This window comes from Salmonella sp. SSDFZ69 (assembly GCF_004010755.1).
Classification (GTDB): domain Bacteria; phylum Pseudomonadota; class Gammaproteobacteria; order Enterobacterales; family Enterobacteriaceae; genus Salmonella; species Salmonella enterica.
Genome location: NZ_CP034831.1, coordinates 172,894 through 403,579, shown reverse-complemented (window position 1 = coordinate 403,579; position 230,686 = coordinate 172,894). Strand labels below are relative to the sequence as shown.

Annotated in this window: 188 protein-coding genes, 1 tRNA gene, 1 other RNA gene and 8 pseudogenes (1 of these 198 cut by a window edge); 80 read left to right on the top strand and 118 right to left on the bottom strand. The window is 54.0% G+C overall.

From position 1 onward, the window contains the following. Positions 1 to 48: 48 nt before the first annotated feature. The 6 genes from aroK to EOS98_RS01815 form a co-directional block, all read right to left on the bottom strand. Positions 49 to 570 carry a shikimate kinase AroK gene (gene aroK / locus EOS98_RS01845; RefSeq protein ID WP_000818621.1) on the bottom strand — a complete coding sequence of 174 codons (522 nt, stop codon included), beginning with the start codon at positions 568 to 570 and terminating at the stop codon, positions 49 to 51. Between the two features lie 464 nt (positions 571 to 1,034). Then, positions 1,035 to 2,273, bottom strand: coding sequence for a DNA uptake porin HofQ (gene hofQ / locus EOS98_RS01835; RefSeq protein WP_000832811.1), 1,239 nt, complete (start codon positions 2,271 to 2,273; stop codon positions 1,035 to 1,037). Next, positions 2,188 to 2,589, bottom strand: coding sequence for a HofP DNA utilization family protein (locus EOS98_RS01830; protein WP_126523791.1), 402 nt, complete (start codon positions 2,587 to 2,589; stop codon positions 2,188 to 2,190). The genes hofQ and EOS98_RS01830 overlap by 86 nt, the downstream gene beginning before the upstream one ends. Further along, positions 2,579 to 3,052, bottom strand: coding sequence for a hypothetical protein (locus tag EOS98_RS01825; protein ID WP_126523790.1), 474 nt, complete (start codon positions 3,050 to 3,052; stop codon positions 2,579 to 2,581). The genes EOS98_RS01830 and EOS98_RS01825 overlap by 11 nt, the downstream gene beginning before the upstream one ends. Beyond that, positions 3,036 to 3,575 carry a PilN domain-containing protein gene (locus EOS98_RS01820; RefSeq protein ID WP_000951387.1) on the bottom strand — a complete coding sequence of 180 codons (540 nt, stop codon included), beginning with the start codon at positions 3,573 to 3,575 and terminating at the stop codon, positions 3,036 to 3,038. Before EOS98_RS01820 ends, EOS98_RS01825 begins: the two co-directional genes overlap by 17 nt. Continuing rightward, a complete protein-coding gene (locus EOS98_RS01815) occupies positions 3,575 to 4,354 on the bottom strand; it encodes a hypothetical protein (RefSeq protein WP_023198911.1) in 780 nt (259 codons plus the stop codon). Before EOS98_RS01815 ends, EOS98_RS01820 begins: the two co-directional genes overlap by 1 nt. A 120-nt stretch (positions 4,355 to 4,474) precedes the next feature. Between EOS98_RS01815 and mrcA the strand changes: the two genes are divergently transcribed. Beyond that, entirely contained in the window at positions 4,475 to 7,027 is a 2,553-nt protein-coding gene (gene mrcA / locus EOS98_RS01810; protein ID WP_053445164.1) for a peptidoglycan glycosyltransferase/peptidoglycan DD-transpeptidase MrcA, read from the top strand. A 95-nt stretch (positions 7,028 to 7,122) separates the two neighbouring features. Here the strand turns inward: mrcA and nudE are convergent, their stop codons facing one another. Continuing rightward, positions 7,123 to 7,686 carry an ADP compounds hydrolase NudE gene (nudE, locus tag EOS98_RS01805; protein ID WP_000045725.1) on the bottom strand — a complete coding sequence of 188 codons (564 nt, stop codon included), beginning with the start codon at positions 7,684 to 7,686 and terminating at the stop codon, positions 7,123 to 7,125. 322 nt (positions 7,687 to 8,008) lie between these two features. Between nudE and igaA the strand changes: the two genes are divergently transcribed. From igaA to hslO, 4 genes are all read left to right on the top strand, one after another. Further along, entirely contained in the window at positions 8,009 to 10,141 is a 2,133-nt protein-coding gene (gene igaA / locus EOS98_RS01800; protein WP_000104092.1) for an intracellular growth attenuator protein IgaA, read from the top strand. Positions 10,142 to 10,205: 64 nt separating this feature from the next. Continuing rightward, positions 10,206 to 10,874: a GMP/IMP nucleotidase gene (gene yrfG / locus EOS98_RS01795; RefSeq protein WP_001520508.1), complete on the top strand. Its 669-nt coding sequence runs from the start codon at positions 10,206 to 10,208 to the stop codon at positions 10,872 to 10,874. 10 nt (positions 10,875 to 10,884) lie between these two features. Next, complete coding sequence (gene hslR, locus EOS98_RS01790; protein WP_000660721.1) at positions 10,885 to 11,286, top strand: ribosome-associated heat shock protein Hsp15; 402 nt, start codon at positions 10,885 to 10,887, stop codon at positions 11,284 to 11,286. A gap of 24 nt (positions 11,287 to 11,310) precedes the next feature. Then, positions 11,311 to 12,189: an Hsp33 family molecular chaperone HslO gene (gene hslO / locus EOS98_RS01785; RefSeq protein WP_001135571.1), complete on the top strand. Its 879-nt coding sequence runs from the start codon at positions 11,311 to 11,313 to the stop codon at positions 12,187 to 12,189. A gap of 110 nt (positions 12,190 to 12,299) precedes the next feature. On the opposite strand, the gene EOS98_RS01780 is transcribed toward hslO, so the two are convergent. Next, positions 12,300 to 14,009, bottom strand: coding sequence for a DUF4153 domain-containing protein (locus EOS98_RS01780; protein ID WP_023216666.1), 1,710 nt, complete (start codon positions 14,007 to 14,009; stop codon positions 12,300 to 12,302). A 379-nt stretch (positions 14,010 to 14,388) separates the two neighbouring features. Here EOS98_RS01780 and pckA point away from each other — a divergent pair, with 379 nt between their 5' ends. Then, entirely contained in the window at positions 14,389 to 16,008 is a 1,620-nt protein-coding gene (pckA, locus tag EOS98_RS01775) for a phosphoenolpyruvate carboxykinase (ATP) (RefSeq protein WP_001265689.1), read from the top strand. 74 nt (positions 16,009 to 16,082) lie between these two features. On the opposite strand, the gene envZ is transcribed toward pckA, so the two are convergent. Both envZ and ompR read right to left on the bottom strand, forming a co-directional pair. Next, positions 16,083 to 17,435 (bottom strand): two-component system sensor histidine kinase EnvZ, encoded by a 1,353-nt coding sequence (gene envZ / locus EOS98_RS01770; RefSeq protein WP_001253818.1) that lies wholly within the window; start codon positions 17,433 to 17,435, stop codon positions 16,083 to 16,085. Beyond that, positions 17,432 to 18,151: a two-component system response regulator OmpR gene (ompR, locus tag EOS98_RS01765; protein WP_001157751.1), complete on the bottom strand. Its 720-nt coding sequence runs from the start codon at positions 18,149 to 18,151 to the stop codon at positions 17,432 to 17,434. Before ompR ends, envZ begins: the two co-directional genes overlap by 4 nt. A 225-nt stretch (positions 18,152 to 18,376) precedes the next feature. On the opposite strand from ompR, the gene greB reads away from it, so the two are divergent. The 6 genes from greB to EOS98_RS01735 all read left to right on the top strand — a co-directional run bounded on the left by greB (position 18,377) and on the right by EOS98_RS01735 (position 25,678). Next, positions 18,377 to 18,850, top strand: a complete 474-nt coding sequence (greB, locus tag EOS98_RS01760) for a transcription elongation factor GreB (RefSeq protein WP_000856695.1) — start codon at positions 18,377 to 18,379, stop codon at positions 18,848 to 18,850. Between the two features lie 98 nt (positions 18,851 to 18,948). Then, complete coding sequence (locus EOS98_RS01755) at positions 18,949 to 21,279, top strand: Tex family protein (protein ID WP_000980662.1); 2,331 nt, start codon at positions 18,949 to 18,951, stop codon at positions 21,277 to 21,279. A gap of 436 nt (positions 21,280 to 21,715) precedes the next feature. Further along, positions 21,716 to 21,943, top strand: coding sequence for a ferrous iron transporter A (gene feoA / locus EOS98_RS01750; RefSeq protein WP_001160955.1), 228 nt, complete (start codon positions 21,716 to 21,718; stop codon positions 21,941 to 21,943). A gap of 18 nt (positions 21,944 to 21,961) precedes the next feature. Beyond that, complete coding sequence (gene feoB, locus EOS98_RS01745) at positions 21,962 to 24,280, top strand: Fe(2+) transporter permease subunit FeoB (RefSeq protein ID WP_023216665.1); 2,319 nt, start codon at positions 21,962 to 21,964, stop codon at positions 24,278 to 24,280. A gap of 12 nt (positions 24,281 to 24,292) precedes the next feature. Continuing rightward, entirely contained in the window at positions 24,293 to 24,529 is a 237-nt protein-coding gene (feoC, locus tag EOS98_RS01740; RefSeq protein WP_000157587.1) for a [Fe-S]-dependent transcriptional repressor FeoC, read from the top strand. Positions 24,530 to 24,763: 234 nt separating this feature from the next. Continuing rightward, positions 24,764 to 25,678, top strand: coding sequence for an Rpn family recombination-promoting nuclease/putative transposase (locus tag EOS98_RS01735; protein WP_023206035.1), 915 nt, complete (start codon positions 24,764 to 24,766; stop codon positions 25,676 to 25,678). A 35-nt stretch (positions 25,679 to 25,713) separates the two neighbouring features. On the opposite strand, the gene bioH is transcribed toward EOS98_RS01735, so the two are convergent. Next, positions 25,714 to 26,484 carry a pimeloyl-ACP methyl ester esterase BioH gene (gene bioH, locus EOS98_RS01730; RefSeq protein WP_126523789.1) on the bottom strand — a complete coding sequence of 257 codons (771 nt, stop codon included), beginning with the start codon at positions 26,482 to 26,484 and terminating at the stop codon, positions 25,714 to 25,716. 37 nt (positions 26,485 to 26,521) lie between these two features. Here bioH and gntX point away from each other — a divergent pair, with 37 nt between their 5' ends. From gntX to gntT, 3 genes are all read left to right on the top strand, one after another. After that, positions 26,522 to 27,205 (top strand): DNA utilization protein GntX, encoded by a 684-nt coding sequence (gntX, locus tag EOS98_RS01725; protein ID WP_000958733.1) that lies wholly within the window; start codon positions 26,522 to 26,524, stop codon positions 27,203 to 27,205. A 58-nt stretch (positions 27,206 to 27,263) separates the two neighbouring features. Beyond that, positions 27,264 to 27,839, top strand: a complete 576-nt coding sequence (gene nfuA / locus EOS98_RS01720) for a Fe-S biogenesis protein NfuA (protein ID WP_000619387.1) — start codon at positions 27,264 to 27,266, stop codon at positions 27,837 to 27,839. A gap of 376 nt (positions 27,840 to 28,215) precedes the next feature. After that, positions 28,216 to 29,532: a gluconate transporter gene (gene gntT / locus EOS98_RS01715; protein ID WP_001131741.1), complete on the top strand. Its 1,317-nt coding sequence runs from the start codon at positions 28,216 to 28,218 to the stop codon at positions 29,530 to 29,532. A 118-nt stretch (positions 29,533 to 29,650) separates the two neighbouring features. Here gntT and malQ read toward each other — a convergent pair whose 3' ends face one another. Both malQ and malP read right to left on the bottom strand, forming a co-directional pair. Then, a complete protein-coding gene (gene malQ / locus EOS98_RS01710) occupies positions 29,651 to 31,729 on the bottom strand; it encodes a 4-alpha-glucanotransferase (RefSeq protein WP_126523788.1) in 2,079 nt (692 codons plus the stop codon). Positions 31,730 to 31,738: 9 nt separating this feature from the next. Next, positions 31,739 to 34,132, bottom strand: a complete 2,394-nt coding sequence (malP, locus tag EOS98_RS01705; RefSeq protein WP_126523787.1) for a maltodextrin phosphorylase — start codon at positions 34,130 to 34,132, stop codon at positions 31,739 to 31,741. Between the two features lie 593 nt (positions 34,133 to 34,725). On the opposite strand from malP, the gene malT reads away from it, so the two are divergent. Beyond that, positions 34,726 to 37,431 (top strand): HTH-type transcriptional regulator MalT, encoded by a 2,706-nt coding sequence (gene malT / locus EOS98_RS01700; protein ID WP_000907030.1) that lies wholly within the window; start codon positions 34,726 to 34,728, stop codon positions 37,429 to 37,431. Positions 37,432 to 37,539: 108 nt separating this feature from the next. On the opposite strand, the gene EOS98_RS01695 is transcribed toward malT, so the two are convergent. From EOS98_RS01695 to EOS98_RS01680, 4 genes are all read right to left on the bottom strand, one after another. Continuing rightward, the gene (locus tag EOS98_RS01695; RefSeq protein ID WP_001650910.1) at positions 37,540 to 38,100 is read right to left on the bottom strand and encodes a hypothetical protein; all 561 of its coding nucleotides are present in this window, start codon (positions 38,098 to 38,100) and stop codon (positions 37,540 to 37,542) included. Next, on the bottom strand, positions 38,097 to 39,131 hold the full coding sequence (gene rtcA, locus EOS98_RS01690; protein WP_126523786.1) for an RNA 3'-terminal phosphate cyclase: 1,035 nt from the start codon (positions 39,129 to 39,131) through the stop codon (positions 38,097 to 38,099). The genes EOS98_RS01695 and rtcA overlap by 4 nt, the downstream gene beginning before the upstream one ends. 3 nt (positions 39,132 to 39,134) lie before the next feature. Further along, a complete protein-coding gene (gene rtcB / locus EOS98_RS01685; protein ID WP_001105526.1) occupies positions 39,135 to 40,349 on the bottom strand; it encodes an RNA-splicing ligase RtcB in 1,215 nt (404 codons plus the stop codon). A 352-nt stretch (positions 40,350 to 40,701) separates the two neighbouring features. Then, a complete protein-coding gene (locus tag EOS98_RS01680) occupies positions 40,702 to 42,255 on the bottom strand; it encodes a vWA domain-containing protein (RefSeq protein ID WP_126523785.1) in 1,554 nt (517 codons plus the stop codon). Between the two features lie 189 nt (positions 42,256 to 42,444). Between EOS98_RS01680 and rtcR the strand changes: the two genes are divergently transcribed. After that, the gene (rtcR, locus tag EOS98_RS01675; RefSeq protein WP_001650916.1) at positions 42,445 to 44,028 is read left to right on the top strand and encodes an RNA repair transcriptional activator RtcR; all 1,584 of its coding nucleotides are present in this window, start codon (positions 42,445 to 42,447) and stop codon (positions 44,026 to 44,028) included. Here rtcR and EOS98_RS01670 read toward each other — a convergent pair. From EOS98_RS01670 to glpE, 3 genes are all read right to left on the bottom strand, one after another. Then, the gene (locus tag EOS98_RS01670; protein WP_000815085.1) at positions 44,025 to 44,783 is read right to left on the bottom strand and encodes a DeoR/GlpR family transcriptional regulator; all 759 of its coding nucleotides are present in this window, start codon (positions 44,781 to 44,783) and stop codon (positions 44,025 to 44,027) included. The genes rtcR and EOS98_RS01670 overlap by 4 nt on opposite strands. 93 nt (positions 44,784 to 44,876) lie before the next feature. Then, positions 44,877 to 45,707, bottom strand: coding sequence for a rhomboid family intramembrane serine protease GlpG (gene glpG / locus EOS98_RS01665; RefSeq protein WP_000928702.1), 831 nt, complete (start codon positions 45,705 to 45,707; stop codon positions 44,877 to 44,879). Positions 45,708 to 45,782: 75 nt separating this feature from the next. Further along, on the bottom strand, positions 45,783 to 46,109 hold the full coding sequence (gene glpE / locus EOS98_RS01660; protein WP_000434524.1) for a thiosulfate sulfurtransferase GlpE: 327 nt from the start codon (positions 46,107 to 46,109) through the stop codon (positions 45,783 to 45,785). A 198-nt stretch (positions 46,110 to 46,307) separates the two neighbouring features. Between glpE and glpD the strand changes: the two genes are divergently transcribed. After that, positions 46,308 to 47,816, top strand: a complete 1,509-nt coding sequence (gene glpD, locus EOS98_RS01655; protein ID WP_000448178.1) for a glycerol-3-phosphate dehydrogenase — start codon at positions 46,308 to 46,310, stop codon at positions 47,814 to 47,816. A gap of 47 nt (positions 47,817 to 47,863) precedes the next feature. Here glpD and EOS98_RS01650 read toward each other — a convergent pair whose 3' ends face one another. The 8 genes from EOS98_RS01650 to asd form a co-directional block, all read right to left on the bottom strand. Next, a complete protein-coding gene (locus EOS98_RS01650; RefSeq protein ID WP_126523784.1) occupies positions 47,864 to 48,409 on the bottom strand; it encodes a hypothetical protein in 546 nt (181 codons plus the stop codon). Positions 48,410 to 48,418: 9 nt separating this feature from the next. Then, positions 48,419 to 49,912 carry a PstS family phosphate ABC transporter substrate-binding protein gene (locus tag EOS98_RS01645; protein ID WP_127821133.1) on the bottom strand — a complete coding sequence of 498 codons (1,494 nt, stop codon included), beginning with the start codon at positions 49,910 to 49,912 and terminating at the stop codon, positions 48,419 to 48,421. A 130-nt stretch (positions 49,913 to 50,042) separates the two neighbouring features. Beyond that, on the bottom strand, positions 50,043 to 52,490 hold the full coding sequence (gene glgP / locus EOS98_RS01640) for a glycogen phosphorylase (protein ID WP_000993424.1): 2,448 nt from the start codon (positions 52,488 to 52,490) through the stop codon (positions 50,043 to 50,045). A gap of 19 nt (positions 52,491 to 52,509) precedes the next feature. Next, the gene (glgA, locus tag EOS98_RS01635) at positions 52,510 to 53,943 is read right to left on the bottom strand and encodes a glycogen synthase GlgA (protein WP_001197669.1); all 1,434 of its coding nucleotides are present in this window, start codon (positions 53,941 to 53,943) and stop codon (positions 52,510 to 52,512) included. After that, on the bottom strand, positions 53,943 to 55,238 hold the full coding sequence (glgC, locus tag EOS98_RS01630) for a glucose-1-phosphate adenylyltransferase (RefSeq protein WP_000253994.1): 1,296 nt from the start codon (positions 55,236 to 55,238) through the stop codon (positions 53,943 to 53,945). Before glgC ends, glgA begins: the two co-directional genes overlap by 1 nt. 14 nt (positions 55,239 to 55,252) lie before the next feature. Continuing rightward, complete coding sequence (gene glgX, locus EOS98_RS01625) at positions 55,253 to 57,229, bottom strand: glycogen debranching protein GlgX (protein ID WP_000192491.1); 1,977 nt, start codon at positions 57,227 to 57,229, stop codon at positions 55,253 to 55,255. Beyond that, positions 57,226 to 59,412, bottom strand: a complete 2,187-nt coding sequence (gene glgB, locus EOS98_RS01620) for a 1,4-alpha-glucan branching enzyme (RefSeq protein ID WP_126523783.1) — start codon at positions 59,410 to 59,412, stop codon at positions 57,226 to 57,228. The genes glgX and glgB overlap by 4 nt, the downstream gene beginning before the upstream one ends. 346 nt (positions 59,413 to 59,758) lie before the next feature. Then, positions 59,759 to 60,865 carry an aspartate-semialdehyde dehydrogenase gene (gene asd / locus EOS98_RS01615; protein ID WP_000799940.1) on the bottom strand — a complete coding sequence of 369 codons (1,107 nt, stop codon included), beginning with the start codon at positions 60,863 to 60,865 and terminating at the stop codon, positions 59,759 to 59,761. 234 nt (positions 60,866 to 61,099) lie between these two features. Here asd and EOS98_RS25070 point away from each other — a divergent pair. After that, positions 61,100 to 61,174 (top strand): annotated as a pseudogene (locus tag EOS98_RS25070) (MarC family protein); the annotation flags it as partial. Between the two features lie 113 nt (positions 61,175 to 61,287). On the opposite strand, the gene gntU reads toward EOS98_RS25070, so the two are convergent. From gntU to EOS98_RS01585, 5 genes are all read right to left on the bottom strand, one after another. Beyond that, entirely contained in the window at positions 61,288 to 62,628 is a 1,341-nt protein-coding gene (gntU, locus tag EOS98_RS01605) for a gluconate transporter (protein WP_000105950.1), read from the bottom strand. Further along, positions 62,625 to 63,158: a gluconokinase gene (gene gntK, locus EOS98_RS01600; RefSeq protein WP_000108342.1), complete on the bottom strand. Its 534-nt coding sequence runs from the start codon at positions 63,156 to 63,158 to the stop codon at positions 62,625 to 62,627. The genes gntU and gntK overlap by 4 nt, the downstream gene beginning before the upstream one ends. 138 nt (positions 63,159 to 63,296) lie before the next feature. Beyond that, positions 63,297 to 64,292 (bottom strand): gluconate operon transcriptional repressor GntR, encoded by a 996-nt coding sequence (gene gntR, locus EOS98_RS01595; RefSeq protein ID WP_000730239.1) that lies wholly within the window; start codon positions 64,290 to 64,292, stop codon positions 63,297 to 63,299. Positions 64,293 to 64,421: 129 nt separating this feature from the next. After that, positions 64,422 to 65,117 carry a pirin family protein gene (locus tag EOS98_RS01590; protein ID WP_000639789.1) on the bottom strand — a complete coding sequence of 232 codons (696 nt, stop codon included), beginning with the start codon at positions 65,115 to 65,117 and terminating at the stop codon, positions 64,422 to 64,424. Between the two features lie 123 nt (positions 65,118 to 65,240). Next, positions 65,241 to 66,278 carry an oxidoreductase gene (locus EOS98_RS01585; protein WP_126523782.1) on the bottom strand — a complete coding sequence of 346 codons (1,038 nt, stop codon included), beginning with the start codon at positions 66,276 to 66,278 and terminating at the stop codon, positions 65,241 to 65,243. 470 nt (positions 66,279 to 66,748) lie between these two features. Here EOS98_RS01585 and yhhY point away from each other — a divergent pair, with 470 nt between their 5' ends. From yhhY to EOS98_RS01555, 5 genes are all read left to right on the top strand, one after another. Further along, positions 66,749 to 67,237, top strand: a complete 489-nt coding sequence (gene yhhY, locus EOS98_RS01575) for an N-acetyltransferase (RefSeq protein ID WP_001290278.1) — start codon at positions 66,749 to 66,751, stop codon at positions 67,235 to 67,237. A gap of 264 nt (positions 67,238 to 67,501) precedes the next feature. Then, positions 67,502 to 68,716 carry a PfkB family carbohydrate kinase gene (locus EOS98_RS01570; protein WP_000667440.1) on the top strand — a complete coding sequence of 405 codons (1,215 nt, stop codon included), beginning with the start codon at positions 67,502 to 67,504 and terminating at the stop codon, positions 68,714 to 68,716. A 15-nt stretch (positions 68,717 to 68,731) separates the two neighbouring features. Continuing rightward, on the top strand, positions 68,732 to 69,493 hold the full coding sequence (locus tag EOS98_RS01565; protein ID WP_126523780.1) for a glutamine amidotransferase: 762 nt from the start codon (positions 68,732 to 68,734) through the stop codon (positions 69,491 to 69,493). Positions 69,494 to 69,546: 53 nt separating this feature from the next. Further along, on the top strand, positions 69,547 to 70,518 hold the full coding sequence (locus EOS98_RS01560; RefSeq protein WP_001038949.1) for a DMT family transporter: 972 nt from the start codon (positions 69,547 to 69,549) through the stop codon (positions 70,516 to 70,518). Beyond that, on the top strand, positions 70,515 to 71,549 hold the full coding sequence (locus EOS98_RS01555) for a phosphotriesterase (RefSeq protein ID WP_000675710.1): 1,035 nt from the start codon (positions 70,515 to 70,517) through the stop codon (positions 71,547 to 71,549). The genes EOS98_RS01560 and EOS98_RS01555 overlap by 4 nt, the downstream gene beginning before the upstream one ends. 44 nt (positions 71,550 to 71,593) lie before the next feature. Here the strand turns inward: EOS98_RS01555 and ggt are convergent, their stop codons facing one another. Further along, a complete protein-coding gene (gene ggt, locus EOS98_RS01550) occupies positions 71,594 to 73,336 on the bottom strand; it encodes a gamma-glutamyltransferase (RefSeq protein WP_126523779.1) in 1,743 nt (580 codons plus the stop codon). Positions 73,337 to 73,461: 125 nt separating this feature from the next. On the opposite strand from ggt, the gene EOS98_RS01545 reads away from it, so the two are divergent. Then, positions 73,462 to 73,878 (top strand): DUF2756 family protein, encoded by a 417-nt coding sequence (locus tag EOS98_RS01545; RefSeq protein ID WP_126523778.1) that lies wholly within the window; start codon positions 73,462 to 73,464, stop codon positions 73,876 to 73,878. Here EOS98_RS01545 and ugpQ read toward each other — a convergent pair. The 12 genes from ugpQ to livK form a co-directional block, all read right to left on the bottom strand. Beyond that, positions 73,875 to 74,615, bottom strand: a complete 741-nt coding sequence (gene ugpQ / locus EOS98_RS01540) for a glycerophosphodiester phosphodiesterase (RefSeq protein WP_000073548.1) — start codon at positions 74,613 to 74,615, stop codon at positions 73,875 to 73,877. The two genes, EOS98_RS01545 and ugpQ, sit on opposite strands and share 4 nt — an antisense overlap. Next, on the bottom strand, positions 74,612 to 75,682 hold the full coding sequence (locus tag EOS98_RS01535) for a sn-glycerol-3-phosphate import ATP-binding protein UgpC (RefSeq protein ID WP_001646570.1): 1,071 nt from the start codon (positions 75,680 to 75,682) through the stop codon (positions 74,612 to 74,614). The genes ugpQ and EOS98_RS01535 overlap by 4 nt, the downstream gene beginning before the upstream one ends. A gap of 2 nt (positions 75,683 to 75,684) precedes the next feature. After that, positions 75,685 to 76,530, bottom strand: a complete 846-nt coding sequence (ugpE, locus tag EOS98_RS01530) for a sn-glycerol-3-phosphate ABC transporter permease UgpE (protein WP_000572203.1) — start codon at positions 76,528 to 76,530, stop codon at positions 75,685 to 75,687. Next, positions 76,527 to 77,414: a sn-glycerol-3-phosphate ABC transporter permease UgpA gene (gene ugpA, locus EOS98_RS01525; RefSeq protein ID WP_000094074.1), complete on the bottom strand. Its 888-nt coding sequence runs from the start codon at positions 77,412 to 77,414 to the stop codon at positions 76,527 to 76,529. Before ugpA ends, ugpE begins: the two co-directional genes overlap by 4 nt. A 104-nt stretch (positions 77,415 to 77,518) precedes the next feature. Beyond that, positions 77,519 to 78,835, bottom strand: coding sequence for a sn-glycerol-3-phosphate ABC transporter substrate-binding protein UgpB (ugpB, locus tag EOS98_RS01520; RefSeq protein ID WP_000624749.1), 1,317 nt, complete (start codon positions 78,833 to 78,835; stop codon positions 77,519 to 77,521). 258 nt (positions 78,836 to 79,093) lie between these two features. Next, the gene (locus tag EOS98_RS01515; protein ID WP_000174966.1) at positions 79,094 to 79,462 is read right to left on the bottom strand and encodes a type II toxin-antitoxin system death-on-curing family toxin; all 369 of its coding nucleotides are present in this window, start codon (positions 79,460 to 79,462) and stop codon (positions 79,094 to 79,096) included. Further along, positions 79,459 to 79,680, bottom strand: a complete 222-nt coding sequence (locus EOS98_RS01510; RefSeq protein WP_001535398.1) for a type II toxin-antitoxin system Phd/YefM family antitoxin — start codon at positions 79,678 to 79,680, stop codon at positions 79,459 to 79,461. The genes EOS98_RS01515 and EOS98_RS01510 overlap by 4 nt, the downstream gene beginning before the upstream one ends. A 131-nt stretch (positions 79,681 to 79,811) precedes the next feature. Next, positions 79,812 to 80,525 (bottom strand): high-affinity branched-chain amino acid ABC transporter ATP-binding protein LivF, encoded by a 714-nt coding sequence (gene livF / locus EOS98_RS01505; RefSeq protein WP_000416114.1) that lies wholly within the window; start codon positions 80,523 to 80,525, stop codon positions 79,812 to 79,814. A 1-nt stretch (position 80,526) separates the two neighbouring features. Beyond that, complete coding sequence (livG, locus tag EOS98_RS01500) at positions 80,527 to 81,294, bottom strand: high-affinity branched-chain amino acid ABC transporter ATP-binding protein LivG (protein WP_000082083.1); 768 nt, start codon at positions 81,292 to 81,294, stop codon at positions 80,527 to 80,529. Beyond that, on the bottom strand, positions 81,291 to 82,568 hold the full coding sequence (gene livM / locus EOS98_RS01495) for a branched chain amino acid ABC transporter permease LivM (RefSeq protein WP_000803764.1): 1,278 nt from the start codon (positions 82,566 to 82,568) through the stop codon (positions 81,291 to 81,293). The genes livG and livM overlap by 4 nt, the downstream gene beginning before the upstream one ends. Beyond that, entirely contained in the window at positions 82,565 to 83,491 is a 927-nt protein-coding gene (gene livH / locus EOS98_RS01490; RefSeq protein ID WP_126523777.1) for a high-affinity branched-chain amino acid ABC transporter permease LivH, read from the bottom strand. Before livH ends, livM begins: the two co-directional genes overlap by 4 nt. Positions 83,492 to 83,552: 61 nt before the next feature. Next, complete coding sequence (livK, locus tag EOS98_RS01485) at positions 83,553 to 84,662, bottom strand: high-affinity branched-chain amino acid ABC transporter substrate-binding protein LivK (protein ID WP_126523776.1); 1,110 nt, start codon at positions 84,660 to 84,662, stop codon at positions 83,553 to 83,555. Positions 84,663 to 85,083: 421 nt separating this feature from the next. On the opposite strand from livK, the gene panM reads away from it, so the two are divergent. Together panM and EOS98_RS01475 are read left to right on the top strand one after the other, a co-directional pair. After that, complete coding sequence (gene panM, locus EOS98_RS01480; RefSeq protein ID WP_000778873.1) at positions 85,084 to 85,467, top strand: aspartate 1-decarboxylase autocleavage activator PanM; 384 nt, start codon at positions 85,084 to 85,086, stop codon at positions 85,465 to 85,467. Further along, complete coding sequence (locus EOS98_RS01475) at positions 85,445 to 85,579, top strand: hypothetical protein (protein ID WP_001517957.1); 135 nt, start codon at positions 85,445 to 85,447, stop codon at positions 85,577 to 85,579. Before panM ends, EOS98_RS01475 begins: the two co-directional genes overlap by 23 nt. Positions 85,580 to 85,662: 83 nt before the next feature. Here EOS98_RS01475 and livJ read toward each other — a convergent pair whose 3' ends face one another. From livJ to ftsY, 5 genes are all read right to left on the bottom strand, one after another. Continuing rightward, positions 85,663 to 86,766 carry a branched chain amino acid ABC transporter substrate-binding protein LivJ gene (gene livJ / locus EOS98_RS01470; RefSeq protein ID WP_001528146.1) on the bottom strand — a complete coding sequence of 368 codons (1,104 nt, stop codon included), beginning with the start codon at positions 86,764 to 86,766 and terminating at the stop codon, positions 85,663 to 85,665. Positions 86,767 to 87,087: 321 nt separating this feature from the next. Next, positions 87,088 to 87,942 (bottom strand): RNA polymerase sigma factor RpoH, encoded by an 855-nt coding sequence (gene rpoH / locus EOS98_RS01465; RefSeq protein ID WP_000159621.1) that lies wholly within the window; start codon positions 87,940 to 87,942, stop codon positions 87,088 to 87,090. 245 nt (positions 87,943 to 88,187) lie between these two features. Continuing rightward, positions 88,188 to 89,243, bottom strand: a complete 1,056-nt coding sequence (gene ftsX, locus EOS98_RS01460; RefSeq protein WP_126523775.1) for a permease-like cell division protein FtsX — start codon at positions 89,241 to 89,243, stop codon at positions 88,188 to 88,190. Then, the gene (ftsE, locus tag EOS98_RS01455) at positions 89,236 to 89,904 is read right to left on the bottom strand and encodes a cell division ATP-binding protein FtsE (RefSeq protein WP_000617729.1); all 669 of its coding nucleotides are present in this window, start codon (positions 89,902 to 89,904) and stop codon (positions 89,236 to 89,238) included. Before ftsE ends, ftsX begins: the two co-directional genes overlap by 8 nt. A gap of 2 nt (positions 89,905 to 89,906) precedes the next feature. Beyond that, the gene (ftsY, locus tag EOS98_RS01450) at positions 89,907 to 91,382 is read right to left on the bottom strand and encodes a signal recognition particle-docking protein FtsY (protein WP_023213327.1); all 1,476 of its coding nucleotides are present in this window, start codon (positions 91,380 to 91,382) and stop codon (positions 89,907 to 89,909) included. A 125-nt stretch (positions 91,383 to 91,507) separates the two neighbouring features. Here ftsY and rsmD point away from each other — a divergent pair, with 125 nt between their 5' ends. Continuing rightward, a complete protein-coding gene (gene rsmD, locus EOS98_RS01445; RefSeq protein ID WP_000743275.1) occupies positions 91,508 to 92,104 on the top strand; it encodes a 16S rRNA (guanine(966)-N(2))-methyltransferase in 597 nt (198 codons plus the stop codon). Then, positions 92,094 to 92,363 carry a DUF1145 family protein gene (locus tag EOS98_RS01440; RefSeq protein ID WP_000906757.1) on the top strand — a complete coding sequence of 90 codons (270 nt, stop codon included), beginning with the start codon at positions 92,094 to 92,096 and terminating at the stop codon, positions 92,361 to 92,363. Before rsmD ends, EOS98_RS01440 begins: the two co-directional genes overlap by 11 nt. A 21-nt stretch (positions 92,364 to 92,384) precedes the next feature. Here EOS98_RS01440 and EOS98_RS01435 read toward each other — a convergent pair whose 3' ends face one another. Continuing rightward, the gene (locus EOS98_RS01435; RefSeq protein ID WP_000042852.1) at positions 92,385 to 92,756 is read right to left on the bottom strand and encodes a DUF2500 domain-containing protein; all 372 of its coding nucleotides are present in this window, start codon (positions 92,754 to 92,756) and stop codon (positions 92,385 to 92,387) included. A gap of 141 nt (positions 92,757 to 92,897) precedes the next feature. Here EOS98_RS01435 and EOS98_RS01430 point away from each other — a divergent pair, with 141 nt between their 5' ends. The 3 genes from EOS98_RS01430 to tcp all read left to right on the top strand — a co-directional run bounded on the left by EOS98_RS01430 (position 92,898) and on the right by tcp (position 97,643). Then, positions 92,898 to 93,524, top strand: coding sequence for a lysoplasmalogenase (locus EOS98_RS01430; protein WP_000964735.1), 627 nt, complete (start codon positions 92,898 to 92,900; stop codon positions 93,522 to 93,524). A gap of 80 nt (positions 93,525 to 93,604) precedes the next feature. Beyond that, positions 93,605 to 95,803, top strand: a complete 2,199-nt coding sequence (gene zntA / locus EOS98_RS01425) for a Zn(II)/Cd(II)/Pb(II) translocating P-type ATPase ZntA (protein WP_126523774.1) — start codon at positions 93,605 to 93,607, stop codon at positions 95,801 to 95,803. A gap of 196 nt (positions 95,804 to 95,999) precedes the next feature. After that, positions 96,000 to 97,643: a methyl-accepting chemotaxis citrate transducer gene (gene tcp, locus EOS98_RS01420; RefSeq protein ID WP_000789682.1), complete on the top strand. Its 1,644-nt coding sequence runs from the start codon at positions 96,000 to 96,002 to the stop codon at positions 97,641 to 97,643. 23 nt (positions 97,644 to 97,666) lie between these two features. On the opposite strand, the gene tusA is transcribed toward tcp, so the two are convergent. After that, on the bottom strand, positions 97,667 to 97,912 hold the full coding sequence (tusA, locus tag EOS98_RS01415; RefSeq protein ID WP_001541054.1) for a sulfurtransferase TusA: 246 nt from the start codon (positions 97,910 to 97,912) through the stop codon (positions 97,667 to 97,669). Between the two features lie 169 nt (positions 97,913 to 98,081). On the opposite strand from tusA, the gene EOS98_RS01410 reads away from it, so the two are divergent. Next, on the top strand, positions 98,082 to 98,747 hold the full coding sequence (locus EOS98_RS01410) for a 7-cyano-7-deazaguanine/7-aminomethyl-7-deazaguanine transporter (RefSeq protein ID WP_000187489.1): 666 nt from the start codon (positions 98,082 to 98,084) through the stop codon (positions 98,745 to 98,747). A 72-nt stretch (positions 98,748 to 98,819) separates the two neighbouring features. Beyond that, positions 98,820 to 99,377 (top strand): DcrB family lipoprotein, encoded by a 558-nt coding sequence (locus EOS98_RS01405; RefSeq protein ID WP_001245277.1) that lies wholly within the window; start codon positions 98,820 to 98,822, stop codon positions 99,375 to 99,377. Positions 99,378 to 99,380: 3 nt separating this feature from the next. Here the strand turns inward: EOS98_RS01405 and EOS98_RS01400 are convergent, their stop codons facing one another. Further along, the gene (locus EOS98_RS01400; RefSeq protein WP_077677850.1) at positions 99,381 to 100,640 is read right to left on the bottom strand and encodes an MFS transporter; all 1,260 of its coding nucleotides are present in this window, start codon (positions 100,638 to 100,640) and stop codon (positions 99,381 to 99,383) included. A gap of 89 nt (positions 100,641 to 100,729) precedes the next feature. Here EOS98_RS01400 and EOS98_RS01395 point away from each other — a divergent pair, with 89 nt between their 5' ends. The 3 genes from EOS98_RS01395 to nikR all read left to right on the top strand — a co-directional run bounded on the left by EOS98_RS01395 (position 100,730) and on the right by nikR (position 102,902). Next, positions 100,730 to 101,779, top strand: a complete 1,050-nt coding sequence (locus EOS98_RS01395) for an AI-2E family transporter (RefSeq protein ID WP_000179589.1) — start codon at positions 100,730 to 100,732, stop codon at positions 101,777 to 101,779. Between the two features lie 51 nt (positions 101,780 to 101,830). Further along, positions 101,831 to 102,409, top strand: a complete 579-nt coding sequence (gene acpT, locus EOS98_RS01390) for a 4'-phosphopantetheinyl transferase AcpT (RefSeq protein WP_126523773.1) — start codon at positions 101,831 to 101,833, stop codon at positions 102,407 to 102,409. A gap of 91 nt (positions 102,410 to 102,500) precedes the next feature. Further along, on the top strand, positions 102,501 to 102,902 hold the full coding sequence (gene nikR, locus EOS98_RS01385) for a nickel-responsive transcriptional regulator NikR (protein ID WP_001190057.1): 402 nt from the start codon (positions 102,501 to 102,503) through the stop codon (positions 102,900 to 102,902). A gap of 102 nt (positions 102,903 to 103,004) precedes the next feature. Here the strand turns inward: nikR and EOS98_RS01380 are convergent, their stop codons facing one another. The 4 genes from EOS98_RS01380 to EOS98_RS01365 all read right to left on the bottom strand — a co-directional run bounded on the left by EOS98_RS01380 (position 103,005) and on the right by EOS98_RS01365 (position 109,436). After that, positions 103,005 to 104,129: an ABC transporter permease gene (locus tag EOS98_RS01380; RefSeq protein ID WP_126523772.1), complete on the bottom strand. Its 1,125-nt coding sequence runs from the start codon at positions 104,127 to 104,129 to the stop codon at positions 103,005 to 103,007. Then, entirely contained in the window at positions 104,129 to 106,870 is a 2,742-nt protein-coding gene (rbbA, locus tag EOS98_RS01375; protein WP_126523771.1) for a ribosome-associated ATPase/putative transporter RbbA, read from the bottom strand. The genes EOS98_RS01380 and rbbA overlap by 1 nt, the downstream gene beginning before the upstream one ends. After that, positions 106,867 to 107,934, bottom strand: a complete 1,068-nt coding sequence (locus tag EOS98_RS01370) for an HlyD family secretion protein (protein WP_000359836.1) — start codon at positions 107,932 to 107,934, stop codon at positions 106,867 to 106,869. Before EOS98_RS01370 ends, rbbA begins: the two co-directional genes overlap by 4 nt. 305 nt (positions 107,935 to 108,239) lie before the next feature. After that, entirely contained in the window at positions 108,240 to 109,436 is a 1,197-nt protein-coding gene (locus EOS98_RS01365; RefSeq protein WP_000439230.1) for an NAD(P)/FAD-dependent oxidoreductase, read from the bottom strand. Positions 109,437 to 109,666: 230 nt separating this feature from the next. On the opposite strand from EOS98_RS01365, the gene pitA reads away from it, so the two are divergent. Continuing rightward, entirely contained in the window at positions 109,667 to 111,163 is a 1,497-nt protein-coding gene (pitA, locus tag EOS98_RS01360) for an inorganic phosphate transporter PitA (RefSeq protein ID WP_000902764.1), read from the top strand. 140 nt (positions 111,164 to 111,303) lie between these two features. On the opposite strand, the gene uspB is transcribed toward pitA, so the two are convergent. After that, on the bottom strand, positions 111,304 to 111,639 hold the full coding sequence (gene uspB / locus EOS98_RS01355; RefSeq protein ID WP_126523770.1) for a universal stress protein UspB: 336 nt from the start codon (positions 111,637 to 111,639) through the stop codon (positions 111,304 to 111,306). Positions 111,640 to 112,026: 387 nt separating this feature from the next. Between uspB and uspA the strand changes: the two genes are divergently transcribed. Further along, complete coding sequence (gene uspA / locus EOS98_RS01350) at positions 112,027 to 112,461, top strand: universal stress protein UspA (RefSeq protein ID WP_000323565.1); 435 nt, start codon at positions 112,027 to 112,029, stop codon at positions 112,459 to 112,461. 324 nt (positions 112,462 to 112,785) lie between these two features. Then, the gene (gene dtpB, locus EOS98_RS01345; protein WP_126523769.1) at positions 112,786 to 114,258 is read left to right on the top strand and encodes a dipeptide/tripeptide permease DtpB; all 1,473 of its coding nucleotides are present in this window, start codon (positions 112,786 to 112,788) and stop codon (positions 114,256 to 114,258) included. A gap of 91 nt (positions 114,259 to 114,349) precedes the next feature. Here the strand turns inward: dtpB and rsmJ are convergent, their stop codons facing one another. The 3 genes from rsmJ to EOS98_RS01330 all read right to left on the bottom strand — a co-directional run bounded on the left by rsmJ (position 114,350) and on the right by EOS98_RS01330 (position 118,610). Next, positions 114,350 to 115,108, bottom strand: a complete 759-nt coding sequence (gene rsmJ / locus EOS98_RS01340) for a 16S rRNA (guanine(1516)-N(2))-methyltransferase RsmJ (protein ID WP_023202869.1) — start codon at positions 115,106 to 115,108, stop codon at positions 114,350 to 114,352. A gap of 6 nt (positions 115,109 to 115,114) precedes the next feature. Further along, entirely contained in the window at positions 115,115 to 117,157 is a 2,043-nt protein-coding gene (prlC, locus tag EOS98_RS01335) for an oligopeptidase A (RefSeq protein WP_000184178.1), read from the bottom strand. Between the two features lie 181 nt (positions 117,158 to 117,338). Beyond that, a complete protein-coding gene (locus tag EOS98_RS01330) occupies positions 117,339 to 118,610 on the bottom strand; it encodes an acid phosphatase (RefSeq protein ID WP_000766150.1) in 1,272 nt (423 codons plus the stop codon). Between the two features lie 210 nt (positions 118,611 to 118,820). Between EOS98_RS01330 and EOS98_RS01325 the strand changes: the two genes are divergently transcribed. Next, the gene (locus tag EOS98_RS01325; RefSeq protein ID WP_000954233.1) at positions 118,821 to 119,663 is read left to right on the top strand and encodes a 23S rRNA (adenine(2030)-N(6))-methyltransferase RlmJ; all 843 of its coding nucleotides are present in this window, start codon (positions 118,821 to 118,823) and stop codon (positions 119,661 to 119,663) included. 104 nt (positions 119,664 to 119,767) lie between these two features. Beyond that, positions 119,768 to 121,120, top strand: coding sequence for a glutathione-disulfide reductase (gene gorA / locus EOS98_RS01320; RefSeq protein ID WP_000160769.1), 1,353 nt, complete (start codon positions 119,768 to 119,770; stop codon positions 121,118 to 121,120). Between the two features lie 46 nt (positions 121,121 to 121,166). On the opposite strand, the gene fraE is transcribed toward gorA, so the two are convergent. The 5 genes and pseudogenes from fraE to EOS98_RS01295 form a co-directional block, all read right to left on the bottom strand. Then, positions 121,167 to 122,210: a fructose-asparagine asparaginase gene (gene fraE, locus EOS98_RS01315; protein ID WP_126523768.1), complete on the bottom strand. Its 1,044-nt coding sequence runs from the start codon at positions 122,208 to 122,210 to the stop codon at positions 121,167 to 121,169. 58 nt (positions 122,211 to 122,268) lie between these two features. Further along, positions 122,269 to 123,587, bottom strand: a pseudogene (locus tag EOS98_RS01310) (anaerobic C4-dicarboxylate transporter family protein). A 53-nt stretch (positions 123,588 to 123,640) separates the two neighbouring features. Next, complete coding sequence (gene fraD / locus EOS98_RS01305) at positions 123,641 to 124,486, bottom strand: fructose-aspartate kinase (RefSeq protein WP_126523767.1); 846 nt, start codon at positions 124,484 to 124,486, stop codon at positions 123,641 to 123,643. A 63-nt stretch (positions 124,487 to 124,549) separates the two neighbouring features. Then, entirely contained in the window at positions 124,550 to 125,527 is a 978-nt protein-coding gene (gene fraB / locus EOS98_RS01300) for a 6-phosphofructose-aspartate deglycase (protein WP_077905336.1), read from the bottom strand. Positions 125,528 to 125,701: 174 nt separating this feature from the next. Then, positions 125,702 to 126,421 carry a GntR family transcriptional regulator gene (locus tag EOS98_RS01295; RefSeq protein WP_000572566.1) on the bottom strand — a complete coding sequence of 240 codons (720 nt, stop codon included), beginning with the start codon at positions 126,419 to 126,421 and terminating at the stop codon, positions 125,702 to 125,704. 325 nt (positions 126,422 to 126,746) lie between these two features. On the opposite strand from EOS98_RS01295, the gene EOS98_RS01290 reads away from it, so the two are divergent. After that, a complete protein-coding gene (locus tag EOS98_RS01290) occupies positions 126,747 to 128,396 on the top strand; it encodes an alpha,alpha-trehalase (protein ID WP_000934254.1) in 1,650 nt (549 codons plus the stop codon). Between the two features lie 12 nt (positions 128,397 to 128,408). On the opposite strand, the gene EOS98_RS01285 is transcribed toward EOS98_RS01290, so the two are convergent. Further along, on the bottom strand, positions 128,409 to 129,998 hold the full coding sequence (locus EOS98_RS01285; RefSeq protein WP_023212593.1) for an STY4199 family HEPN domain-containing protein: 1,590 nt from the start codon (positions 129,996 to 129,998) through the stop codon (positions 128,409 to 128,411). Positions 129,999 to 130,278: 280 nt separating this feature from the next. Between EOS98_RS01285 and EOS98_RS01280 the strand changes: the two genes are divergently transcribed. After that, positions 130,279 to 130,635 (top strand): glycoside hydrolase family protein, encoded by a 357-nt coding sequence (locus tag EOS98_RS01280; RefSeq protein WP_001120251.1) that lies wholly within the window; start codon positions 130,279 to 130,281, stop codon positions 130,633 to 130,635. Between the two features lie 5 nt (positions 130,636 to 130,640). On the opposite strand, the gene EOS98_RS01275 is transcribed toward EOS98_RS01280, so the two are convergent. After that, the gene (locus EOS98_RS01275; RefSeq protein WP_127821132.1) at positions 130,641 to 131,243 is read right to left on the bottom strand and encodes a response regulator transcription factor; all 603 of its coding nucleotides are present in this window, start codon (positions 131,241 to 131,243) and stop codon (positions 130,641 to 130,643) included. A 630-nt stretch (positions 131,244 to 131,873) separates the two neighbouring features. Between EOS98_RS01275 and EOS98_RS01270 the strand changes: the two genes are divergently transcribed. From EOS98_RS01270 to EOS98_RS01260, 3 genes are all read left to right on the top strand, one after another. Further along, entirely contained in the window at positions 131,874 to 132,773 is a 900-nt protein-coding gene (locus EOS98_RS01270; RefSeq protein ID WP_000358046.1) for a LysR family transcriptional regulator, read from the top strand. A 72-nt stretch (positions 132,774 to 132,845) separates the two neighbouring features. Further along, positions 132,846 to 133,874, top strand: a complete 1,029-nt coding sequence (gene yhjD, locus EOS98_RS01265) for an inner membrane protein YhjD (RefSeq protein ID WP_000191231.1) — start codon at positions 132,846 to 132,848, stop codon at positions 133,872 to 133,874. A gap of 350 nt (positions 133,875 to 134,224) precedes the next feature. Further along, positions 134,225 to 135,547, top strand: a complete 1,323-nt coding sequence (locus EOS98_RS01260) for an MFS transporter (RefSeq protein WP_001148981.1) — start codon at positions 134,225 to 134,227, stop codon at positions 135,545 to 135,547. Between the two features lie 39 nt (positions 135,548 to 135,586). On the opposite strand, the gene EOS98_RS01255 is transcribed toward EOS98_RS01260, so the two are convergent. After that, on the bottom strand, positions 135,587 to 137,647 hold the full coding sequence (locus tag EOS98_RS01255) for an AsmA family protein (RefSeq protein ID WP_023225078.1): 2,061 nt from the start codon (positions 137,645 to 137,647) through the stop codon (positions 135,587 to 135,589). A 109-nt stretch (positions 137,648 to 137,756) separates the two neighbouring features. Further along, complete coding sequence (gene pdeH, locus EOS98_RS01250) at positions 137,757 to 138,524, bottom strand: cyclic-guanylate-specific phosphodiesterase (protein ID WP_000595626.1); 768 nt, start codon at positions 138,522 to 138,524, stop codon at positions 137,757 to 137,759. A 228-nt stretch (positions 138,525 to 138,752) separates the two neighbouring features. Here pdeH and EOS98_RS01245 point away from each other — a divergent pair, with 228 nt between their 5' ends. After that, a complete protein-coding gene (locus EOS98_RS01245; protein WP_000037575.1) occupies positions 138,753 to 139,682 on the top strand; it encodes a sugar kinase in 930 nt (309 codons plus the stop codon). 53 nt (positions 139,683 to 139,735) lie between these two features. Here EOS98_RS01245 and EOS98_RS01240 read toward each other — a convergent pair whose 3' ends face one another. From EOS98_RS01240 to bcsR, 9 genes are all read right to left on the bottom strand, one after another. Next, positions 139,736 to 141,223 (bottom strand): M16 family metallopeptidase, encoded by a 1,488-nt coding sequence (locus EOS98_RS01240; RefSeq protein WP_001163182.1) that lies wholly within the window; start codon positions 141,221 to 141,223, stop codon positions 139,736 to 139,738. Positions 141,224 to 141,442: 219 nt separating this feature from the next. Continuing rightward, on the bottom strand, positions 141,443 to 142,729 hold the full coding sequence (gene dctA / locus EOS98_RS01235) for a C4-dicarboxylate transporter DctC (RefSeq protein ID WP_000858228.1): 1,287 nt from the start codon (positions 142,727 to 142,729) through the stop codon (positions 141,443 to 141,445). Between the two features lie 157 nt (positions 142,730 to 142,886). Further along, on the bottom strand, positions 142,887 to 144,893 hold the full coding sequence (gene hmsP / locus EOS98_RS01230; protein ID WP_023213317.1) for a biofilm formation regulator HmsP: 2,007 nt from the start codon (positions 144,891 to 144,893) through the stop codon (positions 142,887 to 142,889). 173 nt (positions 144,894 to 145,066) lie between these two features. Next, positions 145,067 to 148,609: a cellulose synthase complex outer membrane protein BcsC gene (bcsC, locus tag EOS98_RS01220; RefSeq protein WP_126523766.1), complete on the bottom strand. Its 3,543-nt coding sequence runs from the start codon at positions 148,607 to 148,609 to the stop codon at positions 145,067 to 145,069. Continuing rightward, positions 148,591 to 149,700: a cellulose synthase complex periplasmic endoglucanase BcsZ gene (bcsZ, locus tag EOS98_RS01215; RefSeq protein WP_079983942.1), complete on the bottom strand. Its 1,110-nt coding sequence runs from the start codon at positions 149,698 to 149,700 to the stop codon at positions 148,591 to 148,593. Before bcsZ ends, bcsC begins: the two co-directional genes overlap by 19 nt. 3 nt (positions 149,701 to 149,703) lie before the next feature. Beyond that, positions 149,704 to 152,004, bottom strand: a complete 2,301-nt coding sequence (gene bcsB, locus EOS98_RS01210; protein ID WP_126523765.1) for a cellulose biosynthesis cyclic di-GMP-binding regulatory protein BcsB — start codon at positions 152,002 to 152,004, stop codon at positions 149,704 to 149,706. A gap of 10 nt (positions 152,005 to 152,014) precedes the next feature. Next, positions 152,015 to 154,639, bottom strand: a complete 2,625-nt coding sequence (gene bcsA / locus EOS98_RS01205; RefSeq protein ID WP_001275331.1) for a UDP-forming cellulose synthase catalytic subunit — start codon at positions 154,637 to 154,639, stop codon at positions 152,015 to 152,017. Continuing rightward, on the bottom strand, positions 154,636 to 155,388 hold the full coding sequence (bcsQ, locus tag EOS98_RS01200; protein ID WP_000996115.1) for a cellulose biosynthesis protein BcsQ: 753 nt from the start codon (positions 155,386 to 155,388) through the stop codon (positions 154,636 to 154,638). Before bcsQ ends, bcsA begins: the two co-directional genes overlap by 4 nt. Continuing rightward, entirely contained in the window at positions 155,389 to 155,592 is a 204-nt protein-coding gene (gene bcsR / locus EOS98_RS01195) for a cellulose biosynthesis protein BcsR (RefSeq protein ID WP_000282616.1), read from the bottom strand. It abuts the gene before it with no gap. Positions 155,593 to 155,836: 244 nt separating this feature from the next. On the opposite strand from bcsR, the gene bcsE reads away from it, so the two are divergent. The 3 genes from bcsE to bcsG are packed head-to-tail and all read left to right on the top strand — an operon-like array spanning position 155,837 to position 159,272. After that, positions 155,837 to 157,408: a cellulose biosynthesis c-di-GMP-binding protein BcsE gene (bcsE, locus tag EOS98_RS01190; protein ID WP_023197652.1), complete on the top strand. Its 1,572-nt coding sequence runs from the start codon at positions 155,837 to 155,839 to the stop codon at positions 157,406 to 157,408. Continuing rightward, positions 157,405 to 157,596: a cellulose biosynthesis protein BcsF gene (gene bcsF, locus EOS98_RS01185; protein ID WP_000988321.1), complete on the top strand. Its 192-nt coding sequence runs from the start codon at positions 157,405 to 157,407 to the stop codon at positions 157,594 to 157,596. Before bcsE ends, bcsF begins: the two co-directional genes overlap by 4 nt. Continuing rightward, a complete protein-coding gene (gene bcsG, locus EOS98_RS01180) occupies positions 157,593 to 159,272 on the top strand; it encodes a cellulose biosynthesis protein BcsG (protein WP_000192022.1) in 1,680 nt (559 codons plus the stop codon). The genes bcsF and bcsG overlap by 4 nt, the downstream gene beginning before the upstream one ends. An 81-nt stretch (positions 159,273 to 159,353) precedes the next feature. On the opposite strand, the gene EOS98_RS01175 is transcribed toward bcsG, so the two are convergent. After that, entirely contained in the window at positions 159,354 to 159,461 is a 108-nt protein-coding gene (locus tag EOS98_RS01175) for a type I toxin-antitoxin system toxin Ldr family protein (protein ID WP_001537650.1), read from the bottom strand. 372 nt (positions 159,462 to 159,833) lie between these two features. Between EOS98_RS01175 and EOS98_RS24755 the strand changes: the two are divergent. Next, positions 159,834 to 159,986 (top strand): annotated as a pseudogene (locus tag EOS98_RS24755) (PLP-dependent transferase); the annotation flags it as partial. 117 nt (positions 159,987 to 160,103) lie between these two features. Then, entirely contained in the window at positions 160,104 to 161,402 is a 1,299-nt protein-coding gene (locus EOS98_RS01165; protein ID WP_001150163.1) for an aromatic amino acid transport family protein, read from the top strand. 100 nt (positions 161,403 to 161,502) lie between these two features. On the opposite strand, the gene dppF is transcribed toward EOS98_RS01165, so the two are convergent. From dppF to EOS98_RS01130, 7 genes are all read right to left on the bottom strand, one after another. Beyond that, positions 161,503 to 162,516 carry a dipeptide ABC transporter ATP-binding subunit DppF gene (dppF, locus tag EOS98_RS01160; protein ID WP_000103561.1) on the bottom strand — a complete coding sequence of 338 codons (1,014 nt, stop codon included), beginning with the start codon at positions 162,514 to 162,516 and terminating at the stop codon, positions 161,503 to 161,505. Next, positions 162,513 to 163,496, bottom strand: coding sequence for a dipeptide ABC transporter ATP-binding protein (dppD, locus tag EOS98_RS01155; RefSeq protein ID WP_126523764.1), 984 nt, complete (start codon positions 163,494 to 163,496; stop codon positions 162,513 to 162,515). The genes dppF and dppD overlap by 4 nt, the downstream gene beginning before the upstream one ends. A gap of 10 nt (positions 163,497 to 163,506) precedes the next feature. Beyond that, positions 163,507 to 164,409, bottom strand: coding sequence for a dipeptide ABC transporter permease DppC (dppC, locus tag EOS98_RS01150; RefSeq protein ID WP_000084690.1), 903 nt, complete (start codon positions 164,407 to 164,409; stop codon positions 163,507 to 163,509). Positions 164,410 to 164,418: 9 nt separating this feature from the next. Beyond that, the gene (gene dppB, locus EOS98_RS01145; RefSeq protein ID WP_045342487.1) at positions 164,419 to 165,438 is read right to left on the bottom strand and encodes a dipeptide ABC transporter permease DppB; all 1,020 of its coding nucleotides are present in this window, start codon (positions 165,436 to 165,438) and stop codon (positions 164,419 to 164,421) included. A gap of 156 nt (positions 165,439 to 165,594) precedes the next feature. Further along, positions 165,595 to 167,202: a dipeptide ABC transporter periplasmic-binding protein DppA gene (gene dppA, locus EOS98_RS01140; protein ID WP_000028047.1), complete on the bottom strand. Its 1,608-nt coding sequence runs from the start codon at positions 167,200 to 167,202 to the stop codon at positions 165,595 to 165,597. A gap of 555 nt (positions 167,203 to 167,757) precedes the next feature. Beyond that, positions 167,758 to 169,083, bottom strand: coding sequence for a uracil-xanthine permease family protein (locus EOS98_RS01135; protein WP_126523763.1), 1,326 nt, complete (start codon positions 169,081 to 169,083; stop codon positions 167,758 to 167,760). 57 nt (positions 169,084 to 169,140) lie between these two features. Then, positions 169,141 to 170,265: an aryl-sulfate sulfotransferase gene (locus EOS98_RS01130; RefSeq protein WP_127821131.1), complete on the bottom strand. Its 1,125-nt coding sequence runs from the start codon at positions 170,263 to 170,265 to the stop codon at positions 169,141 to 169,143. A 149-nt stretch (positions 170,266 to 170,414) separates the two neighbouring features. On the opposite strand from EOS98_RS01130, the gene EOS98_RS01125 reads away from it, so the two are divergent. After that, positions 170,415 to 171,422 (top strand): substrate-binding domain-containing protein, encoded by a 1,008-nt coding sequence (locus EOS98_RS01125; RefSeq protein WP_126523762.1) that lies wholly within the window; start codon positions 170,415 to 170,417, stop codon positions 171,420 to 171,422. A 72-nt stretch (positions 171,423 to 171,494) separates the two neighbouring features. On the opposite strand, the gene EOS98_RS01120 is transcribed toward EOS98_RS01125, so the two are convergent. The 10 genes and pseudogenes from EOS98_RS01120 to EOS98_RS01075 all read right to left on the bottom strand — a co-directional run bounded on the left by EOS98_RS01120 (position 171,495) and on the right by EOS98_RS01075 (position 180,850). After that, on the bottom strand, positions 171,495 to 171,845 hold the full coding sequence (locus tag EOS98_RS01120) for a Fic family protein (RefSeq protein WP_225872845.1): 351 nt from the start codon (positions 171,843 to 171,845) through the stop codon (positions 171,495 to 171,497). Positions 171,846 to 171,910: 65 nt separating this feature from the next. Continuing rightward, a non-coding RNA gene (locus EOS98_RS01115) (RtT sRNA) lies at positions 171,911 to 172,044 on the bottom strand. A gap of 35 nt (positions 172,045 to 172,079) precedes the next feature. Beyond that, positions 172,080 to 172,156: transfer RNA gene (locus EOS98_RS01110), tRNA-Pro, on the bottom strand. Positions 172,157 to 172,246: 90 nt separating this feature from the next. After that, on the bottom strand, positions 172,247 to 173,938 hold the full coding sequence (gene eptB / locus EOS98_RS01105) for a kdo(2)-lipid A phosphoethanolamine 7''-transferase (RefSeq protein ID WP_116525696.1): 1,692 nt from the start codon (positions 173,936 to 173,938) through the stop codon (positions 172,247 to 172,249). Between the two features lie 217 nt (positions 173,939 to 174,155). Beyond that, positions 174,156 to 174,683: a long polar fimbrial protein LpfE gene (gene lpfE / locus EOS98_RS01100; RefSeq protein WP_017441629.1), complete on the bottom strand. Its 528-nt coding sequence runs from the start codon at positions 174,681 to 174,683 to the stop codon at positions 174,156 to 174,158. Between the two features lie 5 nt (positions 174,684 to 174,688). Beyond that, positions 174,689 to 175,753, bottom strand: coding sequence for a long polar fimbrial protein LpfD (gene lpfD / locus EOS98_RS01095; RefSeq protein ID WP_126523761.1), 1,065 nt, complete (start codon positions 175,751 to 175,753; stop codon positions 174,689 to 174,691). A gap of 17 nt (positions 175,754 to 175,770) precedes the next feature. Continuing rightward, positions 175,771 to 178,299, bottom strand: coding sequence for an outer membrane usher protein LpfC (gene lpfC / locus EOS98_RS01090; RefSeq protein WP_126523760.1), 2,529 nt, complete (start codon positions 178,297 to 178,299; stop codon positions 175,771 to 175,773). Positions 178,300 to 178,321: 22 nt separating this feature from the next. Further along, complete coding sequence (gene lpfB, locus EOS98_RS01085; protein ID WP_001082125.1) at positions 178,322 to 179,020, bottom strand: long polar fimbrial chaperone LpfB; 699 nt, start codon at positions 179,018 to 179,020, stop codon at positions 178,322 to 178,324. Between the two features lie 84 nt (positions 179,021 to 179,104). After that, positions 179,105 to 179,629, bottom strand: a complete 525-nt coding sequence (gene lpfA / locus EOS98_RS01080; RefSeq protein WP_001518613.1) for a long polar fimbria major subunit LpfA — start codon at positions 179,627 to 179,629, stop codon at positions 179,105 to 179,107. A gap of 517 nt (positions 179,630 to 180,146) precedes the next feature. Beyond that, positions 180,147 to 180,850: pseudogene (locus EOS98_RS01075) on the bottom strand (autotransporter domain-containing protein). A gap of 49 nt (positions 180,851 to 180,899) precedes the next feature. Here EOS98_RS01075 and tag point away from each other — a divergent pair. Continuing rightward, positions 180,900 to 181,588: pseudogene (tag, locus tag EOS98_RS01070) on the top strand (DNA-3-methyladenine glycosylase I). Further along, positions 181,566 to 182,005, top strand: a pseudogene (locus tag EOS98_RS01065) (N-acetyltransferase). The pseudogenes tag and EOS98_RS01065 overlap by 23 nt, the downstream one beginning before the upstream one ends. Here EOS98_RS01065 and EOS98_RS01060 read toward each other — a convergent pair. Continuing rightward, positions 181,974 to 184,306: pseudogene (locus EOS98_RS01060) on the bottom strand (molybdopterin guanine dinucleotide-containing S/N-oxide reductase). The pseudogenes EOS98_RS01065 and EOS98_RS01060 sit on opposite strands and share 32 nt — an antisense overlap. A gap of 152 nt (positions 184,307 to 184,458) precedes the next feature. On the opposite strand from EOS98_RS01060, the gene EOS98_RS01055 reads away from it, so the two are divergent. Then, the gene (locus EOS98_RS01055) at positions 184,459 to 185,121 is read left to right on the top strand and encodes an OmpA family lipoprotein (protein WP_000747548.1); all 663 of its coding nucleotides are present in this window, start codon (positions 184,459 to 184,461) and stop codon (positions 185,119 to 185,121) included. 218 nt (positions 185,122 to 185,339) lie between these two features. Continuing rightward, positions 185,340 to 186,314 carry a glyoxylate/hydroxypyruvate reductase GhrB gene (gene ghrB / locus EOS98_RS01050; protein ID WP_000804684.1) on the top strand — a complete coding sequence of 325 codons (975 nt, stop codon included), beginning with the start codon at positions 185,340 to 185,342 and terminating at the stop codon, positions 186,312 to 186,314. Between the two features lie 49 nt (positions 186,315 to 186,363). On the opposite strand, the gene EOS98_RS01045 is transcribed toward ghrB, so the two are convergent. Next, complete coding sequence (locus EOS98_RS01045) at positions 186,364 to 187,074, bottom strand: DUF3053 domain-containing protein (RefSeq protein WP_000190524.1); 711 nt, start codon at positions 187,072 to 187,074, stop codon at positions 186,364 to 186,366. 438 nt (positions 187,075 to 187,512) lie between these two features. Between EOS98_RS01045 and EOS98_RS01040 the strand changes: the two genes are divergently transcribed. The 3 genes from EOS98_RS01040 to cueP all read left to right on the top strand — a co-directional run bounded on the left by EOS98_RS01040 (position 187,513) and on the right by cueP (position 189,015). Then, complete coding sequence (locus EOS98_RS01040) at positions 187,513 to 187,803, top strand: HTH-type transcriptional regulator (RefSeq protein WP_000455790.1); 291 nt, start codon at positions 187,513 to 187,515, stop codon at positions 187,801 to 187,803. A 287-nt stretch (positions 187,804 to 188,090) separates the two neighbouring features. Beyond that, entirely contained in the window at positions 188,091 to 188,303 is a 213-nt protein-coding gene (cspA, locus tag EOS98_RS01035) for an RNA chaperone/antiterminator CspA (RefSeq protein WP_000014594.1), read from the top strand. Between the two features lie 172 nt (positions 188,304 to 188,475). Then, the gene (gene cueP / locus EOS98_RS01030) at positions 188,476 to 189,015 is read left to right on the top strand and encodes a copper-binding periplasmic metallochaperone CueP (protein WP_126523758.1); all 540 of its coding nucleotides are present in this window, start codon (positions 188,476 to 188,478) and stop codon (positions 189,013 to 189,015) included. 370 nt (positions 189,016 to 189,385) lie between these two features. On the opposite strand, the gene EOS98_RS01025 is transcribed toward cueP, so the two are convergent. Both EOS98_RS01025 and EOS98_RS01020 read right to left on the bottom strand, forming a co-directional pair. After that, positions 189,386 to 189,871: a GNAT family N-acetyltransferase gene (locus tag EOS98_RS01025; protein ID WP_000533909.1), complete on the bottom strand. Its 486-nt coding sequence runs from the start codon at positions 189,869 to 189,871 to the stop codon at positions 189,386 to 189,388. After that, complete coding sequence (locus EOS98_RS01020; RefSeq protein ID WP_000965889.1) at positions 189,859 to 190,146, bottom strand: DUF1778 domain-containing protein; 288 nt, start codon at positions 190,144 to 190,146, stop codon at positions 189,859 to 189,861. The genes EOS98_RS01025 and EOS98_RS01020 overlap by 13 nt, the downstream gene beginning before the upstream one ends. Positions 190,147 to 190,328: 182 nt before the next feature. On the opposite strand from EOS98_RS01020, the gene EOS98_RS01015 reads away from it, so the two are divergent. After that, positions 190,329 to 190,982: a LysE family translocator gene (locus EOS98_RS01015; RefSeq protein ID WP_126523757.1), complete on the top strand. Its 654-nt coding sequence runs from the start codon at positions 190,329 to 190,331 to the stop codon at positions 190,980 to 190,982. A 136-nt stretch (positions 190,983 to 191,118) separates the two neighbouring features. Here the strand turns inward: EOS98_RS01015 and EOS98_RS01010 are convergent, their stop codons facing one another. Beyond that, a complete protein-coding gene (locus tag EOS98_RS01010) occupies positions 191,119 to 192,018 on the bottom strand; it encodes a LysR family transcriptional regulator (protein ID WP_000462482.1) in 900 nt (299 codons plus the stop codon). 105 nt (positions 192,019 to 192,123) lie between these two features. Here EOS98_RS01010 and EOS98_RS01005 point away from each other — a divergent pair, with 105 nt between their 5' ends. Next, the gene (locus EOS98_RS01005; RefSeq protein WP_000107288.1) at positions 192,124 to 193,284 is read left to right on the top strand and encodes an L-talarate/galactarate dehydratase; all 1,161 of its coding nucleotides are present in this window, start codon (positions 192,124 to 192,126) and stop codon (positions 193,282 to 193,284) included. Between the two features lie 187 nt (positions 193,285 to 193,471). Then, positions 193,472 to 194,800, top strand: a complete 1,329-nt coding sequence (locus EOS98_RS01000; protein WP_000200570.1) for an MFS transporter — start codon at positions 193,472 to 193,474, stop codon at positions 194,798 to 194,800. 347 nt (positions 194,801 to 195,147) lie between these two features. On the opposite strand, the pseudogene EOS98_RS24750 reads toward EOS98_RS01000, so the two are convergent. From EOS98_RS24750 to EOS98_RS00975, 4 genes and pseudogenes are all read right to left on the bottom strand, one after another. Then, a pseudogene (locus EOS98_RS24750) lies at positions 195,148 to 195,575 on the bottom strand (IS3 family transposase); the annotation flags it as partial. Between the two features lie 465 nt (positions 195,576 to 196,040). Next, a complete protein-coding gene (gene glyS / locus EOS98_RS00985; RefSeq protein WP_001291739.1) occupies positions 196,041 to 198,110 on the bottom strand; it encodes a glycine--tRNA ligase subunit beta in 2,070 nt (689 codons plus the stop codon). A gap of 9 nt (positions 198,111 to 198,119) precedes the next feature. Then, positions 198,120 to 199,031 carry a glycine--tRNA ligase subunit alpha gene (gene glyQ / locus EOS98_RS00980; RefSeq protein WP_001168556.1) on the bottom strand — a complete coding sequence of 304 codons (912 nt, stop codon included), beginning with the start codon at positions 199,029 to 199,031 and terminating at the stop codon, positions 198,120 to 198,122. Positions 199,032 to 199,169: 138 nt separating this feature from the next. Then, positions 199,170 to 199,472, bottom strand: coding sequence for a YsaB family lipoprotein (locus EOS98_RS00975; RefSeq protein ID WP_023206518.1), 303 nt, complete (start codon positions 199,470 to 199,472; stop codon positions 199,170 to 199,172). A gap of 165 nt (positions 199,473 to 199,637) precedes the next feature. Here EOS98_RS00975 and EOS98_RS00965 point away from each other — a divergent pair, with 165 nt between their 5' ends. Further along, positions 199,638 to 200,633, top strand: a complete 996-nt coding sequence (locus EOS98_RS00965; RefSeq protein WP_001182573.1) for an acyltransferase — start codon at positions 199,638 to 199,640, stop codon at positions 200,631 to 200,633. A 20-nt stretch (positions 200,634 to 200,653) separates the two neighbouring features. Here the strand turns inward: EOS98_RS00965 and EOS98_RS00960 are convergent, their stop codons facing one another. The 3 genes from EOS98_RS00960 to xylA all read right to left on the bottom strand — a co-directional run bounded on the left by EOS98_RS00960 (position 200,654) and on the right by xylA (position 204,058). Further along, positions 200,654 to 201,007 carry a YiaA/YiaB family protein gene (locus tag EOS98_RS00960; protein WP_000340932.1) on the bottom strand — a complete coding sequence of 118 codons (354 nt, stop codon included), beginning with the start codon at positions 201,005 to 201,007 and terminating at the stop codon, positions 200,654 to 200,656. A 174-nt stretch (positions 201,008 to 201,181) separates the two neighbouring features. After that, positions 201,182 to 202,636 carry a xylulokinase gene (xylB, locus tag EOS98_RS00955; RefSeq protein ID WP_126523756.1) on the bottom strand — a complete coding sequence of 485 codons (1,455 nt, stop codon included), beginning with the start codon at positions 202,634 to 202,636 and terminating at the stop codon, positions 201,182 to 201,184. A gap of 99 nt (positions 202,637 to 202,735) precedes the next feature. Further along, positions 202,736 to 204,058: a xylose isomerase gene (gene xylA, locus EOS98_RS00950; RefSeq protein ID WP_001149561.1), complete on the bottom strand. Its 1,323-nt coding sequence runs from the start codon at positions 204,056 to 204,058 to the stop codon at positions 202,736 to 202,738. A gap of 362 nt (positions 204,059 to 204,420) precedes the next feature. Between xylA and xylR the strand changes: the two genes are divergently transcribed. Continuing rightward, a complete protein-coding gene (xylR, locus tag EOS98_RS00940) occupies positions 204,421 to 205,599 on the top strand; it encodes a D-xylose utilization transcriptional activator XylR (RefSeq protein ID WP_000459824.1) in 1,179 nt (392 codons plus the stop codon). Between the two features lie 60 nt (positions 205,600 to 205,659). Here xylR and EOS98_RS00935 read toward each other — a convergent pair whose 3' ends face one another. Next, positions 205,660 to 206,484 carry a protein bax gene (locus EOS98_RS00935; RefSeq protein ID WP_001575119.1) on the bottom strand — a complete coding sequence of 275 codons (825 nt, stop codon included), beginning with the start codon at positions 206,482 to 206,484 and terminating at the stop codon, positions 205,660 to 205,662. 315 nt (positions 206,485 to 206,799) lie between these two features. Between EOS98_RS00935 and EOS98_RS00930 the strand changes: the two genes are divergently transcribed. Beyond that, the gene (locus EOS98_RS00930; protein ID WP_126523755.1) at positions 206,800 to 208,827 is read left to right on the top strand and encodes an alpha-amylase; all 2,028 of its coding nucleotides are present in this window, start codon (positions 206,800 to 206,802) and stop codon (positions 208,825 to 208,827) included. Between the two features lie 173 nt (positions 208,828 to 209,000). Then, the gene (gene avtA / locus EOS98_RS00925) at positions 209,001 to 210,251 is read left to right on the top strand and encodes a valine--pyruvate transaminase (RefSeq protein ID WP_000144379.1); all 1,251 of its coding nucleotides are present in this window, start codon (positions 209,001 to 209,003) and stop codon (positions 210,249 to 210,251) included. 36 nt (positions 210,252 to 210,287) lie between these two features. Here avtA and EOS98_RS00920 read toward each other — a convergent pair whose 3' ends face one another. Both EOS98_RS00920 and yiaJ read right to left on the bottom strand, forming a co-directional pair. Continuing rightward, positions 210,288 to 210,761, bottom strand: coding sequence for a 4Fe-4S dicluster domain-containing protein (locus EOS98_RS00920; RefSeq protein ID WP_001078818.1), 474 nt, complete (start codon positions 210,759 to 210,761; stop codon positions 210,288 to 210,290). A 116-nt stretch (positions 210,762 to 210,877) separates the two neighbouring features. Beyond that, positions 210,878 to 211,678, bottom strand: a complete 801-nt coding sequence (yiaJ, locus tag EOS98_RS00915) for an IclR family transcriptional regulator YiaJ (RefSeq protein ID WP_000081338.1) — start codon at positions 211,676 to 211,678, stop codon at positions 210,878 to 210,880. Between the two features lie 229 nt (positions 211,679 to 211,907). Here yiaJ and yiaK point away from each other — a divergent pair, with 229 nt between their 5' ends. The 10 genes from yiaK (at position 211,908) to araD (ending at position 220,929) form a co-directional block, all read left to right on the top strand. Beyond that, entirely contained in the window at positions 211,908 to 212,906 is a 999-nt protein-coding gene (yiaK, locus tag EOS98_RS00910; RefSeq protein ID WP_000869008.1) for a 3-dehydro-L-gulonate 2-dehydrogenase, read from the top strand. Between the two features lie 11 nt (positions 212,907 to 212,917). Beyond that, on the top strand, positions 212,918 to 213,382 hold the full coding sequence (locus EOS98_RS00905) for a YhcH/YjgK/YiaL family protein (RefSeq protein WP_080232098.1): 465 nt from the start codon (positions 212,918 to 212,920) through the stop codon (positions 213,380 to 213,382). Positions 213,383 to 213,405: 23 nt separating this feature from the next. Continuing rightward, the gene (locus tag EOS98_RS00900; RefSeq protein ID WP_126523754.1) at positions 213,406 to 214,338 is read left to right on the top strand and encodes a DUF4862 family protein; all 933 of its coding nucleotides are present in this window, start codon (positions 213,406 to 213,408) and stop codon (positions 214,336 to 214,338) included. A gap of 138 nt (positions 214,339 to 214,476) precedes the next feature. After that, a complete protein-coding gene (gene yiaM / locus EOS98_RS00895; protein ID WP_000832316.1) occupies positions 214,477 to 214,950 on the top strand; it encodes a 2,3-diketo-L-gulonate TRAP transporter small permease YiaM in 474 nt (157 codons plus the stop codon). A 2-nt stretch (positions 214,951 to 214,952) separates the two neighbouring features. After that, a complete protein-coding gene (gene yiaN / locus EOS98_RS00890) occupies positions 214,953 to 216,230 on the top strand; it encodes a 2,3-diketo-L-gulonate TRAP transporter large permease YiaN (RefSeq protein ID WP_000301822.1) in 1,278 nt (425 codons plus the stop codon). An 11-nt stretch (positions 216,231 to 216,241) separates the two neighbouring features. Then, entirely contained in the window at positions 216,242 to 217,228 is a 987-nt protein-coding gene (gene yiaO / locus EOS98_RS00885) for a 2,3-diketo-L-gulonate TRAP transporter substrate-binding protein YiaO (protein ID WP_126523753.1), read from the top strand. Positions 217,229 to 217,231: 3 nt separating this feature from the next. After that, positions 217,232 to 218,728, top strand: coding sequence for an FGGY-family carbohydrate kinase (locus tag EOS98_RS00880; protein WP_126523752.1), 1,497 nt, complete (start codon positions 217,232 to 217,234; stop codon positions 218,726 to 218,728). After that, complete coding sequence (gene ulaD, locus EOS98_RS00875) at positions 218,725 to 219,387, top strand: 3-keto-L-gulonate-6-phosphate decarboxylase UlaD (protein ID WP_000089539.1); 663 nt, start codon at positions 218,725 to 218,727, stop codon at positions 219,385 to 219,387. Before EOS98_RS00880 ends, ulaD begins: the two co-directional genes overlap by 4 nt. Next, positions 219,380 to 220,240, top strand: coding sequence for an L-ribulose-5-phosphate 3-epimerase (locus EOS98_RS00870; RefSeq protein ID WP_023225555.1), 861 nt, complete (start codon positions 219,380 to 219,382; stop codon positions 220,238 to 220,240). Before ulaD ends, EOS98_RS00870 begins: the two co-directional genes overlap by 8 nt. Beyond that, positions 220,234 to 220,929 (top strand): L-ribulose-5-phosphate 4-epimerase, encoded by a 696-nt coding sequence (gene araD / locus EOS98_RS00865; RefSeq protein WP_023218902.1) that lies wholly within the window; start codon positions 220,234 to 220,236, stop codon positions 220,927 to 220,929. Before EOS98_RS00870 ends, araD begins: the two co-directional genes overlap by 7 nt. A gap of 160 nt (positions 220,930 to 221,089) precedes the next feature. Here araD and EOS98_RS00860 read toward each other — a convergent pair whose 3' ends face one another. Next, entirely contained in the window at positions 221,090 to 221,905 is an 816-nt protein-coding gene (locus EOS98_RS00860) for an AraC family transcriptional regulator (protein ID WP_000891816.1), read from the bottom strand. Positions 221,906 to 222,168: 263 nt separating this feature from the next. Between EOS98_RS00860 and EOS98_RS00855 the strand changes: the two genes are divergently transcribed. Beyond that, entirely contained in the window at positions 222,169 to 224,124 is a 1,956-nt protein-coding gene (locus tag EOS98_RS00855; protein ID WP_127821130.1) for a glycoside hydrolase family 127 protein, read from the top strand. 173 nt (positions 224,125 to 224,297) lie between these two features. On the opposite strand, the gene aldB is transcribed toward EOS98_RS00855, so the two are convergent. Continuing rightward, positions 224,298 to 225,836 (bottom strand): aldehyde dehydrogenase AldB, encoded by a 1,539-nt coding sequence (aldB, locus tag EOS98_RS00850; protein WP_000183988.1) that lies wholly within the window; start codon positions 225,834 to 225,836, stop codon positions 224,298 to 224,300. A 168-nt stretch (positions 225,837 to 226,004) separates the two neighbouring features. Here aldB and EOS98_RS00845 point away from each other — a divergent pair, with 168 nt between their 5' ends. Beyond that, complete coding sequence (locus EOS98_RS00845) at positions 226,005 to 226,886, top strand: ROK family protein (protein WP_001188280.1); 882 nt, start codon at positions 226,005 to 226,007, stop codon at positions 226,884 to 226,886. A gap of 237 nt (positions 226,887 to 227,123) precedes the next feature. Here EOS98_RS00845 and selB read toward each other — a convergent pair whose 3' ends face one another. The 3 genes from selB to EOS98_RS00830 all read right to left on the bottom strand — a co-directional run. Continuing rightward, positions 227,124 to 228,974 carry a selenocysteine-specific translation elongation factor gene (selB, locus tag EOS98_RS00840; RefSeq protein ID WP_126523751.1) on the bottom strand — a complete coding sequence of 617 codons (1,851 nt, stop codon included), beginning with the start codon at positions 228,972 to 228,974 and terminating at the stop codon, positions 227,124 to 227,126. Further along, positions 228,971 to 230,362, bottom strand: coding sequence for an L-seryl-tRNA(Sec) selenium transferase (gene selA / locus EOS98_RS00835; protein WP_126523750.1), 1,392 nt, complete (start codon positions 230,360 to 230,362; stop codon positions 228,971 to 228,973). The genes selB and selA overlap by 4 nt, the downstream gene beginning before the upstream one ends. A gap of 98 nt (positions 230,363 to 230,460) precedes the next feature. Beyond that, on the bottom strand, positions 230,461 to 230,686 hold the end of the coding sequence (locus EOS98_RS00830) for a glutathione S-transferase (protein WP_000766677.1). Its footprint extends 383 nt past the window's final position; 226 of the gene's 609 nt are visible here — the last part of the coding sequence; its start codon lies off the right edge, out of view; its stop codon occupies positions 230,461 to 230,463.

The window sequence follows — 230,686 nt, the reverse complement described above, 5'->3', positions numbered from 1 at the left end:
ATCCACCTTAGTTACTTGTGCCCGCTTACCCAGCGTATTCTGCTTGAATTAGTTGCTTTCCAGCATATGAATAATCTGGTTCGCCACAACCTTAGCGCTTTGATCGTCGGTGCGAATGGTGACGTCGGCAATCTCTTCGTACAGCGGATTGCGTTCGTTAGCCAGCGCTTCCAGAACTTCGCGAGGCGGCGCTTCAACCTGCAACAGCGGGCGTTTTTTATCACGCTGCGTGCGCGCCAGTTGTTTTTCGATGGTCGTTTCAAGGTAGACCACGACGCCACGCGCGGAGAGACGGTTACGCGTTTCACGCGATTTTACAGAGCCACCGCCGGTTGCCAGCACAATACCCTGTTTTTCCGTCAATTCGTTGATAACTTTTTCTTCACGATTACGGAAGCCGTCTTCACCTTCAACATCGAAGACCCAGCCCACATCAGCTCCGGTTCGTTTCTCAATCTCTTGATCAGAATCGTAAAATTCCATATTGAGTTGTTGAGCTAACTGGCGCCCAATAGTGCTTTTTCCGGCACCCATAGGCCCAACCAGAAAGATATTGCGTTTCTCTGCCATTTTTTCGGTACTACTAAGACTATTCGTTAATGGTAAACCCGCTTCACAGACACCCAGCGCAGCAGGACATGAACTGAAACCTCATAAGATATTGCGAGAGTCAGACTGAAAATTATCTCAATACTCAAGCGGGTTTGGCAACTGAATAAATCACCAAGCCTGATTGTTGCAAAACCCGAGTTAGCGTTGCCGGATGGCGACCAGAACAACATATCCGGCCTACAAATTGCTCTACTTTCAAACAATTGTGCGCAACCCGCAGAACCAATACGTCTGCATCAGCGGACATTCAGCCGTTTATCATCGGTCTTATGCACACCTTCGGCAAGGCAAAGCGCATTAATCAATGCGTAAGCAACGAAAAGCACGACTCTCAAATCGGTACTCCTTGTATGCTAAATACATCCGCACGTCAAATCCCGCAGATGCGTTCAGTGCAAAAACAGCGCTTTTTTATGCATAAATTATTCTGTCGCCACCAGTCTGGGGGTGATAAACACCACTAATTCGCGTCGCTCGTCCTCTTTGCCGTCATGGCGGAAGAGCTGACCAAGCCAGGGAATATCCCCCAACAGCGGCACGCTATCGCTACCCGATTTATTTTTTCGCGAAAAAATACCGCCCAGCGCCAGCGTCTCGCCGCTTTTTACCTCTACCTGCGTTTCAATTTCCTGTTTATCTATCGCCAGCACTTCGCCGTCAGCCTGTTGTAGTACCTGACCGGGGACATTCTGGCTGATATGTAACTTCAGGCGGATGCGCCCTTTTTGCAAAACGGTGGGCGTCACCTCCATTCCCAGCACCGCTTCTTTAAATTCCACGGAGGTCGCGCCGCTTTCGCCGCTGGAAACCTGATAAGGAATTTCGCTGCCTTGCTTGATACTGGCTGGCTGCAGATGGGAAGCCAGCAGCCGGGGGCTGGCGATAATATCCAACTGCTGCTTTTGCTCCAGCGCTGACAGCTCCAGATCCAGCAAGCGTCCGTTAATGCGCCCGATGTTAAACCCGACGCGTGAGGTGGCGGCGGCGACGGATAAATCACTGGAAAGCGTCGTCACGTCACCCACCGCGCCCGCTTGCGTCGCGTCAGCCAGCGTCCACTTTACGCCCAGTTCCCGTAGACTCTTTTCGTTAATGGTGACGATATGCGCCGCCAGTTCCACCTGCGCCACCGGCAGATCCATTTGCGATACCCATTTTTCCAGCTCCGCCAGGGCCGCGCGGTTATCGCGCAACAGCAGGCGGTTGGTGCGCTTATCTACCATGATGGTTCCCTTCGCGCTCAGGAGTTTCTCGCCCGCTTTCGCCAGTTCGCCGGCATCGGCGTATTGCAGGCTAATGCTGCGGTTTTCCAGCGGTAAATTAGCCTGAAGCCTTAACCGCTCGGCATCCTGCCGCGCACTGTGTTCTTTCTGCCAGGCCTGGGAATGAACATGGAGAATATTCCCCTCCTGGCGCAGCACCAGCCCAGCGCTATTGACCACCGTCTGTAGCGCCTGTTTCCACGGCACATCCGTCAGATGTAGCGATAATGTCCCGCTGACGTCCGGCGACACCACCAGATTCTGCCGCTCCTGCTCGGCTAAAGTCTGCAAAACCTGCACCACAGGGACGTCGTCAACCACCAGCGTCACTTTCGCCGCTTTTCCCGCCTGCGCGGCGGGCATCAAGGCTATCAGTATTATGGCTATCCATCGCTTCATTGTCCGCTCCCTGACGTAGCCACCGCCACTGCGGCGGCGCACAATTTTTACCGGTCGTTAACGTTAAGGTTTCCGCCGTCAGGTGGACAATCGTCCAACCGTTTTCCAGCGTCTGCCCTTCTTCCACTCGCCGCCATTTTTGCTGGCTGTCTTTAAGAATGCCTGTCCATCGCTCGCCTTTACGCACCGCGCCCTGATACCGCCACTGCGAGAGTTCCGCTATCCGGCAGCGATCTTCCGGCGGGCGGAAGGGATCGCGCATTCCTGTCAACATCAGCAAACAAAAACAGAGCAATACACCGCAGCTAGCCTTCATTCGCCAGGCGCTCCAGTTGCAGCATCATCAATAATTCCGCCCCCTCTTTACGCAATGAAAACCGACTTACGCTCATCTCGCTTTCGGCCAACCGGACAAACAGCGACGGCACCGCATCCCAGGACGTTTTCAGCGCCATTTCTCCCCCCTGCGCCGATGGCTGCCAGTGCAGCAAACGCAGGGGAGGCGCCTGGAAATCTAACGGCGAAAAAGGACGCGGATTTTCAACGGTGCCCCCGAAAAGCGGTTCAGCCGCGACGCTCAGACGGCGCAGATGACGCCACTGTTGCCGGGCGGCCTCGCGCTGCTGGCTTAACCGCATTTGTTGCGTATCCAGCGTTTTCCAGCCGGGATAGCCCACAGATAACGCAACCGTCAGCGTCAGGCACAGCACGCCTGCACACCAACCAAAAACCCGACCACGGCGCGACATCCCGTACCAGATATCAAAGAGCGCGTTCACGGGCGGCGCTCCTCGTTAACTGATAATGGAACTGCCAGCGCCCTTGCGCATCCTGCCGCGTGGCGCCCGTGCGGTTTAGCGGAAAACTGACATAGTGACGAAGCGATGTTTCAAGCGTAAGCAGGGCGTCAAACGTTCTCGCCAGCCCTTCCAGCTCTAGCGTCTCTTGCTGATAATTGAGGCTTGTCAGCCATGCCTGATCTGGCAACAGGTTGGCAAGGTCAGTCAAGATAGATTGCCAGGCTTGCGTCAGTTCACGCTGCGCCTGACGTTGTAATCGCGCCTGTTGCTGCCGCTGACGCTGCTGCAACTGCGGTATGTTCGCCGCAAGCGCCGTCGTGCGTCCGTTTTCCGCCGTCAGTAGCAGCTCGTTAATCCTCCCCTCCTGCCAAAAAACCAACCGGGCGATCGTCGCGAGGCTTGCTATCAGCAGCAGGGACGCGCCCCATACCACGCACCACAGCCGCAGACGCGCTACGTAATGTTGGCGCCGCCAGGGGAGCAAATTGACAGAATGCGCCATCAGCGTATCTCCCCTATGGCTAAACCCAGCGCAATCGCAAAGCGATAACCGTCCGGCGGAACCGGCGGTTGGCGGACGGTAACGGCGCGCCAGGGGTCGAATTCGCCTTCGGCGCATAACGAAATATGTTCCGGCACGACGGATAACGTCGCGGCAAGGTCATGCAGCGTCGTCGCATCGCGCGCCGATTTACGTCCCCACGCATAGCGCGTCGCCCACAGCCACTGGCTCTCATCGCGCCAGACCAGACATTGCCGCCCCGAAGGTATAAACGGCAGCAAGCGCTGTAACGCGCAGGCATCGGGCGTTACAGCAGCGATGCGCACATTGAGCGTTTGCGCCAGCGTTAACAGCGCTGAAATTTCTTTGCTTTGCACGGCGGTAACGTTGAACGCAGGGCTCAGCGCATCGTCCTGAAAGTCGAAACGCAATAAGTCCGGATCCATATCCAGCTCACGCGCCATCGTTTGTGAAAGCCATGCGACTTGCTCACGTTCCCGCAGACGCATCGGCGGATGTGGAAAAGCGCGTTGCAATGTCCGATTTGCGGGAAAAGAGAGATAAATACGGTGACGTAGCGGCAGCTCGCGGCTCCAGGGTCGCAGTACGTGAGCCAGCGATTGCGGGTCAGGAATCGTACCCTCTGCCGTGGAGGCGTTCATCAGCGGCAGTCGCCACCAACGTTGCAGGGACCAGCCCGATGCGCCGCGAATAACGGCGATGGCCAGCGCTTCATGCTGCTGAATATGCAATCCTATTTGCCAGGTTTTAAAAGCCATAACGGTCGATCTCCTTATCACCCGTCGCGTTAACGGGTATATCAATGCGTCTGGCTTGCCTTTATACTACCGCGCGTTTGTTTATAAACTGCCCAAATGACACTAAATGGGAAATCTCCAGTGAAGTTCGTAAAGTATTTATTGATCCTTGCAGTATGTTGCATCCTGCTGGGAGCAGGCTCGATTTATGGCCTTTATCGCTATATTGAGCCACAGCTACCTGACGTCGCGACATTGAAAGATGTGCGTTTGCAAATTCCGATGCAGGTTTACAGCGCGGATGGCGAACTTATCGCGCAATATGGCGAAAAACGTCGTATTCCCGTTACGCTCGATCAAATTCCGCCGGAAATGATCAACGCCTTTATCGCCACCGAAGATAGCCGCTTTTATGAGCATCACGGCATTGACCCGGTAGGTATTTTCCGTGCGGCCAGCGTCGCGCTCTTCTCCGGTCACGCATCGCAGGGAGCAAGTACCATTACCCAGCAATTGGCGCGAAACTTCTTCCTTAGCCCCGAACGCACGCTGATGCGCAAGATCAAGGAAGCGTTTCTGGCGATTCGTATTGAGCAGTTGCTGAATAAAAATGAGATCCTCGAACTCTATCTGAACAAGATCTATCTCGGCTACCGCGCCTATGGCGTTGGCGCGGCGGCACAGGTCTACTTTGGTAAGACGGTCGACCAGCTTAGTCTAAGCGAAATGGCGGTTATCGCCGGGCTACCTAAAGCGCCTTCTACCTTTAACCCGCTCTACTCGATGGATCGGGCGATAGCGCGCCGTAACGTAGTGCTTTCGCGAATGTTAAGCGAGGGATATATCACTCAGGCGCAGTACGATCAGGCCCGTAGCGAACCTATCGACGCAAATTATCACGCGCCGGAAATCGCCTTCTCCGCGCCTTATCTGTCGGAAATGGTGCGCCAGGAAATGTATAACCGTTATGGCGAAAGCGCCTATGAAGATGGTTATCGTATTTACACGACCATCACCCGCAAAGTGCAGCAGGCCGCGCAACAGGCGGTGCGTAATAACGTGCTGGACTATGACATGCGCCACGGTTATCGCGGCCCGGCGAATGTGCTATGGAAAGTGGGCGAAACGGCGTGGGACAGTAAAAAAATTACCGATACGTTGAAAGCGTTGCCGACCTACGGACCGCTGCTTCCCGCCGTGGTCACCAGCGCTAATCCGCAAGAGGCGACCGCTGCGCTTGCCGACGGTACGTCCGTTTCGCTACATATGGAAGGAATGCGTTGGGCGCGGCCTTACCGTTCGGATACACAGCAGGGGCCGACGCCGCGTAAAGTTACCGATGTCGTCCAGGCAGGTCAGCAAATCTGGGTTCGTCAGGTGGATAACGACTGGTGGCTGGCGCAGGTACCGGAAGTGAACTCCGCACTGGTTTCGCTTAACCCGCAAACTGGCGCGGTACTGGCGCTGGTCGGCGGTTTCGATTTTAATCAGAGTAAATTTAACCGCGCGACGCAAGCTTTGCGTCAGGTGGGGTCGAACATCAAACCGTTCCTCTACACCGCCGCAATGGATAAAGGGCTGACGCTCGCCAGTATGCTCAACGATGTGCCGATTTCCCGCTGGGACGCCGGGGCAGGTTCAGACTGGCGTCCGAAAAACTCCCCGCCGCAGTACGCCGGACCGATTCGTTTACGCCAGGGGCTGGGGCAGTCGAAAAACGTGGTGATGGTACGCGCCATGCGCGCCATGGGCGTCGACTATGCGGCGGAGTATCTGCAACGCTTCGGCTTCCCGGCGCAGAATATCGTGCATACCGAATCGCTGGCGCTGGGCTCCGCCTCCTTCACGCCGATGCAGGTTGCGCGCGGTTATGCGGTGATGGCGAACGGCGGTTTCCTGATCGACCCGTATTTCATCAGCAAGATTGAGAACGATCAGGGCGGCGTGATCTTCGAAGCGAAACCGAAAATCGCCTGCCCGGAGTGCGATATCCCGGTCATTTACGGCAATACGCAGAAATCCGACGTGCTGGAAAACACCAATGTGGAAGAGGTCGCGGTTTCGCAAGAGCAGCAAAACAGCGCCGTACCGATGCCTGAGCTGGAACAGGCAAACCAGGCGCTGGTCGCGCAAAACGGCACGCAGGAGTACGCGCCGCATGTGATCAATACACCGCTGGCGTTTCTGATTAAAAGCGCGCTGAACACCAATATCTTCGGCGAACCCGGCTGGATGGGTACCGGCTGGCGTGCGGCGCGTGACCTTAAACGTCGCGATATCGGCGGCAAAACCGGTACGACCAACAGCTCGAAAGACGCATGGTTCTCCGGCTATGGCCCTGGCGTCGTCACTTCCGTATGGATCGGCTTTGACGATCACCGCCGTGATTTAGGCCGCACCACCGCTTCCGGCGCGATCAAAGATCAAATCTCCGGCTATGAGGGCGGCGCGAAGAGCGCGCAACCTGCATGGGACGCCTATATGAAAGCCGTGCTGGAAGGCGTGCCGGAACAGCCGCTAACGCCGCCGCCGGGCATCGTCACGGTGAATATCGACCGCAGTACCGGACAACTGGCGAGCGGCGGTAACAGCCGTGAAGAGTATTTCATCGAAGGCACGCAGCCGACACAACAGGCGGTACACGAGGTGGGAACTACCATTATTGATAATGGTGAAACACACGAACTGTTCTGATCAAAAAAGGCGCTCCGGCGCCTTTTTTATTGTGTTTAGCGGATGACGGCGAACGGGGAGACAAACTTTCCGTTGGCTTGATCAACGCCGCGCCATCAGGCAATTCGGCCCTGCGCTTTCAACCACTCGCGTACCAGAAACAGCGCGCTGACGTTGCGGGCCTCGTTAAAATCGGGGTCTTCCAGCAGATCCATTAAATGCGCCAGCGGCCAGCGTACCTGCGGCAATGGCTCAGGCTCGTCGCCTTCCAGCGACTCCGGATAGAGATCTTCCGCCACCACGATATTCATTTTGCTGGAAAAATAAGAGGGCGCCATGCTGAGTTTTTTTAAGAAGGTCAGGTTATGCGCGCCAAACCCGACCTCTTCTTTGAGCTCCCGGTTCGCCGCTTCAAAAACGGTCTCGCCCGGGTCGATCAATCCTTTCGAGAAGCCCAGCTCATAGGATTCGGTTCCCACCGCATACTCACGAATAAGAATCAGATGCTCATCAACGATCGGCACAATCATTACCGCCTCACGGGTTGATGGTCGCATACGTTCATACACGCGACGCACGCCGTTGCTGAACTCCAGATCCACGCTTTCTACGTTAAACAGTCGGGATTGTGCGACGGTTTCCACTTTCAGAATGGTGGGTTTTTGTAATGATTTGCTCATTGTGAGAATCTTTGCAGTGTAATCTGTGGTCATTGTGCGACATACCGCACGGTTTCGGCAATGCGAATTGCCGTTTATTTACATTTATGTAACGTAATAAAAATTAATTCTTATTTCAAATTAAAAGTCAATAGGTTGAAATAACTCCAGGAATTTGCTGATATTCCGTTTTTGGTGGTATTGCTATGATTTGCCTTCACTGGGATGCGCTTTACAATGCTCAAGTTCAACTCCACGCTTGCCGATAGCCAACCACAGAAAAATGTTTATTGGACAGGGTGCGACTGACCACGCCTGACAGACTTAGTAAGATGGGGAAAGCATGAGCACCATTCTGATTTTTATAGCTGCTTTGCTGGCCTGCTCTCTACTGGCAATATGGCGGTTCCGGGTAAAGTCCAGACGAGGGAGTTTACCGTGGATCAGCGCCTTTCAGGACGCGCAAACGCGTAAACTGTTGCCCGAAGAGCGCAGCGCGGTAGAAAACTATCTCGATAACCTTAGCCAGATCCAGCAAGTTCCGGGGCCGACAGGCGCCAGTGCTGCGCCCATCTCGCTGACGCTGAACGCGGAAAGCAACAGTGTCGTGATACTGACCCACTCCATCACCCGCTACGGCATTACCACTGACGATCCTAATAAATGGCGCTACTACCTCGACTCCGTCGAAGTCCATCTGCCGCCTTTCTGGGAACAGTACATCAATGATGAAAACAACGTTGAGCTGATCCTCACGGATACGCTGCCGCTGGTGATCTCTTTAAACGGCCATACGCTGCAAGAGTATATGCAGGAGTCGCGCGGCTACGCGCTACAGAATACGGCCTCTACGCAGGCGTCGATTCGCGGCGAAGAGAGCGAGCAGATTGAGCTGTTGAATATCCGTCAGGAGACCCACGAAGAATATGCGCTCAGCCGCCCGGCTGGCTTGCGCGAAGCGTTGTTAATCGTCGCCTCCTTTTTGTTATTCTTTTTCTGCCTGATAACGCCAGACGTTTTTGTACCGTGGATGATAGGCGGCGCGATCCTGCTGCTGGCAGCCGGACTTTGGGGGCTTTTTGCGCCGCCGTCGAAAAGCGCGCTGCGGGAAATTCACTGTCTGCGGGGAACGCCCCGCCGCTGGGGACTGTTTGGGGAGAATAATCAGGAGCAGATTAACAATATTTCGCTGGGCATCATCGACCTTATTTACCCTGCCCACTGGCAACCCTACATTACGCAGGATCTTGGGCAACAAACGGATATTGATATTTACCTTGATCGCCATGTCGCGCGCCAGGGCCGGTTTTTATCCCTGCATGATGAAGTGAAAAACTTTCCGTTGCAGCACTGGTTACGCAGCACTGTTATTGCTATCGGTTCGCTGCTGGTGTTGTTTATGCTGCTGTTCTGGATCCCGCTGGATATGCCAATTAAGTTCACGCTATCGTGGATGAAAGGCGCGCAAACCATTGAAGCGACAACGGTAAAACAGCTTGAAAAAGCTGGCGTGCGGGTGGGCGATACGCTGCACCTGAGCGGTAAAGGAATGTGTAATATTCATTCCGGCGCGACCTGGAGCGGCCAGTCTAACTCACCGTTTATGCCGTTCGATTGCTCGCAAATCATCTGGAATGACGCGCCTGCGCTACCGCTGCCGGAATCAGACCTGGTGAATAAAGCGATGGCGCTAAGCCAGGCGGTAAATCGTCAGCTCCATCCAAAACCCGAAGACGACTCGCGCGTAAGCGCATCTTTACGCTCCGCGATCCAAAAATCGGGCATGGTATTATTAGATGACTTTGGCGATATTGTTCTGAAAACCGCTGATTTGTGCGCGGCGGAAGACGAGTGTGTGCGTCTGAAAAATGCGCTGGTTAATCTCGGTAACAGTAAGGACTGGAACGCGCTAGTGAAACGCGCGAACGCCGGCAAACTGGACGGCGTCAACGTGCTGCTACGCCCCGTAAGCGCAGAGTCGCTGGAAAATCTGGTCACGACCTCAACGGCGCCGTTTATTTCTCGCGAGACCGCGCGTGCCGCCCAGTCGCTGAATAGTCCCGCTCCCGGCGGATTCCTGATTGCCAGCGATGAAGGCAGCGAACTGGTTGATCAGGCCTGGCCGTCAACGCCGCTGTATGACTATCCCGCGCAGGAACAGTGGAGCGCCTTCCAGCGTCTGGCGCAAACACTCATGCAGACGCCATTTAGCGCCGAGGGCATTGTCACCAGCGTGTATACCGATGCCAACGGTACGCAGCATATCAGCCTGCATCGTATCCCCGATAAATCCGGCTGGTGGCGTTACCTCGGTACCACGCTGCTGATGTTGGCAATGATAGTGAGCGCGGTCTACAACGGCATTCAGGCGTTCAGGCGTTATCAACGCCACCGTACCCGTATGGCGGACATCCAGGAATACTATGAAAGCTGCCTCAATCCCAGGTTAACCGTCTCTCCGGAAAATCTCATCTGATAGCGCCGCCGTGCGACAGGGTATGCTACCCTGTCGCGCAAATTGCGTTACCCTGGAGTTCCCCATGCATATTGATATTGACTGGCAAAACGTGGATACCGTTTTGCTGGATATGGACGGCACGCTGCTCGATCTCGCGTTCGATAACTATTTCTGGCAAAAGCTGGTACCGGAAACCTACGGCGCGCAGCAGGGTATTTCGCCGCAGGACGCGCAGGAATATATTCGTCAGCAGTATCATGCCGTACAGCATACGCTAAACTGGTACTGTCTGGATTACTGGAGCGAGCGTCTGGGTCTGGATATTTGCGCCATGACGACGGCGCAAGGGCCGCGCGCCGTTTTGCGCGACGATACCGTACCGTTTCTGAATGCGTTAAAAGCCAGCGGAAAACGTCGGATTCTGCTCACCAATGCGCATCCACATAACCTGGCGGTGAAGCTGGAGCATACCGGTCTGGCCTCACACCTTGATTTATTACTTTCCACCCACACATTTGGTTATCCCAAAGAGGATCAGCGGTTATGGCGCGCTGTCACTGAGGAAACGGGAATAAGCGCAGAGAAAACGCTGTTTATCGATGACAGCGAACCGATTCTCGACGCCGCCGCCCGGTTTGGTATTCGCTACTGTCTTGGCGTGACGAATCCCGATTCCGGTCTGGCGGAAAAGCACTATACGCGCCATCCGTCCCTGAACGACTACCGCCGTCTGATCCCCTCGCTGATGTGAAGGAGACGCCATGAAAGAAAAGTCCTCCGTTGAGGTCAGACTGGATAAATGGCTGTGGGCCGCGCGTTTTTATAAAACCCGCGCGCTGGCCCGCGAGATGATTGAAGGCGGTAAGGTGCATTACAACGGCCAGCGCAGTAAGCCGAGCAAAATCGTCGAGCTGAACGCAACCCTTACCCTGCGTCAGGGAAATGACGAACGGACGGTGATCGTTAAAGCCATCACCGAACAGCGCCGTCCGGCCAGCGAAGCCGTCGCTCTGTATGAAGAGACGGCGGAAAGCGTGGAAAAACGCGAAAAAATGGCGCAGGCGCGCAAGCTTAACGCCCTGACCATGCCGCATCCGGACAGGCGACCGGACAAGAAAGAACGCCGCGACCTGTTACGATTTAAACACGGCGACAGCGAATAACTGTCACCCGCAAGAGAGATGATTATGCCGCAACATGACCAATTACATCGTTATCTGTTTGAAAACTTTGCCGTTCGCGGCGAGCTGGTGACCGTTTCGGAAACCTTGCAACAGATCCTCGACAATCATACCTACCCGCAGCCGGTGAAAACCGTACTGGCCGAACTGCTGGTCGCCACTAGCCTGCTGACCGCGACGCTGAAGTTTGCCGGTGACATTACGGTACAGCTCCAGGGCGACGGGCCGTTAAGCCTGGCGGTGATCAATGGCAATAATCAGCAGCAGATGCGCGGCGTGGCTCGCGTTCAGGGCGATATCCCTGACAATGCGGATCTCAAAACGCTGGTTGGCAACGGCTATCTGGTGATCACCATTACGCCGGAAGAGGGTGAACGCTATCAGGGCGTGGTGGGTCTGGAAGGCGATACTCTGGCGGCGTGCCTGGAAGATTACTTCCTGCGCTCCGAGCAGTTGCCGACGCGCCTGTTTATCCGTACCGGCGATGTCGACGGTAAACCGGCGGCAGGTGGAATGTTGCTTCAGGTGATGCCGGCACAGAACGCGCAGGCGGAGGATTTCGACCATCTGGCTATGTTGACGGAAACCATTAAAAGCGAAGAGCTGCTGACGTTACCGGCAAATGACGTGCTGTGGCGTTTGTATCACGAAGAAGAAGTCACACTCTACGATCCGCAAGATGTTGAGTTCAAATGCACCTGTTCACGCGAACGTTGCGCGGGCGCGCTGAAAACATTGCCGGATGAAGAAGTGGACAGCATTCTGGCGGAAGAAGGCGAAATCGATATGCACTGCGATTACTGCGGCAATCATTACCTGTTCAATGCGATGGATATCGCGGAGATCCGTAACAACGCCTCTCCTGCCGATCCACAGGTTCACTAATCGCCTCGTAGTCAGCAACGTCATTGCCTGATGGCGCTGCGCTTATCTGGCCTACAGCATCCCGCTCCGTAGGCCGGATAAGGCATTTATGCCGCCATCCGGCAAAAAGCTTACTCGTTGTAGTAATCCACATCCAACCGCTGACCATCAACAATGATATCGCGCCAGGCTTTGGGAGCTGAGTCTAACCGATGCCCGGCAATCGCGTGCAACAGTTGCGTCTTAGAAAACCCGTCCGGCAGTCGGGCGAACGCTTTCTGCGTCCATTTCCCCTCTTTTAAGCCGTAGACCTGGCTCTCGGCAACAATAAAGTTATACAGCACCTGCTCAGGCTGACCGTCGCCGTTAAGATCCTGACTCACCAGCACGCAGGCATCCGGTTCAAGGCAGGAATCGTCCGAATAACTCTGCTCTTTGACAAACGCCCAAAATGCGGCATCCGGCTTCTGGCTACCGGGCGCAATCATCACCACCCGCGCTAAATCGTCCGCCGTCGGAGAGACCTTATTTCTCTGCAAAAACGTCATCAGTTTACGATTGCGCTTTCTGTTCTGCGTAAACGCCTCGTCATCCCGCAACGATTTCAGCGCTTCCTGGCCAGGTTTGCCGCTGTGATCCAGCATATACAGGCTGATCTGATCCGCAGTAATTTTACCGCTATGGTAACGCGCCATATGGCTGTTGACGCTAATACGCCAGACATCAAGTACAGGCGAGGCCAGCAACAGCAATATCACCAGCGTTAACAAAGAGACGCTCAGTATCACCTTGCCTTGCCACTCACCAGGGTCGCGTCCGCGGCGTAACAGACCGATCAGATAACCGAAGGACCATACCAGCAAGACAGACACCGTCAGCGCGCCATACAGACGATCCGGCGTCCAGCCGTATTGCTGAATGCGTACCCATAACGCCCAGCCCGCCAGCAGCATATATATCGGGGCAACGCACAGCGAGGCGCTAATCATGCCGCGTAGTACGCGCGGATAGGGTAATACGCGCTTTTGCGGTTCGTTGACAATCGCCACGAGGAGCAGCAGCATCAGCGTCAGCGTGGATAGCAGCCCCGCAGCGGAAACACGCGCAGAAATCGCCTCCAGTCCGGTAAAGGGTAACGTCACAATAAACAGCAATGCCAGCAGCGACACCACCGGCAGTAAACCCGTCGCGATCAGCGTCAACAGCTTTTGCACCGCCGCCACAAGGCGCGACTGCGTGCGGGCGAGAATGACCGCCAGCGCCGTAATCAGGCCGATGGTCACATAAATAAAGGCTTCAGTTTCAAAGAAAAGGGTGCTGAAAAAGCGGATGCCCACCAGCCTGAATAGCGCGCTCCAGAGCAGAAGCACCAGCCAGAACAGTCCGTTGGCGACCAGGACGATAAACAATGTCAGTACGTTATGCCATAACCGCAGATAAAACTGGGGATAACGCGCCGAACCGGTTTGCGAATGTAACTGATATTGCATCCAGGGTAAGACCAGCATCGCCATCAACACAAGCCGGAGACCATACAGCCAGAGGAGCTCGGCCAGGCGCCATTTCTCCACCGTCTCAACCTGCCATTTCAGCCAGCCGCTCATTGCCAGCACGACCACAAAGGTCAGCCCCAGCCAGCCCCACAGCGCGCGCTGTTTAAAAGAGACCACGGTAAGCAATAGCATTGACGACAACGCTATCGTCGCAGGCATACCATAGAACAGCCAGTCGCTATTTTGTGGTACCAGCCAGGCCATCAGCAGGTAGCACAAGACGCCCTGCAGCAAACCGGTGAGCAACATACCCCAGCGAGTAGTACGTGAAAGCGCTACACTTTCCATGTCGTTATCCAGAATGATGAGAAAGCCGCATTATTGCACCATCTGTTCACCGCCAGGCGTCGTCATGCATAATTCAGAAAAAAACGCAGAGAGGTGAATCGATATTGTTCATGTTGGTGTTACGTAACTTTCTTACATGAATGCGATTACAGTCACATTATGTCGGTCAAAAACACTTCCTTTTAACGTTTTCAGAACATTTTCCACAACAAAAGTAGGTTTCCTGCCATAATAACCGCCGCTGCGTGACAGGAGTCACAGTGTTTTTCGTCAATCGTGATTTTGTCCAGATACGTAAATCTATGAGCCTTGTCGCGGTTAACCAACCTCAAAAAACCTTACTATTTTCGGTAATATATATTGGCTAAGGAGCAGTGATATGCGCGTTAACAATTTAACCCCGCAAGATCTCAAGGCTTATGGTATCAACGACGTCCAGGATATCGTTTACAATCCCAGCTACGACACCCTTTATCAGGAAGAACTTAATCCTGGTCTGGAAGGCTATGAGCGTGGCGTGTTAACTAACCTGGGCGCTGTTGCCGTTGATACCGGTATTTTTACCGGTCGTTCGCCTAAGGATAAGTATATTGTTCGCGACGACACCACGCGTGATACGCTGTGGTGGTCCGATAAGGGTAAAGGTAAAAACGATAATAAGCCGCTTTCCCAGGAAACCTGGCAACACCTGAAAGGTCTGGTGACGCATCAGCTTTCCGGTAAACGCTTATTCATTGTTGATGCGTTCTGCGGCGCAAATGCCGATACGCGTCTTTCCGTGCGCTTTATTACGGAAGTCGCCTGGCAGGCCCACTTCGTTAAAAATATGTTCATTCGCCCAACGGACGAAGAGCTGGTAGGCTTCAAACCTGACTTTATTGTCATGAACGGCGCGAAGTGCACCAACCCGCAGTGGAAAGAGCAAGGGCTGAACTCGGAAAACTTCGTGGCGTTCAACCTGACTGAACGTATTCAGCTTATTGGCGGCACCTGGTACGGCGGCGAAATGAAAAAAGGGATGTTCTCGGTAATGAACTACCTGCTGCCGCTCAAAGGTATCGCCTCAATGCACTGTTCCGCCAACGTGGGTGAAAAAGGCGATGTCGCGGTCTTCTTCGGCCTTTCCGGTACCGGAAAAACCACTCTGTCCACCGACCCGAAACGTCGTCTGATTGGCGATGATGAGCACGGTTGGGATGACGACGGCGTGTTCAACTTTGAAGGCGGCTGCTACGCCAAAACCATCAAACTGTCGAAAGAAGCGGAGCCAGAAATTTATCATGCGATTCGCCGTGATGCGCTACTGGAAAACGTCACCGTGCGCGAAGACGGCACCGTAGATTTCGACGATGGTTCCAAAACCGAAAACACCCGCGTCTCTTACCCGATCTATCATATCGATAACATCGTTAAGCCCGTATCCAAAGCAGGTCACGCCACCAAGGTTATCTTCCTGACGGCGGATGCTTTCGGCGTGTTGCCGCCGGTTTCCCGTTTAACCGCTAACCAGACGCAGTACCACTTCCTGTCGGGTTTCACCGCTAAACTGGCCGGCACCGAACGCGGCGTCACCGAACCGACCCCCACCTTCTCCGCCTGCTTCGGCGCCGCGTTCCTGACGCTGCACCCGACGCAGTATGCTGAGGTGCTGGTGAAACGTATGCAGGCAGCAGGCGCGCAGGCTTATCTGGTTAACACCGGCTGGAATGGCACCGGCAAACGTATCTCCATCAAAGATACGCGCGCGATTATCGACGCCATTCTGAACGGTTCTCTTGATAACGCGGAAACCTTCCGTCTGCCGCTGTTCGATCTGGCGATCCCGACTGAACTGCCAGGCGTGGATACCCACATTCTCGACCCGCGTAACACCTACGCGTCGCCGGAACAATGGCAGGAAAAAGCCACCGCGCTGGCGAAACTGTTCATTGAGAACTTCGAGAAGTATACGGATACCCCGGCAGGCGAAGCGCTGGTTAGCGCCGGACCGAAGCTGTAAGGAACAGGCCGGATGGCGGCTTTGAACGGCGTCATCCGGCGTTGAGAAGAAAGGGAGGGTAATACCTCCCTTTCTTATGCCTCTTTTGTCGTCCCCTGGACGCGAGCCACAGGAACCGGTAGCCAGGCGCGAATTGACAATCCGCCACGCTCGCTGGTGCCAATCTCCAGCATCCCGTTATGGTTATCGATAATGCGCTGCACAATCGCCAGCCCCAACCCTGTGCCGCTGGTGCTACGGGCGCTGTCGCCGCGTACAAAAGGCTGGAACAGATGTTTACGCTGCTCCGGCTTAATGCCCGGCCCGTCATCTTCTACCTGGAACCAGGCGCGATGCGACTCGGTGCCGCTGCTGACCTTAATCCAGCCGTTGCCATAGCGGGCAGCATTGACCACCATATTCGCCACCGCGCGCTTAATCGAGAGCGGGTGCATTTTCACCTGGATACTGCCTGCCTGAAGCGCAGTGTTAATCTCACGCTCATAGCCGCTTTCCGCCGCAATCACCTCGCCCAGTACGGAATTGAGATCCGCCATCTCCATTGGCATTTCCTGACCGGTACGCAGATAGTCAATAAACTGTTCGATAATGGCGTTACACTCTTCGATGTCTTTATTGATCGACTCCGCGAGATAACCGTCTTCCTCGCCCATCATCTCCGTCGCCAGACGAATACGGGTCAGCGGCGTGCGCAAGTCGTGGCTGACGCCCGCCATCAATAGCGTACGGTCATCGGCCAATTGCTTCACGCCGGCTGCCATATGGTTAAACGCCCGGGTCACAGAGCGCACCTCAGAGGCGCCATATTCACGCAGCGGCGGCGGAATAATTCCCTTCCCTACCTGCAAGGCGGCATGTTCAAGATCCACTAACGGTCGGTTCTGTATACGAATAAACAGCCACGCGCCGCCTATCGCCAGGAGCATGATCGCCAGCGTGTAACGGAAAAGCGGAGAAAAATCGCCCTGATGAATCTCGGTCAGCGGCACGCGCACCCAGATATTGGGCGACAGCCAGGTTTTGAGCCACACGACGGGCGAGCTTTTGTTGACCTCAACGCGCACTTCCGTCGGGCCGCCTAATTGCTGCGCCATCTGGTGGCTTAAGAATTCGTAGTGTTGCGCCCAACGCAACCCGGCCTCTTCGGCGGCTTCGTTGGTGTAGAGAGAGATCCCCAGCTCGCGATAGATTTCCCGGCGAAACGCAGGCGGCACGACTAACTGCGTGCCGTCCTCCAGTTGCAGCTTATCGGTCATCAGCATACGGACTTCGTAAGCCAGAACCTTATTAAACTGCTGGAGGCTCGGCAAAATCGCGAAGTTCAGCACCACCAGGTAGGTCGTCACCAGGCTGACGAACAGCAAGGTGACGATGAGCAACAGCGTGCGGGCAAATGAACTTCGCGGCGAGAAGCGCATTCGCCTCATGCTTTAGAACCGTCCGGTACGAAGACGTAGCCCAGGCCCCATACGGTCTGAATATAACGCGGATGTGCCGGATCTTCTTCCACCATACGGCGCAGGCGGGAGATCTGGACGTCGATGGAGCGTTCCATCGCGGAATACTCGCGGCCACGGGCCAGATTCATCAGCTTATCGCGAGAGAGCGGCTCGCGCGGATGGCTGACTAACGCTTTCAGTACCGCAAACTCCCCGCTGGTCAGCGGCATCGGTTCATCTTCACGGAACATCTCGCGCGTACCGAGGTTCAGTTTAAACTTACCGAACGCGATAACGGCCTCTTCCTGCGACGGCGCGCCGGGCAGTTCGTTTGCCTGACGACGTAACACGGCACGGATACGCGCCAACAGCTCGCGCGGGTTAAACGGTTTAGGAATGTAGTCATCGGCGCCGATTTCCAGCCCGACGATACGGTCAACTTCTTCACCCTTCGCCGTGACCATAATGATCGGCATTGGATTACTTTGACTACGCAGGCGACGACAAATCGACAGACCATCTTCACCTGGCAGCATTAAATCCAGTACCATGAGATGGAAAGATTCACGGGTCAGCAGACGATCCATCTGCTCGGCGTTAGCGACGCTTCGAACCTGGAAGCCCTGCTCGGTCAGATAACGTTCCAGTAGCGCCCGCAGACGCATATCGTCATCAACCACCAGAATCTTATAATTCTCTTGCATTGTCTGTACTCCCAAAGGTTCGCAACAAATGTAAGTGTGTATTCTTAAAAAAGCTCACGTGAGTCACCAGCAAATTCTGGTATGAATTTCAGGCTAAATTGTTACAAAGCATATTTAACAGCAGCTTAAATATACAATTAATCGGCAACCCCATTATTTATTCTGTCGGGACGATCACGTTATACCCCGTGTGCGCAATATCGACAGCAAAGGTAAATCAACGAGATGAAAACGCCCCTGATCACCCGCGAAGGGTACGAAACACTCAAACAAGAGCTCAATTATCTCTGGCGTGAAGAGCGCCCGGAGGTCACCAAAAAAGTGACCTGGGCTGCGAGTCTGGGCGACCGCAGCGAGAATGCCGACTATCAGTATAATAAAAAGCGCCTGCGTGAGATCGACAGACGCGTCAGATATCTGACCAAATGCATGGAAAATCTCAAAATCGTGGATTATTCCCCGCAGCAGGAGGGCAAAGTCTTCTTCGGCGCCTGGGTGGAAATTGAAAATGATGACGGCGATACGCTGAAGTTCCGCATTGTCGGCTACGATGAAATTTTCGGACGTAAGGATTACATCTCTATCGACTCGCCGATGGCGCGGGCGCTACTGAAAAAAGAAGTGGGCGATCTGGCGGTGGTCAACACCCCTGTCGGCGAAGCAAACTGGTACGTCAATGCGATCGAATACGTCAAATAAGACAAGAAGAATCCTAAGCCCCCGCTGATGGCTGGCATTTTTGCCAGCCAATCCGTATAACTATCCCCTGATTTTTATCCTGAAGACGAAGCTAACCCATGATGAATGATTCTTTCTGCCGCATTATTGCGGGTGAAATCCAGGCAAATGCCGGGCAGGTTGAAGCTGCCGTTCGCCTGCTTGACGAAGGGAACACCGTGCCGTTTATCGCACGTTATCGTAAAGAAATCACCGGCGGTCTGGATGACACGCAGTTGCGTAACCTGGAAACGCGTCTGGGCTATCTGCGTGAGCTGGAAGACAGGCGTCAGGCCATCCTCAAGTCCATTTCCGAACAAGGCAAACTGACCGATGAGCTGGCTGGCGCCATCAACGCTACGTTAAGTAAGACCGAGCTCGAAGACCTCTACCTGCCCTATAAACCTAAACGCCGCACCCGTGGACAAATCGCCATTGAAGCCGGCCTTGAGCCGCTGGCCGATCTGCTCTGGAACGAGCCGTCCCACGATCCTGACGTGGAAGCGGCAAAGTACATTGATGGCGACAAAGGCGTGGCGGACACGAAAGCCGCGCTCGACGGCGCACGCTACATTCTGATGGAGCGCTTTGCCGAAGACGCCGCATTGCTGGCGAAAGTGCGTGATTACCTGTGGAAGAACGCCCATCTGGTCGCCACAGTCGTGAGCGGCAAAGAGGAAGAAGGGGCAAAATTCCGCGACTATTTCGACCATCATGAGCCCATTGCTAACGTCCCGTCTCACCGTGCGCTGGCCATGTTCCGTGGTCGTAACGAAGGCATTCTGCAACTTTCGCTCAATGCCGACCCACAGTTTGATGAGCCGCCGAAAGAGAGCTACTGCGAGCAAATCATCATGGACCATCTCGGCCTGCGGCTAAATAACGCCCCGGCGGATAGCTGGCGCAAAGGCGTAGTGAGCTGGACGTGGCGTATCAAAGTCTTAATGCACCTCGAAACCGAACTGATGGGCACCGTGCGCGAACGTGCGGAAGATGAAGCGATTAACGTGTTTGCCCGTAACCTGCACGACCTGCTGATGGCAGCCCCCGCAGGCCTGCGCGCCACGATGGGCCTTGATCCTGGCCTGCGTACCGGCGTAAAAGTCGCTGTCGTTGACGGCACCGGCAAGCTGGTGGCGACGGATACCATTTATCCGCATACCGGTCAGGCGGCCAAAGCGGCTACCGTGATCGCCGCGCTGTGCGAAAAATACCATGTCGAACTGGTCGCGATTGGCAACGGTACGGCCTCGCGTGAAACCGAACGCTTCTATCTCGACGTACAGAAACAGTTCCCGAACGTGACGGCGCAAAAAGTGATCGTCAGCGAAGCGGGGGCGTCCGTGTATTCCGCTTCTGAGCTGGCGGCGCAGGAGTTTCCGGATCTCGACGTCTCCCTGCGCGGCGCGGTCTCTATCGCGCGTCGTCTACAGGATCCGCTGGCGGAACTGGTGAAAATCGATCCGAAATCGATCGGCGTCGGCCAATATCAACACGATGTCAGCCAGACCCAGTTGGCCCGTAAACTGGATGCGGTGGTCGAAGACTGCGTAAACGCCGTCGGCGTCGATTTGAATACCGCCTCCGTGCCGCTGCTGACCCGTGTCGCGGGCCTAACGCGCATGATGGCGCAAAACATCGTCGCCTGGCGTGATGAGAACGGTCAGTTCCAGAATCGCCAGCAACTGTTGAAGGTGAGCCGTCTGGGGCCGAAAGCGTTTGAACAGTGCGCGGGCTTCCTGCGTATTAACCACGGCGATAACCCGCTGGATGCCTCCACCGTCCACCCGGAAGCCTATCCGGTTGTCGAACGCATTCTGGCGGCGACGCAGCAAGCGCTAAAAGATCTGATGGGCAACAGCAACGAATTGCGTCACCTCAAGGCCGCTGATTTTACCGACGATAAATTCGGCGTGCCGACCGTGAGCGATATCATCAAAGAGCTGGAAAAACCGGGCCGCGACCCGCGTCCTGAATTTAAAACCGCGCAATTCGCCGATGGCGTCGAAACCATGAACGACCTGCTGCCGGGGATGATTCTGGAAGGGGCGGTCACTAACGTCACTAACTTCGGCGCGTTTGTCGATATCGGCGTTCATCAGGATGGCCTGGTCCACATCTCTTCCCTGTCGACTAAGTTCGTCGACGATCCACACACCGTGGTAAAAGCTGGCGACATCGTGAAGGTGAAAGTGCTGGAAGTGGATCTGCAACGTAAGCGTATTGCGCTGACGATGCGTCTGGACGAACAGCCCGGCGAAACCGCCGCTCGCCGCGGCGGCGGCGCCGATCGCGCTCAGGGCAACCGCCCGGCATCAAAAGCGGCGAAACCGCGCGGTCGTGACGCCCAGCCAGCCGGTAACAGCGCCATGATGGACGCGCTGGCAGCGGCAATGGGGAAAAAACGCTAATCGGGTAATACGCAGGCCGGGTTACTTCTTATCCGGCCTGCGATTTTGCAATACGTCCAACCCTTTCTTTTTTAATTAACAATTAAATCTTACCCATTAGAATCTGTTAATTAATTTCCTTCTGCTATCCGCACTATTAATTATCACTTTATTAACAGATGAAACCTTAATTAAACATTAAAAACGGTGAATATTTGCACATTAGAGGTATTTGCAAAAAGACAAATAAATGTTGAGCCATATCAACATCGGCGCAAATTATCGCTTATTTGTACATTCCGTCACATTTTAATCGTTGAAGATAGAAACCATTCTCATTATCATTGTGTTGTTGATTATTTACTCTTTCCTTCGTTGGCTAAACATCGGGTCTCCTGCCGCCCCCCTGAGCGCCGCATGAGGTATACATCCAGTTAGTAAGAAACAAGTAGGTCGTATGCAATTCACTCCTGACACTGCGTGGAAAATCACCGGCTTTGCGCGTGAAATCAGCCCGGCGTATCGTCAAAAACTGCTTTCGCTCGGCATGTTGCCCGGCTCTTCATTTAATGTTGTCCGCGTCGCGCCCTTAGGCGATCCGATCCATATCGAAACACGACGCGTGAGTCTGGTTTTGCGTAAAAAGGATTTGGCGTTAATAGAAGTGGAAGCGGTTTCCTGTTAATACAGTGAGTCTATAAAAATGAAAAAATTAACCATTGGTTTAATTGGTAATCCTAATTCCGGCAAGACCACCTTATTTAACCAACTCACCGGCGCGCGTCAGCGCGTGGGGAACTGGGCGGGCGTCACCGTCGAGCGTAAAGAGGGCCAGTTCGCGACAACTGACCACCAGGTCACGCTGGTAGATTTACCCGGCACCTATTCTCTGACGACCATCTCGTCACAAACCTCTCTCGACGAACAGATCGCCTGCCACTACATCCTGAGCGGCGACGCCGATCTGTTGATAAACGTTGTGGACGCCTCCAATCTGGAGCGCAACCTCTATTTGACGCTGCAACTGCTGGAGCTGGGTATTCCCTGTATTGTCGCGCTCAACATGCTGGATATCGCCGAAAAACAGCAGGTTCGTATTGATGTCGACGCTCTGTCCACGCGTCTGGGTTGCCCTGTCGTACCGCTGGTATCGACTCGCGGTCGCGGTATCGAGGCGCTGAAACTGGCCATTGACCGTCACAACGCTAACGACAACGTCGAACTGGTGCATTATGCCCAGCCGCTGCTGCGCGAAGCAGGTTTCCTGGCCGACGCGATGGCCCAGGAGATGCCTTTACAACAGCGCCGCTGGCTGGGTCTGCAAATGCTGGAGGGCGATATCTACAGCCGGGCCTACGCAGGCGAAGCGGCGCAAAACCTGGACACCTCCCTTGCCCGTCTGAAGGACGAAATGGACGACCCGGCGCTGCATATCGCCGACGCCCGTTATCAGTGTATCGCCGCTATTTGCGACGTGGTCAGCAATACCCTGACAGCCGAACCCAGCCGCTTCACCAGGGCGGTCGATAAAATTATTCTGAACCGCTTCCTCGGCTTACCGATTTTTTTGTTCGTGATGTACCTGATGTTCCTGCTCGCCATTAACATCGGCGGCGCGTTGCAACCCCTGTTTGATGCCGGTTCCGTCGCCATCTTTATTCATGGCATTCAATGGATTGGCTACACGTTGCACTTCCCGGATTGGTTAACCATCTTCCTGGCGCAAGGTCTTGGCGGCGGGATCAATACCGTCCTGCCGCTGGTGCCGCAAATCGGGATGATGTACCTGTTCCTCTCCTTCCTTGAAGACTCCGGTTATATGGCGCGCGCGGCCTTCGTCATGGATCGCCTGATGCAGGCGCTGGGACTACCGGGTAAATCCTTCGTGCCGCTGATTGTCGGCTTCGGCTGTAACGTACCTTCCGTGATGGGCGCCCGCACGCTTGACGCTCCGCGCGAACGCCTGATGACCATCATGATGGCGCCGTTTATGTCCTGTGGCGCGCGCCTGGCGATTTTCGCCGTCTTTGCCGCCGCCTTCTTCGGGCAAAACGGCGCGCTGGCGGTCTTCTCGCTGTACGTGCTGGGTATTGTCATGGCGGTATTAACCGGCCTGATGCTGAAGCATACCATTATGCGCGGCGAAGCTTCTCCGTTTGTGATGGAGCTGCCGGTTTACCACGTCCCGCATATCAAGAGCCTGATCATCCAGACCTGGCAACGCCTGAAAGGTTTTGTACTACGCGCCGGTAAAGTCATTATCATCGTGAGTATTTTCCTGAGCGCGTTTAACAGTTTCTCGCTGAGCGGCAAAATCGTCGATAACATTAATGACTCCGCCCTCGCCTCCGTAAGCCGCGTCATCACGCCAGTCTTTAAACCGATCGGCGTCCATGAGGATAACTGGCAAGCGACCGTAGGTCTGTTTACGGGCGCCATGGCGAAAGAGGTTGTCGTCGGTACGCTGAACACGCTCTACACCGCCGAAAATATTCAGGACGAAGCGTTTAATCCTGCCGACTTTCACCTCGGCGATGAACTGCTGGGCGCGGTTGACGATACCTGGCAAAGCCTGAAAGACACCTTTAGCCTGAGCGTACTGGCTAACCCGATCGAAGCGAGTAAAGGCGACGGCGAAATGGCGACCGGCGCGATGGGTGTGATGGATCAAAAATTCGGCAGCGCCGCGGCGGCGTACAGTTACCTGATTTTCGTCCTGCTTTACGTACCGTGTATCTCGGTAATGGGCGCGATCGCCCGCGAGTCCAGCCGCGGCTGGATGGGCTTCTCCATCCTGTGGGGGCTGAATATCGCCTATTCGCTCGCCACGCTGTTCTACCAGGTTACCAGCTTCAGTCAACACCCGACATACAGCCTGATCTGTATTCTGGCGGTAATCATCTTTAACGTTGTGGTGTTAAGCCTGTTGCGCCGCGCCCGCAGCCGTGTAGACATTGAACTGCTGGCAACCCGCAAAAACGTCAGTTCCTGTTGTTCGGGCACTGCGGGCAATTGTCACTAAGGGATGTAAAAAATGGCTTCATTGATACAGGTTCGCGATCTACTGGCGCTACGGGGGCGTATGGAAGCAACGCAGATCAGCCATACGCTGCACGCTCCGCAGCCCATGATCGACGCCATGCTGAATCAACTGGAGATCATGGGTAAAGCGGTACGTATCCCGGAAGAAGCGGACGGCTGCCTTTCAGGCAGCTGTAAAAGTTGTCCGGAAGGTAAAGCCTGCCTGCGCGAATGGTGGGCCTTGCGTTAGCCTTCGCCGGGTAGCGACGTAACGCGTCTTATCCGGCCTTTATCCCGCGTTATGTTGCCCGGTACGCGTCACGCTGCCGGGCAATTTTGCGTCATGCCTTCCACAAAGATGAAAGCGTTACCGCCGTGCGCATTTATCTCCCCATGCGCCTCGCAAGCGCACTAATCCTCTACTGCAATCAGCCCGGTCTGCGCGTAGTGTCACGCCATTGAACTTCACCGATGATGGATCGATATGGCGACCTCAACAACATCCACGCCGCATGACGCGGTATTCAAACAGTTTTTATGCCACCCCGATACTGCACGGGATTTTTTGGAAATTCATCTCCCGACGACATTACGTCAAATCTGTAATCTGAATACGTTACGGCTGGAGTCCGGTAGCTTTATTGAAGAGGATTTACGCCCCCATTATTCCGATATTCTTTGGTCGCTGGAAACAAGTGAAGGTGAAGGTTACATTTACGTGGTTATTGAACATCAGAGTACGCCGGACGCGCATATGGCATTTCGGCTGATGCGTTACGCAATGGCTGCAATGCAACGGCACCTGGAGGCCGGGCATAAGACGTTGCCGTTAGTGGTGCCAATGCTGTTTTATCACGGAAACCGCAGCCCGTATCCGTTCTCATTATGCTGGCTGGATGAATTTGCCGACCCGGTGATGGCGCGTAAGTTATACGCCACCGCCTTTCCTCTGGTCGATATTACGGTCGTGCCGGATGACGAGATTATGCGGCACCGACGGGTCGCGCTGCTGGAACTCATACAAAAACACATCCGCCAGCGTGATCTGATGGGGCTTGTCGAACAGCTGGTCGCCCTGCTGGTTAAGGGATACGCTAATGACACCCAGCTTCAAAGTTTGTTTAATTACATGATGCACACTGGCGACGTCGCGCGCTTCAATACGTTTATCCGCCAGGTGGCTATGCGTATCCCACAGCATAAGGAGAAGATCATGACTATCGCAGAAAGATTACGTCAGGAAGGGCATCGTAACGGGTTACAGAAAGGGCTACAGGAAGGCCAACGGCTCGCCGCATTGCGCATTGCCCGCTCCATGCTAAACGATGGTTTCGATCGCGATACCGTGCTTAGGGTTACCGGGCTGGCGCCTGCCGATCTGGCGTCTGAAAGCCATTAATCTGGCAGAATGGTCCGGGCCCGGCAACGCCCTGGTTACAGCGATGATTTTAGCGTCATCAGCGCCTGACAAAACGCCGCCGGATGCGAGATAAACGGCGCATGGGCCGCCTTCGCCATTATCTGTGATGTACTGTGCGGCCATAACGTATCGAGCAAAGGCACGATTTTACGCGGCACCAGACCGTCCAGATAACCATACAAACGCAAAAACGGCATGTTCACATTTTTAAGCGCTTCTCGTAGATCGACCGTTTTTAAGATTTCCAGTCCGCCATTGAGCGCGTCTACATCCGGCATAGGCTGCGCCAGCACCACGCTTTTTAAGGTGCGGGCATCCTGACGCGCCGTCTCCGTCCCTAACGTTTGCAGCGCCAGAAAACGCTCCACCGTGCGCTGAAAATCGTCGCTAAGCTGCTGCTGGAATCCGCCGAGGATTTCCGGTTTTATTCCCGGCCACCCCTCACGCGCGCTAAAGCATGGCGAAGAGGCGACTGTCACCAGCGCCTGAACGCGTTCAGGGTGGGTGAGCGCCATCTGACTCGCCACCAGGCCACCCAGGCTCCAGCCAAGCCAGATAGCCTGGTCCGGCGCGTTTTTCGCTACCTGCGCCGTCATCTCTTCAAGCGTCATGGCGCCAAACCCCGAGCTGCGACCATAGCCCGGCAAGTCGACCAGATGCAGCGTAAAATGCGAGCCGAGTTCCTCGCGAATGCAATGCCATACCTCCGCGTTCAATCCCCATCCGTGCAGCAGCACAAGATGACAATTTCCCTCGCCGTAGGTCTGCCACCAGATGTCATTCATCAGTTACTGTTCTCTTTTGTCTAACAAGGATGCACCTATGCTAACAGTACCGGGATTATGCTGGCTATGCCGAATGCCGCTGGCGTTAAGCCACTGGGGGATTTGTTCCGTATGCGCGCGCGCTGTTCGTCAGCGCGTCAGCCTGTGTCCGCAATGCGGATTACCTGCCGCGCATCCTTCGCTCCCCTGCGGTCGCTGCCTGCAAAAACCTCCGCCCTGGCAGCGTCTGGTGAGCGTCAGTGACTATACACCGCCCTTGAGTTTACTGGTGCATCAGCTTAAATTTACCCGCCGCAGCGAAATTGCCGCCGCACTGGCGCGTCTACTGTTGCAGGAAGTACTCATGGCGCGCCGCAGCACTGGCTTGCAGCTTCCCGACAGAATCGTCAGCGTTCCGCTCTGGTCGCGCCGACACTGGCGGCGGGGATTTAACCAAAGCGATCTGTTATGCCAACCGTTAGCGCGCTGGCTTGGCTGCGCGTGGGACAGCCAGACCATCACGCGGGTACGGGCGACCGCAACACAACATCATCTCAGCGCCAGGTTACGTAAACGCAATTTGAAAAACGCGTTTCGCCTTGAATTGCCGGTACAGGGTCTCCATATGGTTATTGTGGATGATGTCGTCACTACCGGAAGTACCGTCGCGGAAATCGCGCAACTGCTTTTGCGCAACGGCGCAGCGACTGTCCAGGTATGGTGCCTGTGTCGAACCTTGTAGAGCCTCGATGATGGGCGTATTATAACCAACTAAAATAGTCAACTATTAGGCCATTACTATGATCCGTATTTCCGATGCTGCACAAGCGCACTTTGCCAAACTGCTGGCAAATCAGGAAGAAGGGACGCAAATCCGCGTATTTGTCATTAATCCCGGCACTCCTAACGCAGAGTGCGGTGTTTCTTATTGTCCGCCCGACGCCGTAGAAGCCACCGATACTGCACTGAAATTTGACCTGTTGACCGCTTATGTCGACGAGCTGAGCGCGCCCTATCTGGAAGACGCGGAAATTGATTTCGTGACCGACCAGCTAGGTTCTCAACTCACATTGAAAGCGCCAAACGCGAAGATGCGCAAAGTGGCCGATGACGCGCCGCTGATGGAGCGCGTGGAATATGCTCTGCAATCGCAGATTAACCCGCAGTTGGCGGGCCACGGCGGTCGCGTCTCGCTGATGGAAATTACCGATGAAGGCTATGCAATTCTGCAGTTTGGCGGCGGTTGTAACGGTTGCTCGATGGTTGACGTCACGCTGAAAGAAGGGATCGAGAAACAGTTACTGAATGAATTCCCGGAACTGAAAGGGGTTCGCGATCTGACCGAACACCAGCGCGGCGAGCACTCATACTACTAAGATTTTCCCCGCATCCATGCCCGATGGCGCTTGCGCCTGTCGGGCCTTATCTGCCCCACCGTAGGCCGAATAAGGCGTCTACGCCGCCATCCGGCGCTATCAGCCACATCTCAGAACAATGGTCCTTCTTCTTTCGCCGATAACATGACCTGTGTCTCATAATTTAAATTTTGCCTGCCAGGGTCATTTTCAACACCCATATGTTACCCGTATCATTCTTATGGGCACCTAACATCCATATAACATCTGACTACGCTCATTCGTTTCAACGGTAATCAGTATTGGTGCTATTGCGACTCTGTTCCCGTCGGGAACAACAGGAATTTGTCGTCGAAACAATGACGTTACCCATAACAAAGTAAAGGCCAGGTAAATCATGCCATTAGTCATCGTTGCTATCGGTGTTATCTTGTTACTTCTTCTGATGATCCGCTTCAAAATGAACGGATTTATCGCCCTTGTCCTGGTAGCGCTCGCTGTCGGGTTGATGCAGGGAATGCCGCTGGATAAAGTCATCGGCTCCATCAAAGCCGGTGTCGGCGGTACGCTTGGCAGTCTGGCCCTGATTATGGGGTTCGGCGCCATGCTGGGCAAAATGCTTGCCGACTGCGGCGGCGCTCAACGTATCGCCACTACCCTGATCGCGAAATTTGGTAAAAAGCATATTCAGTGGGCCGTAGTGTTAACCGGCTTTACCGTCGGCTTCGCTCTGTTCTATGAAGTGGGCTTCGTTCTGATGCTGCCGCTGGTATTCACCATTGCCGCAGCGGCGAATATCCCGTTACTGTACGTCGGCGTGCCGATGGCCGCGGCGCTCTCCGTCACACACGGCTTCCTGCCGCCGCACCCGGGTCCAACCGCGATCGCCACGATTTTCCATGCCGATATGGGTAAGACGCTGCTGTTTGGTACGATTCTGGCAATCCCGACCGTGATCCTTGCCGGACCGGTTTACGCCCGTTTCCTGAAAGGTATCGATAAGCCGATCCCGGAAGGCCTGTACAGCGCGAAAACTTTTACGGAAGAAGAGATGCCGGGCTTTGGCGTCAGCGTCTGGACGTCGCTGGTTCCGGTGATTCTGATGGCGATGCGTGCGGTTGCCGAGATGATTCTGCCAAAAGGCCACGCTTTCCTGCCCGTTGCCGAGTTCCTGGGCGACCCGGTAATGGCTACGTTAATTGCCGTACTGATTGCGATGTTCACCTTTGGCCTGAACCGCGGGCGTTCAATGGATCAGATTAACGATACGCTGGTCTCTTCCATCAAAATTATCGCCATGATGCTGCTGATCATCGGCGGCGGCGGCGCGTTCAAGCAGGTGCTGGTCGATAGCGGCGTGGATAAATACATCGCTTCAATGATGCATGAAACCAATGTCTCTCCGCTGTTGATGGCGTGGTCTATCGCGGCGGTGCTGCGTATCGCGCTGGGCTCTGCGACTGTCGCGGCGATTACCGCAGGCGGCATTGCGGCGCCGCTGATCGCCACTACCGGCGTTAGCCCTGAACTGATGGTTATCGCAGTCGGTTCCGGGAGCGTGATTTTCTCTCACGTCAACGACCCGGGCTTCTGGCTATTCAAAGAGTATTTCAATTTGACTATCGGCGAGACCATTAAATCCTGGTCGATGCTGGAAACGATCATCTCCGTCTGCGGCCTGATCGGCTGTCTGCTGCTGGGTATGGTGGTTTAAGCGAGGCGGCTTGTAGGCCGGATAAGGCAGCAATGTGCGCCAGGATTGCCTGATGGCGCTGCGCTTATCAGACCTACGTGCTCTCACCATCATAAAGCCGGGGAAATCCCCGGCTTTATTACTTCTTCTTCGCGGCCGCTTTTCGGCGCTTATCCAAATCCTTAATCAGCTTGTTTACGCCCTCATCGGCAAACATGGCCTCAAGAGATGCAGACAATTTCCGCCGCCAGTTTTTATACTGATCGCTGGTGCCCGGTACGTTAACCGGATCGGCCATATCCAGCCAGTCCTCCGGCTGAAGCCCCAACAGACCGCTGTTACTGTCGGCGATGTAGCGCTGAAGCCCGCGATTTAGCGTTGGCGTCATCGACATTAACGATGCCTTATGCCCGGCGCGTTTTGGTAGACAGCCATATTTATGCAGCGCGTCCAATAGCCCCTGTTTCGCCCGCTCGCGATCCTCATACAGCCCGCGCAGAATCACTTCATCCGGATAAAGCCCCAGAGCTTTACCCAACGTCAGGTCACCGCATTCCCAATAGCCGCGCAGCGTGGGGAGATCGTGCGTCGAGGCGACAGCCATCGATTGTTGCGGATACGCGCCTGGCGCGCGGAAGTTTTTCTCAAGGTCATTTTCAAACCACAGCACTTTATAAGAATAGACCCCGCTATCGCGCAGCTTGCCGACAATCTCAACTGGCACCGTCCCCAGATCTTCGCCTATCACCATACAGCGGTGACGTTGGCTCTCCAGCGCCAGAATAGCCAACAGATCGTCAACCGGATAATGGACGTAAGCCCCCTGATCCGCTGTTTCGCCATACGGTATCCACCACAGACGCAGCAACGACATAACATGGTCAATGCGCAACGCGCCGCAGTTTTGCATATTGGCGCGCAGCAGGTCGATAAAGGGCTCATACGCCCGGGCGACAATGATATGCGGGTCCATTGGCGGCAGCCCCCAGTTCTGACCGAGCGGGCCGAGGATATCCGGCGGCGCGCCGACAGATGCTTTCAGGCAGTACAGCTCCCGGTCGCACCAGGTTTCCGCGCCGCCTTCCGCTACGCCAACCGCCAGATCGCGGTACAGACCAATCGGTAGTTTAAAACTCTGGCAGGTATCCCAGCAGGCGGCGAATTGGCGCCAGGCCAGCCACTGAAGCCAGAGGTAAAACTCCACCTCTTCGCGGTGCGCTTCACAGAATTGTTTTACAGCGGAAGACTCTACCGACTGGTACGCCTCCGGCCAGGCTGGCCAGCCCCAGCGCTGCTCATCCTCTTTTACCTGATACGCATGCAGCGCGTCGAATGCCGCCTGCCAGTAAAGGCTCTCGCCTTCGCGGGCGATAAAGTGACGAAACTCCGCCATTTGCGCATCGTCGCGAGCGGCAAACCGCGTCCACGCCATCCGCAGCGCCGTAATTTTCAGCGCGGTAACGGTAGCGTAATCCACCCATTGCGCATCGCGTGCCTGTCGCAGCTTTTGCTGTGTGGCGGGCATTTGCCACCATGCCTGCGCCTCTTCGCTCAGGCGGAAATCTTCGACGGCGTTGACGTCGATATATATCACGTTCAGCCAGCGACGAGACGAGGGGCTGTAGGGACTGGCGCTCTCCGGATTCGCCGGATAAAGCGCGTGGATCGGGTTCAGGCCGATAAACGCGCCGCCGCGTGTCGCCACGTCGACCAGCATCGACTTCAAATCGCCGAAATCGCCAATACCCCAGTTTTTTTCTGAACGCAGAGTATAAAGCTGGACGCAGGCCCCCCACAGTTTTTTCCCTTCCAGCAGCGCCTGCGGCTCATAGCATCGCGGCGGGGCGACGATAATCCGGCAGTGCGTACGCTGTTCATCCTGGGTCAACGTCAGGGTGTGGTAGCCCTCCGGCAATGTAGCCGGAAGGTTAAGTTTTTTACCGCCCGTCACGCGCCCTTTGTAATGCACGCCCTCTTCCGTAGTCAGCAGCCAGGCAAACTCACCGCGCCCCTCTACCGGCAACGCCATTTTTTTACCCGCGGTATAAACCTTCACATTCGGCACGATCGCCTGTGGTCCTGTTGTCGTGCCGTGCATCGCCGCCAGCAAACGTCTCTTGGTTTCAGCGCCAATAGACTGCGGTTTGCCATGAGCATTGATGTAACTGGGGCTGATCCCCGCCGCCAGCGCGGCCCTATCGAGACGTTTATTTTCCATCGCGCTCCCTTAGCGTTTTGCCTGCCAGATACGGGCCTGATAATCGCGAATAGAGCGATCGGAACTGAACATACCGCAGCGCGCGGTATTGAGGATCGCGGCGCGCGTCCACGCTTCCTGGTCGCGATACAGCGCATCCACCTGCTTTTGCGCCTCGACATAAGCGGCGAAGTCCGCCATGACCAGGTACGGATCGCCCCCCTGTTTGCCGAGGCTATGCAGCATCTGGTCAAAGGCATGTTTATCGCCATCGCTGTATTGACCGCTTTCCAGCTCTTTTAGCACCGCATCCAGCACTTTGTCTTTTTTACGCCATTTCACCGGATCGTAGCCTTTGGCTTTGAGCGCCTTGACCTCTTCCACAGTATGACCAAAGATAAAGATATTCTCTTCACCCACCTTCTCAGCGATTTCAACGTTAGCGCCGTCCAGCGTTCCCACGGTCAACGCCCCGTTCAGCGCCAGTTTCATGTTACCGGTGCCGGACGCCTCTTTCCCGGCGGTAGAAATTTGCTCGGAAATATCCGCCGCCGGAATGAGCATTTCCGCCGCCGAGACGCAGTAATCCGGCAGGAAAACCACCTTCAGCTTATCACCCACCGCCGGGTCGTTATTAATGGCTTCCGCAACCTTATTGATAGCAAAAATGATGTTCTTCGCCAGGTAATAGCCCGGCGCCGCCTTCGCGCCAAACAGGAATACGCGCGGTACGCGGTCGGCCTGCGGGTTTTCGCGGATCTCTTTGTACAGCGCCAGAATATGCAACAGATTCAGATGCTGACGCTTGTACTCGTGCAGACGTTTGATCTGAATATCAAAAATCGCATGGCTCGAAATCTCAATCCCGGTACGGGCCTTGATGAATTTCACCAGCCGTTCTTTGTTCGCCCGTTTGATGTCGCGATACTGCTGACGGAATGTGGCGTCGTCAGCGTATTTTTCGAGGTTGATCAACTGGTCGAGATCGTTAGCCCACTCTTTTTTCAGCGTTTTATCCAGCAACGCCGCAAGCTGCGGATTGCACTGTTTAATCCAGCGACGCGGTGTAATGCCGTTGGTGACATTGTGGAATTTGTTCGGCCAAAGCTGGTGATATTCCGGGAACAGATCTTTCACCACCAGATCGGAGTGCAGCGCCGCCACGCCGTTGACCGCAAAGCCGCTGACCACGCACATATTGGCCATGCGTACCTGACGGTCATGCACCACCGCCAGTTTTGCCCATACCTGCTTATCGCCAGGCCAGGTGTTATCGACCAGCGTCTTAAAGCGATCGTTAATCTGCTTGATAATCTGCATATGACGCGGCAACAGCGCTTTGATTAACCTCTCGTCCCAGCACTCCAGCGCTTCCGGCATCAGGGTATGGTTGGTGTAGGCGAAGGTTTTGCTGGTGATAGCCCAGGCGTCATCCCAGCTCAGCTGGTGCTCGTCAATCAGCACGCGCAGCAGTTCCGGAATGGCGATGGTCGGGTGAGTATCGTTCAACTGAATGACCTCGTAATCCGCCAGCTCATGCAGTTTGCGTCCGGCCAGATGATGGCGACGCAGAATATCCGCTACCGAGCAGGCGCACTGGAAGTATTGCTGCATCAGACGCAGTTTTTTACCCGCCGTGTGGTTATCGTTGGGATAAAGCACCTTCGTCAGTTTTTCCGCATCGATACCCTGCTGTTCCGCCCGCAGGAAAGCGCCGTCGTTGAATTTGGTCAGATCAAACGGATGGGCGTGGGTCGCCTGCCACAAACGCAGCGGTTGCGCGACGCCGTTACGATAGCCTAACACCGGCAGATCCCAGGCCTGGCCTGTAATCACAAAACCGGGCTCCCAGCGCCCTTCTTTGGTGACTTTACCGCCGATCCCAACCTGGACGTCCAGCGCCTCGTTGTGGCGGAACCACGGATAGCTGCCGCGATGCCAGTCATCCGGCGCCTCCATCTGCTTGCCTTCAACAAATGACTGACGGAACAGCCCATACTGGTAGTTCAGACCATAGCCCGTAGCGGACTGCCCGACGGTGGCCATCGAATCGAGGAAGCAGGCGGCCAGACGTCCCAGACCACCGTTGCCGAGCGCCGGATCGACTTCCTCTTCCAGCAGATCGGTCAGATTAATATCGTGCGCTTTCAGCACATCGCTAACGTCCTGGTACCACCCCAGATTTAACAGGTTATTTCCCGTCAGGCGGCCAATCAAAAATTCCATCGAAATGTAGTTCACATGACGCTGGCCTTTCGTCGGCTGCGCTACCGGTTGCGCGCTCAGTAATTCCGCCAGCGCGCCGCTAACGGCCTGCCACCACTGACGAGGCGTCATGTCAGACGCCGACAGTAAACCGAAACGCTGCCACTGACGCGTCAGGGCGGCCTGGAATTGATCTTTATTGAAGGTTGGCTGTGACATAGGAAATCCGTCCTCGGGTAATAAAACAACGTTATCGCTAGTTTGCCAGGCTCGATGTTGACCTTCCTCCTCCCGGCAATGATTAGGGAGGGAGGAGGAGCGGGGATGAGCATAAAAGTGTGATCGCCGCCACTTACCCCTGTATAAACGCGCCGATTCCTGTCAACGACACCCAGTGTTACGCATAATCAAATGAATAAACAGAAATAACAGTAAATCGCGAAGGGGTATTTTCGAAGATTATATGAACGCCGAAATAGTTTCTTACCTGAAATATTCAGCGTCGGGAGATTCACTCACTAAACATAATTAATTAAACGCCTGGTATCGCCATTGTGTTAAATCCGGATGATGTCCAGGACATTATTTACAATAACGGAAATATGACCTCAGCCCAGCTCTGACGCTCGTTTCAACCGCGCCGAATACTTTTTTAATACCGTTATTTAGAATTGTGACAGAGTGCAAATTCAGACACATAAAAAGTCTGCTTAGCTTGCATTAAAATGCTTTCTGGCCGACCTTATATCTATTAATTACGAAGCGCAAAAAAAATCGCAGTTCCCCCCATTTCCCACAGTGAAGTGATTGCTATGTTGATTCCGTCTAAATTAAGTCGTCCGGTTCGTCTCGACCATACCGTGGTTCGTGAGCGGCTGTTGGCTAAACTTTCCGGCGCGAACAATTTCAGGCTCGCCCTGGTAACCAGTCCTGCTGGCTATGGGAAAACCACGCTTGTCTCACAGTGGGCGGCGGGCAAAAATGAATTAGGCTGGTACTCTCTCGACGAAGGCGATAACCAGCAAGAGCGATTCGCCAGTTACTTAATTGCCGCTATCCAACAGGCCACCGGCGGACACTGTTCTACCAGCGAAGCGATGGCGCAAAAACGTCAGTACGCCAGCCTGACGTCTCTCTTCGCACAGCTCTTTATTGAACTGGCGCAGTGGCATCGCCCGCTTTATCTGGTGATTGACGACTACCATTTGATTACCAATCCGGTGATTCACGACGCGATGCGCTTTTTCTTACGGCATCAGCCAGAAAATTTCACCCTGGTGGTATTATCGCGTAATTTGCCGCAACTGGGCATCGCTAATCTGCGCGTGCGCGATCAGCTGTTGGAAATCGGCAGCCAGCAGTTGGCTTTTAACCATCAGGAAGCAAAGCAATTTTTTGACCGTCGTCTTTCGTCGCCCATTGAAGCCGCTGAGAGCAGCCGCATGTGCGACGATGTGGCCGGTTGGGCCACTGCGCTACAGTTGATCGCCCTCTCCGCGCGCCAGAACCATACCTCTGCGCATCACTCCGCCCGCCGTCTTGCCGGGATTAATGCCAGCCACCTTTCTGATTATCTGGTGGACGAAGTACTGGATAACGTGGATGTCAGCACCCGACATTTCTTACTTAAAAGCGCGATCTTACGCTCAATGAATGACGCGTTGATCGTGCGCGTGACCGGCGAAGAAAACGGCCAGATGCGGCTGGAGGAGATTGAGCGCCAGGGGTTATTCCTGCAACGCATGGACGACACGGGCGAGTGGTTTAGCTATCACCCGTTGTTTGGTAGCTTTCTGCGCCAGCGTTGCCAGTGGGAACTGGCGGCGGAACTGCCGGAGATCCACCGCGCGGCCGCGGAAAGCTGGATGGAACAAGGTTTTCCCAGCGAAGCTATTCATCATGCGCTGGCGGCGGGTGACGCGCAAATGCTGCGCGATATCCTGCTTAACCATGCGTGGGGGCTGTTTAATCACAGTGAACTGGCGCTGCTGGAAGAGTCATTAAAAGCGCTGCCGTGGGAAAGCCTGCTGGAAAATCCGCGGCTGGTGTTGTTACAGGCCTGGCTGATGCAAAGCCAACACCGCTACAGCGAAGTGAATACGCTGCTGGCGCGCGCCGAGCAAGAGATCAAAGGGGTCATGGACGGCACGCTACATGCTGAATTTAACGCGCTGCGCGCCCAGGTCGCCATCAACGACGGCAATCCGGAAGAGGCAGAGCGGCTGGCGAAACTGGCGCTGGATGAGCTTCCTCTCGCCTGGTTTTATAGCCGTATTGTCGCGACCTCTGTTCACGGTGAAGTGCTGCACTGTAAAGGCGATCTCAGCCAGTCTTTATCGCTGATGCAGCAAACCGAACAAATGGCGCGCCATCATGACGTCTGGCATTACGCGCTGTGGAGCTTAATTCAACAAAGCGAAATTCAGTTCGCCCAGGGATTCCTGCAGGCCGCATGGGAAACGCAGGAGAGAGCCTTCCAGTTGATCAAAGAGCAACATCTGGAACAACTGCCGATGCATGAGTTTCTGGTACGTATCCGCGCGCAATTGCTGTGGGCGTGGGCGCGCCTTGACGAAGCGGAGGCCTCGGCGCGCAGCGGTATCGCTGTGCTGTCCACCTTCCAGCCGCAACAACAGTTGCAGTGCCTGACGCTACTGGTGCAGTGCTCGCTGGCGCGCGGCGATCTGGATAATGCCCGTAGTCAGCTTAACCGACTGGAAAATTTATTAGGCAATGGTCGTTATCACTGCGACTGGATCTCTAACGCCGATAAGGTGCGTGTCATTTACTGGCAGTTAACCGGCGACAAAAAATCCGCCGCCAACTGGTTACGTCATACGCCCAAACCGGCGTTTGCCAATAACCATTTTCTGCAAGGGCAATGGCGGAATATCGCCCGCGCGCAGATCTTGCTGGGCGAATTCGAGCCTGCGGAAATCGTGCTGGAAGAGTTAAATGAGAATGCCCGTAGCCTGCGCTTAATGAGCGATTTAAACCGCAATCTGCTGTTACTCAATCAGCTTTACTGGCAATCCGGGCGGAAAAACGACGCCCAGCGCGTATTGCTTGATGCCTTACAGCTTGCCAACCGCACCGGATTTATCAGCCATTTTGTGATTGAAGGCGAAGCCATGGCGCAACAATTGCGTCAGCTTATCCAGCTCAATACGCTGCCGGAGATGGAGCAGCATCGCGCGCAGCGCATCCTGCGAGAGATTAACCAACATCACCGGCATAAATTCGCCCATTTTGACGAAGGCTTCGTCGAGCGTCTGCTTAACCATCCGGATGTCCCGGAGCTTATTCGCACCAGCCCGCTCACCCAGCGTGAATGGCAGGTGTTAGGGCTTATCTATTCCGGTTACAGCAACGAACAGATTGCCGGCGAACTGGCGGTGGCCGCAACCACCATTAAGACGCATATCCGCAACCTCTACCAGAAACTCGGCGTCGCGCACCGTCAGGACGCGGTACAGCACGCGCAGCAGTTGCTGAAGATGATGGGGTACGGGGTTTAACGTGTGCCTGATGAGCTTATCAGGCCTACAGAGTCATTTTAAATCATATTGATATTGCTGGTTTTGTAGGCCGGGAGCATAAACGTAAATCCAGACGTTGAGTTGGCTTCAGGCCCGATGGCCGTCGCTCAGCCGCAGGTTAAATGGCGCCCATCCATCCGGCGGGTCCCACTCACCACTGCCATAAATAATGCCCTCCCGGATATCGTGAATAATGACGCCATCAATACCACACGGTTCCGATCGCCAGATAATGCCGGAACTCACGTTGATAAGAAACGTATACTGAAAGGTTGTGACCAGGAAATTCTCACTCAGCGAGGCCTTATGATCCCAAACATCGGGTATTGAATAAATATGGCCAACATAATCATCAAGAAACAGGCTCTTAACCTGATGTGAATCCGTATCAAATAAGTGAACGTGCTGACCGTATAATATCGCAATAGTCTTATCATTATTCATGATGCCGCTGAAGCACTGCTCAACGATCCAGCGCCCCTCTTCCAGCGCGACAAAAAGACACAGCACGATAACCGGCTCGCCGTCCTGACTCACCAGCACTCTTCGCCGCATCGTTGAAGGGCCGGAAAAGGGATTAACATCCCTCTCCGGGATGGCGTCAGCAACGCGTTGTTCAGCATCAAGGAAATCAGCGTGGTATGTCATGATCCGCTATCCTTTTTACTTACCATAACCTGCACCATCTCCTTCGCCTCCTCCAGGTTGAACGTTACCGGCAAAAACCGTTCCACCACTGCAATATTGGTAAGCAAGTGAGCGGAAGCCCGCGCCACGGTAAACGCGCCTTCGCCCGCCAGCGCCAGCGGTAAAATCAGCTGGTCGGCCAGATGCTCTCCCACTGCCGCCGGGCTTGCGAGATAGCGCCGCGCTTCATGCGCAACCTGATTAGCTACCGCTTCCGCGCTGGTGCCTTTTACGCCGAACGCGGCGAACAGTTCGGTCAACTGTTCGCTTTGAATCATCAGCGACAGCGCGTTGCCCGGCCCGCAGCCGCCTTCCAGCGCAACGACGTTTTTCTCCGCCTGCGGGAAGTGGGTTTCCAGCGTTGCGACTTCACGTTCGCCAACGTGGTAAGGAACCGCCGCCAGCAAAGCTTCGGCGGTGATACGCCGCGTCTCGCCGCGCGATATCAGCGTTAGCCCGCGTAAAGACGCTGCCGGTTCGACGACCGTTGCCGCCGCACCGCCGCCTGCCGGATAAAAGCCGTGTTTTATCAGCGTGGTGCACTGGTTGATACCCATCCTCGCCAACAGAGGCTCCCAGACGCGGCAAATAAAATCGGCGCTGGGCGCGGCCTGATTATGCGTCCCGCCGTGAACCTCCACGCGAGATGAACCGTCGGCAAACCACAGCGCGGGCAGGACGGTTTGCAGCACCAGCATACAACTGCCCGCGCTACCAATCGCGAAACGGTACTCGCCGCCGCGAATCGGCCCCGGCGTAAAACGCAACTGTTGCGAGCCCAGCTCGTCGCCGTTCACCCGCGCGCCGCAGATTTCCGTTGCCGCCCGCACCGCCGTTAAATGCTGGCGTAGCAGCCCCGGTTTAGCGCGCCCGGCGCGGATGCCGCTCATTTCAAACGGCTGGCCGGTTATCATTGATAAACTCAGCGCCGAGCGCAAAATCTGCCCACCGCCCTCTCCCTGTGCGCCATCCAGCGCGATAATCCTTGCCATTTTCTATCCTTTAACGCACACCACCTGCCGCAGGGTGTACATGATTTCCACCAGGTCAGACTGCGCCGCCATCACCGCATCAATGTCTTTATACGCCATTGGGATCTCGTCGATCACGTCCGCATCTTTACGGCATTCGACATGCGCGGTGGCGCGAATCTGATCGTCAACGCTAAACAGTTTCTTCGCTTTCGTTCGGCTCATCACACGCCCGGCGCCGTGGCTGCACGAACAGAACGACTCTTCGTTACCCAGCCCGCGCACGATAAAGCTTTTCGCCCCCATCGAACCGGGAATGATACCGAACTCACCGCGCCGCGCCGAAACCGCCCCTTTACGCGTCACATAGATCTCTTCGCCAAAGTGCTGCTCTTTTTGCACATAGTTATGGTGGCAGTTGATCTCGTCCATATCGAGGGCGATCGGTTTTTCCACGCAGCGCTGGAGCGCCGCCAGCGCGTTTTCCATCATCGCCTCGCGGTTCAGGCTGGCGAATTGTTGCGCCCAGTGTACCGCTTTCAGGTAATCATCAAAATATTCGCTTCCTTCATTAAAATACGCCAGATCGCGGGACGGCAGCGTTTCTAACTGCTCCTGCATTTCTTGCTGCGCCAGGCCGATAAAATAGGTGCCGATGGCGTTACCGATCCCGCGTGAACCGGAGTGCAGCATGATCCATACCCGATCGGTTTCATCCAGACAGATCTCAATAAAGTGGTTACCGGTTCCCAACGTTCCCAGGTGCTTATAGCTATTGGTATTCAAAAAGCGCGGATATTTTTGCGTTAACCACTGATATCCCGCTTCCAGTTGCGCCCATTTTTCATCAACGTTGGCGGGCGGGTTTCCCCATGCGCCCACATCGCGACGCCCGCGTCCGGTGGTACGCCCGTGAGGCACAGCGGCCTCTATGGCGTTACGCAGTTCCGCCAGATTTTCCGGCAGATCGGCGGCCGTTAAGCTGGTACGCAGCGCGTTCATTCCACAGCCGATATCCACGCCCACCGCCGCCGGAATAATCGCCCCTTTCGTCGGGATCACGCTACCGATGGTCGATCCTTTCCCCAAATGCACATCCGGCATAACGGCAATATGTTTGAAAATAAACGGCATTTTCGCCGTATTGATCAACTGCTGACGGGCATCGTCTTCTACCGGTACGCCTTTGGTCCACATTTTTACCGGTGCGTTCTGGGTGGTCATCAATTCGTAATTCATTATTTTTTCTCATTTTAATCATTAGGGTGGCGACAAGTTTATGTGAATACACCGCTCTACCATTGAGCTACAGAGCCGGGCTCTGACGGGTCTCGAACCCGCAACAAATGTAGATCCTCCGGCATTCGCCAAAACAGGGTGGCACGACAAGTTGAGGTGGATCAGCCTGCTCTAACCGACTGAGCTACGGAGTCAGACTCCGGCAGGACTCGAACCTGCGACCTGGATCTTCATAGGATGTAGATCCACCAGCATTCGTGCCTTCAGCGTTGCGCGACAAATTCATAGCCGGGATGATACGCATCGGGAAAGATGTAATCCCGGCCAGCATTCGCGCCGCGCTGAATACTCTTTACAGCGTCACGGCTTCAATCTCTTCCAGCCAGTGCGCGCTGCCATAGCGACCGTTAACAAAGTTATCTATCACCGTAAACACCTCGTCGCTGAAGCCGCCGACGTTCAAAATATCGCTTCGTTCCGCCGCCTGCGTGGTGCCGTAAGGCAGCAGATCGATACACACCAGGCGCGCCTGCGGGTTGCGCTTTTTCAGTTCTATCCAGCATTCCATGGTGGCCGTTGAGCCATGGCGCGATTTATCAACCCACGATTCGTTATCCGACACCATAATCACCAGATCCACCCGCGCCCGCTCGTTCAACAACCTACGCAGCGGCGCGGAGCAGTTGGTGCCGCCGCCGCCAACCGCCGCCAGCGTTTGCGCGTTGTGCATAACCGACTGGCGCGCATCAAGCTGCACGTCGACCACATCGCATTCAAACGGCAGCACGCGGGCCTGCGGATGATTACGCAGCACGGCGGCGGCGATCAGCCCGGCAACGTCCACGCAGCGGATCTTACTGGTCGCCCCCTTGCGATAGCCGGTTATCGACGACTTCATCGACCCCGACACGTCCGGGCAGACCACCACGTTGCCGCGAAACGGCGGAATGTTCTCCAGCGCGTACTCCATCGCCTGCGCTAAAGCCTCGCGAATAACCTGCGGCACGCTGCTTTGTAGATTGCTCCATGCCGACAGCAGCTGATAAGGATAGACCCAGGACTGGCGCACCTGCGCCCTGTCCGCCAGCCGCTGCGCCACGCTGGCGGCAAGCGTTGCATTCTCAAACACGCCATGACGCGCCAGCGTATTCAAATTCATCCGTAACGTTTGCCAACTCATCCGCTGCGCCAGCTGTGCCCACTGTTCACGACTCAGCGGCGCGTTGGTCAGCAGTAAAAACGGCACATCGGGTAAGGCCGCGCCCATGTCGCCTTCACGAAACGCCAGCAGCGCGCGCGTTTTTTCCGGCAGTTGCGCCTTATCGCACGGCTTACCAATCAGCCAGGCGAAGAAGGCTTCCTGCCACGCCGCCTGCGGCCGTGGGTGCACCATTTTGACGATATCCGCCAGCGACGGCGCATTGCCCACCGATGCCTGCAATAAGCGCTCTTCGCTGGCGTTCTGTAACCAACGCTGCACCAGCTTCTTTGGCCGCGTCCCCAGCGAGCGCCGCCCGGTCACGCCGCTGCGCAAAATTTGCACAAAGTTACGCAGCATCCGGCCATTGTTGATCACCCGTGCAAATACTACCGGCAGCAGCGCCGAACCACGCGCCGCCAGAATGGCGGTCAACAGCGCGGGCATATCCTTCATCATCCCGCGTTCGCGGCCATAAATCGCCAGTTGCGCTAAAAACAGATCGTCGAGATCTTTCGCCGTCGCCAGAACATCATTTAGCTGCGCCTGGCCGCTGGCATAAAAAGTCTCGTTCATGCAGCCGGTCATCACCATTTGCGCCAGTTTATGGCGCGGGGTGAAGGCAAAGGCCGCTGCGCCTTGCTGATTGCTGGCGTTGGCCAGCGGCGCGTCCCTTAACAGCGAACGGAACAAAAGTGGATTAGCCATTTGTTTTTCCCATTTCCGTTATTCTCAATGCCAGAGGTATTGCAACCAGCGTGCCAGAAAATAAATTATTTTATAATTCATTGATTTTTAAAAAATTTATTTCTTTAGCGTTCAGGTGAAAGAAAAATGCCTACACGGCAGCCATTAAAAAGCGATAAAATTATCTCGTCTTTTAGAAGGAAATCTAAGATGCGAAAAACGGTGGCCTTTGGTTTTGTCGGTACGGTACTCGACTATGCAGGACGCGGCAGTCAGCGTTGGGAAAAATGGCGCCCTACTTTGTGTCTGTGTCAGCAGGAGACGCTGGTCGTTCACCGCCTGGAACTGCTGTACGATGCCCGCTCTCGCTCGCTGTTTGAAGGATTAAAGAAGGATATCGCCAGCGTCTCGCCGGAAACGGAAGTCGTCGGCGTAGAAATCGCGATCCGCAACCCGTGGGACTTCGAGGAGGTTTACGCCTGCCTGCACGATTTCGCCCGCAGCCATACCTTTCATCCCGAAGATGAAGACTATCTGATTCATATCACCACCGGCACCCACGTCGCGCAGATCTGCTGGTTCCTGCTGGCGGAGGCGCGCTATCTACCGGCGCGATTAGCGCAGACCTCGCCGCCGCGCAAAAAAGATAAACCGCATAGCACGGGCGACGTGACGATTATTGACCTCGACCTCAGCCGCTACAATGACATCGCCACCCGCTTCGCCCAGGAGCGGGAGGAGACGCTCAACTTCCTGAAGTCCGGCATTGCAACCCGCAACCCGTGTTTCAACCGGATGATTGAGCAAATTGAGCGCGTCGCGATACGCTCCCGTTCGCCAATCCTGCTCAACGGCCCGACCGGCGCGGGCAAGTCGTTTCTCGCCCGTCGCATCTATGAACTAAAACTGGCCCGCCACCAGTTCAGCGGCCCGTTTGTCGAAGTGAACTGCGCCACCCTGCGCGGCGACACGGCGATGTCGGCGCTGTTCGGCCACGTTAAGGGGGCGTTTACCGGCGCGAGAGAGGAGCGTGCGGGACTGCTGCGCAGCGCCGACGGCGGCATGTTGTTTCTTGACGAAGTGGGAGAGCTGGGCGCGGATGAACAGGCCATGTTGCTGAAAGCCATTGAAGAAAAACGCTTTTACCCTTTCGGCAGCGACCAGCAGGTCAGCAGCGATTTCCAGTTGATTGCCGGCACGGTGCGCGACCTGCGCCAGCGGGTGGCGGAGGGGACATTCCGCGAAGACCTGTACGCGCGCATTAATCTCTGGACCTTCGAACTACCGGGCCTGCGTCAGCGCCAGGAAGATATTGAACCAAACCTTGACTACGAACTGGAGCGCCACGCGGCGCTAACCGGCGACAGCGTGCGTTTTAATACCGAAGCGCGCCGCGCCTGGCTGAGCTTCGCCACCTCGCCGCAGGCCGCCTGGCGCGGTAACTTCCGCGAACTCTCCGCCAGCGTCACCCGCATGGCGACGCTGGCGGACAACGGGCGAATCACGGTCGAAACGGTAGACGATGAAATCGCGCGTTTGCGCTATAGCTGGAATGACCATCGCCCCTCCGCGCTCGACGGACTGTCGGGCATTGACGCAACGGCGCTGGATCTGTTTGACCGTATGCAACTGGAAAACGTCGTTGCCGTCTGCCGCCAGGCGAAAACCCTTTCCGACGCCGGGCGGCAGCTATTCAACGTTTCCCGTCAGGGGAAAGCCACGGTGAATGACGCTGACCGGCTGCGTAAGTACCTGGCGCGTTTTGGTCTGACGTGGGACGTTTTACAGAATTAACACAGCTCCAGTTGGATATGGTTCTCCGTCAACACCTGCATCACGCCCGGCGGCGGCAGGGTATCGGTGTAGACCGCATCGACCATACTAATGCTGCCCATGTTTACCATCGCGTTACGGCCAAATTTAGAGTGATCCACCACCAGCATCACGTGGCGCGAATTTTCGATAATCGCGCGCTTGGTGCGTACCTCATGGTAGTCAAATTCCAGCAACGAGCCGTCGCTATCAATACCGCTAATACCGAGAATGCCGAAATCGAGACGGAACTGGGCGATAAAGTCCTGCGTCGCTTCGCCAATAATGCCGCCGTCGCGGCTGCGGAGTTCGCCGCCGGCGAGGATAATACGAAAATCCTCTTTCGCCATTAGCGTGTTCGCTACGTTCAAATTGTTGGTCACGATCCGCAAATTACTGTGCCCTAACAGGGCGTGCGCTACGGCTTCCGGCGTCGTGCCGATATCAATAAACAGCGTTGAACCATTGGGGATCTGGGCCGCGACTTTGCGAGCGATGCGCTCTTTTTCTTCCGTTTGCGTTGCCTTACGATCGTGCCACGGCGTGTTCACCGAGCTGGAGGGCAACGCCGCGCCGCCGTGGTGGCGCAAAATCATATTCTGTTCCGCCAGATCGTTAAGATCCCGACGAATGGTTTGCGGGCTGACAGAAAAATGCTCCACCAGCTCTTCCGTACTGACGTACCCCTGTTTTTTCACCAGTTCAATGATCGCGTCATGCCGTTGTGTTTGTTTCATGAATAATCTCTGAAAGTAACCAACCTTGCGCCGGATAGCGGCATTCGCCCTACCCGGCCTGGAAAAATATCTCGACCACAGGCCGGATACGCCTCACGTTCGTTTTCGCGCATTCAGCGTATCAACAAAGGCCATCGCTAAACCGACGATAAGCCCGGCGATGTGCGCGCCGTTCGCCATAGACATGCCAAACCAGTCAAACCAACCAGCGACTATCCACAATAATGCAAAAATAATTAAGCCGCGCTGGAGGTAAATTCCGCTTTGCGGATCGCGCTCTCCGCGCAGCCACACGTACCCCATCAGCGCATAGACGACGCCAGACAGTCCGCCAAACCACGGGCCGCTAAATTTCTGCTGTACATAGCCGCTTAGCAGCGCGCTTATCACCGTAATGACGATTAATTTACCGCTGCCCAGGCGCTTCTCTACCGCCCCGCCGAGATACCACCACCACAGCAGGTTAAAAAGAATATGCATCAGTGAGAAGTGCATAAAGATATGGGTGAAGTAGCGCCAGACTTCAAATTTTAAAACCGGATCGAACGGCCACGCCAGCCACACCATCACCGTCTGATCGCCGATGAGACTCATCGCGATATAGACCAGCACGCAGGCGAGCATCACGATCCAGGTAACAGGGCCGGCTCGTTCACGCAGCGTGGCGAGAAAGGGAAAACGGCGATAGCGTAGCCCGCTGTTAGTCTGCCCGGACTGCCAGCTAGCCGCCAGATAACGCGGATCGCCGGGATTTTCTATAAACCGCGCCAGCTCGACCCGCACACGTTCGGCCTGCGATTCATCCGCCAGCCAGATATCGCTTTGATTATGTTGCTGAATAGTAAGAATGACGCCCTGGGTGGCCATGTAATCAACAAATGCCTGCGCCACGCGAGGATTCGCAAAGGAAGTAATCATCAACATTATTGCTGTCGCTTAGTCCATACAAAAGAAGACAGTATATATACCCTTCTCGTCGGAGGCTGCATCTTTATGGGATTACGCGCCATTCGCGACATTGGCAGGGAAACGGCGATGCCAGGCCTCAAACCCGCCGTCAATGCTGTAAACCGCATCATAGCCTTGCTGGAGCAGATACTGCGCGGCGCCTTTACTACTGTTGCCGTGATAGCACATTACCATCACCGCGGTATCGAAACCATGCTCACGCATAAACGCGCCCAGCGTATCGTTAGTCAAGTGAAACGCCTGCGGCGCATGACCCATGGCATAACTTTGCGGATCGCGAATATCGACCAGCACCGCCGCGCCCTGGTGCAGTTTCTGATACGCCTCTTCTACAGTGATACATTCAAATTGTTCCATGAATCGCTCTTTCATTATTGCCGGTGAAGCCAATTAAGGCATTTTATCGCCCAGTGTACGTTGACGGAGTAGCTTAACGCCATAATGTTATACATATCACTCTAAAATGTTTTTTCGATGTTACCAATAGCGCGTTTCTTTGCTATTATGTTCGATAACGAACATTTTTGAACTTTAACGAAAGTGCAAGAGGGCAGCATGGAAACCAAAGATCTGATCGTGATAGGCGGGGGCATTAACGGTGCAGGCATCGCGGCTGATGCCGCCGGACGCGGTTTGTCCGTACTCATGCTGGAAGCGCAGGATTTGGCCTGCGCGACCTCTTCCGCCAGTTCGAAACTTATCCACGGCGGCTTACGCTACCTTGAACACTACGAGTTCCGCCTGGTCAGCGAAGCGCTGGCAGAACGTGAGGTGTTGTTGAAAATGGCGCCGCACATCGCCTTCCCGATGCGTTTTCGTCTGCCGCACCGCCCGCATTTACGTCCAGCCTGGATGATCCGCATCGGTCTGTTTATGTACGATCACCTCGGCAAACGTACCAGCTTACCCGGTTCCACCGGTGTGCGGTTTGGCGCAGATTCGGTGCTCAAACCTGAAATCGTGCGCGGATTCGAATACTCCGACTGCTGGGTAGACGATGCGCGTCTGGTGCTGGCTAACGCACAGATGGTGGTGCGTAAAGGCGGCGAAGTCCTTACCCGTACTCGCGCAACCGCCGCTCGTCGGGAAAATGGCCTGTGGATTGTCGAAGCGGAAGATATCGACACCGGTAAAAAATATGTCTGGCAGGCGCGCGGACTGGTTAACGCCACCGGACCGTGGGTCAAACAGTTCTTCGACGAAGGGATGCACCTGCCGTCACCGTATGGTATCCGCCTGATCAAAGGCAGCCATATCGTCGTGCCGCGCGTCCATAATCAGAAGCAGGCGTATATTCTGCAAAACGAAGATAAGCGTATCGTCTTTGTCATTCCGTGGATGGAAGAGTTTTCGATCATTGGCACAACCGATGTCGAATATAAAGGCGATCCGAAAGCGGTAAAAATTGAAGAGAGCGAAATTAATTACCTGTTGAAGGTCTATAACGCGCACTTCCAGAAGCAACTGGGGCGCGATGACATCGTCTGGACGTACTCCGGCGTCCGTCCGCTGTGCGATGATGAGTCCGACTCACCGCAGGCGATCACTCGCGATTATACCCTGGATATTCATGATGAAAACGGCAAAGCGCCGCTGCTTTCCGTGTTTGGTGGTAAGCTCACGACCTACCGTAAGCTGGCCGAACATGCGATGGAAAAACTGGCGTCTTATTATCCAGGCATCGGGCCGGCATGGACCAAAACGTGCGTACTGCCCGGCGGCGACATCGACGGCAGCCGCGAAGATTACGCGGCGAAGCTGCGTCGTCGTTACCCATTCCTGACGGAATCGCTGGCGCGCCACTATTCGCGCACTTACGGCAGCAACACGGAGTGGATTCTCGGCGAAGCCACGTCGCTGCTTGATTTAGGCGAAGATTTCGGTCATGAGTTTTACGAAGCGGAACTCAAGTACCTGGTGGATCACGAATGGGTGCGCCGTACTGAAGATGCTATCTGGCGTCGCACCAAAGAAGGCATGTGGCTGACCGCCGAACAGCAGTCCCGCATCACCCAGTGGCTGGCGGCGTATGTTGAGAAACACCAACTTTCACTGGCGTCGTAATAAAATCCGGGGCGGTTTATACCGCCCTTTTTCGCCACATACCGCATTCACTCGCCGGGTTTTGTACAGCCGGGCATATGATTAGTGATACGGTAGCGATCGACACTTATTTTGGTAATAAAGAAGGGTTTTGCCCGCGCTTCGCTATTCCAGAGAGTTTTCCCCGTTTTACACCAGCTTTTATGAGGAAAGTTGGCATAATGAACCACGCTCTCCTCCCCCAGCACGCTTTCAAAATGCGCACGTTTATCACCGTCGGCCACGCTAAATTCAGCATAAAAAAGATTGCTGTCCAGGTTAAACGTCATTTCTATTTCACTGGCGGACGATGGAAAGAACACAGGCAGCCAGGTCCAGATACCGGACTGCTCGGGTATGGCGGCATAATCAGGAAAATAGCTTACCTGGCGATCATCGCAGGCGGTCAGCACAGCGATGATGATTAATGTTGCACCACACCGGAGGACCTGATTAATCAGCTCAGCAACAATATCTTTATGCCACGAAGTGGATTCACGCCGTGCAATACGAATATCCGCGCCGCTGGCCGGGTCTACGCCTACCCGTTCCACATATAATTTAACCTCTTCCATTTAGTCCCTTTATTTCGCGGCCGGATACAGCGGCACATATCCTACATCCTGCACCAACTGCTGTCCCTGCGGGCTTAGAAACCAGTCCACCAGCTTTTGTGTTTCCACTGTGGGGTGTTCACGGGTGACCATATAAACATCAACCGTGTACGGGTAACTGCCGTTACGAATATTTTCAACCGTCGGGGCAACATCGTTTATCGCCAGTAATTTAATCTCTTTATTGCTGTGCATCTGCGTAGCGTAATAACGAAAGGTATAGCCAATGGCGTTGTGCGTATTGCGATACTCAGCCACGATATCCACCATTTCCCCCATCGCGGTTGCCACTGATGTTGTTTGCGCTGGCATCAGCTTCGTTTCTTTCATTACCTTCGCCAGCATCGCCGTTTGGCTGCCAGAGTTTTCCGGTCGCTGCCAGGGCTTAATGTCGATTGCCTCTCCGCCTACCTCATTCCAGTGGGTGATTCTTCCGCTAAAAATGCCGCGAATTTGTACATCACTCAACGATGACACGGGATTGTTTTGGTTGACGATAAACACAAACGCTTCACGTGCAAAGGGGGTGTAAACCAGTTTTACGCCACTGGCCTCGGCCAATTGCTTTTGAGCAGTGGAAGGCTGGGCGACAAAAATAAGATCGGCATTACCGTTAAGGATATTTTGATAGGCTTCAATGGTTCCCTGGTTTTCAAGGTAGTCTTCAGGGCAGATATCATCCGGAAAGCGCGTAAGCGCATAAAAAGCCGAGGCGTATAACGGCAAGCCAGCCGTTGCGCCATCGAGCCGCGGCCAATTTTGAGTGAGCAAAAGTGTCGGTTCATCGCGCAGCCCGGTTAGCTTGTTGCCCCATGTGTGCGCCTGATAATCGCGGAAATAAAGATATTCACTGCTCTCGGGAGCGGGATACTTCACGGCATAAAGATGTGACTGATATACGGCACAGCTCCCGAAAAACAGCAGGCAAATCACCAGCAGATTACGACAAGAGTAGCCCGCACCGCCGCGTAGCACTCCCCAACGCGCACCGCCATACCCCAATGCAAAACAGAGCTGCGAGCCAACCGGGATGAGCAACACTGCCCATACCCAGCCGTTGAAAAAGGATATTACGCTGGGTACTAACCAAAGCGTTTGCACTACCTGGGCGAGGGGTTTACGCCCTATCGCGCGAATATTAAGATCGGTGAGAAACATCAGGATGACCCACCCCATCAGCACCACCAGAGCGGGCATAAGCAGGCAGCAATCACGCCATTCTGGATTTACCTCTGATGCATTTCCCTTTCCCCATATTCGGCCACAAAGAAAAATTAACCCTGCGCCCAGAAGCGCTACCGGGATAATGGTCGCCTCCTCAATAGATCGCGCGACGGGGATACTATTTTCAAGAACGCTAATGTACGCCCACATTCCCCCCACGATAATCGTAATAATGTTCACCAGCAGCGGCACGCCGATAAACGCCATCACCAATGATGTTAAGCTCCTTTGCATCTTCATATTTTGCTTCACCCATCCCTGTATCAGCGCAAAGTATAAACCTGCAGATATCTCCCCCTTCCCCCGCACTTTTCCGAAATACACGCATAAAAAACGGGGCCGTTTGGCCCCGTTCTCAAGCGTTAAACCGCTACAACCGCACCGGATCAATATGCCAGATATTTTCGGCATACTCTTTGATGGTTCTGTCCGATGAGAAGTAGCCCATATTGGCAATGTTGAGCATCGCTTTCGTCGTCCATTCTTCCGGGCGACGATACAACTCATCCACCTTATCCTGGCAGTCCACGTAGCTGCGGTAGTCCGCCAGCACCTGATAGTGATCGCCAAAGTTAATCAGCGAATCTACCAGATCGCGGTAACGACCTGGCTCTTCCGGATTAAAGACGCCGCTACCAATCTGCGTCAGTACCTGATGTAGCTCTTCATCTTTTTCATAATAGTCGCGAGGCTTATAACCCTGCCTGCGCAACGCTTCCACCTCTTCGGCAGTATTACCGAAGATAAAGATATTCTCCTCGCCGACATGCTCCTGCATCTCTACGTTCGCGCCATCCAGCGTACCAATGGTGAGCGCGCCGTTCAGGGCAAATTTCATATTACTGGTGCCGGAAGCTTCTGTCCCTGCCAGCGAAATCTGCTCAGACAGGTCGGCAGCGGGAATGATCACCTGCGCCAGGCTGACGCTGTAGTTCGGGATAAACACCACTTTCAGCTTGTCGCCAATCTGCGGATCGTTGTTAATCACTTTCGCCACGTCGTTGATCAGATGAATAATGTGTTTTGCCATGTAATAGGCGGAAGCCGCCTTACCGGCAAAAATATTCACCCGCGGCACCCAGTCGGCCTCCGGATTTTCTTTAATGCGGTTATAGCGGGTAATGACATGCAGTACATTCATCAACTGCCGCTTGTATTCGTGAATACGCTTAATCTGCACGTCAAATAACGCTTTAGGGTTCACCACCACATTCAGTTGTTGCGCTATCACTACCGCCAGCCGCTTTTTATTTTCCAGCTTCGCCTGACGCACCGCATGATTGACCAGCGGATAATCACAATGCTGCTTCAGCTCGCTGAGCTGACTAAGATCGGTACGCCAGGTACGACCAATATTCTCATCCAGCACGTCAGAAAGCGGCGGGTTTGCCAGCGCCAGCCAGCGGCGCGGCGTAACGCCGTTCGTGACGTTACAAAAACGGGTCGGGAAAATCTTCGCAAAATCCGCGAACAACGACTGCACCATCAGGTTGGAATGGAGTTCAGAAACGCCGTTGACTTTATGGCTGACTACCACCGCCAGCCAGGCCATCCGTACCCGGCGACCGTTCGACTCATCAATAATCGACGCGCGTCCAAGCAGGCTGGTATCGTTGGGATATTGCTCCTGCAACGTTTTAAGGAAATAGTCGTTAATCTCGAAGATAATCTGCAGGTGACGGGGCAGAATTTTCCCCAGCATATCGACGGGCCAGGTTTCCAGCGCCTCGCTCATCAACGTATGGTTGGTGTAAGAGAAGACCTGACAGCACACCTCAAACGCGTCGTCCCAGCTAAATTTATGTTCATCAATCAGCAGGCGCATCAGCTCCGGAATTGACAGCACCGGATGCGTATCATTGAGGTGAATGGCGATTTTATCCGCCAGATTCTCATAGGTTTTATGCAGTTGATAATGACGGTGCAGGATATCCTGCACCGTCGCCGATACCAGAAAATACTCCTGGCGCAGGCGTAGCTCTCGTCCGGAATAGGTGGAATCGTCCGGGTAAAGCACCCGTGAAACGTTCTCAGAGTGGTTTTTATCTTCCACCGCCGCAAAGTAGTCGCCCTGGTTGAATTTACCGAGGTTGATTTCACTACTGGCCTGCGCATTCCACAGCCGCAGTGTGTTAGTGGCGTCGGTGTCGTAACCGGGGATGATCTGATCATACGCGACGGCCAGAATCTCTTCCGTCTCAATCCAGCGCGCTTTTTTACCTTCCTGCTGAATGCGCCCGCCAAAAAGCACTTTATAGCGCGTATTGTGGCGCTTGAACTCCCACGGGTTGCCATATTCCAGCCAGTAATCCGGAGATTCTTTTTGCCGCCCGTCGACAATATTCTGCTTAAACATGCCGTAATCGTAGCGAATGCCATACCCGCGACCCGGTAATCCTAGCGTCGCCAGCGAGTCCAGGAAGCAAGCCGCCAGCCGTCCTAAGCCGCCGTTGCCAAGCCCTGGGTCATTCTCTTCATCGATCAGCTCTTCGAGATCTAAGCCCATGGCCTCCAGCGCGCCTTTAACGTCGTCATAAATGCCCAGCGAGAGCAGCGCGTTAGAGAGGGTACGACCAATCAAAAACTCCATCGACAGGTAATAAACCTGCCGGGTTTCCTGCGATAATTGGGCTCGATTAGAACGCAGCCAGCGCTCCACCAGACGATCGCGCACCGCGAACAACGTGGCGTTCAGCCATTCATGTTTATTGGCAATGACCGGGTCTTTACCAATCGTAAACATCAGCTTATAGGCAATAGAATGCTTAAGCGCCTCAACGCTGAGTGTGGGCGATGCATAAGTAAACGGAGCATTCATATAAATGATTCCTGGATGACTATTTCAAGCGATAGTACAGCTCGCGGTATGATTTCGCGGCAACTTGCCAGCTAAAATCCATCGCCATCGCCTGCCGTTGTACAAACCGCCAAAGCGAAGGCCGTGACCACAACACAAAAGCACGCCGAATCGCGCGTAGCAACGACCAGGCGTTACTGTCTTCGAAGACAAAACCGCTGGCGATACCGTCCGCCAGATTTTCCAGCGAACTGTCGGAGACCGTATCGGCCAACCCCCCGGTACGCCGCACCAGAGGCAGCGTGCCATACTTTAAGCCATATAACTGCGTTAAGCCGCACGGTTCGAAACGACTGGGCACCAGAATAACGTCCGCGCCGCCCATAATGCGATGCGAGAAAGCTTCGTGATAGCCGATCTGTACGCCAACCTGCCCTGGGTGTTCCGCCGCCGCCGCGAGGAACCCTTCCTGAAGCACCGGATCGCCCGCGCCGAGTAGCGCCAACTGCCCGCCCTGCTCCAGCAGCCCCGGTAACGCCTCCAGCACCAGATCCAGACCTTTCTGGTTGGTCAGACGGCTTACCACGGCGAACAGCGGCACTTTGTCGTTAACCTTCAACCCCATCGCAATTTGTAGCTGACGTTTGTTTTCCGCCTTCTCTTCCAGGGTATCGCGCGTGTAGCGCGACGCCAGCAGCAGATCGGATTCCGGATTCCAGATCTTCTCATCCACGCCGTTCAGTATGCCGGACAAGCGCCCTTCCAGATGACGCTGACGCAGCAGGCCTTCCATACCATAAGCAAACTGCGGTTCGGTAATTTCACGCGCATAGGTCGGGCTCACCGCCGTAATATGGTCGGCATAGTACAAACCGGCCTTCAAAAAGGAGAGTTGTCCGTTGAACTCCAGCCCATGCATATTAAAGAATGACCACGGCAGTTCGATGTCATCCATATGCTTTGCATAAAACATGCCTTGATAGGCCAGGTTGTGTACGGTAAAGACCGATTTCGCCGGCCGCCCGCGCGCCGCCAGATAGGCGGGCGCCAGCCCGGCGTGCCAGTCATGGGCGTGCACCACGTCGGGGCGCCAGAATGGATCAAGTCCGCAGGCCATTTCACAGCCGACCCACCCTAACAGGGCAAAGCGCAGCACGTTATCGGTATAGGCATATAAATTCGTATCGTGATAGGGACTGCCTGGACGCTCGTACAGATGCGGCGCGTCGATCAGATAAATGCCCACGCCGTTATAATGCCCGAACAGCAGCGATATCTTACCTGCGAAAGTATCGCGGCGGCTCACCACATGCGCATCGGGTATCCCCCGACGGATATCGGGAAACCCAGGAAGCAGAACGCGAACATCAACACCATCCGCAATTTGTGCCGCAGGCAACGCGCCTATCACATCCGCCAGCCCCCCAGTCTTCAGCAGGGGGAACATCTCTGAACATACATGTAAAACCTGCATTATCGCTCCTGTTTGACCTGCAGTTTGCGCAGCATTTCACGCGTGACCAGTACAATACCTTCTTCTGAACGGTAGAAACGACGAGCGTCCTCTTCCGCATTTTCACCAATCACCATGCCTTCCGGGATAATACAGGCACGGTCAATAACACAGCGACGTAAACGGCAGGAGCGCCCTACCCAAACCTCAGGTAACAACACTGCCGAATCAATATTACAAAAAGAATTTATTCTCACCCGTGGGAAGAGCACAGATTGCACCACCACCGAACCGGAGATAATGCAGCCGCCGGAGACCAGCGAGTTCAGCGTCATACCGTGGCTACCGGAGCGGTCCTGCACGAATTTCGCAGGCGGTAGCGATTCCATATGCGTACGGATAGGCCAGTTCTGGTCATACATATCCAGCTCCGGCGTCACCGAGGCTAAATCCAGGTTCGCCTTCCAGTAAGCTTCCAGCGTACCTACATCGCGCCAGTACGGTTCGGCTTGCGGATCGGACTGCACGCAGGAGAGCGGGAAAGGATGCGCGTAAGCCATACCTTCGCGGGTGATTTTGGGGATAATGTCTTTACCGAAATCGTGGCTGGACGCGTCATCTTTATCGTCTGCCGCCAGCAATTCATACAGGTAATCGGCGTCAAAAACGTAAATGCCCATACTGGCCAGCGCTTTGCTGGCGTCACCAGGCATTGCGGGGGGATTCGCCGGTTTTTCGACAAAATCAATAATCTTGTCGCTTTCATCGACCGCCATCACGCCGAACGCCGTCGCTTCTTTGATCGGCACCGGCATACAGGCCACCGTGCAACGCGCGCCCTTTTCAACGTGATCGATCAACATACGCGAGTAGTCCTGCTTGTAGATATGATCGCCTGCCAGGATGACGACATATTCCGCTTTATAGCGACGAATAATATCCAGGTTCTGGGTCACCGCGTCTGCCGTGCCGCGATACCAGTTTTCGCCCTTCATACGCTGTTGGGCTGGCAGCAGATCGACAAATTCGTTCATCTCTTCGCTAAACAGTGACCAGCCGCGCTGAATATGCTGCACCAGCGTATGGGACTGATACTGAGTGATCACGCCGATACGGCGAATCCCGGAGTTCAGACAATTAGATAAGGCGAAATCGATGATGCGGAACTTCCCACCAAAGTGGACGGCTGGTTTGGCGCGTTTGTTCGTTAAATCTTTTAGACGCGTGCCGCGGCCGCCGGCCAGGATTAGGGCAACAGATTTCAATGGCAGCTGGCGCGCCAACATTACACGATCGTTCTTCTCTAAACTCACCATGATTAACTCCTTTTTTATCCTCTCTGGAACACACACAGTCCATGCGCAGGTCCCTGCCAGACCGCCGTTATCACCGGATTATCCTCTCCAGCGAATGGGGGAACGGCGCGCCATTCCCCTTCGGGTAAAACTATATCTGTCACCTCAAGCGTGGCATTTATCGCAATCAGAAAACGGTCCGACAACAGAATTTGCATCAGCTTAGGCCCGTTTTGCCACTCATCCGCACTCAAGGGTTGCGCGTTTTTATTTAGCCAACGCACGTTGCCATCGCCTTCTTCCCACCAGCTATTGCCGGTTAAAGCCGGTATCTGCTGACGCAAACGAATCAGCGCGGCGGTAAACGTGGTTAACCCACGGTTTGCCTGCTGCCAGTCCAGCCAGGTTAAGGCATTATCCTGACAGTAGGCGTTATTGTTGCCGTGCTGGCTATGGCCATGTTCATCGCCTGCCAGCAGCATCGGCGTTCCCTGAGAGAGCAGTAGCGTCGCCAGCAGGGCATGAATGCTGTCGCGCCGCCGCTCCATTAAATCAAGCGGACCGCCTAATCCTTCTTTACCATGATTGTCGCTGTAATTGCTGTTGGTGCCGTCGCGATTTTCCTCACCGTTCGCCTCATTGTGTTTCTGATTGAAACAGACGCAGTCCCGGAGCGTAAAACCGTCATGCGCCGTGAGCAGATTGACAGAGGCGCCGGGCGCGCGGCCATTGCGTTTAAACACATCGCTGGAAGCGGCGAAACGACAGGCAAACTCCCCGGTCGTCAGGTTACGCGGCAACCAGAATCGGCGGGCCGCATCGCGAAAATGGTCGTTCCACTCGGCAAACGGTGGCGGAAAATTCCCGACCTGATAGCCGCCCTCGCCAATGTCCCACGGTTCAGCAATCAGCTTGACCGTTGATAACACAGGACACGCTTTAATCGCGGCGAACAGCGGCGCATCCTGGCGAAACGTCGGCGTGCGCCCCATGACGGACGCCAAATCAAAACGAAAACCATCGACATGACAGGTTTCCACCCAATAGCGCAAACACTCGCACGCGTATTCCACCACGCCGGGATGGCTTAAATTGAGCGTGTTGCCGCACCCCGTCCAGTTGTGATAATCGCCATCGTCCCTTATCCAATAATAGCTACGGTTATCAATTCCGCGCAGGGAGAAGGTTGGACCGTCCAGATCCAGCTCGGCGCTATGGTTTAATACGATGTCCAGAATGACCTCAATCCCCGCGCGATGCAGCGCTTTCACCGCATCGCGAAACTCGTCCAGCGCCGTCTCGGGCGAACTGGCCCAGGCGGGATGCAGCGCGAACATCGCCATCGGGTTGTAACCCCAATAATTGGTCAGCCCCATACGTTGCAGGCGCGGCTCGCTGGCAAACTGCGCTACCGGCAACAGTTCCAGCGCCGTAATGCCAAGCTGTTTGAAGTACGCCACCATGACCGGATGACCGAGCGCTTTATAGGTGCCGCGTATCTCCTGGGGGAGTTCCGGATGCAGGTAGGTAAGCCCTTTGACATGCGCTTCATAGATGACCGTTTTTCCCCACGGCGTGCGCGGCGCGGCGTCATCTTCCCAGTCATAATGGTCGCTGATTACCACGCTTTTCGGCGCCACCGCCGCGTTATCGCGGTAGTCCGGTTCATCGTGTCCGCCGTGCAACAGCGGATGATCTTTTAGTTCGCCCTCGACCCGGCGCGCATAAGGGTCAAGCAGTAACTTCGCCGGATTAAACCGATGCCCCTGCGCTGGCTGCCACGGGCCATGTACGCGATAGCCATAGCGCAAACCTGGCCTGGCGCCTGCCAGATAACCATGCCAGACATCGCCGCGACGTCCTGGCAGGTCATAGCGACGCTCATTCCCTCGGGAATCAAAAACGCACAGCTCTACGCGCTCCGCATGGGCGGAAAAGAGCGTGAAATTCACGCCATGACCGTCATACGTTGCGCCATGCGGCGTTGCTTCGCCGATCGCAAGCTGCGTCATTCCCCCTCCCGCATCAGCCAGATCGTCGCCAACGGCGGTAACGTCAGGTTAAGAGAGTGCTGACGGCCATGGCTTTCGATCTCATCGCTGTGCACCACGCCGCCATTGCCGGTGTTGCTACCGTGATAATGCATCGAATCAGTATTGAGAATTTCACGCCAGCGTCCCGGCTGATTGATGCCAAAGCGGTAGTCGTGGCGAGGCACGGGCGTAAAGTTGCTGGCGACGATGATCTCGTTACCGGCTTTATCACGGCGTACAAAAATCAGTACCGAGCGTTCATTGTCATCGACCACCAGCCACTCAAAGCCGTAAGCATCAAAATCCAGCTCATGCAACGCTTTATGGTGGCGATAGGTGTGGTTGAGATCGCGTACCAGACGCTGAACCCCGTGGTGCCAGTTATCGCCCCCCTCCAGCAGGTGCCAGTCGAGGCTGGCGTCATGGTTCCACTCGCGTCCCTGGGCAAACTCATTCCCCATAAACAGCAGTTTCTTGCCGGGGAAGGCCCACATCCAGCCATAATAGGCGCGCAGGTTAGCAAATTTTTGCCACGCATCGCCCGGCATACGATCGAGAATGGATTTTTTGCCGTGAACCACCTCATCGTGCGACAGCGGCAGAACAAAGTTTTCGGTATGGTTGTACAACATACCAAAGGTCAGCTTGTCGTGATGATACTGGCGGTACACCGGGTCCAGCTTCATATAGTCCAGCGTGTCGTGCATCCAGCCCAGATTCCACTTGTACCAGAACCCCAGGCCGCCCGTTTCCGGTGGACGCGTCACGCCAGCGAAGTCTGTCGACTCTTCCGCCATGCTGACCGCGCCGGGCACCTGCTCGCCAATAATGCGGTTGGTATTGCGCAGAAACTCAATGGCTTCCAGGTTTTCACGACCGCCGAACTCGTTCGGTATCCACTCGCCCTCTTTGCGGCTGTAGTCGCGGTAGATCATAGAGGCCACCGCATCGACACGCAGCGCATCAATCCCAAAACGCTCCATCCAGTACAGGGCGTTACCCACCAGATAATTACTGACTTCACGACGACCATAGTTGTAGATCAGCGTATTCCAGTCCTGGTGATAGCCCTCGCGCGGGTCGCTGTGCTCATAGAGGTGGGTGCCGTCAAACTCCGCGAGGCTAAATTCATCGGACGGGAAATGGCCCGGCACCCAGTCGAGAATGACGTTAAGGCCCGCCGCATGGGCCGCATTGATGAAATAGCGGAAGTCGTCCCGCGTACCAAAGCGGCGGGTCGGCGCGTAGAGGCCGGTCGGCTGGTAGCCCCAACTGCCGTCAAACGGATGTTCGTTGACCGGCAAGAGTTCAAGGTGCGTAAAGCCCATCCATTTGGCGTAAGGCACAAGCTGATCCGCCAGCTCACGATAGCTCAGCCAGAAATTGTTATCCGTATGGCGGCGCCATGAACCTAAATGCACCTCATAAATCGAGATCGGCGCATCAAACTGATTGGCTTTTTGTCGTTCTTCGCTTGGCGTCACTTTCTCCGGCAGTCCGCAAATCATCGACGCCGTTTCCGGACGCATCTGCGCCTCAAAAGCATAGGGATCGGCTTTAATGCGCAGATTACCGTTCGCATCAAGCAGCTCGAATTTATACAGTTGTCCATTATGCGCGCCGGGGATAAACAGCTCCCAAATACCGCTCTCTTTGCGCAGACGCATCGGGTGGCGACGCCCATCCCAATAGTTGAATTGCCCGACAACCGAAACGCGACGAGCATTAGGCGCCCAGACGGAGAAACGGGTGCCGGTGACGCCATCCATCGTATCGGCGTGCGCGCCCAGCGTTTCATAAGGACGCAGGTGGGTGCCTTCCGACAATAGCCAGGCATCCATTTCCTGTATTAATGGACCAAAACGGTAAGGATCGTCGATGAGGTTCTGCTGTCCGTGCCAGGTCACGGCGAGCTGATAGCGAAAGAAATTTTTACGTCGGGGTAAAACGCCGCAGAAAAAACCGCGAGCGTCGAGACATTCCAGTTTGCCGACTTTACGTCCGGTTTTGGGTTCAATCACCCATATGTCGGTGGCGTCAGGTAATAGGGCGCGGACTTCTAGTCCGGCTTGGGTCTGGTGCATTCCGAGTACGGAAAAAGGGTCCGCAAAATGTCCTGCAATTAGCGCATTAATCACGTCTCTATCGATACGACTGGACATGGTTTGTCATCCTGTTTTGTGGCGTCACTCCATCTCACTGAATTCAACATCAGGTAGTGACACTTCTTTGACCTGAACGGCGCAGCACACTGTGCATCCTATCTGCGTCGTCCTACCTTCAGGTTAGGCTTAATACCCGTGGGATTAAGCTACCCTTAAAGAATAGCCAATGCTCTGCTTAACTCCTGATAAAAATGAAACATCTGCGTTTACTCCTGTATTACGCAAAAAAAGGGTGACGATGCACCCCTGGTTTAACACAAATTCCCCCGCCGGATGGCGGCGCGAGCGCGCCTTATCCGGCCTACAGAACCACACGCAGGCCCGATAAGCGCTGCAATAGCTACTACGCCAACTGGCGCAGCATTCGACGCAGCGGCTCGGCGGCGCCCCATAACAACTGGTCGCCTACGGTAAACGCCGACAAGAACTCTGGCCCCATGTTCAGCTTACGCAGACGACCAACCGGCGTAGTCAACGTGCCGGTCACCGCCGCCGGGGTTAATTCGCGCATAGTGATATCACGATCGTTCGGCACCACTTTCGCCCACGGATTATGTGCCGCCAGCAGTTCTTCCACCGTCGGAATGGATACCTCTTTTTTCAGCTTAATGGTGAACGCCTGGCTGTGACAGCGCAGCGCGCCGACGCGCACACACAAACCATCAACCGGAATCACAGAGGCAGTATTGAGAATCTTGTTGGTTTCCGCCTGGCCTTTCCACTCTTCGCGGCTCTGGCCGTTATCGAGCTGTTTGTCGATCCAGGGGATCAGGCTTCCCGCCAGCGGTACGCCAAAGTTATCCACCGGCAGCTCGCCGCTGCGGGTCAATGCCGTAACTTTGCGTTCAATATCAAGAATTGCGGAAGACGGCGTCGCCAGTTCATCGGCGACATGGCCATACAACTGACCCATTTGGGTTAACAGCTCGCGCATATGGCGCGCGCCGCCGCCGGAGGCGGCCTGATAGGTCGCGACGGATACCCAGTCAACGAGATTATGGGCAAAGAGACCGCCCAGCGACATCAACATCAGGCTAACGGTACAGTTACCGCCCACAAAGGTCTTCACGCCATTGTTCAGGCCGTCGGTAATCACGTCCTGGTTAACCGGGTCGAGAATAATAATGGCATCATCTTTCATGCGCAGCGTAGAAGCCGCGTCAATCCAGTAACCCTGCCATCCGCTTTCGCGCAGCTTTGGATAAATTTCGTTGGTATAATCGCCGCCCTGGCAGGTCACGATGATATCGAGCGCTTTTAGCGCATCCAGATCAAAAGCGTCCTGTAGCGTGCCGGTGGAGGTGTCGCCGAAGGTGGGCGCCGCCTGTCCAAACTGGGAGGTAGAAAAGAAAACAGGGCGAATAGCGTCGAAATCGCGCTCCTCTACCATGCGTTGCATGAGAACAGAGCCGACCATTCCGCGCCAGCCGATAAAACCAACATTTTTCATAGCGTTTTTTTCCTGCAAAGAGATGTGCTGTGTATGCGCGCCAGTATCCTGTGGCGCATCCTTCACCATACAAAAAGCAGCCAAAGTCGCAAGTGAAATTAATCAATGATAGCGAAGCCATCAGTAATGCGACTTATCCTGCCTTACCGCGCAAGCAGAAAGTCCAGTGGCGATTATCAGGGAATTTGCGTTAGGAAGGGAATCATTTCCGTCGCTGTTTTATTGATCCTAATTATGGATCAGCGTAGAAATTTGCCTGTTTTTATGCGCGTACTGAAACATGGCGAGGCAAAACGTCGTTGGGCGATTGCCATGCACACCTCAATAAAAAACCGGGTAGCGATTACGCCTTACCCGGCTTACGGTGTCGATATGTGCCCGTTTCCAGGCCCGGTAAGCACCGCGCCACCGGGCAACAAGACTCAGCTCAGCAGTTGGAAAGCAATCATCCCGACAATCGCGCCGACCGTGCCGAGGATAGTTTCCATCATCGTCCAGGTCTTCAGCGTCTGTGCTTCGGTCGCGCCGGTAAATTTACCGAACAGCCAGAAACCGGCGTCGTTAACATGAGAAACCACAATTGAACCGCCGGCGATACAGATAGAGAGCGCAGCCATCTGCGCGCCGGAGAAATTCAGTTGCTCTATGACCGGCATCACCAGACCGACCGCGGTTAAACACGCCACGGTCGCGGAACCCTGAATGATGCGCACCGCCGCCGCCAGCACAAAGCAGGTAATGGCAATCGGCAGTCCCATACCGGTTAACGCTTCGCCCAGCGCCGGGCCGACGCCGGAGTCAACCAGTACCTGTTTGAACACCCCGCCTGCGCCAATCACCAGCAAGATAATGCCCGCCGGTTGCAGCGCGTGGCCGCAGATTTCCATCACTTTGTCTTTCGGCATCCCCTGACGCATCGCCAGGCCGTAAATCGCAACCAGACAAGCGACCAGAATCGCAGTGAAGGGGTGGCCGATAAACTCAAACCATTCGTAAGCGGTGGAACCTTCCGGCACAAAACGCGCGGCGATCGTTTTCAGCCCTACCAGCACCAACGGCAGCAGGATCAGCGACAGGCTGAAGCCGAAAGAAGGCATTTTACCTTCACCCAGATGCGGCTCGGTAATGTCGTCAGGAATACGCAGCTCAACGTAGCGGCTGATAAAATTCCCCCACAGCGGCCCGGCGATAATCATGCCAGGAATGGCGGCGCACAGCCCAATCAGGATCATCCAGCCGAAATCAGCATGCATCTGGGAAGCCAGCAGCATCGGCGCAGGCCCAGGCAACAAAAACGCCGCGGCTGCCGCCACGCCCGCAAACAGCGGAATGACCAGCTTCACCAAGTTTGTGCCGGTATGACGCGCCATAGAGAACGCCACACTTATCAGCAGCACAATCGCCACTTCAAAGAATAGCGGGAGCGCGCAAATCAGCCCGGCAAGGCCAATCGCATAGTGCGCGCGGTTATGGCCAAAGGATTTAAGCATTTTCACGGCTATCTGATCGACCGCGCCGGTTTCATGCAGAATTTTACCGAACATCGCCCCCAGCGCGACCACAATCGCCAGGAAGCCCAGCGTGCCGCCCATCCCTTTTTCCATGGTCGCGGCGATTTTATCAAGCGGCATCCCTGAAAAAAGCCCCGCGCCCATTGAGACGACCATTAACGCGACGAAGGCGTGCATACGCGCCTTCATCACGAGAAACAGCAGCAGTAAGACGGAACCGACGGCGGTTAAAACCAGTGTTAATGTACTCACAGCGTACTGCCTTTATTGATGACCTCAATGGTGCTCGCCACAACGCCTTCCAGCGGCTGGTCGATATCCACCACCAGAACATCGCGTTCGTCGGCACCCGGCTCTTGCAGCGTTTCAAACTGCGTCACCAGCATCTGGGTTTTGAAGAAATGACCTTTGCGCGCTTTCAGACGGCTTTCAATGACGTCGAAATCACCTTTCAGATAGATAAAGGAGAGATTCGGGTTTCCCTCGCGCAGCAGGTCGCGATAGTGTTTTTTCAGTGCGGAACAGACAATCAGCGAGATTTTATTGGTACGCTGCATCGCGAAAGCGGCGTCGTTCAGCGCCTGCAACCACGGTTTGCGGTCATCATCATTCAACGGCTCGCCGGAAGCCATTTTTTCAATATTGCAGCGCGGATGCAGAAAATCGCCGTCCAGAAACGCGGCATGAAGCTGATGCGCCACGGCGCTTGCGACAGCGGATTTACCGCTGCCTGATACGCCCATCAGAACGTAAACGTGGTGATCATGATTAGTCGTGCTCAAAGCGGGCCCCCACTCTACAAGTTGCAAAATTTGTTACGGGTAACTGTTATCGGTAACATTGTCCAACCGCACCATTCACGACGCAATGACCATTCGTGCCAAAAGTGAATAAGTGTGAGCTACTTCAAAGTTGTCAGACTAAATAGATCCGCCCGGTGACAAGGTGAAACCTAAATCTAACATTTTTGGCGTGACCGTTTCGCCGCGAATGCGGGCCAACAGACGTTCCGCGCCAATGCTGCCCATTCGCTCGCGCGGCGTCAGGACGCTTGCCAGACGCGGTTCCATCACCTGGCCGATGTCATGACCGTGGAACCCGGCGATCGCCATGTCGTCCGGGATTTTTAGCCCCAGGCGCTGGCATTCGAAGGCCGCCCCCACCGCCAGGTCATCGTTGGTGCAAAAAATACCGTCAAGCTGTGGGTATTCGCGTCGCGCCTGGCGCATGAGTTCGATACCGGAAGAGTAGGATGAAGATTGCTCCATCATCACACTGTAAGGAACCAGTCCTGCGTCCCGCATCGCCTGTTCATAGCCCTTCTGCTTGATGATAGTACGTTCGTCGAGGCGCGCCCCCAGATAGGCGATATGACGATGACCACGCGCGATAATCGCGGCGGTCATCTGACGGGCGGCCTCGAAGTTGTCAAAACCAACGGCAATATCGAGACACGGCGACTGGCTGTCCATCAGTTCCACCACCGGAATCCCGGCGACTTCGATCATTTTTAAGGTGCGCGGCGTATGGGTACGCTCAGTGAGGATCAGGCCGTCGATATTCCAGGAGAGCATCGATTCCAGGCGCTCCTGCTCCATTTCCGGTTTATAGCCGTAGTGCGCCAGCATGGTCTGATACCCGTGGGCGTCGGTGACAGCCTCAATGCCGCGTAACACTTCCGCAAAGACCTGGTTGGTTAAAGACGGCAGCAGAACGCCAATGGCGCGGCTGGTGGCGTTGGAAAGAATGTCAGGCGCGCGATTAGGAATGTACCCGAGCTCATCAAGCGCAGCCGCAATTTTACCCCGCAGCGCGACGGAGACCTGCTCCGGATTACGCAAAAAACGGCTGACCGTCATTTTGGTCACGCCCACACGGTCGGCCACATCCTGAAGTACGGGTCTTTTCTTTTTCATCGTCCTGAAAGGTATAAAAGGGATAGATTTGCCCAGTTTACCACGGACGTGCGGAATTAATGACAAACGATGAAAAGCCGGATGGCAACGCTTTCGCGTCTTATCCGGCCTACAAAAGGTTACAGCACGTTAGACTGGCGGCAAGTCAAACAGCAACACTTCGCTGTCGCTGTCGGCATGAATCGAGATTGCCTGCTCATCCCAAATCGCCAGGCCGTCGCTGGTGGTGGCTTTAGTACCGTTAATGGTCACGTTACCTTTTACCACCTGTATCCAGACGCGGCGCTCAGCGGCAATCTGATGCACCGACTGTTCATCTTTGAGCAGCGCCCAGCGGTACAGCTCCATATCCTGGTGGACCTTCAGCGAACCATCGCGAGCATCTGGCGAAAGCACCAGTTGCTTGCCCTGCGCGGCGTCGAAGCGACGCTGTTCGTAGCGCGGCGTGATGCCGGTCTCTTGCGGAATGATCCAGATCTGATACAGCCGCAGACGATCCGTTTTACTCGGGTTGTACTCGGAGTGGCGAACGCCGGTCCCGGCGCTCATAATCTGGAATTCACCTGCCGGAACCTGTTCTTTATTGCCCATACTGTCCTGGTGTTCTACGGCGCCTTCCAGCACATAGGTCAAAATTTCCATGTCTTTATGCGGATGCGTGCCGAACCCCTGGCCTGCGTCGATCACATCGTCGTTAATCACACGCAGCGCCGAGAACCCCATAAAGTTCGGATCGTAATAATCGGCAAAAGAAAAGGTATGCCAGGAGTCAAGCCAGCCATGATTCGCATGACCGCGGTCGTTTGCTTTGCGTAAGTAGATCATTGTGTTCACCCCCAGATGTTTTCGATGGAATAAGTGTGGACTCATTCCGTCCGGGATCATAGAGGGTGAAAATTGACTCCTCTGTTCAAAAAATATGAATAAGCGCAGAGGAGTCTGTAAGGGCTATTTAGCCAGGGTTATCGTCGCAGGCGTTGCCTGTTCGAAGGCACGTTCGAGGATTTCCAGGTTGGTAAGAACTTCAGATTCCTTGACGTAATTAGGCGTACCGACGGTCAACGTCTGGTACAGCGCATCATAGACGCGACCATAGTCACCCGTTTCCGGTTTCACCTCTTCTTTCACGGTCACGCCGTCATCGTTAACATATTCCAGCACGCCGACGGATTCGTCAGCGGCGAAACCGGGTTCACCAGGCATAATGTTCGCTTTCAGGCTGGTTTCTTGTTGATCGATACCGTATTTCACAAACGAACCTTTGGTGCCGTGAACAATAAACTTCGGATAGTCGATTTTCACCAGATGGCTGGTTTTAACGATAGCCTTCAAATCGCCATAAAACAGTTGCGCTTCAAAGGTGTCATCCGGATTCGCTTTATTACGCAGGCTACGAATGTCATACGCGACATGATCCGGACGGCCAAATAGCGAAATAATTTGATCCATGATGTGGACGCCAAGTCCATAGAATGCGCCGTCCTGCGGCAGGCCCGGTTTGGTTTCTGCTACCGGGCGGTAATAATCGAAATGGCTTTCAATTTCGACAATCTTGCCCAGTTTCCCGCTCTCAATCGCTTTTTTAGCAGTAAGAAAACAGGAATCAAAACGCCGATTCTGATACGGCGTGACGGTCAGTCCTTTGCTTCGCGCCAGGTCGAACAACACTTTTGCCTCCGCCAGCGTCGGCGTGAAAGGTTTCTCAACCAGCACATTTTTACCCGCTTCCAGCGCGCGTTTGGCGTATTCGAAATGGCTGTCAGCATGGGTACAGACGATCACCAGTTTTACCTGCGGATCGCCCAACACCTCATCCAGATCGCTGGTGAAGTGAATATGCGAATACTGCGGCGCCTGCTCTTCCGGTTTAGCGTGACGACGGAAAATATGCGCGACATGCCAGGTATCTTTCCGATTCAGAACGTAGGGGAGATGGTAACGGGTGGTGCTTTTGCCGAATCCAATAAATGCGCAGTGTAAGGTCATGAGACGATCCTTTTGAAGATGATTGTCTACACCATAGCGCAAAGCGTGAGGAGACTGAATGTTGGATTCTTTGACGGTGGCGGAGAAGCCTTTTCGGGCCTACAAAAGCAGATGCCTCAAGATCAGCCGTCGGCGTCGCGGTCAGTTTGTTCACGGCAAGCGCGCAGGGCCCGGAGCGTACTAAATGTACGTGAGGAGCACGAGCACTTCCCGGGGACAAAATGACAAGTAAGCCAGGCTGAAACAAAACCCCCAAAAAAAAAGCCAGCAAAAGCTGGCCAAAATAATACTGGAAGCAATGTGAGCAATGTCGTGCTTTCAGGTTCTCCGTAGGGGTTCCCCTGAATGCAAGGCAATAATAATCATTCTCATTCGCAGTTGTCTACTTCTTTTTGCAAAAAAAATGCGGTTGACGGAATTTTCTTTCTCAGCGAGTGTAAATACACAATTAACCCTGCAGGAGATAAGGAATGAGTGAAATAGTGATACGCCACGCTGAACCGAAAGATTACGATGCCATTCGTCAGATCCACGCCCAGCCGGAGGTGTACCACAACACGCTACAGGTTCCTCATCCTTCCCTCGAAATGTGGCAGGCGCGGCTAACCGAGCAAGCCGGGGTTAAACAACTGGTTGCCTGCATTGACGATATTGTCGTTGGCCATCTTTCTATTCAGGTCACCCAACGTCCTCGCCGCAGCCACGTGGCCGATTTTGGCATCTGCGTGGATGCCCGGTGGCACAATCGCGGCATTGCCAGCGCGCTGATCCGCACGATGATCGACATGTGTGACAACTGGCTGCGCGTTGACCGTATCGAGTTAACGGTGTTTGTTGATAACGAGCCCGCCGTGGCGGTGTATAAGAAGTACGGCTTTGAAATCGAAGGCACCGGTAAGAAATACGGCCTGCGCAACGGTGAGTACGTTGATGCGTACTTTATGGCGCGCGTGAAATAAAGTTTCCCCGCCCCACCCTGTGGGGCGAAACGTCACAAACCTTCACAACATTCCAGTTATTGCAACCTACTTCCCCTATATCAAAACAATAACCATCTGAATTTCATGGTTATTACCACTTTAAGCTTTATCACCGTTTTTTCCGTAATTTTAGCAATATCAATATTACATTTTTGTTTTTTTTTGGTTTCTGCCATCACTTTATGGTGACAATCACAACAATATACTCCTCCCGGGACTAATTTAACCACGGTGAGGTAAAAAATGAAATTTGAACGCCATCATAGAATATTGAAGGAACTCAGTATTTCGGGAGTTGTAAAAGTTTCAAATCTGGCGAAAAGTCTCAAGGTAACAAAGGAAACTATTCGTTCAGATCTCAATGAACTTGCCGGACAGGGATATCTTACTCGCTGTCATGGTGGTGCATTTATTACCCTTGATTCTCTTGATAACGTCGCAAAAAATGAAATTGCTTATGTGCTGGAAAAATATGAATCAGCGCAGAAAATAAAAAAAGGTCTCTCTGCCATGAAAAATAATGTATGTGTTATTGGCTCGTTCAATGTTGATATCATCAGTTATCTACCGAGATTACCCTCAACGGGAGAATCATTGCTGGCCGATAAATTTATTTTTTCACCCGGCGGTAAGGGATGTAATCAGGCATTAGCAGCAAGCTATGCCGATTCTGATGTGCATTTTATTACTAAAGTCGGCTCAGACCATTTTAGCGATTACGCCATTAATTTTATAAACTCATCAAAAATCCATAAAAGTGTTATCTACCAGACCAAAGAAACACAAACAGGTACAGCAACTATCATGGTGAATGGAGATACCGGAGATAACGTCATCGCTATCTACCCTGGCGCCAACATGACAATTTCCCCTGATGAAATCACCATTCAGAAAGAAGCCATTGTTCATTCAGATATTGTTCTTGTCCAACTGGAGACGAATTACGAAGCGCTGCAGCAAACAATTCGTCTCGCACAAAAAAATGACATACCGGTCATCATCAATCCAGCGCCGTACAATGACATGGTTAACACCATCATTGATAACATTGACTATATTACGCCAAATGAAACGGAAGCCGGCCTGCTGGCCAATATGGCGGTTAATGATATCGAATCAGCCAAATGCGCGGCCAAAATTATTCATCAGAAAGGCGTCAAAAATACCATTATTACATTAGGTAGCAAAGGTTCGCTTGCTTATGATGGCACACAATTCATCTATTCCCCGGCATTTCCGGCAGTTGTAAAAAATACGGCGGGAGCGGGTGACGCTTTCAATGGCGCCCTCGCATCTGGTCTTGCAAAAGGAAAGTCACTGGCATCCGCATTGTGCTACGCCAGCGCATTTGCCTCACTTGCGGTTGAAACGCCTAATGCCTCTGATATGCCGGAAAACGACTCCGTTCTTCATCGTATTCAGGGTTCACATTACAAACAAACTATCTCTACTCACTAAATCAAGGAGCAGACTATGAACAATACGCAGAAAAAACTAAAGGTGCTCTTTATTGGAGAATCCTGGCATATTCATATGATTCATTCAAAAGGTTATGACAGTTTCACCTCCAGTAAATATGAAGAAGGCGCTACATGGTTACTGGAATGCTTGAGGAAAGGCGGCGTTGATATTGATTACATGCCTGCCCACACGGTACAAATTGCCTTTCCAGAGAGTATTGACGAATTAAACCGTTACGATGTGATTGTTATTAGCGACATTGGTAGTAATACCTTCCTGTTGCAAAACGAGACATTTTATCAGCTAAAAATAAAACCAAACGCTCTGGAGTCCATTAAAGAGTACGTCAAAAATGGCGGTGGACTACTCATGATTGGCGGTTATCTGTCATTTATGGGTATTGAGGCAAAAGCCAATTATAAGAACACCGTTCTTGCTGAGGTTCTGCCAGTTATTATGCTTGATGGCGATGACCGGGTAGAAAAGCCAGAGGGTATCTGTGCTGATGCTGTCTCACCTGAACATCCTGTTGTTAACGGGTTCTCAGATTATCCAGTATTTCTTGGATATAACCAGGCCGTCGCCAGAGACGATGCCGATGTCGTATTAACAATAAATAATGACCCATTGTTAGTGTTCGGTGAATACCAACAGGGTAAAACCGCCTGCTTTATGAGTGACTGCTCCCCACACTGGGGAACCCAGCAGTTTATGTCATGGCCATTTTATACCGACCTGTGGGTCAACACGCTTCAATTCATCGCCAGAAAATAAAAAACAATGGAGTAACGAAAGTTACTCCTTTTATAAAATATAAGGATTGATGTATGAACAAGAATAAGTACTCAACCCCCTTACTGATGCTTGCCACCATCTTAGCCGGTATGCTTTCCCCGATGCAGTCTGCCGTTAATGGGCAGTTAGGACATTGGTTACAAGACGGTAATGCTTGCGCAGTAATCTCGTTTGCCAGCGGTCTGGTCGTCATGTTTTTTATTATTATTGCGCGCAAAGAAACACGCCAGCAATTCGCCTCAATCCCTACTCTGATTAAAAAGAGAAAAATCCCGCTATGGAATTGGTTTGCAGGATTATGCGGGGCTATGGTCGTATTTTCTGAAGGCGCATCCGCCAGCGCGCTGGGCGTTGCCACCTTTCAAACGGCATTAATTTCTGCCCTGCTTCTTTCCGGCCTGCTGTGCGACCGTTTTGGCATCGGTGTGGAGGAGAAGAAATATTTTACGCCATGGCGCATTACTGGCGCATTGTTCGCCGTTATCGCCACCATTTTTGTCGTGTCGCCACAGTGGCACTCAACCTCGTTTATCCTGCTCGCTATCCTCCCCTTTTTGGCAGGGTTACTCGCTGGCTGGCAGCCTGCGGGGAATGCTAAAGTCGCCGAGGCAACGGGCTCCATGCTGGTGTCCATTACATGGAACTTCATCGTCGGCTTTTGTGTCCTGGGCGCGGCGCTGGCGATACGTATCGCATTAGGCCATGTCACCATCCAGTTACCCGATACATGGTGGATGTATCTCGGTGGTCCGCTGGGTCTGCTGTCCATCGGGCTAATGGCGATTCTGGTGAGAGGCTTAGGGCTATTGATGCTGGGCGTAGCGTCAACAGCAGGCCAACTGCTTGGCTCAGTGCTAATTGATGAATTGATCCCTTCATTAGGCAATACGGTCTACCTGGTCACCATCATCGGTACGCTGTTCGCGTTAGTCGGTGCGATTGTGACCACCATCCCTGAATACAGAGCATCCAAAATGGCGCAAAGAATGGAGGTGTCAGAATGAAAGGTTTCCTGCAAACCGTAACAGGCCCGGTGGCGCATACGGATATGGGGCTGACGCTACCGCATGAACATCTGTTTAACGATCTGTCTTCGGTCGTAGACGAGCCACATTATGCTTTTTCACAGCAACTGGTGGGAAAGAAAGTCAGTGCTGACCTGCAGTGGGGGCTGAAACACGACCCATACTGCTGCGCCGATAACATGGACCGCAAAGAGATTGATGATGTTATCTTCGAAATCAATAACTTTATGTCTTTAGGCGGCAGGACGATTGTCGACGCCACCGGATCAGAATCCATTGGACGGGACGCCTCAGCGCTACGAGAAGTTGCCTTAAAAACGGGTTTGAATATCGTTGCGTCATCCGGACCTTATCTGGAGAAATTTGAAAGTACCCGGATCCATAAACCTGTTGAGCTGTTAGCCTCACTCATTGATAAAGAACTGAATCAGGGTATTGGCGAGACGGATATTCGCGCTGGCATGATCGGTGAAATCGGCGTATCTCCCGCGTTTACCCAAGCGGAGCGTAACAGCCTGCGGGCAGCGTCTCTGGCACAATGTAACAACCCCCACACGGCGATGAATATCCATATGCCAGGGTGGCTGCGACTGGGTGATGAGGTGCTGGATATCGTGCTGGAAGAAATGAACGTCTCTCCGGCAAAAGTCTCGCTGGCACATTCGGACCCTTCAGGAAAAGATGTCGTCTATCAACGTAAAATGCTCGACCGCGGCGTATGGCTTGAATTTGACATGATTGGTCTGGACATCACCTTTCCAAAAGAAGGTGTCGCGCCGGGCGTTCAGGAGACCGCAGATGCAGTAGCGAATCTGATTGCACTGGGTTACGCCGACCAAATCGTTTTAAGCCATGATGTTTTTCTCAAACAGATGTGGGCGAAAAATGGCGGAAATGGCTGGGGGTTTGTCCCGAATGTCTTCCTCGCCTATCTGGCTGCTCGCGGAGTAGACAACGATACTCTGCGCAAGCTTTGTATTGATAATCCAGCCCGATTACTCACGGCATAATCTGCAAATAGCCCGGTGTCTGACACCGGGCCTGGAATTAAAAATCAGTATCCCGCCGTTAAATCATCCACGGAACGCGGGTCAGACGCGCCATACAGTTCGCCATCCGGTCCAACCATAATACTTTGGGTGCTGCCCATCGCTTCTTTCAGCGCCACTTTCTGCCCTTTCTGTTCCAGCAACTTTAGCGTATCGGGACTGAAGCCCTTTTCTACCCGCAGTTCGTCCGGCAACCATTGATGATGGAAACGCGGCGCGTTGGTCGCTTCGGCGACGTTCATGCCAAAATCAATGCTGTTCACTACCATTTGCAGCACAGTAGTGATGATTCGACTCCCGCCAGGGCTGCCGGTCACCAGCCAGGTTTTGCCCTCTTTAACGACGATAGTCGGCGACATCGACGACAGCGGACGCTTCTTCGGACCGACCGCGTTAGCATCGCCGCCAACCAGGCCATAAACATTAGGTACACCGGGTTTAGCAGAAAAATCATCCATTTGATTATTCAGCAGAATACCGGTATTTCCCGCCACAATTCCTGTGCCGAAGGTGGTGTTCAGGGTATAGGTCACCGCCACAGCATTGCCGTCTTTATCCACCACCGAGAAGTGGGTGGTCTGGTTGCTTTCATACGGGGCGAGCTTGCCCGGTTTTATCTGGCTGGAAGGTTTGGCCTTGTTGATATCAATTTGATCGGCCAGCGTTTTCGCATAGGCTTTGTGGGTCAGCGCCTGCCACGGCACTTTCACAAAGTCCGGATCGCCCAGATACTCTGAGCGGTCAGCGTAGGCGTATTTTTCCGCTTCCGCCATGATTTGCATGGCATCGGCGCTGCCAAAGCCGTACTTCTTCATGTCGAAATTTTCAAGAATATTAAGGATCTGTACGATGTGAATACCGCCCGAGGATGGCGGCGGCATGGAGAAGACCTGATACCCGCGATAGTCACCGCTGATTGGCATACGCTCAACGACTTTATAGCTGGCTAAATCCTCTTTGGTCATCAGACCGCCGTTCTTCTGCATTTCTCCGGCAATCTGGTCAGCAATCGCCCCTTTATAAAACGCATCCGGGCCGTTTTCGGCAATCATTTCCAGGCTTTTCGCCAGATTCTTCTGGACCAGCTTATCGCCTTTTTTCAGCGGCTCGCCGTCTTTCCAGAAAATGGCTTTGCTGTTCTCATGATTAGGGATCACTTCGCTGCCGTAAGTTTTTAAGTCGTCGGCCAGCGCATCGTTAACCACAAAACCCTCTTCCGCCAGCTTCATCGCCGGACGCACCACTTTATTCAGCGGCATCGTGCCGTATTTCTCCAGCGCCAGCGAGAACCCCGCCACGGTACCCGGCGTACCGGATGCCAGATGCGACGTCAGCGACTTTTTCGCATCGGCGTTACCCTGATCGTCGAGGAACATATCACGGGTCGCGCCAGCAGGCGCCATTTCACGAAAATCGATCGCCGTGGTAGCGCCATCTTTAGTGCGCAGCAGCATAAATCCCCCGCCGCCCAGATTTCCGGCTTGCGGATGCGTGACAGCCAGCGCATAGCCCACGGCGACGGCGGCATCCACGGCATTACCGCCCTGCTTTAAGATATCCACGCCAACCTGCGTCGCCATTGCATCCACCGAGGCCACCATCCCTTGCGTCGCCCGCACAGGATGAAAGACATCTTCTTCAACACCATAGGAGACTGGCGGCGCGACGGGAGGATTGGCCACCGCGCTAAACGTCCCCCCGGCCAGCAGAGCGGCGATCGCCACCCAGCGCATAAACGTTGGTTTCATCGTTGTTTTTCTCCAGATAAATGGGTGTATGTCCCGTTTAATCCTGGTCCACAACGCTTAAAAAATCATCATCATGGCGAAATAGAGGTACACTTAAAAAGAGGCCTCATCGGGAGGAGACGACAATGAAACGCTTACTACTTATTACGGCTTTGTTACCCTTTGCTGTATTGGCCCAGCCAATTAACACTATGAATAATCCTAATCAGTCAGGTTATCAGATCCCCAGCCAGCAGCGTATGCAGACGCAGATGCAAACGCAGCAGATTCAGCAGCAGGGTATGTTGAAACAACAGATGCAAACGCAGGCGCGCAGCCAGCAGCAAAATCTACAGTCGCAGTTGAATGCCAATACGCAGCGGGTTCAGCAGGGACAGCCGGGCAACGGTATGCTCGGCCAGCAAACGCTGCCCAATACGCAGGGCGGAATGCTCAGCGGCAGCGGAAATCCGGACCGGATGCTAAACCATTCCCAGCCAATGTTGCAGCAGGACAGCGGGACGCCGCAGCCTGACATCCCGCTGAAAACCATCAGCCCTTAAAACTGAAAGTGAGGGCCGATGTCATCAATACGATCGGTGCAGATACAATCCACGCCCCAGCGCAGCAGCTCTGCCGCCCGCTGGGGCTGATTGACGGTATACACCAGAATCCGCAGACCCGCGGCTTTAATCTCTTGCACTCGCGTCTCATCGAGTAATTTATGGTTGAGATGGAGGGAAACACAGCCCAGACGGGTCGTCAGTTCACGCCAGTCTTCACGCCATTTATCCAGCAGTAACCCGCGCGGCAGTTCAGGTGCTGCCGCCTGCGCCGCTTCCAGCGCCTCTATCTCAAAGGAAGAAAGCAGCGGCGGCGTCATCCCGGCCCACAGTTCGCGGGCGGCCAACGCCACGACACGTCCTGTTAGCCTTCCGCTCCCCGTTGTCGGTTTGATCTCAATATTCGCCATCATGCCGTGTTTACGGCAGCGCTCCGCCACCTGCGAGAGCAACGGCAGCGGCTCGCCTTTAAATTCGCCGCTAAACCAACCGCCAGCGTCCACACGCAATAAATCCTGCCAGTTCAACTCGCCCGCCACGCCCCAACCGTTGCTGGTGCGCTCCAGGTTATCGTCATGCAGCAGGAAAATTTCGCCGTCTTTCGACAGCTTGGCATCAAACTCAATCATGGTGTGCCCGTATCGCGCGCCCACGTCAATCGCCGCCAGAGTGTTTTCCGGCGCCAGTTTACCGCCGCCGCGATGGGCGACAATGTGGGGATAAGGCCAGTTACTCATACACGTTGTCCTGTTTCGCCATCAAAAAGATGTCGCTGATGTTCCGGCAGATGCAGCCATAGCGTACTGCCCGCCGCCGGGCGCTGCTGATGCGCCAACCGCACCACCAGTTTCTGATCGCCCCAGCGCCCATGCGCCAGATTATCCGCGCCCAGAATCTCCAGCGTGTCTACCGTTAGCGGCACGCCGCCTTCCGCCTGCGAGCTTAACGCAATATGCTCCGGGCGGATACCCAGCGTCATGTTACGTCCGGCATGACCCCGATAGCCCGCACCAATCGGCAACGCCAGACCGCCAGGCAATTCGAAACGGTCGCCGGAAGCGCTGATAACGCCGTCCAACAGGTTCATCGCCGGGCTGCCGATAAAGCTCGCCACGAAGCGACTGGCCGGTTTTTCATACACCTCTACCGGCGTGCCAATCTGTTCTGCGACGCCTTTATTCATCACCATCACCCGCTGGGCCAGCGTCATCGCCTCTACCTGATCGTGAGTAACATAGAGCGAGGTGGTACGAAGACGACGATGCAGATGTTGTAACTCCAGACGCATCTGCACGCGCAGCTTGGCGTCGAGGTTAGAGAGCGGTTCGTCGAATAAGAAGACTGCCGGCTCGCGGACGATCGCGCGCCCCATTGCCACGCGCTGCCGCTGACCGCCGGAAAGCTCGCGTGGACGGCGTTTAAGCAGGCCGTCCAGCTCCAGAATGCGCGCCGCCTCCCGCACGCGTTCTTCAATATGCGCTTTGCTCATACCGCGAATTTTTAGTCCCCACGCCATGTTCTCCTCTACGCTCATATGGGGATAGAGAGCATAGTTCTGAAATACCATCGCGATGCCGCGATCTTTGGGCTCCATCTCGGTGACCCGTTTGCGATCAATCCAGATATCGCCGCTGGTCACGCGTTCCAGACCGGCCACCATCCGCAACAACGTTGATTTGCCGCAGCCGGACGGCCCGACCATCACGATAAATTCGCCATCCGCGACATCCAGCGTCAGCGGTTGAATTACCTGGGTTTTGCCGTCCCAGCTTTTGGTTACTGCCTGTAGTTTTAAACCAGCCATTTTTATTTCTCACTGTCCACTAAACCACGCACAAACGCCCGTTGCATGGCTAACACAATTACGACCGGGGGAATCAGAGTCAGCAGCATCGCGGCCATCACCTGGTTCCATTGCGTGGTACCTTCGCCGGTGGCGATCATCCCTTTGATACCCGCTACGGCAGTGCCAAGATTCACGTCGGTGATAATCAACAGCGGCCACAGATACTGGTTCCAGCCGTAGATAAAGGTGATGACGAATAACGCCGCCAGGTTGGTTTTTGACAGCGGCAACACGATGTCGCGGAAAAAGCGCATCGGCGACGCGCCGTCAATACGGGCCGCCTCCACCAGTTCATCCGGAAGCGTCATGAAGAACTGACGAAACAGGAAAGTGGCGGTAGCGGACGCCATCAGCGGTAGCGTCAGACCAGCATAGCTGTCGAGCATTTTCAGGTTGGCGATCACTTCCACCGTCGGGAAGATACGCACTTCAACCGGCAGCATCAGGGTGATAAAAATCATCCAGAAGAACAGGTTACGCAGGGGAAAACGAAACCAGACGATGGCGAATGCGGAAAGCATAGATACCGTGATTTTGCCTACCGTAATGCTGAACGCCATAATGAAACTGTTAAGCATCATCAGCCAGAATGGCGCGCTATTAACACCGACGCCGTTGACCCAAATAGTTTTGATATTCTCCAGTAACTGCGTGCCGGGAAGCAGCGTCATCGGCGTCTCAAACACCGCGCGGTCGTCCAGCGTCGCCGCGACAAACGCAACATACAGCGGAAACAAAATGACCGAGATCCCCAGAATCAGCATGGTATGGCTGAATATTGTCAGCCCGCGACGATTCTCTATCATTGGTAACGCACCTTACTTTCCACATAGCGGAACTGCACCACCGTCAGAATGATGACGAGGAACATCAACACTACCGACTGCGCGGCGGACGCCGAGAGATCCAGGCCGGTAAACCCTTCGCGATAAATCTTATAAATCAGCGTCGTGGTGGCTTGTACCGGCCCGCCGGCGGTCGCGGCGTCGATCACCGGGAAGGTGTCGAAAAAGGCATACACCAGGTTGACCACCAGCAGGAAGAAACTGACCGGCGCAATAAGCGGCAAAGAAAGCCGGAAGAAACGACGAATCGGCCCGGCGCCGTCAATGGCCGCCGCTTCCACCAGCGAGCGGGGAATGGATTGCAGCGCGGCAAAGAAGAATAAAAAGTTGTAACTAATCTGCTTCCAGACTGACGCAAATACCACCAGGAACATCGCCTGACCGCTGTTTTGCGCGTGGTTCCAGTCATAGCCGAATTCGCCAAGGAAATGAGTGATTAATCCCCGCCCCGGGTTAAACAGGAAAATCCACAATACGGCGGCGACGGCGGGCGCGACGGCATAAGGCAGCAGCATCAGCGTCTGATAAAAACGGCTGCCGCGCACCACGTAATCCACCAGGGCGGCGAAAAACAGCGAGACCAGCAAGCCGCTAAACGTGACCAGCGCGCTGAATTTAATCGTCGTCCAGAAGGCGTCGAGATAATAACTGTCGTGAAAAAGCGCGACGAAATTCTCCAGCCCGACAAATTGGCTGGAAAAACCAAACGGATCGACGCTTTGCAGCGAATACCACAGCGCTTCGCCCGCAGGCCAGATAAAGAAAATAACGGTGATAACCAACTGCGGGGCAACCAGTAAATACGGCAGCCAGCGCGAGCGGAACACCGGACGGAATGATGACATGAAGGTTCTTTTCCTGGAAGGTGCCGGATGGCGGTGCAAGCACCTTATCCGGCCTACAAACGCTGTAGGCCTGATAAGCGCAGCGCCACCAGGCACTTATACACTTAAGATTTGCTCGCTTTCTCAAAACGACGCAGCAACTGATTCCCGCGCTCCACTGCGGTATCCAACGCCTGTTGTGGGGTCTTCTTCCCGGTCCAGACGCTTTCCAGCTCTTCGTCCACGATGGTACGAATCTGCGGCATATTGCCCAGACGCAAGCCTTTGGTGAAGGGTAACGGCGGCTTATTCAACATCTGGCGAGTGGCGATATCCGCACCGGGGTTTTTATCGTAATAACCCTGCTCACGGGTCAGCTCGTAGGCGGCGGTGGTAATCGGCAGGTAGCCGGTTTTTTGATGCCATTCAGCAGCGTTTTCCGGTTTTGCCAGGAAGTCGAGGAATTTGGCGACGCCGGTATAGGTTTCTTTATCTTTACCCTGCATGACCCATAGGCTGGCTCCGCCGATAATAGCGTTTTGCGGCGCGCCCTTGATATCCGCGTCGTACGGCATCATACCCACGCCATAGTTAAATTTGGCATACTGGCGGATATTGGCGAGCGAGCCGGAGGACGCGGTTGTCATCGCGCAGTCACCGTTATAAAACTTCTCGGTAGACTCGTCCTTACGCCCAACATAGCTAAAATCGCCTTTTTTATTCATCTCTTCCAGCAGCGCGATATGTTTCACCTGCTCTGGCTTATTAAACTCCAGCACCGCATCTGTACCGTCAAAACCATTGTTTTTACTGGCGAAGGGGAGACCGTTCCAGGCGCTGAAGTTTTCCAGTTGGATCCAACCTTGCCAGCCGCTGGCGTAACCGCATTTCATGCCTGCCGCTCTCAGTTTCGCGGTATAGTCAGCCAGCTCCTGCCAGGTTTTCGGCGGCTGTTCCGGATCTAAACCGGCTTTCTTAAAGGCGTCTTTGTTGTAGTACAGTACCGGCGTGGAGCTGTTAAAGGGCTGGGAGAGCAGATGCCCGCTTTTAGCATCGGTGTAGTAGCCTGCAACGGTTGGTACAAACTGGGACTCGTCAAAGTTAATACCGGCGTCTTTAAACACTTCATAAACCGGCTTAATGGCTTTCGAGGCCATCATGGTCGCCGTCCCAACCTCATAAACCTGCAATATTGCCGGCGCGTTGCCGGTACGGAATGCCGCGATCCCGGCGCTCAGGTTCTGTTCATAGTTCCCCTTATAGACCGGAACGATTTTGTAATCCGGATTGGCCTGGTTGAAACGTTGCGCCAGTGAATCAACTTCTTTGCCTAACTCCCCTTCCATTGAATGCCAGAATGGAATAGTGGTGACGGCCAACGCCTGACCCGTAAATGCCAGACTCAGCGCCAGTCCTAAAGCTGTATGTCGTAACGATATCATCGGTTATCTCTCTTTTTGTGCCGGGATGCGCGATATCACGCGTTTTATGTTCGCGGGGGTAACATGACATGCTCGAATGACAGAAAAATAACTTTTTTATTACAAAAAAAAGATAGTAAGGCGACAGAGAGATGGCAAGGCAGTGAAAGCGCCGGAAAAGAAAAGTGGGAGCTACGGCACGGATAGGTACGACATTATTCTCGGGGGCGGCGCACATGCCGTAACCCAACCAGGCGGAGCGTCGCCGGGATTAACGTCTCAGGCGCGTAAGCGAACGGCAATTTGTTCCAGCGTAAGCCGCCCTGCCGCCGCATCGACTGTCATATCGACAAAATCCGGATTCGCAGCGAGTGAGATCCCGTTACGCTTTAAAAACAGCAGCGTAATAAATAAGGCGGTGCGTTTGTTACCATCATTGAAGATATACCCACGGGATATAGTGAGCAAATGCATTGCCGCCAGCAGCCACACGTCGGTCACCCCTTCATATTCGATTTGATTGAGTACCCGATACATTAGCGCTTCCGCGCGGCCAGGATCAGGCATGCCTGTTACACCAGGCGTAACGCGGAGAAGCCTGTCGTGAAACTGAATTATCTCTTCCGCTGAGATAAGTTGTAGGGTCATTTATCCGCCAGCTTCCTGAGCTCATTGCCATGAACCGCCATAATGGCAGCAAACTCATCATCCATTCGCGCCGTCTGATAACGCTCAAACTCCTCGGCGCTGATGATCACTGCGGACTTATGCCCACGACGCGTGATGGTGACAGGGCCCGCCGTTACCGCGCTTTCCAGGACTTCGGCCAGATTTTGCCGCGCTTCGCTATAGTTAACCGTACGCATAAACATCTCCCCAGTTGTACATGTTTATTGTACAACAAACATGTACAAAAAAAGAGCCATCAGGCTCTTTTGAAAAATTTTACCGCTTGCCGTTACCGGGGGGCGGCGCACGCGCTTCCCCCTGGCACAGTCTAACCGCCCAGATAGGCGCTGCGCACCGCTTCGTTCGCCAGCAGCGCATCACCGGTATCGGATAGCACTACGTGGCCGTTTTCCAGCACATAACCGCGGTCGGCGAGCTTCAGCGCCTGGTTGGCGTTCTGCTCGACAAGGAAGATGGTCATACCCTGCTCGCGCAACTGCTCAATGGTGTCGAAGATCTGCTGGATGATGATCGGCGCCAGCCCCAGCGACGGTTCATCCAGCAGCAATAGCCTCGGCTGGCTCATCAGCGCGCGGCCAATCGCCAGCATCTGCTGTTCGCCGCCGGACATGGTGCCCGCTCGCTGGATACGGCGCTCATGCAGGCGCGGAAACAGCTCGTACACCCATTTGATACGCTCCTGAAACCGATCGCGCTCGGCAAAAAAACCGCCCATCGCCAGGTTCTCTTCTACCGTCATCCGCGAGAAGACGCGCCGCCCTTCCGGCACTATCGCCACCGCTTCACGCATGATTTTCGCCGTCTGCCAGTCGGTTATGTCTTTACCGTCAAACACCACCCGTCCGCTGGAGGCGCGCGGATCGCCGCACAAGGTGCCAAGCAGCGTCGTTTTCCCCGCGCCGTTAGCGCCAATCAGGGTAACGATTTCCCCCTGGTTGATGTGCAGACTGACGTCGTGCAGCGCCTGAATCTTGCCGTAGTGGGCGCTGACTTTTTCAAACGTTAACATCGTTTTTTCCATCTTATGCCTCACCCAGATAAGCGCGGATGACGTCCGGGTTGTTGCGGATCTCTTCCGGCGTGCCGTTCGCCAGCGGCGTGCCCTGGTTCACCACGTAAATGCGATCGGAAATGCCCATCACCAGCTTCATATCGTGTTCAATCAGCAAGATAGTGGTGTTGTGATGGTTACGTAGCTCGGCAATCAGCTCATCCAGCTCTTTGGTCTCTTTCGGGTTAAGGCCAGCCGCCGGTTCGTCGAGCATCAGAATTTCTGGCTGCGTCACCATGCAGCGGGCAATCTCCAGCCGGCGCTGGTCGCCGTAGGCCAGATTACTGGCCTGGCGGTTGGCATGTTCCAGCAGGCCAATACGCTCAAGCCAGGTCGCCGCGCGGTCCAGCGCTTCGCTTTGCGCGCGGCGGAAAGCGGGCGTTTTCAACAGGCCGGAAAAGAGGCCCGTTTTCAGTTGCTGGTGCTGCGCCACCAGCAGATTTTCAATCACCGTCATTTCGCGAAACAGGCGCACATGCTGGAAAGTGCGTACCACGCCCATGCGGGCGATCTGCTGGCCCGGCAATCCTTCCAGATGCCGCTCGCGCAATGTGATCGTACCGCCTGTCGGCTTATAAAAACCGGTCAGGCAGTTAAACACCGTCGTTTTACCCGCGCCGTTAGGGCCAATCAGCGACACAATTTCCCGCTCACGCAATTCCAGCGATACATTGTTGACCGCCAGCAAACCGCCAAAGCGCATCATCAGGCCGTTAACCGCTAATAATGGCTGACTCATGCCTGCTCTCCTTTCGCCTGACCACTTTTCAGCTTCAACTGCGGACGCGTCATCGGCAGCAATCCCTGCGGGCGCCAGATCATCATCAACACCATCAAACCGCCGAGCATCAACATGCTGTATTCGTTGAAATCGCGCATCAACTCGCGCGACACCACCAACAGAACCGCCGCCAGGATCACCGCAAACTGCGAGCCCATTCCGCCCAGCACCACAATCGCCAGCACGAAGGCGGATTCGGCGAAGGTGAAGGATTCCGGGCTGACAAAGCCCTGGCGGGCGGCAAACAACGTCCCGGCGAAACCGGCAAACGCGGCGCTGATAGTAAAAGCGGTCAGCTTGATGCGCGTCGGGCTTAAACCTAATGAGCGACAGGCGATCTCATCTTCACGCAACGCTTCCCACGCCCGGCCCAGCGGCATACGCAGCAGGCGGTTAATGACAAACAGCGACAGGACCACCAGCAACAGGGCCACCAGATAGAGGAAAATGACCCGGTCGGATGGGTCGTACTTCACGCCAAAGAAATTGCTGAAGGTATCCCAGCCGCCTTCGCGGGTGTTGCGGCTAAACTCCAGACCAAACAGCGTCGGTTTGGGGATCTGACTGATGCCGTTCGGGCCGCCGGTAATTTCAGTGTTGTTGAGCAGCAGGATACGGACGATTTCGCCGAAGCCGAGCGTCACAATCGCCAGATAGTCGCCGCGCAGACGCAGTACCGGGAAGCCGAGCAGGAAACCAGCGGCGGCGGAGACCAGTCCCGCCAGCGGCAGGCAGGTCCAGAAACCCAAACCGTAATAGTGGTTGAGCAGCGCAAAGGTATAAGCGCCGATGGCGTAAAAGCCGCCGTAGCCCAATACCAGCAGGCCGGACAGCCCCACCACCACGTTCAGCCCCAGACCGAGGATGATATAAATCATGGTCATAGTGGCGATATCGACGCTACCGCGCGACACCATAAACGGCCACGCCACGGCGATAACCAGCAGCGCCATCAGAAACAGCTTTTGCTTAACGGTAGAGCCATCGATCGCCGGCAGAATAAACTTCGGTCCGGAGACGTGCTTCACCGCTTTCTGGAACATCGGACGCAGCAACTGAAAGAAAAAAACCACTGCCGTACCGATAAAGATCCACTGCCAGCGGATGTCGGCGGCGGTATCCACCACCAGTTTGGTGCCGTCCAGCTCCAGTTGTACGCCCATGAAGACGCCAGCCAGAACGAAGAACATCGCCGCAGAGAATAGCGCCATCGCAATATGCATCGGTTTCATACTTTCTCTACCTCCGGACGCCCCAGGATACCGGTCGGCATCACCAGCAGTACCAGAATCAGCAGAGCGAACGACACGACATCTTTATATTCGGTACTTAAATATGCAGACGAGATCGCTTCGGCAACGCCCAAAATCAGACCGCCGATCATCGCGCCCGGAATGCTGCCAATCCCGCCCAGCACCGCCGCGGTGAACGCTTTCATCCCGGCCATAAAACCGATGTAGGGGTTAATTACGCCATAGAACTGGCCGAGCAGCACGCCCGCCACCGCCGCCATTGCCGCGCCGATAACAAACGTTAGCGCAATGACGCGGTCGGTATTAATGCCGAGCAGGCTGGCCATTTTCAGATCCTCCGCGCAGGCGCGGCAGGCGCGGCCCATCCGGGAGTAGCGAATGAAAATGGTGAGCGCCAGCATAGCCAGAAAGGTGACTATCCAGATAACCGCCTGCATGGTGGTGATGGACGCGGCAAAGTTTTCGCTGCTGCCCACAATCCACTGGCCGTTAAACAGGCTGGGTAACGCCACGTCGCGCGAACCTTCCGTCAGGCTGACGTAGTTTTGCAGAAAGATGGACATCCCGATGGCGGAAATCAGGGCGATCAGGCGCTTGGAATTGCGCACAGGCCGGTAAGCGACTCGCTCGATACTCCAGCCGTAGGCGCTGGCAATAATAATCGCGCCGATAAATCCGGCGGCCACCAGGAGCCAACTGGTGTCTATTCCCATCATCATTAGCGCGGCGATGATCATAAAAGAGACGTAGCTGCCGATCATATACACCTCGCCATGAGCGAAGTTGATCATGCCGATAATGCCGTACACCATCGTATAACCGATAGCAATCAGCGCGTAGGTGCTCCCCAGCGTGACGCCGTTAAACATCTGCTGCAAGAAATAGAGAAACTGCTCGGACATAAGGTAACCTTTTTTAACCCGCCCGTTTTGCACGGGCGGTGGGATAACTCGTCTTCAGGTATTACTTCGCGACGGTCGATGATCCGTCGGCGTGCCACTGGAAGACACCAAACTCAAATCCCTTCAAATCGCCTTTTTCGTCCCATTTCAGCGGCCCAATCACGGTATCAGCCCCGTGTGCTTTCAGATCTTTCACCAGATCCAGCGGCTCTTTGCTTCCGCTGCGATCCATTGCGCTCGCCAGTGACTGGACGGCTGCATAAGTGATCCACACGTACGGCCCGGTTGGATCTTTCTTGTCAGCTTTGAGCGCATCGACAATCGCTTTATTCGCCGGATCCTGGTCATAGCGTTTTGGCATCGTCACCAGCATGCCTTCCGCCGCACCACCCGCAATATTGGACAGCGACGCGTTACCCACGCCTTCCGGCCCCATAAATTGCGTTTTCAGGCCATTAGCCCGTGCCTGGCGCAGCATCTGCCCCATTTCCGGGTAGTAGCCGCCGTAATACACAAAGTCGATATTCTCTTTTTGCAAGCGAGCAATCAGGGCGGAGAAATCTTTTTCGCCGGCGGTAATACCATCAAAAAAGACAATATTGGCATTGCCCTGCTTCAGACCATCCTGCACAGAGCGCGCCAGTCCTTCGCCGTATTGCTGTTTATCGTGAATGATAGCGATGCGCTGTGGTTTCACCGTTTCCAGGATGTATTTCGCGGCCGTTGGCCCCTGGGAGGAGTCCAGGCCGGCGGTACGCATAATGTACTGATAGCCGCGCTGGGTCAGCTCCGGGTTAGTCGCCCCCGGGGAGATCATCAGAATACCTTCATCTTCATAGATATCGGATGCTGGCTGAGTAGAAGAAGAACACAAGTGACCAATAACGTACTGAATACCGTCGTTAACGATTTTGTTGGCCACCGCCACCGCCTGTTTTGGATCGCAGGCATCATCGTACTCTACGCCGACCAGCTTATCGCCTTTAATCCCGCCTTTAGCGTTGATGTCTTTAATGGCCTGGCGCGCGCCGTTAAATTCCATATCGCCCCATTGCGCTACCGGGCCGGACATCGCCCCGACTATGGCGACTTTAATATCATCTGCCATTGCCCCCTGCGAGACTGCTAATGCAACCATCCCTGCGATTATTGTTTTCGCTTTCCGTTTCATGTGCCTGTATCCCCATTCGTGATGTTATATGTTTTGTTTTTTGCTGGTTAAAAAGCAGACTGTACTTTTTATAAATGGCGCGCTTTTTACTGACTCATTAATGAGTTAGCGCAGCATTTAAAGCATAATAAGATTAAAATCTCTATTTTTCAGTCTATTAAGAAAAGATAATATTCTGCTTTTCGCTATAGATAAACAAAAAAAAGCACGCTTGTCAGCATAAAATAACGGCATATTAAGTGGAATAATTCACTAGCATTCAGGGAATTATGCTGCCTGTTTTCCATTCTCTAATGCTTCAAACTGTAATTATCGTTGTTAAAAAATTAATAACCTGGTAAATGACACAAAAAAGAGAAAGCATCTGGCCTGCCTGTTTCGGTACACTGATCGCATCTTTTGAAATCGGGACAAGCCGTCGATGAAGCTGACTATCCTTCGTTTAGAACACTTTAGCGCTCAGGATCAGATCGATCTGGGCAAAATCTGGCCGGAATATTCCGCCTCCTCATTAAGCGTAGATGAAACGCACCGGATTTATGCCGCGCGGTTTAACGAACGTTTGTTGGGCGCCGTAAGAGTGACGCTGAGCGGAACGCAGGGCGCGCTGGATTCCTTACGCGTGCGTGAAATCACCCGTCGCCGCGGCGTCGGGCAATACCTGGTAGAAGAAGTCATCCGCGATAATCCCAACGTCTCGTCGTGGTGGATGGCGGATGTCGGTGTTGAAGACCGCAGCGTGATGGCCGCGTTTATGCAGGCGTTAGGCTTTACCGCCCAGCATGACGGCTGGGAGAAGCGCTAAAAGAAAGCCGGATGGCGCTGACGCTTATCCGGCCTACATGCCGGGAGAAAAGATAAAAACCACCTCGCAATTTTCCAAGAATTTCGCGTTGCAGGCAGGCGGCAAGTTATGAAATCCCCGGGAGCTTACATAAGTAAGTGACCGGGGTTGAAGAACGTAGCCAACGCACCTGCAGCGCGAAAGGCGCCAGGAAAATTACTTAGCGTCTGTCGCCGTACCATTCGCATGCCAGTCAAACACGCCGAACTCAAATCCTTTCAGATCGCCCTTCTCATCCCACGACAGCGGTCCCATTACGGTGTCGACCGTGGCGCCTTTCAGGTATTTGGCGATTTCCGCCGGATCGTCGGAGTGGTTCAGCCCCGCCTGTAAGGATTGCAGCGCGGCGTAGGTGGTCCAGACAAACGCGCCGCTAGGATCTTGTTTCTTGGCTTTGATGGCATCCACAATCGGTTTGTTCGCTGGCACCTGATCGTAGTTCTTCGGTTTAGTGACCAGTAAGCCTTCCGCCGACTCTCCGGCGATGTTAGACAGCGACACGTTCGCTACCCCTTCCGGCCCCATAAACTGGGTTTTCAGCCCTGCGGCGCGGGACTGACGCAGGATCTGCCCCATTTCCGGGTGATAACCGCCGTAGTAGACAAAGTCGATATTCTCTTTCTTCAGGCGCGCAACCAGAGTGGAGAAATCTTTTTCGCCAGCGGTGATGCCGTCAAAGAATACGACGTTAACGCCGCCTTTCTTCAGACCGTCCTGCACCGCGCGCGCCAGCCCTTCGCCGTACTGCTGCTTATCGTGGATAATCGCGATGCGCTGCGGTTTTACCTTCTCCAGAATATACTTTGCCGCCGTTGGCCCCTGGTCAGAGTCCAGGCCGGTCGTGCGCAAAATCAGGTTATAGCCGCGTGCGGTCAGCTCCGGCGCGGTCGCCGCCGGGGTTATCATCAGGATACCTTCGTCTTCGTAGATATCAGAGGCTGGCTGTGTGGAAGAGGAGCATAAGTGTCCGATAACATACTTGATGCCGTCGTTCACCACTTTGTTAGCGACAGCTACCGCCTGTTTCGGGTCGCAGGCGTCGTCATATTTCACCGCGACGAGCTTATCGCCTTTAATACCGCCTTTCGCATTGATATCGGCAATTGCCTGCTCCGCACCGGTAAATTCCTGGTCGCCATACTGCGCCACCGGACCGGACATCGCGCCGACAACCGCGACTTTAATGTCCTCTGCGAATGCCATATGGCTTAATGACAGGGCGATACATCCTGCCAATAACGTTTTACCCTTCATATTCATCCTGATAATCCCCATTATTCTGGTTGTTACGTGTGTTGTGGTGTTATTGTTCAGCACTTTATTTCGATTATTGGCTAGCTACCCGTGCTTTAGCAGCATACTCTGCTAAAACATACCCGATTTTTATTATTTTGGAATAGCTAAATTTACATTCAGATAACAGATTTGTGTCGGTGGGGGAGAGGAAGGGCCCGTAGGCCCGATAAGCGAAGCGCCATCGGGCAAACGTATTGCCGGATGGCAGGGTAAACGCCTTATCCGGCCTACAAAAAACAAAACCCCCGAATTCACATTCGAGGGTTCATTGGCAATTCGCGAAGATTACGCTTCGATCGCAGCGCGAAGCTTTTTCATGGCGTTCTTTTCAAGCTGGCGCACACGCTCAGCGGAGACGCCGTAACGATCGGCCAGCTCCTGCAACGTAGACTTATTGTCTTCGTCCAGCCAGCGAGCGCGGATAATATCCTGGCTACGCTCGTCGAGCCCCTGCATCGCATCGGTCAGTCGGTTAGCGGCCTGCTCTTCCCAGTTATCGTCTTCAATGCCGTCGGCAAAGTTAGACGATTTATCCTGCAGATACAGCACCGGCGCCATTGGCTGGCTGTCGGACTCATCGTCCGAAGACATGTCAAACGTCATGTCCTGCGCCGCCATACGCGACTCCATCTCACGCACGTCTTTACTGGAAACACCCAGTTCGCGCGCCACCATTTCAACCTCATCCTGATTAAACCAGCCCAGACGCTGCTTGGTTTTACGCAGATTAAAGAACAGCTTACGCTGCGCTTTCGTGGTTGCGACTTTAACGATACGCCAGTTACGCAGCACGTATTCGTGAATTTCTGCTTTAATCCAGTGTACGGCGAAGGAGACCAGGCGCACGCCTACTTCCGGGTTAAAACGACGTACGGCTTTCATCAGGCCGATGTTGCCTTCCTGGATCAAATCCGCCTGCGGCAGACCATAGCCCGCATAGTTACGAGCAATATGAACAACAAAGCGCAGGTGAGACAGGATCAGCGTTTTAGCTGCTTCCAGATCGCCCTGGTAATGCAGCCTTTCAGCCAATGCCCGCTCCTCGTCAGCCGATAACATCGGCCACGCGTTCGCCGCCCGGATATAAGATTCCAGGTTGCCAACAGGGGCTAAAGCTAAATTTTGCATTTCTTTGGTCATTCAAATCCTCTCAATCAGTATTGCCTGGCACCGTCAGCGAGCAACAACCGTGCCAAAGCCGATGAGCAACGAGAATATCATCCACTCTTTTATCAGACAGTGATTTTATCCACAAGTTCAATGTAACGCTGTGCATAATTTGCACAAATCTTGTGACATAAAGATGACGCGCGGGGAAGAGACAACAGGGACTCTTTCCCTGCGAACGGAAACCCATTGCAGGGAAAGATTATACCACGATTTTATCAATCGGGAGTAAAGTGACGTAAATGTTGCACCGTGGCCAGCCAGGCGGCGATCCAGCCAATCATGGAACAGACCAGCAGCAGCAACAGGCACTCATCGAACGATAAGCCATTGAGATCAAACTTCGTGCCGAAGACCTGCGCCACTTCAGTCACCGCCGATGATAAACGCATCACCAAAATTTCAGACAATATCAGTGAAAGAAACGCGCCGGAAAAACCGAGCAACGCGCCGCCATAGAGGAACGGACGCAGGATAAAGCCATCGGTCGCGCCAATCAGCTTTTGCACGTTAATGGTATCGCGACGGGCAAAAATGCTCAGGCGCACGCTGTTGCCGATAACGAGGAAGACCGCCGCGACCATCAGCACGCCGATCATCGCCGACACGCGGCCCACCAGCCCGGTGAGCGCCGCCAGGCGCGCAAACCAGCTATCATCCATGCGGACTTCGTCAATGCCGTTAATCTGCGAGATACGGTCGCGCAGCGTATTAAGCGAGGCGGTACTCTGGAAGTCCAGCTCGGGGATCACCACCGCCACTGCCGGCAGCGGGTTCTCTTCCAGCATGTCCAGCGCGCCGCCAAAACCCGACCAGTTGCGGAATTCTCCCAGCGCGTCCTCACGGGACAGGTAGTTGACCTTTTCAACGCCCTGCTCGGCCTGAAGCTGCCCAACAACCCGCGCCGCCGCATCATCATCCAGCGTTTTTTGCAGATAAACAGTGATCTGCGGCGACGGATAATACTGAGTCGCCGCCTGGTTGACGTTCTTATAGACCATGTAACAGACGCTGGGCAGCGTCAGGGAGATGGCGATCACCATCACCGTCAGAAACGTCGCCAGCGGTTTGCTTTTCAGATCTTGCAGCGCACCGTGCCAGGCATAGCGCACCTGTTCATTAAAGACATTTGTTTTACGTGAGTTCGGTTTCGGCGTCGGCTTCTGGCGTCCTGGCGCGTTGCGCCCGCCGCCTGTTCCGCCGCGAGACTTACGCAGTCGATCCAGCCGTCCGCCGAACTGCCTGATTTGGTTAATCGCGTCGCGCCTATTCATTGGCCAGGCCTCCATGCAGATGTCCATCGCTCAGGACGAGCTGCCTATAGGAACGACGGGAGATAAGTCCAATATCGTGCGTCGCCATCAGTACCGTCACCCCTACGCGGTTAAACTCTTCAAACAGACGTAAAATCCCTTCCGACAACGCGTCGTCCAGGTTCCCGGTCGGTTCATCCGCCAGCAATACCGCTGGCTTATTGACCACCGCGCGGGCGATGCCCACGCGCTGTTGTTCGCCTCCGGAGAGTTGAATCGGGAAGTTTCTCGCTTTGTCCAGTAGTCCAACCTTATCCAGCGCCGCCGACACACGACGACGGATATCATCGCCGCTGGCACCGGCAATGATTAACGGTATCGCCACATTGTCATAGACCGTGCGATCCATCAGCAGATGGTGATCCTGGAAAATCATCCCAATCTGGCGGCGCAAAAACGGCACTTCGCGGTTTTTCAGGCGCGTAATATCATGCCCACTGAAGAAGATTTTGCCGGCGCTGGGCCGCTCAATCCCACAGATTAGCTTCAGCAGGGTACTTTTCCCCGCGCCGGAGTGGCCGGTCAGAAACGCCATCTCGCCTGGCCGCATATGGAATGTCACTCCCTGCAGCGCTTGTCTCCCGCCGAGATAGGCCTTGCTGACATGTTCAAAGCGAATCATTGTTAATCCTCTCGGGCAAAAAGTGCCTCAATAAAATCGTCCGCCTTAAACGGACGCAAATCCTCGATACGTTCGCCCACGCCAATGTAACGGATAGGAATGCCAAACTGGTCAGCTACCGAGAAAATCACCCCGCCTTTCGCCGTACCGTCCAGCTTGGTCAGGGTAATACCGGTTAAGCCTACCGCTTCATGGAACAGTTTGGCCTGGCTTACCGCGTTCTGTCCGGTGCTGGCGTCAATGGTCAGCATAACTTCATGTGGCGCTTCTTCGTCCAGCTTTTTCATGACGCGAACGATTTTTTTCAGCTCTTCCATCAGGTGCGACTTGTTCTGCAGACGCCCTGCCGTATCGGCAATTAACACATCCACATTACGCGCCTTCGCGGCCTGGATAGCGTCAAAAATCACCGAGGCGGAGTCCGCGCCGGTATGCTGGGCGATAACCGGAATGTTGTTACGCTGTCCCCAGACCTGTAGCTGTTCGACCGCCGCCGCGCGGAAAGTATCCCCCGCCGCCAGCATCACTGATTTACCCTGCTGCTCAAACTGGCGCGCCAGTTTACCGATAGTGGTGGTTTTACCCACGCCGTTCACGCCGACCATCAGAATAACAAAAGGCGTTTTACCTTCAATATTAAGCGGTTCGTCTACCTTCGCCAGAATCTCGCCCATCTCGTCTTTCAACAGACCATACAGCGCCTCAGCATCTTTAAGCTGTTTGCGGCTGGCGCCTTCCGTCAGATTAGCGATAATCTTACGCGTGGTTTCTACCCCGACATCAGCGATGAGCAACTGCTCTTCCAGCTCCTCGAACAAATCATCGTCGATTTTCTTGCCGCGGAACAGACTGATAAATCCGGAACCGAGATTTTCTTTGGTTTTCAGCAGGCTGCGTTTCAGGCGGGCAAAGAAACCTTCTTTAGTCGGTTTTTCCTGTTCCTGAACGATCGCTTCCACCGGCGCGTCTTCTTCCGCCGGCGGAACAACCATCACCGCCTCTTCCGCCGCCTGAGCGGCCAGCGCCTGCGCTTCCAGCTCTTCGTCGGTGAATTTCGCCGCGTTTTCGCCCTCTTCTTCTACCGCGGCAATGACCTCTACAGTTTCCGCTTCGGCCTGCCACTCTTCCGGCGAGATAGCCTCGTCTTTGACCTCTTCCGGCAGCGGCAATTCCTCGCGTTCCACCGCGATCTGCGGCGCTGCCGTCTCAACAGCCGTCGCGGGCTCCGGCTCTACCGGCTGCGGTTTTTCGCTCTCCTGAACTTTCTCAGTAACGTCCACCACCTCTTCCGCAAAGGCTTCTGTTTCTGCTTTGCTGTGCGCGGGCGTTTGCGCGTCTACGTCTGCCGCCGTTTCAACAGGGGGCTCAACCGGTCGTTGTTCCTCAACAATCTGCTGTTCTTCGGTCTGTTCCTGCTTCTGCTCTTTATCACCGAAGCCCAACCAGGAAAAGAAGCCACGTTTTTTCTGTTTTGCCATCTGCGACTACACCCCTCGCGGCGCTATATACATGGAAGCTAAAAAAATGATGAAATAGTCTATCACTTAACTTAATTCACATCACCGCCTGGAATAACTTGCAACAGGCGGTTCGAGCAAGAGAAATGAAAAAACCGACTCACTCTGGCAGCGGCCAAATCCGCATTATTGGCGGGCAATGGCGTGGCCGTAAATTACCGGTTCCGGACAGCCCGGGTCTGCGTCCCACCACCGATCGCGTGCGCGAAACGTTATTTAACTGGCTGGCTCCGGTAATGGTAGACGCCCATTGTCTGGATTGCTTTGCCGGCAGCGGCGCGCTGGGTCTGGAAGCGCTATCGCGTTATGCGGCCCAGGCAACGTTACTGGAAATGGATCGCGCCGTTTCGCAGCAGTTGCAAAAAAATCTGGCGACGCTGAAAGCCAACAATGCTCGCGTCGTCAATACCAATACTCTGGCCTTCCTCAGCCAGCCGGGGACGCCGCATCACGTCGTCTTTGTCGACCCGCCGTTTCGTAAAGGGCTGCTGGAAGAGACGTTACAATTGCTGGAAACCCAGGGATGGCTGGCCGACGACGCGCTAATCTACGTAGAAAGCGAGGTGGAAAACGGTCTGCCGCCCGTTCCGGCGAACTGGGCATTGTATCGAGAAAAGGTGGCCGGACAGGTCGCTTATCGTCTGTATCAGCGCGACGCGCAAGGAGAAAATGATGTTGATTAATCTGGGCCGCTTATTAATGCTCTTCGTGTGGGCATTTTTGATTCTTAATCTGGTGCATCCCTTCCCGCGCCCGCTCAATATCTTCGTCAACGTGGCGTTGGTGTTCATGGCGCTGATGCACGGTATGCAACTGGCGTTGCTGAAATCAACGATACCGAAAGCGGGTCCGCAGATGACGACGGGAGAGAAAATCCGCATTTTCCTGTTCGGCGTGTTTGAGCTGCTGGTCTGGCAGAAGAAGTTTAAGAACAAAAAATAACGTTTGCTGCCGGATGACGGTTTATTCGTTATCCGGGGTACGGCTAACAAATCCGACGAACCGCGTTCCCTTATAGCTTAGCGTACCTTGATCGCCCACCGTCAAAGCGTGGTACTGCTGCGCTTGTAAACGGAACGTTTTTTCCAGACCGCCATTGAGCGGCTTAAAACTGGCCTCATAGCGCATACTGGTTCCCGCCGGGCTCACTTCCTGCTGGCGAGAGCGTCGGTCATTAACCGGCTTCTCCCGTTTACTGCTGACCACGACCAGCTTTTGCTGTAACGGCGCCGCCTCATTAGCGGCTTTTTCCCGCCGTTGCTGAACGAAGCGAAACGACGCGGCAACCACGATTAATGCGATGATTATAATGAAGAAAAGCGGTGGCTTACTCATACTGTTAACCTGTCAGAAAATGCGGAAATAAGCATACCCTGCCCGTTATAGTGTTGTCATCTGACCGTCACGGCCTCTACACTGAATAATAGAGCCGCAAGCATACCGTTTGCGAAAAAATAACGAATTCAAGGAATTAAGATGCTTTGGTCGTTTATCGCTGTCTGCCTGTCCGCATGGCTGTATGTGGACGCCTCCTATCGCGGGCCAGCCTGGCAACGCTGGGTTTTTAAGCCCGTCACGTTATTACTGTTGCTGTTACTGGCCTGGCAAGCGCCGATGTTTGACGCTATCAGTTATCTTGTGTTGGCCGGGCTGTGCGCCTCGCTGGTCGGCGATGCGTTAACGCTCTTACCGCGTCAACGCCTGCTGTACGCCGTCGGGGCATTTTTCTTATCGCATCTGCTCTACACCATTTACTTTGCCAGCCAAATGACGTTGTCGTTCTTCTGGCCGCTGCCGCTGGCGTTACTGATAGTCGGCGCGTTGCTTATCGCCGTTATCTGGACGCGACTGGAGGAGCTACGCTGGCCGGTATGTACTTTTATCGCCATGACGCTGGTCATGGTCTGGCTGGCGGGCGAACTGTGGTTCTTCCGCCCAACGGCGCCAGCCCTTTCGGCCTTTACCGGCGCGACGCTGCTGTTCATCGGCAATATCGTCTGGCTGGGTAGCCATTACCGCCGCCGTTTCCGGGCGGATAACGCGATTGCCGCCGCCTGCTACTTTGCAGGACACTTCCTGATTGTTCGCTCGCTGTACCTGTAAATAATAGCGCTTGACTCTGGAGTCGACTCCAGAGTGTATCCTCCGGTTAATGAGAAAATTATCATCAACCGGAGGACGTTATGTCGACCCCTGATACCGATGGCAAAAAAGTCCCGCCCTTTACCTCCTTCAGATTAGCCCCGGCAATACAGAAGGCCGATAGCTGCTGCTGCGAAGAACATTGCGCGTCCAGCGCGCCTGTTTCTACTGCCGTGGCAGGCACGCGCTATACCTGGAAAATCTCCGGCATGGACTGCGCCGCCTGCGCCCGAAAAGTGGAGAATGCGGTACGCCAAATTCGCGGCGTCAACCAGGCGCAAGTGCTGTTCGCCACCGAAAAGTTAGTGGTCGATGCCGACACTGACCTCCGCGGGCAAATTGAACGCGCCGTACAGAAGGCGGGTTATACCTTGCGTAGTGAAGATTCGCGCGACGCCGCGCCTGAATCTCGTCTTAAAGAGAACCTGCCGCTTATTACGCTGATCATTATGATGGCGATAAGCTGGGGGCTGGAGCAATTTAACCACCCGTTCGGCCAACTGGCCTTTATCGTCACCACTCTGGTCGGTCTGTATCCTATTGCCCGCCAGGCGCTGCGGCTGATGAAAAGCGGCAGTTGGTTCGCTATTGAAACGCTGATGAGCGTCGCCGCCATTGGCGCGCTGTTTATTGGCGCGACGGCGGAGGCGGCAATGGTATTGCTGCTGTTCCTCATCGGCGAGCGCCTGGAAGGATGGGCCGCCAGCCGCGCCCGTAAAGGCGTCAGCGCGTTAATGGCGCTTAAACCGGAAACGGCGACCCGTCTGCGCGACGGCGTGCGGGAAGAGGTCGCTATTAATACCCTGCGACCGGGCGATATTATCGAAGTCGCCGCCGGGGGGCGTTTACCCGCCGACGGTAAACTGGTTTCCGGTTTCGCCAGCTTTGATGAAAGCGCGCTCACCGGCGAGTCTATCCCTGTGGAGCGCGCAACGGGCGACAAAGTTCCGGCAGGCGCGACCAGCGTTGACCGTCTCGTCACCCTGGAGGTGCTATCTGAACCTGGCGCCAGCGCGATTGACCGTATCCTGACGCTGATTGAAGAGGCGGAAGAGCGCCGTGCGCCTATTGAGCGGTTTATTGACCGTTTCAGCCGCATCTATACGCCGGTCATTATGGTTATCGCGTTGCTGGTGACGCTTATTCCGCCGCTGATGTTCGATGGCGGCTGGCAGGAGTGGATTTATAAAGGGCTGACGCTGCTATTAATCGGTTGCCCGTGCGCGCTGGTGATCTCCACGCCCGCGGCCATTACCTCCGGGCTGGCGGCGGCGGCACGGCGCGGCGCATTGATTAAAGGCGGCGCAGCGCTGGAGCAACTGGGCCGTATCACGCAGGTCGCCTTTGATAAAACCGGCACGTTGACCATTGGTAAACCACGGGTGACGGCGATTCATCCGGCAAGCGGTATCAGCGAAGCTGAACTGTTGGCGCTGGCGGCAGCCGTAGAACAAGGCGCTACGCACCCGCTGGCGCAGGCTATTGTCCGCGAAGCGCAGACACGCGATCTGGCGATCCCGACGGCGGAATCGCAGCGAACGCTGGCCGGCACCGGGATTGAAGCGCAGGTTAACGGCGAACGAATTCTGATTTGCGCGGCGGGAAAACAGCCTGCGGCAGCGTTTGCCGGGCAAATTAGCGAACTGGAAAACGCCGGGCAGACGGTGGTTCTGGTGCTGAGTAACGAGACCGTACTTGGCGTCCTCGCCCTCCAGGATACGTTGCGTGACGATGCGCGCGACGCCATCCGCGAACTGCATCAGTTAGGCGTTAACGGCGTGATTCTGACCGGCGATAACCCACGGGCGGCGGCAGCGATTGCCGGCGAGCTGGATCTGGCATTTAAAGCCGGACTACTGCCGGAAGACAAGGTGCGGGCAGTCACCGCCCTTAACCAACAAGCGCCGCTGGCAATGGTGGGCGACGGCATTAATGATGCGCCCGCGATGAAAGCCGCCAGTATCGGAATTGCGATGGGCAGCGGTACTGACGTCGCGCTGGAAACGGCTGACGCCGCCCTTACTCATAACCGTCTGCGCGGGTTAGCGCAAATGATTACGCTGGCGCGCGCTACCCACGCGAATATCCGGCAGAACATCACCATTGCGCTGGGGCTGAAAGCCATTTTCCTGGTGACGACGCTACTTGGTTTTACCGGGCTATGGCTGGCAATCCTGGCGGATACGGGAGCCACGGTATTGGTGACTGCCAACGCGCTACGTTTGCTGCGTAAAAACTAATCTTCTCCCACCCGGCGGCGTGTCGCCGGGTTATCCCGCAGTATTCCTTTCTTTGTTCATATTATTCACGCGAAAATTATTTATTTTCTATTACTTATCAAACCATTAATCAGAAATAGCGTGATTTGATGTAAGGTTAATTTTTATCCAACCGATATTGATCATACCGTCTACAAAATAAGGAATGTTAGGCACTATGAAAAATATCAAAGTCATCACTGGCGTTATCGCGACGCTGGGCATATTTAGCGCCTTATTGCTGGTGACAGGAATACTGTTTTATTCCGCCGTCAGCAGCGATCGGCTGAATTTCCAGAATGCGAGCGCGCTGAGTTACCAACAACAGGAACTGGGCGGCAGTTTTCAGACATTGATCGAAACCCGCGTCACCATTAACCGCGTGGCGATACGCATGTTAAAAAATCAGCGCGATCCCGCCTCACTGGACGCCATGAACACGCTGTTAACCAACGCTGGCGCGTCGCTCAACGAAGCGGAAAAGCATTTCAACAACTACGTGAACTCCGAAGCGATCGCAGGCAAAGATCCGGCGTTGGATGCCCAGGCCGAAGCCAGCTTTAAGCAGATGTATGACGTTTTGCAGCAGTCTATCCACTATCTTAAAGCCGATAATTACGCCGCCTATGGCAACCTTGACGCGCAAAAAGCGCAGGATGACATGGAGCAGGTATATGACCAGTGGCTCTCTCAAAATGCGCAATTAATAAAATTAGCCAGCGATCAGAATCAGAGCAGTTTTACCCAGATGCAATGGACGCTGGGGATAATTCTACTTATCGTGCTCATCGTACTGGCGTTTATCTGGCTGGGGCTGCAACGCGTTCTACTCCGCCCGCTGCAACGGATTATGGCGCACATTCAAACTATCGCCGACGGCGATCTTACCCATGAGATAGAGGCCGAAGGACGCAGTGAAATGGGCCAACTGGCTGCCGGTCTCAAAACGATGCAGCAGTCGTTAATCCGTACCGTCAGCGCGGTGCGCGATAACGCAGACTCTATCTATACTGGCGCAGGTGAAATTTCCGCCGGCAGCAGCGACCTCTCTTCCCGTACCGAACAGCAGGCCTCGGCGCTGGAGGAGACCGCCGCCAGCATGGAACAGTTAACCGCCACGGTACGGCAAAACACCGATAACGCACGCCAAGCGACGGGTCTGGCGAAAACCGCATCAGAAACCGCGCGTAAAGGAGGACGCGTGGTGGATAACGTAGTGAGCACCATGAACGATATCGCCGAAAGCTCGGAAAAAATCGTGGACATCACCAGCGTGATTGACGGTATCGCCTTCCAGACTAATATCCTGGCGCTGAACGCCGCGGTAGAAGCCGCCCGCGCCGGCGAACAGGGGCGAGGATTCGCGGTTGTGGCCGGAGAGGTACGCACGTTGGCCAGCCGTAGCGCGCAGGCCGCCAAAGAGATCAAAGTGCTGATTGAAAACTCCGTGTCGCGCATTGATACCGGCTCTACGCAGGTACGCGAAGCGGGAGAAACCATGAAAGAGATCGTCAACGCCGTGACCCGCGTGACCGATATTATGGGCGAAATCGCCTCTGCCTCCGATGAGCAAAGCAAAGGCATTGAGCAGGTGGCGCAGGCGGTATCGGAAATGGACAGCGTGACGCAGCAAAACGCCTCGCTGGTAGAAGAATCCGCAGCAGCGGCGGCGGCGCTGGAAGATCAAGCTAACGAACTTCGTCAGGCGGTCGCCGCGTTCCGCATCCAGAAACAGCCTCGTCGGGAGGCGTCGCCGACGCCGTTAAGCAAAGGTTTAACACCACAGCCCGCCGCAGAACAGGCGAACTGGGAAAGCTTCTAATCAGAATGCTATCTGCCGTGCAGTTAATGCGCTTTACGCAATAAATAACGGTACGGCAGACCCTCCGTCTCTTGCGCCAGCAAATCGTGTTCCATAAAGGTACAGAACCCCGGAATATCACGCGTCGTCGCCGGATCGTCGGCGATAATCAGCAATGTTTCGCCAGTTTGCATGTTGCGCACCGTTTTGCGCACCATCATTACCGGTTCAGGGCAACGCAGCCCCAGGGCGTCAAGCGTATGGTCAGGGGAGGAAAACAGATCGCTCATCTTCGTCTCAATGGTAGAAAAACGGCGATATTTTACGCCCATCTTCGTCAGTAAGCCAGGCAGGTTAACGATTGCGTGAAAATTAGCCATTGCAATGCCAGCGCAAAACAGTATTATGCGGCGGTTCTTTATTGGGTTCCCTCACCCCATCCAACAAAAAGGTCACAATATGACTCCGTTTACACAATCACAGCGCATAAAAGCGTTGTTCTGGCTATCGCTATTCCATTTACTGGTGATCATTTCCAGTAACTATCTGGTGCAGCTCCCCATCACTATTTTTGGTTTCCACACGACCTGGGGCGCGTTTAGTTTTCCTTTTATTTTTCTCGCCACCGATCTTACCGTGCGTATTTTTGGCGCACCGCTGGCGCGCCGCATTATCTTCGCCGTCATGATCCCCGCGCTGCTGGTGTCGTATGTGGTGTCATCGCTGTTCTATATGGGCGCCTGGCAAGGTTTCGCCGCGCTGGCGAACTTTAATCTGTTTGTCGCCCGTATCGCCGCCGCCAGCTTTATGGCCTACGCGCTGGGACAGATCCTTGATGTCCATGTGTTTAACCGCCTGCGCCAAAATCGTCGCTGGTGGCTGGCGCCGACCGCTTCAACGCTGTTTGGCAATATCAGCGATACCCTTGCCTTTTTCTTCATTGCGTTCTGGCGAAGCCCCGATGCCTTTATGGCCGGGCACTGGATGGAAATTGCGTTGGTGGATTATTGCTTTAAGGTGCTCATCAGCATTATTTTCTTCCTGCCGATGTACGGCGTTCTACTGAATATGTTGCTGAAAAAGCTGGCAGATAAATCTGAAATTTCCCCATTACCGGCAAGTTAAAGGTTCGTTTTCCGAGTTGTGATAAGATGAGCGAATGAGCCGTTATGGCCGTTTATCGAAAGGAAGAAGTCAATGCGCAATTTGGTTAAATATGCCGGTATTGGCCTGCTGGTTATGGGGCTTGCGGCCTGTGATAACAACGATACAAAAGCGTCGGCAGAAAGCGCCGCCGCAGAAAGCCAGGCCTCCGGTCAGCCCATCAGCCTGATGGATGGCAAACTCAGTTTCTCACTGCCGGCGGATATGACCGATCAAAGCGGTAAGCTGGGCACCCAGGCGAATAATATGCACGTTTATTCTGACCCGACGGGCCAGAAAGCGGTGATTGTTATCGTCGGCGATAATACCGATGAAGCGTTGCCGGTGCTGGCGAACCGCCTGCTTGAGCAACAGCGTAGCCGCGACCCGCAGCTTCAGGTGGTCACCAATAAGTCTATTGAGCTCAAAGGCCATACGTTGCAACAACTGGACAGCATTATCTCCGCGAAAGGCCAGACGGCGTACTCTTCCATCGTGCTGGGCAAAGTGGATAACCAATTGCTGACGATTCAGGTCACGCTGCCTGCGGACAATCAGCAAAAAGCGCAAACCACGGCTGAAAACATCATCAATACGTTGGTTATTAAGTAACCTTTACGATGATGATGCGGCCTCCGGCAGTGCAGACGGAGGCCGTTTTTTTAAGCGCCAGGTCAGCAATAGCGCCATCGTTACCAGCCCGGCCGCCGCCAGATAAATCACCGGCACGCCCGCCCAGGTCATCACCAGCCCCGCCAGCGGCCCGGTAACCCCCAAAGACATATCCATAAAGACGGTATAGGTCGCCAGCGCCGCGCCCTGGTTCTGCGGCGGCACGGCTTTGACGGCCACCACGCCCAGCGCCGGAAAGACCAGCGAAAACCCCATCCCCGTGAGTAAAACGCCGATTTTTGCCATCCACGGCATGGCTGCCGTCCCCACCAGTAACAGACCAATAATCTCCACGCCAAAGCAGATCATGGCGACATTCAACCCGCCTAAACGATTGATGCCGTTAGGGAACAGCAAACGCGTGCCGACAAACGCGACGCTAAATAACGTGAGCGCAAAGGCGGCGCCATCCCAACCTTTAGCATCATAAAATAAGGTAATAAACGTCGCGATGACGCCAAACCCTGCCGAGGCCAGCGCCAACGCCATACCATACAGCCAGACACGCCCCAGCACCGCGCGAAACGGCAGCGGCTTGCCTTTGTTCGCCTTCACCGACGGACGTGGAAGGGCTAACAGTACCGCCAACAGCGCCACGCCCATCACCGTTAGCGCCAGTCCCTGTAACCCGCCCCAGGCATAACACAGCACGCCCAGCGGCGCGCCCATCGCCATTGCGCCGTAGGTGACGATACCGTTCCAGGAGATGACCCGACCAATATGCAACGACCCGACGACGCCGACGCCCCACAGTGTCGAACCGGTGCCGGCAAAACTTTGCCCAATCCCCAAAATCACGCGACCCAGCCCCAGTAGCAACAAACTGATCATCGGCCAGGCGCTGGCGATATCCGCCAGCAGGTAGCCGAGTCCGCTTAAAAAACAGCCGCATAAGCCAAAGACAACGATTTTTTTCGGCCCTAATACATCCGCATACCGCCCGGCATGGGGACGGCTTAACAGAGTGGCGAAGTATTGCAGGCTGATAATAAGCCCCGCCCAGAACGCGCTGAATCCCATCGCATCATGCACATAGCCGGGCAAGACGGCGAGCGGCAGGCCGATGGTCAGGTAGCTGGCAAAGTTAAACATCACAATGGAGACAATACGCAGATTGAGGCGCAATCCGTTTAGCGCCGGTTCAGCGACGGGTTCGGGCATGAGTATCACCGCATTTTTACAACATGTTTTCTTTTCTATCATGGCGCGCGGTGAAAATCAGTAGTGAGATTCAGATTATCGGTATCAGGGCAGCCGCTACACTTAGAAAAAAACACAACAAGGAAAACTTCATGGCAACCGCTCAACCCGACAAAACGGGTATGCATATTCTGCTGAAACTGGCCTCCCTGGTTATTATTCTCGCCGGGATTCATGCCGCGGCGGATATTATTGTACAACTCTTGTTGGCGCTCTTTTTCGCCATTGTTCTTAATCCATTAGTGACCTGGTTTATTCGCCGGGGCGTGAAGCGACCGCTGGCGATTACTATCGTGGTGGTTGTCATGCTGATCGTGCTTACCGCGCTGGTGGGTGTGCTTGCCGCATCGCTTAATGAATTTATCGCTATGCTGCCTAAATACAGCAAGGAGCTGACGCGTAAGGTCTTACACCTTCAGGAGTTAATGCCCTTCCTGAATTTACATATGTCGCCGGAACGTATGCTCCGCGGGATGGATTCCGATAAAATCATGCTCTTCACCACAACATTAATGACCGGCGTATCGGGCGCGATGGCAAGCATTGTGCTACTGGTGATGACCGTGGTTTTTATGCTGTTTGAGGTGCGTCACGTGCCTTATAAATTACGTTTCGCGCTTAACAATCCACAAATCCATATTGCCGGCCTGCACCGCGCCCTGAAAGGCGTCTCGCATTATCTGGCGCTGAAAACGCTGCTCAGTTTATGGACGGGCGCGATTATCTGGCTGGGGCTGGCGTTAATGGGTATTCAGTTTGCGCTAATGTGGGGCGTACTGGCCTTTTTGCTCAATTACGTTCCTAATATCGGCTCGGTGATTTCCGCCGTTCCCCCCATGATTCAGGCGCTGTTATTTAACGGTTTTTACGAGTGCGTACTGGTCGGCGCGCTCTTTTTGGTGGTCCATATGGTGATTGGCAACATTATGGAGCCACGCATGATGGGCCATCGTCTGGGAATGTCCACGCTGGTGGTATTTCTTTCGTTATTGGTCTGGGGATGGCTATTAGGCCCGGTCGGGATGCTCTTGTCCGTTCCTTTGACCAGCGTCTGCAAAATCTGGATGGAAACCACTAAAGGCGGCAGCAAACTGGCGATCTTACTGGGGCCAGGCCGACCGAAAAGCCGTTTACCGGGATGAGGCGACAGATGCTACAATCTCCTCTTCTTCATAGGCAACGTTGGTCCTGATATGTACCAGGTCGTTCTGGGAAAAGTGTCAACATTAAGCGCAGGTCAATTGCCCGACGCGTTAATCGCTCAGGCGCCGCAGGGCGTTCGCCGGTCAAGCTGGCTGGCCGGGCGCGTGCTGCTTTCCCGTGCGCTCTCGCCACTACCGGAGATGGTGTATGGCGAACAGGGTAAACCGGCTTTTTCCGCCGGAGCGCCGCTGTGGTTTAACCTCAGTCATAGCGGCGACACTATTGCTCTGTTGCTTAGCGACGAAGGTGAAGTCGGCTGCGATATTGAAGTGATCCGCCCGCGCGATAACTGGCGTTCGCTGGCAAATGCGGTATTCAGCCTCGGCGAACATGCTGAAATGGAAGCGGAACGTCCGGAGCGACAACTGGCGGCCTTCTGGCGTATCTGGACGCGTAAAGAAGCCATCGTAAAACAACGCGGCGGCAGCGCCTGGCAAATCGTCAGCGTGGACAGCACGTTGCCCTCTGCCTTGTCGGTCAGCCAGTGTCAGCTCGATACGCTCAGTCTGGCAGTCTGTACCCCCACACCGTTTACGCTGACGCCGCAGACGATAACGAAAGCGTTATGACACATTAATTTTTCCCTCTGGCGGCGGACGTGTGTTACAAAATGCGGAGCTTCCCATGCGCCGACGCGCCATACCAAAAGGTTTAAGTCAGATGCAACGTGTCACCATCACCCTCGATGACGATTTACTGGAAACGCTGGACAGCCTGAGCCAGCGACGCGGCTATAACAATCGCTCCGAAGCGATCCGTGATATTCTGCGCGGCGCTCTGGCGCAGGAGGCCACCCAGGAACACGGCACACAGGGTTTCGCGGTACTTTCATATGTTTATGAACATGAGAAACGGGATTTAGCCAGCCGCATCGTCTCCACCCAGCATCATCATCATGATTTATCCGTCGCCACGCTGCACGTCCATATCAACCACGATGACTGTCTGGAGATCGCCGTTCTGAAGGGCGATATGGGCGACGTACAGCATTTTGCCGATGATGTTATCGCCCAGCGCGGCGTGCGCCACGGCCACTTGCAGTGCTTGCCGAAAGAAGACTAACGCCCCAGCGCCTTGCCGGGGGCGCTTCGCTTGCCCGGCCTACGCTCGCACGTCTGTCGTTTGTAGGCCAGATAAGGCGCAGCCGCCATCCGGCAATAATGTTTACGCCATTGTGCCAATCGTTTTTCTGAAGCGTAACAGCGCTATCAGGAAGAACACGCCGCCTATCGCCAGCAGGGTCAGGAACTGCGGCCAGACGATGCTCAAACCTGCGCCGCGATAAAGAATAGCCTGGGCAAGGCTGACAAAATGCGTCGTCGGCATGGTCAGCATAATATCCTGCACCGCCTGCGGCATACTTTCGCGCGGCGTGGAACCGCCGGAAAGCATTTGTAGCGGTAACAGTACCAGAATCATTAATAACCCCAGCTGCGGCATCGAACGGGCGATGGTGCCCATAAAAATCCCAATTGAAGTGGTGGCGAACAGGCTCAGCGCCACGCCCAACATAAACAATGGGATCGATCCTTCAATCGGCACGCCAAGCACGCCTTTCACCATCAGCATCAAAGACAAACCGGAAACCACCAGCACAACCAGCCCCATCGACCACACTTTCGCCATCATGATCTCAAAGGGCGTGACCGGCATCACCAACAGATGCTCTACCGTGCCGTGTTCTCGCTCGCGGATCAGCGCCGATCCGGTCAGCACTATCGCCAGCATGGTAATGTTGTTGATAATCGCCATCACGCCGCCAAACCACGCCGGGTCCAGATTCGGGTTAAAGCGCATCCGAATCTCCAGCGACACCGGCTGAACGTTATCTCCCCGCGCGCGCGCCACAAAGCTGTTGACCTCGCCGCTAATAATATTCTGGATATAACTGTTGCCGGTAAACGCCTGACTCATGCGCGTCGCATCGACGTTAACCTGAATATCAGGCTGACGTCCGGCCAGCACATCACGCTGGAAATTCGGCGGAATATTGATCGCAAAGGTATAGCGTCCGGCATCCAGTCCGGCATCCATTTCCGTTGCCGTAATCATCTCCGGCGGCAGAAACCACGGGCGGTAAAAACTATTCACAATACGGTTCGACAACTGTGACTGATCCATATCGGCGATGGCGATAGGGGCAAGATGCAACGAACCGGGCAGGACGGTAGCGGAGGAGTAAACCGAAATCGTAAAGGCGAAGACGATCAGCGACAGCATCGCTTTGTCGCCTAGCAGACTGCGCAGTTCTTTGACGCCGAGGTTATAAATATTACGTAATCCGCGCATTACCCCTCCTGTTTTTTCAGCAGCAGAATGCTCAGACCCATCACCACCGGGACGGCAATCAGTAACGGCATAAATAACGGCCAGAGATCGGACAGATCCAACGCTTTGGAAAACGTCCCGCGCGCGATCGTCAGAAAATGGCTGGTCGGGTAGATCTCGCCGATCCATCTTCCCGGTCCTTCCAGCGAAGCCACCGGATCGATCATGCCGGAAAATTGTGTTGCCGGAATGAGGGTAATAATCGACGTCCCAAAAATAGCGGCGATTTGGCTCTTCATAAACGTGGAGATCAGCAGCCCCAGACCGGTGGCGATGATGACGTAAAGTAGCGCCGCGAGGGTAAGCGTGAGAAAGCTGCCTTTCAGCGGCACGCCGAACACAAAGACCGACAGCGCGCACAGTAGCAAGAAGTTCAGCATACCCAGCGCGATATATGGCAGTTGTTTACCCAGCAAAAATTCGCTGCGCGTCGTCGGCGTTACGTACAGATTAATCATCGACCCCAACTCTTTCTCCCGCACCACGCTCAGGGCGCTAAGCATTGACGGGATCATCATGAGCAGCAGCGGAATGACCGCCGGAACGATAGCGGGCAGACTTTTCACATCCGGGTTATAACGATAGCGCGTTTCAATGTTGAGCAGCCCGGTCTGTTTAACCGGGTTCGGCTGACGACTTGCCGCCTCCTGCAGCCAGCTTTGGTGCATCGCCTGAACGTACCCCTTCACCGTCTCGGCGCGGCTGGGCATGGCGCCATCCACCCAGACGCCAATCTGCGCTGGCGTACCGCGAGCAATATCGCGGCCAAAATTAGGCGGGATCTCAATGGCAACCGCCAACTCTCCCGAACGCATCCGCCGGTCAAGCTCGTCATAGCTGGCGAGCGGCGGCTGTTCGATAAAATAGCGCGATCCCGCCAGATTGAGCGACCATGCCTGGCTGCTGACGGTTTGATCGCGGTCGAGTACGGCAAAACGCAGGTTCTCCACGTCCATACTGATGCCATAGCCCATAATCAGCATCAGAATTACCGTTCCCAGCAGCGCCAGCGTGGAACGTACCGGATCGCGGCGTAGCTCCAGCGCTTCGCGGCGACTGTAGCTGAACAAACGCCGGAAGCTCAATCCCTGCCGCGACGGTTTACCTGACGCGGCGGGCGTCTGGGATGGCGGTATTGGGGTTTCAGGCGCCGCTCCCGCAGCTTCCTGTAGCCAGGAAATAAACGCCGCCTCCAGATTGGCCGCGCCCCGCTGTTGCACCAATTCCTGCGGCGTACCGCTGGCGAGCACTTTACCGGCGTGCATCAATGACATTCGGTCGCAACGTTCCGCTTCGTTCATAAAATGGGTCGAGATAAAAATCGTCACCTTATCCTGACGCGAAAGATCGACCATAAGCTGCCAGAACATATCCCTGGCGACCGGATCAACGCCGGACGTTGGCTCATCAAGAATCAGCATTTCCGGGCGATGGATCACCGCTACCGCCAGCGATAAACGCTGGCGGATACCAAGCGGCAACGAAGCGGGGAGCGTATCTTCCACCTCCGTTAGCATAAAGCGTTCGATCATCTGCGCGACGCGCGCCGGGATCTCCGCTGGCGGAATATGAAACAGGCGGGCATGAAGTTCCAGATTCTGCCGCACGGTGAGTTCGTTATAGAGCGAAAAAGCCTGCGACATATACCCGACCCGGCGACGGGTATCGATGTCGTTCGGGTCTACCGGCTGGCCAAATAGCCAGGCCTGGCCTTCGCTGGCGGGAAGCAGACCGGTCAGCATTTTCATGGTGGTCGATTTGCCGCAACCGTTTGAACCGAGGAAGCCAAAAATCTCGCCGCGCGGAATGCGGAAATTAACATGGTCAACCGCGACGAACTTACCGAAGCGCATGGTCAGATCTTTCGCCTCAATGGCAATCTCTTCCTGCTCAGCGTGATACGGCGGGATCACCACTGGCTTATGCGCCTGGCGCTGCGCTTCTGGCAACAGGGCGATAAACGCCTGTTCCAGCGTCGCGCTATGGGTTTTTGCCCGCAGTTGCTGCGCGCTGCCGGTTGCCAGTATCTCGCCCGCATTCATCGCCACCAGCCAGTCAAAACGCTCCGCCTCTTCCATATAGGCCGTTGCAACCAACACGCTCATATTGGTCTGGCGCTGGCGGATACTGTCGATTAAGTCCCAGAACTGAGCGCGGGAGAGCGGGTCCACGCCGGTGGTAGGCTCATCAAGAATCAGCAATTCCGGGTCATGAATCAGCGCACAGCACAACCCCAGCTTTTGTTTCATCCCACCGGACAGCTTCCCGGCAGGACGGTCACGAAACGGCGCCAGGCCGGTGCTGTTCAGCAGCTCGGTAATACGCGCTTCGCGTTCAGCTTTGTCATGACCAAAGAGACGAGCGAAAAAATCGACGTTCTCATAAACCGATAACGTGTGATAAAGGTTTTTCCCCAACCCCTGCGGCATCCAGGCGATGCGCGGACAGACGTCGCGGCGATGTTTCGCATCGCGCATATCGCCGCCCAGGACGATAATGTTCCCTTGCTCAATCACCCGCGCGCCAGAAATCAGCGACAGCAGGCTCGACTTACCCACCCCGTCCGGACCAATCAGCCCGACCATACTACGGGCGGGAATGTCCAGCGTGATATTGTTCAGCGCGACCGTTTTTCCGTAATGCTGGCTCACCCCCTCAAGCTGCGCCACGGGAGGAACAGGCACCAGCGTCAGCGACGTCATTGCGACAGCCTCACGCTTAGAGCGTCAGGCCAGGGCACGCGCTCATCCAGACGAACCCAGGCCATTCCCGGCAAACCGGTTTTGACATATTCCAGATGCTGTCGCAGTAGCTCTGGCGGAATACGCGCTTTGACACGGAACATCAGCTTCAGCCGTTCATCGTGGGTTTCCACGGTTTTGGGCGTGAACTGCGCCACGCTGGCGACAAAACTGATCGTCGCCGGAATACGCAGATCCGGCGCGGCGTCCAGCACCAGTCGCGCTTCGCCGCCGATCTTCAACAACCCCGCCTGTTCGGTCGGCAGGAAAAATGTCATATAAACATCGCTGAGATCGACCATGTTCAACACCCGGCCGCCAGCCGATAACACTTCGCCCGGCTCCGCAACGCGGTACTGCACGCGTCCATCGCGCGGCGCTTTTAATTCGCTGTCGTCGATGTCGGCGACAATACGCCGCTCGGTCGCCTGCGCCGCTTCCACGCGCGTTTGCGCCTGGATAATACTGGTACGCGCCGCCTCAATCGCCGCTTTTGCCGCAGATACCTGCGCTTTGGCGGTCTCGAGGGCGGCGCGCGCGCTTTCCGCCGCCGCGCGATCGTCATCTAACTGTTGTACAGATACCGCGCCACGCTGCGACAGCGAACGGGAACGCACGTGACGTTTAGAGACGGAGTCCAGCTCAGCTTCCCGCTGTTTGACGACCGACTGCGCGGCGCGCATTTCACTCTGGCGTTGCTCCAGCAAGGCGCGGGCGGCGGCAACTGCGCTCTCGGCCTCTTTAATCTGCGCAATCGCCTCCAGCCGCTGCTCCTGCAGTACGCGGGTATCCATTTTCGCCAGCACCTCGCCCTGACGAACGAACTGCCCTTCCGAAACGAGGATGGTATCAATACGCCCGGCAATCTTAGTGGCAATATCCACTTCGGTGGCTTCAATTCTGCCGTTGCTGGCGGCAAAACCCTCCGGTATTCCCGCAGGGCGCAGCATCCACCAGGCTATCGCGGCCACCGCCACAAGAATCCCCGCTCCCCACCACACCAGATGACGCTTCATTTTGTCCATAATCGACCCGCCGTAATCCCTGTTGTCTAACCATGCGTGTCACAAAGTCCGCCGGGCGTGCGCTCAGCGGGGGTTTCCATTCGGGATAAGAATGAAAAAAGAAAAGGGGCCAGACGACGAACAGACGCCGATGAAGCGCTCGCCGTCAAAGGGAGTGAATGATGTAGGTACCCGGAAAAGAGGGAGTAATGTTGTCATCATCAGCGTTCCTGGCCGTAAATGAAACACGCATACTCATAACTGCTATAAATCGATACTAACACCTCTGTCCGGGATGTCTATTCGCTTATTGTTTGTAATGGTACTTAGCGTTTTGCCGCCAAATCCTGCGCGCAGGCCCAGGCGCTCGACCACGCCCACTGGAAGTTATAGCCGCCCAACCAGCCGGTGACGTCCATCACTTCGCCGATAAAATAGAGACCCGGCACGCGGCGCGCTTCCATAGTCCGCGATGATAGTTCGTTTGTATCCACGCCGCCCAGCGTCACTTCCGCTGTCCGATAGCCTTCGGTGCCGTTAGGCTGCACTTGCCAGGCAGTAAGCGTGTCAACCAACGCCTGCTGGTCACGAACGTTCAACTGTCTGAGCGATACATCCGGGATGTGCCCCAACTGTTGTAAACACTCCACCAGCCGTTTCGGCAGATGCATCGCCAGCGTGTTCTTCAGACTCTGGTTCGGGTGCGCGTTACGCTGTTCATTGAGAACGTCTTCCAGCGAGAGGTCCGGCAATAAGTTAATGCTCACTAACTCTCCCGGTTGCCAGTAGCTGGAAATCTGTAAAACAGCGGGGCCGGACAGCCCACGATGGGTAAAAAGTAGGTTTTCCCGAAATACCGTGCCATTGCGGGCGGTAATTACGCAGGGCACAGAGACGCCAGACAGCGTCTGGAGCTGTTCTAACAGCGGCTTGTGTAGCGTAAAGGGCACCAGCCCGGCGCGCGTCGGCAACACCTTGAGACCAAACTGTTCGGCGATTTTATAGCCAAACGGTGATGCGCCAAGCCCCGGCATCGACAGGCCACCGCTGGCAATCACCAGCTTTTGCGTAGTCACCGTCTCGCCGTTCAACGCCAGTACGAAACCCGACTCATCACGCTCGACGCTCAGTACCTCGCTACGCAGGCGCATCGTTACGCCGCCTTTGTCACACTCGGCAACCAGCATATCGACAATGCGTTGGGCGGAATCATCGCAAAAAAGCTGTCCCAGCGTTTTCTCATGCCAGGCTATCCCATACCTGCCGACCAGATCGATAAAATCCCACTGGGTATAGCGGGCTAACGCTGATTTACAAAAATGGGGGTTCTGGCTCAAATACGCAGCAGGCTCAACATAAAGATTAGTAAAGTTGCAGCGCCCACCGCCGGACATGAGGATTTTACGTCCTGGCTTCTTGCCATTATCGATGAGCAGCACGCGGCTACCCGCCTGTCCTGCCTGCGCGGCGCAAAACATGCCCGCTGCGCCAGCGCCTATAATAACGGCATCAAACCTTTCCACATCGCCTTCCTCTCTCAAATTCGGGCGGGAATTGTAAAGTTTCCTCAGTGGTCGCACCAGCGCGAAAAGCGCCTGAAAATGGTATTTATCTGAAATATATAAGATAATTCTTTAGTGATATCAAACAAAGCACGAAGTACATCAAAAAAAGTCTATATTTCACTTTGCCCGCGCCGCCAAAGTCACTGATAATGCGCCGCGTTCATGTCCTCAAAATGGCGTAACGTCCTATGCTACATTTGTTTGCTGGCCTGGATTTACATACCGGGCTTTTATTATTGCTTGCTCTGGCTTTTGTGCTGTTCTACGAAGCGATTAACGGCTTCCATGACACAGCCAATGCAGTCGCAACCGTGATTTACACCCGTGCGATGCGTTCGCAGCTGGCGGTTGTCATGGCGGCGGTGTTTAACTTTTTTGGCGTTTTGCTGGGGGGTCTCAGCGTGGCGTATGCCATTGTGCATATGCTACCAACGGATCTCCTGCTCAACATGGGTTCCGCGCACGGCCTCGCTATGGTCTTTTCCATGTTGCTGGCGGCGATTATCTGGAACCTCGGTACCTGGTATTTCGGGTTGCCGGCGTCCAGTTCCCACACGCTGATTGGCGCCATTATCGGCATCGGTTTAACCAATGCGATGATGACCGGCACGTCAGTGGTGGATGCGCTTAACATCCCGAAAGTTATCAATATTTTCGGTTCACTCATTATCTCCCCTATTGTCGGTCTGGTATTCGCCGGCGGTCTGATTTTCTTGCTGCGCCGCTACTGGAGCGGTACTAAGAAACGCGCCCGTATCCACCTGACGCCAGCCGAACGTGAAAAGAAAGACGGCAAGAAAAAGCCGCCGTTCTGGACGCGTATCGCGCTGATCCTCTCAGCTATCGGCGTGGCGTTTTCGCATGGCGCGAACGATGGTCAGAAAGGCATTGGCCTGGTCATGCTGGTGCTGATTGGCGTCGCGCCTGCGGGTTTCGTAGTCAATATGAATGCCTCCAGCTACGAAATCACCCGTACGCGCGATGCTATCAACAATGTCGAAACGTACTTTGAGCAGCGTCCTGACCTGCTGAAAGCCGTCACCGGCGTTGACCAACTGATTCCCTCTCCGGAACCGGGCGCGACTGAACCGACTGAATTCCACTGCCATCCGGCTAACACCATTAACGCGCTTAACCGTGCGAAAGGGATGCTGGCAAACGTGGAAAGCTACGACAAGTTAAGCGTTGAACAGCGTAGTCAGTTGCGTCGCATTATGCTGTGCATTTCCGACACGACCGATAAAGTCGTGAAATTGCCTGGCGTAAGCAGCGATGACCAGCGCCTGCTGAAAAAGCTGAAGACCGATATGTTAAGCACCATTGAGTATGCGCCGGTGTGGATCATTATGGCAGTGGCGTTGGCGCTGGGTATTGGTACGATGATCGGCTGGCGTCGCGTGGCGACCACTATCGGCGAGAAAATTGGTAAAAAAGGCATGACGTATGCGCAGGGAATGTCGGCGCAGATGACGGCGGCAGTCTCTATCGGTCTTGCCAGCTACACCGGTATGCCAGTTTCTACCACTCACGTACTCTCCTCTTCAGTGGCGGGAACCATGGTCGTTGATGGCGGCGGGTTGCAGCGTAAAACCGTGACCAGCATTCTGATGGCCTGGGTATTTACGTTACCGGCGGCGATTATTCTTTCCGGCGTGCTGTACTGGCTTTCCCTGAAGATTATTTAAGCCAAATGGGCCGGATAGCGCTGTCGCTAATCCGGCCTGTCAGAATGAAGCAACACAGGCCTGACAGGCCGCTACAAGCGGCGTCATCCGGGAGGCTTATCTAATACGAGCGGGTCAGGAAACTGGCCCGCTTTTTTTATTCAGTGCCAAATCATGAGCGCAATCAAGCTCACCACCACTAAACCGCATAACGCGCTGGTCAGCAGAAACTGGCGGCGCACGCGTTCACAACGGCGAATAAATTCTTCATCATGATGATCGCGATAGCGCTGAGCGTAGATATACCATACCAGGCGCACCTGTTTGTTGGGCTGACCATGCGTGGTAAAGAAGCCGCCGCCATCGACATATTGATAGAGCAAAGGATCGCAACCACGAAGTACCACTAACAGTGCGCGTAGCGATGAGAAATAGCGCGCCATATTAACAATGCAAACGACACATAAAGCCCAGAATAGTGAGATGGTGCTTATCATATCTCCTCCCCGGCGACCCGCCCACGGAGTTCCTCTCCGGGACTACCGCTCCCCGATACCCTGCCAGACAATCAGTGAAAGAGTACTACGAAAGCCGTCCATATTAGCGCTCCGCATTCGAACGGCTCTTATACACATTGTAGGAGATCAGTTAATTTTTTTACCAGAAGGTTAATCACTATCAATGCAATTCCCTGAAAATTTTGTTTAACTAACTGGCAAGCAAGGCAGATTGACGGATTATCCTGGTCGCTATAATGTAAGGATAGTTATGGTAAACGGCTGAGCTAGCCCCGCGCATAGAGTTCGCAGGACGCGGGTGACGCGGCGGCATAAGAAACGCCAGTAGCTCAATGGTCATCGACAACTTATGGAAGGAGTAACACTATGGCTTATAAACACATTCTTATCGCAGTTGATCTCTCCCCGGAAAGTAAAGTTCTGGTTGAAAAAGCGGTCTCTATGGCGCGCCCCTACAACGCGAAAATCTCCCTCATCCACGTTGATGTGAACTATTCAGACCTGTACACCGGTCTGATTGACGTCAATCTGGGTGATATGCAGAAACGTATCTCCGAAGAAACCCACCACGCGCTGACCGAGCTGTCTACCAACGCTGGCTACCCTATCACTGAAACCCTGAGCGGTAGCGGCGATTTGGGCCAGGTGCTGGTTGACGCCATCAAGAAATACGATATGGATCTGGTCGTTTGCGGTCATCACCAGGACTTCTGGAGCAAACTGATGTCTTCTGCGCGCCAGCTGATCAACACCGTTCACGTTGACATGCTGATTGTGCCGCTGCGCGACGAAGAAGAGTAATACTTGCCGTGCCGGCTGGCGGCTAAGACCGCATCTGGTCTATAGTCAATCAGGTTGGCCTGAACCATCAGGCAAATTCCGGCTCTCAACAACAACGCCCGCTTCTGTGGGCGTTTTGTTTATCCCCCCTTCTTCGCAGTACTCAGTACATCATTCCATCACACCAAACATAATTAGTGTGATCCACTAATTAGTTTGCGTATCATTTGTATAATAACCTATTGATCAGGCTAATAACCGCAGTCTATATCAGGGTAAGTCTTTTCGGCGCGTTTTGATATACGCGCTCATACGTTTCGGGATGGCATTAAAAGGCGAAGGAATATGAATACAACTGCACCTACGGGCTTGCTGCAGCAACCTCGTCCATTCTTCATGATCTTTTTTGTAGAATTATGGGAACGATTTGGCTATTACGGCGTCCAGGGCATCCTGGCGGTCTTTTTCGTTAAACAATTGGGTTTTTCTCAGGAACAGGCCTTTATTACCTTTGGCGCTTTTGCGGCGCTGGTTTATGGCCTGATCTCCATCGGCGGCTATGTTGGCGACCATCTGTTAGGGACTAAACGCACCCTGGTCCTGGGCGCGATTGTGCTGGCGATTGGCTATTTTATGACCGGCATGTCGCTATTAAATCCCGATCTGATTTTTATCGCACTGGGTACGATTGCCGTGGGCAACGGGTTATTTAAAGCCAATCCCGCCAGCCTGCTCTCTAAATGCTATCAGCCTAAAGATCCCCGGCTGGATGGCGCTTTCACCCTGTTTTATATGTCGATTAACATCGGTTCTTTGTTATCGCTATCGCTGGCGCCGGTGATTGCCGATAAATTTGGCTATGCGGTGACCTATAATCTGTGCGGCGCTGGTTTAATTGTTGCGCTTCTGGTGTACTTCGCCTGCCGTGGCATGGTGAAAAATATCGGTTCTGAACCGGATCATAAACCGCTACGTTTTCGCAATTTGCTGCTGGTACTACTCGGCACCGTCGTCATGATTTTCCTCTGCGCCTGGCTGATGCACAACGTTAAGATTGCCAATCTGGTGCTCATCGTCCTTTCTATCGTCGTCACTATTTTCTTCTTTCGCGAAGCGTTTCGTCTGGATAAAACCGGCCGCAATAAAATGTTCGTGGCGTTTATTCTGATGATTGAAGCCGTGCTGTTTTACATTCTGTATGCGCAGATGCCTACCTCGCTGAACTTCTTTGCGATTAATAACGTGCATCATGAAATTCTTGGATTCACCATTAATCCAGTGAGTTTTCAGGCTCTGAACCCATTCTGGGTGGTCGTCGCCAGTCCGGTACTGGCAGCGATTTACACCCGACTGGGTAGCAAAGGCAAAGATCTGACTATGCCGATGAAGTTTACGCTCGGCATGTTCCTCTGCGCGCTGGGTTTTCTGACCGCCGCCGCCGCCGGGATGTGGTTCGCCGATGCGCAAGGACTGACGTCGCCGTGGTTTATCGTGCTGGTGTATCTGTTCCAGAGTCTGGGCGAGTTGCTGATTAGCGCGCTGGGACTGGCAATGGTCGCCGCTCTGGTGCCGCAGCATCTGATGGGCTTTATTCTGGGAATGTGGTTCCTGACCCAGGCCGCCGCCTTCCTGCTCGGCGGTTATGTGGCGACCTTCACTGCCGTACCGGAAAACATCACCGATCCGTTACAGACGCTGCCCATTTATACCGGCGTCTTTAGCAAAATTGGTCTGGTAACACTGGCGGTCACCGTGGTGATGGCCATTATGGTGCCGTGGTTAAACCGGATGATTAATACGCCAGGTACCGAACAGTAATACTCAGTGCCGGATGCGGCTTACGCCTTATCCGGCCTACAAATAATTGAGAATCGTAGGCCCGATAAGCGCAACGCCATCGGGCAATCCGTTACTCCGTCAGAGGGGTTCCGGCATAAATATCAAACCGATGCCCTTTGGTGACGATGGCGTTGGGCGTCGCGACATCCGCCAGCGGCGGCGCATAATCGGGACGTTTAACCACCACGCGTTTGGTCGCCAACTGACGCGCCGGTTCCAGCAGTCCGTCGGCGTCTAAATCCGGCCCCACCAACGACTGAAACACCCGCATCTCTTTCTTCACCAGCGCGCTTTTCTGCCGGTGAGGAAACATTGGATCGAGGTAGACCACCTGCGGGCGCGGCGTGATATCGGTTAACGCCGTCAGGCTGGAAGCATGAATCAACTGCAAACGCTCCTGAAGCCAGCCGCCAATGTCCGCATCGGCGTAGCCGCGCGTCAGACCGTCATCGAGCAACGCGGCGACCACCGGATTACGCTCCAGCATCCGCACGCGGCAACCGACGGACGCCAGTACAAACGCATCGCGCCCCAGTCCGGCCGTGGCATCAACCACATCCGGCAGATAATCGCCTTTGATACCAACGGCTTTCGCCACCGCTTCGCCGCGCCCGCCGCCAAACTTGCGCCGGTGCGCCATCGCGCCGCCGACAAAATCGACGAAAATACCGCCGAGCTTCGGTTCGTCGCGCTTGCGCAGCTCCAGATGTTGCGGCGTCATCACCAGCGCCATTAGATTGTCTTCGTCATGCTCCAGTCCCCAGCGGGCAGCCAGAACAGATAAGGCGCCGTCTGTGGCGCCCGTTTCATCCATTAAGCAGATTTGCACGTAAAATCAGCCTTTAATCCCGTAATGCTCCAGCATCGCGTCCAGTTGTGGTTCACGGCCACGGAAGCGTTTAAAGAGTTCCATCGGCTCTTCAGAACCACCGCGAGTCAGGATGTTATCAAGGAACGACTGACCGGTCTCACGGTTGAAAATGCCTTCCTCCTCAAAGCGGGAATACGCGTCCGCCGCCAGTACGTCGGCCCACAGATAGCTGTAGTAGCCTGCCGCATAGCCGCCAGCAAAGATATGGCTGAATGCATGTGGGAAGCGGCCCCATGTCGGTGACGGCACCACGGCGACCTGTTTTTTAATTTCAAAGAGCGTCTCAAGAATTTTCGCTCCTTGCTGCGGGTTAAATTCCGCATGCAGACGGAAATCAAACAGACCGAACTCCAGTTGACGCAGAATAAACAGCGCCGCCTGATAGTTTTTCGCCGCCAGCATTTTATCCAGCAGCTCCTTCGGCAACGGTTCGCCGGTTTCATAGTGGCCGGAGATAAACGCCAGCGCTTCCGGCTCCCAGCACCAGTTTTCCATAAACTGACTTGGCAGTTCGACCGCGTCCCACGGCACGCCGCTGATACCGGAGACCCCGGCGGTCTCAATGCGGGTCAGCATATGATGCAGGCCATGACCAAACTCGTGGAACAGGGTGATCACTTCGTCATGGGTAAACAGAGCGGGTTTACCGTTCACCGGACGGTTGAAATTACAGGTCAGATAAGCGACCGGCTTTTGCAATGTGCCGTCCGCCTTACGCATCTGGCCGACACAGTCGTCCATCCACGCCCCGCCGCGTTTGTGTTCGCGCGCGTACAGGTCAAGGTAGAAGCTGCCGCGCAGCTCGTTATTTTCGTCATACAGTTCAAAGAAACGCACTTCCGGGTGCCAGACATCAACATCAGTACGCTCTTTGGCGGTGATGCCGTAAATACGTTTCACCACTTCAAACAGGCCATTCACGGCTTTGTTTTCCGGGAAGTACGGGCGTAGCTGCTCATCGCTGATGCTGTACAGGTGCTGTTTTTGCTTTTCACTGTAGTACGCGATATCCCACGGTTGCAGCTCCTCAACGCCAAATTCGGCTTTGGCGAAGGCGCGCAGCTGGGCCAACTCTTTCTCCCCCTGCGGGCGGGCGCGTTTCGCCAGATCGGTTAAGAAATCGAGCACCTGCTGCGGATTTTCCGCCATCTTGGTGGCCAGCGATTCATGGGCATAATTTTCGAAGCCCAGCAGTTGCGCCAGTTCATGGCGCAGCGCAAGAATTTCTTCCATCACCGGGCTGTTATCCCACTTACCGGCGTTCGGCCCCTGGTCGGAGGCACGAGTGGAATAGGCGCGATACATCTCTTCGCGCAACGCCTGGTTGTCGCAGTAGGTCATGACCGGCAGATAGCTCGGGATATCCAGGGTCAGCAGGTAACCTTCCTGCTCTTTGGCTTCCGCCTGGGCTTTAGCGGCGGCGAGCGCGCTTTCCGGCATTCCCGCCAGCTCGGCTTCGTCGGTGATGAGCTTCGTCCAGCCCATGGTGGCATCGAGCACATTATTGCTGTACTGGTTGCCCAGCTCAGACAGGCGAGTGGCGATTTCGCCGTAACGCTGCTGTTTCTCTTTCGGCAGGCCGATGCCGGACAGTTCAAAATCACGCAGCGCGTTATCAACCGCTTTCTTCTGCGCGGTATTCAGCGTGGCGTAATGATCGCCGTCGCGCAGGTCGCGGTACGCGTTGTACAGTCCTTCATGTTGCCCAACCCAGGTGCTGTATTCAGACAGCAGCGGCAGCGTCTGTTCGTAGGCTTCACGCAGCTCCGGACTATTTTTCACCGAGTTTAAGTGGCTAATTGGCGAGAAAATACGCCCCAGAACATCGTCGGCTTCCGCCAACGGCTGGCAGAGGTTTTCCCAGCTATACGGCGCGCCATGCGCCACAACGCCTTCTACCGCCGCCCGGCAATCGGCCAACGCTTTGGTGACCGCAGGCACCACATGCTCCGGTTTAATTGCAGAAAAAGGCGGCAGTGAAAAAGACGTTAGTAATGGATTGGTCATATGCGCAGTCCTGTAGAAGAAGGTGAGTGGAGCGCGCTTTTGGCGCTCTCGCGATGAGATCTAGAATGGGGGATAGTAAGGGGAATTTCAATGATGGACAGCGTACAGACGTGGGTATCGCTGCAATAAGCCGCCCCTTTAACATCATCCCGGCTTACGTTTTATCAGCCGGGTGACAACGTCAGCGCGTTTTTCTCGCCATCTCGTAAGCAGCGGACAGATCCAGACGCTGCCAGAACTGTTGATCCTCGGTCTCGCCCGACAACGGATATCCTGCCGGTAACGCCGTCTCTTCCATTAACGCCTGACGCTGCGCTGGCGACAGGTTCGGCAGCGCTGTCTGTAGCAGAACATCGGCGCCTTTTGGTATTTTCAACGGCTGATGCTCGCCTTTCTGTTGCGGCAGGTTATAAGTCATGGTGAAGCGGTAGAAGGTATGCATAGCCGGATCGCGGTACGGATCGTCTTTTCCGGCCGATGCCGCGCATTCGACAATCGTCGTACCGCACTCTTTCACCAGCGCCTCGCGCAGTTGGGCGCGAGCTTCGTTGAATAACGTACGGTAATACGGATCGTTAAGATAATGCGCGACATTACGCTGCGCGACCATCCGCGCGCCCATCACATCCAGCGGATAGTGTACGCCAAGAACCAGGCGAGAATAGCCATAACGCGCGCCACGAATCACCAGCGCATCAAAGCGTTCCGGGATCATTTCCGCCATCAACAGCGCATCCGTATAACCGGTATTCGTGTGTCCGCTGGGGAAAGCACCGCCACCTGCGGTATAAGGATGACCATCTTTTACCACCACATCATCCGGCGTCAAATGGATAGTATTACCCGGCACCTGGTAAGGACGCGGGTAATGAAAATATTTTTTCGCCGCGCCGGTGCTGACTTCCGAGGCTTTAATCAACGCTGCCGCTTTGCCCAACTCACCTTTATCATAAGCGGCGAGAAATGCCCGCCCCAGCCGCGGCCCCATTGCGTCGCTCAGGAAATAGAGATACTCCACGCTTTCCGCATCCGCCAGCGCCTGGTGACGGGTATTAACATCGGCATCGTGATTAATCGCCGTCACCGTCGCCAGATTGTCTTTCAATACTGCTTCCGGCAATGTATTGAAGGCGGAAAGTAGGGTAATCCCCATCTGTTGATTCTCAGTAGTATGAAAATCATAACCGCTAGCCTGTAACCAGGCATTATCCGCCTGGATGGAATTCTGTCGCATCTGAGCCAGGGCGTCGCGAGTCAACGCGGCGGTATCGCCTTGTAATGCCTTACGCAACTGTGTCAGCCATTGAGCCTCAAGGTCATTAAAGGCGACGCTCGCCGAGTCGGGCGTCACGCTTTTCGCTATCGACTCCGCCTGGGACAGGGGAATATCTTTCGCCAGTGCCGGCATCGCCAGCGCCAGAGATGACGCCAGTACAGTAATGTGTAGTTTCATTATGGTTCCTTTCATTAAAAATAACGCCAGGTCAAAACTACTACCTTGCCCACAGGCGATGCTGGCCTGCGCAGTTGACGGTTTGATGATACGAACACGTCTTGCAATACTTTCACAACGCGCGAAACAACATGGCGGTACTGGGGTAATCTGCGCGGATCTGCGGTAAACTATCGGCTAACTTGTTTACTTCCCGGAATATCTGCATCCATGCTCAGTTATCGCCACAGCTTTCACGCTGGCAACCACGCCGACGTCCTTAAACATACCGTTCAGAGCCTGATCATCGAGTCGCTAAAAGAGAAAGAAAAACCGTTTCTCTATCTGGACACGCACGCGGGCGCGGGGCGTTATCAGTTGGGCAGCGAACATGCTGAACGTACCGGAGAGTATCTGGAAGGCATCGCCCGTATCTGGCAGCAGGACGACCTGCCCGCCGAACTGGAACCGTATATTAGCGTCGTAAAACATTTCAACCGCAGCGGGCAGTTACGCTACTATCCGGGCTCCCCGTTAATCGCCCGCCAGTTGCTGCGTGAGCAGGACAGTCTGCAACTCACGGAATTGCATCCCAGCGACTTCCCACTGTTGCGCGCGGAGTTTCAAAAAGACAACCGCGCCCGCGTGGAACGCGCTGACGGCTATCAGCAACTGAAAGCCAAATTACCGCCGGTTTCCCGCCGCGGTCTGATCCTCATTGACCCACCTTATGAAATGAAAACCGACTACCAGGCGGTAGTCAGCGGCATCAGCGAGGGTTATAAACGTTTCGCCACCGGTACATACGCGCTATGGTATCCGGTGGTGCTCCGCCAGCAAATTAAGCGCATGATTCATGATCTGGAGGCCACCGGCATCCGTAAAATCCTGCAAATTGAGCTGGCGATCCGCCCGGACAGCGATCAGCGCGGGATGACGGCGTCCGGTATGATCGTGGTTAACCCGCCGTGGAAACTGGAGCAGCAGATGAACAACGTGCTACCGTGGCTGCACAGCAGGTTGGCGCCAAACGGTCACGGACACACTTCGGTAAGCTGGATCGTGCCGGAGTAATCACAGCCATCGGTGGAACCTTTCACCTTCAGGTATACAATCGCGAATATTTTGGCGGGTAGCGCAGAATCTATCCGTCCGACAACGAACATAAAGGAGCGGTCATGACCAAACACTATGATTACATCGCTATCGGCGGCGGCAGCGGCGGTATCGCCTCGATTAACCGCGCCGCTATGTACGGCCAGAAATGTGCGCTCATCGAAGCCAAAGAGCTGGGCGGCACCTGTGTTAACGTGGGCTGCGTGCCGAAGAAAGTGATGTGGCATGCCGCGCAGATTCGTGAAGCGATTCATCTGTATGGCCCGGACTACGGTTTTGACGCCACGATTAATCAGTTCGACTGGAGCAAGCTGATTGCCAGCCGTACCGCGTATATTGACCGCATCCATACTTCATACGACAACGTGCTGGGCAAAAATAACGTGGATGTGATTAAAGGCTTTGCCCGCTTTGTCGATGCCAAAACCATTGAAGTGAACGGCGAAACCATCACCGCCGACCATATTTTGATCGCTACCGGCGGCCGTCCGAGCCATCCGAGCATTCCAGGCGTGGAATACGGAATTGATTCCGACGGTTTCTTTGCGCTGTCTGCCTTGCCGGAGCGCGTCGCGGTGGTAGGCGCAGGTTATATCGCCGTTGAACTGGCTGGCGTTATCAACGCGCTGGGGGCGAAAACGCATCTGTTTGTCCGTAAACATGCGCCGCTGCGCAGTTTTGACCCGATGATTAGCGAAACGCTGGTTGAGGTGATGAACGCCGAAGGCCCGCAACTGCATACTCACGCCGTGCCGAAAGCGGTGGTGAAAAACGCCGACGGCAGTCTGACTCTGGAACTGGAAGATGGCCGCAGTGAAACCGTTGATTGCCTGATCTGGGCCATTGGTCGCGAACCGTCGACCGACAATATTAATCTGGCGGCGGCGGGCGTGAAAACCAATGAAAAAGGTTACATCATCGTTGATAAATGGCAGAACACGAACGTAGAAGGCATTTACGCCGTTGGCGATAACACCGGCGCAGTGGAGTTAACGCCAGTCGCCGTCGCCGCCGGTCGCCGTCTCTCCGAACGCCTGTTTAACAACAAGCCGGACGAGCATCTGGACTACAGCAACATCCCGACCGTGGTCTTTAGCCATCCGCCTATCGGCACCGTCGGGTTAAGCGAGCCGCAGGCGCGCGAGCAGTACGGCGACGAGCAGGTGAAAGTCTATAAATCATCGTTTACCGCTATGTATACCGCGGTGACGACGCACCGCCAGCCGTGCCGTATGAAGCTGGTCTGCGTCGGGCCGGAAGAAAAAATTGTGGGTATCCACGGTATCGGCTTCGGCATGGATGAAATGTTGCAGGGCTTCGCAGTGGCGCTGAAGATGGGCGCTACCAAGAAAGACTTCGATAATACCGTCGCTATTCACCCGACCGCGTCGGAAGAGTTTGTGACCATGCGTTAAGATCTTGTGCGCCCATCTTCGAGGGTGGGCGCACAAGCCTTCATGATTAATACGTACTGAAATAACTCTGGATCAGTTCCGGATTACGCGTCTGAGTTAATGCCGTCATCAGCAAGACTCGCGCCTTCGCCGGGTTGAGCGAGTCAGACACCAGCCCTGGCTGCCCTTTATCCAACGGTACTATGCCGTTTCCGGTGCGGGAAGCACGCACCACGATAATCCCGGCCTTCTCCGCTTTTTTAATCCCCGCGTCGCTGCGTACCGAGACTGAACCTGCGCCGGTTCCGGCATAAATAATACCGTCCGCGTGATGGGCGATCGCCGCATCATACATATATTCCGGGTCGTCCTGATAGCCGTAAATAATCACCACATTGGGTAATTTCTTGATATTACGTACGTCAAAAACAGATCGCAGGGTATGAATTTTTTCCACCCGCGTTTCGAACTGTGGCTGACCATTAACGATGACCCCCAGATAGCCCTCTTCCGGCGCTTTAAAGGTATCCAGAGTCGTGGCATTGGTTTTCGTTACAAAGCGCGCCGAACCAATACGATCGTTTAAAACGACCATTACACCGCGTCCCTTCGCATTCGGGTCAGCAGCCACCGTGACCGCTTCCAGCAGGTTCATTGCGCCATCGGCGCTGATTGCCGACGCGGGCCGCATTGCAGCGGTAAACACCACCGGTTTGTCGCTTTTCACGGTCAAATTAAGAAAGTAGGCGGTTTCATCGAGCGTGTCAGTGCCATGAGTAATAACCACACCGTCAACATCGTCCCGCGCCAATAACGCATTCACCTTCTGTGAAAGTTTCAGGATGATATCGCTGGTCATATTTTCGCTACCAATATTCGCCACCTGCTCGCCGTCAACGCGAGCGATATTATTCATTTCCGGCACGGCATTTATTAATGTTTGCACGCCAAGTTCACCGGATTTATATCCGGCGGTTTGCGTATTATTGGCTGCCGTCCCGGCGATAGTACCGCCTGTCGCGAGAATAACAATATGCGGTAGTGACGTTGTGCTAAATACACAGTGGCTGATGAGCAGCAACACGGTGGCCATGAAAACTCTAATTTTCATTTTCTTCCTCTGAATTAAAAATAATAAGTGGCGTGTGCTATAAAAACATGAATAACAATCAGGCCAGAACCATTTTTCCTATTAACAGCCCGACAATGACCGAGACAATCACGTTAACTAATCCCGGACGCATAAAACTATGGTTAAGCACATATTTGCCGATACGCGTCGTACCGGTGTCGTCAAACGCCAGCGCCGCCAGACACTGTCCCGCCACCGGAATAAAGAAATAGCCGTTAACGGCAGGCCAGGAACCGATTAATGCATAAGCGGGCAACCCTAACGCCAGCCCCAGCGGCAACAGAATTAACGTCGTTGCCGCCTGGCTGCTGACCATAGCGGACACGAAAAACATCATAATGGCGATAAGCCAGGTATGCTGTTGCAATAGAGTTTGCACTTCTGCCTTAATCAACGCGATATGACCATTCACGAACGTCTCACTCATCCAGGCCAGGCCGAAGGCGCAGACAATCGCCAGCGCGCCCGCCCGAAATACCGTACCGCTGATAATCTGATCGACCTGCGGCCGACATAACAACACAATCAGGCAGGCAAAAGAGAGCATCGTAATCTGGATAGCGGCGGACATCGAAAGCGGTTGTAGCCCTTTCGCTGTTTCCACCATGGGCCGCAGCGCCGGAATCAGTCCTAACAGAACGATAACGATCGCGCTGGTCAGAAATAACGCCACCGACAATTTGGCGCGCGAAGTGACCACCGTATTTTTACTTCTTTCTGCGCAGGTTTAATTAACCCTTCAGCAAGCCGACGTTGATATTCCGGATCGTCTTTTAACTCTTTTCCTTTATTAAAGGTCGCTATTGCCCCCATCGCTACGCCGATTAACGTGGCGGGCACGCAAATCATCATAATGGTTGAAATAGAGACGCCCAACGGCGCCATTAAACCAATCATCGCCGCCATGGCGGCAGATATAGGACTGGCGGTAATCGCCTGTTGCGATGCGATAACGGAAATAGATAAAGGACGTTCCGGTCGAATACCAGAATCCCGTGCGACTTCAGAAATAACCGGTAACAAGCTATAAACGACATGCCCCGTTCCTGACATAAAAGTGAAGATATAACAGATAAACGGCGCTAATAACGTAATGTAACGAGGGTGGCGACGCAGAATTTTTTCCGCCAGTTTGACCAGTAAATCCAGCCCGCCGGAGGCCTGTAAAGAAGCGGCCGCCAGGACAACAGAAAGAATAATCAGAATAACATCAATCGGTGGCGTAGAAGGCGTCAAGCCAAAAATAAAAACCATCACGCCGACGCCTAACCCGCCGACCATCCCTAAAAATACGCCGCCGATCCTGGCGCCTATCATCAGGGCCACAAGGATAAAACATAATTCCGTCCAAAACATACTTCCTCCTGGGTTATCTGGAGTGAGTGTCGCTTTACATTGAGGGACGTAACCTATTGTGCAAACGGTTTACCAAAGCCAAATGCGCCGTAATGAGATAACACCTGCGCCGCCGATTTCCCGCCCTGCCGCATGGCGCGTAACACGCTTTCTTTATCGGGTTCCGCCATACCCGATTGCAAAATGGTAAGCAAAAAACCGGTTAAGAAGGCGTCGCCTGCGCCCAGCGTATCGACAGGTTCGATATAAGCAGGTTGCCACTCCAGATAATCCGCGCCGGAAAAATAATAAACTTTTTCATGCCCGCAGGTGGCAATAATATGCCGACAGCCATAACGATAAAGTTTATTGAGTTTTATTTTGATTTCATCTGGCGATAACCCGCTACAGGAGACAAATCCATAATCTACCCACGGGCATACCTTTTCAAAATAGTCGTCTGTACCGCGCCCGGAAAAATCAAAAGAGAGTAAGACGGTTTGTTGTTTAATTTTCTCCAGTTCCGATTCCAGGTGGCCATTAATACTGGAATGGACTAAGGTAAATTGTGATATATAGCGAAGATCGTCGTCAGACAGACTAAAAGGATGTTCCCGCAATACGCCGTTTTTGTTGCTGGCGACAAATTGCCGATCGCCATGCGAGAGACGGATACAGGCATACCCATTTTCGCCGGTATAATGGCGGCTGTGAGAGATGTCTATCTGTAGCTGGTGTAATACATCCTGTACGTGCTGCGCGGCGTCGTCATTGCCAAACGCCCCCATAAACGCGCTGGGGATGTCTGCTAATTTCGCATAGACAGCAAAATTTAATGCATTACCGCCGGGGTACATGATGCCGGAATGCAGGTATTTATCGACAACGTTGTCGCCAATACCCAATACGCTGATGCTCATCATTATTCCTTGTTTGTCTTTACAATAAAAAGCGTCCCTGCTTTTTTATCCATCCTGATGTAATTAATATTCCACTTTCCACATATAGCGGCGCGTCGTTAACGGATGCTGACGCGCCTCAGCTAACGCCCGATTGTAAACGGGATAAACGTTATTAAAGAGAGAGTGGTTAAAGTAATCAATAACCGTGGTTTTAATGGTCGATAGCCCCAGTTCTTTCGCATCGACAACTTCAATCCGGCGGCCATATTTTTTCAGGAAGTTTAACGCGCGTTCATCCACCGCCCGCGTATTGCCCTCGGAAAACTGGAAGAAGAAAGGCGTATTCGCATCGGTAATTTCAAACGGCCCGTGGAAAAACTCACCGCTATGAATACAGGCGGAATGTATCCATTGCATTTCCATAAAGATGCAGATGCTCTGTAGGTAGGCTGCGCCATAGCCCGCGCCGCTGGCGACGGTGTAAATGACTTTATCGTCTTTATATTCCTGCGCGAACGCCTGCGCGCGTTCCGCAACCTGCTCGCAAGCGCGCCAGACGATACGGTTGATTTTGCTGACGCCATCCTGAAAATCGTCATAGTGCGCATACCCTTCCGTCTGCTGGAGCAGTTCGACCGCACTCAGCAGGCCTTTCATCGTTTTCTCTCCGGCAATATCTTTACCGTCGCCAAACGTGTACGTTTCCACATAGTCGCAATGCGCCACCAACGGTGAATCCATTACCCAGGTTAAACCAATGACCGGCGCGCCGTGCTGACGGGCGATTTCAGCCGCTTTAATTGTCTCTGGCGTATTACCTTTGTGGGAGGCGACAACCACAACGGCATTTTCTCCCAGCGCTACCGGCGGGTTGTTAATAAATTCTCCGCTGTTATACAGACCGACAGTCAACGCTTTCGCTTCTTTTTCTAAAAATGCTTTCGCCGGATAGAACGCCGCATAAGAACCGCCGCACGCCACATAATAGACGTGTTTAACGCCTCCTTTCTCTGCCTGGCTGGTCACAATATTGCTAACTGTCTCTTTCATACCCATCATGCTTTCCTCTGGTTCCATAAAGATACAGGCGAGGATTCGCCATAAATGACTCATAATGTATTGTTATTTTTATATGACATTTAAAGACATTTGATCAAGATGGAAACCAAAAAAAATCGGGATCCGCGATCTGGATCCCGATTCAGCCTGCTCTTCGTTAGCGTAATGCTGACATCATACGGTAAACCGTATTTTATCGCCGACAATCAACTGTTGCGAAACGCAGGAGAGTTCTCCTTTGTTATCAATCATTTCACTTTTTATCAGGATCAGCGGATAACCCTCGTTGACGCCAAGATAATGGGCGACTTCAAAGCTGGCATAAACCAGTTCGATCATCTTACGGGAGTGGGTAAACCATAAATGGTATTTCTCACGTAAGCATTCATACAAAGAGTGATTATTAAGATCTTCGTCCAGCAAAAACGCAAAACGTGGGGGAAGATGTACGGTTTCCAGCGATACCGCCACATCGTCGGCATAGCGGATACGTTCAATGACGACCGCTTTTTCGCCATCGTTCATATTCAGTAACGCTTTTGTCTCATCGTCTACCGATTCAAAAACGGATTTGATGGTGCGTGACCCCGGGCGACGTCCCTGGGACTGGCATAACTCGCTGAAACTCATGATGCCGGTCATGCTACGCTGAAATTTCTCACCAGAGACAAAGGTGCCTTTGCCGGAGACACGGGTCAGCAAATTTTCACGCGTCAGCGCATCCAACGCCTTACGGACCGTGACCCTGCTCACCTGCCAGCGCGCGCTCAGTTCATTTTCCGTCGGGATCTGCTGGCCTGGTTTATACTCTCCACGCGCAATGGCCTCTTTTAAGGCGGCTTCAAGCTGCTTATAAAGCGGTTTGGCGCTTTTACTGTCGGGTTGCTCGATCATTTGTATCCATTTGTATTATCATGGTGCCATAGCTTGTATTATAACTATTTACGTTACCTTTGCTTGTGAATCCACGCCATGCGGTGACGTAGTGATACCGCTATGAAACGAATGTTCTGATTTTAGGTCTGGGGCGGGCGTCATGAAAATAGGATTTTCGCAATACTATTCAGTAAGTTATAAATTGTTTTTCTTGAGAGACAAATTGCAAAATGTGATCTATCGCACACTTTGCCACTCAGGTATCGAAGCGAATGTCTACGCTTAATAGACAGCCGGGCAACACCCGTATCTTTTACGACGCAAGCCGGAGGTCCTTGTCATTATGCTCAACCAGAAATTAAACCCCACGCCTTCTGAAGATCTGACTATTGATGTCGATCTGCTTTATGAAACAGACCCGTGCGAGTTAAAGCTGGATGAAATGATCGAGGCGGAACCGGAGCCGGAGATGATCGAGGGGCTTCCCGCCTCTGACGCCCTGACCCCTGCCGATCGGTATCTCGAACTGTTCGAGCATGTACAGTCAACAAAACTGTTTCCAGACAGTAAAACGTTCCCGGACTGCGCGCCGAAGATGGACCCGCTTGATATCCTGATCCGCTACCGTAAGGTCAGACGCCACCGTGATTTTGACTTACGCCGTTTCGTCGAGAACCATTTCTGGCTACCGGAAACCTTATCCAGCGAGTATGTCTCTAACCCCGAAAACTCGCTCAAAGAACATATTGACCAGCTTTGGCCGATACTGACGCGCGAACCGCAGGATCATATTCCGTGGTCTTCGCTGCTGGCGCTGCCGCAATCCTATATCGTGCCGGGAGGCCGCTTTAGCGAAACCTATTATTGGGACTCTTATTTTACCATGCTGGGTCTGGCGGAAAGCGGGCGCGAAGATTTACTTAAATGTATGGCGGATAATTTCGCCTGGATGATTGAAAACTATGGCCATATTCCCAACGGCAACCGGACCTATTATCTGAGCCGTTCGCAGCCGCCGGTTTTCGCCCTGATGGTTGAACTGTTCGAAGAAGATGGCGTACGCGGCGCGCGGCGTTATCTCGACCATCTCAAAATGGAATACGCCTTCTGGATGGACGGCGCCGAATCGCTGGCGCTCAACCAGGCTTATCGCCACGTTGTGCGGATGCCGGACGGTTCCCTGCTGAACCGCTACTGGGACGATCGCGACACGCCGCGCGACGAGTCCTGGCTGGAAGATGTCGAAACCGCAAAACATTCCGGTCGTCCGCCCAATGAAGTCTACCGGGATTTGCGCGCCGGGGCGGCGTCCGGCTGGGACTATTCTTCACGCTGGCTACGCGATGCGGGCCGGCTTGCCAGCATACGTACGACCCAGTTTATCCCTATCGATTTGAACGCTTTTCTGTATAAACTGGAGAGCGCTATCGCCAATATTTCAGCACTGAAAGGCGAACGTGACACCGAGGCGCTATTTCGCCAGAAAGCCAGCGACCGACGCGCCGCCGTGAACCATTATCTGTGGGATGATGAAAACGGCTGTTATCGGGACTATGACTGGCGACGCGAAGAAATGGCGCTCTTTTCCGCTGCCAGTATCGTGCCGCTGTATGTCGGTATGGCGAACCACGAGCAGGCCGACCGTCTGGCAAATGTGGTACGCAGCCGTCTGTTAACGCCCGGCGGGATTATGGCGACCGAATACGAAACCGGCGAACAGTGGGATAAACCGAACGGCTGGGCACCGCTGCAATGGATGGCGATTCAAGGCTTCAAACTGTATGGCGACGATATGCTGGGCGATGAAATCGCCCATAACTGGTTAAAAACGGTGAACCATTTTTATCAGGAGCACCATAAACTGATCGAGAAATACCATATTTCCGGCGGTACGCCCCGCGAAGGCGGCGGGGGCGAGTATCCGCTACAGGACGGGTTCGGCTGGACCAATGGCGTGGTGCGCCGCCTGATTGGCCTTTACGGAGAGCCTTAACCTGCTCCGGCCTCAGTGAATCGCATCATAAATGGCTGACTGAATTTTCAGCCATTTTTTATTGTCTGCGCTGGGCCGGGCCTGAGCGCGCAATCGGGCCTGCTCCGTATCGTGCTGCTGGCGCGTCACAACAGCCGGAACGGTGCAAAACGTTTGCAAATAGGTTTTATGCATCGCGGTCAGCGGCGCGCCGCTCGACATGTCATGACTTAACGTTGTGATAAATCGTCGGCAGGGTTTGACCTCATCCATCAGCGCGGGATAACGCAACAACAGTTGCAGCACCTCGGTATGTCCTGCCGCAAACGCCTGCTCCGTCCACGCGAGCTGCCAGTTCATTCCGCCCTGGAGGAACAGCGCCGTCACCCGCGTATCATTGCGCTCTATCGCCGCCCGCATGGTAAACGCATCCCAGGTAATCCCCATATGATTGAGCGTTTCCCGCGCGGAAGGCGCCTCGCGCGGCGGTTCATCCTGCGCCATTGCGGGAGCTTGCCCGTTATCGGAGCCTGGCGACGGCGAACTAAATAGCCAGAACGCGCCCGCCAGTATCGCCAGCGTCATGACGCCAACCCCGGCCCACAAAGTGCCGGAAATAAGTTGCTCACGCTCTTCAGGCGTACGCGGAGGCCGCTTACGCGGTGGTTCTATGCTCTCGCTAATCTCATGCTTATCTCCCCCGGCCTGCCGATCTTTAAGCCGCGCGGTTTCCCAGAACTGGCGCAATTCACGTTCATCCGCCAGCAGAAACGAAGCGGGATTCACGCGAGTACGTTTTTCGGCATAGGCGCGCTGGATGGGCCGAACGATTTGCTGATACTGAACGTTTAGCAGCATAAGCTGCGCTGAGGTGAGCGGCTGCCTGGCGATAACCTCGTTTCGCGCGAGGCGGCAATCATCCAGAAACATACGCAGGGTGGTGCGCGACTCGGCGAACAGCGTTAACGCTGAGGCGTCATTAAAAATTCTGACGTAATGACGGGCAAATAATTTTTTATCGACCACCATAAGCGCCAGTTCGCTGAACAACATGCCTTCCAGCGCATGTTGATCTTCTCCCTGTTTTAACCACTGGCGCAAACGGTCCGGGCCAAAATGTTGCTTGAGGTAGTGATTCAGCGACGCCCGATCCGGCCATGCGCGCGCAATAAGCGCTTTTAACGTCAGTTCTATCGCCCGAAGCTGACGCTGCGCCTCAAGATGCGCCTCCTGGTCGGGTTCTTCCAGCTCAGTTTGATACGTCAGTAGCGGCTGCTGCTGACGTAGATGTTCCAGCGAGGTGACAAAACGCAACGCGGCAAGGAGTTGATTTTCGCTCACCTCTTGCCCGCTGTCATACTGGGGAACATGCTGCTGAAGGTGACGCAGTTGCAGCATAAACTGGCTCAACTGCGCGTCATTTATCCGCAATTTTTTCGCCACCGCGCCCCAACCGCCCAGGTTAAGACGCGCCTGCTCAAGTTGTTCCATGAACCACCGGGGCTCTTTTCCCTCTGTGGTATGAATACCCAGCAGCAGCAGGATTTCTATTGATGCCTGGCGGATAATCCCCAGGCTATGTTCAAAAGGCGCGCGTGTCGCCTGCGAAGCGCTATTCGTCATTATCTTCCCTAAAAAGACGATCCCGCGACGAGATCTTCGTTTTCTTTTAATTATGTTTTTTCATAGATATAACAGATTTAGCCACATTTCAGTGACTTAATCTTAATGATTGCAAATTTATAAGAAGATCGGTTACTAACCAAAAACATCAGTTTTTCATTCTGTCAACGCGGCGTGACGCTGAACGGCATAGACCTTTTCCCTGCCTGCGTTTGGCCGTCTGACCGCTAGCCACGCGTGCAGCACACTTTATAATCGCGCTTTTTATGAGAAAGATGCCATGCCGCACATTTCATCTCGCTTTAGCTCCGCCTGCATCGCGTTTATTAAACAGTGGCAGGGTCTGTCGCTGGAAAAGTATCGCGATCGGCAGGGTAACTGGGTGATTGGTTACGGGCATATGTTGACGCCGGATGAGACGCTGACATTCATTACGCCCGACCAGGCGGAGGCATTCTTGCTGGATGACCTCAATAGCTGCGATATGCTGCTACAGAATTGTTTGCCGGAACTTAATGATCGGTTTCAACGCGAAACGCTTATTGCGCTGATGTTCAGCATCGGACATCAGCGTTTTTTATCATTAATCAATACGGGTGATATTTCACAGCCAGAAATAAGCGGACTGCGAATTTAACGTCGTTAATTCGATTCATTTAACATCATGGCGGCCTGGGTACGATTTTTTACATCCAGCCGCCGGTAAAGCGACTCCAGATGCGCTTTAACCGTCCCGGTACTAATATTTAACGCCCGCCCAATTTGTTTATTTGATTCTCCTGCGGCAAGCATCTGTAAAATTTCCCGCTGGCGGGCGCTTAACGCTTTTATATCACGGGACTCCAGCTCCGTTGAATTTAACCAATCCCCCGGTAAAAACATCATCCCGCGAGCGACAGCATTGAGCGCAAGGACAAAGGTTTCGGCATCAGAATCGCGTGGCACCACGGCCTGAACGTTAAATTGCATGACTTCATGCAGCCACTTTTGACTGCCATCCATCGCCGTGATAATAATCTTCACCTCCGGAAATTGCTGCGCGATTCTTTGTAGCACCTCGCGGCAAAATTCAGCATCCAGGCCGCTATCCAGCATGACCAGCGCATCCGGCACGCTTTCTATTTTTTGCCAGAGTTCTTCTGCCTGACCGACACTCTGGATACTTATTCCTGGAATGTGCTGCTGCAAACTGATTTTCATTCCATGAATAAATATTGACTGCCTGTCAAACATGATTACCTGCATTACTTTTCTCCACCTGGGTAAGATAATAGTCTCAAGATGAGGAAGGGTATTACCCGTAGGGTAAAATAAGAAGTCGCCATTTGGTATAGGCCATTTTACCGATAGTCATTGGTTGAGGAAGGGAAAGGTTATGAATATTTACAGCTTCAACATCGGGATTACAGAATTCGCTAAAATTAGCCTTTTAAAGTAAGGAATATCTTATTAGCGTGAACAGTCAAGGCTAATTTGAATATTAATTTAATGAAGAGTACGCCTGGCGCGTCACAAAGGAAATATCTGCTTTTCGCCTGATGTGTTACAAAAAATAAAGTAGCACATTTTGTTAAAAAATAGCCAATCCGCCTGAAAACCGCGACGATGGGTCAATGACAATACCGTATATGTACATGCATTTCTCTCTCCCACTACACTCGCGGCTATCAGCGTGTTTTACCGCTCTCGTCCCGTTTATCGGCTTTTTGGCGCTAAAATGCCTGGCCGGAAGGCGATAAATCCGCCGCGCAACGCGATCAGACGTATTCGTCACGCGAGCAATGATTGCGAAAGGGCTTATTAGGTGCTAGAAAATCAATAAAACCAGCCGCTTCAGCGTCACTGTTTCAATAAGAACAATAATAGAGCCTGATGATGGATAAAATATATGCAATGAAATTGTTTGTACGCGTGGCGGAACGGGAAAGTTTTTCCCGTGCAGCAGAGGATATCGGCCTTCCCAAAGGCAGCGTCTCACGGCAAATACAAGCGTTAGAACATCAACTGGGCATCCGCCTGCTCCACCGCACCACCCGGCGGGTACAGCTTACTCAGGACGGAATGGTTTACTACGAACGGGCAAAAGATCTGTTGAGTAACCTGGATGAACTGGAGGGTCTTTTCCAGCCTGATCCCGCCAGTATCAGTGGCAAAATACGGGTAGATATACCGCCATGTCTCGCAAACAGCCTCATCATGCCGCGCCTGCCCACTTTTTTGCATCAGTATCCCGGCATTGCGCTGGAACTTTGTAGTAGCGATCGACAGGTCGATTTACTACGGGAAGATTTCGACTGCGTGGTGCGCACAGAGCCGCTACATGCGCCAGGGATACTGACGCGCCCGCTTGGCAAACTAAGAAGGGTGAACTGCGCCAGCCCACAATACCTAGCGCGCTTTGGGTATCCGGAAAACCTTGACGATCTCGCCTCACATGCGGTGGTGCATTATTCATTGACCCCGGGAGTCTCTTCACCGGGTTTTGCCTTTGAAACTCCCCACGGTATGCAGTGGGTAAAAACCGGCGGAATGCTAACGGTAAACAGTACGGAGACCTGGCATACGGCCTGTCTGGCAGGATTAGGGATCATTCAGACGCCGCGCATTGCTGTACGGGAGGCGTTACGCGCCGGAACGCTCATTGAAATTTTACCGCAATATCGCGCCGCTCCACTGCCGGTGACGCTGCATTATCCCCATCGCCGTAATCTTTCCCGCCGGGTACACCTGTTTATGGTATGGCTGACTGAAACCATTAAAGAGGCCGCAGAGTAGCCGCATTTTCAGCATCCACCGGGGAGAAGCTATACTGACATATTCTATTAATGATGAAGGACTACCGACCTGATGACGCAGGAAAATGACGTAAAACGCCCTATTCAGGAACTGGAGCACGACCCGATACAAAAAATAGAAACGCAGCCGCATGACGCCCCGGAAAAAAACGAAAAGGCAAATCAGGCGTTGCATTCCGTCACCACCCTGATGCAAAAAATTCAGCGTCAACCGATGGTGGCCCACCTCATTCGCGCGACCGAACGTTTTAATGATCGACTGGGTAATCAGTTTGGCGCGGCTATCACCTACTTTTCGTTTCTGTCGATGATCCCGATAATGATGGTGTCCTTTGCCGCGGCAGGTTTTATCCTCGCCTCGCACCCTAATCTACTGGAAGATATTTTCAGCAAGATATTGATGAATGTGAGCGATCCTACGCTGGCGTCCACGCTTAAAAATACGATTAATACGGCGGTTCAACAGCGTACCACGGTAGGGCTGGTCGGACTGGGTATCGCGCTCTATTCCGGCGTTAACTGGATGGGCAACCTGCGGGAAGCGATTCGCGCCCAGTCACGGGACGTCTGGGAGCGCAAGCCGCAGGATCAGGAGAAAATCTGGCTCAAATATCTGCGCGATTTTATCTCGCTGATTGGATTATTAATCGCTTTAATCATTACGCTGTCCATTACTTCCATCGCCGGTTCCGCCCAGCAGATGATCATCTCCGCCTTGTATCTCGACAGCATCGAATGGTTAAAACCGGCCTGGCATTTGATCGGTCTGGCCATCTCTATTTTTGCCAACTATCTACTTTTTTTCTGGATTTTCTGGCGACTGCCTCGCCATCGTCCCCGTAAAAAAGCGTTGATTCGCGGGACATTTATCGCCGCTATCGGTTTTGAGGTGATTAAAATCATTATGACCTATACGCTGCCGTCACTGGTGAAATCGCCTTCCGGCGCGGCGTTTGGCTCCGTACTCGGTCTGATGGCATTCTTCTACTTTTTTGCCCGCCTGACGTTATTCTGCGCGGCCTGGATAGCCACCGCCGAATACAAGGACGACCCGCGAATGCCGGGTAAAACGCAACGCTAGTCTGCGGCTTGCTGCCGAATGGCACGCACGGCGTCGTCATTCGGCCTACTGATGTGTAGATCCAGGCCGGGCAAGCAAAGCGTACCCGGCGGTACAATCAGGCACGTCCTTCCGCCTCATCTCATTGTTTCAGCATATAAATCCAGTAATTAACTTTTATTTAACCCGAAACCAGTTTTATCCACCAATTCTAAAATTATGTGAAGCATTTCATAGACGCAAAATGGCTGGCTTAAACATTATCCCCTTTTTGCGCTTTTTTTGACCATTTTTGGCTTTTGTTACACATTGAAATATAACTTTTGCTGTGCGTAATATGGCTATTCGTTCGCTAAAAATAAGAAAATAGTATGCAAGCAACCGCCACAACACTCGACCATGAGCAGGAACATGTTCCGGTAAACTCACGCAATAAAGTCGTTATTGCCTCGCTTATCGGCACCGCGATTGAGTTCTTCGACTTCTATATTTACGCCACCGCTGCGGTGATCGTGTTCCCCCTTATCTTCTTCCCCCAGGGCGATCCCACTGCGGCAACGCTACAATCGCTCGCCACCTTCGCTATCGCGTTTGTGGCGCGTCCGATTGGCTCTGCGCTATTCGGCCACTTCGGCGACCGGGTAGGCCGCAAAGTCACGCTGGTGGCTTCGCTGCTGACGATGGGGATCTCCACGGTCATTATCGGTCTGTTACCGGGCTACGCGACGATAGGTATTTTCGCGCCGCTGCTGCTGGCGCTGGCGCGTTTCGGTCAGGGACTGGGGCTGGGCGGCGAATGGGGCGGCGCGGCGTTATTAGCGACGGAGAATGCGCCGCCGCGCAAACGCGCGCTGTATGGCTCCTTCCCGCAGTTGGGCGCGCCGATCGGCTTCTTCTTTGCCAATGGCACCTTCCTGTTGCTCTCCTGGCTGCTGACCGACGAGCAGTTTATGAGCTGGGGCTGGCGCGTGCCGTTTATCTTCTCGGCGGTGCTGGTGATTATCGGCCTGTATGTGCGCGTGTCGCTGCATGAAACGCCGGTGTTTGCGAAAGTCGCCGCAGCGAAAAAACAGGTAAAAATACCGCTGGGCACGTTGCTGACGAAGCATGTCCGCGTAACCATTCTCGGCACGTTTATCATGCTGGCGACCTACACGCTGTTCTATATCATGACCGTCTATTCCATGACTTACAGCACGGCCGCCGCGCCGGTGGGGCTTGGCTTGCCGCGCAATGAAATACTGTGGATGCTGATGATGGCGGTGATTGGTTTCGGCGTGATGGTGCCCGTCGCCGGCCTGCTGGCGGACGCATTTGGTCGTCGGAAAAGCATGGTCATCATTACCACGCTCATCATTCTCTTCGCGTTGTTCGCCTTTACCCCGCTGCTGGGTTCAGGCAATCCAGCGCTGGTATTCGTGTTCCTGTTGTTAGGCCTGAGCCTGATGGGGCTGACCTTCGGCCCAATGGGAGCGCTGCTGCCGGAGCTATTTCCGACGGAAGTGCGCTATACCGGCGCATCGTTTTCCTACAATGTGTCATCGATTCTGGGCGCTTCCGTCGCGCCGTATATTGCCGCATGGCTGCAAAGCCACTACGGGCTGGCGGCGGTAGGGGTTTACCTGGCGTCAATGGCGGCGCTGACGCTGATTGCACTGCTATTAACCCATGAGACGCGTCATCAGGCGTTGTAATAGGGCGCCGGATGGCATCATCCGGCGCTACGTTTCACGTTACTGCTTCATCTGCGTTAAAATCGTCCGGCACTGATTGGCTTCGCCTTCAGAGGGCGAAATGAGCGCCAATAGCGCGGCGGCGGGCGTTACCAACGTCGCCAGCGCTGCCGCAACCGCGCCGCGCGCAATCAGCGGGCCGGGCTTGACGCCCGCCTGCGGATTTTTAAATGTCCCGCGCACGTACAGCGGCGATCGCAGCGTAATAATACGAATCCCCTTACTTTCCGGATCAATGGTTAAATCGAGCTGTTCAGAGGCGAAGCTCGCCGTACCGGTCACGTTAATCAACGCATTTTCTGTATCAAAAGCAAAAATTTGCGGTCGCGCCACGCCGTTCGCAATATTGAGATTCGCCGCCGCGCAGTTAACCCGCACTTCGTCATCGCCAAAAATCTGCCCGACAATATAGTTGCCGACGTTCAGCCCCACGATTTCCATCAGGTTGCGGCTAATCAATCCATCATTCATCAATAATTTCAGATTGCCGTTACTGTTGCCAAGCAGCGCGGCGACCGAGTTGCCCGTCCCGCGAATATCCGCATCGCCGTTCAGCTCGCCCAGCGTTTTCTGCATCAGCTCCACATCCGGCATCAGTTCTTTAAGCTTCAGCCGACGCGCCTGTATATCCGCCCGCCCCTGCATTGGTTTTTTATCCCCTTCCAGATGGATGTTGGAGACAATACTGCCGCCTGCCAGACCAAACTTCAGCGGCTGTAGACGTAAGTCGGCGTTTTTCAGGATGATATGGGTCGAAAGATCGCTAATCGGTAGACTGCCGCCATGCTCAATACGCCGGCCTTTAAACCGGACATCGGCGTCCATAACGTCCCATTTGTCGGTTTCAAAGCGATCGTAAGGCAACACTTTATCCGCCGGCTGAACATTCTTCTCGCCTTTGCGCTGTTCAGACCGTTTCGACTGCTCAGCGTCTTTCCCGGAATCCACGCCAATCAGCGGCCCAAGATCGGCCAGTCGTAACTGGCGCGATTCGACATCGCCTTCCAGTTTAGGGCGCGGTTTACCGGTGGTATAAGTGAGGGAGCCGTGGATATCACTGTCGCCAATGCGCCCATTAAAACCGCGATAATCAAATACCGATGACTTTTCGGCGTCAATTTTCGCCACCAATCGCCCATCGGTCTCAAACGGCGGCGTATCCGGCAGCAGCACGCCGGTTAAATCATATAAATCGCCCAGTGAATCGCCAGAGAATTTAAGCCGCAGATCGACGCCGCCCATTTTCATCGGTTCGTTCACCACGCCGCTAAAAGCCACCCGCGTATTACCAGAGCGGAAATCGGCCTGCACAGGAAAAGGCGTACTTTCGCTACGTAGCGCCAGCATACCGCCTATTTTCCCCGTACCGGTCAACGGTTCCCCGTTATAACGCCCCTGCGCCTTCAGGCCGAAGACATAGTCGCCCACGGTGGATTTGTCTGCTTTGCCTTTCGTTCCCGTCACTTCGCTGAACGGCAACGGTTTGCCTAACGGATCGACCAGAATAGTGATATCCGCTTTACTGACCTTATCATCGATCGCGATTCGCCCCTGGTCGAAGAGAATATTATCCAGCCGGAAGGACCAGGCGGAAGGTTTAGCATTGGGGTCCGTATTCTTGTCTTGCGCGAGGTTAAAGGTCCAGTTATTGGTTTTCTCGGACAGACGAATAAGACGCGCGTCGGGTTTCACCAGTTTGATCCACGGCAGCCAGACGGTTTTGGTCAGGAGCGCCAGCGGGGCAAGCGTCGCCTCAACGCGTGGCAAATGCACCATCGTGACTTCCGGAATATCCGGCGGATTGCCGAGAATGACGTCTTCCGCGTGAACATGCGGCCACGGTACCCAGCTTCGCCAGCCGGTCTCCTGTTTTTGGCGTTCCCACACCACGCCTAAATCGCCGCGAATAGCGAAAGGCCGGTTCAATTCGGTAGAGACTTTCTGGTTGATGGTCGGTTTGAGGCGGTTCCAGTCAAATGTTGCGATCAACAAAATCACTATGACGATCAACAACAAGAAAGTCCCTGTGATGGCGGCGGTTATTTTGCCTGCTTTAGTCATGTGTTATTTCCTCACTTCTTCCCTTGCCTGTCCTAAAGATAGTTCAGCCAGACGAAAAAGGAGGATGACCGCGCCTCGTAATACCACGTATTACGGGAACAGTCTGGCGTTACAGGGTCAGAATCACCTCTTCGAGCGATATCAGCGGCACGGGTCGAGAAAGAAAATAGCCCTGGGCAGCAAAGGCGGGCGAACGCTGCACATCACGCCACTCTTCCAGCGTCTCCACGCCCTCGACAATAACGCCGCGGCAGTAGCGGTTCATCAGTTGCAGCAGCAGAGTGAACAGGTTGCGTCCCTCCGGGGACTGACGCAGCATGACGAACAGCTCTCGCGCCACTTTAATGTAGTCATAACGCACTTCGCTCAGCGCTGAAAAATTGGCCATACCAGTACCAAAATCATCCAGCCACAGCGGGCCGAACTCACACATCGAGGCGAAAGAGGAGTCTTTCGGCAAACGAATATGTTCCACCAGTTCGAAACGCAGCCAGGGTAAGCGCTCCATCGCTGCCAGAATGTCCGGCTGTCGTCGCATGGCAATCAGCGTAGGGCCGTCGACATTGACCGATGCCAATAAGTGATGGCGAGTGAAAAAATCCGCTTTTTGTTCAAGCTGATGAAGTTGTTCTTTCACTACGTCAATGCGGTGTCGAACCGCTAACTCCGCGAAATAACGATCCGGGGCAATACGTCTGGAAGGGTTATCAGGATGGGTGACGACAGTGAGAAGTTCAACCGCCATCAGACGGCCATCCGTCTGGTATATCGGCTGGTAAGTATAGGCACGCTCGCATTGCAGCCAATAGCGCCGTTCCTGCAAATTCTCTATACCTGCATCAGGAACGCGTAGCTGCTGGATAACCTGCTTTATCATCTCAGTTGTCCTGTTAATGGGAGTGTGACTGTCCGGACTCGTCAAAGGTTATCGGCGTTCAGGCAGAGAACTTTACCCTCGGTCCCTGGCAAAATAAAAACAGACCCCGAAACTTGTCAAAAATACGCACTTGCTCAAAAAAATAATGGACCGATGTTTTAATATTATTGACCACTAAACATCCACAGCGCACACTAACGCTAATTTTTACAGATCAGGTTCACGACTATGTCTAAAAAGATTGCCGTGATTGGCGAATGCATGATTGAGCTGTCGCAGAAAGGCGCTGATGTTCAGCGCGGCTTCGGCGGCGACACGCTGAATACCTCCGTTTATATTGCCCGTCAGGTCGATTCTGCCGCTCTGGCCGTTCACTATGTGACGGCGCTGGGTACCGACAGTTTCAGCCAACAGATGCTGGAGGCGTGGCAGCATGAAAATGTGGATACCTCGCTAACGCAGCGGATGGAAAATCGCCTGCCAGGCCTCTATTACATCGAAACCGATGACACTGGCGAGCGTACCTTCTACTACTGGCGTAACGAAGCGGCAGCGAAATTCTGGCTGGAGAGCGAGCAGTCAGCGGCTATCTGCGAGGCGCTGGCGACCTTCGATTATCTCTACCTGAGCGGCATTAGCCTCGCAATTTTAAGCCCGACCAGCCGTGATAAGCTGCTGTCTTTATTGCGTGAATGTCGGGCCAACGGCGGGAAAGTTATTTTTGATAATAACTATCGCCCGCGTTTATGGACAAGTCGCGAAGAAACGCAGCAGGTCTATCAAAAGATGCTGGAATGTACTGATATCGCCTTCCTGACACTGGACGATGAAGACGCGCTATGGGGTCAGCAACCCGTGGAAGAGGTCATTGCCCGCACCCATGCGGCAGGCGTGCAGGAAGTGGTGGTAAAACGCGGGGCGGACTCTTGCCTGGTCTCGATTCAGGGCGAGGCGCTCATTGACGTTCCGGCAGTGAAACTGCCGAAAGAGAAAGTGATAGACACCACTGCCGCAGGCGACTCCTTCAGCGCCGGTTATCTGGCCGTTCGTTTGACGGGCGGCAGCGCGACGGATGCCGCGAAGCGCGGACACCTGACGGCCAGCACGGTAATTCAGTACCGTGGGGCCATTATTCCGCACGACGCGATGCCGCAGTAAGTCATTCGCTCTTGCCCGGTGGCGCTGCGCTTACCGGGCCGGCAGGCGGCAGCTTACTGTGCCGCCGGTGTCTCCGTCACTTCCGGATGCGCCTCATCTGCTTCAACAGCGGCGGCAGTTGTCGGGACCATGATTTCATCCCACGTAGCCTTTAACGCCTTCATATTAAATTCCGGCTCGCCTTGCGGTTGCAGCAAAATTAATGCCATCTCCTGCGATAGCTGCTGACGTAGATTCTGATTGAGCATATCGACGGTCAGGCTGTTGAGGAAATTCTGACGCAGCTTCTGATACTGCTCCGGCGCGATATCCACCACCTGATTCTGCAGCGAGCGCATACGCTGTCCAGTCAAAATGTCAGTATCGGTACGCGCGTAGGTCGCGAACAGCTTTTGCAATTCGAGATTTTTCTGCGCCACCAGAGCAGTAAACTCCTCTTCCGACAAACCTTTATCGCGTACTTTCGCCAGTTCATTCGCCACCAGGCTCAAATTGGTATTGAGCTTATCATTAGGTGATTCAATGTTGATGGCGCACTGCGCGCGCAGGAACAGAACCCGGCAGTCAAACCCCAGACCAATATCTTTCGCGTTATTTTTAGTAAGCTCTTGCTGGATATGCCAGAACAGCGCTTCGCGCGCCAGATCCGCCTGCCAGTAGCGCAACAGCGCCGCCGACTCGCGAATCGGTTGCCACGGCGTATCCCACATAATGGAGAGACGATCCTGGCGCACCGCATCGGTCATAATGCTCACTGATTCCGCCCGCAGCGGCGAAAGCGTCGGCACCGGGGCGGGCGTTTCGCGTTTACCTTTCAGCGTACCGAACGTTTTATTGATCTGCTCGGCGACGGAGCGCGCATCAATGTTGCCGACAACAATCAGCGTCATGGCATCCGGGGTGTACCATTTTTCATAGAAAGCCTGAATTTTGGCTGCGTCTACCGGCTGCTTTAACGGTTCCGCGGGATCGTGCCCCAATAACGCCGACCCTTTCAGCCGATAACGCCACCAGCCCTCTTTAGTATCTGCTGGCCACGTCGCAACCATATCTTCGCTGCTTAACGCATGATTCACCGTCTCTGGCGTAATGGTTAATTTACCGGAGACGTTAGCCAGATAGGTCAGCGCTTCTTTCAGCAGATCGTTACGGTTATTGGGTAAACTGAGGTTATAGAGCGTGGAATCATAAGAAACAATAACGGGCGGCATGGGACGTTTCGGATCAAACCCTTGCTGCCATAAAGAACGTGCCTGTGCGGCATCCAGACCACCGCTTTGCGTCAGCGCGATACGGGGAATCGCATGGCTGAACCCGCTCTGTTGCGTACTTTCGGTGAGCGAACCGGTATTAACCTGGAGACGAACTTCAATACGATCGCTGGGGCGCTGAGGCGTAGCCAACACTTGCCACTGTAACCCATTAGCCAGCGTCCCCTGTTGCCATGCCGGATCGGGCTGGAGCGCATCTGCCTGCACATAGCCGGCAGAGGCCAACATCAACAGACTGCCCGCTAAGAGTCGAATTTTTGTGCCCTGCATGTGAACCCCTGATCAACAATCCTGGTAATAAAAAGACAGCCCCGGCAGGGATGCCTGAATATGACGTAAAAACACTTCGTGTTAGACCGCGAGAACCTAAAAATGTCACGGAAGAAGTGAAATAATCCCTAAGCATCATGCTGTATGCTTTGGGCGCAGGGGTCAATTATGCGCAAACACCCGCAGTCCTGGAAGGGACTACGGGCATAAGTGGCGAGATTAGGAGGAAATTTCGTGCGTTTTGCCATCCGGCGCACGATTATTAAGCACATCGTCCAGCTTTTGGTGATCTAACTCTTTCACCCATTTGGCAACCACCACCGTCGCCACGCCGTTACCCACCAGGTTAGTCAGCGCGCGCGCTTCGGACATAAAGCGGTCAATACCGAGGATTAACGCCAGTCCCGCAACCGGTAAATGGCCCACGGCGGAGATAGTGGCCGCCAGCACAATAAAGCCGCTTCCGGTCACGCCCGCGGCGCCTTTTGACGAGAGCAGCAGCACGACCAGCAACGTGATCTGGTGGAAGATATCCATATGGCTGTTGGTCGCCTGGGCGATAAACACCGCCGCCATCGTCAGGTAGATAGAGGTGCCATCAAGGTTGAACGAATACCCCGTCGGGATCACCAGCCCCACCACCGATTTACGGCACCCCAGTTTTTCCATCTTATCGAGCATACGCGGCAACGCTGACTCGGAAGAGGAGGTGCCGAGCACAATGAGTAATTCTTCCCGGATATAGCGAATAAATTTAAAAATGCTAAAGCCCGTTACCCGTGCAATCGTCCCCAGCACCACCACCACGAAGAGAATACAGGTGATATAGAAGCAGATAATGAGCTGCCCCAGTTGCACCAGAGAACCGACGCCGTATTTACCGATGGTGAAGGCCATCGCGCCGAATGCGCCAATCGGCGCCAGGCGCATGATCATATTGATGATGCCGAAAATGACCTGCGAAAAACTCTCAATCACATTGAAAATGAGCTGGCCTTTGCTGCCCAAACGGTGCAGCGCAAAACCAAACAACACCGCAAACAGTAAGACCTGCAGAATGTTGCCGCTGGCAAACGCGCCGATCACGCTGCCCGGTATGACATCCATCAGGAAGGCAATAATGCCCTGCTCCTTGGCTTGTGCGGCATAAACGGCCACCGCCTGCGCATCCAGCGTTGCCGGATCGACGTTCATCCCGGCGCCAGGCTGCACAACGTTGACGATGATAAGACCGATAATCAGCGCAATCGTACTGACAATTTCAAAGTAAAGCAGCGCGACCGCGCCGGTACGGCCCACCGCCTTCATGCTTTCCATGCCTGCGATGCCCGTCACGACAGTACAGAAAATGACAGGAGCGATGATCATCTTAATGAGCTTAACGAACGCGTCGCCAAGCGGTTTCATTTGTGCGCCTAGTTCAGGATAGTAATGGCCAAGGAGAATACCAATGGCGATTGCTGTCAGGACCTGAAAATAAAGACTTTTGAACAGAGAGGTTTTCATAGGGTGTCCTTGAAGTAAAAACCACAGGTCTTGTAAGGTTATGAGTAACCTGCGGCCTTAAAATAACACCCACACAACATGACAGAAATGCGTCAGGATCATAATTGAAACAAAAATGTTAAAAAGTTTGAGCTGGCTCGCACAAGCGCGACCTTTTTTAACTTTTGTAATCAGGATTTTCGTGCGACAGATACCGTTCTTCAAAGATATCCGCGGGAACGGGCCGAGCAAACAGGAAGCCTTGCGCCACGTTGACTCCAGCCTGTTCCAGCCACGCGCGTTGCGCCTCGTTCTCCACGCCCTCGGCAATCAATTGTAAATTAAGACTGCGGGCCATCAGGATAATCGCCGTCACCATGCTGTGATCATCCGGTAACCCATCGACAAACATTTTATCAATTTTAAGGATATCGACCGGTAGCGACTTCATATGCTGTAACTGGCGCAGCCCCGCGTAACCCATGCCAAAATCATCCAGTGCGATACGCACGCCAGCATTACGTAACGGACGTAAGATAGCGACGGCAGCGTGCGGATCGTCGATACGGCGGCTTTCAGTGACTTCAAGAATCAGCGTACCTGGTTGAATACGATAGCGGTTTAACAATTCCAGCAGCTCCGACACCATGCCAGGGTGCATGAGCTGTAACGCGGAAAGATTGACGGAGAGCGGCAATGTCACGCCGCGCTCCTGCCAGGCGGCAAGCTGGCGACAGGACTCTTCCAGCACCCAATGGCCCACCGTGACCATCAGGCCGCAGGATTCAATGCGCTCAATCAGCCCCTCCGGCAATTCCCAGCTACCGTCCGGCTGCTGCATACGTAATAAGGCTTCGGCGCTTAATACGTTGCCGCTGCGCATCTCGACCTGCGGCTGCAGCCAAATGGCAAACTGATGGTTATCCAGCGCGGTAAGGATATCGCTCTCTTCGGTAAGGCGCTGTTGAGCGGCCTCCATCTGTGCCGGGTCAAAGAACTGGATCTGATTTTTACCTTTTCGGCGCGCGGTAAAGGCGGCGGAGACGGCGCGACCATAGAGCTCTTCGGCGGTCAGATCGCCATAATACATCGCAATGCCAATACTGCAGCTTGGGCGCAGTTGAATACCCTGAATGGGCAGTCGTTCATTAATGATAGTGAGTATTTGCTGACCTAATGTGATGGCGTGCCACGGCTCTTTAACGCCGTGGGCGATAATGGCGAAGTCATACCCGCTGACCTGCGTAAGCACCATGCGCGGCGCCAGCACCGACTTCAGCTTCTCAACCAGCGTCAGTAATAGAATCTCCCGCTGCGTTTCTTGCAGCACGCCTGCCGTGTCACGCAACGTTTCGCACGTCACGATGATAAGCGCGGTGGTCTGTTGGCGGGCGATAACCTGTTCCAGCAGCGCCATTAAAAAGGCTTTATTGGGCAGCTCGGAAACCGGAAAACGCATCGCGTTGTCCGTTTGCTCCTCGCGTTGACGCTGCATAAGCTGCTGGTTGAGGTTATAGCTGCGCACCAGCATTCCAATTTCATCATCCTGATGCAAACGCGGCAACGCCAGCTGATGTCCGATCAGCTCCTGCTGCGGAATGTCGTTCAGCTCGCGGGCGATTTTGCGCAGCGGATGCACAATCAGGCGGTTTACGCACCAGGCGATGGCCACCGTCAGGATCAGCGATAAAAGTAAGTAAATGGTCACTAACGTAGAGAGCGCGCTCATGACGAACTTGTACATACGGTACGAATCCGCCTGCAATACAAGGTAGGCCAGCGGTTGCGGATTGGCGGGACGCTCCAGCGAATAAACCGGTAAAGAAATTTGTACCGGCAGTTCGAAGAGACGCGTCACCATAACCGGGACGGGGCGTTCAGGAATGAAGCGCTTACGCAACGCCTGGAACTGATTCGGCAATACCACATCGGCGCGACTCACCACGCCCGCAGGTTTAATACTTTCCAGAATGGTTTCCGCGCCGGGGAGATCCGCTTTTAAAATCGCGGAAGAAAGAGGTTCCCGAACAGATCGCGCGATACTTTCCAGTTGCGTAGCCGTGTTGTAGCGGTTCTGCTGTACCAGATGGAACAACAAAACGGTGCAAAAGACAAAAACAAACACCATGACAACGGCCGCAACCATTGCCATCTGTTTAATTGTTAACGAGCGGCTGACGCGCAAATTGACTCTCCCTGGATATCCCGGACTGCCGCCTGAGTATACCCGATTGCAGCGGCATTAAGAGAGGCTGTATCTGAAAAGGACTTTTCTGAATAACGGTTAATGATAGCGTCTGATGGCGCTGCGCTTCTCAGGCCTACGACGCCTGTCAATTCGTAGGCCTGACGCAATAATTACCAGTCAGCGTAAGGCACCAGAGGCTGCGGCGGTAAATCCATATCCCCCTGCCAGCCCGCCGCGGAATAACGGACATACAGCAGCAGATGACTGGGGGTATAGTCTTTCGCCTGCTGGATATCGACAGCCGTACCCACAAACCAGTTGGCAGTGACCCGACGTTCAATGAGCGCCCGCGCGGTATAGCCAAATCCCTGGCTGCTGCCGCCGCCGTTGGTCTGGTCACGCGCATCCTCCTGATAATCCGCCGGGATCAAATTTATCAGCGGATAACGCGGCATGGTACGGGTGCGGGAGTGCGACCAGGATACCGAGCCGCCCAGCTCCCACGACCAGTTTTCCGTACGCTGCCGCCACATCACCGGCACCGCAAACGACAGGTATTCCTGCGGGCTATAATAACCGCCCTGACCCAGTGAATAACCGCTCAAATCTTTGTCGTAATGCCAGATCATGTTATTCAGCCCGACGGTAACGCGGCGGTTATTCTCGTTAATCACCTTATAGTAATAACCGGTCATCCAGCGCACGCGCCAGTTATCTTCCACATTTTTACCGCTCAACTGGTCGCCGCTGAGCGACGCCCAGACACCGTTTGCTTCGCCTTTATCATAGCTGAGACTGATGCCGCCGCCGTTGGCCCGCACGCCGCCCCATTTGGTGCCGGTATTGCTGCTGGCGTCCTTTTGCCCGCCAAACGCCAGCAGTGAGCTGGAGATCGGGCGACGATGCGCGTTCAGGGTATAACCCAACGGCCCGATATCGTCGCTATAGCTGACGCCGCCGACCACATCAACGACATTAAAGCCCATCGGCGTCGTGCCGATATCCCAGCGCCAGGTCTCATTCTGCCAGCCGACCGCCACGCTCGCGCCCGTATCGGCCTGGCTACGATGTCCGCTGCATTTCTCCAGCGTACAGGTACCCCAGTTATTATCGTATTTTCCGTCCGCATCCGTAGAGAAACGGCCAACATCCATATTCACCATATCAGTACGAAAGAACGCCCGTCCGTCCGACCAGGGCGCATCCACCTGAAGCATCGTGGTATGCGCCTTCAGATCGGAGTAACCGCCAGTCCCGCTCGCCCCCCAATAATCGTGCGCCAACGTGACATTGAGATCCTGCTGACGGTACAACTCCGCCGCATCGCTACGCACGCCGCGTTTTAGCCAGTCGTCTTTTTCATCATTGCGCGTCAGGCGGGTAAAGGTATCGTTATCCAGGGGACGAACCGGCGTAATCGCCGCGGCGACCATTGCCTCTTTGTAGGTTTCCAACGCCCGCTGCGGCTCGCCCGTTTGCGCCTGAAAAGCGGCGGCGTCACGCAATACCATCGCGCTTTCCATTGATGGCGGCTGTGCTTTTGCCTGCGGCGTAATGCGGTTGAAGGTCCGCGCCGCCGCCGTGATATCGCCAAGCTGGAGCTGCGCCAGCGCGATGCGGCGCTGCATGTTAATAGAGGTGATTTGCGACGCAGGCAGCGCCGCCAGTTGAGCGCGCGCCGCGGCGTTATCGCCCTGTGCGATGTCGATTTCCACCCGCCCCAGCATGGCATCGACATTACCCGGTTCCCGCGCCAGAACGGCGTCATAAGCGGCGCGGGCCGCCGCATTATCGCCACGCTGCTGCGCCCAGTCCGCCAACGTTAACGCAATGCGCGTAGAGGGCGGCTGCTGACGTAACAACGCTTCCGCTTCGCGTTCTTTGCCGCTATCGCGCAAGCGGTTAGCGCTTTCCAGCACCTGGTTACTTTGCAATCGGCCCGCCAGTTCCTGAATATTGCTGTTCCACTGGCTGGTCGGCAGGGTATTGAGATGCGCCAGCGCCGCCCGGTCCCGATCGCTGCCGGAAAGATAAAGCCCATAAGCATAGACCTGTTCCGGATCGTTTGGCTTCTGCTGCGCCAGAGCGCGCATTTGCGCATCGGCCTGGGCGTGCTGCCCGGCCTGCCACAGATCGCGTGACAGTCGGTACGTCACCCACACGCTCCCCGGATCTAATGCCAGCCGACGACGGTGCAGTTCTGCGGCCTGCGCCCATTTGCCCTCGCTTTCCAGCGTTTCCGCCTGCTGCGCCAGACGGTCATTTTCCAGACTGCGTTCGATATCGTCGATACTGCGCCGCTGGCTGGCGGAAAGAGAAGCGATAAACGCGGCGGCTTTTTGCGGCGACTGCTGGCTATAAAGATTCGCCAGCCCGCGTACAGCATTGGTATTACCGCTATCCATACGCAGCGTCTGCTGATAATAACGTTCGGCGGCGGCATTATCTTTGCGCGCCATCGCCACATCCCCCAGCCCCAGCACCGCGTAGCTGTCGGTGTTATCCACTGCTCGCGCCTGCTGATAGAAACGCTCCGCCTGGGCCAGATTATTCGCTTTTAAGGCCGCGTCGCCCTGCTGAATTAACAGCCAGTAGCGATTGACCTTCAGCAGACTCTCCCACTTATCGCGGCTGCTGCTGTGCGGCGCCATCGCCAGCGCTTTTTCAAACTGCGCGACGGCGCGGGCGCGATCGCCACGCTGTGAGTATGCCTGCCCCAGCGCGCCGACCGCCTCGCTGTCGTCCTGCCGGGCGCTCACCGCCTGCTGCAATTGCGCAATGGCCTTACCGCCTTCTCCGGCATTAACCGCCGCGATGCCCTGCGAGCGCGCGCGGAACGCCGGATCGGCTAACTGTTTTTGCTGCTCGCTAAGCTGGGCGCGGGCGGCAGACACGCTATCGCCTTCGCTAAACTGCGTCAGATAGTCTTGCAACGCTTTTACGCTGGCGTCGCTCACCGGGAGATCTTTTATCTGCTGGTACCAGATGGCGGAGGCCGCGCTGCGTCCCGTACTGGATTTCGCCATCTGTTTTAGCACCGCAAATCCCTCATCGCGCCGCCCGCTGGCGAACAACAGTTGCGCCAGCGCATTTTGCAGAGCGTTATTACCCGGACTGACGGCATTGATTTTCTGTAGCTGGTTAATCGCTTCGTGACGGCGGGCGGGCAATTTCGCCACGGTCGTCCAGTATTCGACCGCCAGTTCGCCCTCCGGCGGATAACCTTTAAACAGCTTGTCGTAGCTGGCGATCGCTTGTTCAGTATGGCCGGTCGTCGCCAGTAAACGCGCCTCCTGCAAAGACTGACGTCCTTGTGGCGTGGAGAGCAGCATCGCGGTGCGGGAAGATTGATACGCCGTCGACTCCGGCGCCAGTTGCGCCAGCCGGTCAAGTAGCTTCTGCGCCCCGTCGCTGTCCCCCTGGCGCAACAGATAGCGGAAACGGGCGGCGATAACCTGTGGATCATTGGGGTCGATCAGCTCCAGGCGATAGAGCGACTGACGGACTAAGTCCTCACGGTGCGTGGCCTCGCCCAGCCGAACCTGCTCCAGCAACTGTTGCTGCGCGGAGGTCGCTGCGCCGGCAAGCGGTGTTAGCGCCATACCAAGCGATAAACCCAACAATGCCCGAGAAACGCCCCTTTTGCCAGGTAAGGCGTTTCGACCGCCAGCCGGCAAAAAAGCGTGCATGAGACTTAACGTGAACTTACGCATTCCTGGCCCCAGTCAGGTAATAATTCACCTTTGACGGTGAAGCGAAAACGGTGCTGATCCCAGCCTTGTCCAAAGAGAGTCAGCACATAGTTGTAATAGGCATCTCTGCCAGGAAAATGGTCTGCGACCCGCTGTCGCTGCACGGCCTGGGCGTCGCGATTTTGCAGGAAAGGCAGTAAAGCGGCGGAAAACCCGACCGGCCCCGTCCCTTGCGCGTTCCCGCTGACGACATCCACTTTCTCCGGTGGAACGCCGTTTTTCATCGTTAACGTCGCCATCGGTTTAAATCGCGCCAGTAAACGCGCTTTTTGCGGATCGCCATCATGCATCATTCCCGCCCATAAATAGACGCGAATCGCATCGTAGCTACTGATCAGCGTCTTTTCCGCTTTCAACTGCCAGCCTTGCTTGCTTTCATAACGCACCCAGTCCGGCGAGAAACCTTTCGGCGCGGTTTCCAGCAAAAGCCGCAAATTGGTTTCCCGTAACGTCGACCACGGCGCGCCAAAACGGCTAAAGTATTGCGCCAACTGCGGCGGCAGATAGCTTGGGTTAAAACGCCAGCTATTCGCCTCGGCAAAGCCGATTTTGCCAGGTAGCAGCATTGAGCCCAGCCCCGGCACATTCACGACCTCTTCGCGAGCGATGCGTTTTAGCAACGCCGTGCCCACCTCGGTATAACGCGTCTCTTTCCACAGACGACCGGCCTCCAGCAGCGACCATGCCATCCAGATATCGCCGTCGGACGCGGAGTTGCTGTCCAGCACCGACCAGGTGTCGGGATCTTTTTGCCCCCACAGCCAGGCGGGCAGATGTTCACGCAGCGATCCCTGCGCCAGATTGTTTTGCGTCCAGTTAAACAGTTGCGCGAACGCCGGTCGATCGTTCGCCGCCAGGGCAAAGAACATGGCGTAGCTTTGCCCTTCGGAGGTGGTAATTTTTCGCGCATCGCCCGGATCGATAACGCGTCCCTGCTGGCTAATGTAATCTTTCTTGAACTGTTCCCACGCAGGCCAGCTACAGGCCGCCTGCGCATTTATTGCCGTCAGCATGACGATCATCGTTATCCATCCGCGCAGCATAGTCATCATGCGTTACTCATGGTCAGGGTCGAGACGACGGCGACTGAGAATACGTAGCAGACGCCACAATACCCACGCCAGTAATACCACACTGAGGGCCGCCAGTACCGCCAGCAGCACCGGGTGATTCGCCAGCGCATACCACAGCCGCTCAAACCACGGCAGATGTCCGACGTAATAGATATCGCCAACGCGCAGACTGTGAACGCCGGACTCGCGGATCACCGCCACGGAACCAAACATCGCGGCACGTTTACCGCTGTCGTTCACGGCGTCGTTCAGTAACTGGTAGCCGCGCGGGCTGTCAGCCAGCAGAGCAATCACGCTGCGCTGATCATTAAACGGCGACTGGAAGCCCACCACCGCCGCCATCGGGCCGCTGGCGGTGACGGTGGACTGCGCATCCGCCGCGCGATCGGCCTCATCCGGCATAATCGACGGGAAAGCGGTCTGCCGCATCGGGGTTTTTACCCAGCTTTGTGTCGCCTGCACCAACAGATCGATACGCTTATCGTCTTTTAGCTTGCCCGGAATAGCGCCAATAATCAGCAGATCGGCGTCTTTGTCGGCTATCTGAGCGCTATCATCGGTGATTGTCAGATTAATTGCCGGGAAACCGGTCTGCCCGCCAATGGCGCCGACCGTATTCAGCAGCGTTTCCATTTGCGCTTCGGTTGGGGTCTTCGGCATCACCGCCAGCGTGTCAGACAGGTCGGCCATCCGGCTGAACGGGAAACCCGCATTGGCGAACGCGCGTAAATCCGGCATCGCGATAAAGTGGTAATATTTCGAAAAATCGATAGTGGAGTCATCCCCTATCACCACATGATTCGGTACCGGCTGGAAGGTAATACAGTTGTCCACCGACCCGCCCGGCATCGGATTCATGTAGCGGAAGTCAAAACGTAGTTGGTTCATCGCCCCCAGTTTGAGCGCCGGAATAGACACATCCGTTTTACCATCCAGCAGTCCCTGAAGTACCGGCAGGCGCAACAGGAGTCGATTAGTTTCCTGCGTGCTGTTAAGGCTAAAGGCTTGCAGGAACTGGTTATTCAGACTGATGTCCAGCCGTGAACTGTCTTTGGTCGGCGGCGAGGTATAACGGTAGTTGAGATCCATATCAATACCGTTGCTACGCAGCAAATAGAGGTCCGGCGGCAGATTCAAAGAAACGTTGATGGGCGCCGGCTCCAGCCCACTCGACTGGAGCTGCTCTTCATAGGTTTTCAGCTCGCCAAAAGTGACCGGGCGATCGGTACGCACCCAGTTCGGCGCATCATACGGTTTGCGCGCCAGCAGCGGTTTTACATCGTTGACCACCACGCTGGAACCACGGAAGAGAATATTCCCTTGCGCGATACCTTTTGCCGCCTGCAACAGGTCTTTATCATCTCGACCAAACACGATCAGCAACTTCACATACGGATTATCCGGATGGCTCATCATCTCGATAACCGGCGCGTTAACCGCAGGATGATCGCGCAGGAAATCGGGGCGTCGATCGTTGGTGGCGAACACGATCGCATTGCGATCCGGCAGGTGATTATACAACACCGGGAAGCGCTGACCGCGCCAGCCCGCCCGCGAGCCAAACCAGGACGCGACAATAGAAGCCGCCTGCTGCTGCGCCAGATCCGGCATGTCAGCAAACACTATCGGCAACGTCACCGGACGGTTATCCCGCGGATCAAAAAACGGCACCGGGAAGTGGGACAGATCGTTATTCACCGCCAGCATGTTATAGGTCAGATCCAGGGCGCTATTTCGCCCGATGTCTAACCACAGAGTACTGCTGGCCGGATTTTCACACACGTCGCGATAGTGGCCGACAAACTCCAGCCGCACCCGGTTAAAGTCGGTGATAAATAGCGGATTGATAGGTACCTGCGCCAGCGTCTTTTTCCCCAACTGCTCTTTTGTCACCGGCAGTACGCCCATCAGTTCATCATTGAGATAAACCTTGAGCTGCGACTGAACCGGCAGGAGCGACGGCGAGGGCGTATATTCCAGATTCAGCACCGCTTTTGACGCCACTTCATCGCTGCGCATACCAAATTCAATGCCGCCGTTAGGGTTAACGCCACGCAGCGCCATACTGCCCGGCGGCGGCGCGATTTGCGCAAAGGTCAGCTTGACCTCGCGCGAAGGCGCGGTCTGCGCCACGACGGGCGCCTGAGTTGCGGGCGACTGCACAGGCTCGGTGGGTTCAGCATTTATCAATGGCGGCGTAGCAGGCGCCGCCGCCGTCATGAAAGCAGGAAACGCGCTTAATCCTATTACCGCCGCACAAATCCAGGACAATTTTCTTTTCATCGCATTATCATCATTGTTGAGCCTGAGCCATAACCCGATCCGACGGCTGTATCGCCGCTTGCCGCTCCGGGCGACGCGGAATAAACGATACAATCCAGGCAATTAACGCCGTCAACGATCGGAAAATTACTTTTACTGAAGGCGGCGCGAATTCCGCGAGGTGGCGATATCCGCGGAAGCCCAGCTTCAGAATATCCAGCAAGCTTTCCAGCGGTTTATCTTCCGGGAAGCTATCTTGCCAAAGCGCCCACGTATCGGCGCGCGCGAAGGTACACTGCACAAAATCAATATGTTGTTTGGTGGTGAGCGGCATCAGTTGCAGCCCGACCTCATTGCCCGTTACGCGCACCACCTGCGTTGGAAAGACATATTCCTGCTGCCCGCGTTTAAGCAACAGATTCACTTTCTGCCCTTCCAGCACCTGCGCCTGACCGTTGATCTTGATGCCTAACCCGCCGTCGGAGAAGTCATGTACGGTACAGGAGAACAAATGTCCATCTTCGCGGGCGATGGCCCCCGGCATGGCAATCTCGACCCGATGCGCGCGCCTGACCTGTTTACTCTCTACCGAAACCGCAACCGCGCCGCCGAGAATGACCAGGTTGTAGAAGACCCACACCAGGCTAACGATGACGGTCAGCGTTTCATTTTCCGGCCCGTAATAGTATCGCCATACGCCCGCCGCCACGCCGAGCAGGTTAAGCAAGACAAGGAAGATATACGGACGCGAGATTACCCAGTCGACGTACTTCTCTTCCACCAGCCCGCCTTTCGCCGTGACGTTAAATTTCCCTTTGTGCGGATTGATCAACGCGACCAGAGTCGGCGGTGCGATATACCATGCCAGTACCGTTTCATAGATTTCACTCCAGAAAGAGTGACGATACTTGCCCTGAATCTTCGAGTTAGTCAGGCTGGCGTGGACCATGTGCGGTATCACAAATAGCGCAATCATCAACGCAGGCGCATAAATGATATAGGCGTGCAGCAGCAGAAAAGCCAGCGGCGCGGTCAGAAAGATCAGGCGCGGAATGCCGGACAAGAAATGGAACATCGCGTTGAGGTAGCACAGCCGCTGCGCCAGTTTTAAGCCTTTACCAAACAGAGGGTTATCGAGGCGGAAAATTTGCACCATGCCCCGCGCCCAACGAATACGCTGCCCGATATGCGCCGACAGGCTTTCCGTCGCCAGCCCCGCCGCCTGCGGAATGCGCATATACGCTGAGGTATAACCTCGCCGGTGCAGCCGGAGCGAAGTATGCGCATCTTCCGTCACCGTCTCAACGGCGATACCGCCAATCTCATCCAGCGGCTTACGGCGAATCACCGCGCACGATCCGCAAAAGAAAGTGGCGTCCCACATATCGTTACCGTCCTGCACCAGTCCGTAAAACAGCGTGCCTTCGTTAGGCGTTTTACGAAAACGTCCCAGGTTGCGCTCAAACGGGTCCGGGGAGAAGAAATGATGCGGCGTCTGCATCATCGCCAGCTGTTTCTCTTTCAGGAACCAACCCATTGTCATTTGCAGAAACGAGCGCGTCGGCACATGGTCGCAATCGAAGATCGCCACAAACTCGCCTTTCGCGTGTTTTAGCGCATTGTTGATGTTGCCGGCTTTGGCGTGTTCATGCGTGGCGCGGGCAATGTAATGCACGCCAACATGTCGGGCAAACTGACGAAATGATTCACGCCCGCCGTCATCAAGGATCCAGATATTCAGCTTGTCCTTCGGCCAGTCAATGCCAAGCGAAGCGTAAATGGTATTTTTGACCACATTAAGGTCTTCGTTATAGGTCGGTACAAAAATATCCACCGTCGGCCACTGCGACATCTCTTTCGGCAACGGCACCGGTTGACGATTTAACGGCCACACCACCTGGAAGTACCCCAGCACCAGTACAATCCAGGCGTAGGTTTCCGCAAACAGCAGAATCAGCCCGCACACCAGACTGACCGGGTCGTCCCAATTTAGCGTCGAGGTATAGCGCCACCAGATATAACGACAGGAGACCGTTAGCGACAGCACGATGAGCATCAGCGCGGAAAAGCGTCCCGGCATACGTCGTACCAACAGCGCAACGCCCCACAGCAACAGCAGAAAGATAAATTGCGATAGCGGGTTAAATGGCTGCGTAATACAGATCAGCGCCAGTATCAGTGAAAAGGTCACGATAACGCCCAGAATAAAACGCCGGGCGCCGTTGCTAAGATGTCCCAGCTCTTTTTCCTTTTCCAGATGCGTTGTCTTTTGGCGCACCCGTTCCGGTAAGGTATCCATCCATTGATGGTAACGTCCACGAACGTCCTTCAGGCGCGCAAATGACCGCCAGCGCGGTTCATGACGTTCTTTAGTCGACGAGATCATCACCAGCCAGAGGGTCTGAATGAGGTAACGGGCCGGGTCCAGCGGGCGCGGGCGGGCGGCGTTAATATGCGGATAAAGCGCTTTATGCCCGTCGCGAATACGCTGCCAGCGCGGATGCTCAAGCGGAAACACTATCCACGCCAGAATCATCCACAGGCAGCCGAGCGCTGCGCTAAACGGCGACGCGCCGTGGCGGCGGTAACCCTGATAGCGCTCGCTCAAACGCGCGCTAACCGGCGGGATAAGCAGCCACCGGGAAAGGGCGCTCATCGCAGGCTCCCGGCGGACGTTTTGTCGCCCGCATCATGCAGCAGGCACCAGTTCGCCAGCGTTAACACCTCTTCGGCAGCTAACGAATCGCTGCGATATTCGCCTAACGGCTGTTTCGACGCCATGCACTCCGCCATCGCCTCATCGCGATGGATCACAATAGGCAGCAACCGGCGCTGGCTTTGCAGCCAGACCTGGTACAGATCGTCCTGTAACTGACTGCCAATGCGTAAGTCATTGATCAGAATATGCGCTCCGGCAGGCAATGCCTGCTGATGAAGGCGAATATGGCAGTTAGCGTCAACCTGGGCTATCGCCAGCGTATGGTCGCAGAGGCTCACCAGCTGCCCTGTCAGCGGTGACGCGCCGTAGGGCAAGTCCAGTAAAATCCAGCTATAACGCCCGCTCGCTTTCAGCGCCTGGATAGCCGATCCGATCTCTCCCAGCGTCTCCTGCCAGGCCTGCGGATTTTCCCGCTCTTGCGCGGTGAGCTGTCCAAACGGCAGTAGATCAAGCTGTGAGGTATAACGTAATCCGGCATCGCGCCAGTCCTGGCCGTCCAGCAACGATCGCGCCCAACCGCCCTGATGGACGAAGTCGACGTTAAACGACATGCGCAGCAGGTTATCGGGGCTGGCGTCAATCACCAGGACATTTTCCCCTAAGATTTGTAACGCCCAGGCGAGTGCTGCGGTGAGAGATGTGGTTCCCACCCCGCCGCGCACGCCCTGCAGTCCCAGAATCGCCATTCATGGCTTCCTTAATGAATGTGGTTGCGCAAATTCAGCCAGAAGTGGCCATCTTTTAATCGCCGCCGCCAACTGTTCGCGTTGGGAAATATCGGTATAATCTATTTCGGGTAGTGAAAACGCCTGGCTTAATGCCAGAAAATCATTTTGAAAAGTGTAGCCCAACGTTGGATCGGACTGAGCGCCAGGTTCATTGTTATACATTCTGGTTGCTCCTTTTTAAATATTTCTCACTGGCAGCATTACGCCCCGTCGTCAATACGGGAGAACGCGCATTTTTCATCTTTCCGTGACATCATTTATAATGTGTAAAAATGCAAAGCGCAGAGTTACAGGGCATCCTGCCGGACAAATTGATTCACATGCTAAATCTGATGCGTTTTAATTTCAATGTTAGGTTTATTTCTGTGCTTTCGCTAGTAAACTGATAAACAGTTAAAATAGTGACATGAGGGACACTGTGGACCCCGTATTTTCTCTCGGCATCTCATCATTATGGGATGAACTGCGCCATATGCCAACCGGCGGCGTCTGGTGGGTTAACGCCGATCGCCAGCAAGATGCCATCAGCCTGGTGAATCAAACGATTGCGTCACAAACGGAGAATGCAAATGTCGCCGTCATCGGCATGGAAGGCGATCCTGGCAAAGTAATCAAATTAGATGAATCTCACGGTCCGGAGAAAATCCGCTTATTTACCATGCCGGATTCAGAAAAAGGGCTATACTCTTTGCCCCACGATTTGCTTTGTTCTGTTAACCCGACGCATTACTTTTTCATTCTTATTTGTGCAAATAACACGTGGCGGAATATAACGTCAGAAAGCCTGCATAAATGGCTGGAAAAAATGAATAAATGGACTCGTTTTCATCACTGTTCATTGTTGGTTATTAACCCTTGTAATAATAGCGATAAACAGTCCTCGTTGTTGATGGGCGAGTATCGCTCACTTTTCGGCCTCGCCAGTTTACGTTTTCAGGGCGACCAACATTTGTTCGATATTGCCTTCTGGTGTAACGAAAAAGGCGTCAGCGCCCGACAGCAGTTATTGCTGTGTCAGCAGGACGAACGCTGGACGCTATCCCATCAGGAGGAGACGGCAATTCAGCCGCGTAGCGACGAAAAACGCATTCTTAGCCACGTCGCCGTCCTTGAAGGCGCGCCGCCGCTCTCGGAACACTGGACGCTTTTCGACAATAACGAAGCGCTATTCAACGACGCGCGCACGGCGCAGGCCGCGACAATTATTTTTTCGCTTACACAGAACAACCAAATCGAGCCGCTTGCTCGTCGCATTCATACTTTGCGGCGCCAACGGGGAAGCGCGCTGAAAATTGTCGTGCGCGAAAATATCGCCAGTTTGCGCGCCACCGATGAGCGCCTGCTGCTGGGCTGCGGCGCGAATATGATCATTCCCTGGAACGCCCCGCTTTCACGCTGCCTGACGCTTATTGAAAGCGTGCAGGGGCAGCAGTTCAGCCGTTACGTACCGGAAGACATCACCACGCTACTGTCGATGACGCAGCCGTTGAAACTGCGCGGTTTTCAGCCGTGGGATACCTTCTGCGATGCCATCCATACGATGATGAGCAACACCCTGCTCCCCGCCGACGGGAAAGGCGTTCTGGTCGCGCTGCGCCCGGTACCGGGCATTCGGGTTGAGCAGGCGTTAACATTATGTCGGCCAAGCCGAACCGGCGATATTATGACCATCGGCGGCAACCGTCTGGTGCTGTTTTTATCATTCTGCCGGGTCAACGATCTGGATACCGCGTTAAACCATATTTTCCCTTTGCCGACGGGCGATATTTTCTCTAATCGTATGGTCTGGTTCGAAGATAAACAAATCAGCGCCGAGCTGGTGCAGATGCGCTTATTGTCGCCGGAACTGTGGGGAACGCCGCTACCGCTGGCAAAACGCGCCGACCCGGTAATAAATGCCGAACACGATGGCCGCATCTGGCGTCGTATTCCTGAACCCCTGCGATTGCTCGACGACACCGCGGAGCGTGCATCATGATGACCATCAGCGATATCGTGCAAATTATTCTTTTTTGCGCGCTGATTTTCTTCCCGCTGGGGTATCTGGCGCGTCATTCGCTACGCCGTATCAGTGATACGACCCGGCTGCTATTTGCCAAACCTCGTTATGTAAAACCAGCCGGAACTCTGCGCCGCGCTACGAAAGTCAAGGCAGACAAAAAATGACTCAGCATACTCAAACTCCTTCAATGCCTTCTCCGCTCTGGCAGTACTGGCGCGGTCTTTCCGGCTGGAACTTCTATTTTCTGGTCAAGTTTGGCCTGCTGTGGGCAGGCTATCTGAATTTTCATCCTTTACTGAATCTGGTATTCATGGCGTTTCTGCTCATGCCAATACCAAAGTATCGCCTTCACCGGTTGCGCCACTGGATTGCCATTCCCGTCGGCTTCGCGCTGTTCTGGCATGATACCTGGCTACCCGGCCCGCAAAGCATTATGAGCCAGGGGACGCAGGTGGCGGAATTCAGCTCCGGTTATCTGCTCGATCTGATCGCCCGTTTTATTAACTGGCAAATGATCGGCGCCATCTTCGTACTGCTGGTTGCCTGGCTTTTTTTATCACAGTGGATTCGGGTCACGGTGTTTGTGGTCGCCATCATGGTATGGCTGAATGTCCTGACATTAACCGGCCCGGTTTTTACGCTGTGGCCGGCAGGCCAGCCAACCGATACGGTGACGACGACTGGCGGTAATGCAGCCGCTACCGTCGCGACAGCGGGCGATAAGCCGGTCATCGGCGATATGCCTGCGCAAACCGCGCCGCCGACGACCGCGAATCTGAACGCCTGGTTGAACACCTTCTATGCCGCGGAAGAAAAGCGGAAAACGACGTTCCCGGCGCAGCTTCCGCCTGATGCGCAGCCGTTCGACCTATTGGTCATCAATATTTGTTCGCTCTCCTGGTCGGATGTCGAAGCGGCAGGCTTGATGTCACATCCGCTATGGTCGCACTTTGACATTTTGTTTAAACACTTTAATTCCGGTACGTCTTACAGCGGCCCGGCGGCCATTCGTCTGCTGCGCGCCAGCTGTGGTCAACCATCGCATACCCGACTTTATCAACCAGCCGATAACGAATGTTATCTGTTTGATAATCTGGCGAAACTGGGCTTTACTCAGCATCTGATGATGGATCATAACGGTGAATTTGGCGGCTTCCTGAAAGAAGTTCGCGAAAACGGCGGTATGCAGAGCGAACTGATGAACCAGTCCGGCCTGCCAACCGCCCTGCTGTCATTCGACGGCTCGCCGGTATATGACGATTTGGCGGTCCTGAACCGCTGGTTGACAGGGGAAGAACGTGAAGCCAATTCCCGCTCCGCGACTTTCTTTAACCTGCTGCCGCTGCACGATGGCAACCATTTCCCCGGCGTCAGCAAAACGGCGGATTATAAAATCCGCGCGCAGAAACTGTTCGATGAACTGGACGCTTTCTTTACCGAACTGGAGAAATCCGGGCGTAAGGTGATGGTAGTCGTCGTACCGGAGCACGGCGGCGCGCTGAAGGGCGACAGAATGCAGATCTCAGGCCTGCGCGATATTCCCAGCCCCTCCATCACCAATGTCCCGGCGGGCGTGAAATTTTTTGGCATGAAAGCCCCGCATGAGGGCGCGCCGATTGATATTAATCAGCCGAGCAGCTACCTGGCGATTTCCGAACTGGTCGTACGCGCCGTGGACGGTAAGCTTTTTACCGAAGACAGTGTGAACTGGAACAAGCTGACCAGCAATCTGCCGCAAACCGCGCCGGTTTCAGAAAACGCTAATGCGGTGGTGATTCAGTACCAGGGTAAGCCCTACGTTCGTCTGAATGGCGGCGACTGGGTGCCTTACCCGCAGTAAACCGAAAAAGGCCACAAGGTTTCCCCTGCGGCCTGGTTCGGGCGCATGTTGCCATTACGGCGGACAGACGCTCAAAACGCGTTACTTCCTGTCACGTAGCCAGTTGACGATCACACTGGCGATAATGCCAGCAATGATCGGCGCCGCCAGATCGTGCCAGAAGGCCACGCCCAACTGCGTAAGCGTCATATAGCCGCCTTGTTGCAATGGCAACCGTTCGCGGCTATCCTTGATGTGTTGAGGTTCAAGTTAGCCCCCGTCAGGTTGCCAGGTTTATACCAGTCAACGTGCGGGGGTTTTCTCTATCCAGCAACCTATGCCGCCGGGGATCAAGCCCCCGCAACATTGCGCCTCACCGGGTAAACCCGGCTTGCTGCTGATATTACGGCAAAATCCCCGTCCCGGCACGGCGCTAACGTGCAATCTGCGTGACGCTTCGCAGACGATTACTTTTATTTGCCAGAATACATTCAGCATTTCTGAGGCTGGCAGTCAGCCGCTCAATTCTGTAAATTATGCCTCCTCGCGGCCAGTCACGGTGATACCGAAACCCTCGTTCAGCATCCTGCGTCTATGACATATTCGCCTGTTGCGCCAGAGGAATGGCTAAAAGCAGGTATTACCGACGAACTTATCCGTCTTTCAGCGGGACCTGAAGATCCCGACGATATTATTCATGACCTTGAACGCGCCAGCAGAAAAGCAGCATTCTGACGATTGCTCGGCGAACCGCTGTCACCGGTTTGCCGCATCGGGTATCAAGGCACTATAGCCTGGTTATAGGCAGCATTCTTTATGAGAGAGCTGCGTATATTTTGGGCAGGGGGCTCTATGCAGGACGACACATTACCATTAAATAACAGTAACGCTACGACCACACCGCTTTCAACGAGATTACCGTTTACAAAATATGATTTTGGCTGGGTGCTCTTGTGTATCGGTATGGCGATCGGCGCCGGTACCGTCTTAATGCCAGTGCAAATCGGTCTCAAGGGGATCTGGGTATTTATTACCGCTTTTATCATCGCCTATCCCGCTACCTATATTGTGCAGGATATTTATCTAAAAACGTTATCTGAAAGCGAAACCTGTGACGATTATACGGATATTATCAGTCACTATCTTGGCAAAAACTGGGGCATTTTTCTCGGTGTAATCTATTTTCTTATGATTATCCACGGGGTGTTTATTTATTCCCTGTCGGTGGTGTTTGATAGCGCCTCCTATATCAAAACCTTCGGCCTTACTGAGGCCGATCTTTCGCAGTCTATTATCTATAAAGTCGCGATTTTCGCCGTGCTGGTGGCGATTGCCTCCGGCGGGGAAAAGTTATTATTTAAAATTTCCGGCCCGATGGTGGTGGTAAAAGTCGGGATCATTCTGATATTCGGTTTTGCGATGATCCCACACTGGAATCTTGATAATATTTCCGCCTTTCCCGCCGCATCGGTTTTCTTTCGCGACGTACTGCTCACTATCCCATTTTGCTTCTTTTCTGCGGTCTTCATTCAGGTGCTAAACCCAATGAACATCGCCTATCGTAAGCGCGAACCTGACCGTGTGCTGGCCACCCGGATGGCGATTCGCACGCATCGCATTAGCTATATTACGCTGATTGCCATTATTCTCTTTTTCTCGTTCTCGTTTACCTTTTCGATTAGCCATGAAGAGGCGGTATCAGCGTTCGAGCAGAATATTTCCGCCCTTGCGCTGGCAGCTCAGGTAATCCCTGGCCATATCATCCACATTACCTCTACCATCCTCAATATTTTTGCCGTACTTACCGCGTTCTTTGGTATTTATTTAGGTTTTCACGAAGCGCTTAAAGGTATTGTGCTGAATGTATTGAGTCGTATTATGGATGTCAAAAACGTCAACCCACTGTTACTGACATCTGGTATCTGTGTCTTTATCGTGGTTACTCTGGTTATCTGGGTTTCGTTTCGCGTCTCAGTATTGGTCTTTTTCCAGTTAGGCAGTCCGCTTTATGGCATTGTCGCGTGTATTATTCCCTTTTTCCTGATTTATAAAGTAGCGCAACTGGAAAAATTACGCGGCCTGAAAACCTGGCTTATTCTGTTATATGGAATATTGTTGTGCCTGTCGCCGTTATTAAAATTGATTGAATAAGTCGTACCGGAGAGCCATGCCCGGTGGCGCTACGCTTACCAGGCCTACAGGTACGGTGTAGGCTTGATAAGGCGCAGCCGCCATCCGGCATAAAACGCAATTAACTCAGCGGTTTCTGCGGATTTTCATCCTGATCGACGGCAAAGCAGGCCACCAACTGGCCGTCGTACTCTTTAAGCTGCGGCTGTAACTGCGTACAGGGTCCGAAGCGACGGCGGCAGCGAGCGTTGAAGGCGCAGCCCGGCGGCGGGTTCAGCGGACTCGGCAACTCGCCGGTCAGCTTAATCCGCTCACGGCGATCGTCCGGATTCAGCCGCGGCGTGGCGGAGAGCAACGCCTGGGTATAGGGATGACGTGGATTGTTAAAAATCTGCTCTTTGGTCCCTTTCTCCACGCAGCGACCTAAGTACATGACCATTACTTCATCGGCGATGTGTTCCACCACCGACAGGTCGTGCGAGATAAAGACATAAGACAGCCCCATATCCTGTTGCAAATCCATCATCAGGTTCAGCACCTGGGCGCGCACCGACACGTCGAGCGCGGAGACCGGTTCGTCGGCAATCACTACGTCCGGATCAAGCATCAGACCGCGGGCGATAGCGATACGCTGACGCTGGCCGCCGGAGAACATATGCGGATAGCGGTCGTAGTGCTCGGTTTTCAGCCCCACCTTCGCCATCATCGCCAGCGCTTTTTCACGACGCTGCGCTTTACTCAGGCTGGTATTGATCAGCAACGGCTCTTCCAGAATTTGCCCCACTTTCTTGCGTGGGTTCAGGGAACCGTAGGGGTTCTGAAACACAATCTGAATTTTCTGCCGCCGCAGTTTCTGCGCGTGCGGATCGTGTTTGAGCAGATCCTGCCCCTGGTAATAAAGCTCGCCGCCGGTTGGCGTTTCAATCATCGTCAGCAGGCGACCCAGTGTGGATTTTCCACAACCGGACTCCCCCACTACGGCCAGCGTTTTACCGCGTTCGAGATTAAACGACACGCCGTCCAGCGCTTTTACCAGCCGTTCCGGAGAAAAGATCCCCTTCTTCACCGGATAGTGTTTTTTCAGGTCGATAGCCCGCAACAGCGGCTGTTGCAAGGTGGCCTCATGCGTGCTCATAGTGTGGGCCTCCCGGCATCATCGAGTGGGTAATGACATTTTGACTGACGTCCATCGTCCAGTTGGTTGAGAGCAGGTTCTTCCGCACGACATCTGTCCGTGGCGTAGGGGCAGCGCGGGTTAAGCAGACAACCCATCGGTCGGTCATATTTCCCCGGCACCACACCCGGCAGCGACGCCAGACGCGCTTTATCTTGCGCAAATTCCGGCAACGCGCGTAGCAGTGCCTGCGTGTAGGGATGACGCGGCGCGCGGAAAATATCCTGCGCAGCGCCAGTTTCGACGACCTGCCCGGCGTACATGACGATAATTTTGTGCGCCGCTTCCGCCACCAGCGCCAGGTCATGGGTAATCAGCACCAGCGCCATGTTCTCTTTTTGCTGCAACTCCAGCAGCAGTTCAATGATTTGCGCCTGAATGGTCACATCCAGCGCCGTGGTCGGTTCATCAGCAATTAACAGCTTTGGTCGACAGGCTATTGCCATCGCAATCATCACGCGCTGACTCATGCCGCCAGAAAGCTGGTGCGGATAGACATCCAGACGAGAGGCCGGATCGGGAATGCCCACCTGGTTCAACAGGTCAATCGCTCGCTGACGACGGGTTTTCTTGTTCCCGCCCTGATGTACCTTGATGGCTTCCATAATCTGAAAGCCAACGGTATAGCAAGGATTGAGGCTGGTCATCGGGTCCTGGAAAATCATCGCCACTTCAGCGCCCACCAGGTTGCGACGTTCCTTCTCGGAAATGCGCTTCAGATCCTGTCCGTTAAAGAGCAGGTTTTCCGCCATCACGCGGCCTGGGTAATCGATAAGCCCCATAATCGCCAGCGAGCTGACGGATTTGCCGGAACCAGACTCGCCGACAATACCGACCACCTCACCCTGCTTCACGCTGTAGCTAATGCGGTCGACGGCTTTGAACGGTGTCCCTTCGTCGCCGAAGTGCACCGATAATTGATCTACATTTAATAACGCCATCTCGAACCTCTTACTGCTTCAGTTTGGGATCGAGCGCGTCACGCAGACCGTCACCCATCAGGTTAAATGCCAGTACCGTCAGCAGAATCGCCAGCCCCGGGAAGGTCACGACCCACCAGGCGCTTTGCGCGAACTGCAATACGTCAGAGAGCATGGTGCCCCATTCCGGCGTAGGCGGCTGTGCGCCCATGCCAAGAAAGCCGAGGGCGGCCATATCGAGAATGGCGTTAGAGAAACCGAGCGATGCCTGAACAATCAGCGGCGCAAGGCAGTTCGGGAAAATATTGACGAACATCTGACGCATCGCGCCTGCGCCCGCCACGCGGGAGGCAGTCACATAATCGCGGTTCACCTCTACCAGAACCGCCGCGCGGGTTAAGCGGACATAGTGCGGCAGCGCCACAAACGTCAACGCCAGCGCAGCGTTGCCGATGGAGGGGCCGAAGATCGCCACCAGCACCAGCGCCAGCAGCAGGCTCGGCAGGGCCAGCATAATATCGACCACGCGCATGATGATGTTATCGACCAGACCGCCGAAGTAGCCCGCGACCAGGCCGAGAATAATCCCCATTACCAGCGACAGAACGACCACCAGACAGCCGACCAGCAGTGACAAACGCGCGCCATACATCAGGCGCGAGAGGACATCGCGACCAACATCATCCGTTCCCAGAATATGCGCCCAACTGCCGCCTTCCTGCCAGACCGGCGGCGCCAGCAGCGCATCACGGAACTGCTCTGCCGGGTTGTACGGCGCAATAAAGTTGGCAAACACCGCAATCAGGATCACGATGAGAACATACGCCAGCCCGACGACCGCGCCTTTATTGCGTTTGAAATAGTGCCAGAACTCCCGCAATGGCGTCATGGGCGCCGGTGCGGCATTAACATTATTTTCAGTAACCTGTGACATGATGGCCCCTTACTTCTTATGCCGAATACGCGGGTTCACCACGCCGTACAGCAGGTCTACCAGCAGGTTGACGAGAATAATCATCGTCGCTACCAGTAACACGCCGCCCTGCACTACCGGATAATCGCGGCGTTGCAGCGCATCGATCAGCCAGCGCCCCAGACCGGGCCACGAGAAGATAGTTTCTGTCAGAATCGCGCCCGCCAACAGCGTACCGACCTGCAGGCCGATCACGGTGACGACTGGCAGCATGGCGTTACGCAGAGCATGAACGATAATGACGCGCATCCTGGTCAACCCTTTGGCGCGTGCGGTACGGATGTAATCCTCCCCCAGCACTTCCAGCATCGACGAACGGGTCATACGCACAATGACGGCCAGCGGGATTGTGCCGAGCACCATCGCAGGCAGGATCATATGCGCCAGCGCATCAATAAAGTTACCCTCTTCGCCCCAGATAGCGGTGTCGATCAGCATAAAGCCAGTCAACGGATTGGTATCATCAAGGAACACCATATCGCTCACGCGCCCGGAAACCGGCGTCAGGTTCCAGTGGACGGAGACCAGCATGATCAGCATCATGCCCCACCAGAAGATAGGCATAGAGTAACCGGTCAGCGCCAGGCCAACGGCAGTGTGATCGAAGATAGAACCGCGCTTCACTGCGGCCAGCACGCCCACCGGAATCCCCACGGCGACGGCAAAAATCATGGCGCAGACGCCAAGTTCCAGCGTCGCTTTAAAGCGAGGTACGAACTCCTCCCACACGGGGATTCGGCTTTTCAGCGAGATGCCTAAATCGCCATGCATCACTCCCCAGATATAATGGAGGTACTGCTGCCACATCGGTTTATCAAGACCGAGTTCAGCCAGCAGTTGAGCATGACGCTCAGGGGAAATACCTCGCTCACCCGCCATGATCATCACCGGATCGCCGGGGATCATGTGGACAAAGGCAAAGGTGAGAAGGGTAATACCGATAAACGTCGGGATAACGAGTCCCAAACGTCGGAGAATGAACTGCAACATAACCCGAATTCTCTCTCATGACGCACGGCCTGGAACCGTGAGTCTGTATTGCTCACAAATCTTATCCCACGCAAACTGCATCGCGGATAAAGCATTACGCCGGATGGCGCTGCGCTTATCCGGCCTACACAACACCGGGGCGCAGCGCTCTTTTAATTATTCGACAGAGACGTTTTCGAAGTGATGTTTGCCTAATGGATCAACCACATAGCCTTTAACTTCTTTACGCACTGGCTCATAAACCGTGGAGTGAGCGATGATTAGCGCTGGCGCCTGGTCATGCATCACAACCTGGGCCTGTTTATAGAGCTCAATACGCTTGTTGTGGTCATCGGTCGCACGCGCAGGCTGAATCAGGTCTTCAAACGGCTTGTAGCACCATTTTGAATAGTTGGAGCCTTGCTGGGCGGCATCGCAGCTGAACAGCGTGGCGAAGAAGTTATCCGGATCGCCATTATCGCCGGTCCAGCCCATCATCACCGTCTGGTGCTCGCCATCTTTAGCGCGCTTGAGGTATTCGCCCCATTCATAGGTGACAATTTTGGCCTGAACGCCAATCTTCGCCCAGTCCGCCTGGATCATTTCCGCCATACGACGCGCATTCGGGTTATAGGGACGCTGTACCGGCATCGCCCACAGATCGATGGTGAAGCCTTTTTCCAGACCGGCTTCTTTCAGCAGCGCCTTCGCTTTTTCCGGATCGTAGCCGTAGTCTTTAATATCGTCGTTGTAGCCCCACATTGTCGGCGGGATCAGGTTTTTCGCCGCAACGCCCGCGCCCTGATAAACGGCTTTGATGATGGCCTCTTTATTCACGGCATAGGTCAACGCCTGGCGAACTTTGACATCATCCAGCGGTTTTTTCTGTACGTTATAGGAGAGATAACCCACGTTCAGGCCAGCCTGCTCCATCAGGTTGATGTTTTTATCTTCTTTCATGCGCGCAATATCCGCCGGGTTCGGATACGGCATCACCTGACATTCGTTCTTCTGCAGTTTGGCGTAACGCACAGAGGCGTCAGGGGTGATGGAGAAGACCAGACGGTCAATCTGCGGCTTCGTGCCCCAGTAGCCGTCAAAGGCTTTGTAGAGAATGCGGGAATCTTTCTGATATTGCACCAGTTGGAATGGGCCAGTGCCGACCGGGTTCAGATCCACTTTTTCCGGCGTACCGGCTTTCAGCATGTTGTCAGCATATTCTTTGGAAAGAATAGAGGCGAAGTCCATGGCTAAATCGGCAAGGAACGGCGCTTCCGGACGCGTCAGCACAAACTGCACCGTGTGATCGTCTACCTTCTTCACTTCGCTAATCAGATCCGGCAGCCCCATGCCTTCAAAGTATTCATAGCTGCCGCCAGACACTTTATGGTACGGGTTCTGCTCGTTTTTCTGCCGGTCAAAAGAGAACACGACATCATCGGCGTTCAGCTCGCGCGTGGGTTTGAAATCCTTGCTGGATTGCCATTTCACCCCTTTACGTAGGTGGAACGTATAGGTTTTACCGTCTTCGCTGATATCCCACTTCTCAGCAAGACCCGGGATCACTTCCGTGGTGCCGGTTTTGAATTCAACCAGACGGTTATAGATAGGTACGGAGCTGGCATCATAGGTGGTGCCAGACGTAAAGAGCTGTGGGTTAAAGCCTTCCGGCGAGCCTTCTGAACAATAAACCAGGGTTTTGGCCTGCACGCTTGCTGCAACGGTCATAGCCACCAGGCTCAAACCAAGCTTCAGCATCCCTGACTTCTTCAAGGAAATACTCATTCTTCTGCTCCAATTGTGATGTATGTTGTTTTGCCCTTTGCAAAGGCTTTTACCGCCCGGCCTTTTTTGTTTTTTACCTGGTCAGGTCAGTAGTGAGAGGTGGGGATTCCGTTCGCATAATCGACTGAGTTGCAGTGCGGATTCTCCATAAAATGCCCCTCATTCCCTACAATCTGTCAATAGAATGTCAAAACGTCAATACAGGTAACCAGCTTTTACAACAACGGTGAGAATTAACAAACAAAGATTAAAAAAAGTTCAGAAGGGTATTTTCAGCAGGGAAATTTGTGCTATAGGCAGAAAGGCAGAGTTATTCACTTAATATTTTGCAACAGTTAGTGATTAACAATTAGACATTAATTGAAAAATTTCTTTCGATATGTTGATTATCTGAGCGATTAATACCACTAACGCTAAAACGCACAGGCGAAAATGCTGAGGTTATCCATAAGCCGTGTGCAAAAAAGAGTTATCCGGACATTGAAAAACACCATCGAATATGTCACAAAATTGTAAATAAGTAGGCCGTCGTGCGGCCTACCGCGATCACAAAAACTAACTTTTGACCCTGGCCTGCGTGCGCTTTTCGCTCCAGTTAAACAACGAGTTCACCAGAATCGCCGTCAACGTCCCCGCCGCCATGCCGTTACCAAACACCATCTGCACGCCTGAAGGGAAATTTTGATAAAGACCCGGCACCAGAATAGGCAGCATGCCCATCGCCAGCCCCATTGCCAGCGCGTAGGTTTTGCCCGGCGTATGCAGTGGCTCACGCGCAATCATATCAATGCCGATAACCCCGATAATGCTGAAGACAATCACCGCCGTACCGCACACCACCGAACCTGGCAGACAGGTCGCCAGACGTACCAGCGGCGCGAATATGGCAATCAGGATTAACAATCCTCCGGCAGCCGCAGTCACGAAACGCGATTTCACATTAGTGGTGCGTACCACCCCAATATTTTCGCCGGAGGTGATAATTAAGGAGGTGCCAAAAATCCCCCCCAGCAGCGACATTACCGCATCACCACGAATGGTACGTGGAATCGCCTGCTGCACATTTTGCGTGGAATTGACTATTTCCGCGGTCGCAATCGTTTGCCAGGTTGCTTCAGCCATAGAGATAACCGCGTAAATCAGTAACGGCAGCGAGGCGGAGAGATCAAAAATCGGCCAGCCGAACGGCAAAAGCTGTGGGAAACTAAACAGCGGCCCGTGACTAACACCGCTAAAATCGGTGCTACCCAGCGCCATTCCCAGCAGCGTTCCCGCTAAAAGGCCGAACATCACCGCCAGCTGGCGCAAAATACCGCTAAACGCCAGCGCGAAAATCAGCGTTATCAGGATAGTCCCCAGCGATAAAATGATACTGGTTGGATGAGCGAAGTCGGCGCTCCCTGGCTGGCCAATGATCAACCCGCCGTACAGGCGAATAAGGTTAATCGACACCATTAGCAGCATGATGCCAATGATAAAGGGGGGAAAATGGTGCAGGCAGCGGCGGAAAATCGGCAACGCGATAAAGTAGAACAGCGAGGTCAGAATTACGGCGCCAATCGCGGTCTGGATATTGGTCTGTAAAGCGATCGCAACGAAAATCGCAATCGGCGCGCCCCCCGGTACCATAATAAACGGCAAACGCGCGCCCACCCCTTTCACACCCAGGCTTTGCAAAATAGCGCCCAGACCGCACATCAGAAAGGTCGCGCTAAGTACCGAGGCGGTCACCGTATCGGTAAAGTGGAGCGCTTTGGCGATCAGAAAGACGGAGGTAATGGGGGTGGCGGCAACGACCAGCACATGCTGAAGCGCCAAAAGTAAGGTGGTTTGCCAGGGTAATGCATCGTTATCCGGCGTAGTAAGGCCAGGTTGCGGCATGATTAACTCCCATAAAACATCAAAAAAATAACCGCCAGCGCGGGCTGGCGGTCTGTATTATTTCAACCAACTAATGGCATCAGCGGCATAGCGATGCGCACGGAAGGCGCTGTTCTGTTTTCCAGGAATAATGCCTTTACTGAGGTGCTCCGGATATTCATTAAAGAACGGAATGATATATTCCCATACCGTTTCGCCTTCGGGGGTGACTTCAAACAGGCGGCCAAACGCCGATTCACAGATAAAGGTGTTGCCGTTCGCCAACCGCTGCGCGCTCCCCATATACGGCGAGAAAAACGCCGGCGGGAAGATATCGCGATACTGCCAGGTAATCGCTTTGGTCTGCGGATCGAACTCCAGCACCGTGGAATGCGGCGAGGTGACGCCGGGACGCAGGTTGCCATTATCGAAAACCAGAATCGACCCGTTCTCCATCTCAACCGGCGTGTGCTGCTGCGCTACCACTTCCGGCCCTGCATGCCAGATAACCTTCCCGCTCTCTTTATCCACGGCAATGACGCCGGAAGTGGTACGCAGGCTCATCAGTACCAGGCCATCACGGGTGACGGACAGGCCGTTAATCATCGGCCAGTGGCGGCGGTCGAAAATATCATGAATCGGGAAATCTTCCGGATTCAAATGCTCCCAGGCACGCAATTCCCAGACCACTTCACCGTCGCGATTGACCTCTTTGACGACGTCGCTCTGAATCACGCCGTCCGGCGCATCGCGGCGCGGGTCGCCGCCGGTAACACGGGCGGCGATATCGGCAGGTAACGGCGACGCGGCGGTATACAGCAGGTTACCGTTTTCCAGCCACTGAGCATCGTGGTGATGGTAAATATCTTCGTAATGCCAGACGATTTCGTTATCCGGCGTCACTTCGTAGAAGTCGCCGCCGTGCCAGAGATCCCACGCCGGATAGAGGTTCGCTGAAGTGCGGTGGCTGCCGTTATAACCCAGATTACCGTTCGGCAGCAGCACCGCATCACGCCCGGCGCGAACCGGAAGCTGCCACTGATGCGCGACTTCGCCCTGCTCGTCCACCAGGTAAACCCGCCCTTCGGCGGTTTGCGGCGCAAAAAGCGTATAGCCGCCAAAGCTCTTCGCCTTATCAGCGTAGATAAGGCCCGCCAGACGGCGTCCAAGGGTGAAAGTCGAATCCTGAGTTAAGTGTGCCACATCGCCTCCTGAGGAATAAATTTGCGCCAAAATACCCCATTAAAACGTTTTAATGAAGAGTTTTTTACGATCCTCACTGAAAAAAAGCAAACGTTACCGTCTGGTAAATATGCTACCCTGTGCGCAAATTTTCGCAGGTCAGGAAGCAGATGGCTGTTCAAAATAAAAAACGCGCAAAGTTGATTGATGTTGCCCGCCATGCAGGCGTATCGCCAGGGACGGTATCCAATGCATTGCACAACACCCGCTTTGTCGAGCCGCAGACGCGACGGCGTATTGAAGAGGCCATTGTTGCGCTCAACTACACGCCGAATATTCGCGCCCGCCAGTTACGAACCGGCAAAACCAATACCATTGCCTTGCTCTCTTCGGTGCCGCTGGCGATTGCCTCCGGCGCGTCACGACTGGGATTTATGATGGAGGTGGCGTTAACGTCCGCGATGATGGCGCTGGAAAAGCAGCATGCGCTGATTCTGGTACCACCGGGGGCAAATCCACTGGATGCCGTCAGCTTTGACGCGGCGATCCTGATTGAGCCGGCGGAGAACGACCCGCAGCTCCAGGCGCTGGCGCAAGCGGGCATTCCCTGCGTCACCATTGGCCGCACGCCGGGGACCGACACGCCTGTGCCGTGGGTGGAGCTGCACTCGGCGGCAACAGCACAGCTTCTGCTAACGCATCTGGAGGCCTCCGGCGCCAGCAAATGTGCGTTATTTGTCGGTAACACACGGCGAACATCAGTTCTGGAGAGCGAAGCGGCTTACCAGCACTGGTGCGCGGGGCGCCAGGCCCCCGTCGTCTACTCTCTCAATGAAAGCGAGGGTGAAAATGCCGGCTACCAGGCCGCGCAGCAGCTATTACAGGCGCATCCCGACGTTGACGGCGTACTGGTGCTGATCGATACCTTTGCCAGCGGCGCGGTACGCGCTTTTCAGGAACAAGACATCGCCATACCTGAACAAATGCGGGTGGTTACTCGCTATGACGGTATCCGCGCGCGCGAATCGCTGCCGCCGCTGACGGCAGTGAATATGCATCTTGATGAGGTGGCGCGACAGGCAATCACGCTATTATTTGATTTGCTGGCGGGCAAGAAGGTCAGTCACAGCGACGGGATCATGCCTGAACTGGTGGTGCGAGCGTCCACTTCGCGATAAAACGCGTAGAAGATAGCTGAGCTACAGACGCAAAAAAGCCGCTCAGAGAGCGGCCCAACAGCCAGAAGCCTACTAAGATAGCGTATACCCCTGTATTGGTGAATTCGGCTTGTTAGGAAACGCCAGCTTCAGTTGCTTTGAATCCACCATAGGTTTTAAGTAATTCTGGCGAATACTCTGCGCCTTACGTCCCAACAATATTTCCATTACCGCAACAGATAAATAGTGCCCATCGCACAACTGGACAAGCAGCTCCTTCATTACCCCGGCTTCCAGCCGACGGTGCTCCCGCGATGGCGCAGCTAATGCTTCAAGTACATCCCGAAATCCATCGCTCAGTTCGTCAAGATCATCAATAAACGGTTTATCTAGCAAGTGACTGATAAATCTGCCGTGTTCATCTCTTCCTTGATGACTATCCACTAAGTCAGGAGCGCTATGCGTTAAGCTGATGTCACTATGCGTTAAGCCCTGGGCGTTATGCGTTAAGTTCGGTGATAGAGGATGACTCGCCACTGCGTGGCTCGCCCTGCGGGCCGTTGCTGACGCAACGTTTTCTCGCTTCGCTCGGGTCGAACCTCTTGCCCCCGGAGGTTCTCATCCTCGTCAGGCTTCAGATACAAAAAAACCCTGCTCATTGAGCAGGGTTTCTGAATTTGGTCGGTGATAGAGGATTCGAACCTCCGACCCCTTCGTCCCGAACGAAGTGCGCTACCAGGCTGCGCCAATCACCGAATGCGGGCGCATCTTACTGCTCAGGCGCACGCCCGTCAATCCCTTAGTCGCAAAATACAATTCAATCGGCGAGAAAGTCGGCAGACAGCCTACTTCGCGGCGACTTTCTGCGCATCGGGAATATGGCACCAGTTGTTGTTCTGGTTAATGCCGCCATTCGGCGATGTATACCCCAGGCAGCCCATTATCGTATCGTACAGCTCCACATGACGACGCGGCACTTTGATCTCCGCCTGCTGTTTCAGGTGAGCAAACATCTGCGCATGTTGCGGACTGGCAAGATACTTATCCGACATCCATACCAGCATCGGAACACGGAATTGCTCCGGCGGCGCCATATTGCGCGGCGTACCGTGCAAATGTTCGCGTTCGTTAATCGACTCGCCGTGGTCAGCCGCGTAGAACACAATCGCTTTTTTATCACGTAGCTGATCGAACACACTGGTAATAAAGTGATCCACATAGGTCACGGAGTTATCGTAAGAGTTGATCATCTGCGCTTTCGTGCAGCCGCTATCGACCCCAATACATTCGGGCTTCCACTGAGCGTAGCTGCGCGGATAACGTTGCGTATAGTTAAAATGCGACCCCTTAGTATGCAGGATAATCAGATGCTTACCCTCCGGGTTCTGGGCAAGCGAGTTCTGCATCTCATCAATCAACAGCATGTCATCAACCGTTTTACCGCGGTTACGCGGCTCGGCGCCGATCTGCTCGCGGTAGGAGATATTATCCGCCATGGTATTGCTATAGAACCACATCTCGCTCTGCATGGCGTACAGATCGGAACTGAATCCGAGCTGTTTGAGTACGGCAAAAACATTCTGCTCTTTTAAGGTACGCTGCGGGTTATTATCCGCCCCGCCTTCCCGTACAAACATACAGCGTAAAGAAAGCTTCGTCGCGGTATCGCAGGAATAGCCGCGGAACGCCGCCAGATTTTTTTCCTGCGCCAGCTTCGGCGTGGTATTACGCTCGTAGCCGAAAATCCCCATGTGATCCCAACGGGTCGTCTCACCGATAATGAAAACGACGTAGGTGTCATCCCCATCCTTCGGCGCAACATAGGTAAATTTCCTGGCCGGGTTTATTAACGAATTATTGTCCGACGACTCATCTACCTGCGCCCAGGCATACAGCCCTAACGCAGATAACCAGTTTGAGGGCAGGTAGGAGTTCGCCACCACGCCGCCATAGCTGGGTAAGTCGATACCTGTCGCCCGTTCAACCTTTTTTTGCTGTACATCCAGCAGGCGGATAGGCGCCCACACCATTACGCCTGCGAGTATCACTACAGCGGCGCTGCGAAAACGCTGCCCCGGCGTACGTAGCTGGCGCAACAACGTGTAGCGACAGTGGTTACTCCAGATAAAGATGAGCGGAAGCACGCTCACGGCAATCAGCCACAATACGAAGTGCAGCCCCACCACCTCTTTCGAGAGATCGATATCGGTGGTCATAACAGACGCAATAATGCCGTAGCCAATCACCACGTTCAGGAAGGTCATGTAATAACTGGCGCCAGCGGAAAACAGCACCACCAGCGTGGCCAGCACGCGCCAGACGCGTCGGCCAAACAGTGAAAGAAGACGAAGTAAGAAGAAAGTGACCAGCACCGTGGCGCCAAGTTCGACAACTGCGGAGAGGCCTTTCCAAATGGTAAATTCTTGCGCATAACTGCCGAAACGGCGGTAAAACACGGCGCAATTCATAAACAGACCGATATAGAGCGCAAGCAAGAAACTAAGTTTCTGTTGCGTCATCGATTTAATGTATCTCATGCAAACAAACCCTGGGAATCGGGATAAAAACGACCTGTACAACGATTCTTTAATCAAACAGGTAAATATGCGGCTAACGCAGATGTAAGAAAGTCTACAAGCACGGTTAAGTAGACCACAAGCAGAGGGGAAAGTGGCAACGGAGAGTGTGATCGGAGAAGATTTTTACAAAAAATCACTAAAAATGGAAAAGGGCCAGCGAACTGGCCCTCAGTGATTATTCGTATGTGACGCTAAAATTCACCGTCGCATTCGCTGGGCCAACGGTGGCATCCGGCTTAACAGGCACATAGCTGGCGATATAGTTCAGCTTGTTAGTACCATCAAACCAGACGGTGTGTTCTACGGGCGTAGAGTCGGTACTGGAGGGGTATTGTTGCACCTCACCAGACGTTTTAATTTTTAACGCCACGCCCGTCGCGCCGCCGCTATCCAGGGCAAAAAGCGAGGGGTCAGTCGGGTCCGGAGAACCGTCCATCGTAACGCTGGCCTTTGTGGCATACGCGCAATCTTTTAAGCCGATGCTAAAGTTTTTCTGGTTCAGCTCTTTACCCACTTTTACCGGGCGCTGAAGCACCACAGTCTCCATATTGACGTCGATACTGTCGTTTTCCAGTTCACAGGTAGCCGCCTTAATAGTAATGGTAAAGTGGATATCACCAGCAGAACCGATATTCGACGGTGCCGCCATCGCGGAAGTGGTAAGCAGTAAACACGCTGGCATCAAAGCATGAAGGTTTTTCATCCTGCTTACTCCACATCAATACGCATGGTGGCAATTCCCTCGAAATCCCCGGCGGCCGGCAATTTGCCGGTGGTACTGATGGGGTAAGCCGAAATGGTCGTTGAGGCGGTACGGTGCGTGTCGTCAACAAGACCCGATACGCTCAGCTCCTGATTAACACTGGCGTCATTTGGCACCAAAATCTTACCGTTAGCGCCCTCAATGATGGCACCGATATCCGGGTTGCCCATGTCGATGGCATTCGAATCATTAGCGTTTGGCATTCCCTCAATACGCAGGAAGATCTTTACGCCATCGGAAATATTGGTGCATTTAAACTGCAGCTCTTTGGTGAATTTCGTGGCGTTCTTTGCAACTTGTCCTTTGCGATCTTTAAAATCACTGGCCTTAAATTCCCCAAACGGAATTTCCAGCGTGCTGCCGCTGGAGAGTTCACAGCCCTGTGGAACGATGATGCTCCCACTTAAATATACGGATGCCAACGGACTGGCGTTATAAACGTCTGATTTGTGGGTGCCAAACAAGTCCAGTATCTTTGTACTCGGTATTTGCAGCTCACCGACAAATGGTTGATTAATATAAAGGGATAATTTTCCTTTACTTCCTGTTGTGAACCGTACACCACCCTCATCACAGCCTGCTCTGGCGGCGGACAGATTATCTAAATTAGAAAATGGCGCTGTTTTATAATCCTGATAGTGTCCCTGAACCCAAACATCGACTGAAATCTGGATATTATTATTGATAATAAAATATTGACGTTCACCTTCGCTGTGGCCAAAAGCGAGGGGGGAAGTAGCTTTATAATATGTCGATGCCGTACCAGTCCCTGCTGGACATTCACAAACAGCATCGTAATCCCCCCCTAAATCCCACGACCAAAAATCACGGAAAACCATACCTGAGGCATTCTTTGACGTATCAGTGATGGTTTTGTTCAGCGTGGCCGAAAAAACATGGGTCCCGCCGTCAGGTGTACACGGCCCCCAATCCGCTGCCGCCAGCGCCTGACCAGAAAACAGCACCGACCCACCCAGCAGGCCCGCAAACATCATCAACTTTTTCAACATAATTGTTTCCTTCCCTGTTACCGGCAGACGGCATTCGCCATCACCACGCCGGTATTATCCTGTTGTTCCGGCAGCGTAAACGCCACGCGGCATTGCTGTGCCTGGTCTTTACCCCAGTTCACCTGAAGGGCACCTTTCTCCGGCATCCCGCTGATATAAAGCTGACCGTCTTCACCCACGATACTGCTGGACTCTTTTGTGGTATCCAGCAGCGTGGCGGTTGCACCAAACGGCACCGCTTTGCCATTGACCTGCGTCAGGTTCATCAGCACACGATAGCCCACTCGGGTATCGAAGCGGGCACGAACAATCGCGCCGCGCGTCGGCACTACGTTGACGGAGGCGGTATCCAGGTCAACCTGGTTGTTCAGGCTGTCGCTTCGCAGTGAGACTTCCGTTTCACGGTACGGAGTGAGATAAGGCACGACCGCATTACCCATCCAGTCCACTTCCACACCACCGTTGTTGATCACGTGCGCGCCGCGCGCCCCCGGTGCGGAGATAATGGCCATGGATTCACCCAGCGGTTGAGAAAGAGTGATACCTTCGCTATGGGCTATTACACCGCCGCGCAAACCGTAGTTCACCTGCTGGCCGTCACGGTTGTAGTTGTAACCCAGACTGGCGCTACCCACGCCGCCCTGGTAATCCAGGTTCACGCTGCCGCTGTTACCCACGCCGTTGCTGCCGTAGCCTTCCTGCACGCTATAGTTCAGGTTGTGGTCTTCCAGCGCGGTGCCGCTCACCCCTAACTGCTGGTTGGTTCGGCCATGCTGATCGGTCGTGAGGTGGTAGTTACTCCACACGCGCCCCAGTGGAATCGACATGGAGAATGACAGTAAACGATCGCTCTCATCCCATTCCGGGCTTTTCGTCCAGGTGTAAGCAATGCTGTAGTTCACGCGGCCAATACGACCGTTATAACCGGCATTCAGCGAACGCTGTTTACCTTCATCGTTCCAGTAGTCCTGCTGCGTGACGTTAAAATAGACCGAGCCCCAGGCGCCCAGTTGCTGCGTTACGTTGCCCTGAATCTGACTACGTTTGTGATACTGGCTATAAGAGCTGTCCGCATCGCTGCGCACATCCGTCGCTTCCTGGAAGGTGTAATAGCCGCTGGTCGAATACTTGTAACCCAGCAGACGGAAATCGGTACCGCTGTTAAAGCTCTTGGAGTAGAGGAAACGATAAGACTGACCTTCCGAATTCTCCTCATTTGCCAGCTTGCTTTTTGCCTGGGTTACATCGATGGAGATCGCGCCGATATAACCGAAGTTTTTACCTAATCCTCCCGCCAGCGAGTAATAGTCGTCAGAGAAGATCGCACCACCGTAAACGGTAAAGCCATATGGCAGGCCGTACATGGCATCAAGCTGCCCGAATTTCGGCTCGGCGCTGTTATAGTTCCCGGCACGGTATTCCCCGGCGGAAAGGCTGTACTTGAGATGGCCTTCACGCTGGAGGAGCGCCACCGAGGAGAACGGCTGAACGAACTTCTGCTCACTGCCGTCCGATTCTTTAATGGTGACCGTCAGGTCGCCGCTGTTTGAGGTTGGATACAGGTCGTTAATTTCAAACGCACCCGGCTGAACAAACGTACGGTAAATAACGTAGTTGTTCTGCTCAACGGTGACTTCGGCGTTACTTTTGGCAATACCCCGGATGACGGGCGCAAACCCGCGCTGGCTGTCAGGCAGCATCTCTTCGTCGGAAGTTAACTGCACCCCGCGCATCTGAACGCTGTCAAAAATATCACCGGCGGTGGAGGTATCCCCCAACGTCAGTTGTGATTTCAGCGGCACAATGGCACGGCTTAGGGATGTGCCAATGTTATCCCATGTGTTGTTACCGTCGTTTCGCGTCCAGGTACTATAGTTACGTAATCGCCATGCCCCCAGGTTCATACCGCTGCGCAGGTTCAGATAGTAGCTGTCGCTGTTGTAGTTGGTATCACTGTCGTGCGCGTCATAGCTGGCGTTGCTGCCGGAGAAGTTATAATCCACCAGCAGGGCATTCACCCCTTCGTCCCACTGCGATTCTGGCACCGTACCGCGCGCTGTCTGCTTCATCGCAGCCTGCGGGAAGCTCATGATCAGGGTCTGGTCTGCAAAATCGAAATGGCTGGCGGCCTGGGGAATAATGTCGTCAAAAGCAACACAGGCTTCAGGCGGGGCCATTTTCAGCGCTGGGAAGCTATCAATACGCACGCCCATATCTTCAAGCTGCACGCGGCTTAAGCACGGCACCAGGGATTCACCCATTTTTGCGCGCTGCGCCTCTGTCGCTGCCTTAAACTCCAGGGTGCGAGACTCCATTTTTTTTTCGTTGACCACCACCGAGACGCGGTATTTACCTGGCAGGTGTTCAGCTTTATTGGATTCATACATTGAAAGGTCAACGTGCTGATCAATACCCGGCACATCCTCCAGAAAGCGCGGGTTAAATGTTCCCGCATACGCGGGGAGCGTACTCGCTATCATCAGCGCAAGCGCAGACTGCGTGAAACGCGAGGTCTTATTGCCCAGAGGAAGATGCGTCCATGTCATAGTAATAATCCTTTAAAACGTGTTAGTTAACGCGCTGTGTCAACATGTCGCCAGCCGTGCCAAAGTCATTAATAATGTTGTATTTAACTTCGCTTACCTTGCCGGTGCCGGCTGGCAGTTCAATATTCAATGAGCCTTTTGCCGGAACCATTCCCGTTTTTTCAATATCACGGCCGTTGGCATAAAATTTATTAAACGTCAGGTTAAAGGCAGATGGGTTTTCCACTTTGATCTGGTTAGCCCCTGCGCTGGTGAACTGCAGTTTGTTCCAGCCGTCCATGCTATTGCCTTTCAGGCCCGCCGGACGATAGAACAGTTTTAAGCGGGTACGTACGGCGATCTGCAGTACGTTTTTAGCTTCCGCGTCTTCACTTTTGGCAGGAATAGCTTTTACGTTAATCCAATAAACGGACTCGCGATCCTGCGGTAACGTGCTCGTCGTATTAACAATACGTAAAACGTTATTTTTAGTCGGGCTTAATTTAAATAACGGTGGAGTGATGATAAAGGGCGTCTTTTTATTACCGTTAGCATCATCAATCCATGACTGAATGAGAAATTCATCCGTGGTGCTTTTATTATTTACCGTAAGAGAAGCTTCCTTTCTACTACCGTCATAAATAACACGTGTGCTGCTTAATGCCACGCCACCGGCAAAACTGTTTTGAGCAATCAGCGCCAGCACCAGTGCTGTGCAAGATATCAAACGTGAGCGGTTCATGATTCTCTTCCTGAGCCTCCGCTGGAAAAAATGGCAACGGGATTTCCGTTGCCATTATGATTGACTGTATTAACGAAAATTCGATTATTCGTAGGACAGGTTGAAGTCCACTTCTGCGTTACCGTAACCAGTGGTTACAGTATCTTTTGTTGCAACGTAGTTAGCGGTGTAGTACAGCACGGTCTGACCAGCAGCCAGCGTAGTGGTGGATTTACCGGTGTTCATTTCAACAAGCTTGTTAGCGTTGTCGTAGATACCGATGCCCACGCCAGTTGCCGCACCTGCTTCAGTGTTAACAGAAACCAGTGTCGCGTCGTCTGCATCTCCAACGCCAGCGAAGCTCACGTTAACTTTGGTTTGAGAGGTGATGTCACAGTCTTCCAGTTTGATTTGGAAAGGCTTGGAAACAGATTTATCGCCAATGGCTTTGAAGATATTTTTCTTCACCTGACCCAGCACAACTTCCTGGTTCTGAGAGTCAGTAGAAACGACGCATGGCGCGTCAACGATTTCACCGGTGAATTTAATGGTGCCGTCACCAGATTCAGCAGCAAAAGCAGAAGTGGAAACTACAGCGAGAGCAGACAGAGCAAAAACAACTTTTTTCATTAAAAACTCCATTTATGACGGTAGATAACAGAACGCATCCTTAGGATTATCTGCATTCTGTGAGGAAATGGAGTGTATAGAGGTGGGTATTGGATACAATAATTAGTATATATAAAAATAATTTTTAGTTAATCTTAAAAAAAATAGAAATCAATATGTTACAAATGTAACGTACATAAATGTAAATTTTTATTAAGAATAAATTAATATAAATAATATATTATTTCTTCTGACTCATAAATAAGTTAAATGCCTTCCTTATTTATTAGACGTTTTTTTAACTACAATTGATTAGGCATTTGTGCTAAATAAAAAAAATAGCACCAAATGGGTGCGCTGTATGCCTGGTGTTGCATGTGTTACGCAGACGCTTCGCTAACCCCCTCCCGCTGCGGCTGGCGAATAGTGGTGGAAACTGCCAGCAAGATGATTAACAGTGCAAAGATAACGCAGAAGGTTAGCACCCTACTTCCGCCACAAGATCTGTTATCACAGCGTTTCGATGGTAATTTTTAAGTTAAAACCTGGCGCTCACCCCCAGGGTATACAAATAATCACTATCCGTAGCGCTGTTTTCCGCCTGGGAAAACGCCGCATACGCCGCCATGTGCGGGTTAAGTAACACGTCCGCGCCTACGGTGACATCCAACCAGTTTCCCGCCTGATTTCCTGCGGTCATACGACTCAACCCGGACTGCGCTTTCCAGATATTTTCCCCAAACTGTTGGTTATAGCTGATTTGCGCCCAGGGACGGACATCGCCGAACTGCGAGTTTACCCGCCAGCCTAACGTACTGACGCTGGCGTGCCATAACGGATCGGTAAGTGCTAATGTCGTCGCGCTATCGCCATATTCGTTATACATTGATGACGTCGAACCGTCGTAATGCAACGCCGCGACCGGCCCAGTGGTCCACGCGTCGGGAAAGCGGAAAATTCCAGCCCATACTGATACCGCTGGTCGCATCAAGCGGGTTTTCATCCGCCAGGCTAAGCACCGGACCCACCGTATTTTGCGTAGACTGAATACGTTCGGCCAGTATGTCGTTGTAATTCGGTTGGTGATCGCTGTCCCAGGTATAGCGTTCCGTCGTATGCCCCGGAGCCGCTTCAGCGATATATTCTTGTTGCCAGGCATACTGTATTGATAAAAAACGAGCAGGCCATAAGGCCCGCCAGACAACGCAATGTCCGGCGACCACGGCGTTTTCTTACAATCATCAACGCGACTCCAGAGTAGAGCCGAATTCGGCGATATTATTGTCATTGAATGAAGGATGTCGGGCATCAGCCCTGTATTAACTATTGTCCTTTTAGCGAGCCCGTCAAGGGCGGGTTGAAGGAAATTTTCGCGGTAACCACAATAACGAGGAAGTCTATGCAGCGTTGCGACTGGGTCAGCCAGGACCCCCTTTATATTGCCTATCATGATAACGAGTGGGGCGTACCGGAGACTGACAGCAGAAAGCTGTTTGAAATGATCTGTCTTGAAGGTCAACAGGCCGGTTTATCCTGGATCACCGTGCTTAAAAAGAGGGAGAACTACCGCGCCTGTTTTCATCAGTTTGACCCGTACGCATCGCAGCTATGCAGGAGGAGGATGTTGAACGCCTGCTGCAGAACACGGGCATCATACGACATCGCGGTAAAATTCAGGCCATTATCAGTAACGCCCGCGCCTGGCTTGCGATGGAGCAAAACGGCGAGTCTTTCGCCGATTTTGTCTGGTCATTCGTTGATGGCCAGCCGCAGATCACCCAGGCGGCCAGCCTGGATGAGATCCCTACCTCAACACCTGCGTCCGATGCGCTTGCTAAGGCATTGAAAAAACGCGGTTTCAAGTTTGTCGGTACGACTATCTGTTACTCCTTTATGCAGGCGTGCGGACTGGTCAACGACCATATTACCGGCTGTTTTTGCCATCCGGGAGAAAAACATGATTCGCAAATCCCAGAGTGAAGACATGGCGTCTATTCTGGCGCTGTGGATGAAAAGTACCATTTATGCCATCCCTTTATCGAAGAACGTTACTGGCACGAGAGCGAAGCAATTGTACGCGACGTCTATTTACCCGCCGCGCAAACCTGGGTATGGGAGGAAAATGGGCAACTGAAAGGCTTCGTCAGCGTACTGGAAGCCCGTTTTGTCGGGGCGCTGTTTGTCGCCCCCGACGCGTTAAGACACGGCATTGGCAAAGCGCTTCTGGAATATGTCCAGCAACGTTTTCCTCTGCTGAGCCTTGAGGTTTACCAGAAAAATCAATCCGCCGTAAACTTCTACCATGCGCTTGGTTTTCGTATTGAAGATAGCGCCTGGCAGGAGGATACCGCCCACCCCACCTGGATTATGAGTTGGCAGGCGGATCAAACGCCGTAAGCGGTAGCGCCGGGCCGGTATATTTCTCAAACCAGACCAGCGCGGTGTTGCCCGCACAACCGTTCCCCAGCCGGGAACTGGGAAGATCTTTTGTCAGGACGTTTACCGCGCCGTTTTTGCATATGCCGCCTGCGGTAGGTTCAGGGTCCGGCCATGCGCCTTCGTGAATACAGATCACGCCAGGCCGAATTCCGTCGGTAACGACCGCGCCCGCCAGAACCTGCCCGCGATGATTCCAGACACGTACCGTATCGCCATCGACGATTCCGCGCGTTGTCGCATCCTGCGGATGAATCGTCACCGGTTCGCGTCCGGCTACCGCATACCGCTCCCGTAATGAACTGTAGTTGAGCTGGCTATGCAGACGGTGCGCCGGATGCGCGGAAAGTAGCTGAACCTGCCCCGCATCGGCGTTCCCGTGCCACTCATCCGGCACCAGCCACATCGGATGACCGGGACAATCCGCGTAACCATAGCTGGCAATGCGCGTAGAATAGATTTCGATTTTGCCGCTGGCCGTTTTTAGCGGATGGTTATCAGGATCGCGGCGAAAATCCGCGAAGCGCACAAACTGCGCGTTGGCGGGATTTTCCGGCATCTCCAGTAAACGGTTAGCCTGCCAGAATGCGGCAAACGGCGGCAGCGTCACCCCCTGACTGGCGCCACGCTGGGCGGCAATATTGTAGAAAGTCTCCAGCCACGCCAGCTCGCTTTTTCCTTCGGTGAACCGAGCGTAACCACCGGCTTCCCACCGTTCGCTCAGTTCAGCAAAAACGTCAAAATCATTCCGCGCCTCCCACCGGGGCGACACGACCTGCTTCATCGGCGCCAAATGCTGATTGCTATAGTCGCCGGTCATGGTTAAATCGTTACGCTCATAGCTGGTGGTCGCAGGCAGAACAATATCCGCGTGTTTCGCGGCGGCCGTCCAGAAACATTCCGAGATAACGACCAGTTCCGGTTTTTGCCACGCGCGAATCAGACGGTTGGTATCCTGATGATGAGTAAAGTTCGCGCCGCCCGCCCACCAGATAAAACGAATATCCGGGAAGCGGCGATCCATCCCATTGTGTTGGTAAAACCCACCGGGGTTTTCCAGCGCCTCGACAATACGCGCCACCGGTATTTTATCTACCGCATCGACCCCGCCAGGGATGCTTCCCTGCATCGAGGCTAACACGGCGGCGCGGCGCGTCGGGTTTCCGCCGTTAGCAAAATGATAAGAAAAACCAAACCCGCCGCCAGGCGTACCAATTTGCCCCAGCATTGCGGCCAGCGTAACGATCATCCAGTGCTTTTGCTCGCCGAACTGCTGACGCTGCATTCCCCAACCAGCCATCAACATGGTGGTGTTATGATGAAATATTTCCGCCAGTTCGCGGATTTTCACCGCAGAAATGCCGCAAATTTCCGCCGCCCATTCCGCTGTTTTGGCCGTACCGTCGGTCGTGCCCAAAAGATAGTCGACGAAGCGGTCATAACCCGTCGTGCAGCGGGCAAGGAACGTTTCATCCTGCCAACCGTTTTCCACCAGCGTATGGGCGATTCCCAACATTAACGCCACATCGGTGCCCATATGTGGGGCGATCCACTCCATCTTATCGCCAAAAAAGTCGACGCTTTCCGATCGCATCGGATCGATGCAGATCAGGCGCTTGCCGCTTTGTCGCAACGCCGCAAAATAGTCGAGCCCCTGTTCATCCGAGGCATTCCAGGCAATTTTCAGAGTATTCAGCGGGTTCGCGCTCCAGAGCACCACCACATCGCTGTGTTCCAGCACCACCGGCCAGCTAGTCTGCTGCTGGTAAACCTCGTTACCACCCACCACATAAGGCATGATAACCTGCGCCGCGCCGGTGGAATAATCGCCAAGATGGCCGGTATACCCTCCCGCCAGCGCCATGTAACGCTGCAATAGCGTAGCCGCTTTATGCAATACGCCGTTCGAACGCCAACCGTAGGAGCCGGCGAAGATGGACGATGGCCCATAACTTTCGCGAATACGTTTGTGCTGAGCGTGGATCAGATCCAGCGCGTCATCCCAACTTACGCGAACAAACTCATCCTGCCCGCGTATGCCTTGCGGCTTATCGGGAGAAGCCAGGAACCCTTTACGCACCATCGGGAAGCGAACCCGCGTTTTACTGTGTACCTGGTCATGCACAACGGTTTGCAGGGAGTTCTGGTGTGCCGTCGGGAGTTCGCCATACGAGGCAAAAATGCGTTCTCCGTCGGTTTCAACGCGGACTGGCCCCAGTGTGCGGCGGTCAATACCGAATGACGCGATGGTGCGTGGGTCAAGGTTCGCTCCTGAATTATTGGGATTATTTATTTTGCCGATCAATGTTACTTACAAATTTCAGAGTTTTCCCTGGAATTTTCTTCATGTGCAGACGTCATAATCAACCGCCACGGTCGCTGTGGTAAAAATAAAAAAGTGATAAGGATTTAAGATGAAAAAACGTGTATTTGTGATTGCTGCCATCGTGAGCGGCGCCCTGGCAGTATCTGGCTGCACAACAAACCCTTACACCGGCGAGCGCGAAGCAGGTAAATCCGGCATTGGCGCGGGTATTGGATCGCTGGTCGGCGCAGGCATCGGCGCGCTCTCCTCCTCCAAAAAAGATCGCGGTAAAGGCGCACTGATTGGCGCGGCGGCTGGCGCGGCGCTGGGCGGCGGCGTGGGTTACTACATGGACGTACAGGAAGCGAAACTGCGTGACAAAATGCGGGGCACAGGCGTTAGCGTGACGCGAAGCGGCGATAATATCATTCTGAATATGCCGAATAATGTCACCTTCGACAGCAGCAGCGCGACGCTGAAACCGGCAGGCGCTAACACGCTGACCGGCGTGGCGATGGTGCTGAAAGAGTATCCCAAGACCGCCGTCAATGTGGTGGGCTACACCGACAGTACCGGTAGCCACGATCTGAATATGCGTCTGTCGCAGCAGCGTGCTGACTCCGTCGCCAGTTCGCTGATCACCCAGGGCGTCGACGCCAGCCGTATCCGTACCAGCGGAATGGGTCCGGCGAACCCGATCGCCAGCAACAGTACGGCAGAAGGTAAAGCGCAAAACCGCCGCGTCGAAATTACCTTGAGTCCATTGCAGTAAACTACCGTACCGGGTAAGGCGGCATGCTTTACCCGGCCTGCATTATTCCCTCGCCAGACCGGATACACCTCGCATTATTCGGTATTCATTCACCATTTACCACGATACGGCTGCCGACAGCGGGAAAATCGGCTGGTCGATTATTGCTAAGCGGGTTAATAATAAGCCTGTTCCGGTTGGCGCATGCCGCGCTTACCTTTTGATTTACGGAGAGTCGCATGAAGCCGTCCATCATTCTCTACAAAACCCTGCCTGATGATTTGCTGCATCGCCTGGAGGCGCATTTTACCGTCACCCAGGTACCGAACCTGCATCCGGAAACGGTCGCGCGACACGCGCAGGCATTTGCCAGCGCGCAAGGCCTTCTGGGCGCCAGCGAAACCGTTAACCGCGCGCTGCTGGAAAAAATGCCGGCGCTACGCGCGGCGTCGACCATCTCGGTGGGATACGATAATGTCGAAGTGGACGCCCTTACTGCCCGCAAAATAGTCCTGATGCACACGCCTACCGTTTTGACGGAAACCGTTGCCGATACGGTGATGGCATTGATGCTGGCCACTGCCCGCCGCGTGGTGGACGTCGCAGAACGGGTTAAGGCGGGTGAATGGACAGAAAGCATTGGCCCGGCGTGGTTTGGCGTCGATGTGCATCACAAAACACTCGGTATCATTGGGATGGGGCGTATCGGGATGGCGCTGGCGCAGCGAGCGCACTTTGGGTTTACCATGCCGGTTCTCTATCACGCTCGTCGGCGGCATCAGGAGGCGGAAGACCGGTTTAACGCCCGCTACTGCGATCTGGATACGCTGTTGCAGGAGGCTGATTTTGTCTGCGTGATCCTGCCGCTAACGGCAGAAACGCGACATCTGTTTGGCGCAACACAGTTTGCCAGAATGAAATCGTCCGCCATTTTTATTAATGCCGGACGCGGCCCGGTGGTCGATGAAAACGCGCTGATTGCCGCGCTGCAAAACGGTGAAATATATGCGGCAGGTCTGGATGTCTTTGAGCATGAACCGCTATCTGTGGATTCCCCCCTGCTGAACATGTCTAATGTCGTCGCGGTGCCGCATATTGGCTCGGCAACGCATGAGACGCGCTACAATATGATGGCCTGTGCGGTGGATAATTTGATTGATGCGCTGCAGGGAAAAATAGAGAAGAACTGCGTCAACCCGCAGGCGGCGGGATAACGCTACAGGCCCGATAAGCGCTGGCTTGCGCTTATCGGGCAGACTGTCATTACTGGGTTGCGTTTACCGCCGCCGTCCAGGCCTGATTAAACGCCTGATGCTGCGAGGCCAACGGCCCAATCAACGCATTATATTGGCTGGCCTGCTGTGAGGTCGGGAACTGAATGCCGTTCGCGACGAAGCTCACCTGCTCGCCCTGTTGCGCAATATAATCGCCCACTTGTACCAACTGCTGCGTAAAGATCTGCGCCGCCGGGATCAGCGGCTGCAAAGCATCTGCCGGCACGGTGACTACTTTTTTGTAGACCTGATCAAACACAGGTTTCAGGTCATCGGCCTGCTTTAACGCGCCATGCGCGGCATCAGCCTGCAGTTTTGCATTCTGCAACTGTTGCGCCAGCACGCCTAACGAACCATTTGCCTGCCGCAGCGGCTCGCGTTGCGTCATATAATCCTGCGGAACGCGGATGGCGTTAACGCTATCGACCACCGGGCGCAGACCGGAATCCATCGCCTGGTTTACCTGCTGCGAGTAGCCATACAGTATCGCGTAATCAGACACGAACGGACCAAACTGTTTTTTCTGATCGGCCGTCAGCGTTGGTAAACGCTCTCCGCTACGCATTGCTGTATTCTGCAGGAAATCGACAAACGCTTTGCGCTGATCGCCTTCTTTATCAAAACACCCGCTCAGGCTAAACACCATTAATAACGCCACAACAGGCGCAAACCAGCGAGAGCAGGACTTACCTGTCGCCATTGTTAATACTCCTTTCACCCAAAAATGCACACAACGACACCTGCGTGCCTGACGGCTTACAAGGATAGTCCAGGTCAGGCTTGCAGGATACCCTTTCCACGCGATCTTGTAGCGGAAAATTATGTTTATCTGCATCAATGCTTAATTTGTTATTTTATTGTTAATTTTTGGCCTGACACTGCGATAAAAAACGCGGCAAGAAAGCTTTCCAGCGGGGAGTGTAATATTTTTTTAATCTTTACAATTATTTTCTGAAAGACGGATATACCTTCCTGGATCAAATTGTTAGCGTCCTAAAAGTCGCGTAGCGTAAGGCATCGAAACGAATCGATAGCGCTTCCTGGCGGCGCGTCGCCCCCCACCCGCAAGTTTCCCGACTATTCTTAAGAGGCTTCGATGCACTTCACGATCCCGCTGTGTGATTTACAGGAGTTCTCAATGGAATATAAAGATCCGATGTTTGAGCTGCTGAGCAGCCTGGAACAAATTGTTTTTAAAGATGAAACGCGAAAGATCACCCTGACGCAAAAACCCAATCCTTTTACCGAATTTGAACAGTTACGGAGAGGAACGGGACTAAAAACAGATGAATTCGCCAGAGCGCTGGGCGTAACGGTTGCCATGGTTCAGGAATGGGAATCGAAACGCGAAAAACCCACGCCAGCAGAGCTCAAATTGATGCGCCTGATACAGGCGAACCCACGCTTAAGTAAGCAATTGATGGAGTAACTTTTACCCCTTTCTGTTTTAACGGTCCTGCGTAAGGACCGTTTTCCCCGCCCGATTCCTGACCTGGAGAAATAAAGTAAAATAAAAGTTGCATCGCCCGGCATTACATGAGTTAATGTGCTCAACGGTTTGACGTACAGACCATTAAAGCAGTTTAGTAAGGCAAGTCCCTTCAAGAGTTATCCATTAGATACCCCTCGTAGTGCGCATTTCCTTAACGCTTAAAAAATCTGTAAAGCACGCCATAACGCCGAAAGGCACACTTATTTTTTAAAAGGTAATACACTATGTCCGGTAAAATGACTGGTATCGTAAAATGGTTCAACGCTGATAAAGGCTTCGGCTTTATTACTCCTGATGACGGTTCTAAAGACGTGTTCGTACACTTCTCCGCTATTCAGAACGATGGTTACAAATCTCTGGACGAAGGTCAGAAAGTTTCCTTCACCATCGAAAGCGGCGCTAAAGGCCCGGCAGCTGGCAACGTAACCAGCCTGTAAGCTTAAAAAGCTCAGAATTTTGAATCCCTGCCTGATGGCGGGGATTTTTTTATTCCAATTCCCCCCTCTCCCCCAGCATAACTTTGCATTACTTTACCCTGCGTCCCTTTGACCTTTCCCTTAGGGGAACCCCTATAGTAGGCAAGGAGATTGTTCACAAGGAATTGAAGTTATGTCGAAATCATCATGGTTATTACTTTTGGGTTTATGCGCCAGCGGCTCCGCGCTTGCGGCATCCTCAGAATCCGCTTTTCTGGCGCAACATGGGCTGGCGGGAAAAACGGTTGAGCAGATCGTGGATTCGATTGATCAGACGCCGCAGAGCCGTCCTTTGCCTTACTCCGCGTCGATTACCAGTACCGAACTCAAATTATCTGACGGAGAGCAGATTTATACGCTGCCGTTAGGCGACAAATTCTATCTCTCTTTTGCGCCCTATGAATGGCGGACACACCCCTGTTTTAACCACAGCCTTTCCGGCTGTCAGGGAGAAATGCCGAATAAACCGTTCACTGTAAAAGTGACAGACAGTAAAGGCGCTGTCATCGTACAAAAAGAGATGCAAAGCTATCGAAACGGATTTATCGGTGTTTGGCTACCGCGCAATATGGAAGGGACGCTCGAAGTAAGCTACAACGGTAAAACGGCGTCACATGCCATTGCCACCAGTGATGACAGCCAGACCTGTCTGACGGAATTACCATTACGTTAAAAAAATGCCCGATAACATAATGGGTTATCGGGCCTATAAAACGCCAACAAGATAAAATTAGCAGAGTGCCTTGAGAATGCATAACGCCACAAGAATGGCAGAGGTGGGCTCACTTTGTACTGACCCAAAAACCTGGACAGATTAACCGAGGCATCAGCGAAAGAGTCCATTTAATACATGGGCTCTTTTTTGTTTCTGGCTATAACTAAATAACATTGTCCGCAATCGAATTATCCATTCCGTTGTTTTCTTGCATCACGCGGATTCCTGTCTCATCAATATTTTGTTCGTCGTATTCTTCCTGAATTTAACCTTAGACGTTCTATCAAATTATCGCTTATAGCGATTTGAACATAACAGTCTTTGCATTCTATTGAGGGAGCCTAAGGAACAATGTTCGCTGCTGAGTTTGTGATGATTTGAAACCATGGTGAATGTAGAAATTTTTAGCTTCTTCGGTAAGTGCATGAACCATGATTGCACGTACACCAATATTCTCGGCAACCCGATAGCAACGAAGCACTGCATCATGAAGTAAATCAGCACCAAGCCCTTTTCCATGGAATGAGAGATCGACAGCAAGACGGGCAAGTATAATGACAGGGATGGGATCTGGCATGTTACGCCGAAGGTTGCCTGTCGCTTCTGTATGGTTGACGCTACCGGTGGCCAGAGAGTAAAAACCGGCTACTTGCTTCGTGTCTTTCTTGCACACCACAAATGTTCTGGCCGCTCCGAGAGCCTGGTTTTTGAGGCCCTTTTGCTTCAACCAGTCATCGAGCACAGCTTCACCGCTGACGAACTCAGCTACCTGATGAAAAGCGGACAAAGGTTCTGGTGCTGTTACACGTCCCACTGAGGTTTCCTTGCCAGCAGTTTTTCGATAACGGGATCATCTGCGACCGGTGCATCAAGCAGATTAATGAACTCCTCATATTGCTCATCGTTAAAGTTAAATACACGGCGGTCAAGGATCACATTCTCGGCAGCCCGGCAGGCCGTTTCCAGAATGAAATCTGTACGTGACTTGTGAAGGATTTCCGCAGCTGCATCAATGAGCGCCCGCTGCGATTCCTTAGCTCTAAGGTTAAGTTGAACATCTGATTTCATGAGACACCCCTTGTATAGCATTTGCTTTACAAGAATAGCACAACCACCATGTATAGCAAACGGTATACATCAAGTCGTCGTTTTTCATTTTTTGAATACTGATGTTCGCTTTGTGCCAGAAGCGGAAATTACAGTATATTTCGCTTTCGGCTCGAAACTGACTGAGGTAACGTAGCGGAAATATTTTTCCGGACTCAACCAGGATGCCTTCCATCGAAACGTTTATGGCTTTCCTTCTCGCGCTGATGCTTCTGGAGATTTCTCCGGGGCCAGACATGATGCTGACTATCGCCAGAGGAGTTGGTCAGGGAAGACGTATTGCAATGCTTACGGTACTGGGCAATGTATTTGTAGCAGGTTTTGTGCAAGTTTCTTTTCTTGTCCTGGGGCTGGTAACCGTTGTTCATGCCTGGCCGGTTGCGCTGGATCTGCTAAGGTGGGCTGGTGCGGCTTATCTGATGTGGCTGGGCATAAAAATGATTGCGACTTCAGGCACTGATACGCGGCTGCGAAAAACTGCAAAAATTTCTGACTGGAATGCCGTTAAGGAAGGCGCCCTGAACAGCCTGACTAACCCAAAATCCCTGCTGTTCATGTTTGCTTTTCTTCCTCAGTTTGTCGATCCCGCCGCGGGTCCTGTCTGGATGCAATTGCTTGTTCTGGGGAGTATCCAAAAGCTGGCAGGAATTGTTTCCCTGGGGTCAGTCGCGATGGCATCAGGGACATTTGGGAACTGGCTGGGTAAACACCCAGACTTTATCAAATGGCAGGAACGATTTACAGGCGTTGTCATGATTGGCCTGGGTATCCGCATGTTGTTTAGCGGGTCTGGTGTAGTATCGAAATCTGCCCGTTAAGTTTTACCGAAACGGTAAACCCAGTATCCGTTTCTCGCTCACTGCGGACCTTCAGCGCAGTTAGCTCGTCCCGTTGAACTCACAACCAGAAGCGGACGTTGCCAGCATTGTTTTATGTTTGTTTATGGAGAACATGTCACTTCTTCTTTAGAACCATTGAGAATTTTATTAATTCAAGCATCACTTTAAAGGCAGGATTATCATTGTCATCGCGCCAGGCCAGATACAGCAGGCTTTCAATCCCTGCGGGCAAGGTAATATGGCGATAGACGATATTATCAAACAAAATACGCGCAGCACTTTCCGGGACGAACGCCATACCCATACCGGCGTTTACCAGTGAGAGAATTGTCAGCGTTGAGCCAATATATTGCACATAATCCGGTTGTATATTATTTGAGCGGAACATCCCGGTCAGCAGTTCATAAAATGGCTGCCAGGCGGATAACGCGTACATAATAAACGGCTGTTTATCGAGATGGGCAATTGTAATATCCGACAACGTCGCCAGCTCATGCTGACGTGGCACCGCCAGCACAAACGGCTCGCTCACCAGAATTTCACTGCTCACCCCGGTCAAAGCCGAAGGGGCACGCACCAGGCCAATATCGCTTTGCCGCAGGCGTAGAGCTTCGAATTGCTCACCGGTGGTCATCTCCTTGAGCGAGATATCAATGTGCGGATAACGCTCTTTACCCCTGGCGACTACCATCGGCAAAAATGCATATACTGCGCTCGCCACAAAGCTGATATTTACCGAGCCAATATTGCCCTGTGACATCTTCTGCGCGTTCAGCATCGCCACATGCGCGCGCTGCAATAAATCCTGCGCCTCGATAAAAAATCGCCTGCCAGCGGCCGTGAGCACTACTGATCGAGTAGTGCGATCAAACAGCTCAACACCCAGTTGATGTTCCAGCAGCTGGATCTGCCTGCTGAGAGGCGGCTGCGTCATATTTAACCGTTTTGCTGCGCGCGAAAAATTCAGTTCGGTAGCAACGGCGAGGAAAAATCTCAGTTGGCTTAACTCAAACATATATACAAATCCAGTATAAATCAATTCTCTGATTGGATTAGACAGTATGAGTCCACAGGCGCAATCTGGTAAAGCCCTATACAACATCTAATACAAGGTTCGTCTATGTCCACACAGAGTACTCTTGCCCAGGCTGGCGCTTTTGACCATATCAGTTGGATAAAACTCTCTTCCGTTAATGTGCCGCTGAACACGGCAGTGAGCGATGCGAAAGTCCTGACCGGCCGCCAGAACGCGCTGAAAGATGTGGCGCTGCTGGTAGCGGAAATCGAAACCGAACAGGGTTTTCGCGGGCTTGGTTTTACCTACACATTACGTAACGGCGGCCCGGCGCAATTCAGCCACGCCAAAGAGATGGCACCGCTGCTGATTGGCGAAGATCCGAACGACATTCCCCGCTTGTGGAGCAAACTGGTTTGGGCGGGCGCATCCGTCGGCCGTAGCGGTCTGGCGACACAAGCCATTGCCGCGTTTGATACCGCACTGTGGGACCTGAAAGCTAAACGCGCCAACCTGTCGCTGGCAAAATTATTGGGTGCGCAGCGTAACGAAGTACGTTGCTACAACACCTCCGGCGGTTATCTGCAGGCATCAGTGGACGAAATCATCGACAAATCAAAAGCCTCTCTGGCACGCGGTATTGGTGGCATCAAAATGAAAGTCGGCCACCCGGATCGCCGTCAGGATCTGCAGCGCGTTGACGCCATTCGTAAAGCACTGGGCGATGACACACCGCTGATGGTCGACGTGAACCAGCAGTGGGACCGCACCACCGCACTGCGGATGGGCATGGCTATGGAACAGTACAACCTGCAATGGATTGAAGAGCCGCTGGATGCCTACGATGTGGACGGCCACCGCATGCTTTCGTCCAACCTCGTTACGCCGGTCGGTACCGGTGAGATGCTCACCAGCGCGGGTGAAGTGGCCGAATATATCCGTCAGGGTGCGGTAGATTTAGTGATGCACGACGCCCCGCGCATTGGGGGTATCACTCCGTTCCTGAAAGTTCAGCAGATGGCAGAAGACCACGGTTTGATGATGGCACCGCATTTCGTTATGGAAATTCACTTACATCTGGCTGCCGCATACGCCCATGAAACCTGGGTTGAGCATTTCGAGTGGCTGGAGCCGGTCTTTAACGAGCGTCTGGAAATTCGCGACGGCCAGATGATTGTGCCGACGCGCCCGGGTCTTGGCCTGTCGCTGCACGAGCAAACCACCGCCTGGACCGTGGCAAGCTTTGAAACCGGAAAACGTCATTAATTCTGTGTAATAAACCGAAGCTGTTATACAGACTGGCACCTTATTGAACATACCGGGGAGATATTTCCTCACACAGGGCGTGAATAAAAGCGCCCTGCATTTTCTCTTTTCTATTTTTATCTGTATTGGCACGGATGGTTTTCAAAAAATAACTAAATAGAACACTGTACCCTGTAAGAGGTTTTCAATGACCAGCCATACAACACAATTGAGAAAGCAAAATAGCCATATTCGTTATCTTATATTAGTGGTCGTCTTTTTAATTACCAGCGTCAACTATGCCGACCGCGCCACATTATCCATTGCCGGGAGTTCCGTCGCCAAAGAATTAGGTCTTGATCCTGGCGACATGGGGCTTATTTTCTCCGCCTTCGGCTGGGCCTATCTGGTGATGCAAATCCCAGGCGGCTGGCTGCTCGATAAATACGGCTCGAAAAAGGTTTATACCTGGAGCCTCTTTTTCTGGTCTATCTTTACCTTCCTGCAAGGCTTCGTGGAATTGATGCCGCTCGCCTGGACGGTTATCAGCCTGTTCTTCCTGCGCTTTATGCTGGGTTTTTCCGAAGCGCCCTCTTTCCCGGCGAACGCCCGCATTGTTGCTGCCTGGTTCCCGACCAATGAACGCGCCACCGCCACGGCCTGTTTTAACGCCGGGCAGTATTTCGCACTGGCGCTCTTTTCCCCGTTGCTCGGCTGGCTAACCTTTGCCTGGGGCTGGCAGCATGTCTTCACGGTGATGGGGATTATCGGCTTTATTCTGACCTTTATCTGGGTTCGCTACGTTCATAATCCGAGCGAGCACCCGATGATTTCCCGGCAGGAGCTGAAATACATCACCGACGGCGGTGCCATTATCGATATGGACACCAAATCGGCGGCGAAGAAATCCTCCGGTGGCTGGACCTCCGTAAAACAAATGCTGACCAACCGCATGTTAATGGGCGTGTTCCTGGGACAGTATTTTATTAACTCCATCACCTGGTTCTTCCTGACCTGGTTCCCGATTTATCTGGTTCAGCAACGCGGGATGTCGATTCTGAACGTCGGCTTTATCGCCTCTATTCCGGCTATTTGTGGCTTCGCAGGCGGTATTCTGGGCGGTGTATGTTCAGACTGGCTGCTGAAAAAAGGGATGAGTATTACCGCCGCGCGCAAAATCCCTATCGTTTTCGGGATGTTGCTGGCAACGTCATTAATCCTGTGTAACTACATTGAAAGCCACGTGGTGGTAGTGTCGCTGATGGCGCTGGCTTTTTTCGGCAAGGGCTTCGGCGCGCTGGGCTGGACGGTGGTCTCCGATGTGGCTCCGAAAGAAGCGGCCGGCATGTGCGGCGGTCTCTTTAACGCGTTCGGCAACGTGGCCTCCATCGTGACGCCGCTGGTGATTGGTTATCTGGTTAAAGAGATGCATTCGTTCAATAGCGCCCTGATTTTCGTTGGCGCGTCAGCGATTGCTGCCATGCTCTGTTATCTACTGGTGGTGGGCAAAATCAGCCGAATGGAATTGAAGATGTAATGTCATTATGCCCGGTAAATTCAACTTACCGGGCATCCAGGCAACGTTACAAGAAAAGAAGGATTGTGCCAGTAGTTAACTGGCTTATCGTTGCAGTCAGTGCATCAATAGAAGTTTTGCAACGCAGCGTCAACACTCACAGTGGACTGACCCCGAACCGGTAGACGGCCCTGCCCTTAGTTGTTTCACGGGCTGTTCGTTTGGTTCGACTCACTTGTCAATTAATGGCTTCACTGTAATCTGGTGACATGCTTTGTAGAAGAATGTCCGCTTCACGCCCTGAGACATTTGCGTGAGCGTATCTACCGACGTTCAGGTTTCCTGATAGCATCCCTGTACAGACCTTGTTAATTTCTGCCTGGATAGCTCTTTAGGCGGTATTCAACCGGGCTGAGTCCGTTAAATCTAAGGCTAATTCGTCGGGTATTGTAGTATCGTATGTAATCCTCAATAGCTATCTTAAGTTCATCAATATCCTTAAATTTACTGGTGTAAAAACTTTCTGATTTTAAAGTGCCGAAAAAAATTCTGCACAGGCATTATCAAGGCAGTTGCCTTTGCGGGACATACTTTGGATGATGCCAAACTCTCGTAACTGATACTGGTACCATCAATGACGGTATTGCCAGCCCTGATCTGAATGAAGAACCGGATTGGTACCCGCATCAAGTCTGGCAAATGCCTTCATGAGCATGTCATCGATCATCGGCATAGTTGGACGTTCTGAAATACTGCAGGAGATCGCTTCGTTATTGAAGAGATCAATAATGGGCGCAGTGCACTTTTGATTTATATACCCTTCATACTTCAAGTTGCTTATGTGTTGGCTACGGATTACTCGGCCCATCCATGGGCCTCGCCCTGACGGGCCGTCGCACGCGACGTTCAAATCTGCTCCCGGCAGATTTGTCGCTCACCCCAGTCACATAGTTATCTATGCTCCTGGGGACTCACTCCCTTGCCGCCTTTAAGCAACTCGAATTATTTTGGGTATAGTCAGGTGGGGATTTTCTCTGTCTGCCTTTTGGTGAATACCTGAGACAAACAGTCTCAAGCACCCGCAGCTATTCTAACGCCAATATCCGTACCGCCAGCGTTAATGTATTCCTGAAATATTTCTTGCCAATCAATAGAAATAACCGCGTCTATGAGTTACAGAATTATTAGCGAATCGACTAGCACTCTTTACGTTATAAAAAAAACCTGCCCGAAAGCAGGTTTTTTTTATTTAACTGAACGCTTATTGCAGTAACGAAATATCCGCAACCTGCAGGAACAGTTCGCGTAGTTTCGACAACAGCGTCAGGCGGTTGATACGGATATCTTTCTCTTCCGCGTTAACCATGACATTTTCGAAGAATTCATCCACCGGCGCGCGCAGTGCCGCCAGCTCAATCAACGCTTCCTGATAACGACCATCGGCAAAGTACGGCTGAAGCTTATCACGCAGCACAACCAGATGTCTGGCCAACTCAATTTCCGCCGCTTCTTTCAGTACGGAGGCGTGGACGATATCGTTCAGCGGCTCAGTGGCTTTCGCCAGGATGTTGGAGACGCGCTTGTTCGCCGCCGCCAGCGCAGAGGCTTCTTCCAGGGTACGAAAGTGCGATACCGCTTTCATACGAGCATCGAAATCTGCCGGACGGGTCGGACGACGCGCCAGCACCGCCTGGATAGTGTCGACGGTGTAACCTTCATCCTGATACCAGGCGCGGAAACGACCCAGCATAAAGTCGATCACATCATCGACTACGTTGGCGTTGGTCAACTTGTCGCCATACAGACGCACGGCTTCTTCGGTCAGCGTTTGCAGATCAAGGTTGAGGTTCTTCTCAACAATGATACGCAGCACGCCCAGCGCGGCACGACGCAGCGCAAACGGGTCTTTGTCGCCTTTCGGATGCTGACCAATACCGAAGATACCCGCCAGAGTATCCATCTTGTCAGCGATCGCCAGCGCGCAGGCCACCGGGTTAGACGGCAGGTCATCACCGGCAAAGCGCGGCTGATACTGTTCGTTCAGCGCCACAGCCACATCTTCCGCTTCACCATCGTGACGCGCGTAGTGCATCCCCATCACGCCCTGGGTGTCGGTGAACTCGAAGACCATGTTGGTCATCAGGTCGCACTTGGAGAGCAGGCCCGCGCGAGTGGCGTGGTTGACGTCAGCGCCAATCTGACCGGCAATCCAGCCCGCCAGCGCCTGAATACGGTCGGTCTTGTCGCGCAGCGTGCCCAGCTGTTGCTGGAACAGCACGGTTTGCAGACGCGGCAGATGGTCTTCCAGACGTTTTTTACGGTCGGTATTGAAGAAGAATTCAGCATCTGCCAGACGCGGACGCACCACTTTCTCGTTACCGGAGATAATCTGGGTCGGATCTTTCGACTCGATGTTGGCGACGAAGATAAAGTTCGGCAGCAGCTTGCCCGCGTTGTCATAAACCGGGAAATACTTCTGGTCGCCCTTCATGGTGTACACCAGCGCTTCGGCAGGCACGGCGAGGAATTTCTCTTCGAATTTTGCCGTCAATACCACCGGCCATTCCACCAGCGAGGCCACTTCTTCCAGCAGGCTTTCGCTCAGGTCGGCATTACCGCCAATCTTGCGTGCTGCTTCTTCGGCGTCCGCTTTGATTTTGGCTTTACGCGCTTCGTAATCGGCAATGACTTTACCGCGCTCCAGCAGAATTTGCGGGTACTGGTCAGCATTGTCGATAGTGAACTCAGGCTCACCCATAAAGCGATGGCCGCGAATGACGCGGTCAGACTGAATGCCCAGGATGGTCGCCGGAATCACTTTATCGCCCAGCAGCAGAGTCACGGTGTGCACCGGACGCACGAAGTGGACGTCAGACGCGCCCCAGCGCATCAGTTTCGGGATCGGTAGTTTCGCCAGCGAGGTGGCTACCATGTTCGGCACCAGAGCTTCGGTACTTTCGCCCTTCACGTGGGCGCGATACAGCAGCCATTCGCCTTTGTCGGTCTTCAGACGCTCGGCCTGATCAACGGTGATCCCGCAGCCGCGCGCCCAGCCTTCTGCCGCTTTGCTCGGTTTGCCTTCGGCGTCGAACGCCTGAGCAATCGCCGGACCACGTTTTTCGACTTCGCGATCGGGCTGAGATTCAGCAAGATTCGCCACTTTCAGCGCCAGACGGCGCGGGGCGGCAAACCATTCAACGTTACCGTGCGCGAGGCCGGCGTTATCCAGCTCCGCAGTGAAGTTCGCAGCAAAGGACTCAGCCAAACTGCGCAGTGCTTTTGGTGGCAGCTCTTCAGTGCCGATTTCCACCAGAAAAGTTTTCTCAGACATGGCCGCCTCTTACTTGTCTTTGTTGCACATCGGGAAGCCGAGGGCTTCACGGGAAGCATAATAAGCCTCTGCCACTGCTTTGGTCAGGGTGCGAATACGCAAAATGTAGCGCTGACGTTCGGTGACGGAGATAGCTTTACGCGCATCCAGCAGGTTGAAGCTATGGGCGGCTTTCAGAATACGCTCGTAGGCCGGCAGCGGCAGCGGGTTTTCCAGCGCCAGCAGCTGCTGGGCTTCTTTCTCATACTGCTCAAAGCAGGTGAATAAGAAATCCACATCGGCGTATTCAAAGTTATAGGTGGATTGCTCCACTTCGTTCTGATGGAATACGTCACCGTAGGTAGTTTTACCCAGCGGGCCATCGCTCCAGACCAGATCGTAAACGCTGTCCACGCCCTGGATATACATCGCCAGACGTTCCAGACCGTAGGTGATTTCACCGGTCACCGGCTTGCACTCCAGGCCGCCGACCTGCTGGAAGTAGGTGAACTGCGTCACTTCCATGCCATTCAGCCACACTTCCCAGCCGAGTCCCCAGGCACCCAGCGTCGGGTTCTCCCAGTTATCTTCCACGAAACGGATATCGTGAATGGTCGGGTCCATACCCAGCTCTTTCAGAGAACCGAGGTACAGCTCCTGAATATTCTCCGGAGACGGCTTAATCACTACCTGGAACTGATAGTAGTGCTGTAAGCGGTTCGGGTTTTCGCCGTAGCGGCCATCGGTCGGACGACGAGAAGGCTGCACATAGGCAGTCGCCATCGGCTCTGGCCCCAGCGCGCGCAGGCAGGTCATTGGATGAGAAGTTCCCGCGCCGACTTCCATGTCCAATGGTTGAACAATGGTGCAGCCCTGGCGAGCCCAGTAATCCTGTAAGGTCAGGATCAAGCCCTGGAAGGTCCTGGTATCAAACTTTTGCATATTATTTCGTGCTGGATACGTGTGGATTTAAAGGAAGGAGCCAGTATACCCGCTGGATGCGAGATATACAGTATGAAACCGGTTTGTTTAGCGAAAATTGCCGGATTTCGCGGCATCACACCTCACCAGGCGCGGCTTTTACCGCATAGAAAGATGTAAAAACTGCCCATCTGCATCAAAAGAGCAGACAAAACTCTCTTTACGGAAGGTATTACCCCGCATCTCATAGCTCCCCTGAAACTGTTCGAAGCCGGTAACAGCAATTTTCTGTGCGCCAGTGTTGTAACGCTGCGCCGCCTGAGCTTTACACAATGCTTCCATATCCAGCGTGCGTGTTGGGCTCACTTTACTCTGCTGGGCTTTTTGCGTCGGTGGCGGTGTCGCTGTGCATCCCACCAGAACGATGGCTATCATCACAGTACAGAAATACTTCATTATCATTTTTATTACCGTCTGGTTTGCTGGTCAGTCTTATTATTAAGGTTTGTGGGTAACAGAAACATTGTGCGAATCTCCTTACGCCATCACAAGATGTAGCGTAGAAAGTCGGATTTTTCCAGTGAGCCACCGCGCTGGAACTCTATTCAAACGGAAGCTGAGGAACTGATGCAGCCTAAAATTAACTGGATTGATAACCTGCGAGGGATCGCCTGTTTAATGGTAGTGATGATCCATACTACAACGTGGTACATCACCAACGCCCACAGCGTCAGCCCGCTAAACTGGGATATTGCGAATGTCCTGAATTCGGCTTCGCGCGTTAGCGTTCCCCTGTTTTTTATGATTTCAGGCTATCTTTTTTTTGGCGAGCGCTGCGCGCAACCGCGGCATTTTTTACGTATCGCCCTGTGCCTTATCTTTTACAGCGTTGTCGCCCTGGCTTACATTTCACTTTTTACTTCGATCAACGTCGAGCTTTCGCTAAAAAATGCGCTGCAAAAACCCGTGTTTTACCACCTGTGGTTTTTCTTTGCGATTGCGGTGATCTACCTGGTATCGCCATTAATCCAGGTAAAAAACGTGAGCGGCAAAATGCTCCTGACGCTGATGGTGGTCATTGGTATTATTGCTAACCCAAATACTGTGCCGCAAAAAATTGGCGGCGTTGAATGGTTGCCCATCAATCTGTATATCAGCGGCGACACGTTCTACTACATTCTCTACGGTATCCTGGGCCGCGCCATTGGAATGATGGAGACGCAAAAGCCATCGCTGACGCTTATCTGCACTGCCCTGTTCATCATCGCGGTATTTGTTATTTCTCGCGGCACATTGCATGAATTACGCTGGCGCGGAAATTTTGCCGATACCTGGTATCTGTATTGCGGTCCCATGGTGTTTATTTGCGCCGTCTCACTGTTCACGGTAGTTAAAAATAAGCTGAATGCGCGGACGTTACCTGGACTGGGGCTTATCTCCCGCCACTCGTTGGGTATTTATGGTTTCCACGCGCTGATTATCCATGCGCTACGTACTAATGGTCTGGAGTTAAAGCGTTGGCCGCCGTTAGACATCGTGTGGGTTTTTGCCGCGACGGTGACAGGAAGCCTGCTACTTTCCATGCTGTTACAGCGTATTGATAAACGGAAATGGGTTAGCTAAACGAATGATGGCTCCGGCCATCATTCATCATCACTGTAGGAAGCGTAAAGATCGGTTCCATATATACTGACCCCCAGCGCCACCAGACACAGTATTTTCAGCGCGCCCGCCAGCGCCAGGTTAAATACGCCGACCGCGACCATGCCGATGCCAAGCAACAGCAAAGATTTGCAACGAGAAAGCAAGCGGTCATTCCCCGTGTGTTCCTGGCGAATTAAGACTGGAAAACCGCACATGACGATTGCCGCAAAAAAATATCCCTTTTCGCTTAATGTATGACAGCCTGGCCACAGTCCCACCAGGTATACCACTGCACCGACAACTAACATTCCCAGGCCGAATATCCGTTTCCTGCGTGCAACGTGATCGTCCATCTCACTCTCCTTGTGGTTGTGTGAGACACATTAAGCGAAGAAATAGCGATGAAAAAGGCGCCTGCTCAGCAATAATATAAAAATCAGAAAACACACATACTTACTTCGATATAATTCAATAGAATTAATATTTACGGGAAATGCCTTTCAGCCAAAACCGAAAGGCATTCTGACTTATGACATCAACGGCAACAGCTGCTGATAGAGTCGACGGAAGGTTTCACGACGTTGTTGATAAACCGCATGACGCTGCGCATCAGGATAATGCGCCTGCTCCAGCGGCAACTGCGGCAATACATCGGCGAGCGGAGTCTGTTTATTCACCGCAATTTGCGCCAGACGCGCCGCGCCCAGCGCTGGCCCCACATCGCCGCCAGTACGATAATCAAGCTGTAGCCCGCTAATATCAGATAGCATCTGACGCCAGTATTCACTGCGCGCTCCGCCGCCGATAAGCGTCACGCTGGCGGGTTTGACGCCGCAGGCGTGAACCACATCCATGCCATCCGCCAGAGCATATCCCACGCCTTCCAGTACCGCCCGCGCCAGTTCCGCCGGGCCATGCTGATGGGTTAAACCAAAGAAAACGCCTTTTGCCTGCGGATTATTGTGCGGCGTGCGCTCGCCGGACAGGTACGGCAAAAACCAGATCGGATCGGTATGCTCATCCGCCAGCTGCGCGGCGGTAATCAGCGTCGGGACGTTCTTCTGCCCGGTGAGTTTAGCCGCCCAGTCCAGACAAGAGGCGGCGCTCAACATTACAGACATTAAATGCCAGCGTTCCGGCAGCGCATGGCAAAAACTGTGTACTGCGCTCTCCGGTTTACTCAGAAAGCCGTCGCTGACGGCAAAATAGACGCCCGATGTTCCAAGTGAGAGCATCGCCTGTCCGGCATCGATCATTCCTACGCCGACCGCGCCAGCCGCATTGTCGCCGCCGCCCGCCACCACAGGTACTGCTGGCATTCCCCATGCGCTGGCTACCTCTGGCAGCAACGTTCCGGTAATGTCACTCCCTTCAAATAACGCTGGCATCTGCTGTCGGGTTAAATGACAGGCGTTGAGCATAACGTCGCTCCAGTCGCGCTTTTTCACGTCCAGCCACATCGTTCCTGCCGCATCCGACATATCGCTGGCAAAGACGCCTGTCATTCGCAGCCGCAGAAAATCTTTCGGCAGCAGAACCTTGTCTATCTGGTAGAAAATATCCGGTTCGTGGCGCTGCACCCAAACTAATTTGGGCGCGGTAAAACCGGGCATCATCAGATTACCGGTTATCGCTCGCGACTGCGGCACCTGTTTTTCCAGCCAGGCGCACTCTTCGCTACAGCGTCCGTCATTCCATAAAATCGCTGGTCGCAGAACCTGCTGACGGCTATCAAGTAATGTCGCGCCATGCATTTGTCCGGCGATGCCCAACGCCCGGACGCCACTTAACGACTGTTGCCGACCTAAACCTTTAACCGCACGATCCGTCGCCTGCCACCACTGCTCTGGTTCCTGTTCCGACCATAAGGGATGCGGACGCGATACGGTCAGTTTTTCAGTATGCGTAGCCAGCACATCGCCCTGCTCATTCAACAGGATAGCTTTTACACCCGATGTACCAAGATCGATCCCGATATACATAGTGTGGGTTCCTTTACTGAAAGCGCCCGGCAGCGCTACGCTTACCGGGCTAATCACGACTACAGGCCGGGCTAACGCGGAGTCGCCCGGTAGATAGGGTTATTTATCAAACAGATAACGGTTAACCAGATTTTCTAACAGCTCCTGATGACCGCTTTGATGTACTGGCGCCAGATTATGCTGCTCCGCATACTGCGCCAGTTCGCCTAAGGAGAGTTGTCCTTTCAGAATCTGCTGACCCAGCTCGCCATTCCAGCCGGCATAGCGCTTCGCCACGCGTTTATCCAGCTCGCCGTCTTCAACCATACGCGCGGCGATTTTCAGCGACAACGCCATCGTATCCATCGCGCCGATATGACCGTAGAACAGATCGTATTTATCGGTGCTCTGGCGACGAACTTTGGCGTCGAAGTTGAGACCGCCCGTCGTGAATCCGCCCGCTTTCAGGATTTCGTACATCACCAGCGCGTTCTCTTCAACGCTAATCGGGAACTGATCGGTATCCCAGCCCAGTTGCGCATCGCCGCGGTTGGCGTCAACGGAGCCAAAAATACCCAGCGCGATAGCGGTCGCGATTTCATGGTGGAACGAATGGCCCGCCAGCGTCGCGTGGTTCGCCTCAATGTTCACTTTGATCTCTTTTTCCAGGCCGAACTGTTTGAGGAAGCCATAGACCGTTGCAACGTCATAATCATACTGATGTTTTGTCGGTTCCTGCGGTTTCGGTTCAATCAGCAGCGTGCCCTGGAAACCCATTTTATGTTTGTGCTCGACCACCATTTGCATAAAGCGGCCAATCTGTTCGCGTTCCTGGCGCAGATCGGTATTCAGCAACGTTTCATAACCTTCGCGCCCGCCCCACAGGACGTAATTTTCGCCGCCCAGTTTATGCGTGGCATTCATTGCCGTAACCACTTGCGTCGCTGCCCAGCTAAAGACTTCCGGATCCGGGTTAGTGGCGGCGCCTGCGCCATAGCGCGGGTTGGTAAAGCAGTTCGCCGTTCCCCACAGCAGTTTTACGCCGCTCTGTTCCTGTTTCGCCGCCAGCACATCCACCATCTGCGCGAAGTTGTTTTTATATTCTTTCAACGACGCGCCTTCCGGCGACACATCCACGTCATGGAAGCAATAAAAAGGCACATTCAGTTTGTGGAAAAATTCAAACGCCACGTCCGCTTTGCGTTTCGCCAGCTCCAGCGCTTCGCCCGGTTGCTGCCACGGACGATTAAACGCGCCTACACCAAACATATCCGCGCCGTTCCAGCAGAAGGTATGCCAGTAACAGGCCGCGAAACGCAGGTGATCTTCCATACGTTTACCTAAAACCAGCTCGTCGGGATTGTAATGACGAAATGCCAGCGGGTTAGTCGATTGAGGGCCTTCATAGCGAACACGATCGAGTTGGTCAAAATAAGCCTGCATAGTGAGCTCCATAATCAGATAAGACGGCAAGTAAACGACATAACGTCATACTGGAATTTCCTGATTTATTGCTCAATTACGTTATTTCACACCGCTATTAAGAGAATCCCCAAATGTGCTCTGGCTCTCAAAAAAACGCTGAAAACCACAGAAGAAAAAAGCGATCGCGATCGAATCCTGGCAAATAAACAAAAAACCGTAATATATAGATAAGAAATGACAATTGTCATCCGCCGTTTGCTGTGATGAATTTCGCATAACGTTTCAGGCGCAAAATAATTTGTCATCATTCGCCAGACCGTTATGTCAGCCGTTTTGATAGTATCCATGAGTCCAGGTTCACTTTTGCAGGATATATCCTCATGTTTGATAAACGTCACCGCATCACTCTGTTATTTAACGCGAATAAAGCCTATGACCGTCAGGTAGTGGAGGGGGTGGGTGAATATTTACAAGCCTCGCAATCCGAATGGGATATATTTATTGAGGAAGATTTCCGTGCCCGTATCGATAACATTAAAGAGTGGTTAGGCGACGGCGTTATTGCCGATTACGATGATGACGATATCGCGCAATTATTAGCCGATGTCGACGTACCCATTGTCGGGGTCGGCGGTTCTTACCATCTTGCTGAAAATTATCCCGCCGTTCATTACATCGCCACCGATAATCATGCGCTCGTTGAAAGCGCTTTCCTGCATTTAAAAGAAAAAGGCGTTAACCGCTTCGCGTTTTACGGTTTGCCCGACTCCAGCCGCAAACATTGGGCGGCGGAACGGGAATACGCCTTTCGCCAGCTGGTCGCCGAGGAAAAATACCGCGGCGTAGTCTATCAGGGACTGGAAACCGCGCCGGAAAACTGGCAGCACGCGCAAAATCGCCTCGCCGACTGGCTTCAGACGCTGCCGCCGCAAACCGGCATCATTGCCGTAACGGATGCCCGCGCCCGTCACGTATTGCAGGCCTGTGAACACCTGCATATTCCGGTGCCGGAAAAACTTTGCGTTATCGGTATTGATAACGAAGAGTTAACCCGTTACCTGTCGCGCGTCGCGCTTTCCTCCGTCGCGCAGGGGGCGCGGCAAATGGGCTATCAGGCGGCGAAACTGCTGCACCGTTTGCTGGCGCGCGAAGAGATGCCGTTACAGCGCATTCTGGTGCCGCCGGTACGCGTCATTGCGCGCCGCTCGACAGACTATCGCTCCCTGACCGATCCGGCGGTTATCCAGGCGATGCACTTTATTCGTAACCATGCCTGTAAGGGCATTAAAGTCGAGCAGGTGCTGGACGCGGTTGGGATTTCACGTTCAAACCTGGAAAAACGTTTTAAGGAAGAAGTTGGCGAGACGATACATGCGCTGATCCACGCCGAAAAGCTGGAAAAAGCGCGTAGTTTGTTGATTTCTACCACGTTGGCGATAAACGAAATTTCGCAAATGTGCGGCTACCCGTCACTGCAATATTTCTATTCGGTGTTTAAAAAGGAGTACGTCACTACGCCTAAGGAGTATCGCGACCAGCATAGTGAAGCGTTGTTGTAGTTTATCCAGCCTACAGACGCCTTGTAAGCCGGATAGCGTAGCGCCATCCGGCACACAGAATTACATATGCGCGGCGATCAGACGCTGGTTGTCCTGGTACATCGCGAACAAGTAGTTGTTATAGCGCGACCCCTGGGTAGAGTAACCCTTCAGCTTATGAATCATCGCCGTGGCGGTGACTTCCTGATCCGCCTTACGCAGTTGGGCGCGCGACTTGCGGAAAGAGGAATAAGCCGGATGCGTGTTCAGGTTGGCGACATACGCGCTCACCGACTCCTCAACCGACGCGAATTGCGAGTAACCTTTCACCTTACCCGGCGTATTGGTACAACGCCCTTTCGTACACTTCATGCCGAACAGGTTGTTGTTGCTACGCGCCAGTTTAGAGGTTCCCCAGCCGCTTTCCGCCGCCGCCATCGTCGCCACCATGCTGGTTGGGATAATGTCGACGCGCTCCAGCAACGTATTCCACGGAATACGACGCGTGTTGCCGGACCAGCTCACTTTATAGCGCTTCGCGATATCTTTCATACGCGCGCGTTCAGACGGCGACCAGCGGTTCTGGTACTGTTTTGAGATCAGCCAATTACGGTCCGCGGTAATCGCGGCATTTTGGCTGGTGATGTAAGGCATAACGGTCCGGAGAAACGCTTTTTTTCTGGGGGTTCCGGAAGGGTATTTTCGCAAATCAGGAAGTGAACTGCTCTTTGCACTATTGCGAGAATACTCTTGTTTACTGCTAACCTGTTTATAACTTGTCTCAGTTATGTGGGACTTTTGACTCGTTTGTGTTGCGTGCGTCTTTGCCAGCACCTCACCCGAAAATGCGATGGTGAGTAACATAAGAATCATTGCCCCATATCGTCGCATGGGAGTCAATATCATTAGGTCTCCTGGTCGGATTGATACATTCCAACACCTTTTATTTTTCACGAAGTTAAGGTTTGAACCCCAAATTCTAGCAAAAATAGGCTTAAAAAGCACCTCAGGGAATAGTCTTAATCCGAAACTATGTCAACTATTAACGATAACAGGCAGCAATAATGCCAATAAAATGTGGTGCTTATCGCAAATAGAGGCGTTTTTTTGCGCCTCGTCGCTCACCCTCGCGCCTCCTCCTGCGCGACTCTCTGCTGAGGAGGAGTTCATTCGCCTAAAAACCAGGCAAGCTGATGAATATTGCCCACAAAGGATAGCGTGATGAAACTTGCCGCCTTCGCTCTGACGCTGATACCCGGTATCGCGATCGCCTCATCATGGACCTCGCCCGGTTTTCCGACGTTCTCGACGCAGGAAACCGGGCGCTTTACCAGCCATGCTGCATTAACAAAAGGTACACGCGCGTTAACGCTCCATATTGACCAGCAGTGCTGGCAGCCCTCCGGCGCCATAAAACTCAACCAAATGTTGTCGTTAAAACCTTGCGAAGGCGCGCCGCCGCAATGGCGTTTGTTTAAAGATGGCGACTATACGATAACGGTAGATACCCGCTCCGGTACGCCGACCCTGTTGTTATCGATAAAAACTGAACCTGAACGCACCGCGCAGCTCGCCTACCAGTGTCCCGTCTGGGATGGTTCGCCGCTCACGCTGGATGTTCGCCAGACCTTTCCGGAAGGGACGGTAGTGCGCGATTATTACAGTGGTCAAACCGATACCGTCCAAAACGGGCAAATCACGCTGCAACCTGCCGACAGCCACGGGCTTTTATTGCTGGAGCGCACGGAAACCCATGCATCAGCGCCTTTTAACTGGCGCAACGCCACCGTTTATTTTGTGCTTACGGATCGCTTTCGCAATGGCGAGCCAACCAACGACCACAGCTATGGTCGCCATAAGGATGGTATGCAAGAGATTGGCACTTTCCACGGCGGCGATTTACGTGGGTTGACGAGTCAACTGGACTATCTACAGCAATTAGGCGTGAACGCCTTGTGGATAAGCTCGCCGTTTGAACAGATCCACGGCTGGGTCGGCGGCGGAGCAAAAGGCGATTTTCCTCATTACGCCTATCACGGCTATTACACTCAGGACTGGACGACGCTGGATGCCAATATGGGCAACGAAGCCGATCTCCGCGCGCTGGTCGACGGCGCGCACCAGCGCGGCATCCGTATTTTATTTGACGTAGTAATGAATCATGCCGGTTACGCCACGCTGGCGGATATGCAGGAGTATCAGTTCGGCGCGCTCTATTTATCCGGCGCGGAACGGCAAAAAATTCTCGGCGATCGCTGGACAAACTGGCGACCCGCCGCCGGACAAAGCTGGCACAGCTTTAACGACTACATCAACTTCAGCGACAGCGCCGCCTGGGAAAAATGGTGGGGGAAAAAGTGGATTCGTACCGATATTGGCGACTACGACAGTCCGGGATTTGACGATTTAACCCTGTCGCTGGCCTTCCTGCCGGATATAAAAACGGAATCTACCACGCCTTCCGGCCTACCCGCGTTCTATGCCAACAAACCTGATACTAAAGCAAAGTTCATTGAGGGCTATACGCCACGGGATTATCTGACTCACTGGTTAAGCCAGTGGGTGCATGATTACGGCATTGACGGGTTCCGGGTCGATACGGCCAAAAATGTTGAGCTTCCTGCCTGGCAACAGCTAAAAACCCAGGCCAGCGCGGCGTTACATGAATGGAAGCAGGCCAATCCGGACAAAGCGCTGGATGATAGCCCGTTCTGGATGACTGGCGAAGCGTGGGGCCACGGCGTCATGAAAAGTGATTATTATCGCTATGGTTTCGACGCGATGATCAATTTTGATTATCAGGAGCAGGCGGCGAAAGCGGTCGATTGCCTGGCGGAAATGGGGCCAGTCTGGCAGCAGATGGCGGATAAAATGCAGGATTTCAACGTATTAAGTTACCTCTCCTCGCATGATACGCGCCTTTTCCGTGAGGGCGGTGATAAGGCGGCGGAACTGCTGCTGCTTTCACCGGGCGCGGTGCAGATCTTTTACGGCGATGAATCCGCTCGTCCCTTCGGCCCCACCGGCTCCGACCCGCTGCAAGGCACCCGTTCAGATATGAACTGGCAGGACGTGAGCGGAAAGTCAGCCGCAGCCGTCGCGCACTGGCAGCGTATTAGCCAGTTCCGCGCCAGACATCCCGCCATCGGCGCAGGCCAACAAACCACGCTGACGCTAAAACACGGGTACGGTTTTGTACGCCAGTACGGCGACGATACGGTGATGGTCGTCTGGGCGGGCCGCCGCTAATCGTGGCGCTACCGGTCTCCTCGCGTACCGGTAGCCCCTTCAAAATAAAAAACTAACCTGATAAAAATTTGTAGCATAAAACATCAACACTACCGCCTGACCCCCATTTGCGCCCCGCCATTTGTAGCGTTATGGTTATCCACTTTGACAGACAGTTCGATAGATCACCCGTTATGACATTTTCACTTTTCGGCGATAAATTTACCCGCCATTCAGGCATTACCCGCCTGATGGAGGATCTCAACGACGGCTTACGCACGCCAGGCGCCATCATGCTTGGCGGCGGTAACCCGGCACATATCCCTGCAATGCAGGATTATTTCCAGACGCTACTGACAGATATGGTAGAAAGCGGCAAAGCCGCTGATGCGCTTTGTAATTATGACGGTCCCCAGGGAAAAACGGCGCTACTGAATGCACTGGCCGTACTGCTACGTGAAACGCTGGGATGGGATATCGAACCACAGAATATTGCGCTGACAAATGGCAGTCAGAGCGCGTTTTTCTACTTATTTAATCTCTTCGCCGGACGTCGCGCCGACGGCAGTACGAAAAAGGTACTATTCCCGCTTGCGCCGGAATACATCGGCTATGCGGATTCCGGTCTGGAAGACGACCTCTTCGTTTCGGCGCGCCCGAATATTGAGCTGCTGCCGGAAGGCCAGTTTAAGTATCACGTCGATTTTGAGCATCTGCATATCGGCGAAGAAACGGGGATGATTTGCGTCTCGCGCCCGACCAACCCAACCGGTAACGTTATCACCGACGAAGAGCTGATGAAGCTGGACAGACTGGCGAATCAGCACAACATCCCACTGGTGATTGATAACGCTTATGGCGTACCGTTTCCGGGCATTATCTTTAGCGAGGCGCGCCCGCTGTGGAATCCCAATATTATCCTATGCATGAGCCTCTCGAAGCTGGGGCTGCCCGGTTCCCGCTGCGGGATTATCATCGCCAATGATAAGACGATTTCCGCCATTGCCAACATGAACGGCATTATCAGCCTTGCGCCCGGCGGCATGGGTCCGGCGATGATGTGCGAAATGATTAAGCGTAACGATCTGCTGCGGCTGTCGGAAACGGTTATCAAACCTTTCTACTATCAGCGCGTTCAACAGACTATCGCGATCATTCGTCGTTATTTATCCGAAGAACGCTGCCTGATTCATAAACCGGAAGGCGCAATATTTTTGTGGCTGTGGTTTAAAGATCTGCCGATTACCACCGAGCTACTCTATCAACGCTTGAAAGCGCGCGGCGTGCTGATGGTGCCGGGCCACTATTTCTTTCCCGGACTGGATAAACCCTGGCCGCACACACACCAGTGTATGCGGATGAACTACGTGCCTGAACCGGATAAAATCGAGGCGGGCGTAAAAATTCTGGCAGAAGAGATTGAACGCGCCTGGCGTGAAGGCTGACGGCTATTCCGGCCATCATGCAGGCCGGAACGACATTCAGAAAGGTTGAGAATAGAGGCGCTGGCGCTGCACGTGTGTTGCGTCAACGCACTGTAACGCACTGGTCGGGCAGGCTTCCACGCACGCCGGCCCCGCTTCCCGATGCCAGCAAAGATCGCATTTAATCGCCTGCGCGCCTGACGCGGACGCCACCACGGTCATCGCACCAAATGGGCAAGCCAGCATACAGCTTTTACAACCAATGCAGCGCGATGGCGTCACGAAGATATGCCCCCGATCACGGCGAATCGCCTGTACCGGGCAGACATTCGCGCACGGCGCGTCCTCACACTGATGGCAGACCGTGGCCGTGGTGAAGCTATCCTCTTTTATCACCCGGATACGCGGCACAAAGTCCGCCGTCGTCACCGCCGCGCTATTCTGCTGTTCCTGGTGCGACACCACGCAGGCGACCTCGCAGGTACGACACCCGATACACGCCGACGCATCCGCCATAATAAACCGGTTCATTGTTCTCCCCCTGCGTTAAAACGCCAGAATGCCAGAGAGCCATTCCCCGCCGCTTTGATCCCACTACGCAAACGGACAAATTTTGTCAGATGCCTGATAAAACCTGGCGAGCTGTCTTATTCGCGAACGGTAAATCCCAGCTCATTAGAGATAGCCTGTGCGGTTTCACGCAACGGTTTGAGCAGATTTTTCTCGCCGATCTGTTTTAGTCGTGACGTCGACAGTGAAATAGAAATGGCGTAAGGCACTCGATGGTGAATATCAAACACAGGCACAGCAATACAGGAAACGCCCAGTTCATTTTCTTCGCGATCCATCGCCATGCTGGTTTCACGAATTTGCGCCAGCTCATCGTACATTGCTGGTAAATCGGTAATGGTATTACGAGTCAGCGGCTGGATCTGATCTTTATGGCTTTCCCAGTAAGACGCCACATAATCCGGCTGACCAAACGCCATATAAATTTTCCCCATCGCCGAGCAGTACAGCGGCATATGCTGGCCAATGTAGGCACGCGTGCGCAGCATACCGGTGGTCGGTTCCAGCTTATAAATCAGGATAGCGTGATCATCTTCACGGCTGGAAAAATTCACCGTCTCGCCGGTGGCCAGGTTGAGCGCCTCAAGGTGCGGTGCCGCAACGTGGATGATATTCAGCGATGACAGGGCTTTTTGGCCGACGGCAATAAACTTTGTCGTCAGACGGTAGCTTCCGGCCGCCGGCGCTGGCGTCACGTATCCACAGGATTGAAGCCCCTGCAACAAACGATGGACGGTACTCTTGTTCAACCCCGCCAGCTCCGACAGGTGCGCCAGTGGGCAACCGTTCGGGTAGTTACTCAAAATTTCTATCAACATCAGGCCACGAAACAGGCTCTGACTCCCCGCAGGCTTCTCTTTATCGTTGTTCTGGCTCATCAGAAAACTCTCTCCTTTCTTGGGCGATCAGATGGTAGCTCAAAGTGTGTTGCAGTTCACGATATCAGCATAAAAAACATAACCCAATGATTTTAATCGTTTTTAAAAACCTTCTCTGGCGTTGCCATGTCAATTTTTGATCTATATATTTGGAACTAGATTTCGCATTATGAAATTTATCGACAAAAAAACATACTAAAATTTCTAACAATCGACCAGGAGAACAGGGATGAAAGTAACTTTCGAAGAGTTAAAAGGGGCCTTCTACCGCGTCTTGCGGTCGCGGAATATTGCGGAAGATACCGCCGACGCCTGCGCGGAAATGTTCGCTCGCACCACCGAGTCCGGTGTCTATTCCCACGGCGTGAACCGCTTTCCCCGCTTCATCCAGCAACTGGATAACGGCGACATTATTCCTGATGCTAAACCGCAGCGAGTTACCAGCCTCGGCGCCATCGAACAGTGGGATGCTCAGCGCGCTATCGGCAACCTGACGGCGAAAAAGATGATGGACCGGGCCATCGAGCTGGCTTCCGATCATGGTATTGGCCTGGTGGCGTTACGTAATGCTAACCACTGGATGCGCGGCGGCAGCTACGGCTGGCAGGCGGCGGAAAAAGGCTATATCGGCATTTGCTGGACCAACTCCATCGCCGTCATGCCGCCGTGGGGCGCGAAAGAGTGCCGTATCGGTACCAATCCGCTGATCGTCGCCATCCCGTCTACGCCGATCACGATGGTAGATATGTCGATGTCGATGTTCTCTTACGGCATGCTGGAGGTTAACCGCCTGGCCGGCCGCGAACTGCCGGTGGACGGCGGTTTCGACGATAACGGTCAGTTGACCAAAGAACCGGGCGTGATCGAGAAAAATCGCCGCATTTTACCGATGGGTTACTGGAAAGGATCTGGTCTGTCGATTGTGCTGGACATGATTGCCACCCTGCTTTCCAACGGCTCTTCCGTTGCCGAAGTGACCCAGGAAAACAGCGATGAGTATGGCGTCTCACAGATTTTCATCGCCATAGAAGTGGATAAGCTGATCGATGGCGCAACCCGCGATGCCAAACTGCAGCGGATTATGGATTTCATCACCACTGCTGAACGCGCCGACGACAACGTCGCGATTCGGCTGCCCGGCCACGAATTTACCAAATTGCTGGATGACAACCGCCGTCACGGTATCACCATTGACGACAGCGTCTGGGCCAAAATTCAGGCGCTGTAAGGAGCCACATCATGATTTTTGGACATATTGCGCAGCCTAATCCGTGCCGACTACCGTCGGCCATAGAGCAGGCGCTCGATTTCCTGCGCAATACGGACTTTCGCACGCTGGAACCTGGCGTAGTGGAAATCGACGGCAAAAATATCTTCGCGCAGATTATCGATATGACCACCCGCGATGCTGCTGAAAATTGTCCGGAGGTTCATCGCCGCTATCTGGATATTCAGTTTCTGGCATGGGGCGAAGAGAAAATTGGGGTTGCCATTGATACCGGTAATAATCAAATCAGCGAGTCATTATTAGAACAGCGCGATATTATTTTTTATCACGACAGTGAACATGAATCATTCATTGAAATGATACCGGGAAGTTATGCCCTGTTTTTCCCGCAGGATGTTCATCGTCCCGGTTGTAATAAAAGCATTGCTACGCCGATACGGAAAATAGTCGTAAAAGTCGCCATAGACGTTTTATAAAATAGAGTTTACTGGAGCACAAAATGAAAAATAATACCGGTTATATTATCGGTGCGTACCCTTGTGCACCCTCATTTCACCAGAAGAGTGAAGAGGAAGAGACGGAATTCTGGCGGCAACTCTCTGATACTCCGGATATCCGGGGGCTGGAGCAGCCTTGTCTTGAACATCTTCACCCGCTCGGCGACGAGTGGTTATTGCGCCATACACCAGGGAACTGGCAAATCGTGGTCACCGCGATAATGGAAACCATGCGCCGCCGTAGCGAAAACGGCGGTTTTGGATTAGCGTCCAGTGACGAGGAACAGCGTAAAGCCTGCGTGGAGTACTATCGTCATCTGCATCAGAAGATCAATAAAATCAATGGGAACAATACCGGCAAAGTCATAGCCCTTGAGCTTCATGCCGCCCCGCTGGGGGGCAATCCGAACGTGGCGCAGGCAACCGACGCCTTTGCGCGCTCATTAAAAGAGATTGCCAACTGGGACTGGTCCTGCGACCTGGTGCTTGAACACTGCGACGCGATGACCGGCCCCGCACCGCGCAAAGGATTCTTACCGTTAGTAAACGTACTGGAAACTATTGCCGACTATGACATAAGCGTCTGCGTTAACTGGGCGCGCTCGGCTATTGAAGGGCGGGATACCTCTCTACCGCTGATCCACACGCAGCAGGCCAAACAGGCTGGAAAACTCGGGGCGCTGATGTTCTCCGGTACAACGCTGGATGGAGAATACGGCGAATGGCAGGACCTCCATGCTCCGTTTGCACCTTTCTGTCCACAAAGCCTGATGACGGAGAAACACGTTCAAGAACTGATTACCGCCGCAGCTCCCGAACTGTTGCAGTTTACCGGTATTAAATTGTTGGAAATCAATGCCAGTGCCGATATTAATCACCGCATAAATATATTACGCGATGGTATTAACATGATGAAAAAGGCCACACGCCGCTAACCTAAATTAAACATCATCACCTTAATTCTCGGCCTGCAACTCAACGTTGCGCCGACCTAATATAAACCAAACATAAGAAATTAAGTTCCACTATTCAGCATCGAAAGAAATAAGTTTCTATAACCTGATGGAGTCGTTATGAAGCGGGTACTTGAGGGCATACTTGCGGTATTAATTGCCGTACTTTCCTGCATTGTATTTATTAACGTTATTTTACGTTACGGTTTTGAGAGCAGTATTTTGTCGGTAGATGAACTATCACGTTATCTATTTGTATGGCTGACGTTTATTGGCGCCATCGTTGCATTTATGGATAACGCTCACGTTCAGGTCACTTTTGTGGTGGAAAAACTTTCGCCAGCGAATCAGCGTCGTCTCTCGCTGCTGACGCATTCACTGATTTTATTGTTATGCCTCGCATTAGGCTGGGGCAGCCTGCAAAAAGCGTTGCAGGACTGGAGCGATCACTCGCCAATCCTCGGTTTACCGATCGGCCTGATGTATATCGCCTGTCTGCCCACAAGCGTTGCTATCGCGTTAATCGAGCTGCGTCGGCTTTATCACTTAATAACGCGTAACGATTCCTTTCAACAACCACAGCAAGGAGCCTAATCATGGCCGTGGTGATATTTCTCTGCTGCCTGCTCGGCGGGATCGCGATAGGTTTACCCATCGCCTGGTCGCTGCTGCTTTGCGGCGCTGCTCTGATGGCATACCTGGATATGTTTGACGTGCAGATTATGGCGCAAACCCTGGTTAACGGCGCGGACAGTTTCTCCCTACTGGCCATTCCCTTTTTTGTTTTGGCCGGTGAAATCATGAACGCGGGCGGCCTGTCAAAGCGAATTGTCGACCTGCCGATGAAGCTGGTCGGCCATAAGCCCGGCGGCCTGGGCTACGTGGGCGTCATTGCGGCAATGATTATGGCCAGCCTTTCCGGCTCTGCGGTAGCAGATACCGCTGCGGTCGCCGCGCTGCTGGTGCCGATGATGCGTTCCGCAAACTATCCGATCAACCGCTCCGTTGGGTTAATCGCTTCCGGCGGGATCATTGCGCCAATTATTCCGCCCTCGATTCCTTTTATTATCTTCGGCGTTTCCAGCGGCTTGTCGATCAGCAAGCTGTTTATGGCCGGGATCGCACCGGGCATCATGATGGGCGCGGCGCTTATGCTCACCTGGTGGTGGCAGGCCGGGCGATTAAATCTCCCTTCTCAGCCCAAAGCAACACCGCGTGAAATCTGGCAATCATTGGTTTCAGGTATCTGGGCGCTGTTTTTACCGGTGATTATCATCGGCGGCTTCCGTTCCGGACTTTTCACGCCAACGGAGGCAGGGGCGGTCGCCGCGTTTTACGCCCTGTTTGTCGCCGTGGTTATCTATCGGGAATTAACGTTTTCCAGTCTCTACCACGTGCTGGTCAATGCCGCCAAAACGACGTCAGTCGTCATGTTTCTGGTGGCCGCGGCCCAGGTATCCGCCTGGCTGATTACGATCGCGGAATTACCCATGATGGTGTCAGATTTGCTGCAGCCGCTGGTCGACTCTCCGCGACTCTTATTTATCGTCATTATGATCTCAATTATGGTCGTCGGTATGGTGATGGATTTGACGCCAACGGTGTTAATTCTTACCCCTGTATTATTGCCATTAGTTAAAGAAGCCAATATTGACCCGATTTATTTCGGCGTCATGTTCATTATTAACTGCTCTATTGGATTAATCACACCGCCCGTTGGCAACGTCCTCAACGTTATTTCTGGGGTAGCAAAATTGAAATTTGATGACGCGGTAAGAGGCGTATTCCCTTACGTTGTCGTCCTGATGTCGCTGCTGGTTTTATTTATTTTTATTCCCGAGCTAATTATCACACCGCTTAAATGGATTAATTAAAGGATAATATTATGAAATTACACGTTATTGCTCGTTCATTATTGATAGCTGGTCTGACGGTTTTCAGCGTGTCGTCTCTGGCGGCGCAATCTTTACGTTTTGGTTATGAAACACCGCAAACTGACTCCCAACATATTGCCGCGAAAAAATTTAACGAACTATTAAAAGAAAAAACTAACGGCGAATTAACGCTAAAACTCTTTCCTGACAGCACATTAGGTAACGCCCAGGCAATGATCAGCGGGGTGCGCGGCGGAACCATTGATATGGAAATGTCCGGTTCGAACAATTTCACCGGCCTGGCCCCTGTATTCAACTTACTTGATGTCCCCTTCCTGTTTCGCGATACCGCGCATGCGCATAAAACGCTCGACGGCAAAGTCGGCGATGAACTGAAAAAATCACTCGATTCAAAAGGGTTAAAAGTCCTCGCCTACTGGGAAAACGGCTGGCGCGACGTCACCAACTCCCGCGCGCCGGTAAAAACGCCGGGCGATTTGAAAGGCTTAAAAATCCGCACTAACAACAGCCCAATGAATATCGCGGCCTTTAAAATCTTCGGCGCCAACCCTATTCCGATGCCGTTCTCCGAAGTCTATACCGGCCTCGAAACCCGTACGATTGATGCCCAGGAACACCCTATCAACGTCGTGTGGTCAGCGAAATTCTATGAGGTACAGAAATATCTCTCCCTCACTCATCACGCCTATTCGCCTCTGCTGCTGGTGATCAATAAAGCCAAATTCGACGCTTTAAGCCCGCAGCTCCAGGAGGCACTGCTGAGTTCCGCCAAAGAAGCGGGTGACTACCAGCGCAAACTGGTCGCCGAAGATCAGCAAAAAATTATCGATGGCATGAAAGAAGCCGGAGTTGAAGTCCTGACCGATATCAACCGTAAAGCCTTCAGTGATGCGCTGGGCAGCCAGGTGCGCGATATGTTCCTGAAAGACAACCCGCAGGGCGCTGACCTCCTGAAAGCCGTGGACGAGGTGCAATAAGTCATGAGCAATTACTGGCTGGGGTTAGATTGTGGTGGGAGTTGGCTAAAAGCCGGGTTGTACGATGGCGCAGGCCGGGAAGTAGCGGTGCAACGCCTGCCGCTGCACGCTTTAAGCCCGCAGCCAGGCTGGGTTGAACGCGATATGACCGAACTGTGGCAACAGTGCGGCTCGGTCATCAGCAAACTGCTGGCGCACACGGGGGTGAGCGGCTCACAAATCCGCGGTTTGGGTATTTCCGCTCAGGGTAAGGGCCTGTTCCTGTTAGATAAAAGCGATCGGCCATTAGGTAAAGCGATACTCTCTTCCGACCGTCGCGCCATGGAAATTGTCCAGCGCTGGCAAAAAGAAGCGGTTCCGCAAAAACTCTACCCGCTGACCCGACAAACTCTATGGACCGGGCATCCGGTCTCCCTTTTACGCTGGGTAAAAGAGAATGAGCCGCAGCGCTACGCGCAGATAGGCTGCGTCATGATGACGCATGACTATCTGCGCTGGTGCTTAACCGGCGTGAAAGGCTGTGAGGAGAGCAACATCTCCGAGTCCAACCTCTACAACATGGCGACGGGCCAGTACGACCCGCGTCTGACCGAATGGCTGGGCATCAGTGAAATCGATAGCGCGCTGCCCCCCGTGGTGGGTTCAGCCGAAATATGCGGGGAGATCACCGCTCAGGCAGCCGCCATCACCGGTCTGGCGGCGGGCACCCCCGTCGTCGGCGGCCTGTTTGATGTGGTTTCCACCGCCCTTTGCGCCGGTATTGAGGATGAATCGACCCTCAATGCGGTGATGGGGACCTGGGCCGTCACCAGCGGCATCGCTCACGGTCTGTGCGACCATGAGGCCCACCCTTACGTCTATGGCCGCTACGTCAATGACGGGCAGTATATCGTTCACGAAGCCAGCCCGACCTCCTCCGGCAACCTTGAATGGTTTACCGCCCAGTGGGGCTACCTCTCTTTTGACGAGATCAATCAGGCGGTCGCCAGCCTGCCGAAAGCCGGTAGCGACCTCTTTTTTCTGCCGTTTCTCTACGGCAGCAATGCCGGACTGGAGATGACCTGCGGTTTTTACGGCATGCAGGCGCTGCACACCCGCGCGCACCTGCTGCAGGCGATTTATGAAGGCGTGGTCTTCAGCCATATGACCCACCTAAACCGCATGCGTGAACGTTTTACCGACGTTTGCGCCCTGCGCGTTACCGGCGGCCCGGCCCACTCCGACGTCTGGATGCAGATGCTGGCGGACGTCAGCGGTTTACGCATTGAACTGCCGCAGGTGGAGGAGACCGGCTGCTTCGGCGCGGCGCTGGCTGCCCGCGTCGGCACCGGCGTATATCGCGATTTCCGCGAGGCCCAACGCGACCTGCAGCACCCGGTGCGCACGCTGCTGCCGGACATGACCGCACACGCCCTCTACCAGCGCAAATACCGCCAATACCAGGATTTGATTACCGCACTACAGGGCTATCACGCCCGTATTAAGGAGCACGCATTATGAGCCGACCATTACTGCAACTGGCGCTCGACCACACCAGTCTGGAAGCAGCCCAGCGCGATGTCGCCCTGCTACAGGATCATGTCGATATCGTTGAGGCCGGAACCATCCTTTGTTTAACCGAAGGCCTTAGCGCGGTGAAAGCCCTGCGAGCGCAGTGCCCGGAAAAAATCATCGTCGCCGACTGGAAAGTGGCCGATGCCGGTGAAACCCTGGCGCAGCAGGCTTTTAGCGCTGGCGCTAACTGGATGACTATCATCTGCGCCGCGCCGCTCGCGACCGTCGAGAAAGGCCATGCCGTCGCGCAATCCTGCGGCGGTGAAATTCAAATGGAACTGTTCGGCAACTGGACGCTGGACGACGCCCGAGACTGGTATCGCGTCGGGGTTCGCCAGGCGATTTACCACCGCGGACGCGATGCGCAGGCCAGCGGGCAGCAGTGGGGAGAAGCGGACCTGGCGCGTATGAAGGCGTTGTCCGACATCGGCCTTGAACTATCGATTACCGGCGGCATTACCCCAGCGGATCTGCCGCTGTTCCGCGACATTAACGTTAAGGCATTTATCGCCGGACGTGCGCTGGCGGGTGCCGCCCATCCGGCGCAGGTCGCAGCCGAATTCCACGCCCAAATTGACGCCATTTGGGGAGAAAAGCATGCGTAATCATCCATTAGGTATTTACGAGAAAGCACTGGCGAAAGATCTCAGTTGGCCAGAGCGGCTGGTGCTGGCAAAAAGCTGCGGTTTTGATTTTGTCGAGATGTCGGTGGATGAAACCGACGAACGTCTTTCTCGCCTGGAGTGGACGCCAGCCCAACGTGCATCGCTGGTGAACGCGATGCTGGAAAGCGGCGTCGCTATCCCGTCAATGTGTCTCTCCGCCCATCGCCGTTTCCCTTTTGGCAGCCGCGACGAAGCGGTACGCGAGCGGGCGCGTGAAATCATGACCAAAGCCATTCGCCTGGCGCGCGACCTGGGGATCCGCACCATCCAGTTGGCAGGTTACGACGTCTATTACGAAGAACACGACGAAGGCACCCGGCAACGTTTCGCCGAAGGGCTGGCGTGGGCGGTGGAACAGGCCGCAGCGGCGCAGGTGATGCTGGCGGTGGAGATCATGGATACCGCGTTTATGAACTCCATCAGCAAGTGGAAAAAGTGGGACGAGATGCTTTCGTCACCGTGGTTCACCGTTTATCCAGACGTCGGCAACCTCAGCGCCTGGGGGAACGACGTGACCGCCGAGCTGAAGCTGGGTATCGACCGTATCGCCGCTATCCACCTGAAAGACACGCTGCCGGTGACCGGTGACAGCCCCGGCCAGTTCCGCGACGTGCCGTTTGGCGAAGGATGCGTTGATTTTGTCGGCATCTTCAAAACGCTGCATGAGCTGAACTATCGCGGTTCATTTCTGATTGAGATGTGGACAGAGAAAGCCAGCGAACCGGTGCTGGAAATTATCCAGGCCCGCCGCTGGATTGAATCACGGATGCAGGAAGGAGGTTTCACATGTTAGAGCAACTGAAAGCCGAGGTGCTGGCGGCCAACCTGGCCCTCCCGGCGCACGGGCTGGTCACCTTTACCTGGGGCAACGTCAGCGCGATCGATGAGACGCGCAAACTGATGGTCATCAAGCCTTCCGGCGTTGAATATGAGGTGATGACCGCCGACGATATGGTGGTGGTAGAGATCGCCAGCGGTAAGGTCGTTGAAGGCAACAAAAAACCGTCGTCCGATACCGCGACCCATCTGGCGCTCTATCGCCGCTATCCGCAGATCGGCGGGATCGTTCATACCCATTCCCGCCATGCGACGATCTGGTCGCAGGCCGGGCTCGATCTGCCCGCCTGGGGCACCACCCACGCCGACTATTTCTATGGCGCGATCCCCTGTACCCGACTGATGACCGTTGAGGAAATTAACGGCGAGTACGAATATCAGACCGGCGAGGTGATTATTAAAACCTTTGAAGAGCGCGGTCTCGATCCGGCGCAAATCCCGGCGGTATTGGTTCATTCGCACGGCCCGTTTGCCTGGGGTAAAAATGCCGCCGATGCCGTCCACAACGCCGTGGTGCTTGAGGAGTGTGCCTATATGGGGCTGTTCTCGCGCCAGCTGGCCCCGCAGCTACCGGATATGCAGCCGGAATTGCTCGATAAACATTATCTGCGTAAACACGGCGCGAATGCCTATTACGGGCAGTAATGCCGGCAGCCACAGCCTGTGTCAGATGGCGGCTGCGCCTTATCCGGCCTACAAGATTTGCAATATCAATACGTTGTGATGAACTCTTGTAGGCCCGATAAGCAAAGCGCCATCGGGCATTCAGTTTGCAACCGCGTTGTCAGAGGGCCAAAGATTATACTCAAGAATTAACGTGTTCCTTACTGTAGCGCCGCTTCCAGGCGGTAGGCGTCAGGCCGGTGTGCTTACGGAAGATCTGGCGAAAGTAACCAACGTCATTAAAACCGCACCGCTCCGCCACCTCTTTTAACGAACGCGCGTCGCTAATCAGCAACTTTTCCGCCTCGCGCACCCGCTGGCGGTGGATGGCTTCCGTTAGCGTAAGGTGAAATACCCGCCGATAAACGCGTCCCAGATAATCCACATTGCAATGCAGTTCTTTCGCCAGAACCGAGCTGGAAAGCGGCAGGTGATAGTGCGTTCGAATCAGCTGCTGCACTTTCCAGGCCAGCGACACGCCAGCGGCCTCGGCGTTTTCATTCTGCCGGGCGTCAACGGTGAGCTGCTGCAAAATCAGCAGCACGATGAACTCCAGCGCCGGGCTGCGCTGGTGCTTTTCCTGCTCGTTCATAAACTGGCGAAAAAGCGCAATCAGCGCCTGCGGATCGGCAACCTGGGTATGCTGCGGCACGGAAAGATGCGTCAGCCAGCGCGGGTCGCTGTCCGGCGCTTTGACCTCAAAATGGAGCCAGTAAAATTTAAGATCGGCTGGAAACTCCTCAACGCCAATATGGCGGCGATGCGGCCAAAGCAACAGGCTTTCCCCGGCTTCGACACAGAAAACACATTCTTCTTCCTGAATTTTCAGGCAGCCTTTTTCCACAAATATAATTTCCCACGATTGCAGACGCCTGGCAGGATGACGCCCAATGCCGCGAGAAATAAATAATCCGCCGTTTTGGACTTTAATCGGTAATGTCATGGATAATTCGAGCATTAATATGTCATTTCCCGCTCATTTAGCACCGTATTTCATATTAGCTTTTGATTATTAACTAAAAATAGTCCTTTCACTCGATCCATCTCACATTTTTAAATACGGGTCGGAATCGTCATCTTTTTTTACTCTTTTATCGCCTTGTCGCTCACCGCTATCTGGGCAAAATGAATCAGGTCATAACGCGAAAATAAAAATTACTGCCATAAAATACCCCGTCAGCGAGGAATATCTATGACCTCTACAGCCTTAAGGAGCACGAAATGAACGTACTGGAAGTCGATCTGCATAAACTGACGGTCAGCGATCCGTTCCTCGGACAGTATCAACAACTGGTTCGCGATGTGGTTATTCCTTACCAGTGGGATGCGTTAAACGATCGTATTCCAGAGGCTGAACCCAGCCATGCCATTGAAAATTTCCGCATTGCCGCAGGACAGCAGACGGGCGACTTTTACGGCATGGTCTTTCAGGACAGCGACGTGGCGAAATGGCTGGAAGCGGTTGCCTGGTCACTGTGCCAGAAGCCCGATCCCGCGCTTGAGAAAACCGCCGATGAGGTGATTGAACTGGTGGCCGCCGCGCAGTGTGACAATGGCTATCTCAATACGTACTTTACGGCAAAAGCCCCGCAAGAACGCTGGAGCAACCTGGCGGAGTGCCATGAGCTTTATTGCGCCGGGCATCTGATTGAAGCGGGCGTCGCCTTCTTTCAGGCCACCGGCAAGCGTCGGCTGCTAGACGTCGTTTGTCGCCTGGCCGATCATATCGACAGCACTTTCGGCCCTGGCGAAAATCAGCTGCACGGCTATCCGGGCCACCCGGAAATTGAGCTGGCGCTGATGCGTCTGTATGAGGTAACAGAGCAGCCGCGCTATATGGCGCTGGCAAGCTACTTTATCGGGCAGCGCGGCACCCAACCGCACTTCTACGACGAAGAGTACGAAAAACGCGGCCAGACCTCGTACTGGCATACCTACGGCCCGGCGTGGATGGTCAAAGACAAAGCCTACAGCCAGGCGCATCTGCCAATTTCGCAGCAGCAGACGGCCATTGGCCACGCGGTACGTTTTGTCTATCTGATGACTGGCGTGGCGCATCTCGCTCGCCTGAGCAACGATGAAGGCAAACGCCAGGACTGCCTGCGCCTGTGGAAAAATATGGCGCAGCGTCAGCTGTATATCACCGGCGGGATTGGCTCGCAGAGCAGCGGCGAATCCTTTAGCAGCGATTACGATTTACCGAATGATTCGGTCTATGCGGAAAGCTGCGCTTCAATCGGCCTGATGATGTTCGCCCGCCGGATGCTGGAAATGGAAGCCGATAGTCAGTACGCCGACGTGATGGAGCGCGCGCTGTACAACACCGTCCTCGGCGGTATGGCGCTGGATGGCAAGCATTTCTTCTACGTCAACCCTCTGGAAGTGCATCCAAAATCGTTAAAATTCAACCATATTTACGATCACGTTAAGCCCATCCGCCAGCGCTGGTTTGGCTGCGCCTGCTGCCCGCCGAATATCGCCCGCGTGCTCACCTCCCTTGGTCACTACATCTACACGCCGCGTGCGGATGCGCTGTACATCAATATGTACGTGGGTAACAGCATGGAAATACCGGTTGAAAATGGCGCGCTCAAACTGCGAATCAGCGGGAACTACCCGTGGCATGAGCAGGTGAAGATCGCCATCGACTCTGTGCAGCCGGTACGTCACACGCTGGCGCTACGCCTGCCGGACTGGTGCCCTGAGGCAAAAGTGACGCTCAACGGGCTGGAAGTGGAGCAGGATATTCGCAAAGGTTATCTGCATATCCGTCGAACCTGGCAGGAGGGCGATACGATAACCCTGACGCTGCCGATGCCGGTTCGCCGCGTGTATGGCAATCCGCTGGCGCGTCACGTCGCCGGTAAGGTCGCCATTCAGCGCGGGCCGCTGGTCTATTGCCTTGAGCAGGCCGATAACGGCGAAGAACTGCATAATCTGTGGTTACCGAAAGAGAGTGAGTTCCGGGTCTTTGAGGGCAAAGGGCTTTTTGCGCATAAGATGCTGATTCAGGCTGAAGGCGAGAAGCAAAGCGCCCCAGATGCGCAGCATCAGGCGTTGTGGCACTACGATAACGCGCCGTCATCGCGCCAGCCGCAGACGCTAACGTTCATTCCGTGGTTTAGCTGGGCCAACCGTGGCGAGGGCGAAATGCGGATTTGGGTTAACGAGCGGTAATACTGTGCCGGATGGCGGCTGCGCCTTATCCGGCCTACAAGATTTGCAATATCAGTACATTGCGATGAATTTTTGTAGGCCCGATAAGCGAAGCGCCATCGGGCATTACCACCAGGCTGATATCAATGCGGTAGGCCCGATAAGCGCAGCGCCATCGGGCATTACCTCTTGCGTCAGAACAGCCCCAGCGGCTTATCGGAATAGCTCACCAGCAGGCACTTGGTTTGCTGGTAGTGTTCCAGCATCATCTTATGCGTTTCGCGCCCGATGCCCGACTGTTTATAGCCGCCGAACGCCGCATGTGCCGGATAGGCGTGATAGCAGTTGGTCCATACGCGCCCGGCCTGAATGCCGCGCCCCATCTTATAGGCCAGATTGCCGTTGCGGCTCCAGACGCCGGCGCCGAGGCCATACTGCGTATCGTTAGCGATTTCCAGCGCCTCCTCCATGGTTTTAAAGGTGGTTACCGCCAGCACCGGGCCAAAGATCTCCTCCTGAAAGACGCGCATATTATTCTTACCAAACAGAATGGTAGGCTCAAGGTAATAGCCCTCTTTAAGTTCGCCATCCAGCTCCTTGCGTCGCCCACCGGTCAGAATATCGGCCCCCTCTTTTTTACCGATATCGATATAATTGAGGATAGTCTCAAGCTGGCCGTGAGAGACCTGCGCCCCCATCTGTGTACCGCTATCTAGCGGGTTCCCGCTGCGAATACTCTCTACCCGGCGAATAGCGCGCTCCATAAAGCGCTCATAGATGGACTCCTGGACCAGCGCACGGCTTGGACAGGTACACACCTCGCCCTGGTTAAAGGCAAACAGGGCAAATCCCTCCAGCGCTTTATCAAAGAACGCATCTTCCTCATCCATCACGTCAGCAAAGAAGATATTTGGCGATTTACCGCCTAACTCCAGCGTCACCGGAATAATATTCTGCGTGGCGTACTGCATGATCTGTTGACCCACTTCCGTCGAACCGGTAAACGCCACCTTCGCGATACGTTTCGAGGTCGCCAGATATTCGCCGATCTCGCCGCCCGCGCCGTTCACGACGTTGACGACGCCCGGCGGTAACAGATCGCCAATGACTTCCATTAACAGCAGAACGGAAAGCGGCGTCAGGCGTGCCGGTTTAAGCACCACGCAGTTACCCGCCGCCAGCGCTGGCGCCATTTTCCAGCTTGCCATCAACAACGGAAAGTTCCACGGGATTATCTGTCCCACGACGCCAAGCGGTTCGTGAAAATGGTAGGCCACGGTTTCGCTATCAACTTCGCTGATCCCGCCCTCCTGCGCACGTATACAGGAGGCGAAATAGCGGAAATGATCGATCGCCAGCGGTACGTCGGCGGCGCTGGTTTCACGAATCGGTTTACCGTTATCCCAGGTTTCCGCTGTCGCCAACAGCTCGAGGTTTTGTTCCATCCGATCGGCGATCTTAAACAAGATAGCGGCACGGTCTTGTACTGACGTATGCGCCCACTTATCTTTCGCCTTATGCGCGGCGTCGAGCGCTAAATCGATATCTTTTTTACCGGAGGAAGCGACTTCACATAGCGGCTGGCCGGTCACTGGCGTCAGGTTTTGATAATATTCGCCGTCGGCGGGCGCAACCCAGTCACCGCCGATAAAATTGTCATAGCGGGCTTTTAACTTCAGTGGGTACCCGTATTCACCTGGCTGAATACGTGTTGAAGGGGGATTGTTCGTCATGACCAACTCCTTATTGTAAAGGTACTCCACAAGGGTAGACGGTACTGGTGAATTTTTCGCCAATGGTTTCCCGCTTTACGACAGCAATCACGAATTACTTTCCTTTACGTTTCTCCGTCTGGTTTTAGCCATACTAAACAGGTGCCTGTTTAACGTACGGAGAACACTATGCAGCAATATATCGGCATTGATGTGGGAGGAACTCACGTCAAATATGGCGTGATTAACAGTGACGGCGAAGAATTAACCCATTATCAATTCGATACGCCAGAGGACGCCTCCACGTTTACCCGCAAATGGCAGGATGTGGTGGCGCGTTGCCAACAGGACTATGACATTGCGGCAATCGGGGTCAGTTTCCCCGGCCATATTAATCCCCATAACGGTCATGCGGCAAAAGCGGGCGCGCTGGCTTACCTGGATGACGTCAACCTGATGGAGTTGTTCAGCGGGCTAACCGATCTGCCGCTGGTCGTGGAGAACGACGCGAACTGCGCGGCGCTGGGCGAAATGTGGCGAGGCGCCGGACAGCATTATGACAATCTGGTCTGTATCACCATTGGAACCGGCATTGGCGGCGGTATTATCGTCGGACGAGAACTGTATCGCGGCGCACATTTCCATGCCGGTGAATTCGGCGTCATGCCGGTCGGGAATAATGGCGAAAGTATGCATAAAATCGCGTCAACCAGCGGATTAATGGCGTCGTGCCGCCAGGCGCTGGCGCTGCCCGCCGAAGAGATGCCGCCTGCGGATGTGATCTTCGAACGAATGGCGACCGATGTTCATCTGCGTGAGGCGGTCAATGACTGGGCGCGTTATCTGTCACGCGGCGTTTACAGCGTGATCTCTATGTTTGATCCGGGCGTGGTGCTGATCGGCGGAGGAATAAGCGAACAGGAAAAGCTCTACCCGCTCCTGACGCGGCATCTTGAAACGTTTGAAATGTGGGAGGCGCTCCAGGTGCCGATTCAGCCCTGCCAACTGGGAAATCAGGCGGGCAGGCTGGGCGCCGTCTGGCTGGCGCAGCAAAAGCTCGCCCGAAGCTAACGAGTTACGCCTTATCCGGCCTGCATCGTCTACGCAGGCCCGGTAAGCGTCCGCGCCACCGGGCAAAGGCGTTACATCAAATTTCCACAATCTCATCGTGAGTCGCCTGACTAAGGCGCAAAGAATATGGGCAAAACTATTCTGATAATAGGCTCACGCTGGCTATTTTAAGAAGCCAGAAAAATAAAAAGCAACGCAATAATTGTATTGCTTCATTTGTTATTTAATTTAACCATTTCATTCTTTTTGCGGAAATAATAACGCATCACGTAATAAATGATCATTCCCACGACGTCGTGTAAATCCAATCCGGTCAAAATATTCAAGGATCTGAATGGCCAGCTTCCGCCCTACATTCAGCCTGTCGCGAAAATCCGCCGCACAGGTTGATCCTCTCTCTTGATCCAGCTCGCGGATCATATTGGCGAAAGCGACAATCCGATCGTTACGATAGTACCGATCTTTTACGATCGCGGTAATGATGCCTTGCTGTGCCGCCTGCCGCAGCACCAGCCGCATCAATTGTTCTTCCGTTCCGGTCTCTTTCGCCAGATCGCGTACCCACCAGGGCTCATCGCCAAATAGCGGTTCGACTTTTTGCCAGACGGCCTGCTGCTCATCGCTAAATCCTGCTTTATGATCCGGCAGATGCAACCAACCGTGATGGCTATGAATCAGGCCGTCGTCGCGCATCCGCTCGATCAGCATCAGGACCAGCGCTTCATCCTCCATTGGCAGGGCCATGCGGCGTAAACGCTCGCGTCCCGGCCCCGGTTCATCGCGGTGCTGTTCGTGGTAGGTCGCCAGCGTATCAAGAATCTTACGCTGCCAGCGGGCGGCGACGGGCGCGCTTAACAAATTGTCTCCGGCCTGGATAAAACCATGTTGCTCAATAAGCTGACGCATACCGAGAGGATTAAGCTGACGCGCCCAACCGAAATCCGGCAGGTTGACGGCGCCGCGTTCCAGATGAATGGCCAACGCCGCGCTATCGTCCTGCGCGGCGGCAAGCGTTGAAAGCCAGTGCAAATAATCTGGCTTACGTTTACCGCGACGCGGCGCCTTAAGCGTCACCACGCGTGCGCCGGCAAGGGTGGCGCGTGCGGAAATATCACGCAGCACCAGTCTGTCATTATCGGCCAGCCACAACGGCGTATCAAAGATCAGCTCGGCCAGCCCGCCTTCCAGCAAAGAGACGCGACCGGTCACATGGCTGGCGGCGTGGTGAATATGTAGCGGCTGCCATTGGGAAAGCGGCGCATGAAGCGCCAGAGAAACGATCACCCGGGAAAAAGCCTCCCCCACCGGCGCATCCGAAAGCAGCCAGTCGCCGCGGTTAAGCTGCTCCTTCTCCGCATCGCCCGCAATATTGAGCGCAATACGTTGCCCGGCATACGCATGGTCGGTAGGCTGATTTTGCGCGTGTAGACTTCGTACGCGCATCGGCGTATTTACTCCGGTTAACCACAGCGTATCACCTACCTTTACCTCTCCGCTCAGCGCCGTTCCGGTCACCACCAGTCCCGCCCCTTTCACCGTAAACGCACGGTCGATAGCCAGACGGAAGCGATGCTGCGCGGCGTGCGAACGTGCAGAAAGCTGCTGTAAATGAGCGCGAAGTTCTGCAATACCGCGTCCTTCATTGGCGGCGGTGACAAATAAAACGGTATCGGCGAAGCCATAGTTGTCGAGCGCCGCCAGTACCTCTTCACGTACTTCACCGATACGCGCCTCGTCCACGCGATCGGCTTTGGTCAGCGCGACGGTGAGCTGGAGATTGCCCGTCAGTTGCAGGATCTGTAAATGCTCGCGCGTTTGCGCCATGACGCCGTCATCACAGGCGACCACCAGCAAAGCGTGATCGATACCGCCTACGCCCGCCAGCATGTTAGAGAGGAATTTTTCATGTCCAGGCACATCGATAAAGCCCAGCACACGGCCATCCGGCTGCGGCCAATAGGCGTAGCCCAGATCGATAGTCATCCCGCGTTTTTTCTCTTCCGGCAGGCGATCGGCATTGACTCCGGTAATCGCCTGGAGCAACGTCGTTTTACCGTGGTCTACGTGTCCGGCAGTTGCAATAATCATTTCAGCATCATCTCCATAAACCGGCTTTCGTCTTCAAGACAGCGCATATCCAGCCATAAACGGCCATCATAAATTCGGCCAATGACCGATACAGGCAGCGTGCGCCAGCGGGCCGCCAGCGCCTCCAGCCGACTACCGCGCCCGTCGAGCGGGGTAAAGGTCATGGCGGCGCTGGGAAGGCGGTCTACCGGTAATGAACCGCTGCCGATTTGCGACAGGCAGGGTTTAACCTCCAGCGCAAATTCATCGCCGTAACGTGCCGCCAGCCGCGCCTGTAACCGCTGCGCTTGTTCGCGAATCGACGCTTCACTGCGGGTTAACAGACGCAGGGTGGGTAATTTCTCCGCCAACGCTTCCGGGTGCAGATACAGACGTAACGTTGCCTCCAGCGCCGCCAGCGTCATTTTATCCGCGCGCAGAGCGCGTTTCAGCGGATGGCTTTGCAGTTGGGCAATCATCGCTTTTTTGCCGACGATAATCCCGGCCTGCGGCCCGCCCAGCAACTTATCGCCGGAGAAGCTTACCAGGCTGACGCCTGCGGCAATGAGCTGCTGCGGCATCGGCTCTTTGGGTAAGCCATATTGACTTAAATCCACCAGCGAACCGCTGCCCAGATCCGCCACCACCGGAATATCCAGCTCTCGCCCGATTTCCGCCAGTTCCGCTTCCTCTACCGTTTTGGTAAAGCCCTCTATGCTGTAATTACTGGTATGCACCTTCATCAATAGCCCGGTATTTTCATTTACCGCCTGACGGTAATCTTTCGCGTGCGTCCGGTTGGTGGTGCCTACTTCATGCAGCGTACAGCCCGCCTGGCGCATAACATCCGGAATACGAAACGCGCCGCCGATTTCGACCAGCTCGCCACGCGAAACCACCACCTCTTTGCCGCTGGCGGTCGCCGCCAGCATCAGCAATACCGCCGCCGCATTGTTATTGACGATACAGGCGTCCTCCGCCCCGGTGATACGGCATAACAGCGTCGCCAGCGCCCGGTCGCGATGCCCCCGCCCGGCGCCATCCAAATCATATTCCAGCGTCACCGGCGCGCGCATCGCCTGCGTTACTGCCTCAATCGCTTCTTGCGCCTGCAATGCGCGGCCAAGATTGGTGTGCAGCACCGTCCCCGTCAGGTTAATCACCGGGCGCAGCGCGCTTTGCGCCGCATTTTCCAGCCGGAGTTTCGCCTCTTGCGCCCAGTCTGCGTACCAGTCGGGAAGCGTTTGCGTATTCCGTATGACGTCGCGCGCGTCGTCAAGCATCCGCCTAAGCAGATCAACCACCTGGGTATGGCCATACCGATCGCGCAGAGAAAGAAAAGCGCTATCGTGCAATAAGCGATCGATAGCAGGAAGCTGGCTGTAGAGTGTACGCGTTTCGCTTGTCATGAAAATGCCTGGCTGTTGGTGGCCCTCTCCTGGCGGGAGAGGGATATCGACATAAGGGGGATTGTAACGTGAGTTTGCTCAGGCGGACATAATGCGCGTCAAGCCTTTGGCGCTTCGGTGCGGGCAAAGCTTTCGCGTTGAAAAAGCGTTTCGACCAGTTTGACCAGGTGGGGGCGGCTAACACACCAGCCAGGCGCGACCCGGCGGAAGTTGAGATAGCCTACCGCACAGGCAATCGCGATAGTCGCCAGATTGACCGTATCCGTTTTTAGCGTCCCGTCGCTCAGATAACTTTCGAGCATATCCAGGCTGCGGTTGATTTTT

Excerpts from the sequence above, each read along its gene's own strand:
- fraB (WP_077905336.1), bottom strand. The coding sequence starts at position 125,527 with ATGATGGGTATGAAAGAGACAGTTAGCAATATTGTGACCAGCCAGGCA.
- EOS98_RS01285 (WP_023212593.1), bottom strand. The coding sequence starts at position 129,998 with ATGACGAATAGCGCTTCGCAGGCGACACGCGCGCCTTTTGAACATAGC.
- yiaM (WP_000832316.1), top strand. The coding sequence starts at position 214,477 with ATGAAGCGGGTACTTGAGGGCATACTTGCGGTATTAATTGCCGTACTT.
- fraD (WP_126523767.1), bottom strand. The coding sequence starts at position 124,486 with ATGAGCATCAGCGTATTGGGTATTGGCGACAACGTTGTCGATAAATAC.
- ompR (WP_001157751.1), bottom strand. The coding sequence starts at position 18,151 with ATGCAAGAGAATTATAAGATTCTGGTGGTTGATGACGATATGCGTCTG.
- nikR (WP_001190057.1), top strand. The coding sequence starts at position 102,501 with ATGCAACGTGTCACCATCACCCTCGATGACGATTTACTGGAAACGCTG.
- dppC (WP_000084690.1), bottom strand. The coding sequence starts at position 164,409 with ATGTCACAGGTTACTGAAAATAATGTTAATGCCGCACCGGCGCCCATG.
- EOS98_RS01670 (WP_000815085.1), bottom strand. The coding sequence starts at position 44,783 with ATGAAACAAACACAACGGCATGACGCGATCATTGAACTGGTGAAAAAA.
- livG (WP_000082083.1), bottom strand. The coding sequence starts at position 81,294 with ATGAGTCAGCCATTATTAGCGGTTAACGGCCTGATGATGCGCTTTGGC.
- EOS98_RS01435 (WP_000042852.1), bottom strand. The coding sequence starts at position 92,756 with ATGAGTAAGCCACCGCTTTTCTTCATTATAATCATCGCATTAATCGTG.
- ugpE (WP_000572203.1), bottom strand. The coding sequence starts at position 76,530 with ATGATAGAGAATCGTCGCGGGCTGACAATATTCAGCCATACCATGCTG.
- malT (WP_000907030.1), top strand. The coding sequence starts at position 34,726 with ATGTTGATTCCGTCTAAATTAAGTCGTCCGGTTCGTCTCGACCATACC.
- yiaO (WP_126523753.1), top strand. The coding sequence starts at position 216,242 with ATGAAATTACACGTTATTGCTCGTTCATTATTGATAGCTGGTCTGACG.
- EOS98_RS01275 (WP_127821132.1), bottom strand. The coding sequence starts at position 131,243 with ATGCAGGTAATCATGTTTGACAGGCAGTCAATATTTATTCATGGAATG.
- EOS98_RS00855 (WP_127821130.1), top strand. The coding sequence starts at position 222,169 with ATGAACGTACTGGAAGTCGATCTGCATAAACTGACGGTCAGCGATCCG.
- rpoH (WP_000159621.1), bottom strand. The coding sequence starts at position 87,942 with ATGACCAAAGAAATGCAAAATTTAGCTTTAGCCCCTGTTGGCAACCTG.
- EOS98_RS01395 (WP_000179589.1), top strand. The coding sequence starts at position 100,730 with ATGGCAACCGCTCAACCCGACAAAACGGGTATGCATATTCTGCTGAAA.
- panM (WP_000778873.1), top strand. The coding sequence starts at position 85,084 with ATGAAGCTGACTATCCTTCGTTTAGAACACTTTAGCGCTCAGGATCAG.
- EOS98_RS01400 (WP_077677850.1), bottom strand. The coding sequence starts at position 100,640 with ATGATAGAAAAGAAAACATGTTGTAAAAATGCGGTGATACTCATGCCC.
- EOS98_RS01055 (WP_000747548.1), top strand. The coding sequence starts at position 184,459 with ATGAAAAAACGTGTATTTGTGATTGCTGCCATCGTGAGCGGCGCCCTG.
- bcsG (WP_000192022.1), top strand. The coding sequence starts at position 157,593 with ATGACTCAGCATACTCAAACTCCTTCAATGCCTTCTCCGCTCTGGCAG.
- EOS98_RS01175 (WP_001537650.1), bottom strand. The coding sequence starts at position 159,461 with ATGACGCTTACGCAGTTGGGCGTGGCCTTCTGGCACGATCTGGCGGCG.
- lpfA (WP_001518613.1), bottom strand. The coding sequence starts at position 179,629 with ATGAAAAAAGTTGTTTTTGCTCTGTCTGCTCTCGCTGTAGTTTCCACT.
- EOS98_RS01330 (WP_000766150.1), bottom strand. The coding sequence starts at position 118,610 with ATGAAACTACACATTACTGTACTGGCGTCATCTCTGGCGCTGGCGATG.
- EOS98_RS00860 (WP_000891816.1), bottom strand. The coding sequence starts at position 221,905 with ATGCTCGAATTATCCATGACATTACCGATTAAAGTCCAAAACGGCGGA.
- feoA (WP_001160955.1), top strand. The coding sequence starts at position 21,716 with ATGCAATTCACTCCTGACACTGCGTGGAAAATCACCGGCTTTGCGCGT.
- glgX (WP_000192491.1), bottom strand. The coding sequence starts at position 57,229 with ATGACGCAGCTTGCGATCGGCGAAGCAACGCCGCATGGCGCAACGTAT.
- ulaD (WP_000089539.1), top strand. The coding sequence starts at position 218,725 with ATGAGCCGACCATTACTGCAACTGGCGCTCGACCACACCAGTCTGGAA.
- EOS98_RS01555 (WP_000675710.1), top strand. The coding sequence starts at position 70,515 with ATGAAAGGTTTCCTGCAAACCGTAACAGGCCCGGTGGCGCATACGGAT.
- EOS98_RS01240 (WP_001163182.1), bottom strand. The coding sequence starts at position 141,223 with ATGCAGGGCACAAAAATTCGACTCTTAGCGGGCAGTCTGTTGATGTTG.
- ghrB (WP_000804684.1), top strand. The coding sequence starts at position 185,340 with ATGAAGCCGTCCATCATTCTCTACAAAACCCTGCCTGATGATTTGCTG.
- livF (WP_000416114.1), bottom strand. The coding sequence starts at position 80,525 with ATGGAAAAAACGATGTTAACGTTTGAAAAAGTCAGCGCCCACTACGGC.
- zntA (WP_126523774.1), top strand. The coding sequence starts at position 93,605 with ATGTCGACCCCTGATACCGATGGCAAAAAAGTCCCGCCCTTTACCTCC.
- EOS98_RS01440 (WP_000906757.1), top strand. The coding sequence starts at position 92,094 with ATGTTGATTAATCTGGGCCGCTTATTAATGCTCTTCGTGTGGGCATTT.
- yhhY (WP_001290278.1), top strand. The coding sequence starts at position 66,749 with ATGAGTGAAATAGTGATACGCCACGCTGAACCGAAAGATTACGATGCC.
- bcsF (WP_000988321.1), top strand. The coding sequence starts at position 157,405 with ATGATGACCATCAGCGATATCGTGCAAATTATTCTTTTTTGCGCGCTG.
- yhjD (WP_000191231.1), top strand. The coding sequence starts at position 132,846 with ATGACGCAGGAAAATGACGTAAAACGCCCTATTCAGGAACTGGAGCAC.
- bcsR (WP_000282616.1), bottom strand. The coding sequence starts at position 155,592 with ATGTATAACAATGAACCTGGCGCTCAGTCCGATCCAACGTTGGGCTAC.
- nfuA (WP_000619387.1), top strand. The coding sequence starts at position 27,264 with ATGATCCGTATTTCCGATGCTGCACAAGCGCACTTTGCCAAACTGCTG.
- cueP (WP_126523758.1), top strand. The coding sequence starts at position 188,476 with ATGTCGAAATCATCATGGTTATTACTTTTGGGTTTATGCGCCAGCGGC.
- EOS98_RS00905 (WP_080232098.1), top strand. The coding sequence starts at position 212,918 with ATGATTTTTGGACATATTGCGCAGCCTAATCCGTGCCGACTACCGTCG.
- dtpB (WP_126523769.1), top strand. The coding sequence starts at position 112,786 with ATGAATACAACTGCACCTACGGGCTTGCTGCAGCAACCTCGTCCATTC.
- EOS98_RS01040 (WP_000455790.1), top strand. The coding sequence starts at position 187,513 with ATGGAATATAAAGATCCGATGTTTGAGCTGCTGAGCAGCCTGGAACAA.
- gntX (WP_000958733.1), top strand. The coding sequence starts at position 26,522 with ATGCTAACAGTACCGGGATTATGCTGGCTATGCCGAATGCCGCTGGCG.
- rtcR (WP_001650916.1), top strand. The coding sequence starts at position 42,445 with ATGCGAAAAACGGTGGCCTTTGGTTTTGTCGGTACGGTACTCGACTAT.
- EOS98_RS01325 (WP_000954233.1), top strand. The coding sequence starts at position 118,821 with ATGCTCAGTTATCGCCACAGCTTTCACGCTGGCAACCACGCCGACGTC.
- yiaK (WP_000869008.1), top strand. The coding sequence starts at position 211,908 with ATGAAAGTAACTTTCGAAGAGTTAAAAGGGGCCTTCTACCGCGTCTTG.
- EOS98_RS01545 (WP_126523778.1), top strand. The coding sequence starts at position 73,462 with ATGAAACGCTTACTACTTATTACGGCTTTGTTACCCTTTGCTGTATTG.
- fraE (WP_126523768.1), bottom strand. The coding sequence starts at position 122,210 with ATGAAAATTAGAGTTTTCATGGCCACCGTGTTGCTGCTCATCAGCCAC.
- glyQ (WP_001168556.1), bottom strand. The coding sequence starts at position 199,031 with ATGCAAAAGTTTGATACCAGGACCTTCCAGGGCTTGATCCTGACCTTA.
- livJ (WP_001528146.1), bottom strand. The coding sequence starts at position 86,766 with ATGAATATGAAGGGTAAAACGTTATTGGCAGGATGTATCGCCCTGTCA.
- EOS98_RS01830 (WP_126523791.1), bottom strand. The coding sequence starts at position 2,589 with ATGAAGGCTAGCTGCGGTGTATTGCTCTGTTTTTGTTTGCTGATGTTG.
- acpT (WP_126523773.1), top strand. The coding sequence starts at position 101,831 with ATGTACCAGGTCGTTCTGGGAAAAGTGTCAACATTAAGCGCAGGTCAA.
- EOS98_RS01815 (WP_023198911.1), bottom strand. The coding sequence starts at position 4,354 with ATGGCTTTTAAAACCTGGCAAATAGGATTGCATATTCAGCAGCATGAA.
- lpfD (WP_126523761.1), bottom strand. The coding sequence starts at position 175,753 with ATGTTGAAAAAGTTGATGATGTTTGCGGGCCTGCTGGGTGGGTCGGTG.
- EOS98_RS01280 (WP_001120251.1), top strand. The coding sequence starts at position 130,279 with ATGCCGCACATTTCATCTCGCTTTAGCTCCGCCTGCATCGCGTTTATT.
- EOS98_RS01680 (WP_126523785.1), bottom strand. The coding sequence starts at position 42,255 with ATGGCTAATCCACTTTTGTTCCGTTCGCTGTTAAGGGACGCGCCGCTG.
- EOS98_RS01295 (WP_000572566.1), bottom strand. The coding sequence starts at position 126,421 with ATGATCGAGCAACCCGACAGTAAAAGCGCCAAACCGCTTTATAAGCAG.
- glyS (WP_001291739.1), bottom strand. The coding sequence starts at position 198,110 with ATGTCTGAGAAAACTTTTCTGGTGGAAATCGGCACTGAAGAGCTGCCA.
- EOS98_RS01650 (WP_126523784.1), bottom strand. The coding sequence starts at position 48,409 with ATGGAAGAGGTTAAATTATATGTGGAACGGGTAGGCGTAGACCCGGCC.
- EOS98_RS01755 (WP_000980662.1), top strand. The coding sequence starts at position 18,949 with ATGATGAATGATTCTTTCTGCCGCATTATTGCGGGTGAAATCCAGGCA.
- eptB (WP_116525696.1), bottom strand. The coding sequence starts at position 173,938 with ATGAGATACATTAAATCGATGACGCAACAGAAACTTAGTTTCTTGCTT.
- greB (WP_000856695.1), top strand. The coding sequence starts at position 18,377 with ATGAAAACGCCCCTGATCACCCGCGAAGGGTACGAAACACTCAAACAA.
- glgP (WP_000993424.1), bottom strand. The coding sequence starts at position 52,490 with ATGAATGCTCCGTTTACTTATGCATCGCCCACACTCAGCGTTGAGGCG.
- avtA (WP_000144379.1), top strand. The coding sequence starts at position 209,001 with ATGACATTTTCACTTTTCGGCGATAAATTTACCCGCCATTCAGGCATT.
- EOS98_RS00935 (WP_001575119.1), bottom strand. The coding sequence starts at position 206,484 with ATGATATTGACTCCCATGCGACGATATGGGGCAATGATTCTTATGTTA.
- EOS98_RS01005 (WP_000107288.1), top strand. The coding sequence starts at position 192,124 with ATGTCCACACAGAGTACTCTTGCCCAGGCTGGCGCTTTTGACCATATC.
- hofQ (WP_000832811.1), bottom strand. The coding sequence starts at position 2,273 with ATGAAGCGATGGATAGCCATAATACTGATAGCCTTGATGCCCGCCGCG.
- EOS98_RS01000 (WP_000200570.1), top strand. The coding sequence starts at position 193,472 with ATGACCAGCCATACAACACAATTGAGAAAGCAAAATAGCCATATTCGT.
- ftsY (WP_023213327.1), bottom strand. The coding sequence starts at position 91,382 with ATGGCAAAACAGAAAAAACGTGGCTTCTTTTCCTGGTTGGGCTTCGGT.
- ggt (WP_126523779.1), bottom strand. The coding sequence starts at position 73,336 with ATGAAACCAACGTTTATGCGCTGGGTGGCGATCGCCGCTCTGCTGGCC.
- EOS98_RS01010 (WP_000462482.1), bottom strand. The coding sequence starts at position 192,018 with ATGTTTGAGTTAAGCCAACTGAGATTTTTCCTCGCCGTTGCTACCGAA.
- lpfC (WP_126523760.1), bottom strand. The coding sequence starts at position 178,299 with ATGACATGGACGCATCTTCCTCTGGGCAATAAGACCTCGCGTTTCACG.
- EOS98_RS00880 (WP_126523752.1), top strand. The coding sequence starts at position 217,232 with ATGAGCAATTACTGGCTGGGGTTAGATTGTGGTGGGAGTTGGCTAAAA.
- gntT (WP_001131741.1), top strand. The coding sequence starts at position 28,216 with ATGCCATTAGTCATCGTTGCTATCGGTGTTATCTTGTTACTTCTTCTG.
- EOS98_RS00930 (WP_126523755.1), top strand. The coding sequence starts at position 206,800 with ATGAAACTTGCCGCCTTCGCTCTGACGCTGATACCCGGTATCGCGATC.
- EOS98_RS01020 (WP_000965889.1), bottom strand. The coding sequence starts at position 190,146 with ATGCTATACAAGGGGTGTCTCATGAAATCAGATGTTCAACTTAACCTT.
- lpfE (WP_017441629.1), bottom strand. The coding sequence starts at position 174,683 with ATGAAAAACCTTCATGCTTTGATGCCAGCGTGTTTACTGCTTACCACT.
- ftsX (WP_126523775.1), bottom strand. The coding sequence starts at position 89,243 with ATGAATAGGCGCGACGCGATTAACCAAATCAGGCAGTTCGGCGGACGG.
- EOS98_RS01255 (WP_023225078.1), bottom strand. The coding sequence starts at position 137,647 with ATGACTAAAGCAGGCAAAATAACCGCCGCCATCACAGGGACTTTCTTG.
- bioH (WP_126523789.1), bottom strand. The coding sequence starts at position 26,484 with ATGAATGACATCTGGTGGCAGACCTACGGCGAGGGAAATTGTCATCTT.
- EOS98_RS01135 (WP_126523763.1), bottom strand. The coding sequence starts at position 169,083 with ATGCCGCAACCTGGCCTTACTACGCCGGATAACGATGCATTACCCTGG.
- malQ (WP_126523788.1), bottom strand. The coding sequence starts at position 31,729 with ATGGAAAATAAACGTCTCGATAGGGCCGCGCTGGCGGCGGGGATCAGC.
- EOS98_RS01125 (WP_126523762.1), top strand. The coding sequence starts at position 170,415 with ATGGCTGTTCAAAATAAAAAACGCGCAAAGTTGATTGATGTTGCCCGC.
- livH (WP_126523777.1), bottom strand. The coding sequence starts at position 83,491 with ATGTCCGAGCAGTTTCTCTATTTCTTGCAGCAGATGTTTAACGGCGTC.
- EOS98_RS01410 (WP_000187489.1), top strand. The coding sequence starts at position 98,082 with ATGACTCCGTTTACACAATCACAGCGCATAAAAGCGTTGTTCTGGCTA.
- EOS98_RS01645 (WP_127821133.1), bottom strand. The coding sequence starts at position 49,912 with ATGAAGATGCAAAGGAGCTTAACATCATTGGTGATGGCGTTTATCGGC.
- xylB (WP_126523756.1), bottom strand. The coding sequence starts at position 202,636 with ATGTATATCGGGATCGATCTTGGTACATCGGGTGTAAAAGCTATCCTG.
- rsmD (WP_000743275.1), top strand. The coding sequence starts at position 91,508 with ATGAAAAAACCGACTCACTCTGGCAGCGGCCAAATCCGCATTATTGGC.
- bcsB (WP_126523765.1), bottom strand. The coding sequence starts at position 152,004 with ATGAAAAGAAAATTGTCCTGGATTTGTGCGGCGGTAATAGGATTAAGC.
- ugpA (WP_000094074.1), bottom strand. The coding sequence starts at position 77,414 with ATGTCATCATTCCGTCCGGTGTTCCGCTCGCGCTGGCTGCCGTATTTA.
- EOS98_RS01570 (WP_000667440.1), top strand. The coding sequence starts at position 67,502 with ATGAAATTTGAACGCCATCATAGAATATTGAAGGAACTCAGTATTTCG.
- aroK (WP_000818621.1), bottom strand. The coding sequence starts at position 570 with ATGGCAGAGAAACGCAATATCTTTCTGGTTGGGCCTATGGGTGCCGGA.
- EOS98_RS01735 (WP_023206035.1), top strand. The coding sequence starts at position 24,764 with ATGGCGACCTCAACAACATCCACGCCGCATGACGCGGTATTCAAACAG.
- bcsA (WP_001275331.1), bottom strand. The coding sequence starts at position 154,639 with ATGAGCGCCCTTTCCCGGTGGCTGCTTATCCCGCCGGTTAGCGCGCGT.
- glpG (WP_000928702.1), bottom strand. The coding sequence starts at position 45,707 with ATGTTGATGATTACTTCCTTTGCGAATCCTCGCGTGGCGCAGGCATTT.
- EOS98_RS01780 (WP_023216666.1), bottom strand. The coding sequence starts at position 14,009 with ATGGAAAGTGTAGCGCTTTCACGTACTACTCGCTGGGGTATGTTGCTC.
- feoB (WP_023216665.1), top strand. The coding sequence starts at position 21,962 with ATGAAAAAATTAACCATTGGTTTAATTGGTAATCCTAATTCCGGCAAG.
- EOS98_RS00845 (WP_001188280.1), top strand. The coding sequence starts at position 226,005 with ATGCAGCAATATATCGGCATTGATGTGGGAGGAACTCACGTCAAATAT.
- yiaN (WP_000301822.1), top strand. The coding sequence starts at position 214,953 with ATGGCCGTGGTGATATTTCTCTGCTGCCTGCTCGGCGGGATCGCGATA.
- EOS98_RS01430 (WP_000964735.1), top strand. The coding sequence starts at position 92,898 with ATGCTTTGGTCGTTTATCGCTGTCTGCCTGTCCGCATGGCTGTATGTG.
- livK (WP_126523776.1), bottom strand. The coding sequence starts at position 84,662 with ATGAAACGGAAAGCGAAAACAATAATCGCAGGGATGGTTGCATTAGCA.
- glgC (WP_000253994.1), bottom strand. The coding sequence starts at position 55,238 with ATGGTGAGTTTAGAGAAGAACGATCGTGTAATGTTGGCGCGCCAGCTG.
- EOS98_RS01475 (WP_001517957.1), top strand. The coding sequence starts at position 85,445 with ATGACGGCTGGGAGAAGCGCTAAAAGAAAGCCGGATGGCGCTGACGCT.
- rbbA (WP_126523771.1), bottom strand. The coding sequence starts at position 106,870 with ATGACGTCGCTGACGCTGGTGCCTGTTCCTCCCGTGGCGCAGCTTGAG.
- rtcB (WP_001105526.1), bottom strand. The coding sequence starts at position 40,349 with ATGAATTACGAATTGATGACCACCCAGAACGCACCGGTAAAAATGTGG.
- livM (WP_000803764.1), bottom strand. The coding sequence starts at position 82,568 with ATGAAACCGATGCATATTGCGATGGCGCTATTCTCTGCGGCGATGTTC.
- EOS98_RS01290 (WP_000934254.1), top strand. The coding sequence starts at position 126,747 with ATGCTCAACCAGAAATTAAACCCCACGCCTTCTGAAGATCTGACTATT.
- EOS98_RS01260 (WP_001148981.1), top strand. The coding sequence starts at position 134,225 with ATGCAAGCAACCGCCACAACACTCGACCATGAGCAGGAACATGTTCCG.
- lpfB (WP_001082125.1), bottom strand. The coding sequence starts at position 179,020 with ATGAACCGCTCACGTTTGATATCTTGCACAGCACTGGTGCTGGCGCTG.
- EOS98_RS01560 (WP_001038949.1), top strand. The coding sequence starts at position 69,547 with ATGAACAAGAATAAGTACTCAACCCCCTTACTGATGCTTGCCACCATC.
- dppB (WP_045342487.1), bottom strand. The coding sequence starts at position 165,438 with ATGTTGCAGTTCATTCTCCGACGTTTGGGACTCGTTATCCCGACGTTT.
- yiaJ (WP_000081338.1), bottom strand. The coding sequence starts at position 211,678 with ATGAGCCAGAACAACGATAAAGAGAAGCCTGCGGGGAGTCAGAGCCTG.
- EOS98_RS01820 (WP_000951387.1), bottom strand. The coding sequence starts at position 3,575 with ATGGCGCATTCTGTCAATTTGCTCCCCTGGCGGCGCCAACATTACGTA.
- uspA (WP_000323565.1), top strand. The coding sequence starts at position 112,027 with ATGGCTTATAAACACATTCTTATCGCAGTTGATCTCTCCCCGGAAAGT.
- EOS98_RS01695 (WP_001650910.1), bottom strand. The coding sequence starts at position 38,100 with ATGACATACCACGCTGATTTCCTTGATGCTGAACAACGCGTTGCTGAC.
- glpD (WP_000448178.1), top strand. The coding sequence starts at position 46,308 with ATGGAAACCAAAGATCTGATCGTGATAGGCGGGGGCATTAACGGTGCA.
- xylA (WP_001149561.1), bottom strand. The coding sequence starts at position 204,058 with ATGCAGGCTTATTTTGACCAACTCGATCGTGTTCGCTATGAAGGCCCT.
- EOS98_RS00920 (WP_001078818.1), bottom strand. The coding sequence starts at position 210,761 with ATGAACCGGTTTATTATGGCGGATGCGTCGGCGTGTATCGGGTGTCGT.
- ftsE (WP_000617729.1), bottom strand. The coding sequence starts at position 89,904 with ATGATTCGCTTTGAACATGTCAGCAAGGCCTATCTCGGCGGGAGACAA.
- selA (WP_126523750.1), bottom strand. The coding sequence starts at position 230,362 with ATGACAAGCGAAACGCGTACACTCTACAGCCAGCTTCCTGCTATCGAT.
- ugpB (WP_000624749.1), bottom strand. The coding sequence starts at position 78,835 with ATGATATCGTTACGACATACAGCTTTAGGACTGGCGCTGAGTCTGGCA.
- hslR (WP_000660721.1), top strand. The coding sequence starts at position 10,885 with ATGAAAGAAAAGTCCTCCGTTGAGGTCAGACTGGATAAATGGCTGTGG.
- nudE (WP_000045725.1), bottom strand. The coding sequence starts at position 7,686 with ATGAGCAAATCATTACAAAAACCCACCATTCTGAAAGTGGAAACCGTC.
- igaA (WP_000104092.1), top strand. The coding sequence starts at position 8,009 with ATGAGCACCATTCTGATTTTTATAGCTGCTTTGCTGGCCTGCTCTCTA.
- bcsC (WP_126523766.1), bottom strand. The coding sequence starts at position 148,609 with ATGCGTAAGTTCACGTTAAGTCTCATGCACGCTTTTTTGCCGGCTGGC.
- gntR (WP_000730239.1), bottom strand. The coding sequence starts at position 64,292 with ATGAAAAAGAAAAGACCCGTACTTCAGGATGTGGCCGACCGTGTGGGC.
- bcsQ (WP_000996115.1), bottom strand. The coding sequence starts at position 155,388 with ATGGCGATTCTGGGACTGCAGGGCGTGCGCGGCGGGGTGGGAACCACA.
- selB (WP_126523751.1), bottom strand. The coding sequence starts at position 228,974 with ATGATTATTGCAACTGCCGGACACGTAGACCACGGTAAAACGACGTTG.
- EOS98_RS01565 (WP_126523780.1), top strand. The coding sequence starts at position 68,732 with ATGAACAATACGCAGAAAAAACTAAAGGTGCTCTTTATTGGAGAATCC.
- araD (WP_023218902.1), top strand. The coding sequence starts at position 220,234 with ATGTTAGAGCAACTGAAAGCCGAGGTGCTGGCGGCCAACCTGGCCCTC.
- EOS98_RS01165 (WP_001150163.1), top strand. The coding sequence starts at position 160,104 with ATGCAGGACGACACATTACCATTAAATAACAGTAACGCTACGACCACA.
- EOS98_RS01370 (WP_000359836.1), bottom strand. The coding sequence starts at position 107,934 with ATGGACAAAATGAAGCGTCATCTGGTGTGGTGGGGAGCGGGGATTCTT.
- pitA (WP_000902764.1), top strand. The coding sequence starts at position 109,667 with ATGCTACATTTGTTTGCTGGCCTGGATTTACATACCGGGCTTTTATTA.
- EOS98_RS00965 (WP_001182573.1), top strand. The coding sequence starts at position 199,638 with ATGCAGCCTAAAATTAACTGGATTGATAACCTGCGAGGGATCGCCTGT.
- EOS98_RS00900 (WP_126523754.1), top strand. The coding sequence starts at position 213,406 with ATGAAAAATAATACCGGTTATATTATCGGTGCGTACCCTTGTGCACCC.
- dppA (WP_000028047.1), bottom strand. The coding sequence starts at position 167,202 with ATGAGTATTTCCTTGAAGAAGTCAGGGATGCTGAAGCTTGGTTTGAGC.
- rtcA (WP_126523786.1), bottom strand. The coding sequence starts at position 39,131 with ATGGCAAGGATTATCGCGCTGGATGGCGCACAGGGAGAGGGCGGTGGG.
- asd (WP_000799940.1), bottom strand. The coding sequence starts at position 60,865 with ATGAAAAATGTTGGTTTTATCGGCTGGCGCGGAATGGTCGGCTCTGTT.
- glgA (WP_001197669.1), bottom strand. The coding sequence starts at position 53,943 with ATGCAGGTTTTACATGTATGTTCAGAGATGTTCCCCCTGCTGAAGACT.
- prlC (WP_000184178.1), bottom strand. The coding sequence starts at position 117,157 with ATGACCAATCCATTACTAACGTCTTTTTCACTGCCGCCTTTTTCTGCA.
- malP (WP_126523787.1), bottom strand. The coding sequence starts at position 34,132 with ATGTCACAGCCAACCTTCAATAAAGATCAATTCCAGGCCGCCCTGACG.
- EOS98_RS01245 (WP_000037575.1), top strand. The coding sequence starts at position 138,753 with ATGTCTAAAAAGATTGCCGTGATTGGCGAATGCATGATTGAGCTGTCG.
- pckA (WP_001265689.1), top strand. The coding sequence starts at position 14,389 with ATGCGCGTTAACAATTTAACCCCGCAAGATCTCAAGGCTTATGGTATC.
- feoC (WP_000157587.1), top strand. The coding sequence starts at position 24,293 with ATGGCTTCATTGATACAGGTTCGCGATCTACTGGCGCTACGGGGGCGT.
- dppD (WP_126523764.1), bottom strand. The coding sequence starts at position 163,496 with ATGGCGTTATTAAATGTAGATCAATTATCGGTGCACTTCGGCGACGAA.
- ugpQ (WP_000073548.1), bottom strand. The coding sequence starts at position 74,615 with ATGAGTAACTGGCCTTATCCCCACATTGTCGCCCATCGCGGCGGCGGT.
- cspA (WP_000014594.1), top strand. The coding sequence starts at position 188,091 with ATGTCCGGTAAAATGACTGGTATCGTAAAATGGTTCAACGCTGATAAA.
- uspB (WP_126523770.1), bottom strand. The coding sequence starts at position 111,639 with ATGATAAGCACCATCTCACTATTCTGGGCTTTATGTGTCGTTTGCATT.
- EOS98_RS01405 (WP_001245277.1), top strand. The coding sequence starts at position 98,820 with ATGCGCAATTTGGTTAAATATGCCGGTATTGGCCTGCTGGTTATGGGG.
- EOS98_RS01045 (WP_000190524.1), bottom strand. The coding sequence starts at position 187,074 with ATGGCGACAGGTAAGTCCTGCTCTCGCTGGTTTGCGCCTGTTGTGGCG.
- EOS98_RS01270 (WP_000358046.1), top strand. The coding sequence starts at position 131,874 with ATGGATAAAATATATGCAATGAAATTGTTTGTACGCGTGGCGGAACGG.
- EOS98_RS00960 (WP_000340932.1), bottom strand. The coding sequence starts at position 201,007 with ATGGACGATCACGTTGCACGCAGGAAACGGATATTCGGCCTGGGAATG.
- pdeH (WP_000595626.1), bottom strand. The coding sequence starts at position 138,524 with ATGATAAAGCAGGTTATCCAGCAGCTACGCGTTCCTGATGCAGGTATA.
- tusA (WP_001541054.1), bottom strand. The coding sequence starts at position 97,912 with ATGAGCGATCTGTTTTCCTCCCCTGACCATACGCTTGACGCCCTGGGG.
- dppF (WP_000103561.1), bottom strand. The coding sequence starts at position 162,516 with ATGAGCACGCATGAGGCCACCTTGCAACAGCCGCTGTTGCGGGCTATC.
- EOS98_RS01590 (WP_000639789.1), bottom strand. The coding sequence starts at position 65,117 with ATGATCTACTTACGCAAAGCAAACGACCGCGGTCATGCGAATCATGGC.
- EOS98_RS01515 (WP_000174966.1), bottom strand. The coding sequence starts at position 79,462 with ATGACCCTACAACTTATCTCAGCGGAAGAGATAATTCAGTTTCACGAC.
- gorA (WP_000160769.1), top strand. The coding sequence starts at position 119,768 with ATGACCAAACACTATGATTACATCGCTATCGGCGGCGGCAGCGGCGGT.
- yrfG (WP_001520508.1), top strand. The coding sequence starts at position 10,206 with ATGCATATTGATATTGACTGGCAAAACGTGGATACCGTTTTGCTGGAT.
- EOS98_RS00870 (WP_023225555.1), top strand. The coding sequence starts at position 219,380 with ATGCGTAATCATCCATTAGGTATTTACGAGAAAGCACTGGCGAAAGAT.
- hslO (WP_001135571.1), top strand. The coding sequence starts at position 11,311 with ATGCCGCAACATGACCAATTACATCGTTATCTGTTTGAAAACTTTGCC.
- EOS98_RS01380 (WP_126523772.1), bottom strand. The coding sequence starts at position 104,129 with ATGCGCGGATTACGTAATATTTATAACCTCGGCGTCAAAGAACTGCGC.
- glpE (WP_000434524.1), bottom strand. The coding sequence starts at position 46,109 with ATGGAACAATTTGAATGTATCACTGTAGAAGAGGCGTATCAGAAACTG.
- dctA (WP_000858228.1), bottom strand. The coding sequence starts at position 142,729 with ATGAAAACCTCTCTGTTCAAAAGTCTTTATTTTCAGGTCCTGACAGCA.
- EOS98_RS01585 (WP_126523782.1), bottom strand. The coding sequence starts at position 66,278 with ATGACCTTACACTGCGCATTTATTGGATTCGGCAAAAGCACCACCCGT.
- EOS98_RS01535 (WP_001646570.1), bottom strand. The coding sequence starts at position 75,682 with ATGGCTGGTTTAAAACTACAGGCAGTAACCAAAAGCTGGGACGGCAAA.
- aldB (WP_000183988.1), bottom strand. The coding sequence starts at position 225,836 with ATGACGAACAATCCCCCTTCAACACGTATTCAGCCAGGTGAATACGGG.
- EOS98_RS01510 (WP_001535398.1), bottom strand. The coding sequence starts at position 79,680 with ATGCGTACGGTTAACTATAGCGAAGCGCGGCAAAATCTGGCCGAAGTC.
- xylR (WP_000459824.1), top strand. The coding sequence starts at position 204,421 with ATGTTTGATAAACGTCACCGCATCACTCTGTTATTTAACGCGAATAAA.
- EOS98_RS00975 (WP_023206518.1), bottom strand. The coding sequence starts at position 199,472 with ATGATAATGAAGTATTTCTGTACTGTGATGATAGCCATCGTTCTGGTG.
- EOS98_RS01015 (WP_126523757.1), top strand. The coding sequence starts at position 190,329 with ATGCCTTCCATCGAAACGTTTATGGCTTTCCTTCTCGCGCTGATGCTT.
- tcp (WP_000789682.1), top strand. The coding sequence starts at position 96,000 with ATGAAAAATATCAAAGTCATCACTGGCGTTATCGCGACGCTGGGCATA.
- glgB (WP_126523783.1), bottom strand. The coding sequence starts at position 59,412 with ATGTCCAGTCGTATCGATAGAGACGTGATTAATGCGCTAATTGCAGGA.
- bcsZ (WP_079983942.1), bottom strand. The coding sequence starts at position 149,700 with ATGATGACTATGCTGCGCGGATGGATAACGATGATCGTCATGCTGACG.
- bcsE (WP_023197652.1), top strand. The coding sequence starts at position 155,837 with ATGAGGGACACTGTGGACCCCGTATTTTCTCTCGGCATCTCATCATTA.
- envZ (WP_001253818.1), bottom strand. The coding sequence starts at position 17,435 with ATGAGGCGAATGCGCTTCTCGCCGCGAAGTTCATTTGCCCGCACGCTG.